The 228,774-nt window shown below is 53.3% G+C and carries 226 protein-coding genes, 5 tRNA genes, 1 other RNA gene, 2 pseudogenes and 3 other annotated features (2 of these 237 running past the window's edge); of the genes and pseudogenes, 46 read left to right on the plus strand and 188 right to left on the minus strand.

All coding sequences use genetic code 11. From position 1 onward, the window contains the following. The 3 genes from cas9 to LKE23_RS02465 form a co-directional block, all read right to left on the minus strand. Positions 1-315, minus strand: partial view of a type II CRISPR RNA-guided endonuclease Cas9 gene (cas9, locus tag LKE23_RS02455; RefSeq protein WP_291977926.1) — the start only. It extends 3,804 nt beyond the left edge of the window; only the first 315 of its 4,119 coding nucleotides appear in the window; the start codon lies at positions 313-315; its stop codon lies off the left edge, out of view. 153 nt (positions 316-468) lie between these two features. After that, positions 469-1,599, minus strand: a complete 1,131-nt coding sequence (locus LKE23_RS02460; RefSeq protein ID WP_291976173.1) for an IS30 family transposase — start codon at positions 1,597-1,599, stop codon at positions 469-471. A 275-nt stretch (positions 1,600-1,874) separates the two neighbouring features. Continuing rightward, positions 1,875-2,624, minus strand: a complete 750-nt coding sequence (locus tag LKE23_RS02465) for a hypothetical protein (protein ID WP_291977927.1) — start codon at positions 2,622-2,624, stop codon at positions 1,875-1,877. 209 nt (positions 2,625-2,833) lie between these two features. Here LKE23_RS02465 and LKE23_RS02470 point away from each other — a divergent pair, with 209 nt between their 5' ends. The 6 genes from LKE23_RS02470 to LKE23_RS02495 all read left to right on the plus strand — a co-directional run bounded on the left by LKE23_RS02470 (position 2,834) and on the right by LKE23_RS02495 (position 8,276). Then, positions 2,834-3,088: a hypothetical protein gene (locus tag LKE23_RS02470; protein ID WP_291977928.1), complete on the plus strand. Its 255-nt coding sequence runs from the start codon at positions 2,834-2,836 to the stop codon at positions 3,086-3,088. Between the two features lie 75 nt (positions 3,089-3,163). Then, positions 3,164-3,856, plus strand: a complete 693-nt coding sequence (locus LKE23_RS02475) for a DUF554 domain-containing protein (protein ID WP_291977929.1) — start codon at positions 3,164-3,166, stop codon at positions 3,854-3,856. 103 nt (positions 3,857-3,959) lie between these two features. Then, positions 3,960-5,045 (plus strand): Ldh family oxidoreductase, encoded by a 1,086-nt coding sequence (locus LKE23_RS02480; RefSeq protein ID WP_291977930.1) that lies wholly within the window; start codon positions 3,960-3,962, stop codon positions 5,043-5,045. A gap of 148 nt (positions 5,046-5,193) precedes the next feature. Further along, on the plus strand, positions 5,194-5,361 hold the full coding sequence (locus LKE23_RS02485) for a hypothetical protein (RefSeq protein WP_267201748.1): 168 nt from the start codon (positions 5,194-5,196) through the stop codon (positions 5,359-5,361). Positions 5,362-5,783: 422 nt separating this feature from the next. Next, positions 5,784-6,923 carry a 5-methyltetrahydropteroyltriglutamate--homocysteine S-methyltransferase gene (locus LKE23_RS02490; protein ID WP_291977931.1) on the plus strand — a complete coding sequence of 380 codons (1,140 nt, stop codon included), beginning with the start codon at positions 5,784-5,786 and terminating at the stop codon, positions 6,921-6,923. A gap of 135 nt (positions 6,924-7,058) precedes the next feature. Continuing rightward, on the plus strand, positions 7,059-8,276 hold the full coding sequence (locus tag LKE23_RS02495; protein WP_291977932.1) for an oxidoreductase: 1,218 nt from the start codon (positions 7,059-7,061) through the stop codon (positions 8,274-8,276). A gap of 55 nt (positions 8,277-8,331) precedes the next feature. Here LKE23_RS02495 and LKE23_RS02500 read toward each other — a convergent pair whose 3' ends face one another. Further along, on the minus strand, positions 8,332-9,225 hold the full coding sequence (locus tag LKE23_RS02500) for a LysR family transcriptional regulator (RefSeq protein ID WP_291977933.1): 894 nt from the start codon (positions 9,223-9,225) through the stop codon (positions 8,332-8,334). Positions 9,226-9,396: 171 nt separating this feature from the next. Here LKE23_RS02500 and LKE23_RS02505 point away from each other — a divergent pair, with 171 nt between their 5' ends. Continuing rightward, positions 9,397-10,092, plus strand: a complete 696-nt coding sequence (locus LKE23_RS02505; protein ID WP_291977934.1) for an SDR family oxidoreductase — start codon at positions 9,397-9,399, stop codon at positions 10,090-10,092. Positions 10,093-10,229: 137 nt separating this feature from the next. Beyond that, positions 10,230-11,471, plus strand: coding sequence for an oxidoreductase (locus LKE23_RS02510; RefSeq protein WP_291977935.1), 1,242 nt, complete (start codon positions 10,230-10,232; stop codon positions 11,469-11,471). Positions 11,472-11,527: 56 nt separating this feature from the next. Here LKE23_RS02510 and LKE23_RS02515 read toward each other — a convergent pair whose 3' ends face one another. Genes LKE23_RS02515 through LKE23_RS02525 form a run of 3 tightly spaced genes read right to left on the minus strand, consistent with a single transcriptional unit; the run spans position 11,528 to position 14,183 of the window. Beyond that, the gene (locus tag LKE23_RS02515) at positions 11,528-12,424 is read right to left on the minus strand and encodes a DMT family transporter (protein WP_291977936.1); all 897 of its coding nucleotides are present in this window, start codon (positions 12,422-12,424) and stop codon (positions 11,528-11,530) included. A 15-nt stretch (positions 12,425-12,439) separates the two neighbouring features. Next, complete coding sequence (locus tag LKE23_RS02520; protein WP_291977937.1) at positions 12,440-13,249, minus strand: PfkB family carbohydrate kinase; 810 nt, start codon at positions 13,247-13,249, stop codon at positions 12,440-12,442. 13 nt (positions 13,250-13,262) lie between these two features. Then, on the minus strand, positions 13,263-14,183 hold the full coding sequence (locus LKE23_RS02525; protein WP_291977938.1) for a LysR family transcriptional regulator: 921 nt from the start codon (positions 14,181-14,183) through the stop codon (positions 13,263-13,265). Positions 14,184-14,311: 128 nt separating this feature from the next. Between LKE23_RS02525 and LKE23_RS02530 the strand changes: the two genes are divergently transcribed. Continuing rightward, a complete protein-coding gene (locus LKE23_RS02530) occupies positions 14,312-14,863 on the plus strand; it encodes a cysteine hydrolase family protein (RefSeq protein WP_291977939.1) in 552 nt (183 codons plus the stop codon). Positions 14,864-14,950: 87 nt separating this feature from the next. Here LKE23_RS02530 and LKE23_RS02535 read toward each other — a convergent pair whose 3' ends face one another. From LKE23_RS02535 to LKE23_RS02580, 10 genes are all read right to left on the minus strand, one after another. Continuing rightward, on the minus strand, positions 14,951-15,196 hold the full coding sequence (locus LKE23_RS02535) for a hypothetical protein (protein ID WP_291977940.1): 246 nt from the start codon (positions 15,194-15,196) through the stop codon (positions 14,951-14,953). 26 nt (positions 15,197-15,222) lie between these two features. After that, positions 15,223-16,533, minus strand: a complete 1,311-nt coding sequence (pgtP, locus tag LKE23_RS02540; RefSeq protein ID WP_291977941.1) for a phosphoglycerate transporter protein PgtP — start codon at positions 16,531-16,533, stop codon at positions 15,223-15,225. A gap of 89 nt (positions 16,534-16,622) precedes the next feature. Next, positions 16,623-19,724 (minus strand): AAA family ATPase, encoded by a 3,102-nt coding sequence (locus tag LKE23_RS02545; protein ID WP_291977942.1) that lies wholly within the window; start codon positions 19,722-19,724, stop codon positions 16,623-16,625. Between the two features lie 2 nt (positions 19,725-19,726). Next, entirely contained in the window at positions 19,727-20,842 is a 1,116-nt protein-coding gene (locus LKE23_RS02550; RefSeq protein ID WP_291977943.1) for an exonuclease SbcCD subunit D, read from the minus strand. Between the two features lie 391 nt (positions 20,843-21,233). Further along, on the minus strand, positions 21,234-22,178 hold the full coding sequence (locus tag LKE23_RS02555) for a lactate/malate family dehydrogenase (protein ID WP_291977944.1): 945 nt from the start codon (positions 22,176-22,178) through the stop codon (positions 21,234-21,236). A 120-nt stretch (positions 22,179-22,298) separates the two neighbouring features. Continuing rightward, positions 22,299-22,814, minus strand: a complete 516-nt coding sequence (locus LKE23_RS02560; protein WP_291977945.1) for an SA1002 family membrane protein — start codon at positions 22,812-22,814, stop codon at positions 22,299-22,301. A gap of 63 nt (positions 22,815-22,877) precedes the next feature. Next, positions 22,878-22,952 (minus strand) — tRNA-His (locus tag LKE23_RS02565). Positions 22,953-22,982: 30 nt separating this feature from the next. Beyond that, positions 22,983-23,055 (minus strand) — tRNA-Ala (locus tag LKE23_RS02570). A 5-nt stretch (positions 23,056-23,060) separates the two neighbouring features. Continuing rightward, a tRNA-Glu gene (locus LKE23_RS02575) sits at positions 23,061-23,132 on the minus strand. Between the two features lie 9 nt (positions 23,133-23,141). Continuing rightward, positions 23,142-23,213, minus strand: a tRNA-Gly gene (locus LKE23_RS02580). Between the two features lie 173 nt (positions 23,214-23,386). On the opposite strand from LKE23_RS02580, the gene LKE23_RS02585 reads away from it, so the two are divergent. Beyond that, positions 23,387-24,961 carry a putative polysaccharide biosynthesis protein gene (locus tag LKE23_RS02585; protein ID WP_291977946.1) on the plus strand — a complete coding sequence of 525 codons (1,575 nt, stop codon included), beginning with the start codon at positions 23,387-23,389 and terminating at the stop codon, positions 24,959-24,961. Positions 24,962-25,131: 170 nt separating this feature from the next. On the opposite strand, the gene LKE23_RS02590 is transcribed toward LKE23_RS02585, so the two are convergent. The 9 genes from LKE23_RS02590 to LKE23_RS02630 all read right to left on the minus strand — a co-directional run bounded on the left by LKE23_RS02590 (position 25,132) and on the right by LKE23_RS02630 (position 34,483). Further along, a complete protein-coding gene (locus LKE23_RS02590; RefSeq protein WP_291977947.1) occupies positions 25,132-25,515 on the minus strand; it encodes a type II TA system antitoxin MqsA family protein in 384 nt (127 codons plus the stop codon). A 178-nt stretch (positions 25,516-25,693) separates the two neighbouring features. Further along, on the minus strand, positions 25,694-27,067 hold the full coding sequence (locus LKE23_RS02595) for an NAD-dependent succinate-semialdehyde dehydrogenase (RefSeq protein ID WP_291977948.1): 1,374 nt from the start codon (positions 27,065-27,067) through the stop codon (positions 25,694-25,696). Positions 27,068-27,281: 214 nt separating this feature from the next. Further along, on the minus strand, positions 27,282-28,043 hold the full coding sequence (locus LKE23_RS02600; RefSeq protein ID WP_291977949.1) for an acetoin reductase: 762 nt from the start codon (positions 28,041-28,043) through the stop codon (positions 27,282-27,284). Positions 28,044-28,268: 225 nt separating this feature from the next. After that, complete coding sequence (locus LKE23_RS02605; RefSeq protein WP_291977950.1) at positions 28,269-29,009, minus strand: metallophosphoesterase; 741 nt, start codon at positions 29,007-29,009, stop codon at positions 28,269-28,271. A 64-nt stretch (positions 29,010-29,073) separates the two neighbouring features. Next, complete coding sequence (locus tag LKE23_RS02610; protein ID WP_291977951.1) at positions 29,074-31,584, minus strand: ATP-binding protein; 2,511 nt, start codon at positions 31,582-31,584, stop codon at positions 29,074-29,076. Continuing rightward, positions 31,584-32,666 (minus strand): carbamoyl phosphate synthase small subunit, encoded by a 1,083-nt coding sequence (locus LKE23_RS02615; RefSeq protein WP_291977952.1) that lies wholly within the window; start codon positions 32,664-32,666, stop codon positions 31,584-31,586. The genes LKE23_RS02610 and LKE23_RS02615 overlap by 1 nt, the downstream gene beginning before the upstream one ends. Positions 32,667-32,731: 65 nt before the next feature. Further along, complete coding sequence (locus tag LKE23_RS02620) at positions 32,732-33,643, minus strand: RluA family pseudouridine synthase (RefSeq protein WP_291977953.1); 912 nt, start codon at positions 33,641-33,643, stop codon at positions 32,732-32,734. Between the two features lies 1 nt (position 33,644). Next, a complete protein-coding gene (gene lspA / locus LKE23_RS02625) occupies positions 33,645-34,085 on the minus strand; it encodes a signal peptidase II (protein WP_291978309.1) in 441 nt (146 codons plus the stop codon). A 5-nt stretch (positions 34,086-34,090) separates the two neighbouring features. Further along, positions 34,091-34,483, minus strand: a complete 393-nt coding sequence (locus LKE23_RS02630) for an EbsA family protein (RefSeq protein WP_291977954.1) — start codon at positions 34,481-34,483, stop codon at positions 34,091-34,093. Positions 34,484-34,520: 37 nt separating this feature from the next. Here LKE23_RS02630 and LKE23_RS02635 point away from each other — a divergent pair, with 37 nt between their 5' ends. The 3 genes from LKE23_RS02635 (at position 34,521) to LKE23_RS02645 (ending at position 37,234) form a co-directional block, all read left to right on the plus strand. Next, a complete protein-coding gene (locus LKE23_RS02635; protein WP_291977955.1) occupies positions 34,521-34,910 on the plus strand; it encodes a ribonuclease HI family protein in 390 nt (129 codons plus the stop codon). 200 nt (positions 34,911-35,110) lie between these two features. Beyond that, on the plus strand, positions 35,111-35,719 hold the full coding sequence (locus LKE23_RS02640; RefSeq protein ID WP_291977956.1) for a hypothetical protein: 609 nt from the start codon (positions 35,111-35,113) through the stop codon (positions 35,717-35,719). Positions 35,720-36,103: 384 nt separating this feature from the next. Continuing rightward, positions 36,104-37,234, plus strand: coding sequence for an IS30 family transposase (locus tag LKE23_RS02645; protein ID WP_291976173.1), 1,131 nt, complete (start codon positions 36,104-36,106; stop codon positions 37,232-37,234). A gap of 565 nt (positions 37,235-37,799) precedes the next feature. Here the strand turns inward: LKE23_RS02645 and LKE23_RS02650 are convergent. From LKE23_RS02650 to LKE23_RS02680, 7 genes are all read right to left on the minus strand, one after another. Further along, complete coding sequence (locus tag LKE23_RS02650) at positions 37,800-38,933, minus strand: THUMP domain-containing class I SAM-dependent RNA methyltransferase (RefSeq protein ID WP_291977957.1); 1,134 nt, start codon at positions 38,931-38,933, stop codon at positions 37,800-37,802. A 102-nt stretch (positions 38,934-39,035) separates the two neighbouring features. Further along, the gene (locus tag LKE23_RS02655) at positions 39,036-39,521 is read right to left on the minus strand and encodes a nitroreductase family protein (RefSeq protein ID WP_291977958.1); all 486 of its coding nucleotides are present in this window, start codon (positions 39,519-39,521) and stop codon (positions 39,036-39,038) included. Between the two features lie 169 nt (positions 39,522-39,690). After that, on the minus strand, positions 39,691-40,875 hold the full coding sequence (locus LKE23_RS02660; RefSeq protein ID WP_291977959.1) for a hypothetical protein: 1,185 nt from the start codon (positions 40,873-40,875) through the stop codon (positions 39,691-39,693). A 22-nt stretch (positions 40,876-40,897) separates the two neighbouring features. Next, complete coding sequence (locus tag LKE23_RS02665; protein WP_291977960.1) at positions 40,898-41,893, minus strand: Lreu_0056 family protein; 996 nt, start codon at positions 41,891-41,893, stop codon at positions 40,898-40,900. A gap of 197 nt (positions 41,894-42,090) precedes the next feature. Then, an RNA gene (gene rnpB / locus LKE23_RS02670) (RNase P RNA component class B) lies at positions 42,091-42,464 on the minus strand. 30 nt (positions 42,465-42,494) lie between these two features. Next, on the minus strand, positions 42,495-42,860 hold the full coding sequence (gpsB, locus tag LKE23_RS02675) for a cell division regulator GpsB (protein ID WP_291977961.1): 366 nt from the start codon (positions 42,858-42,860) through the stop codon (positions 42,495-42,497). Between the two features lie 72 nt (positions 42,861-42,932). Continuing rightward, complete coding sequence (locus LKE23_RS02680) at positions 42,933-43,508, minus strand: DUF1273 domain-containing protein (protein ID WP_291977962.1); 576 nt, start codon at positions 43,506-43,508, stop codon at positions 42,933-42,935. Positions 43,509-43,593: 85 nt separating this feature from the next. On the opposite strand from LKE23_RS02680, the gene recU reads away from it, so the two are divergent. Continuing rightward, positions 43,594-44,229, plus strand: coding sequence for a Holliday junction resolvase RecU (gene recU, locus LKE23_RS02685; protein WP_291977963.1), 636 nt, complete (start codon positions 43,594-43,596; stop codon positions 44,227-44,229). After that, positions 44,219-46,468 (plus strand): PBP1A family penicillin-binding protein, encoded by a 2,250-nt coding sequence (locus tag LKE23_RS02690; protein ID WP_291977964.1) that lies wholly within the window; start codon positions 44,219-44,221, stop codon positions 46,466-46,468. Before recU ends, LKE23_RS02690 begins: the two co-directional genes overlap by 11 nt. 193 nt (positions 46,469-46,661) lie before the next feature. Here the strand turns inward: LKE23_RS02690 and LKE23_RS02695 are convergent, their stop codons facing one another. The 4 genes from LKE23_RS02695 to LKE23_RS02710 all read right to left on the minus strand — a co-directional run bounded on the left by LKE23_RS02695 (position 46,662) and on the right by LKE23_RS02710 (position 51,855). Then, positions 46,662-47,585, minus strand: a complete 924-nt coding sequence (locus LKE23_RS02695; RefSeq protein WP_291977965.1) for a DMT family transporter — start codon at positions 47,583-47,585, stop codon at positions 46,662-46,664. A gap of 24 nt (positions 47,586-47,609) precedes the next feature. Continuing rightward, on the minus strand, positions 47,610-48,323 hold the full coding sequence (locus LKE23_RS02700) for a DnaD domain-containing protein (protein ID WP_291977966.1): 714 nt from the start codon (positions 48,321-48,323) through the stop codon (positions 47,610-47,612). Positions 48,324-48,399: 76 nt separating this feature from the next. After that, entirely contained in the window at positions 48,400-48,918 is a 519-nt protein-coding gene (locus LKE23_RS02705) for a cell wall elongation regulator TseB-like domain-containing protein (RefSeq protein WP_291977967.1), read from the minus strand. Positions 48,919-48,993: 75 nt separating this feature from the next. After that, positions 48,994-51,855 carry a helicase C-terminal domain-containing protein gene (locus tag LKE23_RS02710; protein ID WP_434737605.1) on the minus strand — a complete coding sequence of 954 codons (2,862 nt, stop codon included), beginning with the start codon at positions 51,853-51,855 and terminating at the stop codon, positions 48,994-48,996. Between the two features lie 205 nt (positions 51,856-52,060). Here LKE23_RS02710 and mvk point away from each other — a divergent pair, with 205 nt between their 5' ends. The 4 genes from mvk to fni all read left to right on the plus strand — a co-directional run bounded on the left by mvk (position 52,061) and on the right by fni (position 56,237). Further along, positions 52,061-53,008, plus strand: a complete 948-nt coding sequence (gene mvk, locus LKE23_RS02715) for a mevalonate kinase (RefSeq protein WP_291977969.1) — start codon at positions 52,061-52,063, stop codon at positions 53,006-53,008. After that, a complete protein-coding gene (mvaD, locus tag LKE23_RS02720; protein ID WP_291977970.1) occupies positions 53,008-54,000 on the plus strand; it encodes a diphosphomevalonate decarboxylase in 993 nt (330 codons plus the stop codon). The genes mvk and mvaD overlap by 1 nt, the downstream gene beginning before the upstream one ends. Positions 54,001-54,018: 18 nt before the next feature. Continuing rightward, a complete protein-coding gene (locus LKE23_RS02725; RefSeq protein WP_291977971.1) occupies positions 54,019-55,128 on the plus strand; it encodes a phosphomevalonate kinase in 1,110 nt (369 codons plus the stop codon). A gap of 65 nt (positions 55,129-55,193) precedes the next feature. Beyond that, positions 55,194-56,237 carry a type 2 isopentenyl-diphosphate Delta-isomerase gene (gene fni / locus LKE23_RS02730; RefSeq protein ID WP_291977972.1) on the plus strand — a complete coding sequence of 348 codons (1,044 nt, stop codon included), beginning with the start codon at positions 55,194-55,196 and terminating at the stop codon, positions 56,235-56,237. A 58-nt stretch (positions 56,238-56,295) separates the two neighbouring features. On the opposite strand, the gene LKE23_RS02735 is transcribed toward fni, so the two are convergent. The 7 genes from LKE23_RS02735 to LKE23_RS02765 form a co-directional block, all read right to left on the minus strand. Then, positions 56,296-57,264 carry an L-lactate dehydrogenase gene (locus LKE23_RS02735; protein WP_291977973.1) on the minus strand — a complete coding sequence of 323 codons (969 nt, stop codon included), beginning with the start codon at positions 57,262-57,264 and terminating at the stop codon, positions 56,296-56,298. 23 nt (positions 57,265-57,287) lie between these two features. After that, complete coding sequence (locus LKE23_RS02740; protein WP_291977974.1) at positions 57,288-58,028, minus strand: LrgB family protein; 741 nt, start codon at positions 58,026-58,028, stop codon at positions 57,288-57,290. Between the two features lie 14 nt (positions 58,029-58,042). Beyond that, positions 58,043-58,453, minus strand: coding sequence for a CidA/LrgA family protein (locus LKE23_RS02745; RefSeq protein WP_291977975.1), 411 nt, complete (start codon positions 58,451-58,453; stop codon positions 58,043-58,045). A gap of 280 nt (positions 58,454-58,733) precedes the next feature. Further along, positions 58,734-59,468, minus strand: a complete 735-nt coding sequence (locus LKE23_RS02750) for a LytR/AlgR family response regulator transcription factor (RefSeq protein ID WP_291977976.1) — start codon at positions 59,466-59,468, stop codon at positions 58,734-58,736. Further along, positions 59,465-61,216 carry a sensor histidine kinase gene (locus LKE23_RS02755; RefSeq protein ID WP_291977977.1) on the minus strand — a complete coding sequence of 584 codons (1,752 nt, stop codon included), beginning with the start codon at positions 61,214-61,216 and terminating at the stop codon, positions 59,465-59,467. The genes LKE23_RS02750 and LKE23_RS02755 overlap by 4 nt, the downstream gene beginning before the upstream one ends. A gap of 10 nt (positions 61,217-61,226) precedes the next feature. Then, a complete protein-coding gene (locus tag LKE23_RS02760) occupies positions 61,227-62,093 on the minus strand; it encodes an SPFH domain-containing protein (RefSeq protein ID WP_291977978.1) in 867 nt (288 codons plus the stop codon). Positions 62,094-62,105: 12 nt separating this feature from the next. Continuing rightward, the gene (locus LKE23_RS02765; RefSeq protein ID WP_291977979.1) at positions 62,106-63,482 is read right to left on the minus strand and encodes an RsmB/NOP family class I SAM-dependent RNA methyltransferase; all 1,377 of its coding nucleotides are present in this window, start codon (positions 63,480-63,482) and stop codon (positions 62,106-62,108) included. A 162-nt stretch (positions 63,483-63,644) separates the two neighbouring features. Between LKE23_RS02765 and LKE23_RS02770 the strand changes: the two genes are divergently transcribed. Further along, positions 63,645-64,457: a Cof-type HAD-IIB family hydrolase gene (locus tag LKE23_RS02770; protein WP_291977980.1), complete on the plus strand. Its 813-nt coding sequence runs from the start codon at positions 63,645-63,647 to the stop codon at positions 64,455-64,457. Here the strand turns inward: LKE23_RS02770 and LKE23_RS02775 are convergent. Next, positions 64,454-64,702: a hypothetical protein gene (locus tag LKE23_RS02775; protein ID WP_291977981.1), complete on the minus strand. Its 249-nt coding sequence runs from the start codon at positions 64,700-64,702 to the stop codon at positions 64,454-64,456. The two genes, LKE23_RS02770 and LKE23_RS02775, sit on opposite strands and share 4 nt — an antisense overlap. 206 nt (positions 64,703-64,908) lie before the next feature. Continuing rightward, entirely contained in the window at positions 64,909-66,249 is a 1,341-nt protein-coding gene (locus LKE23_RS02780) for an APC family permease (protein ID WP_291977982.1), read from the minus strand. A gap of 195 nt (positions 66,250-66,444) precedes the next feature. Here LKE23_RS02780 and LKE23_RS02785 point away from each other — a divergent pair, with 195 nt between their 5' ends. Beyond that, a complete protein-coding gene (locus LKE23_RS02785; protein WP_291976173.1) occupies positions 66,445-67,575 on the plus strand; it encodes an IS30 family transposase in 1,131 nt (376 codons plus the stop codon). 116 nt (positions 67,576-67,691) lie between these two features. Here the strand turns inward: LKE23_RS02785 and LKE23_RS02790 are convergent, their stop codons facing one another. Next, entirely contained in the window at positions 67,692-67,955 is a 264-nt protein-coding gene (locus LKE23_RS02790; protein ID WP_291977983.1) for a hypothetical protein, read from the minus strand. A 48-nt stretch (positions 67,956-68,003) separates the two neighbouring features. Next, entirely contained in the window at positions 68,004-68,516 is a 513-nt protein-coding gene (locus tag LKE23_RS02795) for a hypothetical protein (RefSeq protein WP_291977984.1), read from the minus strand. A gap of 126 nt (positions 68,517-68,642) precedes the next feature. Here LKE23_RS02795 and LKE23_RS02800 point away from each other — a divergent pair, with 126 nt between their 5' ends. Both LKE23_RS02800 and LKE23_RS02805 read left to right on the plus strand, forming a co-directional pair. Continuing rightward, a complete protein-coding gene (locus LKE23_RS02800) occupies positions 68,643-69,395 on the plus strand; it encodes a potassium channel family protein (protein ID WP_291977985.1) in 753 nt (250 codons plus the stop codon). A 100-nt stretch (positions 69,396-69,495) separates the two neighbouring features. Then, positions 69,496-72,384 carry a YfhO family protein gene (locus LKE23_RS02805; RefSeq protein WP_291977986.1) on the plus strand — a complete coding sequence of 963 codons (2,889 nt, stop codon included), beginning with the start codon at positions 69,496-69,498 and terminating at the stop codon, positions 72,382-72,384. Positions 72,385-72,618: 234 nt separating this feature from the next. Here LKE23_RS02805 and LKE23_RS02810 read toward each other — a convergent pair whose 3' ends face one another. Next, a complete protein-coding gene (locus LKE23_RS02810; protein WP_291977987.1) occupies positions 72,619-72,921 on the minus strand; it encodes a hypothetical protein in 303 nt (100 codons plus the stop codon). Between the two features lie 150 nt (positions 72,922-73,071). Here LKE23_RS02810 and LKE23_RS02815 point away from each other — a divergent pair, with 150 nt between their 5' ends. After that, positions 73,072-73,926 carry an Rpn family recombination-promoting nuclease/putative transposase gene (locus LKE23_RS02815; RefSeq protein ID WP_291977988.1) on the plus strand — a complete coding sequence of 285 codons (855 nt, stop codon included), beginning with the start codon at positions 73,072-73,074 and terminating at the stop codon, positions 73,924-73,926. Between the two features lie 75 nt (positions 73,927-74,001). Here the strand turns inward: LKE23_RS02815 and LKE23_RS02820 are convergent, their stop codons facing one another. The 3 genes from LKE23_RS02820 to LKE23_RS02830 form a co-directional block, all read right to left on the minus strand. After that, positions 74,002-74,409 carry a protein-export chaperone SecB gene (locus LKE23_RS02820; protein ID WP_291977989.1) on the minus strand — a complete coding sequence of 136 codons (408 nt, stop codon included), beginning with the start codon at positions 74,407-74,409 and terminating at the stop codon, positions 74,002-74,004. Position 74,410: 1 nt separating this feature from the next. Then, entirely contained in the window at positions 74,411-74,941 is a 531-nt protein-coding gene (locus LKE23_RS02825) for a helix-turn-helix domain-containing protein (protein ID WP_291977990.1), read from the minus strand. Between the two features lie 207 nt (positions 74,942-75,148). Continuing rightward, positions 75,149-75,748, minus strand: coding sequence for an Lreu_0056 family protein (locus tag LKE23_RS02830; RefSeq protein WP_291978310.1), 600 nt, complete (start codon positions 75,746-75,748; stop codon positions 75,149-75,151). A gap of 197 nt (positions 75,749-75,945) precedes the next feature. On the opposite strand from LKE23_RS02830, the gene LKE23_RS02835 reads away from it, so the two are divergent. Beyond that, positions 75,946-78,291, plus strand: coding sequence for an SEC10/PgrA surface exclusion domain-containing protein (locus tag LKE23_RS02835; RefSeq protein WP_291977991.1), 2,346 nt, complete (start codon positions 75,946-75,948; stop codon positions 78,289-78,291). A gap of 292 nt (positions 78,292-78,583) precedes the next feature. Here the strand turns inward: LKE23_RS02835 and LKE23_RS02840 are convergent, their stop codons facing one another. The 6 genes from LKE23_RS02840 to LKE23_RS02865 form a co-directional block, all read right to left on the minus strand. Further along, positions 78,584-79,375: a DUF1828 domain-containing protein gene (locus LKE23_RS02840; RefSeq protein ID WP_291977992.1), complete on the minus strand. Its 792-nt coding sequence runs from the start codon at positions 79,373-79,375 to the stop codon at positions 78,584-78,586. 5 nt (positions 79,376-79,380) lie between these two features. After that, complete coding sequence (locus tag LKE23_RS02845; RefSeq protein WP_291977993.1) at positions 79,381-79,896, minus strand: DUF6978 family protein; 516 nt, start codon at positions 79,894-79,896, stop codon at positions 79,381-79,383. Between the two features lie 163 nt (positions 79,897-80,059). Continuing rightward, positions 80,060-82,477 carry a hypothetical protein gene (locus LKE23_RS02850; protein WP_291977994.1) on the minus strand — a complete coding sequence of 806 codons (2,418 nt, stop codon included), beginning with the start codon at positions 82,475-82,477 and terminating at the stop codon, positions 80,060-80,062. A 1-nt stretch (position 82,478) separates the two neighbouring features. Then, entirely contained in the window at positions 82,479-82,916 is a 438-nt protein-coding gene (locus LKE23_RS02855) for a serine-rich glycoprotein adhesin (protein ID WP_291977995.1), read from the minus strand. 413 nt (positions 82,917-83,329) lie between these two features. Then, positions 83,330-84,379: a dTDP-glucose 4,6-dehydratase gene (rfbB, locus tag LKE23_RS02860; RefSeq protein WP_291977996.1), complete on the minus strand. Its 1,050-nt coding sequence runs from the start codon at positions 84,377-84,379 to the stop codon at positions 83,330-83,332. 45 nt (positions 84,380-84,424) lie between these two features. Then, positions 84,425-85,555, minus strand: coding sequence for an IS30 family transposase (locus LKE23_RS02865; RefSeq protein ID WP_291976173.1), 1,131 nt, complete (start codon positions 85,553-85,555; stop codon positions 84,425-84,427). 578 nt (positions 85,556-86,133) lie between these two features. Here LKE23_RS02865 and LKE23_RS02870 point away from each other — a divergent pair. Continuing rightward, positions 86,134-87,264, plus strand: a complete 1,131-nt coding sequence (locus tag LKE23_RS02870; protein WP_291976173.1) for an IS30 family transposase — start codon at positions 86,134-86,136, stop codon at positions 87,262-87,264. 33 nt (positions 87,265-87,297) lie between these two features. Beyond that, positions 87,298-88,320: pseudogene (locus LKE23_RS02875) on the plus strand (IS30 family transposase); the annotation flags it as partial. A 27-nt stretch (positions 88,321-88,347) separates the two neighbouring features. On the opposite strand, the gene LKE23_RS02880 reads toward LKE23_RS02875, so the two are convergent. The 5 genes from LKE23_RS02880 to LKE23_RS02900 form a co-directional block, all read right to left on the minus strand. Beyond that, the gene (locus LKE23_RS02880; RefSeq protein WP_291977997.1) at positions 88,348-88,617 is read right to left on the minus strand and encodes an acyltransferase family protein; all 270 of its coding nucleotides are present in this window, start codon (positions 88,615-88,617) and stop codon (positions 88,348-88,350) included. Between the two features lie 20 nt (positions 88,618-88,637). Further along, entirely contained in the window at positions 88,638-89,282 is a 645-nt protein-coding gene (locus LKE23_RS02885) for an HAD hydrolase-like protein (RefSeq protein ID WP_291977998.1), read from the minus strand. Then, a complete protein-coding gene (locus LKE23_RS02890; RefSeq protein WP_291977999.1) occupies positions 89,283-89,792 on the minus strand; it encodes a hypothetical protein in 510 nt (169 codons plus the stop codon). Beyond that, positions 89,793-91,301: a glycerol kinase GlpK gene (glpK, locus tag LKE23_RS02895; RefSeq protein WP_291978000.1), complete on the minus strand. Its 1,509-nt coding sequence runs from the start codon at positions 91,299-91,301 to the stop codon at positions 89,793-89,795. Between the two features lie 72 nt (positions 91,302-91,373). Then, positions 91,374-91,559, minus strand: a complete 186-nt coding sequence (locus LKE23_RS02900; protein WP_267201505.1) for a 2-hydroxymuconate tautomerase — start codon at positions 91,557-91,559, stop codon at positions 91,374-91,376. Positions 91,560-91,720: 161 nt separating this feature from the next. Here LKE23_RS02900 and LKE23_RS02905 point away from each other — a divergent pair, with 161 nt between their 5' ends. Then, the gene (locus LKE23_RS02905) at positions 91,721-92,119 is read left to right on the plus strand and encodes a type II toxin-antitoxin system HicB family antitoxin (RefSeq protein ID WP_291978001.1); all 399 of its coding nucleotides are present in this window, start codon (positions 91,721-91,723) and stop codon (positions 92,117-92,119) included. Positions 92,120-92,190: 71 nt separating this feature from the next. Continuing rightward, on the plus strand, positions 92,191-93,051 hold the full coding sequence (locus LKE23_RS02910; protein ID WP_291978002.1) for an Rpn family recombination-promoting nuclease/putative transposase: 861 nt from the start codon (positions 92,191-92,193) through the stop codon (positions 93,049-93,051). Positions 93,052-93,126: 75 nt separating this feature from the next. On the opposite strand, the gene LKE23_RS02915 is transcribed toward LKE23_RS02910, so the two are convergent. After that, complete coding sequence (locus LKE23_RS02915; protein WP_291978003.1) at positions 93,127-94,956, minus strand: monovalent cation:proton antiporter family protein; 1,830 nt, start codon at positions 94,954-94,956, stop codon at positions 93,127-93,129. Positions 94,957-95,129: 173 nt separating this feature from the next. On the opposite strand from LKE23_RS02915, the gene LKE23_RS02920 reads away from it, so the two are divergent. Further along, positions 95,130-96,536 carry a C69 family dipeptidase gene (locus LKE23_RS02920; RefSeq protein WP_291978004.1) on the plus strand — a complete coding sequence of 469 codons (1,407 nt, stop codon included), beginning with the start codon at positions 95,130-95,132 and terminating at the stop codon, positions 96,534-96,536. Positions 96,537-96,622: 86 nt separating this feature from the next. Here LKE23_RS02920 and LKE23_RS02925 read toward each other — a convergent pair whose 3' ends face one another. The 5 genes from LKE23_RS02925 to LKE23_RS02945 all read right to left on the minus strand — a co-directional run bounded on the left by LKE23_RS02925 (position 96,623) and on the right by LKE23_RS02945 (position 101,595). Next, the gene (locus LKE23_RS02925; RefSeq protein WP_291978005.1) at positions 96,623-98,284 is read right to left on the minus strand and encodes an FAD-dependent oxidoreductase; all 1,662 of its coding nucleotides are present in this window, start codon (positions 98,282-98,284) and stop codon (positions 96,623-96,625) included. Positions 98,285-98,298: 14 nt separating this feature from the next. Continuing rightward, on the minus strand, positions 98,299-98,862 hold the full coding sequence (ahpC, locus tag LKE23_RS02930; RefSeq protein ID WP_291978006.1) for an alkyl hydroperoxide reductase subunit C: 564 nt from the start codon (positions 98,860-98,862) through the stop codon (positions 98,299-98,301). 279 nt (positions 98,863-99,141) lie between these two features. Continuing rightward, entirely contained in the window at positions 99,142-100,224 is a 1,083-nt protein-coding gene (locus LKE23_RS02935; RefSeq protein ID WP_291978007.1) for an FIVAR domain-containing protein, read from the minus strand. Between the two features lie 113 nt (positions 100,225-100,337). Continuing rightward, positions 100,338-100,607 (minus strand): 30S ribosomal protein S14, encoded by a 270-nt coding sequence (gene rpsN / locus LKE23_RS02940; protein WP_291978008.1) that lies wholly within the window; start codon positions 100,605-100,607, stop codon positions 100,338-100,340. A 130-nt stretch (positions 100,608-100,737) separates the two neighbouring features. Beyond that, positions 100,738-101,595 (minus strand): metallophosphoesterase family protein, encoded by an 858-nt coding sequence (locus tag LKE23_RS02945; protein WP_291978009.1) that lies wholly within the window; start codon positions 101,593-101,595, stop codon positions 100,738-100,740. 131 nt (positions 101,596-101,726) lie between these two features. Between LKE23_RS02945 and LKE23_RS02950 the strand changes: the two genes are divergently transcribed. Next, positions 101,727-103,094: a DHA2 family efflux MFS transporter permease subunit gene (locus LKE23_RS02950; protein WP_291978010.1), complete on the plus strand. Its 1,368-nt coding sequence runs from the start codon at positions 101,727-101,729 to the stop codon at positions 103,092-103,094. A gap of 56 nt (positions 103,095-103,150) precedes the next feature. Then, the gene (locus tag LKE23_RS02955) at positions 103,151-104,368 is read left to right on the plus strand and encodes an MFS transporter (protein ID WP_291978011.1); all 1,218 of its coding nucleotides are present in this window, start codon (positions 103,151-103,153) and stop codon (positions 104,366-104,368) included. Between the two features lie 42 nt (positions 104,369-104,410). Here the strand turns inward: LKE23_RS02955 and LKE23_RS02960 are convergent, their stop codons facing one another. The 3 genes from LKE23_RS02960 to LKE23_RS02970 all read right to left on the minus strand — a co-directional run bounded on the left by LKE23_RS02960 (position 104,411) and on the right by LKE23_RS02970 (position 106,593). Then, on the minus strand, positions 104,411-105,049 hold the full coding sequence (locus tag LKE23_RS02960) for a hypothetical protein (protein ID WP_291978012.1): 639 nt from the start codon (positions 105,047-105,049) through the stop codon (positions 104,411-104,413). Between the two features lie 156 nt (positions 105,050-105,205). Continuing rightward, positions 105,206-105,556, minus strand: a complete 351-nt coding sequence (locus tag LKE23_RS02965; protein ID WP_291978013.1) for a hypothetical protein — start codon at positions 105,554-105,556, stop codon at positions 105,206-105,208. 11 nt (positions 105,557-105,567) lie between these two features. Continuing rightward, positions 105,568-106,593: a lipoate--protein ligase gene (locus LKE23_RS02970; RefSeq protein ID WP_291978014.1), complete on the minus strand. Its 1,026-nt coding sequence runs from the start codon at positions 106,591-106,593 to the stop codon at positions 105,568-105,570. 357 nt (positions 106,594-106,950) lie between these two features. Between LKE23_RS02970 and LKE23_RS02975 the strand changes: the two genes are divergently transcribed. Next, entirely contained in the window at positions 106,951-108,456 is a 1,506-nt protein-coding gene (locus tag LKE23_RS02975; protein WP_291978015.1) for an RNA-binding domain-containing protein, read from the plus strand. Between the two features lie 137 nt (positions 108,457-108,593). On the opposite strand, the gene LKE23_RS02980 is transcribed toward LKE23_RS02975, so the two are convergent. From LKE23_RS02980 to gmk, 44 genes are all read right to left on the minus strand, one after another. Then, a complete protein-coding gene (locus LKE23_RS02980) occupies positions 108,594-110,099 on the minus strand; it encodes a UxaA family hydrolase (RefSeq protein ID WP_291978016.1) in 1,506 nt (501 codons plus the stop codon). A 15-nt stretch (positions 110,100-110,114) separates the two neighbouring features. Beyond that, complete coding sequence (locus tag LKE23_RS02985; protein ID WP_291978017.1) at positions 110,115-110,768, minus strand: bifunctional 2-keto-4-hydroxyglutarate aldolase/2-keto-3-deoxy-6-phosphogluconate aldolase; 654 nt, start codon at positions 110,766-110,768, stop codon at positions 110,115-110,117. A 27-nt stretch (positions 110,769-110,795) separates the two neighbouring features. Continuing rightward, positions 110,796-111,677, minus strand: coding sequence for an aldose 1-epimerase family protein (locus LKE23_RS02990; protein ID WP_291978018.1), 882 nt, complete (start codon positions 111,675-111,677; stop codon positions 110,796-110,798). Between the two features lie 16 nt (positions 111,678-111,693). Continuing rightward, positions 111,694-113,184, minus strand: a complete 1,491-nt coding sequence (locus tag LKE23_RS02995; protein ID WP_291978019.1) for a UxaA family hydrolase — start codon at positions 113,182-113,184, stop codon at positions 111,694-111,696. A gap of 7 nt (positions 113,185-113,191) precedes the next feature. Continuing rightward, positions 113,192-114,613: a tagaturonate reductase gene (locus LKE23_RS03000; protein WP_291978020.1), complete on the minus strand. Its 1,422-nt coding sequence runs from the start codon at positions 114,611-114,613 to the stop codon at positions 113,192-113,194. Positions 114,614-114,899: 286 nt separating this feature from the next. Further along, on the minus strand, positions 114,900-115,073 hold the full coding sequence (locus LKE23_RS03005) for a hypothetical protein (RefSeq protein ID WP_291978021.1): 174 nt from the start codon (positions 115,071-115,073) through the stop codon (positions 114,900-114,902). A 146-nt stretch (positions 115,074-115,219) separates the two neighbouring features. Further along, a complete protein-coding gene (gene uxuA, locus LKE23_RS03010; protein ID WP_291978022.1) occupies positions 115,220-116,302 on the minus strand; it encodes a mannonate dehydratase in 1,083 nt (360 codons plus the stop codon). 15 nt (positions 116,303-116,317) lie between these two features. Further along, on the minus strand, positions 116,318-117,949 hold the full coding sequence (locus LKE23_RS03015; protein ID WP_291978023.1) for a mannitol dehydrogenase family protein: 1,632 nt from the start codon (positions 117,947-117,949) through the stop codon (positions 116,318-116,320). Between the two features lie 66 nt (positions 117,950-118,015). Beyond that, entirely contained in the window at positions 118,016-119,041 is a 1,026-nt protein-coding gene (locus tag LKE23_RS03020) for a sugar kinase (protein ID WP_291978024.1), read from the minus strand. Between the two features lie 24 nt (positions 119,042-119,065). Beyond that, positions 119,066-120,286, minus strand: coding sequence for a condensation domain-containing protein (locus LKE23_RS03025; protein WP_291978025.1), 1,221 nt, complete (start codon positions 120,284-120,286; stop codon positions 119,066-119,068). Between the two features lie 207 nt (positions 120,287-120,493). Further along, on the minus strand, positions 120,494-121,963 hold the full coding sequence (uxaC, locus tag LKE23_RS03030; RefSeq protein WP_267201536.1) for a glucuronate isomerase: 1,470 nt from the start codon (positions 121,961-121,963) through the stop codon (positions 120,494-120,496). 28 nt (positions 121,964-121,991) lie between these two features. Then, on the minus strand, positions 121,992-123,461 hold the full coding sequence (locus LKE23_RS03035) for a glycoside-pentoside-hexuronide (GPH):cation symporter (protein ID WP_291978026.1): 1,470 nt from the start codon (positions 123,459-123,461) through the stop codon (positions 121,992-121,994). Positions 123,462-123,761: 300 nt separating this feature from the next. Further along, positions 123,762-124,520: an IclR family transcriptional regulator gene (locus LKE23_RS03040; RefSeq protein ID WP_291978027.1), complete on the minus strand. Its 759-nt coding sequence runs from the start codon at positions 124,518-124,520 to the stop codon at positions 123,762-123,764. Between the two features lie 20 nt (positions 124,521-124,540). After that, positions 124,541-125,356 carry a 2-dehydro-3-deoxy-D-gluconate 5-dehydrogenase KduD gene (kduD, locus tag LKE23_RS03045; protein ID WP_434737606.1) on the minus strand — a complete coding sequence of 272 codons (816 nt, stop codon included), beginning with the start codon at positions 125,354-125,356 and terminating at the stop codon, positions 124,541-124,543. An 11-nt stretch (positions 125,357-125,367) separates the two neighbouring features. After that, complete coding sequence (kduI, locus tag LKE23_RS03050) at positions 125,368-126,216, minus strand: 5-dehydro-4-deoxy-D-glucuronate isomerase (RefSeq protein ID WP_291978029.1); 849 nt, start codon at positions 126,214-126,216, stop codon at positions 125,368-125,370. Between the two features lie 143 nt (positions 126,217-126,359). After that, on the minus strand, positions 126,360-127,379 hold the full coding sequence (locus LKE23_RS03055) for a LacI family DNA-binding transcriptional regulator (RefSeq protein WP_291978030.1): 1,020 nt from the start codon (positions 127,377-127,379) through the stop codon (positions 126,360-126,362). A gap of 271 nt (positions 127,380-127,650) precedes the next feature. Next, positions 127,651-128,016 carry a 50S ribosomal protein L19 gene (gene rplS, locus LKE23_RS03060; RefSeq protein ID WP_267201695.1) on the minus strand — a complete coding sequence of 122 codons (366 nt, stop codon included), beginning with the start codon at positions 128,014-128,016 and terminating at the stop codon, positions 127,651-127,653. Between the two features lie 115 nt (positions 128,017-128,131). Continuing rightward, complete coding sequence (locus LKE23_RS03065) at positions 128,132-129,565, minus strand: APC family permease (RefSeq protein WP_291978031.1); 1,434 nt, start codon at positions 129,563-129,565, stop codon at positions 128,132-128,134. Between the two features lie 10 nt (positions 129,566-129,575). Then, on the minus strand, positions 129,576-130,334 hold the full coding sequence (gene trmD / locus LKE23_RS03070; RefSeq protein WP_291978032.1) for a tRNA (guanosine(37)-N1)-methyltransferase TrmD: 759 nt from the start codon (positions 130,332-130,334) through the stop codon (positions 129,576-129,578). After that, positions 130,334-130,843, minus strand: coding sequence for a ribosome maturation factor RimM (gene rimM, locus LKE23_RS03075; RefSeq protein WP_291978033.1), 510 nt, complete (start codon positions 130,841-130,843; stop codon positions 130,334-130,336). Before rimM ends, trmD begins: the two co-directional genes overlap by 1 nt. A gap of 56 nt (positions 130,844-130,899) precedes the next feature. After that, entirely contained in the window at positions 130,900-131,160 is a 261-nt protein-coding gene (locus LKE23_RS03080; RefSeq protein WP_291978034.1) for a KH domain-containing protein, read from the minus strand. Positions 131,161-131,172: 12 nt separating this feature from the next. Beyond that, positions 131,173-131,451, minus strand: a complete 279-nt coding sequence (gene rpsP / locus LKE23_RS03085; protein ID WP_267201700.1) for a 30S ribosomal protein S16 — start codon at positions 131,449-131,451, stop codon at positions 131,173-131,175. Between the two features lie 99 nt (positions 131,452-131,550). After that, complete coding sequence (ffh, locus tag LKE23_RS03090) at positions 131,551-132,996, minus strand: signal recognition particle protein (RefSeq protein WP_291978035.1); 1,446 nt, start codon at positions 132,994-132,996, stop codon at positions 131,551-131,553. Continuing rightward, entirely contained in the window at positions 132,997-133,338 is a 342-nt protein-coding gene (locus LKE23_RS03095) for a putative DNA-binding protein (protein WP_291978036.1), read from the minus strand. It abuts the gene before it with no gap. Positions 133,339-133,348: 10 nt separating this feature from the next. Then, positions 133,349-134,782 carry a signal recognition particle-docking protein FtsY gene (gene ftsY, locus LKE23_RS03100; protein ID WP_291978037.1) on the minus strand — a complete coding sequence of 478 codons (1,434 nt, stop codon included), beginning with the start codon at positions 134,780-134,782 and terminating at the stop codon, positions 133,349-133,351. 25 nt (positions 134,783-134,807) lie between these two features. Continuing rightward, positions 134,808-138,362 carry a chromosome segregation protein SMC gene (smc, locus tag LKE23_RS03105; protein WP_291978038.1) on the minus strand — a complete coding sequence of 1,185 codons (3,555 nt, stop codon included), beginning with the start codon at positions 138,360-138,362 and terminating at the stop codon, positions 134,808-134,810. A gap of 26 nt (positions 138,363-138,388) precedes the next feature. After that, entirely contained in the window at positions 138,389-139,087 is a 699-nt protein-coding gene (gene rnc / locus LKE23_RS03110; RefSeq protein ID WP_291978039.1) for a ribonuclease III, read from the minus strand. 120 nt (positions 139,088-139,207) lie between these two features. Beyond that, the gene (gene acpP / locus LKE23_RS03115; protein WP_267201710.1) at positions 139,208-139,459 is read right to left on the minus strand and encodes an acyl carrier protein; all 252 of its coding nucleotides are present in this window, start codon (positions 139,457-139,459) and stop codon (positions 139,208-139,210) included. Between the two features lie 36 nt (positions 139,460-139,495). Further along, entirely contained in the window at positions 139,496-140,527 is a 1,032-nt protein-coding gene (gene plsX, locus LKE23_RS03120) for a phosphate acyltransferase PlsX (protein ID WP_291978040.1), read from the minus strand. A gap of 15 nt (positions 140,528-140,542) precedes the next feature. Next, positions 140,543-142,579: an ATP-dependent DNA helicase RecG gene (gene recG / locus LKE23_RS03125; protein WP_291978041.1), complete on the minus strand. Its 2,037-nt coding sequence runs from the start codon at positions 142,577-142,579 to the stop codon at positions 140,543-140,545. Positions 142,580-142,662: 83 nt separating this feature from the next. Beyond that, entirely contained in the window at positions 142,663-144,363 is a 1,701-nt protein-coding gene (locus LKE23_RS03130) for a DAK2 domain-containing protein (RefSeq protein ID WP_291978042.1), read from the minus strand. Positions 144,364-144,383: 20 nt separating this feature from the next. Continuing rightward, positions 144,384-144,746, minus strand: a complete 363-nt coding sequence (locus LKE23_RS03135; RefSeq protein WP_267201715.1) for an Asp23/Gls24 family envelope stress response protein — start codon at positions 144,744-144,746, stop codon at positions 144,384-144,386. Positions 144,747-144,941: 195 nt separating this feature from the next. After that, the gene (gene rpmB, locus LKE23_RS03140) at positions 144,942-145,127 is read right to left on the minus strand and encodes a 50S ribosomal protein L28 (protein WP_003713527.1); all 186 of its coding nucleotides are present in this window, start codon (positions 145,125-145,127) and stop codon (positions 144,942-144,944) included. A 134-nt stretch (positions 145,128-145,261) separates the two neighbouring features. After that, entirely contained in the window at positions 145,262-145,915 is a 654-nt protein-coding gene (locus LKE23_RS03145; protein ID WP_291978043.1) for a thiamine diphosphokinase, read from the minus strand. Positions 145,916-146,124: 209 nt separating this feature from the next. Next, complete coding sequence (gene rpe / locus LKE23_RS03150; RefSeq protein WP_291978044.1) at positions 146,125-146,778, minus strand: ribulose-phosphate 3-epimerase; 654 nt, start codon at positions 146,776-146,778, stop codon at positions 146,125-146,127. Positions 146,779-146,789: 11 nt separating this feature from the next. After that, positions 146,790-147,665: a ribosome small subunit-dependent GTPase A gene (gene rsgA / locus LKE23_RS03155; protein WP_291978045.1), complete on the minus strand. Its 876-nt coding sequence runs from the start codon at positions 147,663-147,665 to the stop codon at positions 146,790-146,792. 17 nt (positions 147,666-147,682) lie between these two features. Continuing rightward, entirely contained in the window at positions 147,683-149,596 is a 1,914-nt protein-coding gene (gene pknB / locus LKE23_RS03160; RefSeq protein ID WP_291978046.1) for a Stk1 family PASTA domain-containing Ser/Thr kinase, read from the minus strand. 3 nt (positions 149,597-149,599) lie between these two features. Further along, a complete protein-coding gene (locus LKE23_RS03165; protein WP_291978047.1) occupies positions 149,600-150,340 on the minus strand; it encodes a Stp1/IreP family PP2C-type Ser/Thr phosphatase in 741 nt (246 codons plus the stop codon). A gap of 19 nt (positions 150,341-150,359) precedes the next feature. Next, a complete protein-coding gene (rsmB, locus tag LKE23_RS03170) occupies positions 150,360-151,706 on the minus strand; it encodes a 16S rRNA (cytosine(967)-C(5))-methyltransferase RsmB (protein WP_291978048.1) in 1,347 nt (448 codons plus the stop codon). Next, positions 151,693-152,649 carry a methionyl-tRNA formyltransferase gene (fmt, locus tag LKE23_RS03175; protein WP_291978049.1) on the minus strand — a complete coding sequence of 319 codons (957 nt, stop codon included), beginning with the start codon at positions 152,647-152,649 and terminating at the stop codon, positions 151,693-151,695. The genes rsmB and fmt overlap by 14 nt, the downstream gene beginning before the upstream one ends. Before the next feature lie 17 nt (positions 152,650-152,666). Continuing rightward, entirely contained in the window at positions 152,667-155,090 is a 2,424-nt protein-coding gene (gene priA, locus LKE23_RS03180; RefSeq protein WP_291978050.1) for a primosomal protein N', read from the minus strand. 9 nt (positions 155,091-155,099) lie between these two features. Then, positions 155,100-156,296, minus strand: coding sequence for a bifunctional phosphopantothenoylcysteine decarboxylase/phosphopantothenate--cysteine ligase CoaBC (gene coaBC, locus LKE23_RS03185; RefSeq protein WP_291978051.1), 1,197 nt, complete (start codon positions 156,294-156,296; stop codon positions 155,100-155,102). 116 nt (positions 156,297-156,412) lie between these two features. Continuing rightward, positions 156,413-156,631, minus strand: coding sequence for a DNA-directed RNA polymerase subunit omega (gene rpoZ / locus LKE23_RS03190; protein WP_291978052.1), 219 nt, complete (start codon positions 156,629-156,631; stop codon positions 156,413-156,415). Next, positions 156,628-157,248 (minus strand): guanylate kinase, encoded by a 621-nt coding sequence (gene gmk, locus LKE23_RS03195; RefSeq protein WP_291978053.1) that lies wholly within the window; start codon positions 157,246-157,248, stop codon positions 156,628-156,630. The genes rpoZ and gmk overlap by 4 nt, the downstream gene beginning before the upstream one ends. A 171-nt stretch (positions 157,249-157,419) precedes the next feature. Here gmk and LKE23_RS03200 point away from each other — a divergent pair, with 171 nt between their 5' ends. Next, positions 157,420-157,749: a hypothetical protein gene (locus LKE23_RS03200; protein ID WP_291978054.1), complete on the plus strand. Its 330-nt coding sequence runs from the start codon at positions 157,420-157,422 to the stop codon at positions 157,747-157,749. Positions 157,750-157,822: 73 nt separating this feature from the next. On the opposite strand, the gene recN is transcribed toward LKE23_RS03200, so the two are convergent. The 15 genes from recN to LKE23_RS03275 all read right to left on the minus strand — a co-directional run bounded on the left by recN (position 157,823) and on the right by LKE23_RS03275 (position 168,893). Continuing rightward, entirely contained in the window at positions 157,823-159,511 is a 1,689-nt protein-coding gene (gene recN / locus LKE23_RS03205) for a DNA repair protein RecN (RefSeq protein ID WP_291978055.1), read from the minus strand. 14 nt (positions 159,512-159,525) lie between these two features. After that, positions 159,526-159,981, minus strand: coding sequence for an arginine repressor (locus tag LKE23_RS03210; RefSeq protein WP_291978056.1), 456 nt, complete (start codon positions 159,979-159,981; stop codon positions 159,526-159,528). A gap of 16 nt (positions 159,982-159,997) precedes the next feature. Next, positions 159,998-160,813 carry a TlyA family RNA methyltransferase gene (locus LKE23_RS03215; protein WP_291978057.1) on the minus strand — a complete coding sequence of 272 codons (816 nt, stop codon included), beginning with the start codon at positions 160,811-160,813 and terminating at the stop codon, positions 159,998-160,000. Between the two features lie 11 nt (positions 160,814-160,824). Beyond that, positions 160,825-161,700 (minus strand): polyprenyl synthetase family protein, encoded by an 876-nt coding sequence (locus LKE23_RS03220; RefSeq protein WP_291978058.1) that lies wholly within the window; start codon positions 161,698-161,700, stop codon positions 160,825-160,827. Positions 161,701-161,706: 6 nt separating this feature from the next. Next, the gene (locus tag LKE23_RS03225) at positions 161,707-161,994 is read right to left on the minus strand and encodes an exodeoxyribonuclease VII small subunit (protein WP_291978059.1); all 288 of its coding nucleotides are present in this window, start codon (positions 161,992-161,994) and stop codon (positions 161,707-161,709) included. 6 nt (positions 161,995-162,000) lie between these two features. After that, on the minus strand, positions 162,001-163,335 hold the full coding sequence (xseA, locus tag LKE23_RS03230) for an exodeoxyribonuclease VII large subunit (RefSeq protein WP_291978060.1): 1,335 nt from the start codon (positions 163,333-163,335) through the stop codon (positions 162,001-162,003). After that, positions 163,328-164,185, minus strand: coding sequence for a bifunctional methylenetetrahydrofolate dehydrogenase/methenyltetrahydrofolate cyclohydrolase FolD (gene folD, locus LKE23_RS03235; protein ID WP_291978061.1), 858 nt, complete (start codon positions 164,183-164,185; stop codon positions 163,328-163,330). The genes xseA and folD overlap by 8 nt, the downstream gene beginning before the upstream one ends. Before the next feature lie 126 nt (positions 164,186-164,311). Continuing rightward, entirely contained in the window at positions 164,312-164,722 is a 411-nt protein-coding gene (gene nusB, locus LKE23_RS03240; protein ID WP_291978062.1) for a transcription antitermination factor NusB, read from the minus strand. Then, positions 164,719-165,165, minus strand: a complete 447-nt coding sequence (locus LKE23_RS03245; protein WP_291978063.1) for an Asp23/Gls24 family envelope stress response protein — start codon at positions 165,163-165,165, stop codon at positions 164,719-164,721. Before LKE23_RS03245 ends, nusB begins: the two co-directional genes overlap by 4 nt. Positions 165,166-165,250: 85 nt before the next feature. Beyond that, the gene (locus LKE23_RS03250) at positions 165,251-165,946 is read right to left on the minus strand and encodes a 2'-5' RNA ligase family protein (protein ID WP_291978064.1); all 696 of its coding nucleotides are present in this window, start codon (positions 165,944-165,946) and stop codon (positions 165,251-165,253) included. Further along, positions 165,939-167,015, minus strand: a complete 1,077-nt coding sequence (locus tag LKE23_RS03255) for a M24 family metallopeptidase (RefSeq protein ID WP_291978065.1) — start codon at positions 167,013-167,015, stop codon at positions 165,939-165,941. Before LKE23_RS03255 ends, LKE23_RS03250 begins: the two co-directional genes overlap by 8 nt. A 90-nt stretch (positions 167,016-167,105) precedes the next feature. Continuing rightward, a complete protein-coding gene (gene rpmA / locus LKE23_RS03260) occupies positions 167,106-167,387 on the minus strand; it encodes a 50S ribosomal protein L27 (protein WP_291978066.1) in 282 nt (93 codons plus the stop codon). Positions 167,388-167,410: 23 nt separating this feature from the next. Continuing rightward, the gene (locus tag LKE23_RS03265) at positions 167,411-167,734 is read right to left on the minus strand and encodes a ribosomal-processing cysteine protease Prp (RefSeq protein ID WP_267202276.1); all 324 of its coding nucleotides are present in this window, start codon (positions 167,732-167,734) and stop codon (positions 167,411-167,413) included. Positions 167,735-167,749: 15 nt separating this feature from the next. Next, the gene (gene rplU, locus LKE23_RS03270) at positions 167,750-168,058 is read right to left on the minus strand and encodes a 50S ribosomal protein L21 (RefSeq protein ID WP_267202277.1); all 309 of its coding nucleotides are present in this window, start codon (positions 168,056-168,058) and stop codon (positions 167,750-167,752) included. 13 nt (positions 168,059-168,071) lie between these two features. Next, positions 168,072-168,141, minus strand: a sequence feature (ribosomal protein L21 leader region). Between the two features lie 107 nt (positions 168,142-168,248). Next, on the minus strand, positions 168,249-168,893 hold the full coding sequence (locus LKE23_RS03275) for a TetR/AcrR family transcriptional regulator (protein WP_291978067.1): 645 nt from the start codon (positions 168,891-168,893) through the stop codon (positions 168,249-168,251). 184 nt (positions 168,894-169,077) lie between these two features. On the opposite strand from LKE23_RS03275, the gene LKE23_RS03280 reads away from it, so the two are divergent. Further along, positions 169,078-169,151, plus strand: a tRNA-Arg gene (locus tag LKE23_RS03280). 401 nt (positions 169,152-169,552) lie between these two features. Here the strand turns inward: LKE23_RS03280 and LKE23_RS03285 are convergent. The 3 genes from LKE23_RS03285 to LKE23_RS03295 are packed head-to-tail and all read right to left on the minus strand — an operon-like array spanning position 169,553 to position 172,021. After that, complete coding sequence (locus LKE23_RS03285; protein ID WP_291978068.1) at positions 169,553-170,077, minus strand: hypothetical protein; 525 nt, start codon at positions 170,075-170,077, stop codon at positions 169,553-169,555. 2 nt (positions 170,078-170,079) lie between these two features. Then, a complete protein-coding gene (locus LKE23_RS03290; RefSeq protein ID WP_291978069.1) occupies positions 170,080-171,138 on the minus strand; it encodes a hypothetical protein in 1,059 nt (352 codons plus the stop codon). Next, on the minus strand, positions 171,128-172,021 hold the full coding sequence (locus LKE23_RS03295) for an exonuclease SbcC (RefSeq protein WP_291978070.1): 894 nt from the start codon (positions 172,019-172,021) through the stop codon (positions 171,128-171,130). The genes LKE23_RS03290 and LKE23_RS03295 overlap by 11 nt, the downstream gene beginning before the upstream one ends. Positions 172,022-172,234: 213 nt before the next feature. Here LKE23_RS03295 and LKE23_RS03300 point away from each other — a divergent pair, with 213 nt between their 5' ends. Beyond that, positions 172,235-172,360: a hypothetical protein gene (locus LKE23_RS03300; protein ID WP_267202282.1), complete on the plus strand. Its 126-nt coding sequence runs from the start codon at positions 172,235-172,237 to the stop codon at positions 172,358-172,360. Positions 172,361-172,495: 135 nt separating this feature from the next. On the opposite strand, the gene LKE23_RS03305 is transcribed toward LKE23_RS03300, so the two are convergent. The 4 genes from LKE23_RS03305 to miaA form a co-directional block, all read right to left on the minus strand. Next, positions 172,496-173,671: an aminotransferase class I/II-fold pyridoxal phosphate-dependent enzyme gene (locus LKE23_RS03305; RefSeq protein WP_291978071.1), complete on the minus strand. Its 1,176-nt coding sequence runs from the start codon at positions 173,669-173,671 to the stop codon at positions 172,496-172,498. A 123-nt stretch (positions 173,672-173,794) separates the two neighbouring features. Continuing rightward, entirely contained in the window at positions 173,795-175,291 is a 1,497-nt protein-coding gene (gltX, locus tag LKE23_RS03310; protein ID WP_291978072.1) for a glutamate--tRNA ligase, read from the minus strand. Between the two features lie 177 nt (positions 175,292-175,468). Next, a complete protein-coding gene (gene glnA / locus LKE23_RS03315) occupies positions 175,469-176,809 on the minus strand; it encodes a type I glutamate--ammonia ligase (RefSeq protein WP_291978073.1) in 1,341 nt (446 codons plus the stop codon). A gap of 249 nt (positions 176,810-177,058) precedes the next feature. After that, positions 177,059-177,982: a tRNA (adenosine(37)-N6)-dimethylallyltransferase MiaA gene (gene miaA, locus LKE23_RS03320; RefSeq protein ID WP_291978074.1), complete on the minus strand. Its 924-nt coding sequence runs from the start codon at positions 177,980-177,982 to the stop codon at positions 177,059-177,061. Positions 177,983-178,094: 112 nt separating this feature from the next. On the opposite strand from miaA, the gene LKE23_RS03325 reads away from it, so the two are divergent. After that, positions 178,095-178,271, plus strand: coding sequence for a DUF3042 family protein (locus LKE23_RS03325; RefSeq protein WP_267202287.1), 177 nt, complete (start codon positions 178,095-178,097; stop codon positions 178,269-178,271). Positions 178,272-178,360: 89 nt separating this feature from the next. Here the strand turns inward: LKE23_RS03325 and LKE23_RS03330 are convergent, their stop codons facing one another. The 8 genes from LKE23_RS03330 to LKE23_RS03365 all read right to left on the minus strand — a co-directional run bounded on the left by LKE23_RS03330 (position 178,361) and on the right by LKE23_RS03365 (position 184,157). After that, on the minus strand, positions 178,361-178,774 hold the full coding sequence (locus tag LKE23_RS03330) for a rhodanese-like domain-containing protein (protein ID WP_291978075.1): 414 nt from the start codon (positions 178,772-178,774) through the stop codon (positions 178,361-178,363). A gap of 16 nt (positions 178,775-178,790) precedes the next feature. Beyond that, positions 178,791-179,762 (minus strand): ROK family glucokinase, encoded by a 972-nt coding sequence (locus LKE23_RS03335; RefSeq protein WP_291978076.1) that lies wholly within the window; start codon positions 179,760-179,762, stop codon positions 178,791-178,793. 24 nt (positions 179,763-179,786) lie between these two features. Further along, positions 179,787-180,035 carry a YqgQ family protein gene (locus LKE23_RS03340; RefSeq protein ID WP_291978077.1) on the minus strand — a complete coding sequence of 83 codons (249 nt, stop codon included), beginning with the start codon at positions 180,033-180,035 and terminating at the stop codon, positions 179,787-179,789. 4 nt (positions 180,036-180,039) lie between these two features. Continuing rightward, positions 180,040-180,699 carry a rhomboid family intramembrane serine protease gene (locus tag LKE23_RS03345; protein ID WP_291978078.1) on the minus strand — a complete coding sequence of 220 codons (660 nt, stop codon included), beginning with the start codon at positions 180,697-180,699 and terminating at the stop codon, positions 180,040-180,042. Positions 180,700-180,701: 2 nt separating this feature from the next. Further along, entirely contained in the window at positions 180,702-181,256 is a 555-nt protein-coding gene (locus LKE23_RS03350) for a 5-formyltetrahydrofolate cyclo-ligase (protein ID WP_291978079.1), read from the minus strand. A gap of 109 nt (positions 181,257-181,365) precedes the next feature. Further along, on the minus strand, positions 181,366-181,707 hold the full coding sequence (locus tag LKE23_RS03355; protein ID WP_366512171.1) for a PTS lactose/cellobiose transporter subunit IIA: 342 nt from the start codon (positions 181,705-181,707) through the stop codon (positions 181,366-181,368). Positions 181,708-181,791: 84 nt separating this feature from the next. Further along, positions 181,792-181,941, minus strand: coding sequence for a 50S ribosomal protein L33 (rpmG, locus tag LKE23_RS03360; protein ID WP_104688004.1), 150 nt, complete (start codon positions 181,939-181,941; stop codon positions 181,792-181,794). A gap of 134 nt (positions 181,942-182,075) precedes the next feature. Next, complete coding sequence (locus LKE23_RS03365; RefSeq protein WP_291978081.1) at positions 182,076-184,157, minus strand: peptidoglycan D,D-transpeptidase FtsI family protein; 2,082 nt, start codon at positions 184,155-184,157, stop codon at positions 182,076-182,078. Between the two features lie 217 nt (positions 184,158-184,374). Here LKE23_RS03365 and LKE23_RS03370 point away from each other — a divergent pair, with 217 nt between their 5' ends. Next, positions 184,375-186,996 carry a YfhO family protein gene (locus tag LKE23_RS03370; protein WP_291978082.1) on the plus strand — a complete coding sequence of 874 codons (2,622 nt, stop codon included), beginning with the start codon at positions 184,375-184,377 and terminating at the stop codon, positions 186,994-186,996. Between the two features lie 120 nt (positions 186,997-187,116). Here LKE23_RS03370 and LKE23_RS03375 read toward each other — a convergent pair whose 3' ends face one another. From LKE23_RS03375 to LKE23_RS03415, 9 genes are all read right to left on the minus strand, one after another. Continuing rightward, entirely contained in the window at positions 187,117-187,509 is a 393-nt protein-coding gene (locus tag LKE23_RS03375) for a HesB/YadR/YfhF family protein (protein ID WP_291978083.1), read from the minus strand. Between the two features lie 148 nt (positions 187,510-187,657). Beyond that, positions 187,658-188,134: a transcription elongation factor GreA gene (greA, locus tag LKE23_RS03380; RefSeq protein WP_291978084.1), complete on the minus strand. Its 477-nt coding sequence runs from the start codon at positions 188,132-188,134 to the stop codon at positions 187,658-187,660. 64 nt (positions 188,135-188,198) lie between these two features. Continuing rightward, the gene (udk, locus tag LKE23_RS03385) at positions 188,199-188,849 is read right to left on the minus strand and encodes a uridine kinase (protein WP_291978085.1); all 651 of its coding nucleotides are present in this window, start codon (positions 188,847-188,849) and stop codon (positions 188,199-188,201) included. 72 nt (positions 188,850-188,921) lie between these two features. Continuing rightward, positions 188,922-189,272, minus strand: coding sequence for an endolytic transglycosylase MltG (locus LKE23_RS03390; RefSeq protein WP_291978086.1), 351 nt, complete (start codon positions 189,270-189,272; stop codon positions 188,922-188,924). A 65-nt stretch (positions 189,273-189,337) separates the two neighbouring features. Beyond that, complete coding sequence (gene pheT, locus LKE23_RS03395) at positions 189,338-191,755, minus strand: phenylalanine--tRNA ligase subunit beta (protein ID WP_291978087.1); 2,418 nt, start codon at positions 191,753-191,755, stop codon at positions 189,338-189,340. A gap of 5 nt (positions 191,756-191,760) precedes the next feature. Beyond that, positions 191,761-192,807 carry a phenylalanine--tRNA ligase subunit alpha gene (gene pheS / locus LKE23_RS03400; protein ID WP_291978088.1) on the minus strand — a complete coding sequence of 349 codons (1,047 nt, stop codon included), beginning with the start codon at positions 192,805-192,807 and terminating at the stop codon, positions 191,761-191,763. Between the two features lie 38 nt (positions 192,808-192,845). Next, positions 192,846-193,050 (minus strand) — a binding site (T-box leader). A 49-nt stretch (positions 193,051-193,099) separates the two neighbouring features. After that, positions 193,100-193,438 (minus strand): winged helix-turn-helix transcriptional regulator, encoded by a 339-nt coding sequence (locus LKE23_RS03405; protein ID WP_291978089.1) that lies wholly within the window; start codon positions 193,436-193,438, stop codon positions 193,100-193,102. 15 nt (positions 193,439-193,453) lie between these two features. Further along, the gene (locus LKE23_RS03410) at positions 193,454-193,960 is read right to left on the minus strand and encodes an HD domain-containing protein (protein ID WP_291978090.1); all 507 of its coding nucleotides are present in this window, start codon (positions 193,958-193,960) and stop codon (positions 193,454-193,456) included. Positions 193,961-194,044: 84 nt separating this feature from the next. After that, positions 194,045-194,812, minus strand: coding sequence for a TrmH family RNA methyltransferase (locus LKE23_RS03415; RefSeq protein ID WP_291978091.1), 768 nt, complete (start codon positions 194,810-194,812; stop codon positions 194,045-194,047). 107 nt (positions 194,813-194,919) lie between these two features. On the opposite strand from LKE23_RS03415, the gene LKE23_RS03420 reads away from it, so the two are divergent. The 4 genes from LKE23_RS03420 to LKE23_RS03435 all read left to right on the plus strand — a co-directional run bounded on the left by LKE23_RS03420 (position 194,920) and on the right by LKE23_RS03435 (position 198,138). Next, positions 194,920-195,192, plus strand: a complete 273-nt coding sequence (locus tag LKE23_RS03420) for an acylphosphatase (protein ID WP_291978092.1) — start codon at positions 194,920-194,922, stop codon at positions 195,190-195,192. A gap of 81 nt (positions 195,193-195,273) precedes the next feature. After that, the gene (gene yidC, locus LKE23_RS03425; RefSeq protein WP_291978093.1) at positions 195,274-196,209 is read left to right on the plus strand and encodes a membrane protein insertase YidC; all 936 of its coding nucleotides are present in this window, start codon (positions 195,274-195,276) and stop codon (positions 196,207-196,209) included. Between the two features lie 70 nt (positions 196,210-196,279). Beyond that, complete coding sequence (locus LKE23_RS03430) at positions 196,280-196,690, plus strand: peptide deformylase (RefSeq protein ID WP_291978094.1); 411 nt, start codon at positions 196,280-196,282, stop codon at positions 196,688-196,690. A gap of 137 nt (positions 196,691-196,827) precedes the next feature. Then, on the plus strand, positions 196,828-198,138 hold the full coding sequence (locus LKE23_RS03435) for an MATE family efflux transporter (RefSeq protein ID WP_291978095.1): 1,311 nt from the start codon (positions 196,828-196,830) through the stop codon (positions 198,136-198,138). A gap of 55 nt (positions 198,139-198,193) precedes the next feature. Here the strand turns inward: LKE23_RS03435 and yjeM are convergent, their stop codons facing one another. From yjeM to LKE23_RS03565, 26 genes are all read right to left on the minus strand, one after another. Then, positions 198,194-199,690: a glutamate/gamma-aminobutyrate family transporter YjeM gene (yjeM, locus tag LKE23_RS03440; protein ID WP_434737607.1), complete on the minus strand. Its 1,497-nt coding sequence runs from the start codon at positions 199,688-199,690 to the stop codon at positions 198,194-198,196. Positions 199,691-199,863: 173 nt separating this feature from the next. Further along, complete coding sequence (locus tag LKE23_RS03445) at positions 199,864-201,321, minus strand: sensor histidine kinase (protein WP_291978096.1); 1,458 nt, start codon at positions 201,319-201,321, stop codon at positions 199,864-199,866. A 15-nt stretch (positions 201,322-201,336) separates the two neighbouring features. Further along, a complete protein-coding gene (locus tag LKE23_RS03450; RefSeq protein WP_267201928.1) occupies positions 201,337-202,023 on the minus strand; it encodes a response regulator transcription factor in 687 nt (228 codons plus the stop codon). A gap of 208 nt (positions 202,024-202,231) precedes the next feature. Then, entirely contained in the window at positions 202,232-202,411 is a 180-nt protein-coding gene (gene rpmF / locus LKE23_RS03455) for a 50S ribosomal protein L32 (protein WP_267201927.1), read from the minus strand. Between the two features lie 51 nt (positions 202,412-202,462). Next, on the minus strand, positions 202,463-203,017 hold the full coding sequence (locus LKE23_RS03460; RefSeq protein WP_267201926.1) for a YceD family protein: 555 nt from the start codon (positions 203,015-203,017) through the stop codon (positions 202,463-202,465). Positions 203,018-203,117: 100 nt separating this feature from the next. Then, a complete protein-coding gene (locus LKE23_RS03465; RefSeq protein WP_291978097.1) occupies positions 203,118-204,257 on the minus strand; it encodes a nucleotidyltransferase in 1,140 nt (379 codons plus the stop codon). A 12-nt stretch (positions 204,258-204,269) separates the two neighbouring features. Continuing rightward, positions 204,270-205,010: a class I SAM-dependent DNA methyltransferase gene (locus LKE23_RS03470; protein ID WP_291978098.1), complete on the minus strand. Its 741-nt coding sequence runs from the start codon at positions 205,008-205,010 to the stop codon at positions 204,270-204,272. After that, positions 205,010-205,366, minus strand: a complete 357-nt coding sequence (gene rsfS / locus LKE23_RS03475; protein WP_267201923.1) for a ribosome silencing factor — start codon at positions 205,364-205,366, stop codon at positions 205,010-205,012. The genes LKE23_RS03470 and rsfS overlap by 1 nt, the downstream gene beginning before the upstream one ends. Further along, positions 205,367-205,984: a bis(5'-nucleosyl)-tetraphosphatase (symmetrical) YqeK gene (yqeK, locus tag LKE23_RS03480; RefSeq protein WP_291978099.1), complete on the minus strand. Its 618-nt coding sequence runs from the start codon at positions 205,982-205,984 to the stop codon at positions 205,367-205,369. Beyond that, entirely contained in the window at positions 205,977-206,621 is a 645-nt protein-coding gene (locus LKE23_RS03485; protein WP_291978100.1) for a nicotinate-nucleotide adenylyltransferase, read from the minus strand. The genes yqeK and LKE23_RS03485 overlap by 8 nt, the downstream gene beginning before the upstream one ends. A gap of 12 nt (positions 206,622-206,633) precedes the next feature. Then, entirely contained in the window at positions 206,634-206,945 is a 312-nt protein-coding gene (gene yhbY / locus LKE23_RS03490) for a ribosome assembly RNA-binding protein YhbY (protein ID WP_291978101.1), read from the minus strand. 14 nt (positions 206,946-206,959) lie between these two features. Then, the gene (yqeH, locus tag LKE23_RS03495) at positions 206,960-208,078 is read right to left on the minus strand and encodes a ribosome biogenesis GTPase YqeH (protein WP_291978102.1); all 1,119 of its coding nucleotides are present in this window, start codon (positions 208,076-208,078) and stop codon (positions 206,960-206,962) included. Then, complete coding sequence (locus LKE23_RS03500; RefSeq protein ID WP_291978103.1) at positions 208,071-208,604, minus strand: YqeG family HAD IIIA-type phosphatase; 534 nt, start codon at positions 208,602-208,604, stop codon at positions 208,071-208,073. Before LKE23_RS03500 ends, yqeH begins: the two co-directional genes overlap by 8 nt. Before the next feature lie 133 nt (positions 208,605-208,737). Beyond that, the gene (gene rplT, locus LKE23_RS03505; RefSeq protein ID WP_267201917.1) at positions 208,738-209,091 is read right to left on the minus strand and encodes a 50S ribosomal protein L20; all 354 of its coding nucleotides are present in this window, start codon (positions 209,089-209,091) and stop codon (positions 208,738-208,740) included. Positions 209,092-209,132: 41 nt separating this feature from the next. Continuing rightward, complete coding sequence (rpmI, locus tag LKE23_RS03510) at positions 209,133-209,330, minus strand: 50S ribosomal protein L35 (RefSeq protein ID WP_047770538.1); 198 nt, start codon at positions 209,328-209,330, stop codon at positions 209,133-209,135. A gap of 21 nt (positions 209,331-209,351) precedes the next feature. Beyond that, entirely contained in the window at positions 209,352-209,864 is a 513-nt protein-coding gene (gene infC / locus LKE23_RS03515) for a translation initiation factor IF-3 (protein WP_291978104.1), read from the minus strand. Positions 209,865-209,907: 43 nt separating this feature from the next. Further along, positions 209,908-210,037: a sequence feature (ribosomal protein L20 leader region), on the minus strand. A 45-nt stretch (positions 210,038-210,082) separates the two neighbouring features. Further along, entirely contained in the window at positions 210,083-211,021 is a 939-nt protein-coding gene (gene dnaI, locus LKE23_RS03520; RefSeq protein WP_291978105.1) for a primosomal protein DnaI, read from the minus strand. A gap of 5 nt (positions 211,022-211,026) precedes the next feature. Continuing rightward, entirely contained in the window at positions 211,027-212,391 is a 1,365-nt protein-coding gene (locus LKE23_RS03525) for a DnaD domain protein (protein ID WP_291978106.1), read from the minus strand. Between the two features lie 3 nt (positions 212,392-212,394). Beyond that, a complete protein-coding gene (nrdR, locus tag LKE23_RS03530) occupies positions 212,395-212,871 on the minus strand; it encodes a transcriptional regulator NrdR (protein ID WP_291978107.1) in 477 nt (158 codons plus the stop codon). Between the two features lie 35 nt (positions 212,872-212,906). Continuing rightward, a complete protein-coding gene (coaE, locus tag LKE23_RS03535; RefSeq protein WP_291978108.1) occupies positions 212,907-213,509 on the minus strand; it encodes a dephospho-CoA kinase in 603 nt (200 codons plus the stop codon). A 1-nt stretch (position 213,510) separates the two neighbouring features. Next, positions 213,511-214,344 (minus strand): DNA-formamidopyrimidine glycosylase, encoded by an 834-nt coding sequence (gene mutM / locus LKE23_RS03540; RefSeq protein ID WP_291978109.1) that lies wholly within the window; start codon positions 214,342-214,344, stop codon positions 213,511-213,513. 12 nt (positions 214,345-214,356) lie between these two features. After that, positions 214,357-217,017, minus strand: a complete 2,661-nt coding sequence (gene polA, locus LKE23_RS03545; RefSeq protein WP_291978110.1) for a DNA polymerase I — start codon at positions 217,015-217,017, stop codon at positions 214,357-214,359. A 122-nt stretch (positions 217,018-217,139) separates the two neighbouring features. Next, positions 217,140-217,853 (minus strand): Bax inhibitor-1/YccA family protein, encoded by a 714-nt coding sequence (locus LKE23_RS03550; protein ID WP_291978111.1) that lies wholly within the window; start codon positions 217,851-217,853, stop codon positions 217,140-217,142. A gap of 95 nt (positions 217,854-217,948) precedes the next feature. Then, on the minus strand, positions 217,949-219,256 hold the full coding sequence (gene murC, locus LKE23_RS03555) for a UDP-N-acetylmuramate--L-alanine ligase (protein ID WP_291978112.1): 1,308 nt from the start codon (positions 219,254-219,256) through the stop codon (positions 217,949-217,951). A 124-nt stretch (positions 219,257-219,380) separates the two neighbouring features. Beyond that, positions 219,381-220,031, minus strand: coding sequence for a YtpR family tRNA-binding protein (gene ytpR, locus LKE23_RS03560; protein ID WP_291978113.1), 651 nt, complete (start codon positions 220,029-220,031; stop codon positions 219,381-219,383). 246 nt (positions 220,032-220,277) lie between these two features. Beyond that, positions 220,278-220,598, minus strand: coding sequence for a thioredoxin family protein (locus LKE23_RS03565; RefSeq protein WP_291978114.1), 321 nt, complete (start codon positions 220,596-220,598; stop codon positions 220,278-220,280). Positions 220,599-220,752: 154 nt separating this feature from the next. On the opposite strand from LKE23_RS03565, the gene LKE23_RS03570 reads away from it, so the two are divergent. Continuing rightward, positions 220,753-221,088, plus strand: coding sequence for a hypothetical protein (locus LKE23_RS03570; protein WP_291978115.1), 336 nt, complete (start codon positions 220,753-220,755; stop codon positions 221,086-221,088). A gap of 287 nt (positions 221,089-221,375) precedes the next feature. On the opposite strand, the pseudogene LKE23_RS03575 reads toward LKE23_RS03570, so the two are convergent. Then, positions 221,376-222,152 (minus strand): annotated as a pseudogene (locus LKE23_RS03575) (DNA/RNA non-specific endonuclease); the annotation flags it as partial. A 91-nt stretch (positions 222,153-222,243) separates the two neighbouring features. On the opposite strand from LKE23_RS03575, the gene LKE23_RS03580 reads away from it, so the two are divergent. Beyond that, on the plus strand, positions 222,244-223,212 hold the full coding sequence (locus LKE23_RS03580; protein WP_291978117.1) for an IS30 family transposase: 969 nt from the start codon (positions 222,244-222,246) through the stop codon (positions 223,210-223,212). A gap of 71 nt (positions 223,213-223,283) precedes the next feature. On the opposite strand, the gene trmB is transcribed toward LKE23_RS03580, so the two are convergent. The 3 genes from trmB to LKE23_RS03595 are packed head-to-tail and all read right to left on the minus strand — an operon-like array spanning position 223,284 to position 225,863. After that, positions 223,284-223,928: a tRNA (guanosine(46)-N7)-methyltransferase TrmB gene (trmB, locus tag LKE23_RS03585; RefSeq protein ID WP_291978118.1), complete on the minus strand. Its 645-nt coding sequence runs from the start codon at positions 223,926-223,928 to the stop codon at positions 223,284-223,286. A gap of 2 nt (positions 223,929-223,930) precedes the next feature. After that, positions 223,931-225,133: an ABC transporter permease gene (locus LKE23_RS03590; RefSeq protein ID WP_291978119.1), complete on the minus strand. Its 1,203-nt coding sequence runs from the start codon at positions 225,131-225,133 to the stop codon at positions 223,931-223,933. After that, positions 225,126-225,863: an ABC transporter ATP-binding protein gene (locus LKE23_RS03595; RefSeq protein ID WP_291978120.1), complete on the minus strand. Its 738-nt coding sequence runs from the start codon at positions 225,861-225,863 to the stop codon at positions 225,126-225,128. The genes LKE23_RS03590 and LKE23_RS03595 overlap by 8 nt, the downstream gene beginning before the upstream one ends. Positions 225,864-225,990: 127 nt before the next feature. Here LKE23_RS03595 and LKE23_RS03600 point away from each other — a divergent pair, with 127 nt between their 5' ends. Together LKE23_RS03600 and LKE23_RS03605 are read left to right on the plus strand one after the other, a co-directional pair. Further along, entirely contained in the window at positions 225,991-226,425 is a 435-nt protein-coding gene (locus tag LKE23_RS03600) for an HIT family protein (RefSeq protein WP_291978121.1), read from the plus strand. Continuing rightward, the gene (locus LKE23_RS03605) at positions 226,425-226,649 is read left to right on the plus strand and encodes a hypothetical protein (protein WP_291978122.1); all 225 of its coding nucleotides are present in this window, start codon (positions 226,425-226,427) and stop codon (positions 226,647-226,649) included. The genes LKE23_RS03600 and LKE23_RS03605 overlap by 1 nt, the downstream gene beginning before the upstream one ends. A gap of 75 nt (positions 226,650-226,724) precedes the next feature. Here the strand turns inward: LKE23_RS03605 and LKE23_RS03610 are convergent, their stop codons facing one another. From LKE23_RS03610 to LKE23_RS03620, 3 genes are all read right to left on the minus strand, one after another. Then, complete coding sequence (locus LKE23_RS03610) at positions 226,725-227,669, minus strand: peptidylprolyl isomerase (RefSeq protein WP_291978123.1); 945 nt, start codon at positions 227,667-227,669, stop codon at positions 226,725-226,727. 164 nt (positions 227,670-227,833) lie between these two features. Beyond that, positions 227,834-228,208, minus strand: a complete 375-nt coding sequence (locus LKE23_RS03615) for a YlbF family regulator (RefSeq protein WP_291978124.1) — start codon at positions 228,206-228,208, stop codon at positions 227,834-227,836. 61 nt (positions 228,209-228,269) lie between these two features. After that, positions 228,270-228,774: the 3' portion of a PBP1A family penicillin-binding protein gene (locus LKE23_RS03620; protein WP_291978125.1), read on the minus strand. Its footprint extends 1,658 nt past the window's final position; only the last 505 of its 2,163 coding nucleotides appear in the window; its start codon lies off the right edge, out of view; its stop codon occupies positions 228,270-228,272.

Here is a 228,774-nt window from a genome sequence, read left to right on the forward strand (position 1 = left end):
TGAAAAGCGTTTTTTGCTATCCTGAGGTGATAAATTAGATTCTTTCAAGCGTGCAAAGAAGGTTGGGTCAACCTTGGCCATATACGGATCAAAGATTTCTTCAAGCAAAGAAAGACGCCACTTCCGTCGCTTGAGTCGCCGCCGGGTGGTTCTAAAGCCACGCCGTTCTGCAGCTGTTGTCCCTTCTTTAAATAAACGTGCCCCGATCACCGTTTTCCCTTTTAAGCGGATCGGCCGATATTTTTCATCAATTGCTGAAAAGCCGACTGAAGTTGCCCCGATATCGAGACCAATGGAATAATCGCCCTTGTACATGCAAAAAGCCTCCTTATATTTTATAAATATTTTCTTATTACTTTTATCATATCAAAAAGAAAGCGGATACACCATCCATTATCTTATTAAAATACTAGATTTTTCAGCATTCAAAAAACAACCTAAATTTCAAGAATAAGTTAGCCACTGGACTCAAATAAATAATACTGACCAATTGATTATTGGTTGATGGAGCTGTGATATCTCTTGGTAGAAGGCCTTACGATAGATATCCATTGACGAATGTCCATTAAACATAGCTCGTGGATAGTGATTCATCCAATCATTAGTCGCTATGATCTGAGCACTACTATAGTTATTTATAGCTTCACCTTTGGTAATCTCCTTGCGGAGAAACCGGTTATTGATCTCATTGGATCCACGTTCCCAAGGGGAATACGGATCAGCATAGAAAACATGATCGTGAACTTGTGTTAACTCACTAAATTCTGAACCGTTGTCAGAGGTTATTGTCTTAAAAATGCGATAGTAAGCATCTGTGCCCATTTTCTGGCGCAAATTTATAAAGAACTGATTTACTGCATGCGCAGTTTTACCAGCAATTTTACTCGTGATATTAACTCGTGAAAGGCGATCAGTCATTACTAGTACAACACTGTCATTACCGTTTTTCTGTCCCTGAACTGTATCCAGTTCCCAATGGCCAATTTCGGACCGTTGGTCCGCAGTTTGAGGTCGTTGAGCAATATTAGGCCCTAAGCACCTTTTAGCTTGCGGATGAGTTTGATGATGCTTACGTTTAGGTTTTTCAAAGAGGTCTAAATTGGACGTACGAAGCACACCCTCATTAATCCATTGATATAAAGTTACAACCGACTTTGGGATCAGGGTGCCATCATTCATTAAATCTCGAGCCTTATAAATAACCGCTTGTGGGGAGTAATGGTGGTCGTCAAACTCACCAAGCATTAGCTGATCAGCTAATCGTAAAAATTGCTTTGAAGAATAATATAAGCGACGACGACCAGAATGGCGGTGATGTTCAAGATATGTGGCCTGACCAGCTTCATAACTATAGATGTAGTAAGAATATTCGTAAATCTTACCATTAGATTTTTGACGACGAAGTTGGCGGACCGTACCACGGTTGAGCTCGTTATTAATTGTTTGATGATTAACTCCTAATTGGCGACCAATTGCGCGATTGGAAAGTCCTTGCGACTTTAAAGTCGCAATCATCACACGTTCTTCTTTAGTAAGATGAGCATTCTTTTTATGAGTAGTCAATAAAATAGTAGACATGGTATCATTTAAGTGCGTCATTTGACGGACATCCTTTCATATAGGTTTGGTTCACTTAATATGATACCTGATGTCACGCCGAATGGCGTTTTTTATTTACCACCAACTGGGTGGCTAACTTCATTCTATAATCTACCCATTCAAAAAACAATGGAATTTATTTACTCTTTTTTACTCTCTCAACAATTAATTTTCGAGGAATGATTAAAAAGCAAAATTTCTCCGATACCAAACATGCCCCACCCTCGTTCGATGACAGCCAAACGAAGGTGGGGCACTTATTTTCTATATTAATTTCAAAGCCGCACAATCAGATTAACCAGCAGCGACCAACAGATTGCCACCGCCATCACCATCCCAAAAGCCGCCAGCAAGACAATCAAAACGTGTTGAATCAATGCCGCCTTGCCCAGCAGGATCAGGACGAAGAGAATCACTCCCACCAGAATATACAGGGTGACCGCGGCCGGGAGTGCGTTTTTAAGGTCGGCATTGCTCAGGTCGAAGCCGCCGATCGTAATATTGATTGACAACAATGCCCAAATAATCACGGCTCCCCAGTGCAGCGGTGCGCTCGCGGGCGCGGTTGCAGCCAAGGGATAATCTAACACGCTTCCCAACGTTTGCAGGCCCCACCAGTAAATCGCCGGCACCAGCCACCTGGTCAGCAAAATCAGGACCGCAGCACAGCCGTAGACCGGCGCCGTCCCGATCAGTGCGTTGCCAATGAACTGGTAGTAATTGCCCTTGTCCCAAGAATGGTTCACGTAGCCTAACGCCCCACCGTCATCCGGAACGTTCGTGATCAGTAAACGGAAGTCATTGATCCGGTGACCAAAGAGCAGGGCCGTGATCAGGTGACTGAGCTCATGGATAATCACGCCGAGCCCGCCCAACCACACTACGGCCTGCGCTCCATACCGACTCGCCAAGCGCTCTTTAGAGTTGCGGTTGATAAAGGTTAGCCCGAGGACAACAATCAACGGGACTAAGACGAGCATCAGCAGGTAGCCTGCCGTAGTTTTTAAATCTGCTGCTAAATTCAAATCCTCACCGCCCCTTCTTGTTCCGGGTTTCTTCTCTAAGTCTGCACTCGTCATCTTTTGATTCTCCACATCTTGCAAACTTTTGGTCTATTTTACTATTCCCCAAAGCATCATCCATAATTAATAACGGTCAAGCTTTCACTGCCGGCCCAGACCCCATTTCCTGCTATAATAGGCACTAATAATTTTTCTAAGAAAGAAGCACCAAGATGGCTCTTACCCGTTACATTTATACCGTCCAGGAGATCGACCTGACCTTTGAGCAGCTGCCGAGCGTCAAGACCTTCGAGTATCAAAATGACGCCAGCGATTATTTTGACTCCCGGATCACCGCACTCCAAAAGCAGTTTCCCGAAGCCGACGAAACGGCCCTCAATGATTTTGATGCGGCCGGGGTTTATTGCGACAATCAGGGCGAAAGCAAGTACATGATCATCCTGCAGCGCCAGCAATTGCTCTCCTAAAATGCCGACTGGGACTCCCCAGCCCGTTAAAATCTGCTAAGATTAAAGAAGCATTAAATTTAGGAGGGAACTTTCATGATCGGAACCTACGCCAACACCTGCGCGATCCTGCTCGGCACCAGCATCGGCTGCCTGCTCAAGCGCGGCATCAGTAAGAAATACGAGGAGGCCCTCTTCACCGTGATGGGCCTGGCCGCCCTGGGCATCGGGCTAGAAAACGTCATCAACAACATGCCCAAGAGCCACTACCCCGTCCTCTTCATCGTCAGCCTCGCCATCGGGGCCCTGGTCGGCACCTGGTTGAACCTTGACGAACGCTTTGCCCGCCTGATTAAGCACTTCGGTGGCAAGTCCCAGCTGGTCAAGGGATTAGCAACCGGGATCCTGCTCTGCTGCATCGGCGCCCTTTCGATCGTCGGCCCCGTCATGGCGGCGGTCCGTCACGATTCCACAATGCTTTTCACCAACGCGACCCTCGACTTTGTTACCACGATGGTCTTCGGGGCCAGTTTCGGCTGGGGAATGCTCCTGGTCGCCCCGGTCCTCTTCTGCTGGCAGGGTGGGATCTATCTGGTCGCCAAGTACCTCTCGGCCGATTTCTTCACCGGTCCGCTGGTCACCGAGATCGCAATCGTCGGTGGCTTTTTGATCGCTACCACCGGGCTCTCCCTGCTGAAAATCAAGGAGATCAAGACGCTCAACATCCTGCCGTCCCTGCTTGTCCCGGTGATCTTCTTCATCATCAAGGATTTCACCGGCCTGTTTTAATCTGCCAATTCTGTGCTGCAAAATCCAGTTGACATTTCAGACAGATCTCCTAAAATAATGATAATTAAATTAAAATTAAATGAGATTGAGGAGACGGTATATTATGCGAATTCAAGCCGAAGATGAGCGTCAATTTTTACAAAATGTTTTTGAAAAACTGCATTTTTCGTCCGCGGACGGGGCACTGCTGGCCGATACCCTGGTCGACGCCGACCTACGGGGAATCTCTTCCCACGGGATCCAGCGTCTGGCCTGGTACCGCCGGATGATTAAGGACGGCACCATCGACCCGACCAAGCACGCCGAGGTCGTCCGTGAGCTGCCCGGCAGCGTTCTAATCGATGCCAACCAGAACATGGGCCAGCTGGCAGCCGTTTTGGGAATGAAGAAAATCATTGAAAAGGCCAAGAAGACCGGGGTCGCCGTGGCCGTGGTTCGCAACTCCAACCACTTCGGGATTGCCGGCTACTACAGCCGGATGGCCCTGGATGCCGGTCTGGTCGGGATTGCTCTGACCAACACCCGGCCGCTGGTGGTTCCGACTAACGCCACCCAGGCCTTTCTCGGCTCTAACGCCTTTGCCTTTGGCTTCCCGGCACAACCGCATCCGTTCATGTTCGATGGTGCCACCTGCGTCGTCTCCGGCGGAAAGATCCAAGTCCATTCCAAGAAGGGTGACGCCCTGCCCGGCGAATGGGTTGTCGACGGCAAGCGCGAGCTGGTAACCGACTCCGATGAAGCTGAGGACATCCTCGCCACTGCTGCCTTCACCGAGGGCGAGCAAAAGGGCGGCGGGGTCCTGACCCTTGGCGGCAAGGACGAGGTCAACGGCAACTACAAGGGGATGGGCAATTCGATCGTAATCGAACTGCTGACCGGGATCCTCGCCCAGGGTTCCATCTCCGCCGATACCGTCAGCGGCAAGCACGACTTCAGCCAGTTTCTCTTCGTCCTTGACCCATCCTTCTTTGGTGATCCGAAGGTACTGGAAAAGGACGCTACCAGCATGCTCGACCGCATTCGTCACCTTGACCACATCCCCGGCAAGAAGATCTGGATCCCTGGTGACCGTGAATACCGGCTCCTGGACGAAAATAAGCAGCGCGGTGTCAGCGTCGATGATAAGACCTACGATGAGATGAAGACGATCGGCGAAGAGCTGGACGTGACCGTTCCGGCCGAAGCCTGAATATTTTGTATTAATCATGACCCAAAAATGGTGCATTTATGCACCATTTTTTTGTTTATGTCCAAATTTAATTGACGTGAAATGAATATCTGTTAAACTAATGATAAGGATGTAAACGCTTTACACTGAAAAGGAGGTCGTGATTATTATGGCTGAAAACAGTTGGCTCGTCGATCTCTGGTTATCCGGTGATCGCCAAGGGGCACTGGCGGAGGGCCTGAACCTGGAGATGTTCCAGGAGGCCCTAGCGGACATGAATCTGACGCCGACACTTCAAGAGGAGCTGTTGGCGGAATTTGAAAGTGAAGTACTCTAATTTAAGTAGCTGTCAGCCTAGCTGACGGCTATTTTTTATTTTGGGCTTGACATCGACGACCAAGCTTTGTATGATAATGACAATTTAATTAGAGAACGCTGAGAAAAGATGAGTAGTAAGCGCGAAGCATTCCAGAGAGCCGGGATGGTGAGAACCGGTATGACGAACGCTTACGAAGATGGTCTTGGAGCAACTACGAATTGCGAGTCACTTTGACGAGCGGTTCCCGATCGGCACCCGTTACCGTGCCCGGGTTTACCCTTTTCGGGTGTACCTAGTAAGGGCTGGGCTGTGAGGCCTGGTCGAATCCGGGTGGTAACACGCTGCTAGCGTCCCGTGGAAGAACAATTTTGTTTTTCCACGGGATTTTTGTTTTCCAGGCCCACTGCTCAGCGCTCAAGCAAAGAAAGGATCTGCATACTATGACTGAATTTACTAAACGAACTACTTCCCCATTCCGCTACGATGTTGTCGGTAGTTTCCTCCGTCCGCAGCAATTAAAGGACGCCCGCGCCCAGTTTGCCCAGGGTCAAATTAGCCGGGACGACCTGACGCAAGTCGAAGACCAGTGCATCATCGACCTGATCAAAAAAGAAGAGGCGGTTGGCCTGCACGCCGTCACGGACGGTGAATTCCGCCGCAGCTGGTGGCACCTCGACTTCCTCTGGGGTCTGCAGGGAGTTGAAAAGGCCCAGGCAGAAGAAGGCTACGTTTTCCATGACGAGATTTCCCGGGCCGAGACCGCCAAGGTGGTTGTCAAGGTCAGCGGGGAAAATCATCCCTTCGTCCAGCACTTTAAGTTCACTCAGGCCCACGTCTCTGCCGGCACCCAGGTCAAGCAAACGATCCCGTCACCGGCACAGGCCCTAGCGGAGTTTGAACGTCCCGAAAACCTGGCTGGGATTAAGCAGTTCTATGTATCGCTAGACGACTTTTGCGCCGACTTGGTCAAGGCCTACAACCAGGTGATTGGTGATCTCTACCGAGCCGGCTGTCGAACCCTGCAGCTCGATGATTGTACCTGGGGTGCCCTTGCCGACTGGCATGAACACCCGGAACACATCCCGGCTTACGGAATCGATGCCGCCGCCCTTGACCGTAACAAGGAGGCCTTCGTTGAAATCAACAACGCCGTACTCCAAGGACTGCCAGCGGACCTGACCGTCAACACCCACGTCTGCCGCGGTAATTACCACTCCACCTGGTCCAACGCTGGTGGCTACGATTACGTCGCCGATCCCCTCTTCACTCGCGAACGGGTCAACGCCTTCTACCTCGAATACGACAGCGAGCGCGCCGGGGGCTTTGAACCGCTGGCCCAGGTTCCGGATGACAAGTACGTGGTCGTCGGCCTGGTCACTTCGAAGTCCGGCCGGCTGGAGGATAAGGCAGCGATCATCCGCCGGCTGGAAGAGGCGGCGAAGTTCCACCCGCTCGACAAGCTCTGCCTTAGTCCCCAGTGTGGCTTCTCTTCCACTGAAGAGGGCAACATCTTAACCGAGGAACAGCAGTGGAATAAGGTTCGCTTCATCAAGGAGATTGCCGAAGAAGTGTGGGGCTAAGTGTGATGACTCGCAAGTAAAAGCCGACCATGTTCACTAAAACTGAACAGCGGGTTCCAAAATGCTAAATTTCTTCCAGCCAGTTTTCGTGATACATTGAACATGTTGAAAGAATTCGAATTGGAGGTCTTTAGCATGAAACAATTAACCGATCAAGTTACTTTCCGTCATGGCGCAACCCTTAATAGTCGGCTTGTCCAAGCACCAATGTTAACTAATAGCGGCGACCACGAAGCCGTTTCTCAAGACACCTTGGATTATTATGGTGCTCGTTCACAGTCCGCCGCCATGGTAATTGTTGAATACACATCGGTTCGGAAAAACGGTGGTCCTTCCCGTTCCTGGGCTGATGATCGTGAGCAATTGGCAATCTATGATGATTCCTTCAAACCTGGTTTCACGAAACTTGCTAAAGCCCTTAAGAAGGACGGCAACAAGGCCATTCTGCAGCTTGTCCACTCCGGTCGTGAGGCCAACTATGCCCCGCAACTCGGCCGGACCGTTGAAGTACCTACCAAGATGGACTTCCCGTGGATTAGCTACCCAGTCCATGAACTGACCGACCAAGAAGTCCGTGACGTCATTCACGATTTCGGCACCGCCGCTAAGCGTGCCATTGACTGTGGCTTCGACGGGATCGAAATTCATGGTGCTAACCACTACCTAATTCAACAATTTTTCTCCGCCTACTCTAACCGGCGCACGGATCATTGGGGTGGCTCGCTTGAGAAGCGGATGAACTTCCCCTTAGCCGTGACCGAAGAAGTAATGCGCGTTGTCAAGGAGTATGCCCCAAAGGACTTCATCGTCGGCTACCGGATCAGTCCCGAAGAAGTCCACGAGACGGTTGGCTACACCTGGCACGAGTCGACCCAATTGATCAAAGCATTAATCGACCGCTTTGACCTTGACTACATTCACCTTTCCCTGCCCGCCTACAATGCCAAACCACAGGATTCGGATAAGACCTTTGCCGAACTGTTCCAACCAGCAATCGGCTCACAGGCTAAGGAGATCATTGTCGGAAACGTAATGTCGGAGGCGGACGCTAAGGATGCCCTCAAGCTAACCGACCTCGTCGCCATGGCGCGGGCAACGTTAATTGACCCACAAATCGGCTTAAAGATCAGCGAAGGGCGCGGGGACGAAATCGTTCACCAAATCTCACCGGAACAGGTCAAACGCTCCCACCTGACCCCAGGACTGATTAACCTCTTCTCCGATCCGAAAATGGAACCGCATCTGCCGGGTCGTGAATCGATCTACTATCTTCACGAAAAAGGCAGCTTAAACAAAGACGTCATGAAGAACGGCACTAGCTCATCATTCAACCTTAAGCATTTTAAGAAGTAAGCAACAGTGAAACAGCAGATCTGACAAGAGTCTTCCTGCCAGATCTGCTGTTTTTTTACTGCAGTTTTTGATTGATTTGTTTGATCAGCTGGAGGATAAATGTTGGCAGCGGATAGCGCGGATTGGTCACCCAACCCAGCTTGAACCGATCATTGATTAAATGGCTCAGATTAATTTTCGGCAGCGTCGCGAAATCCCTATCGGGCGAGTGGCGTGCCTGCCAATCGCGAGCGAGGCAAACCGCTCCGCACTCTTTAATCACCGTCCCCATCGCCCAGGAATCATCCAAGCGCACGATCTTTTTCAAGGGGCCGCACAGGTATTGCAGGTGTTCAAAGAGCTGGTCGTTGTACGGATCATTGAAGAGGGCAAATACCTGGCTTTGAAGATCAGTTAAATCGATCTGCTTTTTCCTTAGCAGTGGGCTGTCCGGACTAACGATCAGGCTAATGTGACCGTTATGAATATTTTGGAAATCGAGGCCCTGCAACTGGTTCTCATGTTCCGCATCGATTGCGATAAATCCCGCATCAAGGGTGTGCTGCCGGACCCGCTCAATTATCTGCCTGCTTGACTGTTGGCCAATGCTCAGGTAATGCTTTTCGTCGGCCAGTGCCAGATACTCGGTTAACATTGGCTTGAGCAGCGTGTTCGCGTAGGCAAGGCGAATGGTTTGCGTCCGGTGGCGTCCCGTTAAAGTCGTCGCAAAATTTTGCATTCGAAGATTCGCGTCCAGCATGTCCTTAAGATAAGGAAGCATTTCTTGACCTTGCGCCGTCAGCTGGGTTCCACGGTGAGAACGGGTAAAAAGGCAAACTCCCAATTCATTCTCTAACTGAGAAATTGCCTGGCTCAGACCGGATTTGGAAATGTGCAGGCTGCTCGCCGTTTCCTGAATGGTGCGGTGGTTTGCCAGCTCGATAGCATATAATAGTTGTTCAGACGTCACTGATATCATCACCTTCATTTTTTCCTATCTCTTATAGTAAACGAAAACCTGATGTCTGCCTACTTGAACGTTGCTAATTCCGCAACCCCGCGTCAACTTTTCCGCGCTAGTCAAATATCCCTTTGAGATTTACTATTATTTTGTAAGTAAAACAGAAGGGAGCCTTTTATCATGAAAAACGTTCTTATCATTGGTGCTAGCAGTCAGATTGCTAGCCACGCCGAACAAATGCTGGTTGGGGATCCAGAGATTAAGCTGACCCTCTTCCTTCGCCATCCCGCTCGACTCGCTGACAATCTGAAGGATGAGCGGATCATCACCGGCGACGCTACTAAGTTGGCCGATGTCCAGGAGGCAGTCAAGGGCCAGGACATCGTCTACGCCAGCCTCGCCGGTGAAGTCAAGGCAGCTGCCGAGACCATCGTCCAGGCAATGGATGCCGCCGGAGTCAAGCGCCTGATCTGGACCTCGTCGCTGGGAATTTACAACGAAATCCCCGGTGAGTTTGGCCGCTGGAATCAACAGGTCCTGGGCAGCTACTACCACCGCTACCGTCTCGCCGCCGATGTCATCGAGGCCAGTGACCTGGACTACACGATCATCCGACCGGCCTGGCTGACCAAACTGGACGAGGTCAATTACGAGACAACCCACCGCGACGATCCGTTCAAGGGGACCGAGGTTTCACGCAAAAGTGTCGCCGCCTACGTGGTCAGCGTGATCAAGGACCCGACCAAGGACGTTCGGGACTCAATCGGTGTCGACAAGCCCGGTACCGAGGCCGACCGTCCGCGCCCAGATGTCATGGCGGCCAACGGTGGTTACGAGCCCGCCGTCAAGGAAGACATTAAGGTGCGTTTCCCCTAATTAATCCATTAAATTCTTTCCAATCCAACAATCAATCATGTTGACAATTTCACAACAACTCGTCAACTTTTCGCCGATTTTTAATCCATTCTTTCCATGCTAAGATCAAGGCAAAAGCAATCAAGGAGGACAAAATTATGTCAAAGCTCAACCAACCCCTGACCTTCCGCCACGGCGCTACCGTTACGAACCGCTTCGTGCAGCCACCAATGCTGACCAACAGCGCTGAGGACGGTTTTGCCACTCAAGACACCATCAACTATTACCAAGCCCACGCCAAGTCCGGTGGCATGATCATCACCGAGTATATGTACGTCAGCGAAAACGGTGGCCCCGCCCTAACCTGGAAGCGCGGCCGCGAACAGCTGGCTGCCTACGACGATAAGTTCATCCCCCAGCTGACCAAGGTGGCAGCGGCAATGAAGAGCGCCGGTAACAAGGCCATCATGCAGATTGCCCACACTGGTCGGGAAGCCAACTTCCGCGCCATGGAGGGCAAGCCGGTCTACGCCCCAACTGCACTGGACTTCCCATTCCTGCCGTACAAGGTTCATGAGTTCACCGATGAACAGGTTCAACAGGTCGTTGCTGACTTCGGGGCAGCCGCCAAGCGGGCCATCGACGCCGGTTTTGACGGGGTCGAGATCCACGGGGCCAACCACTACCTGATCCAGCAGTTCTTCTCCGCCTACTCCAACCGTCGGACCGATCAGTGGGGCGGCTCCCTTGAGAAGCGGATGAACTTCCCACTGGCCGTCGTTAAATCCGTCATGGACACGGTCAAGAAGTACGCCCCGAAAGACTTCATCGTTGGCTACCGGATCTCACCGGAGGAAATCCACGGTAAGAACATCGGCTACACCTGGCATGAAGCCACTCAGCTCGTCGATCGGCTCACCACGGAATTCGACCTTGACTACATTCACCTGTCAATACCGCAGTTCGATGCCAAGGCGGGTGACGCAATGCTGCTCGACACCAGCAAGGCCGACCAGGAATTCAAGGATTCGGCTAAGCCACTGGCCACCCTCTTCCAGCCATACCTGAACGGGGCCAAGGAAATTATCGTTGGTGGTATCCGCAACCGGGCCCAGGCTGAAGCGGCTAGCGAATTGGCCGACCTGGTTGCCGTCGGCCGGGCAACGATTGTTGATCCACTCTTCGCCGAGAAGATCCTGAACGGTGAGGACGATCAGATCGTCAGTGAGGTCACCCCCGAACAGGTCAAGGTCAACCACATGACCCAGGGCCTGATTGACGTTTACTCAGGTCCCAAGGCCGCTATTCCACTGCCCGGCGCCGAAAACATCCAGTCCCTCCACCAGGGCTTTGGTGGCTGGGCCGAAATGAAGTACCCCAAGAACTCCGAAGTGAAGTAAATTCAAGTCAGTAAAGAAGCCGGTCAAGCCATCCCAGGTTTGACCGGCTTCTTTTACTATTTTTTGCGGAAGAACGGCAAGCTCTGCAAGTCAACCTGCATCATCGCACTGGCCAAGAGCAGAATAGCCCCGCCAAAGACCAGCTGCGGGGTTAACCTGTCGTAGCCGAGCACAACCGAGAAGACGCTGGCGAAAAATGATTCGAGGATCAGGATTAGCCCGGCCGAGGTCGCATCGGTGTGGGCCTGACCAATAATCTGCATCCCCTGCCCGAGAAAGGTGATGCCGACAGCTAGAATCACGATTGGCACCAATGCCTGCATCCAATGAATCTGACCAAAGGTGGCGCGTTCCGTTCCGAAAAAGGTCAGCCAGCCAAAAACGCCTTGCCAGAAGCCGACCATGAAGAGAACGACCCAGGAGCTGGAGGACTGGGGCGCAATTTTATTAAAGAAGATAATCTGCAACGCCCAGAAAACCGTCGACAGCAGGGTTAAGAAATCGCCGTACTGCAGGTGCAACCCATTCTGACCGACGTTGGTCAGGACCGCCATCCCAATCACGGCTAGGGTAATCGCAAAGTAGGTCTTGCGCCGCGGTCGTTCGTGCCAAAAGAGCCACAGAATTAGTGGCGCAATCGCGACGTAAAGGGCGGTGATAAAGGAGCTCTTCGCGGGCGTGGTGTAGCGGAGCCCCGCAGTCTGCAGGTAATAGCCGAGGTAATTGATGACGCCGATCTCCAGGCCCAGCTTGAGATCCTTCCTGGTAAGGCGGTTGATCTGCTTGAAGAATAGCAGATAACCGATCAGTGCGCAGATGGTTCCCCGGCAGGCATTGATGAGCCCAGAATGCATGCCGGCGTTCGTCGCGAGTTTCAGGAAAATGTAGCTGCTGCCCCAAAGGATCGTCGAGAAAAAGAGCAGCGCCGTTGCTTGTCTTTTGTTGATTTCCATGATCTCCCCCGCTTCCTAGCTCTCGGTCAAAATGTGCCGCAGCAGCGCCGCCGTTTGGAGGCCGAACTTGCGCTCCGACTGCGGCAAGGCAGCGGTTTGTTCAACCGCAACCTGGAGATCCGCCGTCGCTCTTTGAACAGCACTGGTAAGCGGCAGGCCCTTTAAATACCAGCCGGTCAGCAAAGCGCTGAAGGCATCCCCCGTTCCGAAGAAGTGGCCGGGATAGCAAGGACTGCTGGCAACCGTCAGCTTCTTTTCCCCTGTCGCAAGCAAATAGGTGTTGACGAGCTGCCCTTCCCTGACCCCGGTCAGGACAATTTCTGCCTCAAACATTTCCCCGGCCGCTGCCAGCAGGTCGTGGACACTCAGCTCATTTTCCCCGGTTAGAAGACGCAGCTCGGTTAGGTTAGGGGTAATAATATCGGCCTGCCGACACAGGTCTCGCATTGCCGGGATGATGGCCGATTTGATTCCGGGATAGAGCGATCCGGAATCGCCCATCACCGGATCAATCACGACCGGGCCGCGCTGCCCATTTCGTACCCATTCGGTAAGTTGTTTGATTCGATCGGCCGTGCCGAGGTAGCCAACCAGCACCCCGTTAAAGGCGAGCTGGTTTTCTTGCCAATGGCGAAACGAGCGGTCCAGCCAGGCGGTCGTGTCCAGTTCCACCGGTGTCCCGAAGCCTTCCGTCTGGGTCGACAAGAGAGTGCTGGGGGCCGTCGCGATCGGCAGGTCGAGCGCCTGAAAAATAGCAGTCGCCACCGTCAGCGAGATTTGACCGACCGCCGAGAGATCTTGAATGATTAGCGTTGGTTTTATCAAGAAATCCACCACCTTAATTTCCTCTTGCCCCATCTTCGATCCGCCGGCAGACCCGGTCAATGAAGTCCGCGGTCGGCTTGTCCAGGGGATGCTGGGGATTGCTGATCCAGCCATAGGTAAAGCGATCGTCGACCAGACTCGTCAGCGGGTGCTCCACCAGCTGATAGTCACGGTAGTTTTCGACCGCCCCATACAGCAGGAGCCCACAGGCAGGCAAAACCGCATCCAATTGACAGATCGCCTCGCAAGCAATCGCGTAGTCCTGAGTCTGCAATACGACCTCCAACGGCCCGCAGAGGCTCTGCAGGTGGTCAAAGACCGTCTGGTTGATCGGATCCTTGAGCATCACGTACTGCTGGGCCCGCAGTTTTTCAATCGTCAACGACTGCCCCACCAACGCATTTTGGGCACCAGTGAAAAGGCTCAAGCCACCCGTATGAATCGGGTGGAAATCCAGGTGGCTCAATCGTTGCTGGAGTTCCCGGTCCGCATCGATGAAGCCGGCGTCCAGCTCGCCACTTTCCACCTGGCGGACGATCTCGGCCGTCGGGTGCTGGCTGAGGTCCAGGTAGGAAAAGTGCGGATCCCGTTTCCTGGTCGCCAGGTATTCCCGGACCAGCGGACGCAGCAGCGTGTTGGCATAGCCGAAGCGGACAATCCGACCGGTCGCTGACTGTCGCAGGTTCGTGGCGCTCTGGTGAAGGCGGAAGTTGACCCGCAGTTCCTGCTGCATCAAGGGCAGCAGTTGTTTGCCCTGCTCGGTCAGTTGGGTTCCCGCACTCGTGCGCGAAAAGAGTTGCACGCCGAGCTCCTCTTCCAGCTGCTGGATGGCCCGGCTGAGTCCCGACTTGGTGATGTGGAGCACGTCGGCCGCCCTTTGCATGGTGTGGTAGTTGGCCAGTTCAATGGCGTAGCGTAGCTGTTCCGATGTCATGTCAATAATCCCCTTCCAATATTTTCATTATAAGGGGCGGACCGAGTGATTGCTATCTTTTTCACTTTGCCTTCCTCGCTGCGAGATAAAAGTGCTATGCTGGTAGCAAAAGTTTAGGAGACTTGATTATGCCCAAAGCATTACTGATTATCGACTACACCAATGATTTCGTTGCCGATGACGGCGCCCTGACCGTTGGCAAACCCGCGCAACAGCTTGATTCCTACCTTACGGAACTGGCAGAACGCTTCTACCAAAACGGCGACTATGTCATCTTCCCCACCGATGCTCATCACCTGCACGACCCCTTCCACTCGGAGTCGAAACTCTTCCCGCCACATAACATCATCGGAACGTCCGGACGCGACCTCTATGGCAAGGTTGGCAACTGGTTCCAGGCCCACCAGGACAGCGAACGGGTCTACCAGTTCGCCAAGAATCGCTACTCGTCCTTCCAAAACACCAACCTGGACAACTACCTGCGCGAACGGCACATCACCGACCTGTGGATTAGCGGGGTCTGCACCGATATCTGTGTCCTCCATACGGCCATTGGCGCCTACAACCTTGACTACCAGCTGACGATCCCGAAGCGCGGGGTCGCCACCTTTACGCCCCACGGCGACGAATGGGCCTTCAACCATTTCCAAGGCAGCCTTGGCGCCACCATTATTGAGTAAAAGCTAAAAGCCACGCGATTGTCATTTTTGACGGTTGCGTGGCTTAATTATTTAATTCTTACTTAATTCTGATTCCAAATTACGCTCCTAAAGCGGAACCCGCACCCGTGTCGACTGACCATTGAAGTGAACGATCACCGCCTGTTTGGGCTGCAGGTCAACCATCAGCGTCACTCCGTCTACCCGCAGGCTACGGGGGCCGGCATAGTAGACATCCAGCGGGCGCCGCCGTAAGCGTTCAATTGCTTTGAGCAGATCCGTGACGAACTGCTCTGCCGGTACGGTTAATTCGGTTTGTTCGAGCAACTCTTCAATCGTTGTTGCCTTGGTCATTTTCATCATCCTTTCGATGCGTTTGTTTACTTAACCTTTTCCTGCCCCCGAACATTCCAGGTAGCCAGAAAAATCAGACAGGCCAGGATGCTGGCGGCCAAGATCAGAATGAAGCCCATGTGCCAGCCGGCCATATCGACGACCCAGCCGATGACGGCGTTGGCGGAGAAGGAACCAAAGAAATAGCCGAAGAGGCCGGTCAAACCGGCAGCGGTTCCGGCGGCCTTTTTCGGAACGAGATCCAGGGCCTGAAGCCCAATCAGCATCACCGGTCCGTAGATTAGAAAGCCAATTGCCACCAGGGCGACATTGATCATTGCCAGCGAATTGGCCGACATGTAGATGACCAGGAAGACTGAAACCAGGACCATGTAGCAGAAGCTGGCTGGCCCCCGCCGACCGTGGAAGACGTGGTCCGAAATCCAGCCGGCCAGGAGCGTCCCAGGGATTCCAGCCAGTTCATACCAGAGATAGGAGGCCGAGGCCGTGCCCAGGGTGATCCCCTTAACCTCGGTCAGGTAGGTTGGTACCCAGTTCTCGACCCCGTAGCGGACTAAGTAGACGAAGATGTTGGCGACCGCAATCACCCAGATCCACTTGTTGTTGAGGACGTGCTTGAATAGCAGCTCCCTGGTCGAGTAATTCTGCTCACTCAGCTGATGGCTCTTGTTCGGATAGTCGTTGCGGTACTCTTCAATCGGCGGCAGGCCAACGCTCTCAGGGCTGTTACGCACCAAGATAAAGGCGAGCAAGGCGATAACGATCCCGACAATTGCCGGAACCACAAAGGCCCCGTTAAAGCTCTTAATGGCCAGGGGACTAGCGGCGACCAGCACGATCCCCCAGTTGGCCAGCGGTGCCATCAGCCCACCGCCGACATTGTGGGCGGTGTTCCACAGCGCCGTCTTGCCGCCCCGTTCATTCAGCGAGAACCAGTGCACCAGCACACGACCGCACGGCGGCCAGCCCATCCCCTGGAACCAGCCAATGACGAAGAGGACGATGAACATGATCGTGATGTTGCTGGTCAGGGCCGGGATCAGTCCAAATGCCAGGTTGACCAGTGAAACCAACAGGAGTCCCAGCGGCAGGAAGATCCGGGCGTCACTCTTGTCCGAGACGATTCCCATGACGAATTTGCTGATCCCGTAGGCGAGTGAGACCGCCGACAGCGCCAATCCCAGTTCTCCCTTGGAAAAGCCTTCCTTGATCAGGCCGGGGATGGCAATCGAGAAATTGTTGCGTAGCAGGTAGTAGCCCGCATAGCCGATGAAAATGCCGAGAAACACTTGCAGGCGCAAGCGATGATATTGTTGATCAACCTTTTGCTGATCCATAAATGATCCCTCACTTCTTAAAATCTACGGGATCTATTATAAGCCAAATTTTTTGATTGGAAGCGTTCACTTATCAAATCAAGTGTTGGCTAGGCCTGGAGTTCGTGCTGGTAGCTAACCTTGCTGCGCCCGTTGACCGAGCTGACCCGGAGCTGATCCGGAATCTGCTCCTCAAGTTCGGTGACGTGGCTGATGATTCCGATCATCCGGTGCCCCTCCAGCTCCTGAAGGGCACGCAGAGCGTCCGTTAGCGCCTGCTGGTCGAGCGAGCCGAAGCCCTCGTCGACGAAGAGCGCGTCAATGCTGATTCCACCGCTCTGCTCCTGAATGATTTGGCAAAGGGCCAAGGCCAAAGCCAGCGAGGCCATGAAGCTTTCCCCGCCGGAGAGGGTCCGGGCACTCCGCGTCTTGCCGGCATTGTCATCGTAGACGTTGACCTCCAGGCCCGTCCACTTGGCGCCCGGGCCATGGCTGGTCGTTGCCAGCTCGAATTGGTAGCGGCCATTGGTCAGGCGGGCCAGCTGAATGTTGGCAGCCGCCAGGACCTCCCGGAAGTAGGACTGGAGGACGTAGCGCTCGAGGCTGAGGTGGTTCTCAGTGTTCCCGGTCACCACGTCGGTTAGGGTTTGGAAAGAATTAAGTGCCTGCTGGGCATTGTCATTGGCGTGCACCAGGTCGTCAACCCGCTGAACGGCGGTCATCAACTGGGTGCGTTGCGCCTCGAGCTGACCAAGTTGGTGCTGATTTTGACCAAGCGCCTCCTGGGCGGTGGCCAGTCCCTGGCGAGCAGCCGCCAAATCCGGTGCCGGTCGATCCGCCACCTGCTTTCGCAGACGCGCCAATTGCGCCTGGTTATCGTGGACGGCCGTCCGGTACTCATCCACCTCGGCACGAAGCTGTGGCAACTGCATGCTGAGCGCCGAGGCCCATTTCCAGAAGGCCCAGGTTAAGTCGTCCCGGTATTCCGCCAGAGCCACGCTCAGTGCCTGCTTAGCATCCTTTTGCTCTGCTTGCCCCTTCTGAATATTAGCGGCATTTTCCTCCTGTTGATTCTGGGCAACCGCCAGTTGTTCCTGCAGCTCCTGGCGACGCTGGGTGATCGCAGTCAGGCGCTGGTCAAACTCCTGGGTCTCCTTCTCCCAAACGGCCAACTGCTGTTTGGCGGCCTGGGCATCCCCAATCTCCGTCGGCAGGTCCGCTTGCTTCTCCTTCAGCACCGCCGTCTGCTGAGCCAGGTGCTGCTCCAGCTGGTGCACATCTTCCACCGCTGCCTGGCTGGCCTGCTGGGCCGCGGTTAGCTGTTCCTGAATTGCTTGTTCCTGATCCCGCATTTGCTTCGCTGCCTGGTTTTGCTCGTCAAGCCGCTTTTCGCCACGGTGAAGCTGGGCGGCGCGGTTCGTTACCTGCGTGTCCCAATCCTCCGGCAGCTCCGTGGTCGCTAATTTTTCGGCAAGGGCCTGCTCGGCAGCCGTCACTTGCTCCGCCAGGGTCGTCAGCCGATTCTTCACGAGCTTGACCTGCTCCTGGGCCCGGCTCTGGGCATCCCACTGCTTTTTTGCTGCCTCTGACGCTGCATCTAATTCTGCATCGGTCACCAGTTTCGTGGCGTCCGTCAGCGTGGCCGGATGCGGATGGTCAACCGCTCCGCAAACCGGACAGGGGGTCCCCAGCTTTAATTCCCGGGCCAAGCGGGCAATCTGGTGGCGGGCATAGGCATCTTTCAGGTCGGTCAGCCGTGCCTGCCCCCGAGCGGCCCGCTCACTGGCACTGGCGAGCTCGGTCTGGCGCCGTTGCAGGTCTGCTTGCTCCTGGGATTGTTGTTCCAGCAGCTTTTGCAAGTCCGCAGCCGCCCGGGCCAGTTGATCGTACTGACGTTGCCGCTGGCCCAGCTGCTTTTCCTGAGCGGCCAGATCCCCCATTGCTTTTAGTTTGGTCGTCAACTCAGTGAGCTGCTTTTTTAGGCGATCAATCTTTTGCTGACGGGCCTGCTGATCAGCCCTTGCCGCATTGACTTGGGCCTGATCCCTCTTGACCTCTGCGGCCAGCTGTTCACATTCTGTAAAAAGCGGCAGCACTCGCCGTAGCTCCTTCAAGCGGTCGCGCAGTTTTTCAACTTGTGGTTGCTGGTCAAGGCACTCCTGGTACTGGGCCGTCGTCTTTTCCTGGTCCGCCCTTAGCTTCTTCACCTGGGCAGCCAGCTGCTCGGCCTGCGTCTGCCAAACTGACAACTGCTGTTCGCCGTCCCGCCAGCGCTGATAGGCAGCTTGGTGCTCCTGAAACCACTGCAGGTCCGCAATCTGGGCCTGGGCAGTGGCGATTTTCTGCCGGTGCTGTTCCAGTACAGTCGCCTGCTCGCGAGCCGCTGCCAAGGCGGTAATCGCCTCCTGCAGCTCTTCTTGAGCATGCAAGCTCTTCGTCAATTGATTAACTTTTTCCTGGGACCGGGAAGCTTTGTCTCGCAAGCCTTCCAGTTGCTTTTTGAGGTCCGCCTGCAAATCCGCGGCGGCGGCCCGCCAGTCCGTTAGCGGTAAGCCGGCATCCAGGTCTGGTACTGTCTCCTTGACCGACTGCAGCTTAGTTCCCGCGGCGGCCAAATCCTTCTTGCGGCTGCTCAGCTCGTCTTTAAGTTCTTGTGCCCAGCGAGCATACCGAGTCGTGTTAAAGAGGTCCCGAAGCAGGGCCTCCTTGGTACTGCTGTCCGAATCCAGGAACTGGCGAAACTTCCCCTGGGGCAGGAGAACAATCTGGCGGAACTGGTCCCGGGTTAGGTTGAGTAAGTCGGTGATGAAAGCGTCGGCCGTCTTAATCTTCGTGATTGACTGTGGTGTCTGGCTCTCGAGCGGGTAAACCAGCTCCACGGCCTGGTTGTGCTCGATCAGGCGCCCCTTCTTGTTTTCCAGGGTCTGCTTGGGCTTGCGCATGATCCGGTAGGTCTGGCCCTGGTGGGTAAAGGTAAAGGTGACGCTGGTTTCCGCGCTGGCGGGGGCAAAGTCGGAGCGCAGCGCGGCCGCCGACCGGTCCCGGTCGTTGGTCGTCTGACCGAAGAGGGCGTAGCTCATCGCGTCAAAGATCGTGGTCTTGCCGGCCCCCGTGTTCCCTGCCACCAGGAAGAGCTGGTTGAACTGGGTGAAGTCGACGGTCGCCTGGTCATAGGGACCGAAGTAGTGCATCTCAATTTTGACTGGTCGCATTACTAATCCTCCTCACTGATTTTCTCCAGGGACTGTTGGGCCCACTGCCGCTGCTGGGCGGAAAGGTCATCCCCCATCGTTTGTTGGTAAAAATCCGCCAGCAGGTCCATGGGGTCGGCCCGGCGCCGCTTTTGGTCGACAAGGGTCTCTACCTGCCGGGCCTGGTGAGTCCGGTGCAAGCTGACAATCTTAGGATAGTGTTCCCGCAGCTTACTGAGCACATCGGGGATCCGCTCGTGATCGGTCAGCTCGATGTCATAAAAATCAGCCGGGTCGTGCTTCCCTGCCGCCGCAACGAGATCAGCAAAGCTGCCCTTTAGCAGGTGGATGTCGTGAACCGGTGGCAACGGTACCCACTCCACCTTAAACGGATCCGTGTCGACGATCCAGACGCCCTTCTTCTGCTTGGCCTCGGAAACGGAAAATTTCATTGGCGAGCCACTGTAGCGGGCCCGCTCGTCGTGCAGGGCGTCCCGATTATGGAGGTGGCCGAGGGCAACGTAGTCAAAGGGGGCAAGAAGGCGGGTTGAGACGGCACTCAGCCCGCCGACCTCGACCAACGTTTCCGAATCAGCGGTGCGCTGGGCACCAGCCGCAAAGAAGTGGGCGACCAGGACGTGAGCCTTGTCCGGGGCAAACTTCTCCTTCATGGCTTTTACGATTCGCTCCATCGCCTGGTTGACGTTCCGAATGGCGTCGTCATGAAAATAGTTGCGGACCTCCTGAATGCCGAAGAACGGTAAGAGGAAGAATTGGGTGTTCTTAATTATGACCGGTTCAAAGGCATTCACCAGGGTTGTATTGAGGTAGAGCGACTTGAGGGCAAACCAATCCGCCCCCGTGCCCAGGCGGGTTGCCGAGTCGTGATTGCCGCTGATCGCCAGCACTGGGAAGTGGTCCTGGAGGTTGAGCCGGCCCAGCATGCTGTTGAGGGTACGGACCGCGGCCTCGCTGGGGATGCTGCGGTCGTACAGGTCGCCGGCGATCACCACCGCATCGACCTGTTTTTCCTGGGCAATCCGCTCGATCCGGTGAAAGGTTGCCACCTGATCGTCCAGGAGGTCATAACCGTTCAGGTTCTTACCAATGTGCCAGTCGGCCGTATGGAGAAATCGCATTGTTAATCGTCCTTTCTATCTGTCGACTATTTCCTTCTACTTAATATATACGTAAAAAAAGCGTTTGGAAACTTTTTTGCTAAAAATAAATTTTCCTTTGTAAAACGTTTTAAATTGTGTTACTATACTTATGTGCTCATTATGTAAGCGCTTAATGAGTACGCTAACTCAATTAGTGACCTGCTATATTAGGATCGGGACCGCCATTCAAAAACCTTTCGTTCTAGAAATTTCCCTCTCAATCCAATTTCTTCGAATAATGCATTGATCCCGATCGAAAATGCTCGTTGCAGAAAACACTAATATATCATTATATCTCCGCTTATCTAAGCAAATTTTAACGTAAAAATCCCCATCGCCAAAAAAGACGATGGGGATTTTGCGTTTCTCATTATTTTACGGAGGCAAAATTATGCTTAATTGCCTGGGCAGACTTTTCGAAGAGTTCCTTCTCTTCTGCCGTCAGATCTAGGCCCGGTTGATCGACAACTCCGGCCGCTCCAACGGTGGTTGGCTGGCCGATGTAGGTGTCCAACTGCTGGTTAAGTGAGCTGGCCGGGAAGGTGCGCTGCTCGTCGTTCAAGACGGACTTGAGAATCGTCAGTGCCGTCATTCCGATCCCGTAGCAGGTGTAACCCTTGCCCAGGCCGACGACATGACCACCCAGCCGAGCTTGCTTCTGCAGATCATCGAGGTCAAGCCCCTGCTCCTTAGCAATCTTGGTCATTGCGCGGCCGTTGACGGTCACGGAACTCCAAGCCGTGAACTGGGTTTCACCGTGTTCACCGATCACGTAACCGGCAACGTCGGTCATCGACTTGCCCAGCGTCTGGGCCACAGCCCGGTGCAACCGCGCAGTGTCCAGCGAGGTGCCCGTCCCCAGCACTTGCTGAGCCGGCAGGCCGCTCTCCTGTTGCATTAGCTGCGCAATCACGTCGCAGGAGTTGGAGATGCAAATCATGACGCCGTGAAAGCCGCTCTGCTTAATGCGGGGTCCAACCTCCTTGACGATGCGGGCGGAGTTAGAAAGTTCCCCAACCCGGTTATTTGAATGATCGTTGGGGTTCCCAAGGACAATCTTGATGTTGCCGGCTGAAAAGACAATCGCGTCCGCGTCAGCAAGGGTTGACCAGTCATCTTCATAGGGCACAAAGGAAACCTTGGTCGTGGTAGCCAGGTAGGCTTGTTGGTCCGTTAAATCGTAAGCTTCTGCACGCGCAACTTTGTCTTTTTCATCAATCAGTACCAGTTCACTGGCAATCCCGGCCGTCACAATATTGGTTGCAACGGTGGAGCCGACGTGACCGACACCGATCACAGCAACTTTATTTCCCATAGTAAAATCCCCCTTGATTAATAAATTGTTCTCATTATAGTCTCATTATTTTTTAATTCAAGAGGGATAATTAATAATTAATAACGGAAAAAGCACTGTGACAGCTTGGAGTCCGTCGTACTAAATTGCCTGGATGTATTTTTTGTACAGGACCACCGCGATCCAGGCCGAAATAAAGGAGGGCAGGACGATTACGACGAATAGGTTCGGATCGAGGAACTTCCCAACCTTAATAAAGTGACCAATCTCCTGAACCTTCTTAGCGTTTGCAAAGATCGCCTGGTAAACCGTCACGTAGATCAGGCTCCACTGAATATAATATTCGACCATGGTGAGGACGGTGCTGGTAAAGCGGATAATTCCCCGCAGCATCCGCATCCCCGCGTAAAGCAGCATCCCTGACAGGACAACGAAGATCGCTAGCAAAAGGAAGAGGTTGCCGAGCTCAACCACCCGCACCCGACGCAGAAGCCCGGAAGCCAGCTCAAAGAACAACATAAAATTCAGGGTGCTAAAGACCAGTTCGCTTAAAAATAGCACGGCCGCCGCGATAAAGGGCCGTCGATCCCCCTCTCGCAGCAGTAAAACAACAATTGCTAGAATGATAATAGGGATAAAAATGTCAGTAACTTTCATGCGCGTGGCCTCCAAATTTGGATACAAAAAAAGCGACCAGAATCGCAATTCTCGTCGCACAAGGGCGGTAAGTGGGATTTGAACCCACGCGTGCCGGACCCACAAACCGGTGTGTTAACCAAACTTCACCATTACCGCCAACATATTCAATTAGGCAAATACTGCCAATGGAGAATAACGGAATCGAACCGATGACCTCCTGCTTGCAAAGCAGGTGCTCTCCCAGCTGAGCTAATTCCCCATAAATGACCCGTGCGGGATTTGAACCCACGATACCAGCGTGAAAGGCTGGTGTCTTAACCACTTGACTAACGGGTCATGATGTGAAGCGGAAGACGGGATTCGAACCCGCGACCCCCACCATGGCAAGGTGATGTTCTACCACTGAACTACTTCCGCATGTCGCACATGACAACGTCAATTATAATATCAAGAACCGGCACTAAAGGCAAGTCTTTTTTGCAAAAAAGTTTAGATTTTTAAGTGGCTTGGGGAAATCCGTTCCAGTACCTTGCATCGGCGAGCTAATTCTGCGAGGATAGTCTACGTGACTATTTTTATTGGAGAAAATTATGAACAAAAAAATCTTATCCGGTGCCTTCTGGCTTTCCGCCGGCAGCATCGTCTCCCGAATCCTGGGAGTAATCTACCTCATTCCCTGGCTGATGATGATGGGTTCCAGCCAGCACATCGCCACCGCCCAGGCGCTCTTCAACAGTGCCTACACTCCCTACGCTCTCTTCATCTCACTGGGGACGGCTGGCTTTCCGTCTGCCATCGCACGCCGGGTCGCTTACTACAACGGTCGCGAGGAATATGGAAAAAGTCGGGAGCTCTTTCGTTCCGGCGCCATCCTGATGGGGATCTCGGGGCTGGTCTGCGGGGCCCTGCTCTTCCTCTTGGCACCGCTGATCGCCCGTAACAGCCCAGTGGTTTCTATTCCAGCTGCCACCCGCGCAATCCGCATGGTGTCTCCAGCGCTCGTCCTGATTCCATTAATGAGCGTCATGCGGGGCTGGTTCCAGGGTAACCAGGATCTGAAGCCCTTTGGCGTCTCCCAGGTGATTGAGCAGTTCGTCCGGGTCATCTTCATCCTGGTAGCCAGCTACATTGTCATCTTCACCCTCCACCGGCCCTTTCAGCTGGCGGTCCAGCTGAGTGTCTTCGCCGCCTTCATCGGTGCAATCGCCGGTTTTGCTTACTTGGGCGGCTATTACCGGCGCCATCCCTACTGTACCGACGCACCGGCCGCACCACTGGATCTCGGACGAACCACCCACCTGATGGCCCTGACCTTCTACGAATCGGTTCCCTTTCTCTTCGTCGGTTCCGGGATCACCCTCGTTCAACTGGTCGACCAGATTTTCTACAAGCAGATCATGCGTCAGGCCCACTATTCTGCCAGCGCGATCCAGTACATCTACACGCTCTTCTCGGCTAACCCGGCCAAGATTACAGCGATCGTGATTGCCCTGGCAACTGCTGTTTCCGAAACCAGTCTGCCACTGCTGGCGGCCGAAAAGGATCACCTGGCCAAGGTTCAAAAGCTGATCAGCCAAAACCTGGCCTACCTGCTGCTGGTCCTCTTACCAATCGTCATCATCCTCGCCGCCCTGGCCTACGAGGTCAACCTGGTCTTCTATACCCAGAGCATCCTCGGTGGAAACTACCTGCGTCTCAACCTGACCCAGAGTCTGCTGATGGCTCTAGGCGTCAACGGGCTGACGATTCTGCAGGCCCTGCGCTATAGCAAAAAGGCAATGCTGTACATGGGTCTTGGCCTGGTCACCAAGATTGCCCTCCAGTACCCGCTGGTTATGCTAGCCAACGGGCGGGGCGCCATCATGGCCACCAACATCGCCTACATCGTCATCTGTCTGCTGGCGTACGGTAAAATCGTCCGCCAGTTCAAGGTCGGCTTGACTAAGTACTGGCGGATCATCGCTGTCAACCTGGTCTTCTTGGCGATCGTCGCCCCGCTCTCGCTGCTCGTCAGCCACTTCTACCTGCCGATGGGCAAGGTCAGTGCCTTCATCTTTGCTGCCGTAGCCGGCCTCATCATGCTCGGCATCTACCTGGTCCTGATTGACCTGACCAGTCTGAGCTACCGACACTTTGGCCGTTACTTCATCTTGAAACGTCACTAAGACTAAACGGTGATCACCGAGAAATTCCCGATGATCACCGTTTTCTTATTTTTTGCGGCTCTTAATGTAGAGGCCCAGCGGCCAGGCAAGTGCGCCTATGATTAGTGTTGCCAAGGTTGTCTTCTGATTACGTGCGAGCTTCATTTTGAACCCTCCCCCTTGTGGATTATTTACATCTCGTCCTTTTCACTGTCGGCAATGAATTCTTTCATCATTTGTTTGTCCTTCATCAAGATCTTTAAAAGGCGATTGTTGGCTTTCGTTGGAACAGCCCCCGCTTCATACAGGGCAACAGTCGACGGACTCCAGCCAAGAACATGTGCTAGCTTACGCTGACTGAGGTGCCAACTAGCCCGGAAGTTTTTAATTTCTGCCGGCGAAACGACCTTATAACGCTTTCGAAACTTTTCCAAAGCCATTTGAGCAGCTTGGTCATCGAGCCGTTTATCCGCAATGATTTCATGTGACTGGTCATCAAAACGCGCCGGAGCGGTAATGGTAATTTCGTGGCCACGAATATCGTAAATATTTGTATAGTCCGCAATGTATGACATTTTTAATCATCTTTTCTTTAATAGGTGCCAACGCTGAATTCATCTTCTTTGCTTCCATTTTACCCCATCTTGTTATGAATTCATATCATTGTTACCTCCTCATATATTTAATACGTAAAAAAGCCATCTTTCACTCAACAAGAATGAAAGATGGCCTTCAAAACAAGGATATTTTCAATTAGTCTTCTGGTTCGTAAACCAGGTGTTCGTTAACGAATTCGGTGAAGCCGATCTCGCTCAGCTCACGACCGTATCCGGAGTGCTTAACCCCACCAAATGGCAGTTCCGGCAGCGAGCCCCAGCCGGAGTTGATCCAGGTCATCCCCGATTCAATCTGGCTGGCAACCTGCCGGGCTTGGTGAATGTTTTCGCCGAAGATGGTGTTGCCCAGGCCAAAACTCGAATCGTTGGCCAGGTCGATGGCTTCCTGGACATCATGGTACTTGTAGACGGACATTACTGGCCCAAACATTTCCTGATCAAAAATCGGGTTGTCCTTAGTGATATCGGTCAGGATTGTTGGCATGAAGAACTGTCCTGGCAGGTCAACCGGCTTGTTGCCGTAGTAAACCTTGGCACCGTTCTCGACGGCGGTATCAACCTGCTTTTGAAGCTTCTCCTTGGCCTTCTTGGAATTCATTGGTGCCAGTGTGGTCGTCCGGTCAAGGGGATCACCCATCTTGACGGAACTAAAGACTTCCTTAGCACGCTTCAGGAATTCGTCATAAAGGTTGTCCGGCACGATGAAACGCTTGGATGAGGTGCAGACCTGCCCCGCGTTGTACAGCCGGGCAAAGAAGATCACCTTGGCCAGCTTGTCAATGTCGGCATCAGGCAGGACGATGAAGGCATCATTGCCGCCCAGTTCCATGGTGTTCTTCTTCAGATTCTTGGCTGCCTCCGTGGCGACGGCCTGGCCACCCCGCTCGGAACCGGTCAGGCAGACGCCCTGAACCCGGGGATCGGCGATAATTTGGCCAACCTGGTCATAGCTGATGAAGAGGTTGGTCAGGCTGCCGGTCGGTGCCCCGGCCTCCTTGACCAGGTCGGCGAAGGCCTGGGCCGAGGTTGGACAATTGGAGGCATCCTTTAAGATCATCGGGTTGCCGACCAGAAAGTTCGGGATGAAGACCCGGGCGATCTGGTAGAACGGGAAGTTCCATGGCTCCACCGCCATCAAGATCCCGGTTGCCTGACGCAGAACATAGGCGTTGCCGGATTCCGTGTAAATCGGCTTCGGCGCCAGGAACTGGTCAGCACGCTGAACGTAGTAATCGCAGAAGGAAGCACAGAGCTCGACTTCCCCCTCAGCCTCGCCAATCAGCTTGCCCATATCACGAGTCATGATCTCGGCCAGGGCCGTCTTACGTTCCCGAAGCAGCTGACCGAGCTTTTCGATCACCTGCTTGCGTTCAGCGAGGCCCGAACCGTCCCGCCACTGCTTGTAGAGCTCATGTCCAGCCTGCAGAGCTGCCTCCACCTGCGCGTCCGTGGCGTTCTCGTATTCATGCTCGACTTCGTTTGTATATGGATTAACTGTCTTGTAAGCCATTAATAAAAACCACCTTTCGCTTATACGTCAATTGTAACCGTTCTCATAAATTTCACAAGCAATTTTGCTTGGCGTGCAAAAACGCACAAGTGACATAGGTTAGCATTGCACGGTTGTTTTGTGAAATTTCCTGAACTTGTTCAGAATTCGACAAGCCGCTTTCCTCGTTTAAAAGAAAAAATGGTCCGCCCAAAAGCGAACCACCTAATTGATTCTATTCAAACTGCATCCCGCCGTCACAAAGAATCGTCTGCCCGGTGATGTAATCCGATTTGTCACTGGCTAGGAACTCCACGACCTTGGCAACGTCATCTGGATCGGACAGCTTGTCTAAGGCAATCAGGGATTCATAGTCGCGCATCTTCAGGCCTTGATCCTCCGCAATCTTGCGCATCATCGGCGTGTCAACGATTCCGGGTGCGTAGGCATTAACCGTGATTCCCTGCTTGGCGAGGTCCCGGGCAGCCACCTGGGTTAATCCCCGAACGGCAAACTTGCTGCTGGAATAGAGGAGCTCATTCTTGTTGCCCCGCACACCGGCCTGGGAAGTAGCGTTGATGATCTTGCCGACGACTTCCTTACCCTGCCGCGGCTTCTTTTCAAACTGCTCCAGTGCCGCCTGGATCCCCCACATGTCACCGGCAACGTTGACGTGCATTACGGAATCGAACATCTCTGGGGTCACGTCCTTGATCGGTGTAACCGGGCCCAAGCCGGCATTGTTGACCAGGACGTCAAAACCGCCAAAGTGTTCCGCCGTCTGTTCAACCGCCGAGAACATCTGGTCACGGAAGGCCACGTTGACTTCAATGGCGAGCGACTGCCCACCGGCGTCCCGGATCTCCTTGGCAACCCGCTGGGCATTGTCGCAGCTAAGGTCAGCCACCGAAACCGCAAAGCCAGCCTTTGCCAGCCGCTTAGCGATCGCTTCACCGATTCCTTGACCGGCACCCGTTACCATTGCAACCTTTGTCATATTGATTACTTCCCTTCAGAGAAATAGATAGAATTCTTCAACATGTCCATTATATAGTTGCTCCGGTAAAATGTAAACGCTTTCGGCGATTGGCAAGACAATTTTACTAAATCGCCCCGTCATTTCAAATCCATAATTCGCAAGCAAGCCTGCCACTGAGCGGCAAAATTCGGTCGCTCCCACTCGTCGATCCGTTTGTTGCGCACACCGACCGCCTGGTTGAAATTAGGTAACTCCACCCCGCCTCAACGCCGGGTGCTGACCATGGAGATGACCATAGAAAACGTAACGGACCGCTGAATCCTGTTCGAGCAGCTCGCCGAGTCGATCACTGCCCATCATCGCGTTAATCATCTGGTAAAACCGCTCCCGGCGCGGGGTCGTCACCGCCGCCGGCTTGGGGGCGAGCAACTCGTGCCGCGGTGCAAAGTGGGTCAGGAAAAGGACCCGCTTGTGATCCCGCCGCGCGCGTAAAAGCTGGTCGTGAACCTGGTGGAGCACCATTGCCATTTGCTCCTGGTCATCCCCGGGCAGCTCAATGGCCGAATCCAGCCAGTAAACCTTCTTCCACTGGGCCACCTCCTTGGGCCGGTCGCGGTAGGTCGAAAAGCTATAGTCGTACCAACCGTTGTTCCCGATCATCCGCCAGTCGGTTCTGGCCAGGTCAACAAAACGGTTGTGGAGGTAGGAATGATCCGCCAGCGTTTCGACCAGCCTGTAGGGAGCGTGTTGCAAGAGGTCGTGATTGCCGGCAATGTAATAGACGCTGACCCGGCCCGCCAGCCGGTCGCGCATTTTTTCCATGTAGTGGCGTGTGCGGGCAAAGTCGTTAAAGAGGTCACCGCCATAAAAGTAGTACTGGACCCCCTGCTTTTCTAAGTAACGGGCCTGCATCTCCAGCGCCCAGATTGGATCGATCCGGTTAACGTCCAGGTGGTTGTCGCTGCTCACCGCAATGCGTACCATGATTATTTTCCTCCCTTTTTTATCTAAAAAGCGCCACCTCTAACGGCGACGCTTTTGCTTATATTTAGTAATGCTTGGTTAAAAACTGCATCCGGGCACCGATGATCTTGTTGAAGGCCGGCACCCCGTTGGCGACGTGCAGCGCCTTGAACGGGAAGGTCGCCCGGTAGGTTACCACTCCCGGATCGACGGCCTGCTTAAGGGAATCCATGACCGCCCCAGCCGCCATGTTGCCGGTCAGCAGCTGCGTATAAACTCCCGGCAGGCTGATTTGCAGGACCTTCGACAGGAAGGCAACCTCCGGCAGGGGCAGGGGTTGGATCCCCAGCTGGTGATATTCGTCATCCGTTGCAACAAAGATCACCTGGTAAAGGCCAGGGTGATCCTGCTTCATCACCGTGTCGCTGGCCTCATCGCTGACCTTCTGGAAGAGGTAGTTGGGAACCTCGGCCGGGTAACGCAGTGCCGTTGACTGGTAATTAAGCTGCTCAGGTGACAAAAGATTGGTCATCGTCCCCAGCGGGTAGGCGTAATCGCCGTCGTAGACGTAGTTAAAGGCCACCATCTTCGTCGCCCGGCCGTCCATCCGCGGCAGGCGATCGTCAGGAAGCACAATCAACCGACAGCCCAGGTCGATCTTTGCCAGGTCCGCTAGCAGCTGATCATAGGACGCCGGGACAAACAGCAGCTGGGGCTGTTCGACCTTTAAGAGCTGGACGATGTTTTCCAGGGTCGGCGGCTCAATGTAGCGCTTGTCGCTTAAGTCGTGACAAAGACTGATCGAACTTGGATTGGTGTTAACGATGACGGTGTGATAGCCCTCGCGCCGCAGTTCCTGCATCATCTGGGCCACGAAATAGTCACCGGCGTTGCTCAAGCCCAGGCGCAGGCCACCAGTCCCGACGATCAGGGCACTTGGCTGAGCCGTCTTGGTCCCCTCGTTTTCGTCCTCGAAGGCCGAATAGAAGATGTTGGTGTGTTGGTCGAACTCTCCGGCCGAGGGTTCCACCTCCTTGTACTTGGTGGTCAGGCCATGGTCGACCAGCATTTGATAAATGCGGTGCGGCGTCGTCTTCCACAGGCGGGCAATCAGGAGGTTGCTCAGCCCGTAGCCCTTGGCCTTGAGCAGGACCGGTTCCTTGTTCGGATTTTCGGCGATCTCCCTAATCAGCAAACGCATCTGGTTGATCTGAACAAAGTAATACGGGTCGATCTTGGTCATCTCGGACAGTTCCTCAACGGAATAGCCGCGGTCCATCGCCTCAATCAGGACAAACAGGCGCCCGGCCTCGGGGTGGACTAGCTTAACGATCAACTCATCATCGGTCAGCTTCTTTTGGGCGGCCAGGTGAAAGTCGGTTGGCTCCTGGTAGCGGGATTCGATGGCCTTAAAGAGGGCCTCAATCGTGCTCCGACCAATCCCGAAGACGGTCCCAATCGACTTTTTTTCCGTCCCCAGGACCCGGCTGGCACTTGGAATTGCGCTGAAGCCCCAGACCGGCACCCGGGCGGCAATGTGGTCCATCGCCGGTTCAATCAGGGCCGCGTGGGGGGCGTAGTTTGGCCCCAGGTCGATGTCACGCAGCAGTTTGCCGGCGTACAGCTGGGCCGAAACGTCCGCAATCGGGTAACCGGTCGACTGGGCAACGAAGGAAACGATCCGGTCAAAGTAGGGGCTGTTCTTGATCACGTAAAACTTGCCACTCTCGGGATCGAGGGCAAATTGGACGTGGTTGATCCCCACAATCCGCAGCTTGCGGGTGATCGCAAAGGCCGTGTCCCGCATATCCTGAATTTGCCGATCAAGCAGGGTCTGCGGCGGGTTAAAGGCGATCGAATCACCGGCGTGAATCCCGATCGGGTCCATGTCCTCGACCATCGACAGCATCATCATCGTCCCGGACGAATCCCGCTGGACAACCGCCTCGATTTCCTTAAACCCGGCCAGGCTCTGCTGAACCAGGACTTGCTCCGCGCGGGACTGGCTCAGACAGCTCTGGACGGCCGGGGCCAGTTCACGCTCATCGTGGACAATCCGCCGGGTACTGCTGCTTTTTGGCAGGACCGACCGGATAATCACCGGGTAACCCAGCTTGCGGGCTTCAGTCAGGGCGTCCGGGTAATTGCTGACGGTCACCACGGACTTCATCGGCGCATCCATCTTGTGGAGGGTCCGACTAAGCAGGACCGGGTTGTTGATCTGGCGAATGGTGGCTTCCGGAATACCGAGGAGCTTCAGATCGCATTCCTGGAGAATCCCCTTTTCCAATAGTTCCTGGGTCAGTTCAAAGGCCCGGCGATTTCCCAGAGTCGGTAAGATGGCGTGCGGGTGGTAGTGCTTGATCAGGTCGACGAGGGTCTCGACATTGAGGGGGCCGATGCAGGCGTGGTCAATCACCGACCGATTGTCAAGACTAAAGGAAAACGGATTGTCATCGGCCAGAATCGTCCGAATGCCAAGGCGCTTAAAGGTTAGTGCCATCTGGTAGGTGGCCGCGTCGAGTTCGTCACCATGCTGGACGTCGTTGGCCCCGGGACCAATGATTAAAACTGACTTGATTGCTGAATTAGCCATCAGTGCCGGGCCTCCTTTCGTCTAATCATATCCAAGAATTCATCAAAGAGGCCATCCGTCTCGTCCGGACCCGGCGCCCCGTCCGGGAAGAACTGAACGGAGAAGGCCGGGTACTGGCGGTGACGCAGACCCTGAATGGTGTTATCGATCATGTCGATGTAGGTGATGAAGAGCTTGCTGCGGTCGACCGTCTGCGGATCGATCGCGTAGCCCCCACCCTGGTTGGCGTAAACAATGTGGTCGGTGATGACCTCCTTGAGCGGGTGGTTCATCCCGTGATGCTCGACAGCATACCGTGTCACCTTAGCACCGTTGGCGATCCCAAAAAGCTCGTGACCCAGGCCAATCGCAAACAACGGCACCTTGGTCTGGACGGTCCGGATCATCTCCAGAACCGATTTCTTAATGCTGTTGGGATTGCCGGGGCCGCTCGACAGGACCACCCCGTCCGGGTCCAGGCGAAGAATCTCGTCGGCCGTCGCGTTGTACGGCAAGACCGTGACGTTGCACTTCCGCCGACTCAGTTCCCGCAGGATTCCATTTTTGAGGCCGAAATCGACCACGACGATGCTGAGGCCGATCCCCGGGTTCGGGTAGGGCTTGGGCGTGGCCACCTGGGCAACCTGCTGATTGGTCAGAACGGTGGCGTGCAGCTGGTCAAAGGCGTGGTCGTCCGGAACCGGAACGATGCTGCCTTTGAGTGGCTTGTCGGCGTTGCGAAGCTTATGGATGACCGCCCGGGTGTCGATGTTGGTGATCCCCGGAATGTTCATCTGCTTGAGGTACTGGTCGAGGGTCAGCCGCCGCACGTTGTTAGTCGCCACATTGGAAAGCGAACGCACCACCACGCCCTTAATCGTCGGCACAATTGTCTCATAGTTGTTGCGCTGAATGCCGTAGCTGCCGATGTTGGGTTGGGCAAACACCAGGATCTGATTGTCATAGATCTGGTTGGTGATGATTTCCTGATAGCCGGTCATGCTGGTGTTGAAGACCACCTCACCAAAGGTCACCGCGGGCGCACCAAAGCCCTCCCCGGCAAAGACCGTGCCATCTTCAAATATTAGGTATCGTGCTGTCAATTTTCACTCACCCCTACGTAATACTCACTTCTATTATCCAATTAATTGGGCGAAACTCAAGCAACTTACTGATCGATTTTGTCTAATTTGTCGAGCATTTGCTGAAAATAAGCCGGCAAGGGCGCCGTAAAGGTCAGCTGCTTGCCCGTTCGCGGGTGCTTGAAGCCCAGCAGGCGGGCATGGAGATACTGCCCCTTGCCCGGGAGAGTCTTGCGGGGCCCGTAGAGCGGATCGCCGGCCAATGGATGACCGATGTACTTCATGTGCACCCGGATCTGGTGGGTCCGCCCGGTCTCCAGGCGACAGGACACTAGGGTATAGTGACGGTAACGCTTGAGTACCTTGAAGTGGGTCACCGCATGGCGGCCGTCAGCGACCACCGCCTGCTTCTTCCGATCCTTGGGTGAACGACCCAGCGGCGCATCAATTGTGCCGGCGTCCTCCTTGATCACCCCGTGAACCAGGGCCACGTATTCCCGCTCGTTGGTCTTGGCCTTGAGCTGGGCCGCCAGTGACCGGTGAGCCATGTCGTTTTTGGCCACCATCAATAGGCCCGAGGTGTCCTTGTCGATCCGGTGAACGATGCCCGGCCGAAACTCCCCGTTGATCGTTGAGAGCGGTGAGTGATAAAGGAGCGCGTTGACCAGGGTGTGGTCGGGATGTCCCGGCGCCGGGTGAACCACCATCCCCTGGGGCTTGTTGACCACGATCACGTCGTCGTCCTCATAAACGATGTCCAGGGGAATGTTTTCGGGTTCCAAGTCAATCTTTTGTGGCTGTTCCGGTTCAATCGTCACCCGGTCACCGACAACCAGCTTGTACTTGGGCTTGACCTGCTCGCCATTGACCTTCACGTGCCCGTCCTCAATCCAGCGCTGCAGCTGGGAGCGTGAGAATTGGCTGAGGTGGTGGGCAAGCTGCTTGTCGATCCGCCCCGTCATCGTTGCGTCAACCGTTAATTCTAATGGTTCTTCCAAACTAATCGTCCTCTCGCAAAATTGCTATAATCAAGATGATTACCCCGATCGTCAGGCAGCTGTCCGCGACATTGAAGACCGGGAAGCTGACAAAGAGAGTCTCAAACATGTCAACCACGTAGCCGTGAGCGAGGCGGTCGATGAAGTTTCCCAGGGTCCCAGCGAGAATCAGGGCCAGGCCGATCATCAATGCCCGTTGGTGCCGCCAGCGAACCATCAAGTAGCCGATGATTGCCAGGGCTACAACAGTGATCAGCACGAAGAAGCCCTGCTGGCCGGACAGCATGCTCCAGGCGGCTCCGGTATTGTGAAGGTTGGTCAGGGTCAAAACGCCGGGAAGCACGGTCTTGCTGGCCCCGAGGCTAATCGTTGTAACCACCCAGTGCTTAACCAGCTGGTCAACGACCACTAAAGCGACTGCCAGTAGAAGGCTAATTACAATACTCACTATTCGATCCCCGCTTGCTTCAGATCCAGCTGCAGGCGGCGAATGCCCTTATTTGTGAAGGTAAAGTTGAGGACTTCGCCGTTCACGGTCATCGAGACAGTGTGCTTGGTAAAGCGGGGCTGACGAATGTCCTTGAGGGGGATGGTCAGGTAGTCCTTTTGCAGCAGCCGGCTAAAGACCAGTCGCGTCGGCGTGATCAATACCGTCCGGCGCTTGATCCCGAAAAATGTTAGAATGGCAAAAGCGGCAAAGAAGCTCGCGGAGATCCACTGAAAATGGGTGATCTCCAGCCAAATGATCAGGCCGGCGAGGAACAGCATAAAGGTCCAGCACCAGTCGATGATCGTGCCCGTCAGATCGGGCTGATAGAAATAGCGGGTTTCTTCTTCCATAGAATTGACTCTTCCTTTCAAAGTGAGGTAATTTTTAATGATAAAGCTCTACACGGACGCGGCCAGCAAGGGCAATCCCGGTCCTACCGGTCTAGGCGTCCTGGTAATCGCCAACCACCATCAGTACCAGGTCACCGATACCCTCCAGCTGGCCGACAATCACCACGGGGAATTTGCGGCCGCCCGGCTCGGCTTTTCCTACCTGCTGGAGCACTTTGGCCCCCAGCAAACAGTGCTATTCTACACCGATAGCCGGGTCCTCAGCGATGCGATCGGCAAAAATTATACAAAACATTACCAGGAGGAACTGGCGGCGCTCAACCAGCTCATCGGCCAGTTCACGACGGTCGTGACCCAGTGGATCCCGGACCGGGAAAATCATGGTGCCCACCACCTGGCTAACCAGGCGCTGAAGACGCTCGAATAGCTCCCCTATATAATTAATACGTAATAATTTGATTTTACTATGTTTTAATTTGTGATTCCACGATTGCGGGCGGTTTTTATCGCTTAGTGGGGATAAAAGCTTGGATAGTTTGGTTGATTGCTTTTCATAAAATTTCCGGTCAATGAATCTGTTTTACAGCTTACTAAGCAAATAAATATAAATCATCTAGGAGTAATAAAATGAAAAAACAAATTCTTTCTACACTTGCCATTTCATGTCTATTATCATTAAGTCCAATTGCTTCAATAAGCAGAAGACACAATCTGCTTAAGCCACAAGTGGTTTATGCTAAAATTAATAACACTGAATCCCATCAAAGCATGGTCAATATAGCTAATTCACTAGCTGATAAAAATGATCTTCAATCACGTGAAAATAACCTTATTCAAGCAGCTCAAACTGATGTAAATGATACAGCCACAGCCCGAAATACCGATAATAGTAAGACAACACAAAAAGATCTTAAAAATTATCAGAAACAATCTGGGCAATTAACCAAGATTGCTGTTCAAGCCGATAAAAAGGTAAAAAAAGAAAAGTCCTTACTTAATCCTTCAGATTATAAAAAGCTAAGAAATTACAACAAAGCTCTTGATAGGTACATTAATGATCTTGAAGATTATGCCTCTACACTCGAATCTGAAGGCGCTGTTTCGAGTGATCCAGATGCTTCAAAAGATGATAAAAAAGATGCACAAAATGATATCACCAAGACACAAAACAAATTTAATAGGTCAAAAACTAACTGGCTTAATCAATATTCAGTGATAAATGATACACAGAACTAATTTAGTACGCCCTTTCAAGTATCAGTTGTTAAGGAGTATCTCCTTAAAAGTTTTTCCTAAAGAAAGGACGTTAAATTATGGTAGGAAAAATTAGCTTAAAATAAAGATGGTGATTTAAATGCGAATATCCGACTACTGTCAAATTATTACTGCTCTTGTTGCTAGCTTATCCTTTTTAATCGATGCGTATCTTAGACACAAAGACAATAAATATAAATATGCTAAAGACGTTGCAGTATGGCCCAATAACTCTGAATTATATATAAGTGGTAGATTATAGAATGAAGTTAGCCACCCAGTTGGTGGTAAATAAAAAACGCCATTCGGCGTGACATCAGGTATCATATTAAGTGAACCAAACCTATATGAAAGGATGTCCGTCAAATGACGCACTTAAATGATACCATGTCTACTATTTTATTGACTACTCATAAAAAGAATGCTCATCTTACTAAAGAAGAACGTGTGATGATTGCGACTTTAAAGTCGCAAGGACTTTCCAATCGCGCAATTGGTCGCCAATTAGGAGTTAATCATCAAACAATTAATAACGAGCTCAACCGTGGTACGGTCCGCCAACTTCGTCGTCAAAAATCTAATGGTAAGATTTACGAATATTCTTACTACATCTATAGTTATGAAGCTGGTCAGGCCACATATCTTGAACATCACCGCCATTCTGGTCGTCGTCGCTTATATTATTCTTCAAAGCAATTTTTACGATTAGCTGATCAGCTAATGCTTGGTGAGTTTGACGACCACCATTACTCCCCACAAGCGGTTATTTATAAGGCTCGAGATTTAATGAATGATGGCACCCTGATCCCAAAGTCGGTTGTAACTTTATATCAATGGATTAATGAGGGTGTGCTTCGTACGTCCAATTTAGACCTCTTTGAAAAACCTAAACGTAAGCATCATCAAACTCATCCGCAAGCTAAAAGGTGCTTAGGGCCTAATATTGCTCAACGACCTCAAACTGCGGACCAACGGTCCGAAATTGGCCATTGGGAACTGGATACAGTTCAGGGACAGAAAAACGGTAATGACAGTGTTGTACTAGTAATGACTGATCGCCTTTCACGAGTTAATATCACGAGTAAAATTGCTGGTAAAACTGCGCATGCAGTAAATCAGTTCTTTATAAATTTGCGCCAGAAAATGGGCACAGATGCTTACTATCGCATTTTTAAGACAATAACCTCTGACAACGGTTCAGAATTTAGTGAGTTAACACAAGTTCACGATCATGTTTTCTATGCTGATCCGTATTCCCCTTGGGAACGTGGATCCAATGAGATCAATAACCGGTTTCTCCGCAAGGAGATTACCAAAGGTGAAGCTATAAATAACTATAGTAGTGCTCAGATCATAGCGACTAATGATTGGATGAATCACTATCCACGAGCTATGTTTAATGGACATTCGTCAATGGATATCTATCGTAAGGCCTTCTACCAAGAGATATCACAGCTCCATCAACCAATAATCAATTGGTCAGTATTATTTATTTGAGTCCAGTGGCTAACTTATTCTTGAAATTTAGGATTATATATAAGTAATCAAACAGATACTGTTTTATATAACGTTTTTGTTTTTGTAGATTTAAATACCGCAAACTATTCTTTGATTGATCACTTAAACAACATTGATACCTCATTGGCAACTACTTTTTACTTTGAAATTTTTCCAGCCAAAAAAATTAAACATGTTAAATATGATTCAAATGCTTCTTCTGGTGGACATCATTTGATTCCAGCAATCTTATTTACAGATACCAATGGCAACTATTGGTATAGAGACCCTTCTGGAAAATTACATAATCTATGCTATTCTTATACTGATGAACTAGTTAAAAGAGGTTATGTTTTAGGTCACGTAGAAATATAGAAGAAAATAAAAATGGCCGCCATAGACTGGCAACCACGCGAGAAGTATATCTACACGTCACATAACAAGCTCGAAAAAAGTACGATAACTTGCTAAATAAATTGTAATTTTCCCCTTTTGTGCCCCTTTTAGGTTTCACAAGGGGCTTTTTATTACCTGCTATGCCTATGTTTACACCACCTTTTAACAATCAGCGGGACTTTTTGCCCCAGAATTGGAAGAGGTCCGTCCGCAAGGCACCATTGTAAAGCTTGCGCCGCTTAGTTGCCTGAGCGCCGTAGTACTTCTCAAACTCCATGTCGGCGGTCAAAATGTACTTGCTCCAGGTCGTCAGTGGCCGGTAGAGCTCGCCCATCTGCCGGTAAAGCTCATGGACGGCGGCGTGGTCGCTCAGCCGCTCCCCGTACGGTGGATTGGCGACAATGACTCCATTGATCTTGTCGGTATGCCAGTCCTTGACCGCTAACTGTTTAAAGGTGATGTCGTGGGTCAGGCCCGCCGCCCGGCAGTTCTCCTCGGCAATGTCGATCATGTTCTGGTCGATATCATAGCCGTGGATATCCAGCTCGACGTCGTAGTCGGCCTGGGCATCGGCCTCGTCGCGAACCTCATCGGAAAGGCCATCCGGCGTCAAATTGACCCACTGCTCACAGATAAAGGAGCGGTTGATTCCCGGCGCAATGTTGTGGCCGTACAGGGCCGCCTCAATCGGGATCGTTCCAGAACCACAGACCGGGTCCATGAAGGGATTGTCCGGGAACCAGTGCGCCAGCATGACCAAGGCCGCGGCCATGTTTTCCTTCAGTGGTGCGCCACCCTTGTTTTTACGGTAGCCCCGCTTGAAGAGCCCCTCACCGGTCGTATCCAGCGTCAGCAGGACGTGATCCTTGTTGATGGCCACCTCCAGCGGGTAGAGCGCCCCCGTTTCCGGCAGGCGCGTCCGCCGGTGGTAGACCCGGCTGAGCCGCTGAACGATTGCCTTCTTGACGATTGCCTGCACGCTCGGCGTATTATGCAGCTGGGAGTGGTGGCTCTTCCCCTCCACCGGGAAGCAGGCGTCCACCGGCAGATAGTCCTCCCAGGGCAGCTCATTGGTCTGATCGAAGAGATCTTCAAAGGTTCGGGCATCGAACTCACCGACGATGATCTTGACCCGGTCGGCCGTCCGCAGCCAGAGGTTCGTCTTCAGGATGTCCTTCATGTCCCCCTGATAACGCACCCGGCCGTTTTCTACTTGGGTTTCGTAGCCCAGGCGCCGTAGCTCCTTGCCGACCAGGGCCTCGATCCCCGCCGCCGCGGTCGCCATCAAATGATACTTTTGCAAAACGTTGCACTCCTTCGCTTGATTAAAATTGCTACCTGTATTCTACCATAAGAAAGAACGCCCACCAGCCATTTTCAGAGCTGATGGGCATTTTCGTTGGGTTTACTTGATCTGAACACGGTAGCGATCCGTTCGTGGCTCCGGGGCCGGCTGCTCGGCCACCTTGCCAACGGGAACGATCGTCGTAACCTCAAAGCCGGCGGGAACTCCCAACGACTGAAGAACCCCTGGATAGTTGTTGAGCTTGATTGCGCCGCCCATGACGTAAACAGAACCCAGGCCGAGTTCCGTTGCCTGGATCATGACGTTTTCGGCACCAACGGAGGCGTCCCGCTCACCAAACGGGCTGCCCTTCTTCGTCAAAATCACAAACAACAACGGTGCCCCGTAGCAGGCATCCCTGGTAGCATCCTCGACCTGTTGGCAAAGCTGGGCATCGGTGACCACGACGGCCTGCATAACATCCGCCTGGTGCATCCCACATGGGGCGCTCTGGAAGGCGTCGACCAGCTTTTGAACCGTCTCAGTGCTCAGCCCCGCCGTGAGAAACTTGCGAACCGATTGTCGTTTTGTAATTGCATTAACCATAAATGTGGACTTCCCTTCTAAGTATCCGTCAACGGCATTACACTTTCATTATAAGCGTTTTCATAGCAAATTGGTGACAAATTATTTTGTAATATCGTCGGCCACAATGGCTAAAACCCCAAAAAGCGGTTGCCGATCAAGCAACCGCCTCTACAAATAATATTAAATTTTATAGGCAGTGACCATTGGCATCAAAATAGTATTCCCGGTCGTTACCATTCCACGGTGCATAGTACCAACCGTTCGAAACCATGTCTCCGCTGCCATCAAAGTAATACCAGGAGCCATTAATCCACAGCCATTCGTCTTTTGCCCGGGTACCATCTGCCTTAGAATAGGACCAAGTATAAGGAATTGACGCTGCTTGACCATTCCATACTGAGTGCCAGCAGTTCGTTTCGTAGTGGCCGTTGGCGTCAAAATAGTATTCATTGTCCTGACCATACCACGGTGCACTCCACCAACCGTTCGAAACCATGTCCCCACTGCCATCAAAGTAGTACCACGAGCCATTGATCCACAGCCATTCGTCTTTTGCCCGGGTACCATCTGCCTTGGAATAGGACCAAGTATACGGAATTGATGCTGCCTGACCATTCCACACCGAGTGCCAGCAGTTCGTTTCGTAGTGGCCGTTGGCATCAAAATAATATTCATTGTCCTGACCATACCACGGTGCACTCCACCAGCCGTTCGAAACCATATCGCCACTGCCATCAAAGTAATACCACGAGCCATTGATCCACAGCCATTCGTCTTTTGCCCGGGTGCCGTCCGCCTTGGAATAGGACCAAGTATACGGGATTGACGCTGACTGACCGTTCCACACCGAGTGCCAGCAGTTCGTTTCGTAGTGGCCGTTGGCGTCAAAATAGTATTCATCGTCCTGACCATGCCACGGTGCACTCCACCAACCATTCGAAACCATGTCGCCACTGCCATCAAAGTAGTACCACGAACCATTGTCTTGCAGCCATTCACTGTTGGCCTTGGTGCCATCACTCTTTACATAGGTCCAGGTATATGGGATCTCCGCATCCTGTCCATTCCAGGTTGAGTGCCAACCATACGAATAATCGCTTGCCTTTGCCTGGCTTGTCGTTACGGCAATCTGCTGATCACTGCTGGTTTGTTGCTCCTCGTTTACCGCATTAACTTGCTGTCCAGCATTATCAGTTGTTGAAGCAACTGTTTCCTGACTCGTTTCCCCCTGGCTTGAATCATTGTTTGCAACTAGATTAGTTGCGGTAGTCGTACTTGAATTGGTCGTGCTGTCGGCATTTGCGCCGCCAATCCCCAAGGTCAACCCCAGTAGAGCAGCAGTTGAAAATAGCAAAAGCTTTTTTGTCTTCAATTTGAATTTCCTCCTCCATGAATTAATGATTTGCTACGTCCGAAATTGGCTTTAACTCATTGACATAGCCGTTAACCTCATCCTTTTGTGACTGATTAGTATAGTAGTCCCTGATTAAGCCGGAGACCGTAACATGTTTGGTAACCATCGAGGCATCAGCAACTGACTGGTTCCCCTTAGGGACGACTTGTTTAATCGTCACATCATTACCCGAACGTTTGAAGTAGACATAGCTGGTTGGATCACCGTATGCAGTAATATAGTCATAGCCTTCTGGGCCGACCTGCATATCCTGCTGCGTCCCATAGTACATACCATCGTCAACAAATTCCTTGAACCAGTCAGGGGATTGGTATAAAGCCACCAATACCCCTAACTGCTGTGGCGATAGGTCCTGACTATTCTTAGCCGTTGATTCGGATGAGGAGTTCTGTCCCCGCAAATCAACTACCTTCATCCCCTTGGCGACGTTTAGTACCCGATCAACTCCGCCGTGCGATTTAGCATAGTCAACCATCTCAGCTGAGGTAACGCCGTTGGTACTAATCCCGGCATCGGCATCTTCGTAGTAAACCTTATCGCCAGCAATCGTATAATAGGTCGAGTCGAAATGCTTACCATCATTGCCGTGGTTGTTCTGCAGCTTAACGGAGTACAGCAGTTGCGCTCCGTCAGGGTAACTCTTGTAAAGTGGACCCACTCCCTTAGGAACACTATCCTTGTCATAAATCTTCACCGTGGCTGTTTGCCCTGCCAACTTCATATCTGCCGAATAATCATGCTTAGACGCGCCAGGCATCTGGGCATTGCGGTAGTACATCACTAATGCCGCGTTCTGCTGCGGCGTCAGGTGGTCCGCATCCAGCGAGGCAGAATCAGTCCTGCTCGAGGATGACGACTGGGTCTTACTTACAGCCGAAGATGAAGACGTAGCTGCCGTCTTGTGGCTGTTCTGACCGCACCCGGAAAGTGTAAGCACCGCCATTGATAAGCAAACTGCCAGTGTTAGCTTTTTCATCTATTTTCCTCCCAATTAACACTAATGATATTCTTGTTAATCATTTTCAGTATACTCGTCTTCTAGTGAATCATTACGAGGCAGAGCTAAACTTTCAACATTTCCCCTGCTTTCGCTGAAAAACGAGCAAAGCTTTTCAGCAAAAGGAAAAATTTAAAAATAAAAAAGCCCGGCGAACCGGGCACCTGATTGCAAGCATCTGTAGGCCATGTTTTGTCGTAGAACAGTCACCAGGCAATGGCTGTCCCGAGGTAATCATCTATCTCAGAGCAAATGCTCTCCCCTGGAATCGCTTCAATTCGCTATCCAAAGCTCCCCTACCGTAGTTTGGGTTTACCGCTTGAGGGGTTTACCGCGTTCCACCAACTCAGTTTCCCAAGTTGTATCGTCACTGTGGCACTTTTCAGGAATACTCGGGCATTGCCGAAGCATTAGCCGTTTTTTCCGCCGTCACCGAAGAATCGGTGCCCCGCCTTATTTTTTCAGCGAGCACAAACACTACGGGCATCGCAGCCCGTGCGAGCATGGACCTTCCTAACACAACAAAAGCTGTGCTCAATTACCCAAAGCTTGCAAAATATCCAATTTTAAAAGACGCATTCTAAAGCAGGTGCGAATCGTCCTGGCCCTCGTTCCCGTTAATTTGGGAACCAAAGACCCGCCGTTCCAGGTTGGACAAACGCTTCAAAATATCCATGTTCGTCGCGTTGGAAACCGGCTGTTGGTTGTTAACGTGAGCGTTCATTGTTGAGCCCACTTCAACCTGGCGATTCAGTTCGTCAACCTTAGCCCGCAGGCGTTCGTTCTCACTGTTGAGACGGTTAACTTCCTTGTTGAAAGTGTCATAGTCCTTGATAACATCATCAAGGAAGGCATCGACATCGGCCTCATCGTAGCCCTTGCCAATGTTCTTTTCCTTAAATTGCTTATGCAAAATGTCTTGCGGAGTAAACTTTATGCTATCCAACTTAAACACCTCAATTGTTTAGTACGCGTGATACATAAACTACTATATCAGACTCTCCAGCGATTTCAAGGGTCAATTTTGATTTTGCCGTTCGCGCTCCGCCTCGCTCCACTCCACGGCAGCCTCCTGGAGCTCGTCGAAGTCAACCAGGGAGAGCGGGTAGTCGTGTTCCTCCTCGAATTGCTGGGCCCGGCGATAGTCGTACTTCGGCTTGCCCTCGTATTCGGGATCGTAAAGCATCAGCATCCGGTCGGTGTGGGTTAGCATGAACTGCTGGTAGGTCCGCAGCTGCTGGGGTGACTGGTAGGGGTGGTCGGTCACCGGTGCCGTAAAGTCAACCTTGTTCTTGATCACCGCCAGCTTTTCCTGGTTGGCCTCGTTCCAGCGCTGGGCAAAGTCGGTGTACGGTTCCATTAGGGCGAGCTTGAGCTGCGGGTAGTCGTGTTGCAATTCCAGGCCGCACTCCAGCCCCCAGCGTTCGGTCCCCATCTGCGGTCCCGTGATCAGCCAGTACTCGTCCGCAGCGGTCTCCAGCTCCCCTCGCAGGCGTTCGGTCAGCACTTTTTTGATCACCTTTACCTTCGGGTCGTCGTCTTTGAACACGTTCAATTCATAACTGCGGTAGCCCGTCAGCCACAAGCGGCGCATCTTCCCCACCTCCGTAACAATTCTGTATCATTATCGTCCCCAGATATCTGGTATAATATAAGGCTAGTTAGGAGAGTGATTTTTCATGACGATTCACTATCCCAATGGTCAACATCCCATGCAATCATACCATGTGAACCATGATTTGCCGACCCCCCACCAGTCGATCTACGCCAAGCGGGGGATGTCGCTTGAGGATGAAATCAACCACAGCAATCAGTACTATCTGGCCAACCACATCGCGGTGATTCACAAGAAGCCCACCCCGATCCAGCTGGTCAAGGTCGACTACCCGAAGCGCAGCGCCGCGGTGATCCGCGAGGCCTACTTCCGGCGACCGTCGACGACTGATTACAACGGAATCTACAAGGGGCACTACATCGATTTTGATGCCAAGGAAACGCGCAACCGCCGTTCCTTCCCCTTGAAGAACTTTCATCCCCACCAGATCAATCACATGCGGGAATGTGTTAACCAGGGTGGGATTTGCTTTGCCTTCATTAAATTTACCGAGCTCGATCTCGTTTACCTGCTGCCCGCAACAATTTTATTCCATTATTGGGATCAGCAGGAACAAGGCGGTCGCAAATCAATCCGGTTGACCGATATTCAGCAAGCAGGCTTTCAGATTGAATACCGGCTCAACCCCCGCCTACCATATTTAGAGGCAGTCGACCAGATCATCGCTGCCAAGCGCAAAGGAGTTTATCATGGACAATAATGATCAACCGACTCGCAGCTCCCGCCATGAGCAGGACTACGACGAACAACCGGAGAGGGGCAGTCTCGTCAAACGGATCCTCCTGTGGATTCTTGGCCTCATTGTTCTATTATTCATTGCGGGAACGGCCCTCTTCTTCTACTACGCCTCCAGTGCTCCAACCATCAGTCGTAATGAATTGGCCGGCCAGAACACGACCACCATTTATGATGACCAAAACCGGGTTATTTCACGCCTGGGGACGCAGAAGCGCGAGTATGCCAAGGACAGTGAGATTCCGACGACCTTAAAGCACGCCGTTGTCTCAATCGAAGACCGGCGCTTCTACAAGCACCACGGGGTCGACCCGATTCGGATCGTCGGAGCGGCCACTTCGAACATCTTTGGCCGCTCTTCGGGGATGCAGGGTGGTTCGACCCTGACCCAGCAGCTGGTGAAGCTGTCGGTCTTCTCGACCGCGGCTTCGGACCGGACCTTCAAGCGCAAGGCCCAAGAAGCCTGGCTGGCGATTAACGTCGAACGCCACTTCTCCAAGAATCAAATTCTTGACTTCTACATTAATAAGGTCTACATGGGTAATGGGGTCTACGGAATGAAGACGGCGGCCCAGTATTACTACGGCAAGGACCTGGACGAACTGAGTCTCTCACAGATGGCCCTGCTCGCCGGGATGCCGCAGTCGCCGTCCTACTACAACCCACTCGCCGACAACACCAAGTACGCCACCCAGCGGCGCAACGAGGTGCTCAACGCGATGGTTCGCAGCAAGTACATTTCCCAGTCCCAGGCTAACCAGGCCGCCAGCGAAAGCATCACGGAGGGCCTCGATCCCGACCACGGGAACACGTCGAACAACGGTACCGGAGTCAAGGAAAAGGTTATCGATGCCTACGTCAAGCAGGTCCTGGCAGTCCTGGAGGCGAAGGGCTACAATCCATACACCGATGGGTTGAAGGTCCACACCAACCTGGACCTGGACGCCCAAAAGCACCTTTACAACGCGGCAAACAATACCGTCGCCTTCCAGAGCAATAAGATGCAGACCGGGGTCGCCGTTACCGACCCGCACAACGGTCAAATTGTTGCCATGTTAGGGGGCCGGCACACCGGCAACGTCATCTATGGTCTGAACCGGGCCGTCCAGACCAACCGGAGTTCCGGTTCGACGGCCAAGCCACTGATGGACTATGGTCCGGCCATCGAATACCTGCAATGGCCAACCTTCAAGAAGGTTTCCGATACCAAGTTCGTTTACCCTGGTACCAACAAGGTCTTAAAGGACTTCGATAACCAGTACAAGGGTTCGATGACGATGCGTGAAGCCCTCGTCCAATCCCGGAACGTTCCGGCCATCCGGACGCTGCAGCGGGTCGGCATTAAGCGGGCCACCGACTTCTTGAGCGGCCTTGGTATTTCGCAAAAACAGCCGTACACCCTGCAAAACGGGATTGCCCTCTACATCTCACCGCTCCAGGTTTCGGCTGCCTACGCGGCCTTTGCTAACGGTGGGACCTACTACAAGCCGTACTACATCAGTTCCATCACGACTCAGGACGGCAACACCAAGCAATTCAGCCCTCACGGCAAGCGGGCGATGACCAAGGCAACGGCCTACATGATCACCGACATGCTCAAGGGCGTCTTCAACAGCTCGGAACAAGGTAGTGCCACGGAGGCTAAGCTCGACGGTGTCTACCAGGCCGGAAAGACCGGGACAACCAACTACCCATCTGGCTCTAGCCAGTCCGGTTCGATGGATTCCTGGATGGCCGGCTATACCAAGAACTACTCAATCGCCGTTTGGACCGGGTACGACCACCCAATGCAGGAAAGTGGGATCACCGATCAGTACACCAAGTCTGCAATCTTGCTCTACCGGGATCTGATGGAATACCTCGATGGGCAGAACCACGCCTCCAACTGGTCGATGCCAAGTACGGTCGAGGCCGTTAAGGTTAGCGGCAAACGGCAGCTAGTGATCAAGGATTCCAAGTGGGCCCTGGAATATTCAGCCTATGACGATGATGATGACGATAGTGATTCCAGTTCGCTCTTCTCTTCCTCTAGTTCCGAAAAGAAGAGCTCTGATTCCAGCTCGAGTTCTAGTTCCAGCAGTACCGAAAGCCACAGCAGCTCGGCAAGCAGTGCTTCTTCATCCGCACCCGCAGCCAGCTCGGCTAGTGCTTCCTCGGCAACAACTACCGCGCCAACGGAAAACACCGGCAATGGCAATCAATAAGCTTTAACGTAGGAAACCCTCCGCTGCAATTTGTGGCGGAGGGTTTTTAGATTGCTTATAGTAAGCCGCAGATGACAAAACACAAAAACTCTCCCATGGGTCAGGCATGAGACTTGGAATCGTCCCTGCATTAACTCATGGGAGAGTTTACTTTTTTAATCAACTTTTGGATCCGTCAATATCAGTGCTGGTCTTAAATTCCCTTTAATTTCCGCCGACGGCCTTCTTGCAGGATGTAGATGGCCAGAATGACCAGGATGATCCCGAGAATTTCAACCCAGTTGAGGACCAGGTGGAAGAAGATCACGCTTAAAATGGCGGTTACAATCGGCTGCAGGGCGTCCATGATGCTGACCACGTCGGACGGTGCAAACTTGGTGGCTTCCATCAAGAGGCCAAAGGGCAGGATCGTCCCGAACAGGACCACCGTCCCGACCGAGGCCACGAGGGTCGTCGAGATCTGCGGCGGGTTGACCCAGAATGGCCGGTAAAGGTTGAAGAGGATTCCGGCGATCATCGTCCCCCAGCCCAGGACAACGATTGGCGGGTTCTTTTCCGCCGCCCGCTGTGGCAGAACCACGTACAGGGCCGCCGTGATTCCGGAACCGATCCCCCACAAAAGGGAGTCGAACGGAATCGCCAGCCGGGTGATGTTGCCCCGGGTGATGCTCAGCACGACCCCAATCAGGGCCACCACGAAGGCGATGATGTCACTCCGGAATGGCCGCCGGTGGAGGAAAATCACCCCACCCAAGACAATGAAGAGTGGCGACAGGTACTGCAGAATCGTGGCGGCCGAGGCATTCCCCCGCTGAATGGCGTAGTAGAAGGTCAACAGGTTCGCCATCAGACCGAAGATGGCGTAGGTCACCACGGAAATGGCGGAGCCGCGTTCCTTAAAGACGTTGAAGATTCGCTTCCCGTAAACGAAGCTGCTGATCACCAGCAGGATAACCCCGGTGACCAGGGTCCGGGTCGAAAGCATCCAGGTGGCTGGAATTGCCAGGTTCTGCGAAATCAGCTGCAACACCGTTCCCGAGATTCCCCACATGGTGGAGGCCAGGGCCGCGATCGCGATCCCCTTCATAACGTGGTGTGACGACGAAGACTTATCCATTACATACTCATCCCTTCTGATTAATTATTCCCCAAGCTTGTAGATCGGGATTTGCGGGCCAGCCGAATGCTTTCCCTGACCGCTTGCGGGCTGACCCTTGGCCGCCCGTTGATTTTCAAATTGGCGCTCGTGTTCGGTGATATCGTGCTCGGTCCGCAGGTTCTGCCGCGCCCAGCTCTGCAGGATCCGCTCCATGTACTGAAGATTGCGGGCGCTGTTCATGACCGCCTGACGCAGGGCCAGCTTGATCATCGCCGGCGTATAGTTGTCCTTATCCTGCCAGTCGTTGACGATCTGCAGCTCCATCGCCGACAGGGGCCGCCCAAACTCGCTCTCCAGCATGGCAAAAATCTGCTGGCGGGTATTCTGCTGCTCCTTTTGTTCTTCCTGGTTTACCGTCTGCAGGTCCAGGGTCGCCAATTTAGCCAGCAGCGGTGTGAAGTCGTAGATGGCGTCTTCCTTGCCATCGGCCAGCTGCCGCATCTTTTGTTCGACCAAGTGGTTGGTCATCATTTGATGCAGCTGGTTGAAGACCTGGGTCTCATCGGTGCCCAGGTTTTTGGCAATCAGGCGGATATCGGGATTCATCGTCCCGCGGTCCTGATAGGACTTAAACTGCAAATACAAGACCAGCTGCGCAGTCGTGAGCCCCAGCTGCTTGTAATGACGCAGCAAAAGGTTGCTCACCGTCGTTTCCCCGGCCTGCAAATAGCGTTGCAATACCGTCTCTTCAGTCAACTCAATCACCCTTTCTCTTAATGTGATCCAAACGAAAAGAGAAATCGTAACTGCGAGTTACAACTCCTCTAATTAATTACAGGTTATTAATGTTTTGCACGTACCGGCCGGTCTTAAAGTTGATCAGGTCGTACGACAACTTGCCCTTCTTGCTCCGGTAGGTTACTTCCCAAACCACCTTGTCGTTGAAGATCCCCGGTGCCACCTTTAGGATCTCAGCCGACTTATGGTTAGCCTTGGTCTGGGCGCGCACCTGCTTTTCCGTGACGCCGCTGCTCTGCTTAACCACCCGGATGTTGCCCCCGTGCTGGGGAACGATTACCAGGATCGGTTGATTCGACTGGTTGCGGCCCGTGATCGTGTAGTAGGTACTCTCGCGGTTAAAGATGTAGAAGTGCCCCGGCGAATGCAGGTGGGCATACTTTTCGGCCATCGTGATCGTCTGCCGCCGGGCCGCGGCCCGTGGTTGATTGGCAACCGCGTAGACACTCCAGCCCACCAGCAGCAGAATTAAAATTGTTAGTAAAATGTTGCGAATCGTGCGCAGCGCGGAACCACGGTTCTGTTCGCGCTGGACCTCACGTCGACTTTGCATGCGATTATTCCCTTCCTACGTCTGGCGTCGAAACGTCAGTAGTCATGTTAATCTTAGCAATTATACCAAAAAAGCTCAGGCTTGTGGGGGCTGGTGGTTCTTTTTTAAGAAATTATTTGCCGTTAGGATCAGCTGATCGGTCGGCAGGACCTGAATCGGCAGTTCCTCGGGGAAGCTCTTCAGGATCGTCGCGCCGTACCGCCGCTGGTGCAGCCGCGAATCCAGCACCACGGCCACCCCGTAGTCGTCCGGCGTCCGGATCAGTCGCCCAACCCCCTGACGCAGCCGCATCGTCGCCTTTGGCAGGGCCGACTGGTAGAATGGATTTTTCCCCTGGCGCTTCAAGAGATCGTTGTGGGCCCGGGTCATCACCTCATTGGGCGCATCAAATGGCAACCGGGTCACGATCAAAAGCTCTAGGGCGGTCTTCGGCAGGTCAACCCCCTCCCAGAAGCTCGTCGCCCCCAGAAGAATGGCGTTATGACCGTTGGCAAACTGCTTTAAGAGCTTTTCCCGACCACCGGTGATCCCCTGGGCCAGGATATCACGCTGGTCGAAGAGGTCGGTGTCGCGCAGCTGACCATAGACCTGCTCGATCATCACCAGGGAATTGAAGAGAATCATCGTCTGGCAGTCGGTCTTCTTGGTCAGGTGGTAGATGGTCCGGCTGAGGTAGCGAACATAGTCGGCGTTGGTCCGGGCACTCGGCACCGGCGCATCCTGGGCCACCAGGAGCCGAGCGTGGGACTGGTAGTCAAATGGCGAGGCAAAGCGCTTGGCCAGGGTTGCCTTGCGGTCCAGGTCCAACTGCGAATAGAGGTAGTGCGAGCGTGCCGAGGAGAAGAGGGTCGCCCCGGTGAAGAGCGGCTGGGCAAAGTACGGGTAGACGTTCTCGGTCAGGTAGTGATTGGCCTCGAGCAGGCCCCCGTTCAATTGCATGGCACTATACTCGCTGGACTGGCGAATCCGCAGCCAAAAGGCAGCACTATCGCCTCGCTGCTGGAGAATCTCATTGTACTTGTTCAGGGTCGCATCGGCGGCACTCAGCTTGGCCATCTGACTCTGGAATTGGCTCATCAGGTAGCGATCACTGGGCAGCCAGCGGTCGGCCTGCTGGGTAAAGATATGCTGGAGGGCCGAAAAATGCAGCTGAACGCTGCCCAGGGCCTGCTCCAGATTCATCATCAACGGCCCGCCCACGTCCAGCAGCTGCTCCAGCTGGTCATTGTCCAGGGCGGTTTCGATCAGCTCGTTCTCCCCGTTGACGTTCGACTGCTGCATAAACTGCCGGTAGAGCGCCTGCTGGAACTGGTTGACCGCCTCCTCAATATTGGTCAGGTCGCCACGGAGGAGCTCAACGTTGTAGCTGGCCAGGGCGTGGTCGGCAAAGATGTCCGTCAGGTTGCGTTCACTGCCGTTGCTGACCAGGCCGCTGAGCACGTGGATGGCCGAGCGCAGGTGGGGAAAGTCAAACTGCCGCCGCGACCGGCGGAGGATGTTGTCGCTGAGGTGCTGGGCCTCGTCGACCACCAGGTACGGCCGCCGGGTGCCATCGCCCAGTTCCTGGGCATGGGCAACCAGGTAGGCGTGGTTGGTGATGATGATATTGGCCTGCTTGAGCCGCTTATTGCGCCGCACCAGGAAGTCGTCGTTGTACAATTCACCATCTGGGTTCAGGCTAGTGATCCCGTGGTGGCGGATCTCGGTGAAGTACGGCGACTGCTGGGTCGTCAGGTTCAGCTCATCGAGGTCCCCGCTGGTCGTCTCCAGGAGCCAGACCAGGATCCGGGCCTTTAGAAGTTGGACCAGCTTGGACTCCTCAATCACGCTGAGCGACCGGGCAAACTTGGCCAGGTCGAGGTAGTGGTCGTTTCCCTTGATCACCACGGCGTTCATTTGAAATGGCAGGACGGCGTTGAGCTGACGGACCGCCTGCTGGGCAATCTGCTGCTGGAGGAGGTTGGTGGCCGTGCTGACCACGATCTGCTTGTCCGGATAGGCCACGTAGCTAAGTGGCAGAAGGTAGCCCAGGGTCTTCCCACTCCCCGTTCCGGCCTCGACGATCATGCTCTTCGGCTCGTCGTGGGTGTAGTTATTGTAGATGCTGTTCATCATCTTGGCCTGAACCGGCCGGACGTCCAGCTGGTCACCAAAGAGCTTGGCCTTGGCCCGCTTGGTCGATGGGTACCGCGGCGTCTGCGCAGGCTTAGCAACCGTCAGCGGCCGTTGTTTGTGCAGGGCCAGGCCATGGCTGACGTAGAGGTCCTCGCTTAGCGGCAGCGGGTGGTCCACCCGGCGTGCCAACTCATCCTCAAAGACCGCCGCCGTCTGCTGGGGCAGGGCCAAGTGTAATTCGACGATCCGTTCCAAAGTCAGCGTTGGCAGCTGATGGACCCGCTTCAAGAGATCAATCAGGAGCTGAGCCGTCGCTTCGGCATCGGAAACCGCACTGTGGGGATGATCATGCTCAATGTGCAGTGAGCTGGTCAAATCCCGCAGACGAAAGCTCTGAGCGGTCGGCAAAAGAATTTGGCTGAGCGTAACCGTGTCGATGGCCCGAATTGGCAGGGTCGGGTAACCCGCCCGTTCCAGCTCCGCATTGAGAAATGGGAAATCAAAATTGACGTTATGGGCCACGAAGATCGTGCCCGTCAAAAGGCTGTAGATGGTGCCGGCCACGTCCTCAAACAGTGGAGCCTGCCGAACGTCCCGATCGTGAATACCCGTCAGCTGGACGATTGAGTGGGGGATCTTTTCCCGCGGATTAACCTTCGTTTCAAATTGGTTAATCACCTGGCCATCCTGGACCAGGACGCAACCGATCTGAATAATCCGGTCGCCATGATTGACGCTGGTGCCGGTGGTCTCCAGGTCGACTACCGAATAAATTGGCGCCTTCTTGTCGCGCTTAGGGCGTCGTTGTTTTTGTTTATTCACACTTATCACCGAATCTCTTCAATATTAATTGTTAATTCTGTCTTCAATGATACACCATTCCCAATTCGTTTGTCCCCTAATTCCACCATCGACTTGTCCGGAAAAATTATTTAGATTTAGTAACGACTCCTGCCCGCCCCCTTTTCTAAAAACGAATTATAAGTTATGATGAAGAATGGAATTTTTTAGAAGAAAGTAGGTTACGATGGTGAAACAACAGGGGATTGGTCACAGTTGCGCGAAAATCATTTTGATGGGGGATCACAGCGTTGTCTATGGGCAGCCGGCAATTGCCCTCCCCCTCCCCAGCGTCGGACTAACCGTCACGATTACCAGCACCACAGCTGGGCAGACAGTCGAGAGCCGTTATTACACGGGCGACTGGGATGCTCTGCCGGAGGAAATGGCGGGAGTTAGCAAGCTGATCGCAACCCTGGTCGACCGCTTCGGTGGCCAAAATGATCACTGGCACCTGACAATCGAAAGCCAACTGCCGGCCGAACGGGGAATGGGTTCTTCGGCGGCGACCGCCATCGCCATTGTCCGGGCCTTTTTTGATTACTACGAACAGCCCCTCGACCGGCCGACATTACTGCAGCTCGCCGACGTTGAGGAACAGATCACTCACCGCAGTCCGTCGGGGCTCGATGCGGCCACGGCTAGTTCTAAAACGCCCCTTTACTACATCAAGGGGCAGGCCGGCACGTCCATCCCGCTTAACCTGCAGGCCACGATGGTGATTGCCGACACCGGAATCAAGGGCGCCACCAAGGAGGCAATTCTGGGGGTTCAGGAACTCCTCAAGAATGATCCGGCCAACGCCCAGGCTCACATTGAACACCTGGGTGAACTGGTCAAGGCCACCCGCGGCTTCCTCGCCAACAACGAAGTCAACAAGCTGGGGACGGCACTAAATGCCGCCCAGGAAGATCTACGCGCCCTGCAGGTCAGCGACGATCACCTGGATCACCTGATCGAGGTGGCAATCGCCAACGGCGCCCTGGGGGCCAAGCTGACTGGTGGGGGCCGGGGCGGCTGCATGTTTGCGATAACCCGGACTGCGCTGGGCGCTCGCAAGCTGGCCAGCATCCTCAAGGAGAACGGGGCCCGGCAGACCTGGATTCAACCACTGGATACACGAGGTGAACAGTAATGGCGACCGCCAAAGCACATACAAACATTGCCCTGGTCAAGTACTGGGGTAAGAAGGATCAGGAATTGATCATTCCGCAGACGGACAGCCTGTCACTAACCCTGAACGAGTTCTACACGACGACCCGGGTCAACTTTGATCCGAACCTGGCTGCAGATCAGGTCACCATCAATCATGAGCTGCTCTCGCCGGCAGCGGCTAAGCGCACCAGCGCCTTCTTGGACCTGGTTCGCCAGCGCTCTGGTCGGCAGCAGTTTGCCCGGGTTGATTCCATCAACCACGTGCCCACGGCGGCGGGCCTAGCCTCGTCTGCCTCGGCCTTCGCCGCCCTGGCCGGCGCCGCCAGTGCTGCGGCCGGCCTTTCGCTTGACCGGCGGGAACTATCCCGGCTGGCCCGCCGTGGTTCCGGCTCGGCCACCCGCTCGATCTTCGGGGGCCTGGTGGAATGGCACCGTGGCCACGACGACTCGACCTCCTTTGCCGAACCGATTATGGAAAAGCTGGACTTCGGTCTCGAAATGCTGGCCATCATGATCAACACCAAGAAGAAAAAGGTCACCAGTCGCCAGGGGATGCAGGCCAGCGTCACCACCTCACCCTACTACGCCAGCTGGCGCGAGGTCGTGGCAACCGACATGCAGGCAATGAAGGACGCGATCAACCGTCGCGACATTCCGGCTATCGGTCACATCGCCGAGGAGAATGCCCTGCGGATGCACGCCCTCACCCTTTCCGCCGATCCGGGTTACACCTACTTCAATAGTGCCACCCTGACGGCGATCCAGACCGTACGGGCACTGCGTGAAAATGGGATTGACTGCTACTTTACAATGGATGCCGGGCCCAACGTCAAGGTCATTTACGACCGACAGGATCGGGACCGGGTTATCAGTGGCCTGACTCAAACATTTGACCGGGATCAGTTGGTGGTTTCGCCGGCCGGACCGGGAATTCAGATTTGGAATGAAGACAACAATCAAGCGTTACTATAATAGGGGGATTTGGAAACTTTGATTACTGAAAAAGCACCGGGCAAGTTATACATTGCCGGGGAATACGCCGTCGTCGAGAATGGTTATCCGGCCATTCTGGTCGCACTCGATCAATTTGTCACCTGCACCATCACGGAAAGTGCCCGTGAGGTGGGACAAATTATCAGTAAGCAGTACACCAACGACCAGTTGAGCTGGCGGCGGATGGGCGACCGGATGGTGGTCGACAAGCGGGACAACCCCTTCTCTTACATTCTTTCCGCCATTCGCGTCACCGAGGAATACGCCCGCAGCTTCGAGCGGCACTTGCGGATCTACGACATGCACATCGACAGTCAGCTCGATAGTGCCAGTGGCCGCAAATACGGTCTTGGTTCTTCCGCTGCCGTGACCGTGGCGACCGTCAAGGCGCTCTGCCACTTCTACCACCTGCCCGTTAATAAGGACCAGATCTTTAAGCTCGCGGCCATCGCCCACTTCGCTGTTCAGGGCAACGGCTCTTTGGGTGACGTCGCAGCCTCCGTTTACGGTGGCTGGATCTCCTACCACTCCTTCGACCGCCAGTGGCTGGCCCAGCAGCGCCAATACCTAGATCTCAAGACCCTGGTTGACCTGCCCTGGCCAGACCTGAAGATTGAACCGCTCGTGGCACCGGAGGACCTGGAGCTTTTGATCGGCTGGACCGGAAAGCCGGCCTCGACCTCCCAACTGGTTGACAAGATCTCCCTCTTCAAGGCCCGCCAGCAGGACGAGTATCACCGTTTCCTGGAGGACAGCAAGGCCTGCATTCAACGAATGGTCGAAGGTTTTCACCAGCAGGACCTCGAAGTCATCAAGCGCGAAATTCGCTACAATCGCGACCTGCTCAAGCGCTTGGGGACACGCTCGGGTGTCGACATCGAGACCCCCGTCCTGAATCGGCTCTGCCAGATTGCCGAGAAGTTCGGCGGTGCGGCCAAGACGTCCGGTGCCGGTGGCGGTGACTGCGGGATCGTCGCGATCGACCGGCACGCCAATTTCCACGGGGTCCTGAAGTCCTGGGCCAAGGAAAAGATCGAGCAGCTGCCACTGTCGGTTCACTTCATCGATGACATCAAGTACAGCGTTCAACAACGATTACCGCTGTAAAAGCATAGAAAATAAAGGGTGATGACAAATGCCTTGCCATCACCCTTTTTAGGAGATAATTAACCATGGAATCACAACAAGCACATCGTAAAGACGAACACCTTTCCCTGGCACTCGCCACCTACCAGCAAACCCACGACCAAGACTACTTCAATCAGGTGCGACTGATTCATGACGCCCTGCCGGAAACTGCCCTAGCCGAGGTGGATCCACGAGTTCAACTTGGTCAGTCACTGACCCTCGACTGGCCCTTCTACCTCGAGGCGATGACCGGCGGCAGCAAGCGGGCAGCAACGATCAATGCCAGCCTGGCCAGGCAGGCTGCTAAGCACCACCTGGCCATGGCCACCGGTTCGCTAAGCGTTGCCCTTCGTGAGCCTGCCACCCGTGACTCCTTTACCGTCGTTCGGGAGCTGAATCCTGATGGTAAAGTCTTCGCTAATTTAAGCGCCGGGGCCAGTCTCGAAGCCGCCAGGAAGGCAATTGATCTTCTCCAGGCCGATGCCCTCGAGCTACACCTGAACGCCGCCCAGGAGCTAATCATGCCCGAGGGGGACCGGGCCTTCCACTGGCTGGACAACATTGGGCACCTGGTTGAGGAATTGCCGGTACCCGTAATCGTCAAAGAGGTCGGTTTCGGCATGAGCAAACGGACGATTTCCCGCCTGATCAAGGCCGGGGTTTCCTATATCAACGTCAGCGGTCGGGGCGGTACTAATTTTGCCGCGATTGAAAACCGGCGCAACCACCAGCTGGACCTGGCCGACCTCGAGGATTGGGGCCAGACCACCCCGGAAGCCCTCCTCGAGGCCCGGGCCGTCCAGCCCACGGTCAACCTAATTGCCTCCGGTGGCATCGTTAGTCCCCTAGACCTGGTCAAGGCCGGCGTCCTCGGTGCCCAAGCGGCTGGGGTGGCGGGCTACTTCCTGCGCGTCCTCGTTCGCCAGGGTGAGGACGCCCTGGATGAGGAACTCAGCCGGTGGCAGGAGGAGCTTAAGCGGCTCCTCACCCTGCTCGGCTGCCAACGCTTCACCGACCTCCCGCGACAGATAGACTTCGTCTTGACTGGAGATCTTTACACTTACGCTCAGCAGCGCGCCCTGCTCTAAACTGATTTTAATTTTACCTACTAAAAAAGCCCGCTAGCATTGCTAGCGAGCTTTTTGACTACCAGAGATAGTTAACTAAGCCAACCTTAGTCATCCCATCAGTAGCGGTCTTCTTTAATGTTTTTGCTGACTTGGCCATTGCGGCTTGTTCACGTTCATCCAATTGAACTTCGATGATCTTCGCAATTCCATTTGCGTTGACCACTGCCGGAGTACCAAGATAGATATCCTTGACCCCGTATTCGCCATTTACATAGGCCCCAACGGGTAAGACAGCATTTTCGTCACGCAGAATAGCTTTCGTGATCCGCATCAAGCAGGTCGCCACACCGTAGTAGGTGGCACCCTTGCGATTGATGATTTCGTAAGCCTTGTTCCGGACGTTGTCTTCGATTTGAAGCAGTTCGTCCATGGAAACATGCTCTTGCTTGGCCAGCTCCAGCCGTGGTAAGCCCCCAATTGAGGCACTGGAGTAAGCAGCAAACTCGGAATCACCATGTTCAGCCATAACGTTGATGTTAACGTCGCGCGGATCACCACCGAAGCGGTTGGCCAGAACCACCCGCAGACGGGCGGAATCCAGTGACGTTCCGGAACTGATTACCTTGCTGCTTGGGAAACCGGAGATCTTTTGAACCGCGTAGGTCAAAATATCAACTGGGTTTGCGGCTACCAGGAAGACTCCGTTGAATCCACTGGCAACGATTGGCTGGACGATTTCCTTCATAATCTTCAGGTTCTTACCAACCAATTCCAAGCGCGTCTCACCGGGCTTCTGGGCAGCACCGGCACAGATAACAACCAGGTCCGCGTCTTTGCACGTGTCATAGTCCGCAGCGTAAACCTTCTTAGGAGCCGTGAAGACGGTGGCATCTTCTAAGTCGAAGACATCCCCCTCCGCACGCTTCTTGGTCAGGTCAACGATGGCCAGCTCTTCGGCTAACCCCTGCTGAACCATTGCGTAGGCGTAGGCTGAACCAACAGCACCATCACCGACAAGGACGACTTTTTGATGATTTTTGGTCATAAACAGTTATCCTCCAACGACTATTACATGAACAGGTTAGCGTAAATTGGTACCAAGATGTCCATTGCCAGAGAAATGATCAGAACAGAAACACCGGCCATAGCACCTTGAACTTCACCAAGGGACAGAGCCTTAACGGAACCAACCGTGTGCCCTGCAGAACCTAAACCTAAACCAGTAGCAACGGCTGAGATCTTGTTGAGGCGCAGAACCTTGATAAGGAATTCGGCCAAGGCGTAAATAACAACGGCGTTAAGGATACATGCCATAGCAGTAACAGCTGGAACACCATGAACACCGGCAGCGATAGGCATAGCAACGGCGGTAGTAGCAGCTTGTGGCAGCATAGAAGCAGTTGAAGCAGCGGAAAGACCGAACAGCTTACATACAAGTTGAATCAGGAACAGTGAAATGAATCCACCGACGAAACAAATAACAATGATATCGAACCAGTACTTCTTGAAAATGTCGTTAACCTTGTAAATCGGAATAGCGAAGGCCATGGTAGCTGGGTTCAGGAACCAGAAGATAATGTTACCACCTGGCAGGTAGTACTTGGTGTAAACGGCAGCAGTCGTAGAACCAGTGCTCTTAGCCCAAATAGCCAGGATAACAATCCCTAATACCATCCCGACAAGCAGTGGGTTGAAAAGGAAGAACCCATTACTAATCTTGGATAACCACATACCAATAAGGTAAACAAGCAGTGAAATGAAAATACCAGTGAATGGTAAAGCTAGATTCGTAGCAATTGTAGCTGACATGATAATTGGCCCCCTTAGTCTTTGTCCTTGTTGCCAGTGATCTTGTGGTGAATACCCATAACCAGAGCACCAGTGTAGGCAATGACGATCAGCAGGATGATGGTAGCGATAACGATAACGCAGACATCCTGGATACCTTCACGACGCATGATGTCGAGGTGGGCAGCCAACTGGATTCCTGATGGAACGAACAGGAATGCAATAAGACCGATCATAAAGGTACCAAACTTTTCAACTTGGTGCAGCTTTACGATGTGAGTAGCCAACAGAATGTACAGCAGAACCATACCAATCAAAGGAGTTGGTACGACGAAGCTTGCTGGAAACAGATCAGAGATCAGTTGAGAAACAAACAGAATAGCAGCGAAGATTCCCATTTGAACATAAATGTTGGAAGCTTCTGGCTTTTTATCCTTCTTGTCCATAATATATTCCCTCCCACAGAAATAATACATAGAAATAATTGCTAGACATTGCGATTGCAATATCATTACAACTGTAATGATACAGCAACATTTCCACTTTGTGCGGGTTTTAACAATGAAATGGCCCAAATCCAGGATAAGTTGCCCTCACCGTGCCCTGAAATGCCCTCAATTTTGTTCAGTTGCCAACAAATTGTCTTTTATGTCGACCTAACAATTAAGCAAAAAAGAAAAGCGCCCATTTCCCCTTGCGGATATAATGAACGCTCTCAATAGAAAATTATTGCAATCCGAGTGCTTTTTTTACGTCGGCAACGTAGGACCGGCTGACCGGCACCTTGCTGCCATCCTTTAAGGTTAACTCGTAGGTGTGATTAAAGCTGGGTTCGAACTCGCTGACCATGTTGAGATTGACCGCGAAGCTCCGGTGAACTCGGATAAACTGGGCCGGGTTGAGCTGCTTCAACAGGTTCGTCAGCGTCTGCTTGCTGGCGATCTGGTGACCCCCAACCGCGTAAACCACGGTTTCACCACCCTGGGCCTGGATGTATAGGATCGCGGTCTTCTGAACAATGATCGTCCGCTCATCGTTAGTCAGGGACAGGCGCGGGTTCTCCTGGATGCTCGATGCCTGGGTCGTCTGGCGCGGCACCGCAGTGATAATCTTTTGGACCCGCTTGATGGCGTCATTGACCCGGTCCTGGGAGAAGGGCTTCAGCAGGTAGTCGATGGCATCGGCATCAAAGGCGTCGAGAGCGTACTGGTCATAGGCGGTTGCGAAGACGATGTAGGGGCGGTTAGGCAGGTCCTTGAGGCTTTCTGCCAGTGCCATCCCACTGCCATCTGTCAGTTGGATGTCCAAGAACATCAGCTGGGGGTGTTGACTGGCGACGATCTTGCGCGCCGCGTCGACCCCCTCCGCCTCATAGATCGCGTCGACCTGCGGGTTCTGTTCCACCAGGTAATGCAGCTCCTCGCGTGCCAGTGGCTCATCATCGACAATTAACACCTTCATGATTGTGACTCCCCTTTCGTTGTGAGCGGAATAGAAATAGTAACCGTTGTGCCGTTTTTGCCGGTCGCAAAGTCCAGCTGGCTGCTCTTATCGTACAGACCGATCAGCCGCTGGTTGAGGTTCTGTAGAGCGGTCCCGGTGCCGTGGGCGGACGGAACGGCGGTCTGACCGAGCTTGGCCAAAATATTGGGGTCAATCCCCGTCCCGTTATCGGCCACCGCGATCAGCAACCGGTCTCCCTTCTGCTTAAGATTGACGTTGACGACGTTACCGTGTCGCCGCTGACCAAAGGCGTGCTTCAGGGCGTTTTCCACCAGCACTTGGATGGTGAAAGGCGGCAGGAGGACGTTGTCGTCGACCTCACTGTTGAAGTTCACCAGGTAACGGCCGGGAAAACGGGTCTGTTCCAGCGTTAGGTAAGCATTCACCTGTTCACGTTCCTGGGCCAGGGTGATCTGGGTCGACCGGGCCCCCACCAGGTTGGACCGGAAATAGGTCGAGAGCTGGAGCAGGAGCTGGCGAGCCTTTTCGGCATCGATCCGCATCATAGCGCTGATCGTGTTGATCGCATTGAAGAAGAAATGCGGATTGACCTGGGCCTGCAGCGATTTGATTTCGGCATCTCGAACCAGCTTAGCCTGTATTTCGGCCTGGCCGAGGGCGATCTGGTTGGCAAAGATTTCACCTAGTCCGGTCCCCAATTGAATTTCAACCGGGGTCAGGCGCCAGGACTGGGTATAGTACATCTTAAGCGTTCCGATGACCCGATCCTTGATCCGCAACGGGACCACGACCGCCGCCTCCAGCGGGCAGTCCGGATGGGTGCAGCCAATCTCTTCCTTCGTTCGGGCAACGTGAACCTGGCCGCTCTTGATGACGATCTCCGACAAGTTGGTCAGCATCATTTTGCCCGGAACATGGTGATCGCTGCCAGCGCCGACGTGGGCCAGGATCGTCTGGCGGTCGGTAATGCTGACGGCGTCAAAGTTCGTGTACCGCCGGATTGCTTCGACCACCTGCTGGGCCGAGGTCATGTTAAGGCCGTTGCGCAGGAAGGGCAGGGTCTCCTTGGTCAATTGAAGGACCGAGTGAGTCTGCGTCGCCCGGGTGTCCTCCTCCTGGCGCAGGTACATGGCAATGATCGACAGGAAGATCGAGGTCCCGATTGAGTTGATCAGAATCATCGGCAGGGCAATGTAGTGCACCAGGGTCCAGCCGGTCGGGCTAAAGAGGAAGACAAAGATCATCTGAATCGTTTCCATGATCAGGCCGACCAGAAAACCGTGCCAGGGCGTCATCACCGTCATCGGGTTGCGCCGGTCGTTATAGAGGTAGCCGGACAAAAGACCGATCAGGGCCGAACTGGGAACGTAGAACCAGGCCTCGGGTGCCATGCCCCCGAGGATCACCCGGTGCATCCCGGCAATCAGGCCGACGCTACCCCCGACCCAGGGCCCGCCGATAATCCCAGCAACCGAGACGGCCAGAATCCGGGCGTTGACGATGGAGTAGTCCGGGGCAATCGCCGTCAGGAAAATCTTATTGTGCACCTGGTTGGATGGATCAATTTCGATCCCGGTGAAATTAGCAATCAGGGCGAAGATCGCGAAGATAAAGGTCAGCTGCACCTTGGCCAGCCAGGAATCGGAAAAGAGCAGGCGGCGGAAGGCCCGAATGTTAACCAGCAAGAAGGCCAGCATGACGATGAAGCCGACCCGCTCGATCATTAGAATTGTCAGGTAAAACATTGGCGAATCCCTATTGCTGCGTTCCGGTGTTGATGACCGGCTGGGTGCCCCGCTCGCTGATGATCGCCACCATGATGTTGTTGATGATCTGCAGACGCTGCTCGTCGGTCAGGTCGAGCTTGGCCTCCTTGGCCAGACGGTCGATCGCATCTTCGGTAATCGAGACGGCCCCCTCAACGATGATCTTCCGGGCCGAGAGGATGGCCGCGGACTGCTGCTTTTGAAGCATCGCACTGGCAATTTCGGTGGCGTAGGCCAGGTGGGTCAGCCGGGTCTCAATGATCTTGACTCCGGCGACGTTCAACCGGGCCTGGAGTTCCGCCGTCAGCTTGTCGGAAACCTCGGTCGGGTTGGAGCGTAGGGTCAGGGCCTGCTCGTCCTCAAAGGTATCGTACGGGTATTCGCTGGCCACGTGCCGGACCGCCGACTCGCTCTGAATCTGAACGAACTGCTCGTAGTCGTCGACCGAGAAGAGAGCCTTAGCGGTGTCGACAACCTTGTAGACGATCACGGCCGCGATCTCCACCGGGTTCCCCTTGGAATCGTTAACCTTCAGGATCTGGCTGTTGAAGTTGCTGACCCGCAGTGAAACCCGCTGCTTGTCGGTGAAGGGCACCGTCATGAAGAGACCGGCGTCGCGGATGGTCCCGATGTAGTTACCAAAGAAGGTCAGCACCTTGGCCTCGTTGGGCTGGATGATCGTCAGTGAGGTTGCAAAGATGATCACGACAACCAGGACGATGGCCCCGAGCAGGAGCGTACCGACGTGGCCACCGCGGTAGCCCAGGTAGACCAGCCAGCAGCCAACCAGGGCCCCGGCAATCGCCAGCAGCAATCCGAGGTAGCCGTTAACGTGAAACGCATTCTTTTCCTTCATTAAATATTCCCCCTAGAAACGTAATCCCTTCGGATAGAAATTCTTAATCGTGGTGCCGACCCGCTTGCCAAAGCCAGTGGCGTGGCCCGCACAGGTCAGCAGGTACCAGCCGTTTTTCCCTGGCTGATCGATTGTTATCACGTCACCATGAACGTACTGGCGCCATTGCTCTTCCGTCAGTTCCAACACGTGTGAACACTTGGCAGGATCAAGCACCAGGGCCCAGGCCAAGGCCGGCTCAAAGCGGTTCTTCTTGAAGACTCCCAGGTGCAGTCCCGGACGCAGGACCGTCATGCCGGTCACGTCCGGCATCCCCTCCGGCAAGCTGTAGAGCTGATCTCCAAAGGTTAGCAGATGTGTGGCCGCCTCCTTTGGCGCCAACCAATCGCGCACCGCGGCGAACTCAGCTTGGGCCTGCTTATCCAGCTTCCCCTGCCGACGAGTTCCCTTCTTCTTCCGGCGCTTAGGGCTTGACTGAACGATGTCACCGTCCGCAGCGGGCGCACCGTTCTGCAGTTTGGCGATGAAGTGCCCCTCCCCCTGAATGTGATGAGGGAAAAGCCGGACCGCATGCTTCAAGTCCGGATTGCCATCAGCCCATTCCGGTCGGCCGTCATCCATTCCTGGGTACTTCTTAATTGGCACCATTCGCAGCTCCGGATAGTTGTCCAGGAGCCAGGCAATGTTTTGCTCGTCTTCCTCCGGTGCGAAGGTGCAGGTCGAGTAGACGAGGATCCCACCCGGCTTCAGCATCTTCAGTGCCGAGGCCAGGATCTTCTTCTGCCGGTTGGCGCACTCGCTTGGGTAGTCGGGATTCCAGTATTCAATCCCGGCCGGCTCCTTGCGAAACATCCCCTCACCCGAGCAGGGGGCGTCGACCAGGATCCGATCGAAGAAGTGGGGAAACTGCTCCTCCAGTTCGGCCGGGCTCTCGTTGGTCACCACGGCACTGCGGGTCCCCCACCGTTCCAGGTTTTCGGCCAGCACCTTGGCCCGCTTACGAAAGATCTCGTTGGCCACTAGGAGCCCCTGATCACGCATCTTGGCGATCAGATGGGTGGTCTTACCGCCCGGGGCCGCGCAGAGATCTAAGACCCGCTCACCCGGCTGGGGATCGACGACCTCGCCGACATACATGGCCGACGGTTCTTGGCTATAGATCGCCCCAGTCACGTGATCCAGGGACTTGCCGGAAACAGTGCCGTAGTAGCCATCCGGAACGTAGGGCACCTTGCCCGTCGCCGTTTTTATGGTTGCTCTCGGTGCCGGCTTGAGGGGGTTAACCCGAAAGCCGCTCTGGCTGGGCTGATCAAAGGTCGCCAAAAAGGCTGGCGCTTCGTCCCCGAGCAAGCGCTGATACTTTGTAACAAATTCCGCTGGTAATTGCAAAATTTCTCCTCCACTCTTTCTAGTTATTTCCTATTGTACCCTATTTTTATAGGAAGAAAAACTGCCCATTGCCGGCAGAATTACAAACTAATTTAGTTAACTTTTGGCCCCGATTTGCGTATAATGATAACTTAATAAGCTCTTTTAGGAAGTGAATACCGATTGAATCAACACTTAATTGCCATTGATCTCGATGGAACAACCCTTAACAACCAGTCACAGTTAACGACCGAAACCATCCGGACGCTGCGGGCCGCGGCTCACGAAGGCCACATCGTCAGCATCATCACCGGCCGGCCCTACCGAATTGCCCAACGGATCTATGATGAAATCGGCATCCGAACGCCGATGGTCAACTTCAACGGCGCCCTCACCCATATCCCCCACCAACACTGGGACAAGGAATACGACGTTGAATTGACCCGCGAGATCGCCCTCGACCTGCTCGCCCAGCACGAACGGCTCGGCATCGACACGATCACAGTCGAAAATAAGTTCCGCGTCTGGGCCAACCACGCTAGCAACCACCTGCCGGAATTTCTGCCCAACCGGCTGCAGCCCAATCAGGTGCTGACCGCCGACAACCTCGACGGCAACCCGATCGCACTGACGATCGAGTACCAGCCGGAGCACGAGCAGGACATTATCAAGGCGGTCAACGAAAAATACGGGGACTTCGTCGAACCGCGAATCTGGGGTGGCCCTTATAACATTTTGGAGCTGATCCACCGTGGCACCCATAAGGAATCGGGGATGTTCTACATCGCCAAGCAATACAACATCAGCAAATCCAACATCATTGCCTTCGGGGACGAGCACAACGACCAGGAGATGCTCGATGCCGCGGGGCGCGGTGTCGCCATGCAAAACGCCATCCCGGCAATCAAAAAAATTGCCGACGATGTCACCAGCGTCGACAATGATCACAATGGCTTGGCTAAGTATCTCCAGGCCTACTTCAAACTAGAAGCCTAGTTAAACATTAACATTTTGGCCAGATAACCGACCACGACGATCACGAAAAGGACCATGATCATCGTGGTCGTTGTTTTATGCTGCTCGGCGGCCCGGCTGTTGGTGATGAGAATCAGGCAGCCACCACAGGCGAGGATGACCCCAAGCGTAATCGTGGCCAGCCGCGCCGTGCCGGTCAGGGCAAAGGCCGCGGCGATGACAATAATTCCGATAATTGCTAGTAAGATTGATGCTTTTTGACGCATTAATAATTCCCTTCTTTAATTAATAAAAAATATAACATTAAACATTACCAATTAACGATCACATTTGTTATAATAAAAGGCGAAGGCAATCCTGCAATTGCTTTCGCCAATATACTTCTACCACAGGTTCCTCTGATCTACCCATCAGGGGACCTGTTTTATTTTAGCACGATTTGGGACCGGTGATAAAGTCCTAACCAACATTTTTACATTTGCCGACGCTTATCCATCTCCTTGACTGCCCAGAGCACCGGCAGGCCGAGGATGGTAATGCCGACGAAGAGGACCACGCCCCACGGATCATTGACGACCTCGCTGGCCAGGACGAAGAGCGCCCCGGCGATGGAGATCAGCGGAATAATCGGGTAGAGCGGTGTCGAGAACGGCCGCGGCTTCCCCTGGTTGCGCCGCCGCAGGATGAAGATCCCGATGAAGGCCAGCGTGTAGAAACAGTAAACCGTAAAGACGCAGAGGTCCGACAGGTGGTCGGGATCAAAGAAGCACATCATGACCGTCGCCAGTGCGATGATGAAACCGATCGCCACCACCGATTCCTTGGCCTTAGGAGTGACGTAAGACAGGTAACGGGAGAACGGCAGGTCGTGACGCTTGGCCATCGCGTAGACAATCCGCGGGAAGGTCATGATCTTCCCGTTGATCGTCCCCATCATTGAAATGATGATCCCGATCGAAAGCAGGCGGCCGCCAATCTTCCCGAAGGCCTTCATCGCCAGGTAGCTGGTCGTCCCTTCGCCGAGCTGGTGAATCTTGGCCGCCGGCAGGAAGCGGAAGACACCGAAGGTAATCAGGGTGTAGATGACCAGGACCGAGCTGACCCCGATGATGATCGCCTTGGGCAGCAGCTTTTGCGGGTTCTTCATTTCACCACCCAGGTTAGCAATCAGAATCCAGCCGTCGTAGCCGAACAGGGTCGCCAAGACGGCCACCCCGAAGTTGCCGCTGGCCTGGTGAACCTGGCCGACCGTCTGGCCAAGGGCGTTTTCGTGACCGAAGAAGATCCCGAAGATGATGATCGCGGCGATTGGGATCAGCTTCCCGATGGTGGTCAGGATCGCAAATCCGGCCCCGACCCGGTTGTCGAGCAGGTTCATCGCTCCGATTGCCAAGATGGTAATCACCGCCAGTGGAACCCGCCAGGAAGCGGACAGGCCAAAGAGCTCGGTCATCAGAATGCTCATGAAACCGGCGACCGAAGCAATGATTGCCGGTCCGTAGACAATTGCCTGCATCCAGCCGGAGAGAAAGCCGGTCAAGCGCCCGTAGATGGTTTCAATGTAGACGTAGAGTCCACCGGTGTAGGGCATCTGCGAACCGATTTCGGCAACCGTCAGCCCCGAGGTCAGGGTGATCAGCCCACCGACGACCCAGGCCAGCAAGGCCAAAGTGGAGGAACCGGCACTATCCAAAACTGAAGCTTGCTTAAAGAAGATTCCGGAACCAATGATCGTCCCGATTACGATTGATAGTGCAGACCACAGGCCGAGGGAACGGTTGAGCTCCTCGTTCGTGTTTTGTGGTTTCTCCATGCGCACATCACTCCTTTTGTTCTTGCTTTCTTTTTAATTGATTGTTTTCTATTCTAGCAAAGTTATTACATTAATAAAAGGTAGATTATAGAATGAAGTTAGCCACCCAGTTGGTGGTAAATAAAAAACGCCATTCGGCGTGACATCAGGTATCATATTAAGTGAACCAAACCTATATGAAAGGATGTCCGTCAAATGACGCACTTAAATGATACCATGTCTACTATTTTATTGACTACTCATAAAAAGAATGCTCATCTTACTAAAGAAGAACGTGTGATGATTGCGACTTTAAAGTCGCAAGGACTTTCCAATCGCGCAATTGGTCGCCAATTAGGAGTTAATCATCAAACAATTAATAACGAGCTCAACCGTGGTACGGTCCGCCAACTTCGTCGTCAAAAATCTAATGGTAAGATTTACGAATATTCTTACTACATCTATAGTTATGAAGCTGGTCAGGCCACATATCTTGAACATCACCGCCATTCTGGTCGTCGTCGCTTATATTATTCTTCAAAGCAATTTTTACGATTAGCTGATCAGCTAATGCTTGGTGAGTTTGACGACCACCATTACTCCCCACAAGCGGTTATTTATAAGGCTCGAGATTTAATGAATGATGGCACCCTGATCCCAAAGTCGGTTGTAACTTTATATCAATGGATTAATGAGGGTGTGCTTCGTACGTCCAATTTAGACCTCTTTGAAAAACCTAAACGTAAGCATCATCAAACTCATCCGCAAGCTAAAAGGTGCTTAGGGCCTAATATTGCTCAACGACCTCAAACTGCGGACCAACGGTCCGAAATTGGCCATTGGGAACTGGATACAGTTCAGGGACAGAAAAACGGTAATGACAGTGTTGTACTAGTAATGACTGATCGCCTTTCACGAGTTAATATCACGAGTAAAATTGCTGGTAAAACTGCGCATGCAGTAAATCAGTTCTTTATAAATTTGCGCCAGAAAATGGGCACAGATGCTTACTATCGCATTTTTAAGACAATAACCTCTGACAACGGTTCAGAATTTAGTGAGTTAACACAAGTTCACGATCATGTTTTCTATGCTGATCCGTATTCCCCTTGGGAACGTGGATCCAATGAGATCAATAACCGGTTTCTCCGCAAGGAGATTACCAAAGGTGAAGCTATAAATAACTATAGTAGTGCTCAGATCATAGCGACTAATGATTGGATGAATCACTATCCACGAGCTATGTTTAATGGACATTCGTCAATGGATATCTATCGTAAGGCCTTCTACCAAGAGATATCACAGCTCCATCAACCAATAATCAATTGGTCAGTATTATTTATTTGAGTCCAGTGGCTAACTTATTCTTGAAATTTAGGTACATTAATAAAAGCTTAAAAACTAATTAAGTTTTAAAAACGGCGAACATTGATTAAAAATCAACGTTCGCCGTTTGTGTTTTACTATTCAAACGCTCCCGCCAGGATCTTGGCTTGAGCAGTTTCCAATTGGTCCGCCGTCTCGCTGATGTGGTGGTTGACGACCCGTTCGTTAGCGTGAATATCATCGACCAGGAAATCGTGGATGGTGGTGATCGCAACCCCCGCATGGCGCAGGTGCAAAATGGTCATCGCGATCGCCAGCTCCTCCACCTTGGCCGCCGACAGTGAGGCGGGCGCAACCTCGACTACGCCCTGATAATAACCGGTCATGAATGCTTTGTTCATCCTGCTCATCTCCCTTTGTCTTCATTATAAGTCTTTTTGCGAAAGCGGTTAATCAAACTGCCAGCCCATAATCGCCATTTCGGTCATCGCGTCCCCGACCAGGGTCGAATAGAGGGTCATCTCGCTCTGCGGCACGCCACCGAGCGCCGGCAGATAGAAGTTGACGATCGCCCGGTAACCCGTTCCCGGCCGCGTTTGACTATCCCGTTCGATCCAGAGTGGGCTATAGGCGTCGAGTTCGTTATCGTGGTAGAAATTATAGTTCATGATCTCCTGTTGAAGAAGCTGGCGCACCCGCCGATAATCACAGCTCAAGCGCAGCTGATTCAGATCGTCGATCACCTCACCGGTATCACTGTTGAAGGGCGGGTAATCCTGAAAGTAGGCATTGATGCGCAGGAGAACACTCAGACTGAGGCTGGTAACGAAGGTGTTGCCCCGGTGAACGTCAAGAAGTTCTGCCGGGTCCGCGTGGATATCGTTGGCCAGTGTTCCCAGGTAGGGCTCCTCCATGGAGATTAATTCTGATTCGATTAGCTGTAAGTCACTCTTGTTGAGCATGATTCATCATTCCCTTTAATTGGCAATTCGAACCGGAAAGGCTGCTCCCAATTCAAATTGTCTATTTCTTCTAAGACGATTATACTATAATACCGAAAGAATTATTAACGATGGGGTGCCGGCGTCATGAAGAACAAAAGAATTATTTACCTAAGCTACCAGGTGTTCATTGCCATCCTGGCGATCATTACCATCGTCATGCTGCTGGCATACTACGCCGGCGATCTCAACCTCGACGCCTACCCTTATAACCTGATCGACAGCGGCATCTGGGCGGTCTTCGTGGTCGACTATCTCGTTCGCTTCGCCCGGGCCAAGGACAAGAAATACTTCTTCACCCACAACCTCTTCGACCTGCTCTCGATCATCCCCGCTTCCAGCATCTTCGCCTTCTTCCGAGTCGCCCAGATTGGCCGGACCTTTCGGATGCTCAAACTGCTGCGGATCGCCCGCCTGGTCGGCTTGACCGGCCGGCTCGCCAGCCTGTTCAAGCGCAGCGAATTTCTCTACTACCTCTACATCAGCATCGCCGTAATCCTGGTGGCCGCTGCCATGTTCCGGATCTCCGAAAAGTTTTCCTTCAACGAGGCCCTCTGGTGGGCGATTACGACCGCGACAACGATCGGCTACGGGGACATCACCCCCAAGACCGGCCTGGGCCGGGGCGCCGCAATCATCCTGATGTTTCTGGGAATCGGCTTCATCGGGATGTTGACCAGCACGATCACCGAATACTTCGCCAAGGAGGACGAGGAGAAGGTCGGCCGTCAGCTGGATCGTTTGGAAAATGAGAATCGGCAGCTAAAGCACGAGCTCGATGAGGTCAAGGCACTGCTGATCAAGCAGTCCAACGATTCCAACCATCATCAATCCGCTTAATCACTCCGCCCCGCCTGATTGCCGGGCGGATTTTTTATGCGCAGCCACTTTGAATAATGATAGAATAGTTGAGTATTACGTTAAACTTAAGGAGCACATCATGGATTTTTCGTTTCAACGCCGGACGGGACTGAAACGGCTGTACCTGGAATACAGCCTAATGTTCCTCTTTCTGGCCGCCTGCATCTTCGGGACCTACCTGGCCACCGGTCACACCTTTATTCTCAGCAAGGATGCCCTAAACCAGCACCTGCCACTGATGGTCAAGTACCGCCAGGCCCTGATCCACTTCTTCCACCACCCGGGCCAGCTGAATTTCTGGTCCTGGCAGATGGGACTGGGGACCGACACCTTCCAGGTCTACTCCTACTACACGATTGGGGACGTCTTTGCCTACCTGGCCCTGCTCTTCCCGGCAGCCAAGATGACGATGGCCTACCAGCTGATCGGGATGCTGCGGATGTACTGCGTCGGACTGGCCTTCGTCTACTTTGCCCAGCACTTTGATTTCCGGCACTCGGTCATCCTGATCGGGACGGTCGCCTACACGGTCAACGCCTTTCTCTTATACGCCTGCGTGGCCCAACCGTTCTTCACGACCCCCTTCATCATCTTCCCCCTGATCGTCGTCCAGATTGAGCGAATCCTCCAGGGAGGCTCGGCCTGGCCGCTGACCGGCGTCTTCATCTGGATGCTGATCAGCAACTACTACCTGGCCTTTGTTCTCGGCATCGGTGCGCTGGCCTACCTCGTGCTCCGGGTGGCCACCAAGTACCGCAAGCAGCTTAACTACTGGCAAGCGCTGGGCAAGCTGGCCTTTGCGACGGTTACCAGCCTGTTGGTTGCCAGCGTCATGTTGGTACCGGAGATCATTGCGATCATGAACTCCACCCGGACCGGGGCCGAGTTCGCTAACGGGCTCAAAGTCTACCCGCTCTACTACTATCTTTTCTTGCCCAAGCAATTGATCAACGGGGGCCAGTGGTACTTCATGTACTGGACGGCCCTCGGGGTGGTCTCAATCGGCTTCTTGGCCCTGGTATACATCTATTCGCGGCCCCGTCGCTACCCATTGTTGACAATCAGCCTGGGAATTTCCTTTATTATGCTGCTGATCCCGGCGGTCGGTGCCTTCTTCAACGGGATGATGTCGGCCTCTAACCGGTGGACGCTTTTAATCTACCTGCCGTTAGCGTTTGCGGTCTGCGTGATCGCCGAAAACGCCCCCAGCTTTGATCGCCACACCCTTTGGATCCTCAGCATCGCCACGACCATCTACTTGGCCATTTTGATTGCAACCTTCTACTTTGCCAACAACGACGACATCTTTATGCCGGTGCTCTTCCTGGTTCTCTCACTGATGGCGCTCTGGATGGTCAACTTCCACAAGACGCGCTTTCCGGATCGCTGGCTGCTGGCGATCGTCCTGCTCAACGCCGGCTTCAACGCCATCTACGCCGCCTTTCCCTACAAGGGGGACTTCTCCGACCAGATGCTCAGCCGGGGCGAATACCAGTCGATTACGGCCAATCGCTACGGCGGGCTCGATGCCGGGCTCAGCCGGACGCCGGCCTACCGGATTTCGACCATCAGCCAAAACCAGATCATCGACGGGCCGAACCTCGATAACGACCTGACCTCGGGCCTGCATAACATCGACTCCTACTACTCCCTGCAGAACAAGTACCTCGGTCAGTTCAACACCAGCCTGCAGAACAACCAGTACCAGGCCAACATCCCGATTCGCCAGGCCGATGATCGGACGATCATGAATAACTTCTTCGGTGTTCGTTACCTCTTTGTTCAGAGTAACAGCCTCAACGCCACCAAGCTGCCAGCCGGCTACTTCTTGGATCAGGCCAGCCAGCCGGTCATCAACTACGACGTCGGCCAGCCCAGCACCGCTACCAGCAAGGATCAGCTGATCCCGATCCAGACGCTACGCTACAAGACTAAGAACGCCTTCCCGCTGATCTACTGGCAGGATCACTACATCAGTCACCACCAGTACCGCAAGCTCTCGCCGAGCGAAAAGGAACGGGCCCTGGCGTCCGGGGTCCTGGTGGAAGGTCGAACCACGGGGATGAAGGCGGCTACGGTGACCCGGTCGATCCCGTTGAAGAGCGTCCTGGTTTCCAACCGTTTCAACAAGATCAACCCGACCAAGCTCAAGTACACCGACAGCGACGAGAAATACCAGCTCCAGTTCCCGCAGATGCAGAACAAGTCTTTCCGTAAACGGGTCCGGGGCAGCGAGCTCCATATCGAATTTTCCAAGATCAAATACACGCCCTTCTCGATGAAGGAGCAGATCAAGTACGACATGAAGCACCGCCTGGCAATGAGCAACCATCCCGGAACGGTCTTCAACCAACGCTTCAACAAGTACCGCTACTGGCGCTACCACGTCCTCAACGGCTCACCGGACATCTCGTTCCAGCTCAACTACACGAGCAAATTCGGCACCGCCAGCGTGGTCCAGGCCAAGCAGAACGTCCTCTCGCTCTTCAAGCTGGTCAAGAACGGCACGCTCAACATCGGTTACTACAGCGGTAACCTGCCACAAAAGCTGACCTTCAAGCCATCGAAGCTCGGCCGCTACGAACTGCGGTACCGGGTCGTGGCCACGAAGCTCGGCGGCAGCTACACCCGGCAGGTGCGGACCATCCAGCACCACGCCCTAACCAAGCTGAGGTTCAGCCGCAACCAGGTCAGCGGCCGGATCACGACGCCGCGCGCCGGGGTCCTGACCTCCTCGATCCCGTACTCGTCCGGTTGGCGGGTAACGGTCAACGGTCGCCCGGCCAAGACCGTTCGCACTAACCAGGCCTTCCTGGGGGTCTGGCTGCCGCGGGGCCGGCATAACGTCCGCTTCACCTACCAGACGCCGGGGCTAAAACAGGGAGCAATCATTTCCCTGATCGGCCTGGTCTGGCTTGCACTGGCGGGAATCGTCAGCCTGGTCATCCGACACCAAAAGCAAAATTAATGAAAAAAGGATCCCGTCCGCAACCGGTTTTCGGTTGTGAACGGGATTTTGTTACTTGATCAATAGGTCCAGGAAATTAACGATGTAATACAGCAACAGAGCGGCAATTCCTAATTGGCACAGTTCCCACAGCATGTGTAGGGCTTTCTTTTTATCCATTTCGATCCATCCCCATCCTGAAGTAATAATCTTATTATAACACCAAGTTAATTTTCTGGGCGATGGCCTAGGCAACTAGTCGTCGACCGCCCAGCCCGGATGAAGCCGAATCAAGCGTTGGTAGGCTGTCTGGAGCTGGTGACCAAAGCGTTGAGCCGCTTCGCCCGAGTAGTTGGGCAGGCAATCAATATCCTTTTCGACGGTGAAGCTCCCGTACTTGAGGTCCTCCATGATCGCCGCAGCGTTCTTCTCCGAGATTATTAGGAAATAACCGTTATCGTACTTCTCCAGGTCCCCATAGCCAGGCACGTACTCGTCGGGCGTGTATTGATCGAAGAGTTCCATCGCCAGCAGTTCCTTTATCAGTTGTTTTTTCATTTTTGTCCCCCCTCTACTCTATATAGACGGAAGAACTTTGCTTTTGTTCGAAAAAACTTTTAAATCTTTTTTCGTCAAAATCCGGCTTTTTTACGTATTTATTATATAGGGGCCCGAAGCCACCTAATATATCAAAGGAGCTGTTGCTGAATGGCAAAATCAACCACTGATTACAAAGATGCCATCGTCAAGTGGAAAAATCTGACGCTGTTGGATGACCGAATGTTTGGAATGGTGATGCAGGACGACCAGCTTTGCCTGGCGCTGCTGCAGAGGATCTTTCCGCAGCTTGGAATCAAACAGGTCAAAAAGATTCCACTGCCCAATATTGCCGATGATGTGCGAGATTCGGGAGGGCCGCACTATGACGTCTACGTTCGCGATGACCAAAAACGAACCTTCATTCTGGAGTCGTTTTCTGCGGAGAAGAGCAATTACCCTTTAGAGGCGCGGATGCGATACTATTTAAGTACTATGGATCCGGACATGCAAAATTTATGCGAAGCCAATAGTGAGCCGCATATTCACCCCCTTTACATCGTCTTTTTTTGCGACTTCGATTATTTTGGCAACAATTCTCCAGTATACAAATTTGAATTGCGGTGCATCGAAGATCCCTCCTTACTAGCAGGAGACGAAAACCATTTCCGGTTCTTTAATGCTCAAGCAACGAATTTAAGCGATCACCCAGAGTTAAAGGGACTTTTTAAGCTAATGCACAATCAAACTCAACCCGGGGATGCACTCGCGGAACAAATTATCCAAAAGATGGCACAAATCAAGCAGGATCCAGAAAGGCGGCAACAATTTATGAAATATGAAGCAGATTTAGCAGATGCCGAAAGAAAAGGTAAAGAAATCGGCTTGGAGAAGGGCATTCGCCTAGCAACCAAAATGCTGATTAACCTCCAGCTTAATGACGGAATCATCATTCGTCAGCTCATGGAAACCTACGACATTTCAGGCACTGACGCGCACCACCATTTGGAAGAGGCACGAAAATAAGAGTTAAGGCAGCCGTGATTTAATTCATAGCTGCCTTTTATATCCCCTAAAATAAAGCATCATCAATATAAAAATCTAGGCTAAATCAATTAGCGCTTTGTTAACGTTAATTGTTGGCATAACGTAGCCTGGGTACTCGTTTGATCCGGCGGTCAGCATCGTAATGATCGTCCGCACGTATGGAAACAGAATAGCAAGGGCATTGCTATTAACAAGTGTATCTAAATTGGTTTTAGCCTTATCTTGAGCAGCAAGATAGGTAAAACTGCCCGTAACCGAACATCGTGCTTCAAAGGGCACCCGCTTGTCTGTCAGCGATCCGACAGTCACCGATAAAGTCAGTTCAATTTTATTTTCCTTAATCTGAACACTGGTTTTCAATCGTGGCTTAATTACTACCTGTTCACTGGAATCCGTAAAGTTCTCATTTCGATTGTATTCCATCGCGTTTACCCGGTACGTATTAAATTGTAAAGCTGTCATTTTATGCGAATCCTCCTCGTTTTTCATTTGGCCGAAACTCTTGTAAATTTTCTGTGCTGTCGTAGGCATAGAGGTGATTATTAACATCATAATCACCACTTGGTTCTAACGTCGATTGGGTGTCCTTCAAAGAAGCAAGGAAGGCATGCGGATCGTGGCGAACCATTCGGAAAAGGACATCCTGATACTTGGTTTGGACCCGATGATTATTCTCGATCTGGGTCAACGCTGAAGAACTGATGCCCAACGCATCCGCAAATTTTCTAATTGGCAATCCTAATTGTTTACGCAGTTGCCGAATTTCGTCCGGCAACAAATACCCCTTCCTAACACGATAGACATTGAATCCCCTGCGAACATTTTCCATCGGATCATTAAAATCACCCCAAAGTTCACCCCGCGGATCTTCCCAGTAGTGGTTAACAACCAGAACATCCTTTTCATCTTTAATATCAATCTTTTCCGGGAGCCATTTCTCTTCATAAAGTTCGGTAGCTCCTAACTCCGGGTTATAAAGATTTACCGTAGTCATGTTTAATCACCCCTTCTTATTTTGGCGATACGGTCACAGTTTTCACATCCAAACTCTTTCAAGAATTATGATATCATCTTTGTGTCTCGTGAGATACAAATATGATTTAGAAGACAAATTAATCCCCTATCATATATAGACGGAAGAATTTGAATTTTGTATTAAAAAAGCCAGCGCAATTTTCAACCGCGCTGGTTTTTCTTCTAGTTAATTCTGATCATCACTACTGCTTTCGGCATTCTTAATCGAGCTCATGTAAGCCTCTTCGGGCTGCAGCTGGCTGACGTAGCCATCAACCTCGTTCTTCTGGTCCTGCGTGACATAGTAATCTTTCTCCAGCCGGGCCAGACTAATCGTCCGCGTCCGCATGTGACCCTCAGCAACGCTCTCGCCCGGGATCCACTGCTTATAGGTCACCTGGTCACCGTTGACTTTGTAGTAGAGATAGCTGGTTGGGTCACCGTTGGCCGTCAGGAAACTGTAGCCAGCCAGACTGCCTTTCGAGCTTCCCGAGCCATACTTGCCGGCGTCCTCACCATAGTACATCTCGTTGTCCTGGATGCCGCCCTTGAACCAGTCCGGACTGGCCAGCAGAGCAACAAGGACTCCCGCCGTCTTGTTGTCTACCTGGGTTGCTTGCGACGAATTCTTCGCCTGAGCAGAACTGGCCGAAGCAGCGGCCATGGAACTGCTCTCCTTGGCGACCTTGCCTGATTTGGTGGCCGAACCGTGCTGGCCGCTCTGCGCCTGACTGCCACATCCCGCCAGGCTCAGCACTGCCATCAGGGCAGCCATCCCCGTTATCATTTTCTTCAATGAACTCACCTACTATTTTACAAATTTCCAATTTGATTTTACCGCAAATTTTCCCGGGCTCGTGGCTGAATTAAAATTTTAAACCTTCGCTGAAAGTTGTGGCCGCTAGCTGAAATCTAGGCCATAGCAACAAACAAAAGAAGTATAATAAGAGCCGTAACGACACTATCTTAGGGGGAGATTTGAAAATGTCTAAGGAACACAAGAAGCTCTATAAGGCCGGTAAAAACTGGCTGACGGCGACAATCACGGTTGCTGCGATGATGCTGGCCGGGGGGATGGCCACGCAAAGCGTCAAGGCTGACACGACGACTACAAGCGCTGACACCCAACTAGTTCAGGCTCAACAGCCGACCGCTAGTCAGGATGATGCAGATGGCAACCAAAGCGCTGACACGCAGAGCACGCAGCAGGATCAAACGACGACCACCAGCCAAACTGTCACTGACCAAAAGACGAGCACCAGCGATCTGACGGTTTCCCAGGCGAAGGCCAACGCCGGCAACCAATGGACCCATTTTGACCAGGGCTGGTCTTACACCGATGGTCAGGGTAACTGGGTCTACAACCAGTGGCAACGGATCAATAATAATTGGTACTACTTCAATGACGGTGGCTACGCCCAAACCGGCTGGTACAAGTCCGGTGCCGGCAACTGGTACCACTTCGATGACCAGAATGCCTGGGCCAATACCGGTTGGCAAAACATCAACAATAACTGGTACTACTTTGACAACCAAAATGCCTGGGCACTGACTGGCTGGCAAAAGATTAACAACCACTGGTACTACTTCGACCCGACCAACGCCTGGGCCGATCGCGGCTGGTTCCAATCGGGTGCCGGCAATTGGTTCTACTTTGATAACCAAAACGCCTGGGCCCTGACCGGCTGGCAAAAGATTAACAATCGCTGGTACTACTTCGACCCGACGAATGCCTGGGCTGACCGTGGCTGGTTCAAGTCCGGCACCAACTGGTATTACTTCGACAACCAGAATGCCTGGGCCCTGACCGGCTGGCAAAGGATTAATAATCGCTGGTACTACTTCGACCAAACCAACGCCTGGGCGCTCAAGGGCTGGCAGAAGATTAATAACCAGTGGTACTACTTTGACAATGACAACGTCTGGATGGTAACCGGTACGCAGGCGATCGGTGACAAGACTTACACCTTCAATGACAATGGGCAGTGGACCGGTGAGTCTTGGGACAACAGCGATCAGTCGGACCAGAATACTTCGTCCGATAATAACCAATCGAACAATGATCAACAAAACCAAGATAATAATCAGGACAGCTCTCAGCAAAATCAAGGCAATAACGACCAGGACAACACTAACCAAGATCAAAACGATGATCAGGCTGCCAAAATCGCTGCGGCACAGAAGCAGGTTGATGCAGCGGAAGCCAAATACCAAGCCGCTAGTGACCGGGTTGATGCTGACTGGGGTAAAGTAAACGACGCCCAAAGCCAAGTTTCTACTGACCAAGATGCATTTGATCAGGCTAAGGAGGACCTTGAAGGCATTCAAACCGAAAACAAGCTAACGGCACCGCAAGAGTGGATCAATGCTTGGAAGGGCATCCTAAGTAAGGAAAAGAACGTTTCATTCCTTTCCAACAAAGATCAGACAATTGCTTCTGAGTACCAAGCCCTGTTGAGCACCAATCAAAAGGGGCGCGATATGAACTTTAATTCATGGAAAGACAATCCAAATGATAAAAAGATCCCGGTCACGTTTAATGCTGACAGTACTTTATCAGAGCATGACGCAACAATTGCCACCCAGTATGCCGCCCACTTACTCAACCAGATGCGTGCTCAACTGGGTACGCCACTGTATCAAATTACTAAGGGGTCGGTGGCAATTTCACAGGAAACCGCTAAGCTTTATCTGAAGGATAACTGGAGCATTTGGAATAAACATAATCATGATTTTAATGAACTAAATACTGTCCTGCCTAAGGAATGGGGCGTCAACTATGTGTGCGAGTCGCTCTATGGAGGTTACGAGAAAGTAAATAATCTTAACGATCTCAAACGACTGGTCTATGATGCTGTAGTTTATCTGCTCTTTGAAGGTGACCACTCGGATTCACAGTTTGGCCATGCTACGGACCTCCTCGGAATTCGGTTAAACAGTGACTTGAATTACTTAGTCCAAGGTGAAGTTTTAGGTGTCTCCGTTGATTCCAAGAATGGACTCGAGGTTCACTTTAATTCCATCGCCAATCCAAATGGCAGCCGGGTCAAGCAACAGGTCCAGATGGGAATTGTGCCTGAGGAGGCTAACCCATCGAGCAAGATCAACCAGTCTCCATACAACGAAGAGATTTCGATCCCTGATTATAAAACTAATCCGGCAGATATCCCATCGTACAAGCAGGCCTTTACAGACGCGCAAAATAAGCTAACTGCTTCGCAAAACAGCTTAAAGGCCGCAAAGGACCAACTCCAAAAGGATCAGGACAGTTACTCTGCTACTGAGGACGAGCTCAATCATTACATCTCCGTCTGGAACTCACTGCAATGAGTAAGCTGAATCTCAACATATACTAAAAGCACCGGAATTTTCCGATGCTTTTTTTGATTTCTGTCTCTTCACCAATCGACAAGCATTTTCAGCCTTTAATACCCGATAAACCTATAGATTTCTGCAACTCTTACGTAAATTTACGGATTTATCGGGTATGTTTTTTGTTAAATTGCCATAAAATAAGTCGGCTAATGAATCGAAATCCATTGGCCGACTTGTTTAGTTGCAAAAGGTAAAACAGCATTTTGACTAGTGAGCAGTATCAGTTCGCAAAATGCATTCCCTTCGTCTATTCATTTACAAACACATTATTATTTTTCATAATATCATCAAACCCTGAAACATCAGCAGTACCAGCTTTTAAGCCTTCAAGTGCCGTGTTGATGGTTTGATTCTTCAGCTTAACTTTATGAGTAACATCGTTTAACACGTAATAAAATCTAGCATTGTCTCTTACCGGTGACGTTACCCGGACATCAAAATTAAAGGCCTTTGCATAGTTGAGATCATTTGGTCGCGCTGAAGTCTTAATCAGCCGTTCCATCCCCGATTTGCTTGGAATTGAAAAGTCAAAGTGGGATGATATTCCGTTTTCAGTGGCAATTTCGACATTGGGAGTATACAAGATTTCTTTCTTTAATAAGAAATCTTCAATAATATCGTTAAATGCTTCTTTAACATTCCCCTTACTCAGATAAGAAATATCATTGATCCGCATAATTGCCTGCAACAGGCGATTCTTCGCTACGGGAAATTTATCCAGCGAAGTTTTAATTAGTAAAGTCTCGTCTTCTCTACTAACTCCAAAATCATTTAGAGCATTAGTGTAGACTCGCCAAGCAACTTTAGAGCGGCGATCAAGACGGATTCCCGTATCCTCGAGGTTGGCAATTGTGTAACCAAAATCTGATACCTCTATTTTATCTTTCGACAAAAAACGAGCATACAAATTGATATTATCGAAATTGGTATCGATAAAGGGAGTGCTGATGGAAACATAATTGTCTTCAATATTCTTAAACACTAAATCGTCTTTTAACCACTTATAATAACTATTTTCGAGTAAAGAAGCGTTGTCCAAAGCACTCACCTCCTGGCTTTCTTTATATTTGTATAGCTGATAAACTCATCAAGTCCATCTTTTATCTTTTTAATGTTCTTAAATTCATTAATACTGCCAATAGGAATGACATTCTTTGAAACATATTTCCCTGCTGGCGAATTAATATGAGCATGTGAACCTAAGATAACAACTTCATTTTTAGTACCGTAATTATTAGTATGCCGCAGATCATCCCCAAAATCTATTCTTATCAAGTGCACCTTGTTTTCTACAAACATAAGGCCAACTGAAAATTTAGTGATAATGGGCGTAGAATGAACTTGAAACTGATATATTATCCCTCGTTTATTATCTTTTACCGAACATCGATAGGTATGGGAAGACAGTACTAGCGTCTGCTGTATCTGGTTAATAATATCTTGATACTTTAAAGTATTTATCGGATTCTTCTCAGCGTCAATCAATAAGTTAATTTCGTTTTCGTTAAGATTATTTATATCCATTTTACCCTTTATGCTTTCGTATAGTTCATTATACATTAAGACGCTTACCCTTGATTAAATTATGAATCCCCGAATTTTCTTCTAAGATTACTTAATTATCAAACTGGTAAGAAGGCCTATTTTACCCTTCACCCTTTAAATACGTAAAAAGTAGCAAATTTAACTTTTAAAATTAATATTATTGAGATAACTTATCGACTCATTCACCATCCTGATGATGTTTCTTTCCGAATGGCAGGAAGGCCAGCAAGGCGCCAAGTGCGAGGGCTACTAACGCAAAGGCCGACAAATGCTGCGGGCGATTGCCGGTTTGGGGCAGCTTATTCTGGTCAGTCGAAAGCTTGCCATCGATCGAACTACTGGTCGAACTAACTGTTGAGCTGTCAGTTACGGTTAAAGAAGGCGTGCCGCTGACTGGGCTGACGGCAAAAGCGTTGGTTGAAGATGAGGACAAGGAAGAGAATGGAAGTACCAAACTCTCTGATTGACTCTGCGAACTTTCAATCGAATGCGAATAACTGATTGAAGTTGAAGCCGATGCATTTACGGAGTTGCTGGTTAACGTTGACGTGCTTTGTGTTGGCGAAGCAGCTGCGTTGCTGTAGTGACCTGATAGCGACGGCGGTAATGCGCTCTCGCTATCTAGCGACCCGCTGTTGGAATCACTGGCAGAGAATGAGGCGCTGGCTGATTCACTCACCGAAGTCGGAGCATGGTCGCTACTCGATGCTGAGATGCTTACGGAGCCGCTCTCCGATGCCGGCTGGCTTTCAGAAGTGCTGTCAGATGTGCTGACTGGCTGGGAAGTGCTACTACTGGTCGAAAGCGATTCACTCTGAGAGGCGCTCTCAGATGTTGGCAAGCTTTCAGAATCACTGGCAGAGAACGAGTTGCTGCCAGATTCACTCACCGAAGCAGAAGGATGGTTACTACTCGATGTCAAAACACTCAGGGAGCCGCTCTCCGATACCGGCTGACTTTGAGAAGTGCTGGTTGAGAACGAAATACTATCAGACGTGCTTACTGGCCGAGATGTGCTACTACTGGTCGAAAGCGACTCGCTCTGAGAAGTGCTCCGGGATGCTGAAGAGCTCTCTGAATCGCTAGTTGAAAATGAACTGCTCTCAGACATGCTGACTGACAGAGAATCGCTGCCGCTAGTCGATGCCGAGGCACTTTGCGAAACGCTCTCTGATGTCGACTGACTTTGGGAATCACTAGTTGACTCTGAAACGCTGCTGCTAGCCGAACCTGAGACGCTGGCGGCTGTGCTTACCGACGTCGACGCGCTCATGCTGGCTGAACCAGACGTGCTTAAGGATTCGTTTTCACTGAACGAGCTGCTCTGGGCCGTACTTTCGCTTGTGCTTGCGGAAATTAGCTCACTCGCACTTGCACTTTCGGAAGATGAGGCACTCGTGCTTTCAGAGTTTGAATCACTATTGCTTGTGCTATCCGTTGTGCTGGTCGTATTTGAGGTCGGATTGTTACCGCTGCTTGAGCTAGCAGAATTACCAGACGAATGCTGCTCATCAACATTCAGCGTTGAGCTGCCGCCCTTCGCCGAGAGCTCAAGCTGCGACGATGCCGAACCGTTTGGATCATCAAGCGTCGTGGTGAAGTAAATGTACATCGGCTGGTGGGACATGTCCGTTCCCCCGACCGTCAGCGCCCCACTATTGCTGATGCTGAAGTCACTCGTCGTTGAGTGGTCCTGGAAATACTTGGATAAATCATAACTGTAATTCGTGTAGGTATGATTAGTCGCATCGAGCGGGTTGCCGTTTGCATCCGTGATTTCATCATCACCGACCAGGTAGGCTTCAATCGAACTCTTGTCGACCGTTTGCCCCGGAAAATTAGCGGTGAATTGGAGGTCGCTCAGGTCGGCCTTGTTGTAGTCGATGTATAGCCCCCAAGCAACCTTATTCGTTCCCGAAATCTTCCCAAAGCAAACGTACTTAACGAGGGGATGCGACTCCTCATAGGATACCGTCGCCGGTGGCGTTAGATTAACCGCCGTCGTCAGCGAAATCGTTTCCCCGTCATGACTTATTGTGACCGGAACCTCAATCGTCTGATCGGCCGTGACAATTTCCTTTGGCTTTACGCTGATCGTGAAGCTAAAGCTGGCGTAGTCCTTATCCGCATTGGCTACAAACTCGTACGTGCCACCGCCCAACGAGGTAACCGTGTAATCATCAGTGGTGATTGGCGTCGTGTCGTAATCGAAGGTTGTTGAATCACCAACCTGGATCATATAAGTATCGCCCTGCTTAACATTCAAGAGCTTGGGGCTGGTGACGGTAATCTGGACCCAGCCATACCCGCCCACAACACCGTCGGTCGAGTCCGCATAGCTAGTCGACGCTGTCCAAGTCGAGCTGGCCTCGCTTTCCGCTTCGGTATTAGAAGCGGAAGAAGAAACCGACTGGGAGCTGATGACCGATTCCGCAGTTGAAGAACTCTGACTAGCCAGGCTAGCCGAGGTCGATTCCGTACTCTGTACAACTGAGGTGCTCTTTGAAGAGGTCGATTGCGATTCCTGACTTTGGCTCGTCGTACCCTGCTGACTCGAATCGCTGGTTGAAGCAATTGACGAGCTTGTTGACGTCAAGCTAGCTTGCGACGTGGAGGTAGCTCTGGGAAGAAGCGGAAGTGCTGTCCACGCTTAGAGAACCGCTAGTCGACTGGTTGCTAGTGGATTGTGAAGAAGTGCTGTCGGTTTCAGAAACACTGGTTGACCCCAGCTCCTGTAAACTCATGTCCACCGTTTCAGTGGCGGCCTGGACCGTCGTTGGGGCGGCGGCATCAATCACTCCGCCGACACCCAGAATTGTTGAAACCACGCCCAGACCCTTCAGATAGGAATTGAGCGTCCCTGAAAAACGATCGTCACCGAGCTCATCCGGATCAACTGCCGTGTCCTTTGCTTCGACCTTTTTTGAAAAATGCAAGATACTAAAGAAGCGCGTTAAACAGCTTACCCAGCCCTGATGAGTCTTATACATTTTAACCTTGCTGTACTTTTCCTTGTGGTTCTCTTTTCTTGCCATTTTCTTTCACCCCTTGTAACCGTGACTGGTTTATCATTGGATATGTGAATGTACAATTACGTGCATTTAAATAAGAAGTTTTGTTGCACATATAATAAACCACTATCACTTTGTCAGTTGATATTCCTCCTTAGTTTTTCAAACACTTAAGGAATTAATTACAGAATATACTCATTTACTGTCCTGATAGTAGCATGCGCTCCATTCAATAAACGGGCTTTACGCTGTTCTAGTAGCATCGGTGCTTTCTGTTTTCGCAGATCACTGTTTATCATCCGATCGTCAAGAGATCGTCAAAGAATGTTCATAATTTGTTTTTTAAAAATTCAAAACTCCTGATATGATCGATCAACAAAAGTCGAATCATATCAGGAGTTTAGCTTTAATTAAAGTTATTATGGCATAATTACAAATTATTGCCCATTCTTAGCGTACTTGGCTTCCACCGCGGCCTTCTCGTCTTTCCACCAATCTTCATGCTGGGTATACCAGTCAATCGTGTGCTGGAGGCCGGACTGGAAATCGGTGAACTCCGGCTCCCAGCCGAGCTCCGTCCGCAGCTTGGTGGCGTCGATGGCGTAACGGAGGTCGTGACCCGGGCGATCCTTAACGTGATCATAGGCGTCCTTGGGTTGCCCCATCAGTTCTAGGATCATTTCCAGAACTTCCTTGTTGTTCTTCTCGCCATTGGCCCCGATCAGGTAGGTCTCACCAATCTTTCCCTTGGTCAAAATGTCCCAAACGGCGCGGGAGTGGTCATTGGTGTGGATCCAATCCCGGACGTTCTTGCCGGAACCGTAGAGCTTGGGCCGGATGCCACTCAGGATATTAGTGATTTGGCGCGGGATGAACTTCTCAATGTGCTGGTAAGGGCCGTAGTTGTTCGAGCAGTTCGAGATCGTGGCCCGCAAGCCGAACGAACGCACCCAGGCCCGGACAAGCAGGTCGGAACTGGCCTTCGAAGATGAATATGGACTGGACGGCCGGTATGGTGAATCCGGCGTAAACTTTTCACCAGGACCCTCGCCATGACCTGGCAGGTCTTCGCGCAGCGGCAGGTCGCCGTAAACCTCATCGGTTGAGATGTGATGGTAGCGAACGTCATACTTGCGACAGGCCTGGATGAGGGTGAAGGTCCCCTCAATGTTAGTCTTGATAAACGGCGTCGGGTCGATCAGCGAGTTGTCGTTGTGACTCTCGGCGGCGTAGTGCACCACGGCATCGGCCTGACTGACGAGCTTGTCAACTAGGTCCTTGTCGCAGATGTCGCCGACGACCAGCTTGACCCGGTCCTTCGGCAAGCCCGCGATGTTGGCCGGGTTCCCGGCATAGGTCAGCTTGTCCAGGACCGTGATGTGTTCAACTTCGGGATGGTACTTGACCAAGTAGTGGACGAAATTGGAGCCGATGAAGCCACAGCCCCCGGTAACGATAATGTTTTTGAAAGGTTTGTTGTTTTCCATTTTTGATTACTTTCCTAAATTTCAAGAATAAGTTAGCCACTGGACTCAAATAAATAATACTGACCAATTGATTATTGGTTGATGGAGCTGTGATATCTCTTGGTAGAAGGCCTTACGATAGATATCCATTGACGAATGTCCATTAAACATAGCTCGTGGATAGTGATTCATCCAATCATTAGTCGCTATGATCTGAGCACTACTATAGTTATTTATAGCTTCACCTTTGGTAATCTCCTTGCGGAGAAACCGGTTATTGATCTCATTGGATCCACGTTCCCAAGGGGAATACGGATCAGCATAGAAAACATGATCGTGAACTTGTGTTAACTCACTAAATTCTGAACCGTTGTCAGAGGTTATTGTCTTAAAAATGCGATAGTAAGCATCTGTGCCCATTTTCTGGCGCAAATTTATAAAGAACTGATTTACTGCATGCGCAGTTTTACCAGCAATTTTACTCGTGATATTAACTCGTGAAAGGCGATCAGTCATTACTAGTACAACACTGTCATTACCGTTTTTCTGTCCCTGAACTGTATCCAGTTCCCAATGGCCAATTTCGGACCGTTGGTCCGCAGTTTGAGGTCGTTGAGCAATATTAGGCCCTAAGCACCTTTTAGCTTGCGGATGAGTTTGATGATGCTTACGTTTAGGTTTTTCAAAGAGGTCTAAATTGGACGTACGAAGCACACCCTCATTAATCCATTGATATAAAGTTACAACCGACTTTGGGATCAGGGTGCCATCATTCATTAAATCTCGAGCCTTATAAATAACCGCTTGTGGGGAGTAATGGTGGTCGTCAAACTCACCAAGCATTAGCTGATCAGCTAATCGTAAAAATTGCTTTGAAGAATAATATAAGCGACGACGACCAGAATGGCGGTGATGTTCAAGATATGTGGCCTGACCAGCTTCATAACTATAGATGTAGTAAGAATATTCGTAAATCTTACCATTAGATTTTTGACGACGAAGTTGGCGGACCGTACCACGGTTGAGCTCGTTATTAATTGTTTGATGATTAACTCCTAATTGGCGACCAATTGCGCGATTGGAAAGTCCTTGCGACTTTAAAGTCGCAATCATCACACGTTCTTCTTTAGTAAGATGAGCATTCTTTTTATGAGTAGTCAATAAAATAGTAGACATGGTATCATTTAAGTGCGTCATTTGACGGACATCCTTTCATATAGGTTTGGTTCACTTAATATGATACCTGATGTCACGCCGAATGGCGTTTTTTATTTACCACCAACTGGGTGGCTAACTTCATTCTATAATCTACCAATACTTATGAATATACGTCCCTATTAAATATAGGAAAACAAAGTTGACAATCCCGTAACCACCGTCGCTAAGCGGAACCGCAGTAAAAAAGGTCGGCCAAACATAAAAGAAGAATAGGCCAATTCCCAAAAGGGCCCTAAAACTACTCTGCTTAATGTTACCTGTTACAACATTAAGGAACGGGATTGTTAAATATAAAATGCAGTAAATAACAACGAACCACTGACTGAACGAAGCCTCAATGATTCCAATCGCTAAATGAATACTAAATTGCCGCTTTTGCAAAGCCAAAACCGTTACTAGTGAAAGCAATAAACCCCAAAATATCATTATCAAAAACAATTTGGTAGATTATAGAATGAAGTTAGCCACCCAGTTGGTGGTAAATAAAAAACGCCATTCGGCGTGACATCAGGTATCATATTAAGTGAACCAAACCTATATGAAAGGATGTCCGTCAAATGACGCACTTAAATGATACCATGTCTACTATTTTATTGACTACTCATAAAAAGAATGCTCATCTTACTAAAGAAGAACGTGTGATGATTGCGACTTTAAAGTCGCAAGGACTTTCCAATCGCGCAATTGGTCGCCAATTAGGAGTTAATCATCAAACAATTAATAACGAGCTCAACCGTGGTACGGTCCGCCAACTTCGTCGTCAAAAATCTAATGGTAAGATTTACGAATATTCTTACTACATCTATAGTTATGAAGCTGGTCAGGCCACATATCTTGAACATCACCGCCATTCTGGTCGTCGTCGCTTATATTATTCTTCAAAGCAATTTTTACGATTAGCTGATCAGCTAATGCTTGGTGAGTTTGACGACCACCATTACTCCCCACAAGCGGTTATTTATAAGGCTCGAGATTTAATGAATGATGGCACCCTGATCCCAAAGTCGGTTGTAACTTTATATCAATGGATTAATGAGGGTGTGCTTCGTACGTCCAATTTAGACCTCTTTGAAAAACCTAAACGTAAGCATCATCAAACTCATCCGCAAGCTAAAAGGTGCTTAGGGCCTAATATTGCTCAACGACCTCAAACTGCGGACCAACGGTCCGAAATTGGCCATTGGGAACTGGATACAGTTCAGGGACAGAAAAACGGTAATGACAGTGTTGTACTAGTAATGACTGATCGCCTTTCACGAGTTAATATCACGAGTAAAATTGCTGGTAAAACTGCGCATGCAGTAAATCAGTTCTTTATAAATTTGCGCCAGAAAATGGGCACAGATGCTTACTATCGCATTTTTAAGACAATAACCTCTGACAACGGTTCAGAATTTAGTGAGTTAACACAAGTTCACGATCATGTTTTCTATGCTGATCCGTATTCCCCTTGGGAACGTGGATCCAATGAGATCAATAACCGGTTTCTCCGCAAGGAGATTACCAAAGGTGAAGCTATAAATAACTATAGTAGTGCTCAGATCATAGCGACTAATGATTGGATGAATCACTATCCACGAGCTATGTTTAATGGACATTCGTCAATGGATATCTATCGTAAGGCCTTCTACCAAGAGATATCACAGCTCCATCAACCAATAATCAATTGGTCAGTATTATTTATTTGAGTCCAGTGGCTAACTTATTCTTGAAATTTAGGAGGACTTTCCAATCGCGCAATTGGTCGCCAATTAGGAGTTAATCATCAAACAATTAATAACGAGCTCAACCGTGGTACGGTCCGCCAACTTCGTCGTCAAAAATCTAATGGTAAGATTTACGAATATTCTTACTACATCTATAGTTATGAAGCTGGTCAGGCCACATATCTTGAACATCACCGCCATTCTGGTCGTCGTCGCTTATATTATTCTTCAAAGCAATTTTTACGATTAGCTGATCAGCTAATGCTTGGTGAGTTTGACGACCACCATTACTCCCCACAAGCGGTTATTTATAAGGCTCGAGATTTAATGAATGATGGCACCCTGATCCCAAAGTCGGTTGTAACTTTATATCAATGGATTAATGAGGGTGTGCTTCGTACGTCCAATTTAGACCTCTTTGAAAAACCTAAACGTAAGCATCATCAAACTCATCCGCAAGCTAAAAGGTGCTTAGGGCCTAATATTGCTCAACGACCTCAAACTGCGGACCAACGGTCCGAAATTGGCCATTGGGAACTGGATACAGTTCAGGGACAGAAAAACGGTAATGACAGTGTTGTACTAGTAATGACTGATCGCCTTTCACGAGTTAATATCACGAGTAAAATTGCTGGTAAAACTGCGCATGCAGTAAATCAGTTCTTTATAAATTTGCGCCAGAAAATGGGCACAGATGCTTACTATCGCATTTTTAAGACAATAACCTCTGACAACGGTTCAGAATTTAGTGAGTTAACACAAGTTCACGATCATGTTTTCTATGCTGATCCGTATTCCCCTTGGGAACGTGGATCCAATGAGATCAATAACCGGTTTCTCCGCAAGGAGATTACCAAAGGTGAAGCTATAAATAACTATAGTAGTGCTCAGATCATAGCGACTAATGATTGGATGAATCACTATCCACGAGCTATGTTTAATGGACATTCGTCAATGGATATCTATCGTAAGGCCTTCTACCAAGAGATATCACAGCTCCATCAACCAATAATCAATTGGTCAGTATTATTTATTTGAGTCCAGTGGCTAACTTATTCTTGAAATTTAGGTCAAAAACAATTTAACGACCTTTGACAAATTAACTCTTGTCCGCTTGTAAGAGAAGTAACCCGTAATGATAACAAAGACGTTTACCGCAATAATACAAAGCGATTCGATGAAATGGCTCAAATAGTAATTAATGCTACCTGACTGAACATGGTCCAATGCACCGCCCATCCAACCATTGAGATAGTGCAGTACAATCACCATTAAGATAGCTACAATTCGCAATAATTCGATATTGCTTTGACGAACTTTACCTGTTTTTTCCAATTTTCCTTCTCCAATAACTTCTATTGCTTATCTTCCCAGACCTTCTCCAGCATCTGGTAGCGCAGGTCGCCCACCAGGCTGACCTGGTAGTCAGCACCCTTCAGCTCCGTGGCATCCCCGACACCGATCGTCGTCAACCCGGCCGCCGTGGCCTGCCCCAGGTCCGTCGGCTTCGTCACGACGGCAATGCTGCCAGCGGCCGACACGTCCAGCTGGTCCACCAGGGCCGTGTATGGGTTGTCATCCGCATCATCCTTTGGCCCCACCAGGTCTACGTAGCCGTCCAGCTTGACCTGCTTGATCAGGTCCGCCGCGTGCCCATCCAGGTCGTGGATTCCCACCTTGACGTAGTGGTCATAGAGGCTGATCACCAGCTGTTGGGCGTTCGGCAGCAGCTTGCTTTCGTCCACCGTTGCCAGAGTCTTCTCGTAGAACTTGTCCTGCTCGGCCAGGATTTCCTGGCGCTCCGCAGCCGTGGCTGTCTGCTTGAAGTGAGCCAAGACGGCATCCAATACCTGGTCACGACTCTGGCCCTTCAGCCTCGCCGCCATCTTGCCCGGCAAGCCCATGCCGTACTCGTACATGGCCAGGTCGCGCCAGGCTGCGAACTGCAGCTGGTCGACGTCGACAATAATGTTATTTACGTTTAGGATTGCACCCTTCATCTACTCTTCCTCCTGATTCTCATCAACAATTTCGATGATTGCGTCCAAGTATTCCGTCAGCAGCTGGCCATCCAGCGATGACAGCTCCTCCAGGTCCAGTGCCGCTAGCTGTTGGACCTCCATCTTGAGCAGGCGCGGGAAGCTGTTCAGCGGGATCACGGCGCGCAGCTCGTGGGCGTCCAGTTCCTCCACGGCATCGAGGGCGTCCTCCCTGGTCTCCACCAGCGTCTGGACGTAGAGATTATACATCTGTGGAAGACCCAGGGCATCCGCCACCATAATTTGCTTGCGGGACTCCATGAAGTGCTGGTGCCAGGTCTGCATCTTCTGCCAGTAGCTGGCGTAGAGCCGCTCGCTGTCCTCATCCGCCCAGGTCACGCCGGGCCGGTTGAGGTGCTTCCACTGGTCGAGCATCGTCAGGTAGAGCGACTCCTCACGCGTCAATTCATCCTCGTGACTGGCGTGAATAAAGTCACTCAGGTCGGTAATCATCTGTTGGTTATCTGTCATTTATTCTTCTCCGTGACTAAAGTATTGTGCGGCCTTGATGGCCTGTTGCCAGCCGGCATAGAGCTGACCGGCGCGCTGAGGTGCCATCAGTGGCTGGAATTCGTCGCCGATCTTGGAAAGCTTGCGCAGCTCGTCCGTGTTGTTCCAAAAGTCGACGGCTAAACCGGCCAAGAAGGCGGCGCCCAGCGCGGTCGTCTCCTCCATCTCGGCCCGTTTGATCGGCGTCTGCAGAATATCGGCCTGAAACTGCATCAGAAAGTCATTCCGCGAAGCCCCGCCGTTAACCGTCAGCGCCGACAGCGGCAGCTTGGTGTCCTTGACCATCGTATCGACCACGTCCCGCGTCTGATAAGCGATCGACTCCAGGGTGGCGCGGATGATCTGTCCCCGCTCGGTCCCCCGGGTCAGGCCAAACATGGCACCACGGACCTCCTGATCCCAGTACGGCGCCCCCAGCCCGGTGAAGGCCGGCACGACGTAGACGCCGCCGGTCGACTTGGCGTCGAGGGCCAGCTTCTCCGATTCGCTGGCGTGGGCGAAGAATTTCAGCCCATCCCGCAGCCACTGGACCGCGGACCCGGCGACGAAGATGCTGCCTTCCAGGGCGTAGTGGGTTTTGCCATCCAGCCCGTAGGCAATCGTCGTCAGCAGGCCGTTGTCGGACAGGGTCGGCTTTAACCCGGTGTTCATAACGATGAAGGCCCCGGTCCCGTAGGTGTTCTTCACCGAACCCTCGTCGTAGGCCGCCTGACCGAAGAGCGCCGCCTGCTGGTCCCCGGCGATTCCAGCGATCGGAATTTGGACCCCGTAAAAGGTAAAGTCACCGGTGTAGCCGAAGATGGCCGAGCTCTCCTTGACCTCGGGCAGGATCTGGCGTGGAATGTCGAGCAGGTCGAGGATGTCCTGGTCCCATTCGAGCTTGTGAATGTTGAAGAGCATCGTCCGGCTGGCGTTGGTGACGTCGGTCGCGTGGACCCGGCCCCCGGTCAGGTTCCAGAGCAGCCAGGTGTCGATCGTCCCGAAGAGCAGGTCGCCGCGCTCCGCCTTTTCGCGGGCGCCGGGAACCCGGTCGAGGATCCACTTGATCTTGGTGGCGGCGAAGTAGGAATCGATCACCAGCCCGGTCTTGTCGTGGATCATTTTCTTGTAGCCGTCATGGATCAGCTGCTCGGCGATCTCGCTAGTCTGCTTGGATTGCCAGACGATCGCGTGGTAGATCGGCTTGCCGGTGTGGCGATCCCAGATGACGGTTGTCTCCCGCTGGTTGGTGATCCCGATCGCCGCGATCTTGTAAGGTTTGATCTGGGTCTTGATCATCACGTCCGACATGACCTGCTGGACGCTGTCCCAGATCTCGGTGGCGTCGTGCTCGACCCAGCCCGGTTGTGGGAAGTACTGGGGGAATTCCTGCTGGCTCATTCCCACCTTATTGCCGTCGTGGTCGAAGATAATCGCCCGGGAGCTGGTCGTCCCCTCGTCGATTGCCATGATGTATTGTTGCTCGTTCACTTCACTCATCCTTTCGAAACAGCCGATCAAGAAAAAAGTCACCTGGGAGCCTCCCGGGTGACTGATCAAAATTTAGTTATCGCTAACCATCTTGCCGCCAACGCTGTAGCGGTCCTTTTGCATTTCGTTCAGAACAATGTGCACCCGTTCAGCTGGAACATTAGCGTTCTTGCAGATGGCAGCCGTAACGTCCTTTACCAGGCCCTTGAGTTGTTCTTCGCTCCGGCCCTCGATCAGGTCGATGTGTACTAATGGCATGACAGTGCCCTCCTTTATTGTTTTCCTTAATTTTACCATAGAAAGATAAAAGCGGACAGTTCTTCCGTACTTATATAGTAGAAGGGTTCGCACGAAAGTCATCCCCTTCGTACGTGCTAAATACGTGTGATAAAATGAAGGGAAGGACGGAGGGAATACTCATGAAAACTACTGACCAAATTGTTGTTTACCCAATCATCATCAAATATGAACCCGATGATACCGATTGCCCGTACTTAGTAACCATTCCGGACTTAGATAACGGTATGACCCAAGGAAAGTCCATCGCCGACGCCATCGCAATGGCCGAGGACTACATCGGAACGACCAGTCTTGAGGAAAGCCTGCCCACTTCTAATTACGCCTTACCTCAAACCAAGAAAAACGAAACGGTCACCCTCGTCCGAGTCAACGTTTCAGAATACAAACGCAAGCACGATAACAAAGTCGTTAAAAAGACCATTACGATTCCAAATTATCTAAACGAATTGGGCAAGGAAAATGGCATTAATTTTAGTGAAGTCATGACCAACGCTCTAAGAGACAAGTTCAGCATTTAATCTGAAATTAAATTTTTTAGTTCATTTGCAAAATTCTTCCGTATTTAAAGGGTAGAAGGAGGAATTTTGCAATGAACAGAATCCAACAAGCCGCCGCCAACTGGCGCAAGGCGGGCCTTGAAAACGACTTTGTCTTCAGCAAGGTGATGACCGATCCCGAGATCTGCCTGGAGGTCATCCAGAGCATTTTGCCGGGGCTGGCCATCAAGAGCATCAAGCCGCCACGAGCGCAGGAGGAGATCAACCCCAGCAACGATGCCAAGGGGGTTCGCTTCGACGTCTACACCACGGACGATGCCAACAACCACTACGACATCGAGATGCAGGTAGCCGAGAGCCCCAACCTCTTCAAGCGCGTCCGCTATTACCAGTCGCTGAACGCCTTCGCTTCGTACGAGCGGGGCGAGAACTACAACTATGCCCACAATTCCTACGTCATCTTTATCTGTTGCTTCGACCCGATGGGACTGGGGCGGCAGTACTATTCGGTCAATAAGCGGCTCAACCAGGATCCGGCTTTCTTAGTTTGGGACGGGGCCACGGACGTCTATCTCAACGTCACCAGCGAGCGCCACGAGGTCCCGGCAAAGTTGCAGACCTTTCTCGACCAGATTGCCGGGCGTTCCGGTGGGCAGGAAGACGCATTTGGGTTAAAATTAAGACAGAAGATCACGGAAGTTAAGCACAATAAGAAATGGAGGGCGGACTTTATGCGAATGTCTTTAATGGAAATGGATCACCAATACGAACTGGATCAGGCGGAAATCAAGGGACGGAACCAAGGAATTGAAAATGACCGACTCAGCTTAATTAACGGCCTTCTCAAGCAGGGGCAATCTGAAGATGAAATCATTCATTTCCTAACAACCGTGCTAAACCTTTCTGATGAGCAAGCACGCGCCTACTACCACAAAGCAACAACAAAAGACTAGCCACCGGTATTTTACCGACTAAAAAAGCCTTCGCAAATCAAAATTGCGAAGGCTTTTCTACTATTATAATAGGCATCAATTCTTCCGCCGCAATTGGGCCCGGACCTCCTCGGCATCGGTGTGGTTTCCGGTGAAGAGAATGTGGTCGCCCAGCTCGATGATCGTGTCACCGTGGGGCGAAATCGGCTTGTGATTGCGGTAAATCCGGCTGACCGTGATCCGGTCGATAAATGGCAAGGAATGCAGTTCCTGGCCGGTATAGCGCCGGTTGCGGACCGTGGCTTCGAACAGCCCGGCCTCGGTATCCGTCAGCATTTCCACGATCGACGGGCTCTCGATCATCGCCCGCATCACGCTGATTTGGACGTTGAAGATGTTGTAGATTTCAATCCCCTGGGCCGTCAGCTCGTCGATCCGCCGGTGATCCGTCTTCGGGTTCTGCTGGCTGGCAATCACCCGGGTCACCCCGTGGCGCTTGGCAATCCGCGCCAGCTTGGCGTTCTTGCGGTCATCCTTGAAGGCCGCCACCAGGATGTCCGTGTCGAAGAAATCGTGCTCGTCCAAAGTTGTCTCATCCACCTTTTCTAGGTAGGTCAGATCCCGAACCTCGCTGTTGTAGGTCTTGTAATTATCCTGCGAATCGGACACCATCCGGACGACGTACCAATTCTTCGACAATTGCTGCTCGACCGGGACCGTCGCAGTGTTGGCGCCGAGAATGACGACCCGCTGCTTGATCATGTCGGCCGGCCCCAGCTTGTAAACCGAATTGAAGACGATCGGCCCGAGGATGCAGACGATCACCGCCGCCAGGATAAAGGCATCCGACTGCGTGCTGGTGATGGCGTGCAGGTTGCGGGCCACCTGCAGCGATGGCAGGACCAGGGTGATTGTCGTCACGGTCAGGAACCCGCCGGCAAATGAATTCCGCTTCGAAAAGCGCCGCGAAAAGATCAGCACCGTCGGCATCTTCGCCAGGATAAAGCCAGCTACCAGCACCGGAATCAGGGCCAGGGCCCGTGGGTTGGCGAAGAGCTGCTTGATGTCCAGCTTCACCCCGGTCATGATGAAGAAGAACGGGATCAAAAAACCGTACCCGATCGAGGTCAGCTTCTGTTGGGTGTCTTCGCTGGGCTCGAGCAGCTTCATGACCATCCCCGCCAAGAAGGCCCCGAGGATGTTCTCGGCCCCGACTCGCTCGGCAATCGCCACCAGGGTGAAGATCAGGAAGAAGGCCAGTCGAATGTCCAGCTGGGTCGTCGCCTTCGAAATCTTATTAAACCAGATGAAGGGCTGCTTAAACCGCCGCAAGAGGAAGATCGCCGCCAAGAAGAGCAGGACGATCAGCCAGAGCCGGCTCGCATTGCCCCCGTTGATCGAGGCGTAGACGGTCAGCGACAGCATCGGCACGACTTCCCCCAGGACCGCCGTCAGCAGGATCGTCTGCCCCGCCGGCCGGCCCAGGATCTCCTTTTCCTTCAGGGTCGCAATCACCACGCCAAGGGCGACCGTCGAAAAGAGGATCGTGGTCAGGAAAATATCGTTGAAGAGCCCCAGCCACTTCAAAATTACCCCAAGGACCGCCGCGGTGATGAAGACCAGGCCGAACGCCTGCATTGCCAGGTTGACCGGTGACTTGGGATTCGGTGCCGCCCCGGCCTGCCGTTTGAAGAGGTCGAAGTTGATTTCCATCCCCGATAAGAACATCAACATCATCGTCCCCAGGGTCGCCATCATGTTGAGTCCCTGGGTCGGGTTGACCCAGCCGAAGACGCTCTTGCCGATGATGATCCCGGTGACGATCTCGGCCACCGCTGTCGGCACGCTGGCGATCTTGAACCGCGCCATTGCGATCGGGATCACCAGGGCCGCTAACATTACAATCAGGAAAGACAGCCTTTCCATTTCTATCGCTCCCTATTCATTGAAATCATTCTTCCTATTATATACTGGCATTTTCCTCTTGCAAACTAGGAAATTTCTATAGTAAACTTATCTAACATCGTAATTCAAGTAGAAAAGCGTTATAATTTAATTATGTAAACGTTATCAATCTACTTTTTGGAGGAGTTTTTGATATGGCTAATAAACTATCCGCTTGTACCAGTATTTTAATTGGTAAAAAAGCCAGCATTGACGGCACGATCATGATTGGGCGCAACGAAGACGCCAAGGCCGCCTGGCCGAAGCACATGGTTGTTCACCAGCACGGCGAGATGCCAACCCACTTTATTTCGAAGGAAACGAAGCTGGAGCTCGACCTGCCGAGCGACAGTGCCCGCTACACCGCTACGCCGGAATGGACCGACAAGGCCGGCCTGTTCGAAGAGGACGGGATCAACGAGTACGACGTCGCTATGAGTGCCACCGAGAGTGCCTACTCCAATCCCCTGGTTCTTGGCTACGACCCACTGGTGGACAATGGGCTCAATGAAGAAGCGATGGTTACCGTCGTCCTGCCATACATCAAGTCCGCGCGCGAAGGGGTCCAGCGGCTCGGCAACCTGATCGCCAAGTACGGGACCGGTGAAACCAACGGCATCCTCTTCGCCGACAATGACGAGGCCTGGTACTTTGAAACCGGGGCCGGTCACTACTGGGTTGCCCAGCGGATCCCGGACGACTCCTACGCCGTGGTTGCCAACCAGCTAGCCATCCAGGACATCGACTTCACCGACACGAAGAACTTCATGTTCCACCCCGAGATCCAGGCCTTCGTCGACAAGCACCACCTGAACCCGGATCCGGACCACTTTAACTTCCGCAAGATCTTCGGGACGGCCGACCGTTCCGACGCGATTTACAGCGAGCCGCGGGTCTGGATCGGCCACCAGCTCTTTAGTCCAAAGCAGGCCGCAGGCGAGACGCCGGAATCAACCGAGCTGCCATTCCTGATGAAGCCGGACCACAAGCTCTCCATCTTCGACGCCCAGCGCTACCTCAGCAACCACTACGAGGGCACCGAATTTGACCCGATCGGTCACGGCAAGGGCGCGCACAAGTACCGGCCAATCAGCCTGGCCAAGACCCAGGAGTCGCACATCCTGCAGATGAACCGGCAGCCGGGCGCCAACATCCACTGGCTGGCAATGGGCGTCGCCGCCGAGAGCACCTACGTTCCGTTCTTCAACGGGATCACCGAGGTCCCGGCACCGTACAAGCGCGGCAAGCTGCCGGCCCAGCTGAATTCCGCCTACTGGATCTTCAAGCACGCCAGCGTCCTGGTCGACAGTCACCTCCACGACTTCCTGCCGTTGCTGCGTGATGTGCAGAAGGAACGCAACAGCGCCGCCATCAAGATGATCGCCGAGACCGACCGTGAATGCCAGACGATGAACGGCGAATCACGGAGCTCCTATTTGACGATGCAGAGCAACGGTTACGCCATTGACACCCTGAACGCCTATAAGAAGCTGTCCCTCGACCTGATCACCAAGATGACCGATTACTGTGAACTGAACTTTAAGACGGATGAAAACCTGTAAAGAACGTAACTCTAGTCTTTAACTGTATAAAACAGCAAACGACACCCGATAAATTTGTGGATTTATCAGGTGTCGTTTTTGCTTATTTACTTTTGACCGTGCTTTTCAACGGCGGTAACCAGCTCTTCCAGTGATTGGCTGCCGAAGATGACCGGATCGTCACCGATCATGGTTGCCGGCACGGACATAATCTTCTTTTCCTTCCGCAGTGCCGGGAAGTGCTGAAGATCAATCATCGTCGCCGTAATCCCTGGATTCAACGAGGCCATCCGCTGGCAGGCCGCGACCACGTCTGGGCAGAAGTGGCAGGTCAGCGAAACGCCAATCCGAATGTCGGTTGCTGGCAGCTGCTTGATCCGCGCGGCTAATTCCGGTGCAATCGTCTGTCCTGGGCCGGCAACGTTGTAGACGCCCAGGACCAGCGAATTCAACTCATGGCCGGTCGGAATGCCGGCATAGTGAAGCCCGGTGTCCTGACCATCGCCATCGAGCAGCTTCAGCATTGGCAGGTACTGCCCGCTGCCCTCAACCGTCTGCATCGTGAAGTGGTCGTCCAAGCCAACGAATTCATCGACGAAGCTGACCAATTGCTGGCTGAGCTCCCCATCGGTGGTATTGACCTGGAAAATGACCGGTTTGGTTAGACGGGCAAAGATCGGCTTGAGCTGGGCGTCAATGTCGGCCGTCAGCCAGGTGCCCTGGTGAGGCGTGATTTCTTCCTGCTCGTCTAACTGACTGGTCTGGCCAACCGTCTTGGCGGGTTGCTTGGCTTCCACGGTGTGGATTGGGATCCCCTGGCGCTGCTTTTGGGCGGTGACGTAGGCTTCCGCAGCCGTCGCGGCAGTAGCCCCGTCAGCAGCGGCGGTGATGATCTGCCGCAGCGGCTTGACGATCACGTCCCCGGCCGCATAAACGCCGGGAACACTGGTGGCACAGTTTTCATCGGTCTTGATGTAGCCACGCTCGTCCAGGTCAACCAAGCCCTGCAGTTTCTGTGTTGCCGGCTGGGTGCCGACGTAGATAAACATCCCAAAGGTGGTGTCGCCGTCATCGACGTGGTAGACGGTTTCCTTCCCCGTCTTGTTGTTAACCAGGGTGGCGCTGGTGAGGTAGTCATCCCCGTCGACACGCTTTACCTCGGTGTTGTACTCAATGCTGACCTTGGGGTTGTTCAGTGCCCGGGCCGCCGTCAGCGGTGGGCAGGTGAAGTGATCGCCCCGCACCAGGACCGTGACGTGCTTGCCAAAGCGGCTCAGGTAGTCGGCCTCCTCGGCAGCCGCGTAGCCACCGCCGACCACGAAGATCTGCAGGCCGGAGAAGAGCTCGCCGTCACAGGTCGAGCAGTAGGCAATTCCCCGTCCCCGGAATTCGTCCTCACCGGGGAAGCCAACTTTGCGCGGGCTGGCCCCGGTCGCGATGATTACGCTCCGGGCCTGGTAGGTTTGACCACTCTGGCCGGTCAGCGTTTTGACCTCGTCATCAAGGTCGTATTTTTCAATCTGATCGTGCTTAATCGTGACCCCAAAATCAGCCACCTGGCGCTGCATCTGGTTCATCAGCTGGGTCCCGTCGACCTTTTCCACCGCCGGATAGTTGTAAACCACCGAGGTCGTGGTGACCTGGCCGCCGACCGTGTCGCCCTCGATAATCAGGGTGTCCAGGGTGGCACGCCCGGCATAGAGACCGGCGGACAAGCCGGCCGGTCCAGCACCAACCACGATCAGATCGTATAGGTGTTGCTCACTCATTGGCACGCACCCGATTAAAGCTTACCGACAAGGTCCAGGCTCGGCTTGATGGAGTCCTGACCCGGCTTCCAGTTAGCTGGGCAAACCCGGTCGCCGTGCTCACGAACGAACTGTGCCGCCTGCAGGGTCCGCAGAATCTCATCCGCGCTCCGGCCGATCCCCATGTTGTTGATGGTGTAGGATTGGATCTTGCCATCAGGGTCAACGATGAAGACGCCCCGGTAAGCCTGACCGGCATCCTCGTCTAAGACGTCAAACATCCGTGCCAGCTTGCCGGCTGGGTCGGCGAGCATGTGGTACTTGATCTTGCCGATCTTGTCAGAAGCTTCTGCCCAAGCCTTGTGAACGAACTCCGTGTCCTCGGAAACGGAATAGATCTCAGCATTAGCCTGTTGGAAGTCCGCATACTTGTCTTGCAGTGCCTCCAGTTCGGTTGGGCAAACAAAGGAAAAGTCTGCCGGGTAGAAGAAGAAGATACTCCACTTGCCTAAAACATCCTTCTTTGATACTTCAACGGTCTTGCCGTCCTGGTATGCGTTCACCTTAAAGTCGCCGATTTCATGTCCAACAAAATTCATGAATATCTCCTCCTTAATTAGAATCATTCTTAACTACACCTCTATTGTAACAGACTCTCTGGAGAATGCAAGGCTATTTAGAATTATTATAAAAAGAGGTCGGGAATTAACCCAACCTCTTTGCTGTTATATAGCTTATAATGCAGCAACGCGGTAGCTGGCTGGATTCCGAACGTTGATAAATCAACGTCCGGAACGCCTAGCCAGCCTCCCAAATAGGCTAGCTCCGCGTCGACGGGGGTGGGAAGACGAACTCGCAAGCGAGTTCTGTCCCACTCCCTAAATACGTTTTTGATTCTTAGGATTGCGGCCAAAGCCCAGTGCCTGCCCCAAACCGTGCCAGATGGCGTAACGGATCGCCTTTTGCTTGGCCGCCGCCGTAGCTTGCTGGTCATCATCGGGTTCTTCATCCTGCTGGGTCTTTGCCGGGTTAGTCGGCTGACTGGTCGGATCGAAGGTGATGGTGGGTTCGGCGCTTGCACTTGCTTCCTCTTCTGACGGTTCTGATTCCGACTGAAGCTCAATATCGGCAGGCGTCGGCTCTTCGTCATCATCCCCCATCGCCATGAACTGTGGCGACTGGCTGCTGACAAAGCGAATCTCTTCGGGCTCTTCGTCGTCCTCGTCAGGCTCAAATTCAGCCGAATCCGCGAGCGAGGCGTGGGGCTTCGTGAACAGTCCCTGGTCGTCCTCAGCGGCGCTGTCCTGAACTGTGGTCGTCCGGTGATGGGTCGAATTGGTTGCCCGAAGCGCCGAAAGCGGCAATACTTCAACTTCACTTGTGGCCTCCTGAGCCGTGACGCTGGTCGAACCCGAACTCGATTGGGACTGCGGAGACTGACTGAGCGCTGCCGAAGTTGATGTCGACTGAGATTGACTGCCCAGCGATTCCGCCGATAGTGACTGGAACTGCAGCATTGTGGTCGACACGGACGTACTGGTTACCGCCGAATGAGAAGTACTGGTCGTTCCCGATTGTAGGACGCTATCCTGGGCGCTCTGTGATTGTGACTCGGTCATCGAGCTCGTCGTCGACATTTTAGTCGTCATCGATTGCGGCCGCGGCTTTGCGGATTGGCTGAGTGCCGGCCTTTCGCTAACCGGCGCCATCTCATGCACACTTGGCTTCCCGTCCAGCGTCTTCTTGGCATTATTGATCGTCTGCACCGTCAGCTCGGCCATGATCTCCGGCTGCATCTCACGGTCGTCCTTCTCACGCAAGATATCGCGGCCCATTGCGATTGCCTGGTCATAGATGCTTCGCGAATGGGCACTGGCATTCTGGTAGCGATAGGTCTGCCGAACGTTTTTGCTCTCGTCCAGCAGGCGCTGCAATTCTTCAAAATGGATATCGCTGCTCATCTTTTCTCACCTAATTTCCACTGCACGTTTATAAGTCTAGTATAGCAGTTCTTAGGGAGGAAAATAAAAAAGATTCTGGTAAGTTGCCAGAATCTTCATAAATATATTTATCGTTACCAACTGGCCTTGCGAACACCCGGAATCTGACCCTTGTGTGCCAGGTTCCGGAAGTTGATCCGGGACATGCCAAACTTACGCATGTAGGCGTGTGGCCGGCCATCATAGCGGTCCCGGTTGTGCAGACGAACCGGGCTGGAGTTGCGCGGCAGCTTTGACAGGGCGATGTAGTCACCCTTGGCCTTCAACTCCTGGCGTTTTGCAGCGTACTTCTTAACTAATGCTTCCTGATGATGTAATTTAGCAATCTTTGACTTCTTAGCCATGTATCGACTGTATCCTCCTTGGTTAATCTTTTTTATCATCAACTGCAACAACACTTTTAAAACATCTGCGAATATCATTCGTCAACTATTATCGCAGGACTTCTAACTTTTTACAAGCAAAATGGCTTGCCTATTTTCTTAAGCTTTCCTTAAAGCACTCGTACTCTTTTGCATAGCCGTATCGCTGGTTTTGGGCATTGAGCAGCTCGTCATCGTGGGTGTAGGCGTTGCCCGTGTCCATCATCTTTTGGTAGAGCTCAAAGTACGGCAGGTCCGTCTGGCGTGCCCGTTCCTTCTCCCGGTCGCGATCATAGGCAACGTGCCGGAAGTCGGTCGAAGCCAGGCCCAGGTCGTCGATCTCCAAGATCAGGTAGTGGGCCCGCAGATCCTGGTGCAGGGCCGGCCAATGGTTAAAGGGCTCACCGACCGCCCCCGGGTTCAGCACCAGTCGCTCATCGGTGCTGTAACGCAGGAGGTCATGATGGACGTGGGCATAGATAGCCACGTCTAGGGCCGAGGCCCCATTCTCCCGCTTAAAGAGCCGGTCGAAATTGGCCGAGGCATTGGTGGGGAAAAGGTCCTGGCCCATGTTGAGATCCGGCAGGTTGTGGGAAATGCCGAAGTTCAGGCTGCCGACCTGGCGGGTCACCTGCAGCGGCCAGCTGGCCAGCTCGTCGATGAGTCCCGGCTGGGCGTGTTCGGCCACGTACTGAGCGAGGCGGCCAAAGTAGGCATGGGAAGGCTTGGCGGTATCGATTTTGCCGCGCGCACCGACGACAACCAGGTCATCCCAGTTGCCCCGCACCTTGACCGTCGGCGCCATCTCCCGCATTAATTGCCAAATTTCATTGACGCTCGGACCCGGCATCAGCAGGTCGCCGATGAACCAGTATTCATCGACCCCCTGCTTCAGGCTGTCTTGATACATCGCCTGGAGCGCGCTCAGGTTCCCGTGAACGTCCGAAAAGACCGCAATTTTCCTTTTCACTGCTATTCCCCCTCTTTTTATCTATCATAGCAAACTTTACCGGCCTTGCCACGCAAATTGTTCTTGACCGTAAGCGCTTGTCCGGTGCTAGACTAGTAGACGGCATTATATTAGTAAGAAAGGACTTTTTCATGGCTCAAAATCACTCTGTCAACATTTCACTGCAAACGCGGCGAATCATCACCGCGATCCTCCTGCTCTCGGCCTTCGTCAGCCTGGCTAGTCAGACGATGATGGTCACTGCACTGCCGGTCATCTCCAGCGACCTCCACGTCTCGCTGAACACCGCCCAGTGGCTGACGACTGGCTACACCCTGATCATCGGGATCGTCACCCCACTGTCGTCGAACATGTACGATAAGTTCACCAACCGTCACCTCTTCCTCGGCACGATCGGGACCTTCATCCTCGGGACCCTGCTGGGCTGCTTTGCGACTAACTTCGCGACCCTGCTGGCGGCACGGCTGATCCAGGCCTGCGCCGGGGGGATGCTGATGTCGTTTCAGATGACCACCATGATTTCGATCTACCCCATTGAAAAGCGGGGGTCGATCCTCGGCCTCTCCAGCCTGGTTATCTCGGCCGGGCCGGCGCTGGGGCCAACCCTGGCCGGATTCATCCTCCAGGTTCTGCCCTGGCGGTGGCTCTTCATCCTGGTGCTCCCGCTGATGGTCATCATCTTCATCATCGGCTACTTCAAGCTCGATAACTTTTCAACGCCGCGCGACATCAAGATCGACTACCTGTCCGTCTTCATTTCCCTGGTCGGCTCGGCCCTGACCCTGGGCTGCTTGACCGCCTTTCAGGAAAACTTCTGGATTGGTCTGGCCATGCTGGTCGTCGGCCTGGCAATTATTGCCGTCTTCGTCAAGCGCCAGCTCCGGCTCAAGAACCCAATGCTCAAGGTTCAGATCTTCAGGTACTCCTCCTTCCGGCTGATGACTTTGGTCGGGATCTTCGCCTTCATGGTCCTGCTAGGTACCGAACAGCTCCTGCCGATCTTCACTGAAAGCGTTCTCCACGTCGGCAGCTTCATGTCCGGACTGATCCTCCTGCCGGGAGCCATCTGTAACGCCATCACCGCCTCGATCGTCGGCCGGCTCTACGACCAGTACGGGCCAAAGTGGCTGATCATCACCGGTGGGGTCATCATGCTGCTGGCCTCAATTCCGCTGGTCACGATCTCCGCTCACTCCTCCCTGCTCATCCTGACGCTCGCCTACGCGGTCCGGATGATCGGGAACGCCTGCGTCTTCAGCCCGGCCCTATCCGAAGCCTTCTCCCAGCTGTCGCAGAGCGAAAACAGCCACGGGACCGCGCTCAACAACACCCTGCGCCAGGTCTTCGGGGCCGTTTCCGTCACCATGGTTGTTGTCATCTCCGGGCTGCCCGCATCCCTGACGACCGGGGTTCAGATTGCCATGTGGGTCACCGTTCTGCTGGTCGTCTTCATGCTGGTGACCTTTGTCCACTACCTGGCAACTAAGCAGAAAGATTAACTTTTCGACCAATTATCGCTATGGTTAAGATAAGTACTGTTTAAGGAGGCTTTTGAATGGATTCCGCCGTTGCTGCCGGTAAATTTCCGCACGGGTGGCACCGCACTTTTTACACGCTCTGGCTAGGGGCCTTTATCACGGGGATGGGCTACTCAATGACGATGCCCTTCATCTCACTGTTCATCAACGAACTCGGCTCATTTAGCCACTTTCAATTAAACTTTTACTCTGGACTGGCCTTTGCCGTCACCTTTATTTCCCAGGCAATTGTTTCCCCGTTTTGGGGCAGCCTGGCCGATCGGAAGGGCCGCAAACTGATGTGCATGCGGGCTTCCGGGGTGATGGCCTGCACCATCTTCATCACCGGGCTCTCGCAAAGCGTCTGGATGATCATCGCCATGCGGACCCTCCAGGGGATCTTCTCGGGCTACATCAACAACGCCACTGCCCTGATGGCCGGGGAAACGCCCCACAGCCGCTCCGGTTGGGTGATGGCGGCCATGTCCACCGCGGGCGTGGCCGGCAACCTGGTCGGCCCCCTGCTCGGTGGGTCGCTGTCCGGGGCATTTGGCTACCGGATCCCCTTCTTCATCACCGGGCTCTTGATGCTGAGCGTCTTCTTTTCGACCTGGCTGCTGACGGTCGAGCACTTCCGGCCGATCAAGAAGGCCGCCATGAAGCCCCTCGGTGAAATCATCCACGAGCTGCCCAACCCGCGGCTGATCTTCGTGATGTTCTTGACCACCATGATTGTCACCGCCTCCACGATGTCGATCGACCCGATCATCAGCCTCTACGTCCGCTCGCTGATGCATAACCGCGGCAACGTGGCCTTCGTCGCCGGGATCGTGGCGGCGACCCCCGGGCTGGGGACGCTAATTGCGGCCTCCAAAGTTGGGCACACGATGGACCAGGTCGGACCGGAACGAATCCTGCGCACCGGGTTGGCGGTCGCTTTCGTGCTTTTCATTCCGATGACCTTCACCCACTCGCCCTGGTCGCTGGCCTTCTGGCGCTTCCTCTTGGGACTAGCAAACGCGGCATTGATGCCCGCCGCCCAGACGGTCCTGACCCTGGACGTGCCGGCCGAGGCCTTTGGGCGGATCTTCAGCCTGAACCAGTCCTTCCAGGCCGGCGGCGCCGTTTTGGGTTCGCTCCTCGGCTCCCTAATTTCCGGCCTGTCCAGCTACCAGATGGTCTTTGCCGTCACCGGCTTGACCCTGCTGATTAACCTGGTGCTGGTGTTAACCGTTCGAACCAAGAAAACTGCCTAATCAAAAAACTCGATGCCTCATTGCGAAGCATCGAGTTTTTTCTTAGGCCAGTTGAATTTGGCGACTGTTAACTTGGCAGGTCATCCCCTGGACGGAACGGTGCAAAAGCGGCAGGAAACCGTCGCTCACCGCCACCCCATCAAGTGCCAGGCGGCTGATCATGCACAGGTAGTTGAGGCTGGTGACCGTTGCGACCAGTTGAACCTGGGGCGCCAGCTTGGCGAGGGCGGCACTCACGATCAAATCGTAGTAGCTCGTCGCCCCGGCCATCAGGAAAAGCATATCGGCGGCCGGGTGGAGGCCATCGAGCAGCTGGCGAACCATCTGCCGGGTGGCGATTCCACTGATGGCCAGCGGAATTCCTTCCTGGGTCAGCTGTTGGATCAGCTGCAGGTTCAGTTGGCCATCCGACATGGCCGGAACCTGGACGTAGACGTTGTCCCCCAGCATGGTCAGTCGTTCCGCCGCGGCCCGCATTCGTGCCGGATCATCGCTCGCAGCCAGCGGAAGCACCAGACGATTAGCACTGACCGCAGTTGCCAATTCGGCTAGTTTTGTCTCGCTTCCTGCCGGTGCAGCAGTCAATACCAGGTTGCTGCTGGGTGCAGAAGCAGCGGCCTGGGCCAGGACACGCGGCTCACTGCTTTTAATAAATAAGCCACCAGAGATTAATGATTTCACAACAAACGCCTCACTTTTTAGCTAGACCAATTAAGTACAGTCCCTATAATGCACCATTTAATTGCCGCGTTCAAGGAATTTCAATAAAACTATACCAATTTTACAAATTTAGTAAAAAAGTGGCCGCCCACTATAACGGTGAGCGGCCGTTCCAATTTATGCCGTTTTAATCTCAACCAGCAGCGGGTTCTCGGCCGTAGTCAGGGTCGTCGGGTCATTTTGGTAACCATCGTAAACCTTGCTGATCTTGCCACTGACCGGGGACTTGAAGGTTTCAACCGCCTTGCCGCCTTCAATGTCGATCAGCTGGTCGGCCTTCTGGATTGCCTCGTCAACCTGAGGCGTTTCCAGGAAGGTGATGTCACCCAGTTCCGAGATTACCTTGCTATCGAGGCCCACCTTGACCAGGTTGTCGTCCTGCTGCCACCAGAGGCCGTTGTCCTCGCGGTGAACCGGGGCCTCATGGCTGAATAGGTGCTTAAACCAATTTACAATCCGTTGCCACATAAGAATTCCTCCTAGTCTGCAAGAATCAGGTCAGCCAATTCTTCGGCGCTGACCTTCCCCAGGTTAGCGGCCAGGTCGGCATCGTTGAAGGCCTTAACCAGGCTTTCACGATCCAGCTTGGTGCCAACCAGGTGCTGTTCAACAATGTGTGGATCACCGGCCGTGAAGAAGTCACCGTAGATCTTGACGTCCGTGATCTGACCGTCCTTCTCGTTGAAGTTGAAGGAAACGGTCCCGATTGGGTAGTGCTTAGAAACGTAGTGCTTGAAGCCAGGGTTCTTCCCGAAATTCCATTCGTCGGTCCGGTACTGCTCAACCAGGCGAGAGTCAATGATGTCCCAATCGTGGTCAGTCAGGTGGTAGGTCTCGACGTCGTCCATGGAATCAACACCGAACATGTGGCAGAGCAGGTAGTTCTTGAAGTCCTCCGTCGTCCAGTCTTGGTACTTCTCCGGCAGGTAAGGCTTAATGTTGGTTACCCGGGCGTTGACGGATTTAACCCCCTTGGAGGCCAGCTTGTCCTTTTCCGGCGTCAGCACTTCGCTGGCAGTCTCCATGTTCAGATCAAACATGACGGTCCCACCGGCAGCGTAGGAGTTGTCACCCTTGACGATTGCCATCCCAGAGAACTTCTTGCCGTCGATCGTCATGTCGTTCCGACCACTGACCTCGGCGGATTCAATCCCCAGGTCGTGGAGGGCATCGACAACTGGATCACCAATGGCGTGGAAGTCGCCGAACTTGCTCATGTCACCGACAACAATGTTTTCAAAAACCAGGTTACCGAAGTCGTGGTAGACCGCGCCACCACCACTGGAACGGCGGACCAGCTCGATGTTGTGCGACTTCAGGTACGGCAGGTCGATCTCGGCGTAAGCGTTCTGGTTAACGCCGATAATGACGGATGGCTGGTTGATGTAACAAATCAGGCCGTGACCCTTTAGGCGCAGGTCGTTGATCAGATAGTTGTCCAGGGACTGGTTGACGAGGGCGTCGTGAACCGGCTTCCCATTCCGACTGGTATCAATAAAGAACATGAAAAACACCTCTAACAAATGGTTTCAAAGTTTAGTTGCTGTATGCGATTTCAGTATATACCGTAATCAATCTAATTAACAGTAGTTTGTCCTCTGTCGATTAGCTCAGTGTTTCACTTCCGCTTCAGATCGTTTAACTTCTAGGGACGAGAAGTGATTGCTTAAGCGCTGATGGTATGTCAAAATTAAAGTTGAAGAAATTTATGTTTGATTTTTACGATTTATGTTTGAAGCTAATAATGTTGCAGTCTAAAAAGCCTTGTATATCAGCACTTCTTGATTTATTTATATTTGATTTATGTTTGATTTATGTTTGATTTATGTCTGATTCACTAATTTTAAAGGATTGTTTATACTATGAAAATCTTACCAAACGAAGATGTCCATCTAGAATATAAAGAGTTAGAAGAAAATAAGCTGCCAAAAAGTATCTGGGAAACCGTTAGCTCATTTGCAAATACTGATGGTGGAACAATCATTTTAAGCGTAAAAGAGCTTAAGCATCCATTACGTAATATAGCAACCGGCCTTAGCGATCCTTACAAATTAAAGCAAGACTTCTTAAACACTCAAAGTAGTAATAAGCTGTCCCAAGCTGTTGCTAGTGAAAGTGATATAAATGAATTTGAAATAAATGGGAAAAAGCTTCTTAAAATTTATATTCCAAAGATAAATTATACTAATCGACCACTATACTTAAATGGCAATCTACGTAATGCATATAAACGCGAAAACGATAGCGATAGAAAGATTTCAGCCGATGAACTCAGAGCATTTATAAGAGAATCAGATGCCGACGTAGATAAAGAACTATTACCTAATTTCGGATTAGATGATATTATACTGTCCGATTTACAACTGTTTAGATCTAGGTTAAACGATGTTTCGGGTAATTTATACATTGATGGCAATACTGAAGACTTCTTAATCAACATCGGGCTCATGCAAAAAGATCGTACCGTCCCTAATGGTAATTACCTTTTAACAAAGGCAGCGTTACTTTTATTTGGAAAATATAATTCAATCATCCAAGTTTTCCCTTCTTTTATGCTTGATTTAATCATTAAACCGAATAAAACTATTCCAGACTACTCAGATCGTGTATACACTTCAAATGAGCCAGACCACCCTAACAATATTTATGGTTTTTACAATGCTGCTTACGAAAAATTATCTTCTATAACTAAGAACAGTTTTCAGTTACGTGGTGACACTCGGATCGATATAGGCGACTCATTAAAGCGCGTGCAAAGAGAAGCATTGGTAAACGCACTTGTCCACGCAGATTACGAATCACGGGAACCAGTAAAGATAAATGCTTATAAAGATTATGTTGAATTCAATAATCCTGGAGAAATGCGCGTTTCAACAGAGACATTTATAAACGGTGGTCAATCAGTACCAAGGAACCCTTTCATATTTAATGCTTTTGTCAAAGCAAAACTAGGTGAACATACTGGTAGTGGGGGATTAAGAATTTACAAGACCACAAGTGATTTGAAATTAAGGGCTCCCGAAATAACAACTTCCTTCACCTCAACCAGTCTTTTAATTTGGAAAGTTCCATTAACTGAAGCTGTTCTTCAAGAATTGCCTAAATCCTGGAGAGCTACTTATAAAAGGATTTCGGAGAAACTAGTAGTTTCATATTCCGATTTAAAGGATTTATATAAGACCTCGTATGAAGGGCACAAAATACTTAACGAAATGGTAACAAAAGAACTAATAGAAAAAAGCGGGCAAGGAAAAGGAACAAAATATTCTCTTCCTATCGACTCACCATCCGCTCGAGTTTCAATGAATTCATACATAAGACAAATTCAGCAAATACTAGATAATAACCATAATTCTTCAAATAGCTGATTTTTCTCTGTTTGATATAGACTTAGACATTTTTTCAGCAAACATTAACTGCTTAAACCCTATTTAATCAAAAACGGCTAGAACTCACGCAGAGCATCCAGCTGTTTTTTTGTGGTTGATTCAATTACAGGAAGTATTTACTTGGTCAGGCCCGTCTTGAAGATGGCGATCCCGTGAACGTTGTACTTTTCGTTATTGGTCTTCTTCCCGCTGGCCACGTCGATAATGAATTGGATGAACTTGTCGGCGAGACTGTCCATTGATTCATTCATCAATTGTCCGGCATCAAAGTCAATCCAGCGTGGCTTCAGGTTGGCAATATAGGAGTTTGAGGAAACCTTAACCGTTGGCACGTAGGTTGCAAACGGCGTTCCCCGTCCCGTCGTGAAGAGGACCATCTGACAATCGGCGGATGCTTCCGCGGATGATGAAACCAGGTCGTTCCCCGGTGCCTGCAGAAGGTTCAGGCCCCGCGTCTTGATCTTGTCACCATACATCAAGACATCGTTCACGCTGGAAGTACCAGACTTCTGCGTGCAGCCAAGCGACTTGTCCTCCAGAGTTGAGATTCCCCCGGCCTTGTTACCAGGAGATGGGTTTTCGTAGATTGGCTGGTGGAAGCGTTCGAAGTATTCCTTAAAGTTGTTGATCAGGTGGACAATCTTGTCAAAGGTGGCCTGGTCCTTGGCCCGGGACATCAGGATCGTCTCCGCACCAAACATTTCTGGAACTTCTGACAAGACCGTCGTCCCGCCCTGGGCAGCAACAAAGTCGGAAAGGCGTCCTAGCAATGGGTTGGCCGTCACACCAGACAGGCCATCGGAGCCCCCGCACTTCAAGCCAATCTTCAATTCACTGAGTGGTTGCGGAGTACGGTGGTCGTCCTTGACCGCTTCGTTCAGTTCCTCGAGCATTGCCAAGCCATCGGCAATTTCGTCATCACTGTCAGCAGAAGACAGGAACTTGACCCGTTTCGTGTCGATTGGGCCACCAGCTTTTTCCAGCAGCTCCTTCATCTTCTTCAGTTCGTCATCGTCTGTGCAACCCAGTCCACAGATCAGAACTGCGCCAGCGTTTGGCTGCATGGCGGCGTCGACTAGGATCTTGCGTGCCCGCTCATAGTTGTCCTGCGGTGTTTCGATCCCGTAGGTGTGCTTGAGCGGAACCACATTGTCGAAATTGCCGTCGTCTGGGTGGAGGGCCTTGAATTCGGTAACCAGTGGATCGAGCAGTTCACTGACCGAGCCCACTACCGGGATAATGTAGAGGTCATTCCGGATACCGACCTTGCCGTTTGGCCGCTTGTAGCCCATGAACTTCCGGTCGTCCTTTTTCCCCTTGGCGGGAACCTTGATTGGGTCGTAGTGGTAAGAAAGCTCACCGGACAGGTTCGTGGCAATGTTATGGATGTGGACATGCTCACCGCGCTTGATGTCCTGGGTGGCATGACCAATCGGGTAACCATACTTGATCACGTCGGCACCCTTCTTGATATCCTCCAAGGCAATCTTATGTCCCCGGGTGATGTCTTCGATGGTGGTGACGTCGCCATGGTCCTGCGTCTTCAGTACCGTGCCTTCAGGGATATCCTGGAGGGCCACCGCGACTGAATCGTGGTCATCCAAAATAATGAAATTATTCATTATTCAAAACTCCTTTTACTTTTCGTTCCGAATCCGCAGCAGTTCTTCGTGGAACTTCTTAGCATTTTCGGTTACTTGATCGTAGTCACCATCAGCACCAGGGCCAACCAGGCTACCACCGGCACCAACACAGAAGGCACCAGCTGCAAACCAGTCCTTCATGTTGTCCAGGGAAACACCACCACTTGGCATAATGTTGGCCTGTGGGAATGGCCCTTGCAGTTCTGGGATCATCTTAACACCAGCAATGGCGCCAGGGAAGATCTTGACAACATCAGCCCCGGTCATCAGTGCCTGTTGAACTTCGGTTGGCGTGAAGCAGCCTGGCATGTAAGGAACGGCGTAAAGGTTGCAGAGCTTAGCAACTTCTTCATTGTAAGAAGGACTAACAATGAACTTAGCACCGGCGATCATAGCCATCCGGGCCGTTGCGGGATCCAGAACCGTCCCGGCACCAACAACAACGTCGGGATCATCCGCAAATTCTTCGTTCAGGTGCTTGATCGTGACGTCGGCATTTGGTGACGTAAAGGCTAATTCGATTGCCTTGACCCCACCCTTGATGCTGGCCTTGGAGGTCTTGTAGGCATTTTCTTCGCTCCGACCCCGAACAACGGCTAAAATGCCGGCCTTTTCAACTGCTTTCAGTGCTTCATACTTTGGTAACATATTTTTTCTCCTTCTTTTCTTATTCAATTATGACAAATGCATTTCGTACTGGGAAACTTTGCTGCTGTGGGCTGGCAGAATTTCATTACCTGGCTTTTCCATCCAGTCAACTGGCTCGCCCAAGACATCCGGCAGGCCATTGAATGGTTCCATGCACAGGAATGTACAATCCAGGTCTTCCTTGGTCCACAGGCACAGATTCTTAAACTGGCTGACATCCATTTCAACCGCGTGCGGTGTCTGTGCTGAGGATAGCTTAACACTCTTGATGCCTGGGTTGCTAATGATCCGCAGGCCCGGTTTGAAGACGTCGTAGTTCAAGGTCAGCTTACCATCCTTAGCGCCAGTCAGCTCTTCTTCCTTCCCAGTCCGGTAAGGATTTGGCGTCTTGACGATCTCGTAAACCTTGATTGGGTCTTTCAGGCCGGTGAACTGAACTTGGTAGTCGGTAAACTTGCCGTCGCCATTGATCGGCACGTTGAATGCCGGGTGGGAGCCCAGGGAGTACGGCATTTCCCGGTCAGAATCATTTTCAACCGTAAAGCTGACGGAAAGGCCGGTGCTGAGCAGGGTGAAGACCACCGTCAGCTTAAAGTCGAATGGGTAGAGGGCCTTCGTTTCGTCGTTGGCCACCAGCTGCAGTGCCAGGGCATTCGGCGTGTGGTAGCTCACCGTGAAGTCCTGATCGCTGACAAAACCGTGCTGGGGCATCTCATAGGTCTTGCCGTCCAGAACGTACTTGTCCTGGTTAGAACGACCGATTGCCGGGAACAGCACTGGGGCGTGTTTCCCCCATTCCTTGCCGTTCCAAATGTAATCAAAATCGGCTTTCTTATTTACCAGGTGCGTTAATTGCGCCCCGTGCTCGTCGATTTCTGCACTAAAGACATCATTTTCAATTTTTTGCATTTTGGTAACTTCCTTACTATTCAGTGACCCCGATCTTGAAGATTGCCAGGCCGTGCAAGCCGGCCTTTTCATTGCTGGTTTCCTTACCGCTGGCAATCGCGATAATGTCATCAACGAATTCCTTGGCCAGTTCATCAAACGGCTTCGTCAATGCCTGGCCACCATCAAAGTCAAACCAACGCTGCTTCTTAGCTGCCAAGGCGGAATCAGCCGCCACCTTCACGGACGGAACAAAGCTGGCGTACGGCGTTGCGACTCCCGTGCTGACAACGACCAGCTGGCAGTCAGCAGCGGCCTCGGCCGAGGAATCGATCAGGTCGTTGGCCGGCGCTTCCAAGACGTTTAAGCCGGCAGCGCTGACCTTCTTGCCGTAACTGATCGCACCGCTGATCGCGGCATCCCCAGCCATCTGCAGGGTATTAACTGCCAATTCCTTGGCGGTCGTAATCCCCTTCGCTTGTTCCTTGGCACTTGGCTCGTTAACCAATTGTTGGTCAAATTCAGCGTAGTAATCACGCATGTGACCAAAGACGTGCTGAACATCTGCTGCCGCCTCTTGACTTGCGCTTTGCTTGACCAGCTCGTCTTCTGCGGCGGCCAGGTTCGGCAGCCCAGTCAGGACGGTGCTGCCGCCATTGGCGTTGATCACATTTGCCAGGTGACCCAGTAGGCGGTCAGCGGTCAACGGCGAAACAGCGGCTGGCTGAACGCTTTGCAGGCCGACCTTCAACTCGCTCAATGGCACCGGCTCACGGTGGTCATTAGCGGCAGCGGTGTTCAATTCCTCTAGCATTTCCTGGGCCGTGGCAAATTCGTTCTTGACCTCCTGGGCAACCAAGAACTTCATCCGATCCGGATCAATGCCGGCCATCTTTTCGATGGTTTCCTTCATCCCGTCCATCTGGTTATTCTCACAGCCCAGGCCGAATACTAAGACACCACCAGCATTGGGATGCAGTGCGGCATCACACAGGATCTGCCGCGTTTGTTCAAAGTCCTCCCCCAGCTGTGAACAGCCGTAAGGATGCTTTAACAAGATGATGTTGTCAAAGGACCCGTTATCGGGGTGGGCAGCCTTGAATTGTTGCACCATCACGTCCATCAATGGGGTAATGCAGCCAACGGTCGGTACAATGAAGAGATCGTTGCGGATCCCGACCTTGCCACTCTTCCGCCGGTAACCCATAAAGGTTTGCTTGGTCAGGTACTTGGACAGGTCCGCTGCTGGAGAAGTCGATTCAGCATCATCTTCAGCCGCGTCACTCAAATTGTGCTCATCAACCAACTGGCCAGCCTTAACGTCCGCCGTCAAGGTTCCAATGTGCTGCCCAAATTTGACGATGGGTTCGCCAGCAGCCAGGTCCGTCAAGGCAACTTTATTGCCAACCGGAACCGCGGCTAATAAATTCAGTTGACGGTCGTTAACATTAACAGTATCTTTGGCAGCTAAGTCCGTCGTGGCAATTGCCACGTTGTCACTGTCGTTTAAGATAACCAGTTTTTCCATGAAACTACTACTCCTCTGCATTAATTTCCTGGACAATTGCCCGGGTGCCCTTTTCGGCAATTTCGTTGTAGTACTTGGTTACCAAGTCTTCCAGTCCTGGAATCTTGGTGAGGTCTTCACCCCAGAATTCTGGGTTAGAGAGAGCCTCGTGAATAAAGTTGTCGTCGCCCTGGATCTTCTTGAAGCCCGCCGCGACATCAGCCGTATCGTTAATTTCAAATTCGGACTTGCCGTTGTAGATCCACATGTAAGCAGCCAGTGCCAAGGTCATCCGTTCTGGCAGCTTGTTGTACTTAGCGTAGTAACGCTTGTAGTTTGGCAGCAGCCGTGCGGCATACTTGGAAATACTGTTCAGTGCCAGGGCGCTCAGCTGGTGCTTAACATAAGGATTTTCAAACCGTTCTTGGATCCCCTTGGCGTAGCTGTCCAGTTCTTCCTTCGGCAGCGGAACGACCGGAATGATTTCCTTGTGCATTTCGTCGTCAATGAACTTGTAGAAGTCCTTGTCGGCCATTACTTGACCAACCGTCTCCAGGCCTGCCAGCCGGCCAATTGGTGACATCGTGGTGTGCGGGCCGTTTAAGATGGAGACTTTCCGGTTCCGGTATGGCTGCATGTCGTCAGTGACAACCAGGTTGATCCCGGCTTCCTTGAGTGGCAGGACCTTTTCAATTTCCTTGTCCCCTTCGATGACGAAGATCAGGAATGGTTCGGTCTTAACCATGTTTTGGTCCTTGTAGCCCCATTCCTTTTCCAGGTCAGCAGCCCGGTCGCGTGGGTAGCCCGGAACGATCCGGTCAACCAGCGTGGAGTAGAACTTGTTGTCGTTGTTGATCCAGTCAACAAAGTCCTGGCCCAGCTTCCAAAGGTCAGCATACTGCAGAATGGCCTTCTTCAGTGCATCCCCGTTGTGGTTAATCAGTTCGCACGGAATGATGTGGAAGCCCTTCTTGCCTAATTCGAAACGGTGGTAAAGCAGTGCCGTTAATTTGGCCGGGTAAGAACTCTTTTCACCCTTCTTCAATGCTTCCAGCGTGTCTTCAGGAACGAATTCAATCCCCGCTTCGGTCGTGTTGGAGAAGATCACTTCGATGTTGTCATCTTCGGCCAGGGCCAGGTACTTGTCATAGTCGGTGTAGGGGTTAACGGTTCCGTTAATGGATTCAATAATTTCGTGGCTTTGGATCTTCTTGCCGTCCAGAATTCCTTCCAGCAGAACGGTGTAGAGGTCGTCCTGTTCGTCAAGCTCTTTAATCCGGCCCTGCGGTAGCGGCTGAACAATCTGGACGCCACCCTTGAAGAGGCCCTGCTTATTCATCTGGTGAATCTGCCAGTCGATGAAGGCCCGCAGAAAATTTCCTTCACCAAATTGAATTACCTTGTTTGGGTATTGCGGCAATTTACGAAAACTGTTATTAAGTCTATCCATCTTAGAAAACCTCCAGATTAATCAACATGCATCAACAATTTAAACCCAGTCCAACGAATTAAGCGGCATCTGTGAGAGGGGCGATGTGCACTTTGTATCAAAGATTGACCGGGATTTAAGGGCGTAGCCACCATTGCTTGGTTTTCAAATGATGGATGCGCTATCAATATGCTTATATTATAAAATGTTAACGTGAAACATTCAACGCCTTTTTATAATTTTGTTTGGAATTGATCAAATAATTGTAAAAGGAATACCGCTTGTAAGGCGGCATTCCTCATTATTACTACTTGGTAAACTGTTGGTCGGTAGCTTCGTTGTTCTTGCTTACCACGTTAGTCATCTGTTGACTGATGCTGTGGCTGTTGGTGGTAGTGGAATAGATGGAGCTGGCACTGGCAATCCCCGCCAGAGCCGCGCTAGCAACGATAAAGATAACAATAGTCTTAATGAAATTCATTTAAATTCTCCCCTCTCACAGATCCGTTAGCAATTTTTGTTAACGTGAACAGTAAATGAACATTATTCATTGTACTATTGTTAATCTGAGATGCAAGAGATTTGTCTTACTTTTGGGAAGTAAACGTTTTCAATTGCCTATCGCTATCAATTGCGTTCCCCAGCACCCTTTTGAATTGCTTCCCACAAGCCGTTGAGATATGAGATTCCCAGGGCGCGATCATAAAGGCCATAGCCGGGCCGCCCGTTTTCACCCCAGATATTGCGACCGTGATCTGGCCGGATATAACCATCAAAGTGCGCTTCGTATAGGGCCCGCATAATTTCGTACATGTCCAGTGATCCTTCAGAGGACAGGTGGGCCGATTCATAGAAATCACCGTTGGCCATCAGTTTAATGTTGCGGGCATGGATAAAGGGCGCCCGATCCTTTTTCACGAATTCCCGAATAATCGCCGGAACATCATTGGCCGGATTTTCGCCGAGACTGCCGGTGCAGATCGTAAAGCCATTGTAGCGGGACTCGTGCATCCGTTCGATTGCAAGCATGTCATCACGGTTCTTGAAGATTCGTGGCAGGCCAAAGAGCGGGCGCGGTGGATCATCCGGGTGAATTGCCATCCGAACGCCGCACTTTTCGCAGGTTGGAATAATGGCGTCGAGAAAGTACTTCAGATTTTCACGCAGCCGCCGCTCATCAACCCCCTCGTAGGCTTCAAACAGGTGCTTAACCTTGGCCAAGCGCTCCGGTTCCCAACCGGGCAAAACGTAGCCGTTGGAATTTTCCTCTACCGACCTGATAATCTCTGCCGGTGAGCCTTCTACAAGTTGGTGCTGGAAGGCCAGGTCCGTGGATCCGTCAGCCAGTGGATAATGGAGGTCGGTCCGCACCCAGTCAAAGATCGGCATGAAGTTGTAGCAGATCACCTTAATCCCATAGGCCGCCAGGTTTTCAATCGTCCGCTGGTAGTTTTCAATGTATCGGTCCCGGCTTGGCAGGCCGATCTTGATGTCATCGTGGACGTTGACCGACTCGATCACCTCAAGTTTCAGGCCGGCAGCCTCAACCTCTTTTTTCAGGGCCGCGATCCGTTCCTTTGGCCAAACCTCCCCGACCGGAATGTCAAAGAGGGCCCCGACGACCTGGCTCGTTCCCGGAATCTGGCGAATGTCGCGGAGCTTAATTGAATCGTTTTGCTTCCCGTACCAGCGAAATCCCATGTTTTTCATTGCTTATTCTCCCTTCTAATACTTGCCATATTCCTGATTGATTGCTTGAATCGTCGCCCGCACTGCACCTGGTCCGCTGATCAGCCGTTTAAAATCACCCTCGATCTTTTCGCCCAGGCCTAATTCGTAGAGGTCGTTGCCGAAGATCGACTGGTTGCGCAAAATTGGCTGCAGGCTAGAATGAACATCCGCGTTCCTACCCAGTGCGATGCCTGAAAGCGCGGCGTGCAGTTGTTCATACAGCGGGTCCGGACTCGGTGTAAAAGCGGCGCCACGATCGTCGACTGCTAACAGGTAGCGGCACCAGCCAGCAATCACTAGGGGAATAAATTCCAAGTTGGCCGGATTCAAATCCGGATCGTCTACGTAGTGCTGGAGGGTCACCCCGTAGCGCACACCGACCTTTTGTGACGTGTCCGTCACAATCCGCTGTGGCGTATCCGGGATATTCTTATTCGGCAGGCGCTTGGTGACCAATGTATCAATGAATTCCTTGGGGTCGATGATTCCCGGATTATCAACGACGGGAAGATCCTCCCCGTATCCCAGGTTCTTGATCAGGCGAAGCAAATCATCATCCGTGGCGGCCGCCGCAATCGACTGAAAGCCCAGCAGACAGCCAAAAATCGCCAGGGCCGTGTGCAGCGGGTTCAGGCAGGCCGTCACCTTCATCTGATCAGCGGCGTTAACCGTTTGCCGGTCGGTCATGATCACCCCAGCCTTTTCCAGGGCTGGCCGGCCGTTGGGAAAGCTGTCCTCGATTACTAGATAGTGGCTCTCCTCCGTGTTACTAAAGGGTGCCATTTTGGTATGCTTGGTGGTCCGTACCAGGGCGGTATCCTCAAAGCCGCTGGCCGTTAGCTCCTGTGCGATCGTTGCGGACGGATTGGGGGTGATTCGATCAATCATGGTCCAGGGAAATGAAATCCGGTGGGGATCACTAAGGTAGTCGATAAAGTCGTGATTCACAAAGCCATTTTTCTCCCAGCCCTCTGCGATCGTCATGACGGCCTCCTGGAGGCGCTGGCCGTTTTTTGAAAAGTTGTCGGTAGAGACTAGCGCCAACGGGGCCTGGTTAGCCTGGTAGCGAACCCACAGCAGGCTGGCGAGCATCCCCATATTGGTTTGCGGATTTGCCGGCCCGTCAGCGATCTCCTCGGCCGCAGCCGTGCTGAGCTTCCCATCCAGATTCTTAATCGCATATCCCTTTTCGGTAATCGAAAGGGTCACCAGCTGCAGGGACGGTTTAGCAAAAATTCTTTCTAGCTCACGATAGCCGGGCAGGTTCGCCGCCCCGGCATAGATGCTCTTGGCAACACTGGCAACCACTTGCTTCGTCAAGATTCCGCTGGTGCCCAGTTCAACGGTCAAAAAGCGGTTGTGATACGGACGGTAGAGGCGGTCAACCACCTCTTGGTCGTACGTTTCCACCACCACGATCCCGCTCTTGAGCTCGCCGGCATTCAGCAGCTGTTGCGCAATCAGCGCGTGAAAGCAGCGAAAGAGGTTGCCCCCACCAAAGTGCAGCCAGACCGGTTTCTCTGCCGTTGCCGTCGCCATTTGTGCCTGGTCAAACTGTGGCACCGCGATCCCCGCCTGTCGGAAATCCGTTGCGGCCGTTTGGTAATCATCGTTTAACTTCACCATTTCAATTCAGCTCCCATCTAAAAAAAGCGAGCACGAAGCAGTAGCCCCGGCTCACTTTTGTTAATTTTACCGTGAAACGCGGACGCCCGCGCCACCGTCCATCACGGCCCGAACGTCGGCTTCGGTCGTGACGTTGAGGTCACCGAGCACCGTCAGCTTCAGCACGCTGGCTGCGATCGCGTGGTCAATTAATTCCTGATCTGCAAAGTCATTCAAGATTCCGTGCATCAGACCGGCACCAAAGGCATCCCCGGCGGCAACCCCTTCTAAGACGTCAACCTGGTAGGCCGGGCTCTCGGTGAACTTGCCGTCCCGGTAAACCAGTCCCATCCAGGTGGACTTGTCGACGGACTGGATGTTCCGCAGCACGCTAGCAACCACCTTGACGTTTGGATAACGCTTGGTGATTTCCTTCATTCCATCTTCAAAGGTTGAGCGCTGTTCGATCCCGTGGGACATGTCGCCATCAAAGGCGTGAATGCCCAGTGACTGTTCGAAGTCCTCATCGTTGGCGATGCAGATCGTCACGTATGACATGACCTTCTGCATGAATTCTTGGGCTTCTGCAGTCGTCCAAAGCTTACCCCGGAAGTTCAGGTCGCAGGCAACCTGAATGCCGTGCTCGCTGCAGTACTGGCAAGCGTTCAGAACCGCCTGGCGCAGCTCGGTGGACAGGGCCGGCGTGACCCCGCTGAAGTAGAAGTAGTCCGCTCCCGCGAGCAGCTTGCTCCAGTCGTATTCATCCGCGTGGGAGATTGAAAAGGAACTGCCAGCACGGTCGTAGGTCACGTTCGTGGAACGAACACTGTGACCCTTTTCAAACACGTACATTCCCAGCCGGGGACCGCCCCGCAGGATCAGGGAAGTATCAACGCCGAATTGGCGCAGCTGGTTGATGGCCGCCTGTCCCAGAATGTTTTCCGGCAGCTTGGAAACGTAGGCAACCTGATCGCCAAACATACTCAGCGAAACGGCAACGTTAGCCTCGGAACCACCATAGTTTACGTCAAACTGGTCGGCCTGAAGGACCCGCTTCATATTGGATGGCTTCAAGCGCATCATCATCTCACCAAAAGTAACAACTTTTTTCATTATGCTTTTCTCCTTTTTATGTCTCTATTCTGCGTATTCAAGGGCGTAGTTGGTCAACAGGTCGCGCATGATCAGCATGACGTTCTTGCCCAAGCGGGCCTCTTCATCGTTGCCGAGCATCGCGTAGGCAAGGATCAACTGACCATCATAGGTGCTGACTGCCACCTGGAACATTGGTGCACGCCGGTAGCTCCCCAGCATGTCAAAGTCGGTCACCTGACAACCGGCAAAGTGGAATTTAGCTTTGTCGACAATTCCAAAGTTAGTATAGGAAATCGTCCGGACGTGATAATTTTCCTCACAGATCTGCTGAAGTTGGGCCAGCGAGTAGTTGGCGTAATTATCAACCAGTGTTTTGACTGATTCAAGGCATTGGAACTGCTCCTTGTTGGCCGCCATTGCGCGGTGAACGGCCTGAACGGCGGTTGCAAACGGGGCCTGCGGGTCGGAAGCAACACTAATATTATACCGCGAAGTATGATTAGCAACTCGCAGTTCTGGCGAGCCCGGAATAAATTTCCGCATGTCGGTTGGGCAGGCTAGTGAAATCTGCTCGGTCGCCGAGAAGCGTTGGACGGCCTGTCCATAGGCCGCCATGAAGAGGTCATTTAAGGTGACCCCGGTGGCGTGGCCTGCCTTAATCAGCTTGGACAAGAACTCTTCGTCCAGGTGCAGGGCTCCCGTCCGGTAATGCTGGTCGTGGGAGTCGGCAAGCTGAGGCATCGTCAGCGGGTCGGCCGGGTGATCGGCCCCCTTTTTGACCTCAACCGGATGCTGGGCCAGCAAGTCGTGCAGCCAATCGATATCGGTATGATTTTCAACCGTGCTTAGATCATCACCATTATATGCCCGGGCCAGCAGGGTCATGAACTGCTTAGCACCGGCCCCGTCGGTCAGGATGTGGCTGAGGTAGATCGTCACATCCTGTCCTGTTTCCACTTGATTCAGATAAACGCGCAACTGGGGATCGCAAAACAGGTCCCACTTGGCCCAGTCCGCGTCTGGATCGATTCCCTGAAAGAGGACGCCGGTTAAATCATCAGTCACGGTCACAAAGCTGTTGTCAGCAAGAACGTACTTGCAAAACAATTCTGGAATTGCCCGTCCGCACGCTAACAGGGCCGCCTGAAATCGTTTCAGATCAAAATTCCCGGTTAAGACAAAGTGAATCCGGACAATCGGGTAGAGTTCATCCATCCCAATCGTATGCAAAATATTCAATGGGTTCCCGCGATATACTGCCATTCTAAAAGCCCCCTAATAAAAAAGAGACCGGGAATTAACCTAGCCTCTTTGCTGTTACATAGCTTATAAATGCTACAGCGCGGTAGCTGGCTGGATCATGAACGTTGATAAATCAACGTCCATGACGCCTAGCCAGCCTCGCGGGGGTGGGAAAACGAACTCGCAAGCGATTTCTGTCCCACTCCCCCTGATATCCAATTCAATCAATTAGTATTGGAAAGGATTCTCGTGTGCATCGAACAGCTCGTCTGGTTTAGCGTCGCCAAAGAAGCCGAAGTATTCGTAAGCGTTGTTGTAGGCAATGTCTTGAATAATCTTGCCCAGGTATTCTTCATCTTCTGGTGCCCGACCTTGTTCAACCAGTTCACCAAAGAAGTTGCACAGAACCCGACGGAAGTATTCGTGCCGTGGGTAGGACAGGAAGCTCCGGGAGTCGGTCAGCATGCCGACAAAGTTTGGCAGCAGGCTTTGTTGAGCAAAATCACGCAGTTGAGTCGTCATCCCTTCAGCGGTGTCGTTGAACCACCATGCAGCACCCAGTTGCATCCGTTGCTTGCCACCTTCCAGGAAGCAACCCATCAAGGTTACTAATTGCATCCAGTCGTTTGGATTCAGGGAGTAGAAGATGGTCTTTGGAATGTTGTTGGAGTCACGCATCGTGGAGTAGAGCTTTTGAATCTGGTCAACAATGTCTGGCTGGGTCCCCATCGCGTCGTAACCGGTATCCTGACCCAGTTGCTTGAACATTGGGTGGTTAAGGTCACGGATGGAGTTGATGTGGAACTGCATCGTCCAGTTGTACTTGGTGTTGAGCTTCATCATTTCTTCCAGGAACATCGTCAGCCACTTGTCGTATTCAACGCCGGTAACTTCTTCGTTAGCTTCGGCCTTCTTCATGATGGCGTCCAGCTCTTCGTCGGTTGCTTCGGCGAAGTGGTAAGTCAGAAGGGAGTGGTCGGACAGACGACCGCCCATGTCGTTGAAGTATTGGAACCGTTGCTCCATAGCCTTGATCAGGTCACGGAAGGAGTTGATTTCAACACCGGAGATTTCACTCAATTGCTTGATGTATTCAGCAAAGGTTGGCTTGTTGATCTGGATCAGGTTGTCTGGCCGCATTGCAGGCAGAGTCCGGAAGCCGTTTTGCCGTTCTTCCTTCTTCAAAAGCTTGTGGTAGTGCAGGTCAGAAGCAGGGTCATCCGTGGTGCAGACGGCCTTAACGTTGGACAGCTTGATCAGGTTGCGTGGCTTGAAGTCGTCAGTTTGCAGAAGTGCGTTGGCCTTCTTCCAAACTTCTGGAGCGTTCTTGGTCGTCAGTGGTTCGTCAATGCCAAAGAAACGCCGTAATTCCAGGTGCGTCCATTCGTAAACCGGGTTACCAACGGCCTTTTCGATCGTGCCGGCCCAGGCCATGAACTTGTCGTAGTCATCGGCGTCACCAGTGATCAGGTCCTCTGGAACACCGTTGGCACGCATCAGACGCCACTTGTAGTGGTCACCATAGTGGTCTTCGTTGATCCAAATCCGGGTAATGTTGGCGTAATTCTTATTCTCATAGATTTCCTCTGGGTTCAAGTGACAGTGGAAGTCGATGATCGGCATGTCCTTTGCATAGTCGAAGAAGAGCTTCTTGGCCCATTCATTGGTTAACAGAAAATTCTTGTCTAATAAAGTCATTGTATATTCCTCCTAAGCAAAGTTAAAACTACTTAACGTCAGCGTCACCGATAACACCGTGTTCCCAACGACCGTTATCCAGGTCAGTAGCAATTTGCTTGAACTTGGAGTCGCTGATCTTGTACAGGAAACCAATGATGATGGCAGCCATGATCAGGCAGAAGCCTGGGTAGAGGGTCATTGCAGCCTTGATCCCTTGCAGGGTCTTAGCGGATTGGTGAGCGTTGGCAACGTAACCAGTAATGGCCAGAACACCGGAACTAACCAGGGCAGCCAGTGACTGAGCAAGCTTCCGTGAGAAGTTGAAGGCGGCGTAGGTAATACCTTCCTTCCGCATCCCAGTGTGCCATTCACCATAGTCAATGGCATCGGAAACCATGGCCCAGGTAATCCCGTTTGGAATCGCCAGGGCGGTGTAACCGATCGTAACTAAGACGATGAAGGTTACCACGTTGGTTGGCAGGAAGAAGTTGACCAGGTTGGCAACGGCACCGACAACGAATGACCACATTGCGGTCCGTTTCTTACCAAAGTGCTTGGTCAGGGTAGGGATCATGAAGACACCGACGATTGAGCAACCCATCATAACGGCGTTGATAATTGGCTGCAGGCCAATGTTACCCAGGTTGTATTGAGCGTAGAAGACCATCATTTGGTTGTTGGTGTTCATTGCGGAAATCGTGAACAGGGTCATCAGAATCAAGGCACCCAGTGGGCCGTTCGTGAAGACGACCTTGATGTAGTCCTTGAAGCCTTCCCGCTTAGCATTCTGGTCACGGTGAACCTTAACGTTTTCCTTCGTCCCAAAGTAGCAGACGGCAAACATCAGGACACCCATGATGGCGAAGACGGCGGAAGCGAAGAAGTAACCATGCATCTGGTCCTTACTACTCATCCCACCACCGACTAATTCCATCAGTGGGATGAAGGCAACCCCGGCGATGAACTGAGCACCAACGGAACCAACCTGCCGGGAAGTAGCCATAAAGCTACGGTCCTCAGGGTTCCGCGACATGACCGACGCTAGCGAACCATACGGGTCATTGGTAAATGAATAAACAACCCCCCAGATCATGTAAACGGCATAAGCGTAAATGATCTTTTGACCGGTTGTCAATCCCATCGGCATCGTAAAGGTAACAACCGTCATGATCCCCAGGATAATGGCGGAGATCATCATGACAGGACGGAACTTCCCTTGCTTACCAATGTTCTTCCGGCCATCGACGAATGAACCGGCGATTGGGTCCATAAAGGCATCGAAGATCTTGGTGAAGGCAAAGATCCCGGCAACGGCACCGGCACCAATCCCGGCGGCATCGATCCAGAACTTCGTCAGGTATGCCTGACCAAGATCAAACATGAACCCGTTCCCGAAATCCCCGAAACCATAGAAGACCTTTTGGTGCGTTGGGATCTTCTTGTTATAGTTATCAACTTTTTTAACCGTATCGTCCTTTGCCTTTACAGCAGCGGTCGATGACTGTTGATCGCTCATACGGTAAAACCTCCTTAAAACACACGTGAACAATTACAACAAAAATAAAAATGGCACTCTCTTAACTAATAAAGAACCAATAAAAGCCGCAATGAATGATTGCTTTGCTAAAAGGAAAGGGCTAACATCCAGTAGCTTTGACCAATCACCTTTAACACAATTTATAATATCACATAAATCTGAAAACGTTAACATTTTTTGTGAAAATTATAACGTTTTTTTGTTAATTTCTTCTGCCAACCGAGCAAGCAAAAGCTAACCGGCCTCCCCGCAGGTAAGCGAGTGGCCGGTTGGAAATTTCTATAAATGCTGTTGAATCAGTTTTTGTGTCCGCTTTCCTAATCTGACAAAGGCCGTCCGCTTGTCGGTGGTCAGCCGGAATTCCGGGGTGCTAATACTGAACGCCCCGTATGTCCGATGATGAGCAACGATCGCAAAGCCAAGGCAATAAACCCCCGGCTGGTTTTCAACATTATCGATCGCATAGCCACGCTCCCGAACGGCAGCCAGGTCCCTTTGCAAAGCAGTCTGGTCAACAATCGTGTTTGGCGTCAGTCTCTCAAAATGCACACGTTGAAAATAGTTGGCCAAGTGCTGGGGCGAATAGGTGGCCAAAAGCGCTTTCCCCATTGCCGACGAGTACATATTCATTGTCCCGCCAATCACGGAAACCAGCTTAATGCTGTGCGTGCTCTCCATCTTGGATAAAAGCACAATTTTATCATCCTGTTCAATCCCGAGGTTCACCGTTTCCGCGGTCTGGTCCCGGAGCGTTTTGAGAAACGGGGTGGCAATTTCTACAATGTCAATCGAGTCATTCACCGTCTGTGCATAATGCAGAAAGACCGTCCCCAGGCGATAGGTCTTTTGATCGCCATTCACAATGGTGCGAACGTAGCCACAGTATTCGAGCGTTTGGATGATCTTGTAAATGGTTGGTTTCGAAATGTTCAGGTGTTCATCAAGCTCACTGAGCGTCGGTGCCTCCGTGGTCGATGCGAGGTAGTCAAGGATCTGTCTGGCCTTTAGCAGAACGGTCCCGTAAAGCTTCTCTGTCATTGTCTCACCCGTTTCAACCCTTAGCGGACAAGGTAGCCGCCATCGACGGGCATGATCGTACCGTTAACGTAATTGGCCGCGTCACTCGCCAGGAAGACCGCCGCCCCCATCAGTTCATGGGGTTCGGCCCAATGCCCCGCCGGAATCCGGCTCAGGATCTCCTGGTTGCGGGCCTTATCGGCGCGAATTGGGGCCGTGTTGGCCGTCTTGATATAGCCAGGCGCAATTGCGTTGACCTGGACACCATAGGCCCCCATTTCACTGGCGAAGGCCTTGGTTAGCCCCGCAACGCCATGCTTGGCAGCCGTGTAGGACGGGATAAACTTGCCGCCCTGGAATGACAGCATTGAGCCGATGTTGATGATCTTGCCGTGCTTTTGCTTAGCAAAGACCTTGGCGGCCGCCATTGATAGGTGGTAGACAGCATTCAAGTTGATGTTGATCACCGCGTCCCAGTCCTCATCCGTGGACTCCAGGAGCGGATTGCGCCGAATCATCCCGGCGTTATTAATTAGGATGTCAATGTGGCCAAAGGTTGCCAGGGCCTTGTCAACGACCTGCTGGGCAGCACCATGAGCGGTCAGGTCAACCTGCATGAAGGCCACCTTTCTCCCCCGCTTCTCGATCATTTGCCGGGTGCTTTCCCAGCCGACCTCGTGGTGCGCCGGAATAAAGATGTCGGCGCCGGCCTCGGCAAGAGCAACCGCGTAGCCCTGCCCCAAGCCAGTGTTACCACCGGTGATGATAGCGACTTTACCGGTCAGGTCGAAGGCGGACATCTTAAACTTATCCAGTGCTGCTTCGTTTTGTCGAATCTCTTCTTGTGATTGTGCCATTAAAATCACCCCTATTTCAAATCGTGCATGTCGACCATGTCCATGTCATCGTACGTCTGGTTTTCACCGCACATTGCCCAGATGAAGGCGTAGTTGCTGGTGCCGACGCCACAGTGAATCGACCAGCTCGGGTTAACAACCGCCTGTTCCGGCTCCAAGACGATGTGCTTACTCTCGTCCGGTTTCCCCATGAAGTGGAAGACCCGGGCATCTGGGCTGCCGAATTCGCAGTACATGTAGGTCTCCATCCGCCGAGCATGGGTGTGACATGGCATCGTGTTCCAGGAGTTCCCCGGTTCCAGCACCGTGTAGCCCATCTGCAGCTGGCAGGTGTCCATGCTAGAGGCGTCGATGTACTTATAGATCGTCCGCTTATTCATGTGGGCCTGGTCGCCCATCGGCATCGCGATCGCGTCCGCAAACGGCAGCTTCTTGTTCGGGTAGGTCTTGTGGGCCGGGGTCGAAACGACGTAGAACTTCGCCGGGTTCTGGGAGTCGTCTGAGCCAAAGATGACCTGTTTGGTTCCCATACTGATGTAGTAGCCGTCGTGGGCAACAATCGGTTCCTTTTTGCCATCGATCGTCACGAAACCACTGCCGCCAATGTTGATAAAGCCGAGCTCCCGCCGCTGCAGGAAAAAGTCCACGCCGAGCTCCCGATCCAGCTTGATCTCCAGTGGCTGACCGGCCTCGGGGGTCACCCCACCGAAGATCATCCGATCGTTATAGGTGTAAGTCAGAAGAATGTCGCCAAGTGAGAAAAGCTTCTCCATTAAGAACTCTTCCCGGAGCTCCGCGGTATCGTAGTGTTGGATATCCTTGGGGCTGTGAGCATAACGCGTTACCATCTTAAAAGTCATTTCATCGTCCTCCGTTTCTATATAAGAAATATGGTTTCTTATTTATATTAATTATTATAGATAATTAGGCGTCCGATGCAAGCCCTTTCATTTGGGAGCAAAGAAAAAGAACTGCCCGGATAGTGAAATCTGGACAGTTCGCTTTAATTGTTATTTCTTTTGACCGACTCCCGAACGACCAACGATGGCTTGCTACCGATGACTCGATCGGTCTGGGGGGTATTGCCATCAATCAGCTCCTTCAAGGTTAGGACGCCGTTGCGAGAGATTTCCATGACCGGCTTACGAATCGTGGTGATCCGGGGATGATAAAACTTGGAATAGGTGTTGTCGTCAAACCCGATAAACGAGATTTGGTTCGGAACATCATAGCCGTAATCGTAGCAGGCGCGGATCGCCCCCATCGCCATATCATCGTTTTCGGCAAAGACGCTGGTTGGCAATTCACCGCTGTTGAGGATTTTTTCCATTGCCTGGTAGCCGGAACTGAGGCTATAGTTCCCCGCCACTTGCCATTCCGCAGGCAATGAGATGTGGTTTTTCTTTAACACGTCGCAGAATGCTTGGGTCCGTAGCTTCGTCGAGACGAAACCCTCCCGACCGGAAATCAGGGCAATTTTGCGGTGGCCCATTCGGAGCAGGTAATTGATCGCGGTTGACGTCCCCAGGTAATCATCCGAATAGTAATTGTACAGGTCAGTGCGTTCAATCTGCCGGTTTAAGACTACCAGCGGCTTGCCGGTCGCGGCCAGCTGGTCGATGTATTCATCATCGGAAGCCGCCTGACTCAACACTAGTGCCCCGTCAAAACGGAAGTTAATGTTTTGGTGGGAACGACGCAGATTGGCAAAGCTGTCGACCGCAATCTCATAACCCGTCGGCAAGAATTCCCTAATTTGGTGAAGAACGGCGGACATGAAGCTCGGTGACGTCCCATCCGACATGTCGGTAAAGTAAACCGCAATGATAAAGGATTTTTTCTCGACCAGGGCCTTGGCGTTCAGGTTCGGCGAATAGTTCATCTGCTCAGCGAGCTGCCTGATCTTTTTCTTGGTTTCTTCCTTAACCAGCGGGCTATCGTTTAAGGCCCGTGAGACCGTTGTGTGTGAGACATTCGCCTTCTTGGCAATTGTCTTAATCGTTACTTTAGCGCTCCCATTCACTATTTTTCTCCCCCATCAATAGAATTGTGCTTATCGTATTATAAAATGACATCGGTTGTCAATTAATAAGCTCCTGATTGTAGGAAAGGCTTTGTGGAAATTGAATAGTTAACGTGTTCATTATTAACCAGCCGATAAATCCTCACCATTTTCCTACCATCAAAACTTCTGTATGCTTATTTTGCAATTCGTTAATCACTAACTCAAAATTACCAATTAATTTAAAACTAAAAAAAGAACCCTTGCCACGCAAGGGTTCTCATGGTAGAGATTACTTTTCGTTGTCGCGACGACGTTCAGCAATCCGGGTAGCCTTACCAGTACGTGCTCTAAGGTAGTACAGCTTAGCACGACGAACCCGACCATGACGGAGAACGTCGATCTTTTCAACCCGTGGTGAGTGCAGTGGGAAAGTCCGTTCAACACCAACACCGTTACTGATCTTCCGAACAGTGTAGGTAGCGCTGATACCAGCACCGTGGCGCTTGATAACAACACCTTCGAACATCTGGATACGTTCACGAGTACCTTCGACGATCTTGGCGTGAACCCGAACAGTATCACCGGCACGGAATTCCGGGATATCATCACGTAATTGACTTGCAGTAATCTTTTCGATTAACTTGTTTTGACGCATTATATTTTCTTTCCTTTCGCCGACATTCATGTCCCTGCTGGGGCAGCGGAATACCGTTATTAATGGCTAAACAGCCAATAACTACTATACTAGCTTTTGCTCTTTGATGCAAGGCCTATTTTTGGTGTTCCTGGTTAATGATCGAATGGCGCAGCCCGTAGGCAAAGTAAATGATAAGCCCGATCGCAAACCAGCCCACCATCAGGATCTTGGCGTCGATGTTCAGCCCCCAGAAGATGACGGCCGAGAAGATGGCCGAAACCGCTGGCAGGACCGGATACCACGGCATCTTGAACTGGGCCTCCGGCAGGTCCTTCCCCTCCCGTGGCCGCAGGGCGTAAATTCCCAGCGAAACGAAAATGAAGGCCACCAGGGTCCCCGCCGAAACCAGCGTCGCCAGGAAGGTAAAGGGGAAGACCGAGCCGAGGATCATCGCCAGAAAGGTGATCAGCCAGAGGGCGTGGTTCGGCACGTGCCGGTCATCGATTATCCCCAGGGTCTTGGGCAGGAGGCCGTCCCGCCCAAAAGCGTAGATCAGCCGGGACGAGGCCAGCAGGATGGCAATCAGTGCCGAGAAGATCCCGATGATCGCCACCACCGACAGCAGGTTGGCCGTCAGGTAGTGGCCGGAGTGACGCAGCGCCCAGGCGGCCGGTTCGGCGTTATTGGCGTAGCGGCTGTACTTGAACATCCCCACCAGCACCAGGGAGACGGCGATGAAGAAGCCGGTCCCCAGTACCAGGGTCCCGATCAGCCCCCGCGGCATCGTCTTCTGCGGGTTTCGCGTCTCGGCGGTGTTGGCCGCAATCGCGTCGAAGCCGACGTAGGCGATGAAGATCTGGGCGGTTCCGGCAAGGATCCCCTGCCATCCCCCGAAGGTCGTTCCCGGCCGGTGTGGCGGGATAAACGGCACGTAGTTTTTCGCCTGAATCTCCGTCGCCCCGACGACGATGAACATCAGGATCACCAGCAACTTGATCGCCACGATCGTGTTTTCGATCCGGCTAACCTGGTGCAGTCCCCGCGAAATTAGGATTCCGACCACCAAGATCGCCAGAGCGGCCAGGATGTCGACGTAGGAGCCGTGGGCCGGGTCAAAGCCACCGGTCAGGGCCTTAGGCAATCGAATCCCCAAGCTACCTAAAAAGCCCTGCATGTAGGCCGACCAGCCCGAGGCGACGAAGGCCACCGAGATGAAGTACTCGGCCAGTAGCGCCCAGCCGGCGATCCAGCCAAAGAATTCGCCGAAGAGGACGTTGATCCAGGAGAAGGCCGAGCCGGCAAAGGGCAGCACCGACGAGGTCTCGGCATAAGCCAGGGCCGACAGCCCCGCCCCGATCGCCGCGACGATGAAGGCCAGCGGAACGGCCGGGCCGGTGTGCTCGGCGGCAACGATCCCCGGCAGGGTGAAGATGGCGGTCCCAACCACCATTCCAGTTCCCAGGCCGATCAAGTCAATCGTCCGCAGGCTCGGCGTCAGCTTGGAATCCTTGGCCATGTAGACGTTGGGATCCTGCTTCCATAGTAAGCGTTCTAATAACTTTTTCATCGGCTCACCACTAATCCGGCACGTCCGGGTCTTCTTCGAGCTTGATGTCTTCTAACATCAGCTCCTGCTCCCGGGTTAGTTTGGCGGTCTCAAGGAGGTCCGGGCGCCGGTGGAGGGTCCGCCGCAGCGATTCCTTCATCCGCCATTCACGAATCTTTTGGTGGTTACCGCTGGTCAAGACCTCAGGCACCTTCATCCCCCGAAAGTCTGCCGGCCGCGTGTACTGCGGATATTCCAGCAGGCCATTGCTAAAGGAGTCGCCCATCGGGGAGGACTGGTTGCCCAGTACGCCGGGAACGAAGCGGACGGTGGCGTCGATCATCACCATTGCCGCCAGTTCCCCGCCGGTCAGGACGTAATCCCCCAGGGAGGCCTCGTCGGTTACCAGGTGGCGAATCCGTTCGTCATAGCCCTCGTAATGGCCGCAGATGAAGGTCAGGTGGTCCTCCATCGCCAGCTCCTGGGCATAGTCCTGGTCAAAGCGCCGCCCGGCCGGATCCATCAGAATCACCCGGCCCTTTGGATAGGTGTCCTTGGTCTCCTCTTGGACGGCCGCCATGGCGTCAAAGATCGGCTGGGGCTGGAGAAGCATCCCGGCCCCGCCGCCAAATGGCGCATCGTCAACGTGGTTGTGCTTATCCGTCGTGTACTTGCGAAAATCCGTCACCTGGATGTCCAAGAAGCCGCTGTCCTGGGCCCGACCCACGATCGACTCCCCGAGGGTTGCCTGAAACATGTCCGGGAACAAACTTAAAATATCAATTCGCACTATTCTAGTCCTTCCATTAATTCCACGATGACCTCGCCGTTCTCGAGGTCGACCGTCTTGACAACATCATCAATCACCGGCAGCAAAAGGTCCTGCTTGCCGCTTCGCTTGACCACCCAGACGTCGTTGGCCCCGGGTGAAAGGATCTCCTTGATCGTGCCGAGCTCTCTTCCCTCGACCGTCTTGACCTTGAGGCCGATGATCTGGTGGTAATAATACTGACCGTCCTCTAGGGGCTGCTGATCTTCTGCGCTCACCAGCAGCTCCCGGTTGCGAAAGCCCTGGACGTCATTGATGTTGTCATAGTCCTTGAATTTGACCAGGATGAAGCCCTTGTGTGGACGGGCACTCTCCACCGTCAGGGCCAGCGGTTCACCGGCGGCCTGCTGCAGGTAGAGGGTCTCACCAGCAGCAAAACGTTCCTCCACAAAATCGGTGGTCGCCATCACGCGGACCTCGCCGCGGATGCCGTGCGTGTTGACAATCTTGCCAACGTTATAAAATTCCATAATTTTCCTCCTGAAAAAGCCAAAAACTCCCACAGGTAAGTGTGGGAGTTTTTTATTTAATGGCGATGATCATTGATCAGCAACCGGACTTTTTTAGAGTTCGACCGTCGAGAACGCGCGCCCTCAACGACCGTCCGTAGCGCTGCCGCCACATGTCCCTGTCGGCCAATCAAGCGGCCAACATCAGCCGGGGCAACGTCAACTGTATACTGTCTGAAGCGGCTGCTCTCAGACTCAGTAATCGACAGCGCCTCCGGATGTTTCAAAAGCGGGGTTACCAAACTACGAATCAATGCCTCTATATCAGTCTCAGCCATGACCAGTCATCACTACTTCTTTGCGGCGTACTTAGCTTCGTGGAACTTCTTCATAACGCCGGCCTTTTGCAGCATGTTACGAACAGTGTCAGAAGGTTGTGCACCCTTTTGCAGCCAATCCATAACGGCGTCTTCGTCGAACTTAACTTCCTTTGGAGTAGTTAATGGGTTGTAAGTACCTAATGCAGTGATGAAACGACCATCACGTGGGGAACGTGAGTCAGCGACAACAATCCGGTAGAAAGGACGCTTCTTGGAACCCATGCGCTTTAAACGAATTTTAACGGACATTCTTTGCACCTCCCTGATTTCTTTTAACAGATAATAATATACCAGTCTTCAAATAGAATGTAAAGTAGTTTTTCTTGACAGTCGCAAATTTTCTTCAAATTAATGCTTTTTGCGCAGCTTGCGGAGTTTCTTGATCCGCTTTTGCTTGTCCTTCTTCATCTTGCGGGCCATTCGGTTCATCGCCATCTCGCCCATCTTGCCGCCCGGCATCTGGCCGCCAAAGAGATTTTGCATGCCGTTCATGTTCCCGTTGGTGACCTGCTTCATCATCTTGCGCATCTGGTTGAACTGCTTGATCATCCGGTTGACCTCGACGATCGGCCGGCCGGAACCAGCGGCCAAACGACGACGCCGACTCGGATTCATCAGGTCGGGGTTCTCCCGCTCCTCCGGCGTCATTGAGAGGACGATCGCACGGATGTGGGCAAACTGCTTTGGATCCAGGTTGACGTTCTTTAGGGCCGGGTTATTGGCCATCCCCGGCATCATCTTGAGGACGTTCTCCAGCGGACCCATCTTGGTGACCTGGTCCATCTGGGCGAGGAAGTCGTTGTAGTCAAACGAATTCTCCCGCATCTTGTCCATCGTTTCCTGGGCCTGTTCCTCGTCGAAGTTCTTCTGGGCCTTCTCGATCAGGGTCATCATGTCCCCCATACCGAGGATCCGCGAAGCCATCCGGTCGGGGTGGAAGACGTCTAAGTCCTCCATCTTTTCCCCTTCACCGACGAACTTGATCGGCTTGCCGGTGACGGCACGGATCGACATGGCGGCCCCACCACGGGTGTCCCCGTCGAGCTTGGTCAGGACTACCCCGGTGATGTCGAGCTTGTCGTCAAAGCCCTGGGCAGTGTTGACAGCGTTCTGCCCGGTCATGGCATCGATGACCAGCAGGATTTCGTCCGGGTGAACCAGTTCCTTGATGTTGGCCAGCTCGTCCATCAGCTGCTCGTCAATCTGGAGCCGCCCGGCCGTATCGATGATCACGTAGTCGTTGTGGTTCTGCTTGGCAACTTCCATCCCCTCGCGGACGATCTCCACCGGATCAACGTCGGTCCCCTTTTCAAAGACCGGCACGTCAATCTGCTTGGCAACCTGCTGCAGCTGGGTGATGGCAGCCGGCCGGTAAACATCGGCCGCGATGAACATTGGCCGGGCGTGTTCCTCATTCTTCAACCGCAGGGCCAGTTTGCCGGCCGTCGTGGTCTTCCCGGCCCCCTGGAGCCCGACCATCATGATGACGGTTGGAATGTGAGCGGCCTTGTTCAGTGGCACGGCCTCTTCACCCATCAGTTGGGTCAATTGGTCGTTCACGATCTTAACGATCTGCTGAGCCGGGTTTAAGCCCTTTAAGACCTCGGCCCCGGCGGCCTCTTCCCGGACCTTCTTGACAAAGTCCTTGACCACCTTGAAGTTAACGTCGGCTTCCAGGAGGGCCAGGCGGATTTCCCGCATCGTCTCCCGCAGGTCGGCCTCGGTCACCTTGGGCTTGCGCCGTAACTTTTCCATCGCCTTTTGCAGGCGCTCTGTTAATCCTTCAAATGCCATTTATTCTTCCTCCAAGCTTTCCAGGTGACCAACCAATTCGTTTAAGTGCTGGTCATCCGGATAGTGTGCGCGTACGTACTGTTGAATCTCATCGGCCTGCTTGTTGCGGGCTACGAACTCCGCGTAGAGGTGAAGCTTTTTCTCGTACCCCTCCAGGATGTTTTCGGTCCGCTTAATGTTGTCGTAGACCGCCTGGCGACTAACGCTGAAGTTTTCGGCGATTTCGCCCAGCGAGTAGTCATTACCGTAGTAGAGGTCCATGTACTCGTTTTGCTTCTTCGTCAGCAGCGGCTGGTAAAACTCAAACAGCGAATTGATTCGGTAGTTTTTTTCGATTTCCATTCGTCTTCACCTACTCGTCGACTTCGACCAGGCCCTTGAAAAGACCGTAGACAAAGTCACTGGCGTTGAACTTCTGCAGGTCATCCACCTGTTCACCCAGGCCAACGTACTTAACCGGCAGGTGGAGCTCATTTCTGATCGCCAGGACGATCCCACCACGGGCGGTCCCGTCGAGCTTGGTCAGGACAATTCCGGTGACGTCGGTGCTCTCCTTGAAGAGCTTAGCCTGGTTCAGGGCGTTCTGCCCGGTCGTGGCGTCCAGAACTAACAGGACCTCGTGGGGCGCGTCCGGAATCTCCCGGGTCAGGATCCGCTTCATCTTGGCCAACTCCTTCATCAGGTTGACCTTGTTCTGCAGCCGGCCGGCCGTATCAACGAAGAGAATGTCGTAGTCTTCCTTCTTGGCCTTTTGAACCGCATCGAAGACCACCGCGGCCGGGTCCCCGTTCTCGGGACCGGTCACGATGTCGACGCCGTCACGCTTGGCCCAGACGTCCAATTGCTCGGTTGCCCCGGCCCGGAACGTGTCGGCCGCCGCCAGCAGGACCTTCTTGCCCTGCTTCTTGAAGAGGGCGGCCATCTTACCGATCGTGGTCGTCTTGCCGGCCCCGTTGACCCCAACGAACATGATGACGGTCGGGCCCGACTTTGCCATGTTGAGGTCGGCATTCTCGTCCTTGCCAGCCGCATCGTAGAGTTCAACCATCTTCTCGATGATGACGTTAGAAACCTGCTGCTTGGTCTTGGCATTCTCCAGCTTAACCTCTTCGCGCAGCTCATCACTGAGCTTCATCGCCATGTCGTAGCCGACGTCGGATTCGATCAGCATATCTTCCAGGTCATCGAAGAAGTCCTCGTCAACGTGGCGGAAGTTGGCCAGGAACCGGTTGAGGCGGGCACCGAAGCCGGTCCGCGACTTCTCCAGTCCCCGGTCATACTTCTGCTCGGTTGCCGCTTCCGTTTCTTCCGGCGCGCTGCTCTGTGCTTGCTGATCCTCACTAGCCATGGACTCTGGCTCTGTTGGCGTCGCGTCCTGACTGGCAGGTGCTTCGGACTCCTGTTCGACACTGGTCGACGAGTCCGATTCTGGAGCAACGCTGGTCGGAGCACTCGGCTGACTGCTGGCAACCGGTTCCTTTGCAGGTTCGCTTTCGGCCGGCTCGCTTGATACCGGAGCAGGTGCGGTCGCCTGACTAGCTTGACTGGCAGGCATCGTTGGCTGAGCACTCTCTACCGGTGTCGTCGATTGCGTTGGATTTGTCGGTTGGCTGCTAACAGTTGGGGCCGTCGACTGGACCGGCGCTTGGCTGGCCGGGACACTTGGCTGACTGCTAGCAGGCGTTTCGGAAGGCGTCGAACTGGCCGGCTGATCCGCTGCCGATTCGGCCGGGCTGGTGGCCTGTTCCTCCTTCTTGTGACGCCGGAAAATATCAAATAATCCCATTAAGGATCCCTCTTTTCGTTTCTTTTTATTGGTTTAGGGTGTCGACCACGTCCACGGAGACCATCTTCGAGACGCCGGACTCCTGCATGGTAACCCCATACAGGACGTCGGCCCCCATCATGGTTCCCTTACGGTGCGTGATCACGATGAATTGCGGGCCGGTCTTGCCGAAGCGGTTGAGATAACGGGCAAAGCGCTGTACGTTCACCTCGTCCAGGGCCGCCTCGGGTTCGTCAAGAATGGCAAACGGCACCGGCCGCACCTTCAGGATCGCGAATAGCAGGGTGATCGCGGTCAGGGCCCGTTCACCACCCGACAGAAGACTCAACTGCTGGTTCTTCTTGCCCGGTGGCTGGGCCATGATATCGATCCCGCTCGTCAGAATATCGTGGGGATCGGTCAACACCAGCTTGGCCTGACCGCCGCCAAAGATCTGACGGAAGGTCTCGTCAAAGGCCGCGGATACCTGGTTAAAGGTACTGCGGAACCGAGTGGCCACCTGGCTATCCATCTCGTTCATCGTCGCATTGAGCTGCTTGCGGGCAGCCAGCAGGTCGTCCTGCTGGCCCTTCAGGAAGTCGTAGTGTTCCTTTACCCGTTGGTACTCAGCAATGGCGCCCACGTTGACGTCACCCAGTTCCGCCAGGCCACGCCGCAAGAGCTTGAGCTGGCGGGCTAACTGGTCATCAGCCAGTTCACTCAGGTCCTGGCGGGCTTCAGTAATCGTCATCTCGTACTGCTCACTCAGGTGGTTGAGCAGCTGATCCAACGTTCCTTCGCAGCGGATCCGCTGGGCTTGGAGATCACCAGCATCATTGGTGGCGACCTCCTGAAGGCCCCGAATCCGGTCATGCTGCCCTTCGGCATCCGTCAGCTGACCCTCGCTTTGGCTAAGCCGGTCATCAAGCTGGGTGCCGGCTTGCTTAGCGGTCGCTAGTGCATCCTTTGCCGTGGCAAGCTTGGCCGCGATATCAGTCCCGGCCGAATGGTGACCGATCAGCGCATCCTTTAAGGCCTGCAATTGGTCTTGCGTCTGCTGGTGCTGTTCCCGCAAACGCGCCACCTGCTCGTTGGCCTGGCGCTGCTGGCGCTCAAACTGCTGCTGGCGTTCGGCCGCCACGGCCAGCCACTGCTCCATCTGGTGCAGCTGCTCGTTTTGCGCCGAGGCATCGGTCTCAAGCTCGTGGATCTGCTCGGTCAAGCGGCTGATCTCAGCCTTGACCGCCTGCTGGCGCGTTTCAACCTGGGCCGCCTGGCGGTCAAGCTGGTCGGCCCGCGCTTGGTAATTCTTCGATTGGCTGTCCTGTTGATCGGTTTGGGATTGCAGGGCCTGGACCTGGCTTGCCAGCGTCTGGGCCTGTTCCTTGAGTACCGCGGACTGTGACTGAGCCGTTCGGTAGTCGACCTGGGCCGTGTGCAACTGGTCCTGCAGGACGGTGGCCTGTTGCTGGTCCTGCTCCTGCTGGGTCTTCAGCTGGGCAACCCGGCGCTCCAATTCTTGGACCTGCTGCTGCTGCTTGGCAAGCAGATCCTGCAGCTGGCTGCCGACCTGCTTCTGACTCAGAAGGCCCCGCCGCTGCTGACGATTGGCCCCACCGGTCATCGATCCACTGGCGTTGATCAATTGCCCATCGAGGGTCACCACCCGCAGTTGGTGGTGGCCCGCGCGGGAAATTGCCGTCGCATGGTCCAGGTTATCAGCCAACACCGTACTCCCCAGGAGGTAGTTGGCAACCGGGCGATACTGGGGGGCGAACTTAATCAGGTCCACCGCTAGACCAACGACGCCCGGCATTTTGGAAACCTGGGGCCAGGCGGCACTCGGCCGCCGCTGCACCAGGGTATCCAGCGGTAGGATCGTTGCCCGACCACCCCGGGTGCGAACCAGGTAGTTGATGATCTGCTTCCCGGTCGCCTGACGATCAACCACCAGCTGCTGAAGCTGGCTGCCCAGGACGGTTTCAATTGCCGTCGTCAACTGGGCTGGAACGTCAAAGAGCTCACTCACCGAGCCAGCCAGGCCGGGGAAGTTCTGACGGTGCTGCAGGACCGTTCGCACGCCCTGATAGTAACCGGCATATTCCGCGCTCATCGACTGGTAGCTCTTGATCCGGGCCGTGGTGGAACGAACATCCCCCAGGGCCTCGTACCAGGAACGCTGCGCCTGCTGGTAGTCTTGGCCGGTCTTGGCCAGGTTCTGATTAGCCTGCTGGACGGCCGTTTGGAGCTGGCTCAGCTTTTCGGCGGCCGCCGCTAACTGGGCTTGATTGTCCTTGACCTGCTGGTTGATGGCAGTTCGCTGCTGTTGCTTAGCCTTCAAGTCGGTGGTGCTTTGCTCCTGCTGGCTAAGGCTTTGTTCGTGGCTACGCTTCAAGAAGGTCTGCTGGTTGTGAACCGTGGTCAGTTCCTGCATCAGGCTGATCTGATCGTCCCGGCGCTGGGCCAGCTGGGCGTTCAAGGCCTGAATTCGCTCCGAGCCGCTCATCTGCTGGGCCTGTTCGTATTCCTTCTGGTGCTGAGCCACGTCCTGCTGATGGTGCCGCAGCTGGTCGGCCTGGGCGTCCTGGTCGCGCTTGGCCACCGCCAGTTCCTTGGCGAGGTCCGCCGCCTGCTTCTCCAGCCGGGCCTGCTCGGCCTTTTGCTGGTCACGCTTGATCGACGAAACGGACTGCTGGTTGGTCAGCTGGGCGATCTGCTCGGTTTGTTGCAGAATCGTCTGCTGGTTGGCGTCCTTTTGCCGCAACAATTCCGCCCGCTGCTTCTTAAGGGCCGCCAACCGGTGCGCCAGTTTTTCCTGCTGGGCCCGGTAATCGGCCGCCAATTGCTGGGCCTGCTTTTCCTTGGCCTGAAGCTTGTCCAGCCGTTGATGCTGGGCATCGTACTGACGAACCGTCTGCGTCCGGTCCAGGACGTCAAACTGCTTCTTTTGTTCTAGGTAGTCCTGAGCCAGGGCGCTCTCGTCCTCCAGCGGTTCCAGCTGCTTGCTGAGCTCGCTGATGATGTCGTTGACCCGGTTCAGGTTGTCCATCGTGTCGTCCAGCCGCTTCTCGGCGGCCTCCTTGTTCTTCTTGTACTTGGCGACCCCGGCGACCGTCTCGATGATTCCACGGCGGTCAATCGGTTTCCCGTTGAAGATTGCCGCCACTCGCCCCTGAGAAATAATCGAAAACGATTCACGGCCCAGGCCCGAGTCGATGAAGAGGTCGGTGATGTCCTTGAGCCGCACCTGAGAGTTGTTGATCAGGTACTCACTGTCACCGTTGCGATAAAGCTTGCGGGTGATCGTCAATTCGGTATAGTCGCTGGCCAGGTAGTGGTCGCTGTTGTCCAGGGTGATCGAAACGACCGCCCGGTTCAGCGGCTTGCGATCCGCCGCCCCGTTGAAAATCACGTCGGCCATCTTGTCGCCCCGCAGCTGTCGGGCAGACTGCTCGCCCATCACCCAGCGGATGGCCTCGATGATGTTGCTCTTGCCGCTGCCGTTGGGCCCGATGATGCCGGTCATCCCCGGCTCGAACTTGATGGTGGTCTTCTGGGCAAAGGACTTAAAACCGTCTAACGTTAAAGACAATAATTGCATTGGTTGCGTTCACTCACTCGTCTTGCTTATTTTTGCTTGCGTAACTGATCCAGTGCTGCCGAAGCTGCTTCCATCTCGGCGTGTTTCTTAGAGGAGCCGCGGCCCTCAGCCAGGACCTTGCCGTCCGCCGTCACGTTGACGTGGAAGGCCGGGTCGTTTTCCGTCCCGCTCTCGTCTAACAGGTGGTACTCAATCTTGACGTCCCCGTTGCGCTGCAGGAATTCCTGCAGGCTGGTCTTGGCATCAACGGCGTGGTCGAACCAACCCATGTCAAGCTTCGGGAAGATCACCCGACGAACAAACTTTTCCACGGCCGGCCGTCCCTGGTCGAGGTAGAGGGCCCCGATAAAGGATTCGAAGATGTCACAGAGCAGGCCAGGCCGCTGCCGGGCACCGGCCTTCTCCTCTCCCTTGCCTAGGCGGATGTACTGGTCAAAGTGACATTCCTTGGCAAACTTGGAGAAGCTGTCCTCGCAGACCATGGCGGCCCGCAGCCGGGTCAATTTGCCCTGGGGCAGCTCTGGGTAGCGCTTGTAGATGTATTCGGAAACAATCAATTCCAACACAGCGTCGCCAAGAAATTCGATCCGCTCGTAGAACTTCAGGTTTTGATGCGGGTGCTCATTGACGTAGGAAGCCTGGGTGAAGGCTTCGGCCAGCAGACTCGGATCATCAAAATGAATATCAAATTCCTTGGCCAAGTAGTCTTGCAGTTCGTTGATCATAAAATAAATTCCCTTCCTTTTCGAGATTAAATCAGCTAATTCTTCCCTATTATACTAGACCAAGTGCGATTGGTCAGGCATTTAAAACGAAAAAGCTCCGCAAAATGGGAGCTTTCAGAATTAGTTTGTGTGCTCTTCGATGTAGTCAACCACTTCACCAATGGTGCTGAGCTTTTCGGCCTCGTCATCATCGATCTCCTCGTTGAAGGTGTCCTCCAGTTCCAGGACAAACTCAACAAAGTCAATCGAGTCGGCGTCCAGATCCGTCTTCAAGTTCAAGTCATCGGTAATCTTGGCCCGATCAACGTCAAAGTGGTCGGCCACAATTTCAGAAACCTTATCGAAGATTTCCTTCCGTCTATTATCAGCCATCTTAATTAACCTCGCTTTACAAAATACTCTCTTATTTTATGCGTTTTTACCTTGATTGTCCACTTCTGGATTGTTAGTAAAGAAATCCACCGTCTTCTCAATCACGCCGGTTGAAAGCATCGTGTGGATCTGGCCGATCGTGTTCTTGACCGCCAGCGCATCGGAGGCCCCGTGGGTCTTCACCACCGGCGCCTTGAGCCCCAGCAGGACCGCCCCGCCATAAGTGGAGGTGTTCATCGTCTGGCCGATCTGGTGGAAGACCGGCTTGAGCAGCAGGTAGCCCAGCTTGGCGCGCAGGCCACCGTGCAGGATGCCGTGCTTGATCAATTTCAGCATCATCTTGGCGGTTCCCTCGGTGGCCTTGAGGGCGGCATTGGCGGTCCAGCCATCGCTCACCACGACGTCGGCCTTGCCGAAGAGCAGGTCCCCGGACTCGATGTTTCCGATGAAGTTGAGGTCGTCCTTGGAATTGAGCTGCTGCCAAACGGCCTTGTGGAGGGTGTCACCCTTATCCTCTTCGGCCCCGTTGTTAAGCAGACCGATCCGTGGGTTGGCCACCCCGAGGACGTTTTCGGAGTAAAACTTGCCCAGGTAGGCGTACTGGACCAGGTTTTTCTCCTTGCTTTCGGCATTGGCACCGGTGTCTAAGTAAACAAAGTTGTGTCGGCTGGCCCCCGGCTGGGCGATTGGCAGGACGCTGGTCAGCCCGGGCCGGTCGATTCCCTTGACCCGGCCGACGATAAAGATCCCGGCCGCGAGAACCGCACCGGTGTTGCCGGCGGAGAAGAAGGCGTCGGCTTCGCCCTTCTTGACGGCCCTGGCCGCCCGGACGATTGACGAGTCCTTCTTGCGCCGGATGGCCCGGACCGGCTCTTCACCCATCGTGATGTCATCACTGGTGGCGATCACCGTCAGCCGGTCGTCATTTTGAATCAGCGGTTTCACCTGGGCGGGGTCGCCGTACAGGTCAAATTCCAGGTCCGGATAAAGGTCCCGGGCCTGCTCAACGCCTTCCACAATTACCTTGGGGGCGTTGTCGCCACCCATCGCATCTACAGCAATTTTCATAAATTAATCTCTCCTTTAATCGAAGTGCGTTTCCAGCTGGTGCCGCTTTAAGTAGAGGACCAGCGGCTGGTTATCGTCAACATCGTCCCAGTGGGGTGTCTTCAAGAGCTGCTCGGCATCATTGCGCGCAATCTGGAGCATCTTGATGTCCCCCACCGGGTCACCAACCTTGAAGTCCGGCAGACCGGACTGCTTGTTGCCGAGGACGTCACCGGAGCCCCGCAGCTCAAGGTCTTTTTCGGCCACCTTGAAGCCGTCGTTGGTCTCCACCATCGTTTGCATCCGGGCCTTGCCCTCGTCGGTCTTGGGATCGGCCAGCAGGAGACAGTAGCTCTGCCGGTCACCACGGCCAACCCGACCCCGCAGCTGGTGCAATTGAGCCAGGCCGAAGCGGTCCGCATTATAAATAATCATCACGGTGGCGTTGGGGTTGTCGACCCCGACCTCAATCACCGTGGTCGAAACCAGGACCTGGAGCTTTTTCTCCTGGAATTCGCGCATTACCTGGTCCTTTTCGTCGCCGCTCATCCGGCCGTGAAGGAGGCCCACTTGGTAATCGTCGCCAAAGTACTTGGCCAGCTGCTCGTAGAGGTCGGTCGCGTTTTGGACGTCCAAGGCCTCCGACTCCTCGATCAACGGGCTGACCACGTAGGCCTGGGCTCCCGCGGCTAATTGTTCGCGCAGGAAGTGCAGGGCCTCGTTTTGCTTGTCGACCTTAAACCACTTGGTCTTGATTGGCTTGCGGCCCGCCGGCAGCTCATCGATCACTGAGACGTCCATTTCACCGTAGGCCGTGATCGCCAGGGTCCGCGGGATCGGGGTCGCCGTCATCGCCAGCACGTCGGGATGATCGCCCTTCTCGCGGAGCTGCTGGCGCTGGTTGACCCCAAAACGGTGCTGCTCATCGGTGATCGCCAGGCCGAGGTTGGCGTATTCGACATCCTCCTGGATCAGGGCGTGGGTCCCGATGATCAAGTTAACGTCTCCCCGCTTGATGGCGTCCCGCAGCTGAGCGTGCTGCTTTGCGGTCAGGGACCCCGTCAAGAGGCCGATGTGCACCGGCGTGTTTTCAAAGACCTTGGCCAGCTTTTCGGCGTGCTGGGCCGCCAGAATTTCGGTGGGGGCCATCAGCGCGGCCTGGTAGCCGGCGGTAATCGTCGCGTAAATCGCAATCGCCGCCACGATCGTCTTCCCCGAGCCGACGTCCCCCTGGAGAAGCCGGTTCATCTGGTAGGGGCGGCGCAGATCGGCACAGATTTCATTGACCACCCGCTTCTGGGCATTGGTCAGTTCAAAGCCGATCCCACTGATAAATTCCTTGACCTCATCGTTGTGGTAGAGGATCCGCAAACCATCCTCCTGGCGCTGGGCCTGACGAATGGCCTGCAGGCGCAGCTGAAAGAGGAAGAACTCCTCGTAGGCAGCGGTTCGCCGCGCCGCCTGGGCCTGGCCGGCGTCCTTAGGGAAGTGCATTCCCGCCAGCATCTCCCGGCGGTCCAGCAGGCGGTAGCGCTGGCGCAGCGTCTGGGGGAGCAGGGTCGGAATCACGTTTTGGTATTCCTCATAGGCCTGGCGGATTAGGCTCCGCAGCATCCCCTGCTTGACGTGCTTGTTGACCGGGTAGACGGCGCCAAAGTCGTTGCTGGCTTCGGGAGCCGCGGTGGTCAGGCGGTTAGCCGTAACCTGGCGGCGCCGTGCGTCCCACTTGCCCATTACCGTCACCTGGCCATCCAGTTGCACCTGTTTCGCCAGGTAGGGTTGGTTGAAGAAGGTCACCATGACCACCTCCTGGTCGACCTGGAGGCGAAAGCTCAGTCGACTGCGCCGGTAGCCGAAGTGGGTCAGGAGGGGCTCGGAAACGACCCGGCCGTGCAGGGTAATCTTTTGTTTGTCCTTGGCGGTCGACAGATCGGCCGGCCGCAAATCGTTGTACCGATTCGGGTAGTAGGTCAGAAGATCTTCAATCGTGTCAATCCCGAGGGTTGCCAGGTCGGCCACCCGCTTCTTCCCGACGCCCTTGAGCTTTTCTACCGAATCCTGCAAGCTTTTCATCGTTTTCACCCCCCACCAGGATGTGGCAAAGGGCCGTGACAAATCAGCCTTCGTCACGGCCCCGTTCATGTTTGTTTTAATTACTATTCAACGGAGATCAGGTATGGGTAGACCGGCTGGCCACCATCGTAGATCTGAATATCAAGCTCGTCGTCGACTGCGGCCACGGCATCCTTGATCGTCTCCGCGGTCTTTTGGTCACCGTCCTGACCGACCAGGATCGTCACGATTTCGCTATCCTCGTCCAGCATCTGCTTGACCATCTTGATTGCCGTTTCCGTCAGGTCACTGTCGGCCTCGACGATCTTGCCATCCACGATTCCCAGGTAGTCGTCCTTGTGGATCTCCCGGCCATCGATCTTGGTGTCCCGAATGGCGTGGGTCACCTCACCGCTGGCGACCGTGGTCATGTTGGCCTCCATGTTCTGCTGGTTCTCATCGATTGATGATTCCGGATTATATTCCAGCAGTGCACTCATCGCCTGAGCAATCGTCTTGGTGTGGACAACCTTGGTAGGAATCTCGGCCACCTCAGCCGCCTGGTCAGCGGTCATGAAGATGTTGCCGTTATCCGGCAGCACCAGGGCCTGCTTGGCACCACTCTCGTTGATGGCATCGGTGATGTCCTGGGTGCTTGGGTTCATGGTCTGCCCACCGCTGATGACGTGGGTCACGCCAAGGCTCTTGAGCAGCTTGGCAATCCCATCACCAGAGGCCACGGCAATCACTGCCGTTTCTGGAGCGGCAGTTTCTTCCTTGGCCTTTTCGACTGGCGTTTCTTCCTCGTCATCCTCATCGTCGTGCTCCATGATCTCTTCCTGCTGCCAAACCATGTTATGAATTTCGATGGTCTGCAGGTCACCGAATTCCTGTCCCCAGGTCAGAACCTTCCCAGGGTGTTCGGTGTGGACGTGGACCCGAACCACGGAATCGTCGTTGATCACCAGGAGGCTATCACCCATCTTGGCCAGGTAGTTGTAGAAGGTGTCGTAGTCAAACTTACGGGTCACCTGCTTGCCCTTGCCAATCCGGACCAGCATCTGGGTGCAGTAGGTGTACTTGATGTCCTTCGGGTCGAGCTTGCCCTGGACGCTCTGGTGATCCAGGGCGTTGACCATTTCGTCGACCTCGGCGTTGTCCGGTCGGTAGTCCTCGGACTTGTCGACCTTGCCGCTCAATGCCTCATCAAAGGCCTGAAGAACGAAGACGAGTCCCTGCCCACCGGAGTCAACCACGCCGACTTCCTTTAAGACCGGCAGGAGGTCCGGGGTCGTCTGCAGGGCCTTGTCGCTGGCCTCGTAGATTGCGTGGATAATCTTGGTCAGGTCGTTGGTCTTCTTGACTTCATCCATCCCCACCTGGGCGGATTCACGAACCACCGTCAGGATTGTCCCCTCGGTCGGCTTCATCACGGCCTTGTAAGCCGTCTTGGCACCATTGGCGTAGGCGTCAACGAAGTCCTGGGCGGACAGCTTGTCCAGGCCGGTCGTGGCTTTGGCAAAGCCACGGAAGATCTGTGACAGGATCACCCCGGAGTTGCCCCGGGCACCCATCAGCAGTCCCTTTGCCAGGGCGGCACTCAAATCACCGACCGCAGTGCTGTTCTCTGCCCGCTCGTACTTGGCACCACTGGCCATTGAAGAAGCCATGTTGGTCCCCGTATCGCCATCGGGAACTGGGAAAACGTTTAATGAGTTAATGAATTCGGCGTTCTTGTTCAGCTTATCAGCGGCCGCTTGGACCATCTTGCCAAATTCAAGATTCGTAATTTCTGTGACAGCCAATTAAATTTCCTCCGTATCCACTAGTCTTCCATTGAACGAACACCCTGGACACAGACATTGACCGCATCGGCCGTGATGCCGAGCATTGACTCCAGGTTGTACTTTACCTTTGCTTGGACGCTCTTCGAAACCTCAGAGATCTTCGTCCCGTAGCTGACGATAATGTTCACTTCCACAACGATGCCGTTGTCCTGTTGCCGAACCACGACCCCCTTGTTGAAGTTTTCGCGGCCGAGGATTTGGTTAACCCCGTCGCGGACCGGGTTTCGGCTTGCCATGCCGACAACCCCATAGTTATCAGTGGCGGCACCGCCAACAACCGTTGAAATCACGTCGTTGTCGATATCAATCGTGCCCGCCTTGGTTTTAATCTTTACTGCCATTGTCATGGCCTCCTTTTAAGATCATCAGCACTATTTTAGCGCTGCTGCATTTCTAAGTCATCATTAAAGCTACCACCATCATACCATAGCACGGCAAATTCAAAAAGAAAGTCTTTCTCGGTGGTTAGTTAACGGGGTTAATCACTTTCTTAAAAAATAAGCCGCCCAAAACTGGACGGCATTATTTTTGTTAAATTAAACCCGAGTCACTTTACCGGACTTCAGTGTACGTGCTGAAACGTAAACCTTCTTCGGCTTGCCGTTAACCAGAATGGTTACCTTTTGCAAGTTTGGCTTCCAGCTGCGACGACTTGAGTTAAGGGCGTGGGAACGCTTGTTACCGAAGCGTGTCCGTTTACCGTTGATAAAATCTTTAGCCATTGGTGGTACCCTCCTCTTCTCATCATTATTTCGTTTACGCAATAAGTTGCGATGTAACTCACCTAATTAATTTACCATAGCGACCCGATCAGTGCAAGGTTTTTCTTTCAAGTATTTTCCCTTGACACCCATTTCTAGTCATGAAGGTCGGCGGACCAGATCACGGCAACGATCCCCCGATCAAAGGAAAAGTGGTTTACGATGCTGGTAAAACGGTTGCTCGACCAGGAGAACGGAATGGTCCCGTTCCAATTAACCAGGGGATACTTTTCGTCCGGCAGGGTTAATCCCCGGACCGGCGTCAAACTAACGAAGGCCAGGTAGTCCAACCCGGGCTCCTCATAAATGCTGTAGGTCCCTGGAAGGAAGTAGCGAACGATGTTTTCGTTGTCGATCAGACGAATTTTCGGTAAATAGGAATAAAAGTCTTCCTGCAGCGGCAGGTAGAGATTAGCCAGCAGCTGGTCCAGGCGCCCACCCGTGGCCCCCCAGATGTCAATCTGGTCGGGCTGGTAGTCGCGGATGGCGGTGGCCACGCCCAGTTGCGTATCGGTGAAGTCCTTGGCCGGTGGGAAGGTTCGAATCTCCGCCACGCGTTCGCGCAACCGGTCCATCTCCGTTCTGGCCGTGGAATCAAAGTCCCCGATCGCTGCCGCAGGGCAAATGCCCCAATCCATCAACAGTGAGGCGCCGTGGTCGACACCTATCCAGGTTTCATTTTGGCGCTTTAGGACCTGGTCTTTTGGAATCAAATCGGTCGGCCCACCGACCATGATATTTACCCGCATCGTTTTCCCTCCCCTGGCTTGGTAAGGCGTGTAAACAGAAGAGACCGGAAATTAACCCGGTCTCTTTGCTTTTATATAGCTATAAATGCTGCAGCGCGGTAGCTGGCTGGATCCTGAACGTTGATAAATCAACGCCCAGGACGCCTAGCCAGCCTCGCGGGGGTGGGAAGACGAACTCGCAAGCGAGTTCTGTCCCACCGCCAACTTATTTACTTAGTAGCGTCACGTAATGCCTGAATCCGGGCTACCGGATCGTCAGCGTTGAAGACGTAGGAACCGGCAACGGCAACCGTAGCACCGGCCTTGTAGCAGTCAACGACCGTCTTGTCGTTAACCCCACCGTCGATCTCGATGTCGAAGTCGTAGCCCTTGGTCTTCTTGATTTCGTTCAGTTGCGCAATCTTTTCAACCGTTTCCGGCAGGAACTTTTGCCCACCAAAGCCTGGGTTGACGGTCATGACCAAGACCTGGTCAACCATGTGCAGCACTGGTTCGATCAGTGCAACCGGCGTGCCGGGGTTGATGACAACTTCGGCCTTAACCCCGCCGTTCTTGATGATTTGCAGTGCCCGGTGAATGTGCTGGGTTGCTTCAACCTGGACACCGATGATGTCGGCACCAGCATCAATGAACATTGGCAGGATGTGCTCCGGATTTTGGACCATCAGGTGAACATCCAGGGTCATCTTGGTGATTGGCCGAATTGCCTTCACAAATCCCGGCCCGTAGGAAATACTTGGGACGAAGGTACCGTCCATCACGTCGATGTGCAGGTATTCGGCACCGGCACGGTCAACCTTTTCAATGTCCTTTTGCAGGTTAACGTAATCAGCACTCAAAATCGAAGGTGCAACTTTAATCATTCTTGATTCCCTCATTTCTTGTAGTTTGGTTTCTGGTTGGCGATTAGCTCGTGAAACTGGAGGTAGTCGTCATACCGACTATTCATGATTATACCATTCTCCAGGGCCGCTTTCACTGCACAATGCGGTTCTTTGATGTGCAGGCAGCCCCGAAACTTGCATTCGGGGGCCAGACGAGCCATCTCCGGAAAGAGTTGGGGCAGTTCCTCAACCGTCATGTCAAAGGTTTCGTAGGAGGAAAAGCCCGGTGTGTCGGCAATCAGGGCGCCGTCAACGTTTAAGAGGCTGACCTTGCGCGTGGTATGGCGGCCACGTTTCAACGCCTGGGAGATCTCCCCCGTGGCCAGGTGCAAATCGGGTGCCAGGTGGTTCAGCAGGGTTGATTTTCCGGCCCCCGTCTGGCCCATCATCGTCACCGTCTTATTTTTCAGCTGAACTTTGAGGGCCGCAAGCTGGTCCTCGTCAAAGGGTTGCTGATTGCAGAAGACCGGGTAGCCGATTTGGCGATAGCCCGCCGCCACCGCCGCGATCCGCTGGTAGCCGGCTGGGTCCAGCAGGTCGGTCTTGGAAAAGTAAATCAGGGGCGTGATGTCCTGCCGTTCCAGTGCGATCAACTGCCGATCCAGCAGATTGGGTGAAAAGTCCGGTTGAACGGCAGCGGTGACCACCACGGCCGCATCAACGTTGGCCACTGGCGGCCGCACCAGGGAGTTGCGCCGTGGCAGCACCTTTAGCAGGTAGCCGTCCTCAAACTCCACGGCATCCCCCACGATCGGCTTGATCTTCTTTTTGCGAAAATTCCCCCGGCCGCGGGTTCGGTAGATTTCACCGTCGCTAATGACGTCGTAAAAGCCACTTAAGGACTGTTGAATAATTCCCTCTTTCACGAATACACCTCACTATCTTATCCGGTAATGTTGGTGGCACTCATGATCGTCCGCCCGTTGCGAACGACCCGATAAGCGCCCATCTGGTTGTTCTTCAGGGTAAACGGCACGTTAATGGTCGTTTCCTGATTGATCGTGATGTCTTGATACTCCATCGTCAGGTTATGGTTTGCGTCACGAATATAAACCTGAACCCGGTTTTCGCGCTGCCCACCATTGCTGTCAAACGGAATGTTGATCTGAATATTGGTGGTCTTGGTCTGATTGCCGGAGTTGGCAATCGTCACGGTCAGCGTGTCGCCGTGGTTTAAGGTTAAACCAGCCTTCGGAGTCTGACTGATGACGTGGTTCGTTGCCACCGTCTTGGACTTCTTCTGCTGGGTCGTCAGCTGCAGGTTGTGCTTATTGGCAAAGTCCTGAACAACGCTGATGTCCTGGTTGGTAAAATCAGGAATCTTGATGTTCTTCTTGCCCGCACTCACCTCAAAGTCAATGATATCCTTGTGCGGCTTGGCGACGGTACCCTTACGCAGGTTTTGCTTCATAATCGTTCCCGCCGCCACCGTATCGGAATAGGTCGTATGACGGTTGACCGTAAAGCCCTTCTGGCGCAGCATGGCCGCCGTGGTGGCGTAATCTTTGCCCACGTAATGCTTGAGCTTCAGGTGATCGACCCCACTGCTGACCTTCAAGTCCACGGTCGAATTTACCCGAGTCTTCGTTTTGGCACCCGGTTCGGCACTGATGATGTGGTTCTTCGCCACGCTCTTACTGGTCACCCGGGTGATATTGCCAACTCGCAGGTGTTCTTTCTTCAGCCGTCGTTCGGCCTGGACAGGGGTTTGGTTAGCAACGTTTGGCACGACGACCTGCCGCAAGAGGAACCACCAGCTGCCGCCAGCAACGACGGCAACCCCAACCAGGATCCCGACGAGAATCAGCTGACGCCGGCACCGACGCCAAAAGCTCGGCCGGGCAGCCTTTTTCTTTTCATTACTGGCGGCCGTTGACGGTTGGCTAGCCTGGTGGTGGGGCATCTTGCTCATCGGCAGGACCTTGGTCTCACCGTTATCATCATGCTTAATCACCAACCGGGGCTCATTGGCCCGGGCTGGATCCAAGCTCGTCTTGAGGTCCTTGGCCATGGCCAGAGCGCTGTCGTAGCGGTCAATCGGGTCCTTAGCAGTGGCCCGAATTACCACGTTTTCCAACGGTTGGGGAATCTTCTTATTGAACTTCCGAACGGACGGGATCTCTTCCCGGAAGTGCTTGATCGCGATCGACACCGCGTTTTCGCCCTCGAAAGGCACCTTCCCCGTCAGCAGCTCGTAAAGGATGATCCCCAGTGAATAAATATCTGATTTTTTCGTTGCAATGCTGCCCCGCGCCTGCTCCGGCGAGAGGTAGTGCACTGAACCCATTAAGGTATTGGTTTGTGTCAGCGAATTTTGGGAAACCGCCACGGCGATTCCAAAATCCGTGATTTTAATATTCTTATTTTCATCAATTAGGATGTTTTGTGGCTTGAGGTCCCGGTGAATAATGCCGTGGGCGTGGGCCGATTCGACCGCCGCCAGTACCTGCTCCATAATGTCCACCACCTGAGGCAGCGGAATCGGAAAGTGCTCCTTAATGTATTGCTTCAAGTCGGTTCCCCGAACGTACTGCATCACCATGTATTGCAGGCCATTATCCTCGCCCACGTCAAAAATGCCAACGATGTGGGGATCGTTGAGCTGGGTAGCCGACATGGCTTCTCGCCGAAAGCGCCGCTTGGTGTTGGGGTCATCACGCAAATCCAAGCGGAGAACCTTAACCGAGACTTCCCGGTCTAAAACCGTATCGTAAGCCAGGTAAACATTCGCCATCCCCCCTTCGCCGAGGGAGCGAATAATCCTATATCGATGACCAATCACATCTCCAGGATTCATAAATCAACCCTCCTGGTCATCATTTTTGCCGATTAGAACGGTGATATTGTCGGGACCACCAGCCGCGTTTGCCAGTTCAACCAACTGGGCGCACTTGGCTTTTAAGGAAATGTCCTGATCCAAAACCTTTACCATCGTGCTCTTTTCAACCGTCTTAAAGAGGCCGTCCGAGCACATCAAAAGCTGGTCACCCGGGTTAAATTCAAACCGGTTGACCTCAATTCGGGCATCGGGGGAAATCCCAATTGCCCGGGTAATAATGTTGCTCTGGGGCAATTTGAGGGCCTCGTCCTCCGTAATGTCACCGCTCTTTACTAATTCGTTCACCAAGGAATGGTCGGTCGTCACCTGGGTCAGCATATCCTGATGCAGCAGATAACCCCGACTATCACCGATATTGGCAACCACCAGCGTTTTTTCAAAGGCGATCGCCGCCACCATCGTGGTTCCCATTCCTTGATAGATCATTTTTTCTTTTGATTTTTTAAGTATTTGATCATTAATAATTTGAACTTCCCGGGCGAACCACCGAATTGCTTCGAGGGGGTTCTCGGGACTGTCCAGCTTAAAACGATGGCCGAGCCGCTTGACCGTCATCTCGGCGGCTACATCACCACTGAGGTTGCCACCAATTCCATCGGCAATCACCACTAACTGGTGACCGTTCTTGTCGGTGTATTGGGCAACCCGGTCTTGGTTTTGCGACCGCCGCCGGCCAATGTCTGTTTGAAAGGCAATTTCCATGATTGTTCGTGATTCCCTTCTAGTATTTTCGCCGGAGACTGCTAATGAAGAAGCCATCGGAAGAAAAATCGGATGGCAAAATCGTGAGGGTCGCTGACGCTCGATCATCTTTAACGCCCCGCGTCGTCTGGGTCCTAACTAGTTCAAAATTCGGGTGGGTTGCCAAGAACTGGCGAACCGTGCCCTCATTTTCCTGATCCAGAATCGTACACGTGCTGTACGTTATTATACCGCCTTTTTTGACCTTTGGGGCCACTGCCGCCAAAATTGCCCCTTGAATTTTGTGCAGCTGCTCGCTGTCACCGGGTTGCTTGGTGTAGCGAATTTCCGGTTTGCGCCGCAGGAGGCCAATTCCGCTGCAGGGCGCATCGACCAGGATCTTATCAAAACTTTCGTCGGCAAATTCATCCCCCACCTTGCGGGCATCAAGGGTGTGGGTCACCACCCGGTCCGCCAGGTGCAGGCGCCGGGCGTTTTTCTCAATCAGGCGCGTCTTGTGCTGGTGAATGTCCAACGCGTCCACCTGGCCCGACTGCAAACGGGCCGCGATCTGGACCGTCTTTCCCCCGGGCGCCGCGCAGGCATCGAGGACCCGATCGGCAGGTTGGACGTTCATGCTGTCCACGGCCAGCATCGCGCTCTCGTCCTGAATGGTGATCGCCCCGGTGGCAAAGAGTGCGGTATCGACGACCTCTCCTTTGGTGATTACCAGGGCGTCTGGGGCCACCACGCTCGGTCGGTATTCGATTCCGGACTGATCCAGGGCCCGTTCAACGCTGGCGAGGTCACTGACCGCCGGGTTGACCCGGATCGAAACGTGGGCCGGCTGGTTAATGGCAGCGAGAATGGCTTTGGTTTGTTCGGGGCCGTACTGCTCACTGAGCTTGGCCACCAGCCACTGGGGGACACTGCTTTCGATCGACAGGCGCTCAACCGGGTCCTTGATTTGATCAAAACCGGCCAAGCCCTGGCGCAGGATGGCGTGGAGCACCCCGGTGACGAACTTGCGAATCCCGGGATTGCCCCACTGCTTGGCCAGCTCAATGCTTTCGTTGGTCACCGCCCAATCCGGCACCCGATCCAGGTAGTGATACTGATAGATCGACATCAACAGCAGCGTTTCGACCCAGGAATCCAGCTTGCGGTGCACGAAGGGGGCCAACCAGTACTTCAGGGTCAGCTGGTGTTGGAGCACCCCGTAGACAATGTTGGTGGCCAGTCGCCGGTCGCTGTCCTTCAACTGCGTTTTGGAAAAGAGCTGGTTCAGCTGGAGGTTTGAGTAGGCCCCGTTTTGGAAAACGCGGTCCAGCGCCGTCAGGGCCACACCCCGGGCCGAGCTTAATTCTGGTTGCTTAGTCTTCTTCACTGACTGCTTGAACTCCCTTCTGCAAACCCTGGTGACCGTTTAGGTAGGCGGTGATGTCCATTGCCTGCTTGCCGGCTGGCTTGAGCTTATTGATTTGGTAGGTGGTCCCCTGGCCAGCCGCTAAGACCAGTTGGTGCTTCGTTGCCCGCACGACCTGGCCGGCTGGCAGGTCGGTGGTCTCATCCAGCGGGGTAACGTCATAGATCTTGGTCCGCAGGCCGTCGAGAATCATGTTGCCCAGGGGCGCCGGCCGCAAGCCCCGGACCTTATCATCAATCTGCTGGGCCGTCATCCGGTAGTCGATCCGTTCCTGCTCGCTGGAAATGTTCGGCGAGAAGACCACCTTGTCCGGATCCTGGGCGACCGGGTGAACGTCGCCGGCAATCAGCTTCGGCAGGGTCTCTAACAGGAGATCCCGGCCGAGGATGCTCAGCTTTTGAAACATTGTCCCGGCATCATCGTCCTTTTCGATCGGGATGGCCCGCTGTGCAATCACGTCGCCGGCATCCATCTTCTTGACCATGTACATGATCGAGACCCCGGTTTCGGCGTCCCCGTTGATGATTGAATACTGAATCGGTGCCCCGCCCCGGTACTTTGGCAAGAGTGAACCGTGAACGTTGATCGCCGCAATCTTGGCCGCGTCCAGCAGCTTGGTCGGCAGGAACTGCCCATAGGCCGCCGTGATCATTAGGTCCGGCTGGAGCTCGATGATCCGTTCCATTTCGGGACTCTTGTTCAATTTAGCTGGCTGGAGCACTGGAATGTCGTACTTGACGGCCAGCTGCTTGACCGGTGAAGCGTGGAGGACGTGCTTGCGGCCAATCCGGTGATCCGGCTGAGTCAGGACCGCCTGGACATCGTATTCCGGCGCATCAATCAGGCTTTGCAGAATCGGCACCGCAAAGTCCGGGGTTCCCATGAAGACAATTGAAGTTGACATTGATAACATCCTTTCGTTTACATGAAGTACTGGGGGTCCGGGTCGATACTGACCTGGACGTCTTTGAATCCCTTTGCCTGGGTTTCCTGAAGAATTTGTTGGAGGGCCGAGTGCAGGTGGGGATCCTTCTTATATTTAATGACAATCTGGTAATAGTAGCGCCGTTTCATGCGGGCAATTGCCCGGGGCGTCGGTCCCAGGACGATCGTCGACGGTGCCAGCTTGGCGGCTAATTCCTGGCGAATGTGCGCCATCGCCCGGGCCGCGGCGGCCTCTTCAGGGTGGCTAGCCATCAGGCGCACCGTGTAGTAGTAAGGCGGATAGCCGGCCTGGTGGCGGAGGTTCATCTCCTGACGGAAAAAGCGCTCGTAGTCGTGGGCCTGGGCATCCTCGATCGCATAGTGATCGGGGTTAAAGGTCTGGATAATCACCTGGCCCTGCTTGTTGGCCCGGCCGGCCCGGCCACTGACCTGGCTCAGCAGGTCAAAGGTGTGCTCGCTGGCCCGAAAGTCGGGCAATCCCAGTCCGGTGTCGGCGTTTAACACCCCCACCAGCGTGACGTTAGGAAAGTCCAGTCCCTTGGCAATCATCTGGGTTCCGAGGAGAATGTCGGCCTGCTGCTGGCCAAATTGACGCAGCAGCTTTTCGTGCATCCCCTTGCGCCGGGTCGTGTCGACGTCCATCCGAATAATCCGGGCCTGGGGCAGCAGGCGGTTCAATTCCTGCTCGACCTTCTCCGTCCCCGTCCCGTAGTAGCGGATGTGCCGACTATGGCAGTTGGGACAAACCTGGGGGATCGGCTCCTCGTGACCACAGTAGTGACACTTCATCGTCCTGGTGTCCATGTGGAGGGTCAGCGAGATGTCACAGTTAGGACACTTTAAGACGGTTCCGCAATCGCGACACATCATGAAGGACGAAAATCCCCGCCGGTTGAGCATCAAGATGCTTTGTTCATGCCTCTGCAGCCGCAAATCCAGGGCCTGCAAAAGCGGCAGTGAGAAGTTGCTCTCCCCTTGCCGCTTGATTTCCGGCCGCATGTCGACCACCTTGATCGGCGGTAAGGGCTGCTGGTTAACCCGGTGGGGCAGCCGGAGGAGCTGGTAAACGCCCTTGAGCGCCCGCGCCCGGCTCTCCAGGCTGGGCGTGGCCGACCCGAGGATCAGCGGGGCCTGATGGTAGCGCGACCGCCACTTGGCGACCTCACGGGCATGGTAGCGTGGCGCGTCATCCTGCTTGTAGCTGGTCTCGTGCTCCTCATCCATGATAATGATCCCGAGGTTTTGCAGCGGAGCAAAGACGGCCGAGCGGGCACCGACCACAACTTTGGCCTGGCCACGCTCAATCCGGCGCCACTCGTCGTACTGCTCACCGTTGGACAGGCCACTGTGGAGGACCGCCACCTGGGAGCCAAATCGGCGCCGAACACGGTTGACGATCTGCGGCGTCAGCGAAATTTCCGGTACCAGCATTAGGGCGGTCCGCCCCGCCGCCAGTGCCTTGGCAATCGTTTGGAGGTAGACCTCCGTCTTTCCACTGCCGGTCACGCCCTGCAGGAGGAAGGTCTGGGCACTTTGATCTTCAACTGCCTGGTTGATTCGCCCAACGGCCGCTTGCTGATCACGGTTTAAGTGCAGGGGAGCCTCCAGGTGGTCGTCGTCCACGGGTTGCTCATAGGGATTGCGGTAAACCTCAATTGGCACCTTCTTCAGCCAGCCTTTCTTGGCTCCCTGGTTAAAGGTCCCCGCTTTTAGCTGGGCAACGTGCTCGGCCGTCGTCTGCTTAACCTTCTTGCCCACAATGCTCTGCAGGTAGGAGAGCAGGCGGCTCTGGGCATGGGCGTTGGGGTGCAGTGAAGTCCGGGCGTCCTCGAGCTGTTCAAATGTCAATAGCGGCGTAATCCCGGTCACCGTTTTGGCCCGGGCCCGATTGGTCAGCCGATAGTCGATCACGACCCGCTTTTCCCGCTTAAGTTTCAGCAGCTGGCTCATCTTGGTCGGATCATCCTGGAACTGGCTCAGGTCACACTCGTCCTTGCCGTCGAAGAGGTCAAACAGGGTCTGTTCGTCGACCTCATCAACGAGGCGGACAACCCGTTCGGCCTTGGACTTCAGCATGTTTGGCAGCATCGTGTAGAGACAGGAGATCCAAAAGGAGTAGGTCGTATCTGCCAGCCAGGAGCTGAGCTTGAGCAGCTCCGTGTTGACGACCGGTTGAACGTCCATCACGGCACCGATCGGCTTCAGCTCTCCCTGATAGTCCGCATGATCCGTGAAGCCAACCACGAAGCCCTGGACCTGGCGATGACCATTGCCAAAGGGCACGGCCACCCGCATGCCAACCTGGAGCTGGTGGGCAAGCTGTGGCGGAACCTCATACGTGTAGGGCTGGTTGGTCTGCATCGTCGGCACGTCAACGACCACCTGTGCTAGTTCCGCCATCTAATCACCTCACTTCATCCTTTCCGCAATTAATTTAATCAATCGCTGGGCCACCGTTTCCTTGGTCAGCCGCGGCCAGGCCAGCGGCGCCTCGCCAACACGTAGAATAGTAACCTGATCCTGGTCGCTGCCAAAGGCACTGTCCTCGCCGGCCACGCTGTTGGCAACGATCATGTCGGCTCCCTTCTTGGCCAGCTTGTGTTGCGCGTTGGCCAGCAAATCCTGCGTCTCGGCCGCAAAGCCGACTACCACCTGGTCCGGCCGCTTGGTTTGGGCCACGGTCTTTAAGATATCGACCGTCTCCGTCAACTCGAGGGTCCAGTCCTGGTGGCCGGGCGTCTTCTTCACCTTTTGTTCGGCGACCCTTAGCGGCCGGTAGTCGGCCACCGCCGCCGCCATTATCAGAGCATCGGCGATCGGGAAGGCCTCCTGGACCGCCTTTAGCATGTCACTCGTCGTGAGCGCAGGAACAATCGTAATGTTGGCCGCCGCCGGCAAGTCAACGCTGACCTGTCCGGCAATCAAAGTCACCTGAGCACCGGCCGTTGCGGCGGCGCGGGCAATTGCCACGCCCATCTTGCCGCTGGACCGGTTGCCGATGTAGCGCACCGGATCCAACGGTTCTCGGGTGCCCCCGGCGGTAACCACCAGGCGCTTGCCAGCCAATAATTGGTCCTGATTCAGGCGGTCCTGAATTGCGTCGACAATTGCCGCCGGTTCTGGCAGACGGCCCTTTCCAGCGTAACCCTCGGCTAGGCGACCGGTGACCGGCTCAATGATCGTCACACCGTCGCCCTTCAGCTGGCGCAGGTTCCGCTGGATGGCCGGCGCCTGCCACATGTGGCTGTTCATCGCCGGTACCACCATCTTCGGGGCGCTGGTAGCCAGCAGGGTCGTCGAGGCGGCATCGTCGGCCAGGCCGTTAGCCATCTTGGCCAGCAGGTCGGCAGAGGCCGGCACCACCACGGCTAATTGTGTCCAATCCGCAAGCTCGATGTGGGGAATCGGCCGCGTCTGATCTTGCCAAAGATCGGTCAGCACCGGGTACTTGGTCAAAGCAGCCAGGGTGGCCGGACCGATCAGCTGGGTGGCTCCCTTGGTCATCACAACCCGGACCGTGTGCCCCCGCTTCTGCAGGCCCCGCACGACCTCAATTCCCTTGTAGGCAGCAATGCTTCCTGAAATGTATACCGTAACCTTTGCCATCATGTCACCCCGTTTAATTTTCTACCCACTGATTATATCATCAAATGGCACTAAAAAAGAGGATTGCTCCCGGCCAGTGGCTAGGAACAGTCCCCGTAAAATTGCATCCGTGCTCGTTAATCTTGCAAGTCTTCCGTCTCGTCCGGATCAATCGTGACCTTGCCGGCCAGGATTTCTTCCAGGGCCTTCCCAACGGACTTGCTGGATTCGTAATGATCAAGCAGCGGGGCGGAACCGGTGTCCAGTTCGTGTGCCCGCTTGCTTGCCAGCATCACCAGCGAGTAACGAGAGTCGATCCGCTTCAATAATTCGTCAACTGATGGATAAAGAATCATTTTCTTGAGTCTCCTAACATTTCAAGATACCGTGGCATTACCCGGGTAACCCGCAGCCGTTCCGTCCGGATAATGTCCTTGATTTTTTCAACCGCCCGCGGAACCTCGTCGTTTACAACCGCATAGTCGTAATTCTGCATCATCTGGATCTCGCCAAAGGCCTTGTGGATCCGCTTGTTGATGACGTCCATGCTGTCGGTTCCCCGGTTGATCAGCCGGTGCTTCAATTCGTCCAGGTCGGGTGGCGTCAGGAAGATAAAGACCCCGTCCGGAACCTTGGAACGAACCTGCATGGCACCGTTGACTTCAATCTCCAGGAAGACGTCCTTCCCGGAATCCAACGTCTCATTAACATATTTTAATGGGGTACCATAATAGTTGTCAACATACTTGGCGTATTCCAACATCCCACCGGTTTGAATCTCGTGTTCGAACTGTTCCTTAGTAACGAAGTAGTAGTCGACCCCGTTCACTTCACCCGGGCGCGGCTTCCGCGTCGTCATCGATACCGAGTACTGAAAGTCATTGTCTTTTGAATCAAAAATTGCCTTACGGACGGTCCCCTTACCAACGCCGGACGGTCCCGAAAGGACAATTAACATACCACGATTTGCCATTAGATTGCTCCCTCATCGAAAAATTAACGTATTAGTAACTATAATGCACTAAAAAGCCCGATAAATCAACCGACCAAGATGGAATCATTAAAATTCAATCTTGACCCTTGCATTTCTGAACGGATGTTCGTATACTATAAGCACAAACAAATGTTCGGAGGCATTCGCACGATGCAACAGTTTAACCAACCTACCCTTATTAAAAAAGCCCCACAGCTCCTCAACCAGACCATTCACCGTCTGTTCGATAGTGAAGCACCGACCCAGCAGGTCCAACTCCTTCATCCCCAGCCGGCAAGTCAGCGCCAGCTTTTTCTCGACCGGGTCATCCGCGACCAGTGGACCGTCTTCTTTCAATTAATGCCGAAGACCGCGGAGGGATACCCGGTCAATGTCTACGGACGGGTTAAGCAATTAACCGCCGACCGTTTCCTGATTTCCAGCAAGAACACTGTCTACGTGGTCACGTTCGACCAGATTCGCTATATCGCTAACCTCTAAGCAGCCGCAACGTGCCAGCCGAAAGCTAAAAAGACGTTTATCCATTTTCAGGGTAAACGTCTTTTTTTGTGTCTTAGTTCTGGTGCGGATGGGCCATTTCCAACAATTCCTGGGCGTGTTCCCGGGTCAATTGGGTGACCTTTTCACCCGAGAGCATCCGGGCCAGTTCATCAACCCGCTGTGTTTCACTCAGGATGGTTACCTTAGTAGTTGTCCGGTTGTCGTGGACGCCCTTCTTGATCAAGAAGTGGTGCTGGGCCACCGCCGCCACCTGCGGCAGGTGGGTGATACACAGCACCTGGGAGTGGGCGGCAATCACCTTGATCTTGTCGGCAATTGCCTGGGCCACCCGGCCACTGACCCCGGTGTCAACCTCGTCGAAGATAATGCTGGTTACGCCCTCATTTTGGGCAAAGATCGTCTTGAGGGCCAGCATGATCCGCGAGAGTTCCCCGCCGGAGGCAATCTTAGCCAGCGGCCCCATGTTTTCACCCGGGTTGGTGCGGATGTAGAATTCCACCTCGTCAATCCCGGTCGGCGTAAATTGATCGGCCGGGTGGTTGGCAAAGTGGACCTCAAAATCCGCCTTGGACATGTACAGTTCCTGAAGCTGCTGGTGAACCCGTTTGGCCAGCTCGTGGGCCGCGTGCTGCCGCACCTGACTCAGCTGTTTGCCGAGCTGCTTAAGCGAAGCAGCCGAGGCCTTCAGCCGGGCCTCAAGGTCGGAGTTGTCATCCGCGGCCGTCTCCATCGAGTCCAGTTCGCGCTTAATCTTGGCATAGTAAGCCAAAACATCCTTCACCGTGTCACCATACTTATGCTCCAGATCGCCAATCGTCGTCAAGCGCTGGTCGATCTCGGCTAAGCGGCCATCGTCAAACTCCAAAAGGTCGAGCTGGGAGCCGGCCTCGTTAGCCACGTCCTGGAGGGCATAGTAGGCGTCGTTGAGTGACTTGCTGAGCTGGTCGTAGGCATCATCAAAGTCAGCGATGCCGTTGATGGCGTCCATGACCGTTGCGATCTGGTCCAGCACCGGGGCCTCCCCCTCGTTGAAGGTAGCAACCGCCTGTTGGAGCGCGTTGTTGATCTGCTGGAAGTGCTCCAGCCGATCGCGCTCGCTGGTCAGCTCGTCCTCCTCGTTTGGCTTCAGGTTGGCCGCCTCAATTTCCTTGACCTGGTAGCGCAGCATGTCGAGGCGCTGCGCCCACTGCTGCTCGTTGGCCTGCTTCTTGTTGACGGCCGCCTTGAGCTTAACGTAGTCCTGGTAGTGGGCCTGGTATTTCTCCAGAAGGGGCGTCACCGCTTCCGCAGCAAACTGGTCCAGCATCCCCAGGTGCGTTTCCGGCTGCATCAGCCGCTGGTGCTCATTTTGCCCCTGAATATCAACCAGGTGGGCGCCAATCCTACGCAGCATGGTGGTATTGATCAATTCACCGTTGACCCGGATCGTGTTTCGTCCGTTGCGGTGAATCTCCCGGGAAATGATCAGGGTGCCGTCCTCATGATCAATCCCCAGCTCGTCGAGGAGCCGGTCGAAGCTCGGGTCATTTGGAATGGCAAACTGGCCCTGGACGTTGAGCTTATCTTCGCCCCGCCGGATGTATTCTTGCGAGCCCCGGCCACCGGCGAGGAGCCCGACCGCATCGATAATGATCGACTTCCCGGCCCCGGTTTCCCCGGTAAGGACCGTCATTTGGTCGGCAAACTCCAGGGTCAGGTGCTTGATGATTGCTAAATTATCAATTGTTAATTCCTGAAGCACGTGCTCACCCTACCTTATTGATTAGCCAATTCCTTCAGTTGCTGACAGAGTTCCTTGGCAGCCTCCGCGGAAACGCAGACAATCAGAACGCTGGCGTCATCACCAATCGTCGTGAAGATCGTCGGGTAGTTGACCCGCCGCAATAAGACCGCCACCACGGGGCCATTCCCCGGATGGACCGTCATGGCAATGAAACGATCGCTGACCTTCAATTGCTCCAGGCTATCCTGGAGGACATCCATCAGCTGCATCTCATCGCTCTGCCGATGATAGGTCGGCAGGTCATACCGGTAGCCGCCATCCTCGGCGGGGATTTTCACCAGCTGCATTTCCTTAATGTCACGGGAAATTGTCGCCTGCGTTACCCGCAGGCCCATTTCATTCAGGCGCTTAACCAGGTCTTCCTGTCGCTCAATGCTTTCGCTGGTGATGATCTCCTTGATTTTTTGCTGACGCTCAGCCTTTTTCATAAATATCCCTACTTTTCTATTGATTTAAATCGGCATCCGCTGCGGCCAGGACCTGGTCAATATCAACGTTCGCAGCCGTTTTCCCCGGTCGATCCGCGAGCTTAAGGTGAACCAAAAATTCGATGTTCCCCTGACCGCCCTTGATTGGCGAGTAGTCCAGGTCCAAGACATCGAAATGATCCTCGTTGGCAAAGTGGAGAACTTCCTCCAGGACCGCCCGGTGAACGCTATGGTCACGAACAATCCCGTGCTTGCCGACGTGCTCCTTGCCCGCCTCGAACTGGGGCTTAATCAGGGCTACGACCTCGCCACCCACCGGCAGAATCTGGGCCAGTGGCGGCAGGATCAGCCGCAGTGAGATGAAGGAAACGTCGATCGAGGCAAACTCGGGCTGACCGTGGGTGAAGTCTTCTAATTTACTGTAACGGAAGTTGGTTTGCTCCATGACCACCACCCGCGGGTCTTCGCGCAGCTGCCAAACCAGCTGGTTGGTCCCCACGTCCAGGGCATAGCTCAGCTTGGCCCCGTTTTGCAGCATCACGTCGGTAAAGCCACCGGTCGAAGAGCCAATGTCTAAGACCGTCTTGTCCTTAACACTGATGTTAAACACTTTTAAAGCCTTGGCCAACTTCAAGCCCCCGCGACTGACATAGGGCATCTTGTGCCCCTTCATGTGGAGGGTGGTGGTTACCGGAATCTTTTGGCCGGGCTTATCAAGCCGTTCGTTGTTCTTGCCCAGGATTTCGCCGGCCATCACCGACCGCTTCGCCTGTTCACGGGAATCAAATAATCCCTGTCTTACTAATAAAACGTCTACTCGTTCTTTTTCCATCCTTAATTCCTTTACAACTTAAAATACGCGAGAAACTGATCGTACCCGGCAAATGACTTCCCAGTCAGCTCACTCAGGCTTTGCTGTGCCTGCCGGGCCTGATCCAGGGCGAGCTGAAGCTGTTGCTTTGCTCCCCCAACCCCCAGCAAGCCCGGGTAGGTGTTCTTGTGCTCGCCGGCATCCTTGTGAACGTGCTTGCCCATCTGTTCCGTGGTTCCCAGGACATCCATCAAATCATCGTAGATCTGAAAGGCCAGACCAAACTGGGCCCCAAAGTCGGCCAGAGCAGCCTTGACGGGCCGCGATTGCTCCGTAATGATTCCCCCGGCCAAAACGGCGTAGCGCAGCAGGGCGCCAGTCTTTTGGCGGTGCAGGTAGCGCAGCTGGTCCAGGTTTAGGCTTTGGTGCTCACCCTCGATGTCCCGTGCCTGACCGGCCACCATCCCAGCGGGACCAGCCGCCTGGGCAAGGGCCAGGGTTAATTCGGCCCGCACGGCGGGTGATAAGTGATTATCACTCACCCATTGAAAGGCCAGGGTCAACAGGCCGTCGCCGGCCAGGGTCGCCATGCCAGCACCGAACTTGCAGTGGTTAGTTGGCTTCCCCCGGCGCAGGTCGTCGTTGTCCATCGCCGGCAGATCATCGTGGATCAGCGAATAGGTGTGCAGCAGCTCCAGGGCGGTGGCGGCGTGCATGACGTCCGCGTCCACTTCGCCACCCAGCATCTGAACGGTTGCCAGGGTCAGGGCCGGCCGCAGCCGTTTGCCACCCGCCATTAGCGAATAGTTCATCGATTCGTAGAGCGTCTGCTGATCAACGTCGGCCTTTAGGTGCGCGGCGAGGTAATCATCAATCTGTTTCTTCAATTCAGCAAGCGAAGCAACCATTTCTTCTTACCCCTTTACCGAATCGCCGCTGCCAAAGCCACGGTTGCCACCGCCGTTGTTGCTCGGGTCATCGGTGTTGTTTTCATAAACCTGCTCGTTGCCGTCGTCGTCAATCAGGTGCCCCAGCGTCTTTTCGGCACTGGTCAGCTTGTTTTGCAGGGACTTTGAAAGCTTAATCCCCGTCTGGAACTGTTCTAGCGCCTCCTCTAGGGGGGTGTTGCCCTGTTCCAGCTGGTTGACGATCTGCTGCAGCTGGGCGAGCTGTTCCTCAAAGCTTGGTTCTTTTGTTGCCATGATTAGTTAATTCTCCTTGATTTTCGTAATCTCTGCGTCCGCCTGGCCATCGGCAAAGTGCAGCTGAACGTGCTGGCCGGCCGTCAATTGCTTGGCCTGGCTGACCACCCGCTGGTCCTTCGTCACGTATGAATAGCCGCGACCCATGATTTTCAACGGGCTCAGTGAATCCAGCTGCCGGATCAGGCTCTGCACCTGTTCCTGGCGGCGCTGGTAATTGTTCACCATCCCGGTCTGCAGCTGCTTGTTCAATTGCGAAACGAGCTGCTGATCCTGCTTAACCCGGTGCAGGGGCGACTGGTTCATTAATTGGCCCGTCACCGTCTGAACCTGGTTGTGGAGGCGCAGGAAGGTCTGTTGTTCCAGCTGGACTAATTGTTGGCTTAGCTGATCGACCTTCTGGGTATAGTTTTCGTATAAGCGCTGCGGCTGCTGGAAGATATAGCTCTGGGTCTGCTTAGCCAGCTCCTTTTTGGCAAATTCAATCCGGTTGCGCATGGCATTGGCCAGCCGCCGCTGACTGTCCTGAATGGCCAGCAGGGTATCGGTCAAAACCGGGGTAGCCAATTCGGCCGCCGCGGTCGGCGTAGCGGCCCGGCGATCGGCCACCAGATCGGCAATCGTCGTGTCGGTTTCGTGGCCGACCGAGGAAATCACCGGAATCTTGCTGTTGGCGATGGCCCGGGCGACGATCTCCTCGTTAAACGGCCAGAGGTCCTCGATTGAGCCCCCACCGCGGCCGATGATCAGGGTGTCAAAGTCCCCCCGCTCGTTGGCCCGGTTAATCTGGCGGGCGATGTCGGCCGCGGCCTTTTCTCCCTGAACAACCGTCGGGTAGAGCACCACCTGGGCGATCGGGTAGCGCCGGCGCACGGTGGTGTTGATGTCGCGGATTACGGCTCCGTCCAGGCTGGTCACCACGGCAATTCGTTTTGGAAAAAGCGGCAGCGGCTTCTTAGGCAGGTTAAAAAGCCCCTCCTGTTGGAGCTTCTTTTTCAATTGCTCAAAGGCAACGTACAGCGAGCCAACCCCGTCCGGTTCCATCTGATCGATGTAGATCTGGTAGCGGCCGCTGCGTTCGTACAGGCCGACGTGGCCGACCACCAGCAGCTTCATCCCCTCCTCGGGACGAAACTTAACCTGGCGAAACTCACGCTCAAACATCACCGCGTCGATTACGGCATGGTCGTCCTTCAAACTGAAGTACTGATGCCGCTGCCGCAGGCGAAAGTTCGAAAGCTCACCGGTCAGGTAGACGGTCCGCAGGTAAGGGTCGCGGTCAAACTTCAGCTTCAAATACTTCGTCAGCTGGCTGACCGTCAGGTACTTACTCCTATCCATTATGCCGCCACTCTGCCATGTCGACGGTCTGCTGCATCAGGCTGGCGATGGTCATTGGGCCAACGCCACCGGGAACGGGCGTGATCAGCTTGGCAACCTTGCTGACATTCTCGAAGTCAACATCCCCAGTAAGCTTACCAGATGCCAACCGGTTGATGCCAACATCAATTACCACGGCACCTTCCTTAACGTCCTCTTCCTTAATCAGGTGCGGGGAACCGGCAGCAACGATCAGGATATCTGCCTGGCGGGTAATGGACGGCAGATCAACGGTATGAATGCTGGTCAGGCAGGTCGTGGCGTTGGCATTGTTGAGGAGGGCGGCCATTGGCTTGCCGACCAGGATGCTCCGGCCAACAATCACGGCGTTCTTCCCCTCCAGCTCAACGTTGTAGCGGTCGAACATGGTCATGACGCCCCGCGGGGTGCAGGCTACCGGATAGTGGCCCGGCTGGTTAGCGTACAGCTTGCCGAGGTTCAGCGGGTGCAGGCCGTCCACGTCCTTGTCGGGACGGATGGCATTGGTGATTGCCAACCCGTCCAGCTGGTCAGGCAGTGGTTCCTGAACCAGGATACCGTCGATTGAATCGTCCGCGTTGTACTGCTCAACGGCGGCCATCACCGTCGCCTGGTCGACGTCAGCGGGGAACTTCTTCAGGATCGACTTGAAGCCGAGCTTGGTTGCCTTGCGGTGCTTGTTGCGGGTGTAAATTTCACTCGCCGGGTCATCACCCACGAGGATCACCACGATTCCGGGCTGAATCCCCTGTTCGAGCAGCTTATCGACCCGCTGCTTGGTCTCCTGATTAACTTCCTTTGCTAACTGTCTTCCGTCAATAATCTCTGCCATTATAAATCCTCCTCTAAAAAACTAGATATCGGTCTTTATTCTAACATGTTTTACGCCTTTAACGGAACTATTCCATAGTAAAACGCTGATTTCGTTCGTTTTTGAAGAAATCAGCGTTTTGTTAGCTTACTTTTCCAACTGTTGTTCGAACTTCCCCAGGGCACCGTTGATGAACTTGCGGGACTTGTCGTTGCTGAAGGTCTTGGTGAGCTCCAGGGCCTCATTAATCGCTACGGCAGTTGGTACATCATCAACGTACTGCATTTCAAACAGGGCTAACCGCAAAATTACCAGGTCGGGCTTGGCAAGGCGCCCGATCGTCCAACCGGAGGCCAGCAATGAGCTGATTTCTTGATCAAGCTCGCCCTGATGTTCGGAAACTCCCTCGACCAGGGTCTGCAGGTAGGCGGGAATCTCCTTGCGGTCGTGATGCGGAATCGACTGGTAGATCGTCGCTAAGTCCGCGTCAGAATCGGTCTGCAACGCGAACAAAACCTGAAAGGCTTCCTCACGAATCTGGTGTCGATTTAAGCTCATTGATTGTTCCCCGCTTCCTTGTCATCTTTCTTTTCGCCAAAAATATCGTTCGGGTCCACGGACTGGTCCTGTTCTGCAGCCACCACGCCCTTGACGTGCACGTTGACCTCAGTAACCTTCAGACTGGTCATCAGGGCCACCTGCTGCTTAATCCGCTTCTGGATCAGTTCAGCAACCTTCGGAACGGAAACCCCGTATTCAACGTAAACGTCGACGTCAATCGTCAAGTCGTCATTGTTGTTGACAATTTTTACGCCACGCCGAAAGTCAGAACGGCCCAGCAGCTCACTGACGCTGCTGGCAAAGGAGCCGTACATCTTGGAGACGCCCTCTACCTCGCTGGCGGCAATACCAGCGATGATTTCTAATACCCGTGGGGCGATCTGGATCGTTCCCAGGCTTTGATCATCGTTATTGAGGATAATCTTTGAATCTTCTGCCATTATTAGTCCTCCACTTCTCTTCGCGATTAGGGATCACCCTAATTTTAGATTACTTATTCTATTTTGCACTAAACAACCCTAAAAATCAATGTTCACCGGTCAGTTGGAAGCTGTCGATCAGCTTGGAATGATGATTATACCAGTCGTGAATCACCAGGTCCAGCTGGTGTACCCGGAATTCGCCAAAGGGCAGCTGAGCATCCGCCTTCAACCGTTGCAGCAATTGTGTCCGTTGCTCCAGGGGATGGGCAAAGCGGGCTACTGTGACGTGTCCCGAAATCGTCGGGTAGCGTTCCGCCAGCGGCAGGCCCGCGTCTGCCAGGCGTTTACGCAACTCCTGACGGAAGACGGCGAGGTTGGCGGAGTAGGTTCCCTTCACCATGATGGCACCAGGACTGGCGATCAGACCCGCCAACTGCCAGTCGAATGGTGCGGTCTGGGCAGCCAACTTTTGAACGACGGCACAGTATTCTTTGAGGGGAACCGTTGACCAGTCAATATCGGGCCGGGCGCCTAGCAGGTCCATGACGGTGATGTGCATGTCCGCGGCCGGGTAGTAATAGCTATCCGGCGCTAATTGTTTCAAGCTCTGCAAGCTGAAGCTGATGTTGCGACTCAGGTGGGCGGGCAGGTGAATGAGCAGGGTTAATCCGCGCCGCCCATCTATTTTTTGCCCCGCCAGGTAGGAATCAAGCTCCTCTTTTCCCTGCTCGATGGCGCTTCGTCCCCGCTCATCGATGGCAGCATAGAGGCGGGCAAGCTCTTCCATTTTATTAATCATCGACGATCACCAGCTCGGTCGGCGCCGTCGTCAATACCCGCGGTCCGCCGTGGGTTACCACCACGTCGTCCTCAATTCGGACCCCACCGAGCTCTGGAACATAGATGCCGGGTTCGACCGTGAGCACCTCGTTGTTGACCAGCTGAACGTCGCTGGCATTGGGGCCATAGCTGGCAGGCAACTCGTGGACGGCCAGGCCGATACCATGGCCCATTCCGTGGTTAAATTCGTCATCATAACCGGCGTCGGCAATCACCTGCCGGCCCGCTGCATCCAGCTTGTCCCCGTGAATGCCCACCTGAACATGATCGATCACCTGCTGACGAGCGGTGTTGACGATCTCGTAAATGTCCCGCAGTTCCGGATCGATGGAGCCGACGGCAAAGGTCCGCGTCATATCGGCGGTGTAGCCATCAACAAAGTAGCCAAAGTCAAGGGTTACGACGTCGCCATCGGCAATCAACTTATCACTGGCCGTCGCATGCGGCTTGGCCGAATTGGCACCGCTGGCCACAATCGTCGGGAAGGAAGCGCCACTTGCGCCATGCTCCTTCATCCAGAAGTCGAGCCGGTTGGCCAACTGGCGCTCGCTGATTCCTGGATGAACCTGGGTCAGCAGGTACTGATAACCCTGACTGGCCAGGTCGGCAGCTCGTTGCAGCCGAGCAAGTTCATCGCTGTCCTTGATCAGCCGCATCTTCTCAATCAGGTTGGTAAAAGGAACGATGTCTGCTTCCATCACCTCGTCCAAGATGTCGTAGAGGCGGTAGGAAACCGTATCCTCATAGCCCAGCACCGTTACCTTAAGGGCCTTGCAGATTCGATTGAGGGCCCCGTAGTAATCGCGGGTGATCGTCGCCACAACCTCATCGTTTTCGAACTCGGCTAAGGCCAGCTCGTAACGATCATCAGAAACGATGATCGCATTGTTGGTCGTGACGAGCAGGTAGCCATCGCCAGCCATCAGTTGAAAGCCGGTTAGGTAAAAGATGTTTGCGGGATCGGTAATGACAAAGGCGTCCAAGTACAGCTTGGGCAAGCGCTTTTGTAGACGTTCAATTCGGGTCATTGTTTTCTCCTCCAGCCGTTTTCTTCCATTATACTTTAGAATTCGGGTAAACAAAAAAGCACCGCTCTAATAAGCAGTGCTTCTTATTGATTAAGCTTCAACCGGGTAAACGGATACCTTACGGTTGTCACGGCCCATGCGTTCAAACTTAACAACACCGGCGATCTTTGCGTAAAGGGTATCGTCACCACCACGGCCGACATTTTCACCTGGGTGAATGTGCGTACCACGTTGACGGTAGATGATTGAGCCAGCAGTTACGACAGAACCATCAGCAGCCTTGGTACCAAGACGACGACCAGCTGAGTTCCGACCGTTGGCAGTGGAACCGCCCCCCTTGTGGTGGGAGAAGAATTGCAAATCCATAATCATAGTTGTTCACCTCCGGAAATGAACTATTTTAACATTTGAACTTCAATGTTATCAGGATAGCTTTCCTGGATGTCTAAAAGGCCATTCTGGAAAGTTGTAAGCAGGAGCTGACTATCGTGGTCCACTCCCAACCCGGTGACCTCCAAAAAGCCACCGTTAGCACTGTCCTGCTTCACCTGCGGCTGGGACTTTACAACCTGTTCCAAACCGTTGATCGTGGAGATTGACAGTGCCGAGACCGCTGCACAGACGATGTCCTGACCATAAGGACCAGCATCGGCATGCCCGGTCATCTTAAAAGCGGTGATTCGCTGATTCGCATCATGCTGAAAGCTTGCGTGAATCATGACCTCACCTCCGCATTAAGCGTTAATCTTGTCGATCGTTACCTTAGTGTATGGTTGACGGTGACCTTGCTTAGTGTGGGTGTGCTTCTTTGGCTTGTACTTGAAGGTTACAACCTTCTTTTCCTTGCCTTGCTTTTCAACAGTACCTTCAACAGCGGCACCGTCAACGTATGGCGTACCAATCTTGGTGTCGTCACCGCTGACCAGGATTACCTTGTCAAAAGTTACCTTGTCACCCTGCTTAGCATCAAGCTTTTCAACGAAGATTGACTTACCTTCTTCAACCTTGTATTGCTTGCCGCCAGTAACAATAATTGCGTACATATTGTGCACCTCCTTAATATCTAAGACTCGCCGAATCAAGCAGCTAATGCTTTGAACTTGATAACGCGCGGTTGTAGTTGTTGGTTCACAAATACAACGTTTGTATAATAGCAAATTTTATGAGCAGCGTCAACCAAAAAGTTAAAAAACGGCAGTCACCGCTACAGTGACTGTCGTCAGACCGTTCTGGCTAGATCTCTTCTAAAACCGACTCTTTCTCGCCACCAAAAAAGTCGACTAGCGGAGCGCCCTCCCGGTTAAGCGTATCAAACATCTTCTCGGTGCTCTGGGTCATGTAGCGTGAGGTGTAGATCATTTCATCCTCAAGCCAGTGACTGATTAATCCAAGAAACGCTGAAACAATGAAGGAAATCTGCAAATTTACAGGGACCATAAGCTGTTTTTGATTATCATTAACAACATTACCATAAGTGGTCAAATAATCGGCCAAGCGATTGTAGAACTGTTCGTAGAAGCCGGTATTATTTTCGTTATTCAAAAGAACATCAAAAATATCGGCATTGTTTTCAATATACTGAAATGCCTTCTGCAGAGAAATTACCTGCACCGTCCGCTCTTTTGACAAGCTATAGTCCTCGCTATCAACCATTACCTGGTCAAAGAAGTCATCAAGGATGTCCTTCATGGCAGACTCAATAAAGTCTTGTTTGTCACGATAATGGAGATAGAAAGTTCCTCGGGTGATGTTGGCAGTTTCAGTGATCTTCTGCACGCTAATATTTTCGATCTTTTCACGACGCATCAGATAAACAAGAGCCTTGCGTAAACTATTACGAGTTTTGATCACGCGCGGGTCTGTTTTATTAACAGCCATAAATCATCATCCCTTCATTATAAGCTTAAGTTCCCCCTTATTGATATACTTCTACCTATGTAAAGTATAATGACTATGAAAGCGCTTTGTCAAATAATAAGGCTATTTATTCTAATAAAAAAATTATAGAGGATGAAAGGCCGTTGACATGACTGGTAAACAGATTATATACTTAATTCTGTTTGGGACGATAGCTCAATTGGATAGAGCATCGGTCTTCTAAACCGAAGGTTGTGGGTTCAATCCCCACTCGTCTCATTGAATCCGAGCTAAAAAAGCCCGGTATATCAACATTTAAAAATTTAATGGTGTGCAGAAAGTGTGCCATTGGTGTGTCAAAGCTTCAGTTTCTTGGAAATTGAGGCTTTTTTATGTTCATTTAGTTAATAATTGTTTAAGATCACCCAATTAATGTTACAAACTCATTGCAAATTTTGGCATTAGTAACAATAATGTTATATAGAAGATGTTTTGAGGTGATTAATTATGTTACCATTTGCAATTATTGTTTTAATTTTAGTTGGCTCAATCGTCGGCAACGTGATTTCCAATCTTCAGGAACCTGGCAAGCACAGTGCTGCCGCCCACGATCGAAACGCGTAATTTGATTTACTTCATAAAAAAGATCCTGGTTCAAAAATGAATCAGGATCTTTTTATCTATTCGGCGAACTCAGCGTGTAAGTCCCGCATCAACTGCTGGTAACTTGTCTCGATATCAGCTGGTTGAAGGCCAAAATCAACTATTCCCATCTTGAGCAGGAGGTGCCAGGCGTGGCGAAAGTCCTCCTGACGATGGCTATAGTAGGCCCCGCTCAAGAAATGTTTGACCGCCAGGTATTCCTTATTGAGGTCCGCCAACTTGGTCGAAGGCTGGGCCTTAACAATCCGCTGCCAGGTTGGCTCGTCCATCACCACCAGCTGGGTCCACTGTTGCTTGGCACTGTACAAGAGCATCAAGGCTAGGCTCTTCAGGTAGTGATCTTTAAGTCCCGCGCGATCAACCGGCGCCTTGGTGAGCACCTTTGCCCAGGCCCCATCTTCGGCAAAGGCCGCTAGCTGCGTATCAAGCCAAACGATGATCGTCTGCCGACGCGCGTCTGGGCCAATCAACAGTTCCTGGTGATCGTCAATCGCGTATTCCAAGTCGACCACCGCGTGCAGCATCTTCGTAATATCTAACACAATTAATCTTCCTTATCTACTGACTCTTCGTTTTCACTGGCGACCGCATCCTCAGCCGATGAATCCGTCGTCTCAGCCGCTTTCTCCGTTGCTGCTGGCTCCGAAGTGGCGACTACCTCTTCTTGCTGGTCATCGTCATCAGGTACAATCACCATTTCCTCGGAACGGACTGCCAGGGCTGACCGGTCGTTGAGGTACCACTGCCGAACCAGGTTGTAGTGCAGCAGAATATCAAAGAAGGAGACCTGCTCGCCGGGATCCTTCACCTGGAAGGCCCATTCTTGGCTGTAATCATCGGGATCGAACGAAAGGTCCAGCTTGATCCCCTGATCCAGCAGGAGCTCGGCCCCACTGTTATGCGGCAGGTTCATCAGCATGTAGTCGGTTTCGGCCGTGCGGACAAAGAGCCGGTCGATTACCGTGAGCTTCAAATCGGGTTCACGCAGCTTAAAGCGTTCATCATTAGCCGTGTTCAGGATCCCCAGGTTAATGGTGAAGTTCAGGTCGCTAGCCAGTTCGTTTGCAAACTCGATCAGCGGCTTGATGGCGTCACGCAGCTCAAGATCGGAATGCTTCTTCAGGGCGTAAACAATGAAGTAGTTAACCAGGGCCCGGTTATTGAACTGGAAGAGCCGGTCGCTAAAGTTCAGGTAAAACAGCGGCTGAGCCTGGTGCTGCTCGGTGAAGGCTGCCTCCCCATTGCCGCCGACTTCAAACTTGAAGACGGCATCGTCAAGCGGATCAATGGTCGCCACAAACTGGTGCTGACCATTTTCCTTTACCTTAATAGCATCGACTTGGTGCATTTCGAGTAGGCGTCCCATGAAGAGCATGTAATAGTCGGCCGCCTGGTAGTGCTGCGGAAAATCGATGAAGGCGTTGTGAAGATCCAACTTGGTCAGCGCCGTTGCTGCATCGAGCAGGTCACTTGCCTGGTCGGTTTCGGCCAGCTGATCCAAAAGGTCGACGTACTGTTGCCCCCGTTTGAGGACACTCTTAAAAGAGTCCGCCAGCGCCGTTACCCGGGCGGATGGTGAATCAACGATCTTGTTACTTGTCATCTTCACTCACCTGCTTTCCGTCGGCATCCTGCCCACCCAGGCTTTCCAGGTAATTAGCATAGAGATTGCGGTTGGCAAGCTCAAAATCTTCAAAACTGCCAAAGGTGTCGATGATGCTCTTTTGCTCGTAGCTTAAAATGGTATTTTCCTTGGAGAGGGCCAGGACGACCTGCTCGTTTTCCTTGATCGTCTGGGCCGCCGTCCGTGCTTCTTCTTCCTGATCCTCCAGCTTCTGGAACTGACCGACCAGTTCTTCTCTGGTCTCCCGGTTCCGGCTGGATTCAAACAGGCCGGAGTGTGAATTAATGTCCTTTAATTGGGCCTGGATATCGGCCTTCTTTTCTTCGCGCTCCCGCTGGTGGTCAATCAGGTCCTGGAGGTGATCATTTTCACTGGAAATTTTGTCGATCCGATCACTGTTGTAGCGCTTGTTTTCCCGTGCCAGCTTGAAGGATTCTTTCAGCATGTCATATTCGGTCTGGTCAAAGGAGAAGCGAACGTTTAGGACGTCCAGTTCACCGAAACGCCGTCGGTCCCACCAGTTCCCGAAGTAAATCCGGTAGTGGCCGGTCTGATACTCCTCGTAGTAGAAGAATGGGTAGGCCTTGCCCAGGTAATTAATCAGGTTGACGCTCAGGTAATCGCTCAGTTGATCGGCCAGGTCGTCGACGAGGCTCATCACGCCCTCGTCATTGGGCTGCTGCTCACGGTGTTCAATTTCCTTGGCGTACCGCTGGTTGTCCAAAAGGCGGTAAACTTCCCGATCCTGATGCTCATCAATGGCCTGGTTGAGGGCCTGCAGATACTTCACCTTGGTCGCAATTCGGTGCTTAATCTTCTGACTAACATCTACGGCGCGACTTGATTTTTCTTCACTTGCCATAAACATGTCTCCTTGTTTTGAATACTAGTCTAATCTTAGCCAATTTTTATGAAATTTTAAAGAAGCAAATCGTCAATTGAGGACTTTCTTAACAATTAAATTGACCAATCTTGCCTTTTTTATAATTTGAATTATAATATAGGTAACAGATATTTTACAGATGTATAATATCTGTTCTCAGACGGAGCGTTTCGAAAAGAGGCGAAGTTAATTATGGCACTGAGCAAACAAGAACGTAAGGAAATGGCCCGTAAGGCTATGGAAAAGCGTGGGAGCAAGAAGCCTGATGGCTCTGGTTTCGCAAAGCTTGACGAAGAAGCCAAGAAACTGAGCGACTAAGCTTTTTGAAACAATCCAAATTTAAAAGCGCAAGCGATTTTTGGTCGCTTGCGCTTTTTTGATAACGTGGAAAACCAAAGGCTAGCCCCGCGTCGTAACCGTGGGACGTATGATTATTTTCCACTCACTTTTTACTTATTTCTGTTGTTCCTGGCAGAAGCGTTCGAGCCGGTCCATCCCCTCTTTGATTTGGTCCATCGCCGTGGCGTAGCTGAAGCGCAGGTAGCCTTCGCCCCCGGCACCGAAGTAAGCCCCGGCTGCGGCCGCAACCTTGGCTTCCTTGGCCATTTGATAAATCAGTTTGGTGTCATCCTGCTCCAGGAAGGCCGGAATCTTGGCGAAGATGTAGAAGGCCCCCATCGGCCGTGAGCACTTAAAGCCCATCTTCTCCAGGCGCTCACGCATGTAATCCCGGCGCTCAACGTACTGCCGGTCCATCTCCCGAGTGGCATCCAAGCCCCCACGCAGGGCTGCCTCGGCCGCGTCCTGGGTGAAGGTGGCCACGTCGGTCATGATGAAGGAGTGTACCTTAAAGATTTGCGCAGTAACTGCCTTTGGCGCGCAGAGGTAGCCAATCCGCCAACCGGTCATGGCGTAGGATTTCGACAGGCCGTTCGTCAGGATGGTCTGCTCCGGTAGGGTTCTGGCCATCGAAGCGTAGTGACCATCGTAGTTGAGCTCGCTATAGATCTCGTCGCTGATGGCAAAGATCGGCTTGTCGCGAATCAAGTCAGCCAGGGCATCGAGCTCCTCCTGACTGTAAACGACCCCGGTTGGGTTGGACGGGTTAACGATAATTACCGCCTTGACCCGGTCGCCATACTTATCCAGATAAGACTGCAGCAGTTCCGGCGTCAGCTTGAAATCGGTCACAGACGTATCAACCTCAACGGGCTCGGCACCATTAATTAAGGAATCCGGGCCATAAATGGAGAAGGTCGGTGTCGGGACCAAAACAACGTCCCCAGGATTGGTAACCGCGGCAATCGCCGAGTAGACCCCCTCGGTGACCCCGTTGGTAATCAGAATCTCGGTCTTGGGATCATAGTGAAGGTCGTAACGATCGCTGAGGGCATCGGAAACCGCCTGGAGCAGGCCAGCGGTCCCCCGCTGCGACGCATAGTGGGTCCGGTTGTTCTCGATTGCCCGGATCCCCGCCTGCTTGATGTACTTGGGCGTGTTAAAGTCCGGCTCACCCACCGTAAACTTGATCACGTCCGGGATCTGTGCCACGTAGCTCGAAAAATCAAAAATCTTCAGTGTCGGCACGTCTTTCAGCGTCGTTCGCATGTGTTTACTCATCTCAACCATTGCTTATCAAATCCTTTCGTCAGTTTGTCTTTACTTATAGCCTAACTGATTTGTGCAATACTGGTCAAGCCCAGTTACAAAAAAGCCGAACGGCAGCAATGCCATTCGACTTTAATAATCTTTTTACTTCAGGGCGTCAATCATCCGGTCGAGCAGGGCCAGGTTGGTCTTTTCACCGTAGATGTCCATGATTTGGTAAATCTGTGGAGCGGAGATGGCACCAGTGAAGGCGAAGTTCAGTGGGAACCAGAGGTAACGACCCTTGATGCCGGTTTCCTTACCGACTTCCTTGATGGCCGCTGCGTAGTCGGTCCGACCTTCCGCAATCTTAGCCCGCAGGTTTTGCAGAACCGCCGTAACGTCTTCCTTAGTGAAGCCGTCCTTAGCCAGGATTTGGTCGTAGTCGAACTCTTGGTTCAAGACGTTGTAGTAGTCCCAGGCGTACTGCATTACTTCCAGGAGTTTTTCAACGTCGCGCTGGTGAACGCCGAGGGTCTTCTTCAGCAGGCTTTCCAGCTGGTCTTCAGGGATTGACTGCAGGCGCTTGGCCTCGTCGGTTTCCCCTTCGGCAACCAGTTCCATGGTCCGCTTGGTCAATTCGTCAATGTCCATCTGCTTGATGTACTGACCGTTCATCCAGTCAAGCTTCTTTTGGTCGAAGTAGGCTGGGGCCTTGGACATCCGGTCGGGGTCGTAAACCTTGATCAGTTCATCCTTGGAGTAGATTTCCCGTTCGCCCTTTGGTGACCAGCCCAAAAAGGCGATGAAGTTGAAGATTGCTTCGTGCAGGTAACCGTGACGCTTGTATTCGCTGATGAACTGCAGGGTGTCCTTGTCCCGCTTACTCAGCTTCTTCCCGGTCTTCGGGTTGAAGATCAACGGGATGTGGCAGAAGGTCGGGTGTTCCCAGCCCAGTGCTTCGTAAATGGCAATCTGCTTTGGCGTGTTGGAGATGTGGTCAGCACCACGCAGCACATGGGTGATGTCCATGGAGTGGTCATCAACGACAACGGCAAAGTTGTAGGTTGGCATCCCGTCGGACTTCTCAATGATGAAGTCCCCACCGAGGTTGTCGGAGTTGAAGGAAACGTGGCCCCGGGCGATGTCGTCCCATTCATAGTCGTGGTTCTTTGGGAAGTGGAAGCGAATGGTTGGCTTCAAGCCCTTAGCTTCGGCTGCCTTTTGTTCCTCTTCGCTCTTGCCGTACCACCGACCGTCGTAGTGCGGAGCTTCCTTGTTGGCCCGCTGGCGTTCACGCATTTCCTTCAGTTCTTCTTCGGTCGTGTAGTCCTTGTAGGCAATCCCCTTGTCCAAGAGTTCCTGGATGTACTTGTGGTAAATGCCCTGTGCATTCCGTTCGCTCTGCCGGTATGGTGCGTACTTTGGATTTGGCTTGTTCGGACCTTCATCCCAGTCGATTCCTAACCAGTGCAGGTTGTCCCGCTGACTGGCTTCACCATTTTCAACGTTGCGCTTAGTATCCGTGTCTTCAATCCGCAGAACCATCGTGCCGTCGAAGTGGCGTGCAAATAAGTAGTTAAACAATGCTGATTGCGCATTTCCAATATGCAAGAAACCGGTTGGACTTGGTGCATACCGAACTCTGACCTTTTTGTCCATTATATAGATTCTCCTTTAGTAACTAATTAGCGGTAAAAAGCCGCTATTACAACAAGTATAATTGTATCTGAAAGCAGCTATTTGTCAATCAAAAGTCGCCGGCACAAGAAAAGGGAGTGAAACAGAACTCGCTGGTGAATTCTGTTCCACTGCCCTTTTGGTGTTCAATTGTTTTGATTAGTATTCCATGTATTGCTGGCGTTCCCAACCAGAAACGTGTTGCCGGTAGCCTTCGTATTCCCGGGTCTTGGCTTCCATGAAGCTGTCGTAGAGGTGTTCACCCAAAGAATTCTTGATCACATCGTCGGCAGCCAAGTCCTTCAAGGCGTTGTGGAGGGTATCAGGCAGGTTGACAATCCCCTTTTCTTGGCGTTCCTTGAGGCTCATCGTGTAGATGTTTTCGTTGATGTTGTGAACCGGTGGCAGGTCGTTACGCAGACCATCCAGACCGGCTTCCAAGACACTGGCAATCGCCAGGTACGGGTTAGCAGCCGGGTCGGCAGACCGCAGTTCCAGCCGGGTCCCCATGCCCCGGTCGCTTGGAATCCGAATCAGTGGTGAACGGTTAGAAGTGGACCAGGCCACGTAAACCGGTGCTTCGTATCCAGGAACCAGGCGCTTGTATGAGTTAACGATTGGGTTGCAGATGGCGGTGAAGCTCCGGGCGTGCTTCATCAGGCCGCCGAGGAAGTGGTAGGCAGTCTGGGAAAGCTGGTTGGCGTCGTTTTCGTCGTAGAAGGCGTTGTGCCCTTCCTGATCAAAGAGGGACATGTTCAGGTGCATCCCACTGCCGTTAATGCCGGACAAGGGCTTCGGCATAAAGGTGGCGTGCAGGCCGTACTTCTTGGCGATCGTCTTTACGACCAGCTTGAAGGTTTGAATGTTGTCAGCGGCTTCCAGGGCGTTGGCGTACTTGAAGTCGACTTCGTGCTGGCCAGGGGCAACTTCGTGGTGGGCCGCTTCAACGTCGAAGCCCATCTTTTCCAGGGCTAAGACAATGTCGCGCCGGCAATCTTCACCGCGGTCGGCGGGTTCCATGTCGAAGTAGTTTTCCTGGTCGTTAACGGTTGCCGTTGGGTTGTCATTGTCGTCCAGCTTGAAAAGGAAGAATTCTGGTTCAGGGCCAATGTTGAAGTCGGCAAAGCCCAGCTTCTGCATGTCCTTGAGCACCCGCTTCAGGTTGTTCCGTGGATCACCAGAGAACGGCGTGCCGTCGGTCATGTGGACGCTGCAGATTACCCGGGCAACCTTCCCGTGCTCAGCTCCCCATGGGAAGACCAGCCAGGTTGCCATGTCGGGGTAGAGGTACATGTCACTTTCTTCAATCCGCACAAAGCCGTCGATTGAGGAACCGTCGAACATAATCTTGTTGTCCATCAGCTTGTCGAGTTGACTTACTGGCAAATCAACGCTCTTGATCTTCCCCTGCAGGTCGGTGAACATCACGCGCAAGAAACGAATGTCTTCATCTTTCACCATTTGACGAACTTCATCTTTTGTATATTCTCGCTTAGCCATAAATTTCATTCCCTTTCAAAATACCAACTGCGCTAAAGCTACCGGTAATCCAGCTTAATTTTATTAAGTGGCATGAATAATTACCCAATGCCAACTATTGAGTTTGGCATATACCAATCGTTCGTGCTTACCATTCGATTAACCTGTCAATCACCTTTTCAATACGTGTCTAAGAATACCAACCGCTCCGGCACAAGTCAATCAATAATCGTATTTTTACTTAATTATAATTATTTCGTCAACTAAACTTTATTTAATTAACCAATCATGGATCAGCCCATTGATTTGTTCAGGCCGATCCTGGCCGCTGACCAGGTCGAACCAGTGAACCGGCATCTTATTGCGAAACCAGGTCAGCTGACGCTTGGCATAGCGGCGCGAATCCCGTTTGACCTTCTCCACCGCGGTCTGAAGGTCCACCTCGCCGGCAAAGTAGGGGTAGAATTCGTGATAGCCAATCCCCTTGCCCGCCGGCAGCTCTGCCCCACCTTGGTCATAGAGCCAGCGAGCCTCCTTCAATAGGCCAGCCGCCATCATCTGGTCAACCCGACGATTAATGCGCTCGTACAAGACGGCCCGGTCGGTTGTCAAGCCGATCAGCAGGTAGTCGTTTTGGGCCTCCTGGTGAGGTTGTTCCGAAAAAAGCTGGCCGGTCTTTTCAACCACCTCAATGGCACGAATAACCCGGCGCAGATTTCCCTTGGCAATTGCCCTTTCTGCCGCCGGGTCGAGCTGGGCAAGGTGGGCCCGCACGTAGGCCTCCCCTTTTTCCTCGGCAACATTGGTCCAGTGCTGACGAATCTGGGCGGACTCGGCATCGAAGTGGTCCCGGCCCAGGGTAAGGTTGTCGGTCAGGGTCCACAGGTACATCCCCGTCCCGCCCACGATCAGCGGCAGGTGGTGGCGCCCGGCAATCTGTTCAATCTGATATTCGGCCTGGTGCTTAAAGATGGCGGCCGAATAGCGCTCGTCGATGTCGCAGATATCAATCAGGTGGTGGGGGACCCCCGCCATCTCATCCGGCGTCACCTTGGCCGTCCCAATGTCGAGGTGCCGATAGACCTGCATCGAATCCCCGGAGATCACCTCCCCGTCAAAGGCCTTGGCCACCTCAATCGACAGGGCCGTTTTCCCGACCGCGGTGGGTCCCACAATTGCTACTACTTTTGTCATTTGTCCGCTTCCTTAATTTATAATTTATTGTGAAATTCCTGCTTAATACTGGTAAATCTACCCTAAGTAAATCATAATAGAATTAAGCTAATAACTAAAGGAGGAATTGCTGATGAAAGCATTAACTAAAGGGATTTTTATCGGTGCCGCATCCACGATCGCAGCCATTGCCAGTGGGGCCCTCGCATTCCACAAGACGGTCATCAAGCCGGTGGAAGATCAAGAAGAAAAGTTTGACGAAAACCGGCGGGCAGCCATCCGGAAGGGTCGTTCCGCTCACCAAATCTAAATTTTAAGCCTACGTAAAAAAGCGGTTGGTGGATTTTTCCACCAGCCGCTTTTTGTATCAGGCAATATGAGAAACTCTCATTCACCTTTTTAATACTTCGACTTCTTCGTCTTGCCGTCCCAGTCCTGGTAGCCACCCTTCAGGATGTAGAGCTTGTGGTAGCCATGCTTTCCAAGAAAGGCCGCTGCCTGCGTACTGATGGCCATCCCCTGGTCATACATGTACACCGGCAGGTCCGGCCGCAGTTCATTGTACTGCTGACGCAGGTAAATGTATGGCAGGTTCCGGGCGCCAAGAATGTGCCCAGCCCTGAACTCATTTTCCTGGCGCAGGTCGATCACCTGGGCCTTCCGCATTCCCGCGTGGAAATCAATGGAGTCCAAAACCGTGGCGTAACGCTTGCGCCGCAGGGTCTGGATTCCCCAAACCGCAAACCAGACAAGCAGGAGAATGATAACAACAGCATTGAAGATTAATAATCCTCGACTTACACCTAAAATCATCATGCACCCGCCTCAATTATTGATTGGCAAACTGACGAGCAAGGGAAGCAGCACCGATCACACCGGCATCGTTCCCTAATTCGGCCAGCTTCAGTTGAGTAGACGTCCGAACAGTTGGGAAGGCAAACTTTTCAAAGTTGTCGCGAACCCGCTTTAAGAGGAAGTCCCCGGCAGCGGAAACCCCACCACCGATCACAACGTATTCAGGGTTCAGGATGTTACTCAGGTTGGCGCAGGCCAGACCCAGGTAGTAGGCAACCTCGTCGACAACCTTGTTTGCCAGGTAGTCGTTTTCCTTGGCCAGGTCAAAGACGATCTTGGAGGTGATCTCGTCACCGTTGTCGATCATGGCCTTCAGGCGGCTCTTGCCCTCGTATTCTTCGGCCTTGTCCTGGGCGATGTGAACAACCCCGGTAGCGGAAGCATACTGCTCCAGGCAACCGCGGTTTCCACAGGTACACAGGTAACCATTTGGCTTAACAATCATGTGGCCGACTTCCCCACCGGCACCGACTAATCCGTGGACCAGCCGGCCGTTGGAGATGATTCCACCACCGACACCGGTTCCCAGGGTGATGAAGGCCACGTCGTCACCTTCGTTCCCGGCGCCCTTCCAGCGTTCACCGAGGCCGGCAACGTTGGCGTCGTTATCGAGGGCAAACTTCATGCCGGTTCCTTCTTCGATGGCTTCCTTAACGTTCTGGGTCGTCTTCCAGTTCAGGTTGTAGGCACCGACAACCGTGCCCTTTTCGCGGTCGATCGTTCCGGGAGTCCCCATCCCGATCCCGATGAACTGGTCCTTGTCCATCTTGTACAGGTCCAGGTGGTGGTTGATTGATTCAATAATGTCTGGAACAATGTGGGAACCCTCATCCAGGATATTGGTCCGAATTGACCATTTTTGTTGAATCTCACCGTTTTCCGTTAAAATCGCAAACTTGATGGTCGTCCCACCAAGGTCGACACCAAATAATTTCTTGTTAGCCATAATAATTCCTTTCTTTCTTCGAGACTAGTAGAGCCGTCCCGTTTCCTCTCTCTTTTGTTCTTCACGGTGTTCACGCCGCAGCACCAGTTTGGCCTTCATGTAGATGTCTTTCTCAATCACCCCTGACTGGTAGAGGTTGTCAAGCTCGATAGCCATCAGCTCAATGTCATAGAGTCGTTTGCCAACGTAAACAAAGACGTCAAAGGCCTTCAGCAGCTGCTGAACATCGTATAGCGTCCGATACTCCTGTGGAATTCGTGTACTTTCATGCATTCAATCAGCCCATTTCCATAAACAATCCGACCATTCCGATTACCAAAACTGCCGCGGCAAGCACTCGCTTAACCGGCGGCACGTGGCCAATCCGGGGTGCCCCGACGACGTAGGCCATCAGGAAACCACCGATCAGGCCGCCAATGTGCCCGGCCAGGTCGATCCCCGGCACAAAAAGATCGGTAACCACGTTTAAGATTACCAAGATCAAAAACTGGCGCGCCAGCAGGCGGATGGCCTGGTTGTCACGGAAGGACTCGCCCAGCATCAGGAAGGCCCCGAACAGCCCAAAGAGTGCCGTGCTGGCCCCCGCTGAAATGCCATTGGAAAGCCAAAGGGCGCTCAACAGGTTCCCGCTAATGGCACTGACAAAGTAGAGAACCGCCATCCGCCAATGACCAAACAGCTGCTCAATGTACATCCCAATGAAGTACAGGGTGATGCTGTTGATCAGAATATGGGTAAAGCCAATGTGAACAAAGACCGGCGTGATCAGGCGCCACCACTGGCCGGCCAGCAGTAATTGCGGCTGCAGGGCCCCGAAACGAATCAGGACTGCCGAGTTGGTGGAACCTCCCGCCAAGGTCATCGCCAGGTAGACAAGGACCTGGATGGCGATCAGGGTAATGGTCACGGGCGCCTTTGCCCATTCACGCGAACGCATAATCAGCACTCCGGCAGGGTCAGGACCCGGTCAAGTGCTAAATCGTGCTCGTCCGGGGTCCATTCACCCGCATCCGCCAGTTGGGTCGGCAGTGCCAGCGCGATCGTCTTGCCGTGGTACTTGCTCAGGTAGCGGTCGTAGTAGCCACCACCAAAGCCCAGACGTTGTCCTTCCTTCGTGAAGGCAACCCCCGGAACCACCATCAGGTCGATCTCGTCTGGTGCATAAACCCGTCCGTCATGCGGCTCAAGAATGCCAAAACTGGATTCATCGAAGTTGGTCTCTTCGTTGATCTCCACGAATTCCATCTGGCGCTTCGGCAGCGTCCGTGGAACCACAACCGTTCGTCCTTCATGCCGGGCATGGAGCAGGATGGGTGCCGTATCGATCTCAAATGACTGGCTAAGGGTCAGGCCGATCGTCTTGGCGCTCATCCATTCCGGTTGATTAAAGAGCATCGATACTAATCGTTTTTCCTCGCTCAGACGCGTGTTAAGGTCGAGCTGCTGCAGACGGGCAATGTAGGCCTGGCGCAGCTCCTTCTTAGAATACGTCATGATTCTCAAATCTCCCCTTTATGCAAAATGATAAACGGTTACAAGAATACATTATTACAGGTCCCCCCTGCTTTTGCAAGCGTTTTTCCCTTCACAAGGGACGGAATTTCTATTTCGTCTTCTGGCCGTCCAGGCGGGCGTACAGGCCGATAATCTCCTGAGCCAGGTCAACATAGGTGATCGCCGTCATCAGGTGATCCTGGGCATGGACCGTCAGGAGGGAAAACGGCACGCCATCACCCTGGGCCTCTTTAGTCAGCAGCTCCGTTTGGGTATTGTGGGCCACCTTCAACAGTTCTCGGGATTGCGCCAGCTTTTCGTTTGCCGGCTGGATTTGACCTTGCCGGGCTGCCGCCAAGGCCTCCTGGGCCAGCTTACGGGCATCCCCCGCGTTGAGCATCAGTTTCATTGCCGCCGTTTGAGCAGCGGCCTGCTTCTCTTTCTCCGTCATCATGATCACCTCATTGTTGTTGGCTAAATGTGAAAAAAGCAGCACCAATCATAATTGACTGGTGCTGCTTTGATGAAACTAAGATTACTTAGTTTCGCGGTGTAATGTCACCTTACGCTCCCGTGGGCAGTATTTCTTTAATTCAAGCCGGTCGGGATTGTGACGACGGTTCTTGCTGGTTAAGTAAGTCCGCTCGTGGCATGAAGTGCATTCAAGGGTAATGTTGACACGCATGAGTTGTAACCTCCAAACTTTAATTGATCTTAATTGGTTATTTATCGTAACCCTAACTCGTACAACTATATCATTTATTGATTGATTTGGCTAGTGATTTACCAAAGTTTGTTAAGGAAATCTCCTTGACAGCCTTAGTCATCACTGACGCTCTTGGATGATTTAACGGTCTTCCAGTAGGCGTTGAAGATTTCCTTGGCCATGTTCAGGTTGGCTCCACCGTCATCGTTGGTCGATCCTGGAATAGCCAGGGCAACCACGACCTGCGGATTGTTGGAAGGTGCATAGCCGGCGAAACTCAAGGTCGTCGTCTCGTGCCCTTCTGAAACGGTTTCGGCGGTCCCGGTCTTCCCAGAGACGGATGGTTTGACGCTCGACAGCGCCTTCCCGGTAACGTAGGTGTTGGAACCATGGGTAACCTCATAGAGCCCCTGGCGAACCACGTCGAAGTAGGACTTTGGCGCTGGAATAACCTGTTGGACCTGCGGCTGGGTGGTGTACTCGACCGGTCCCAGCTTCCCGTTGCTCTTGGTTCCCCGGATGGCCTTAATGACGTACGGCCGCATCCGGTTCCCACCGTTGGCAATGGTTGACATATACTGGGCCAGCTGGATGGTGGTGTAACCATCGTAGTTCCCGTAGGCCAAGTCGAGGGCCGAACCGACGTGCGACTGAGTGGACGGCCCCTCATACCCGGAGGTTTCACCCGGCAGATCAATCCCGGTCTTTTGTCCTAAGCCAAACATGTTGAAGTAATAGCGTTCCTTTTGGAAGATGCTTGGCTTCAGGGTCAGCTTGGCATTATCGGTGTAGTTCATGCCACCCTCCTTCATGATCAGCTGCATCATGTAGGAGTTTGAGGAAACTTCCAGGGCGGTCGCTGCGTCAACGGCCATGTTGGCACTCCCGGTCTTGTTAAACCAGGAGGCCTTGGTGGAAACGCCCTGCACCTTGATCGGCCGGTCGGTCAAGGTACTGTTGGTTGGCGTGATGACGCCGCTCATCAAACCGCCCATCACGGTGGCGGGCTTGACAACCGACCCCATAGTGATTGGGTGGTTGATTGCCCCGATCTGGTCGACGGTCTGCTTCCCGGTCTTCGGGTTCCGGTCAATCCCGGCCATCGCCAGGACGGCCCCGGTGTGAGGATCCATTACTACGGCGTAAACCCCGGAAGAGTAGCTATTCCCGGCGGAGGAATAGTTGTTCTTCAGGATGCTCTGGACCTTACTCTGCAGTTGGGAGTTAATGGTTAAGACCAGGTTGTCACCCTTTTTACCCTTATACTTGACCTTTTCCTTCGTCACGTTGTTACCACTCGTCGTGACCTCGGTCTGGGACTTGGAGCCGGCCAAGGTTGCCTGGAACATCTTTTCAATGTAGCTCTGCCCCACACTGTCGTTTCGTGAGTAACCCTGGGAAAGCAGGCTGTTGACCTCATCGCTCGGCAGCCCGGTCGTCGACACGGTCCCCACTAGGGATTGGATGTCCTTGCCCTGCGGATAATTTCTTGTCCAGGCAGTCCCGATCTTGACCCCCGGCATCTCGTTTAGGTGTTCACCAACGGCCGCCAGTTCCTTGGACGTTACACCAGTTTCCTTAATATAGGTGGTCGAAAGCGAGTAGGCACCGCTCATTGCCGCGTAGATTCGAGCATTGTTCTTCTGTTGTGGCGTCAGCTCCCAGGAACCCGGGTGCTTGTCCAGGTAGTCTAAAGCCTTGTTATACTTATCGTCATCACTCATCGAATCGGTCGTCTTGACGTGCTTGAGGACACTCTTGAGCCGGCCCTTGTCAGCCAAATAGTAGTCTTCCTTATTCCGGTCCGTCAGTCGTGAATTCTTGTTGGTGACCTTGACGTATTGGCCGAGGCGGTTGGCAATCTTGTAGAGATCATCGGAACTTACGTTTTGTCCCTTCGTGTAGGTAATCGCCTGGTGCGTCTGGTTGCCGACCAGGACCTTCCCCTCAGAATCGTAGATCATCCCCCGCTGGACGTTGTTGGTCTGAATTGAGGTGTCCGAACGCTTAACCTCAGCCTTATAGCTGTTCCCGTTCAACACCTGGAGGTCAAACAGCCGGATCGTCAACGCCAGCAAGAGGATGCCGACAATCCACAGTAAAAAATTTAACCGAAACGGAATCACCGACTGGGCACTGCGGTTCTTCTTGTTTCGGGAATTAAACTTGTTCTTGATACGATCAAAGAATTTCACGAGAATCTTTTCTCCTTCATGATGGTGATTACATTCTACCAAATTTTCACGGTAAGTGCAGATTGCTTTCACCGCTAACGTAAAAATGATACTCTTAATTGCACTAAAATTGAACTCTAATGCCCGATGATTTAATTAATTTTAATTCTTAAATCACCATTTTGCCTTATTTTCCGTTATATAATAGGCAACAGTAAAATTGGAAAGGATTTTGGTTGTGACAAGAAATAAGTGGACAGACAGCAACAGGCTCATTCTCGCCGGTGCTTTTTTAATTCCGGCATTTTTAATGGGAGCCTATTTTGCCTACCGTCAGATGGCACCGTTTGGCCCCAGCAGTCTCTTAACCGTTGACCTCGGCCAACAGTACATCGACTTCTTTGCCTACTTTCGAAACATCATCCTCCACCACCCCAGCGCCCTCTTCTATTCCTTTAGCAAGGGGCTGGGCGGTGAGATGTTTGGCACGAATGCCTACTACCTCTTCAGCCCCCTCAATCTCCTGCTCCTGGCTTTTCCGGGAAAATGGCTGACCAGCGGCGTCATGCTGCTCACGCTGGTCCGCTACGGTCTGGCGGGCCTCAGCATGGCCTGGTTGATCCAGCGGACCAGCCTGCAGCGAGGACCGCGGATCTGGGCCTTTAGTACCGCCTACGCGCTGAACGGCTGGATGATCGCCAACCAGTTGAACATGATCTGGCTCGACGCCCTGATCCTCCTGCCACTGATCACCTGGGGGCTGCTGCGTCTCATCCGCGAAAAGCGGCCGGGAACCTACGTTGCCTGGCTGGCCGTCATGCTGATCGACAACTACTACATGGCCTGGATGATCTGCATCTTCACGCTGCTCGTCCTTCTCTGGCAGCTGCCGGTCTTGAATGGCTGGAAGGCCCGACTCAAAACCTGTGGTGCCTACCTGGTCAGCTCGGTCCTCAGCGCGGGAATTGCCGCCGTTGTGCTCCTACCGACCGCCTACGCGCTGACCACCAGCAAGGGGACCTATACCGAGACCAGTATCAGCAGCAAGCTGGAATACAACCCACTCAAGATGCTGGGCAAGCTCGTCCCCGGTTCCTTCAATTTCAACCAGATGCCCAGCGGTCAGCCTAACATCTACATTGGCATGCTCCTCCTGATTGGAGCAATCCTCTACTTCTTCAACGCCAAGGTCAACTGGCGCCAACGTCTCGTGGCCCTCTTGGTGACGATCTTTTTCATTGCTTCCTTCTGCTACGAGCCGCTGGACCTGCTTTGGCATGCCGGCCAATTCCCGGTCTGGTACCCCTACCGGTTCTCGTTCCTCTTCAGCTTCTGGTGCATCCTGCTGGCGGCCAAAACCCTTCAGCCAAACTTCCAGCTGAAGTGGTGGGGCGCCTTGATTCTGCTGGGAGTCAGCATCCTCATCTGCTGGGAAACCGACCGCCTGAACCTTTCCTACCTCTCGACCAGTCAGCGCATGATCGGGCTGGGCTTCGTGGTGATCGCCCTGGCAACCCTGGTACTGGCCCGTCGCAATTCGCCACGGCTCTATGACCTCCTGTTGATCCTGGTCATCACCTGCGACGTGGCCACCAGTGCCTTTACCAGCCTCAACAAGATTGCCTACGTTTCGCAAAACGAGTTCGGCCAGTACACCAGCCAACTCAACCAGGCCAGTCATCAGTTAAAGAAAAAGGATACTGGCTTCTACCGGGTTGCCAAGACCTTCATGCGAACCAAGGACGACCCGATGCAAAGCGATTTCTACTCCGCCGACCACTTCGGCTCCACCCTGGAACCGCTCCAGCCAAGCTTTCTGGGTGCAATCGGGCAGCCGGCCGGGGATGGCTTCGTCAGCTATGACAACGGGACCCAACTCACCGATGCTCTCTTGGGCTTTAAGTACACCATGACGGCCAAGCACCACGGAATCATGAACGGCGACCAAATCATGCCGCTGTCCGGCTACCGGCCCGACTGGCGTTCCCAATCTAAGGTAGGCCAAACCAGCATGATCACCAGCCGGAAGAACAAGGATGCCCTGCCAATTGCCTTTGGCGCAAGTTCGGAGATTTTCCAACTCGCCAAGGCCACCCTTGACCCGCTCAGCTACCAGTCCCAGATTTTCCAGGCGCTGGCTGGCCGGCCAATCAACAAGTCGCTCTTCACCGTTCAAAACTTCAATTCCGTCAAGTACACGAACGTCCAGTCGGCCGAACAGATCACGGGGACGACCTTCCGCAAGCAAAACCTGCTCAAGCCGGCGACGATCCAGCTGAAGTTCATCCCACCGACCAACGATTCCTACTACCTGACCTTGGGACCCGAGGTCAAGGAGAACGCCAGCATCAGTATCAACAAGCGTGACTTCGCCCAGTACGACACCTACCGCGACACGGTCGTCATCAACCTGGCCCACCACCAGAAGGGCAAGCCGATCACCATCACCCTACGCCTAAAGAAGACCAGCGTTTGGCTGCAAAACGTCAGCGTCTACCGGCTCAATCAACGACCGTTTAACGCCAGCCTCAAGACGCTCAAGCAGTCACCGCTCAAGATCGATCATCATTCCGAATCCTCGATCAGCGGGCACGTCCACATTCACCACGGCCAGTCCGTACTCATGACCACCATTCCGACGGCCAAGGGCTGGCACGTCAAGGTCGATGGCCAAAGCGTCACGCCGCGGACGGTCATTGGCACCTTCATGGCGATTCCGATGAGCCCCGGCAAGCACCGGGTTCAGTTCTACTACCGGCCGCCGTTCCTGATTCTGGGTGCCGTGGTTAGCCTGGTCAGTCTGGGGGCTTGCTGGTACCTGCACCGGCGGCAGACTCGTAAAGTAAATTCGACATTTTAGCCATTTGAGACCCGACAAATCTTGAAATTTATGCAAACTTGCGTAAATTTGCGGATTTGTCGGGTCTCAGATTCGATAGCTTAAAAAAGCCGTCCAGGAATTTTCCTGGGCGGTTATTTTTTATTTCTGTTGGTGTTGAGAAGCCCCCGTCGAAGCGTCGGCCTGGTTGTCGGAATGGTCGGCGTTGTCACTGGTCAGGCCGGCAACGTCCGGTGTGTCGTCGCCCTCGTGCTCAAAGTGGAAGACCGGGCCATCCGCATTGGCATCAACGGTGGTGATCAGTCGGGTGAAGAACCACTCGTCCACCTCGTTGACGTAGAACTTGATGCCCGCCTTTTCGACCTCCATGACCGGGTCAATTGGGTTATTATTCTTGGCAAAGGCCTGGGAGAAGCCGTGATGAACCTCGGTCCGGCCGTAGACCTTCCCGTAAAGCTTGATGCCGTCACCCGGCTTCAGATTCATTTCGTCGCGGAACCACTGGGCGGCCGCGTCGGTAACAATTAACTTCATGCTTAAAACTCCTTTTCATCCATCAAACTAACCTTATGATAGCACTTTCATATCACTTACTGTACCATCAATTGGTCTTTGTTCAAAGAATCTTGCCTGGCCGCCAAATAAAAAAGAGGCCGGGTTTTGCCCAACCTCTTTTTTGCAATTACTTCACGTCCAGGATCTTGACCTTCATCGTGCCGTTTGGAATGTCGATCTCGACTTCTTCGCCGATTTTGTGACCCAGCAGGCCCTTGGCCATCGGTGATTCGTTGGAGATTTTGCCGTTCAGCGGGTCGGATTCGGATTCACCCACGATCGCGTAGGTTTCTGGTTCTTCGTCCGGCAGTTCCTGGAAGGTTACCTGCCGGCCCATCGAAACTTCGTCCTTGTCGACGTCCTCGTTGTCAATGATGACGGCGTATTGAAGCATGTTTTCGATCTGGGAAATCTTGCTTTCCACCATTGCCTGTTCATCCTTGGCAGACTCGTACTCAGAGTTTTCGGAGAGGTCCCCGTAGCTCCGGGCAATCTTGATCCGCTGGATAACTTCTGGACGACGCTTCATCTTGTAGTCTTCCAGCTCTGCCTCCAGCTTCTTCTTCCCTTCGAGGGTCATTGGAAATTGTTTTTCTTCAGCCATAAATTTTCACTCCTCATATTTTATCCAGCTGCTACATTAACATTCCTGCGCAGACTTGTAAACTCTATTGCAGGGTGTGGCCGCGCTTGACCAGGATGTCACGCACCTTGGTCGTCAGAATGTCGATGGCCACGTGGTTTTCCCCACCTTCGGGAACGATGATGTCGGCATAGCGCTTCGTCGGTTCCACGAACTGGTGGTACATTGGCTTGACGGTCGCCAGGTATTGGTTGATGACCGAATCCAGGGACCGGCCCCGCTCGGCCATGTCCCGCTTGATCCGGCGAATGATCCGGATGTCGTCATCGGTGTCAACGTAGACCTTGATGTCCATCAGGTCCCGCAGGCGCTCGTCGTCTAAGATCAGGATCCCCTCCAGGATGATCACGTCCTGGGGTTCAACCCGAACCGTTTCCTTGGACCGGGTGTACTGCTTGTAGTCGTAGACCGGCATGTCGACCGCCTGGTTGTTGCGCAGGGCCGCCAGTTGTTCGATCAGCAGGTCGGTATCGAAGGCCAGCGGGTGGTCGTAGTTAACCGCCTTGCGCTCAGCCATCGTCATTTCCGACTGGTCGTTGTAGTAGGTGTCCTGGGTGATGATCTGAATGGCCTGGCCGTGGAGCTGGTTGTAGATGGCCTTGCTGACGGTGGTCTTCCCACTCCCAGAGCCACCGGTTACCCCGATGATAATCGGCCGCCGTTTTTGTGTACTCATTGCTTGTGTGTAACTCCTCTAAAAAAATTAATCCTCAATAGTATATAGCACTCTGCCGCGCTCGGCAATCCTCTATTGTTTCTTTGCCGCCTGATTTTCCTGAAGGGTCATTACCAACTCCGGGATCGACGACGAACGCTTCAGGCGAAACTTTCCCGCCTTGATCCCGTTAGTCTTGTGCGTCTGCAGGTAGTAGTCAAAGACAAACTGGCTCCTCACCAGGTGGTGCTTTTTCATCAGCACGGCCACACTGTGATCCGTGGCGCCCTTAGGAACCACCACCGTCACCCGCTGCTTGCTGTCGGCATCGACGGGCTTTAGGGCATAGTTGAAATACTGGTGAATCGACAGGCCAACGATGATTAGGACGACCACTAAGGCAATGACGATCCGGTTTTGGCGGCGCAGCTGTTCTTTACTCAATGCTTTTTTCCTCGTAAAGCAAATAATGTGGGACCAGTAAATAGCCTCACATTATTATTCTCAAATTAACGAATTTCAGCGGATAATTGATCTTCGAGGGCCTTGGTAACCTTCGTGAAGGCGGTGTTGACCTGGTCTTCCGTCAGGGTGTCGTGATCATCCTGGTAGGTCAGCGTGTAGGCCAGTGACTTCTTGCCCTTCGGCAGGTGAAGGCCGCTGTAAACGTCGAAGAGGTGAACCTGCTTCAGAAAGGCCCCGCCGCGCTTGTTGATGATCGCGGTTACCATTTCGTTCGTGACGTCCTGGTCAACCAGCAGCGCGATGTCCCGCGTGATCGACGGGTACTTGCTGATTGGGTGGTAGACGTTGGCAATCTTTGGCGCTGCCATAAGGCTCTCCAGGTTCAGTTCAAAGACGTAGGTCGCCGGAATCTTGAAGGACTTGGCGACTGCCGGGTGAACCTGGCCGATGAAGCCGATCAGCTGGTCGTCCAGCATGATGTTGGCCGTCCGGCCGGGGTGCATCTCGGCTCGTGATTGGTCGGCCTCGTAGGTTAACTTCCCGGCCAGGCCGAGGTTGTGCAGGTAGCGCTCCACGATCCCCTTCAGCTGGTAGAAGTCAACCGGGCGGTCATCATGGTGCCAGTCGTTGGTCAGAAGCTGACCGGTAATTGCTCCGGCCAGGTGTTCCTGTTCCTCAGGCCGTTCGCCGCCCTTTGGCAGGAAGACCCGCCCCTCTTCGTAGAGGGCGACGTTGTCAACACCGTGGGCAACGTTGTAGGCAACGTCCAGCAGCAGGCCGCTGATGATGCTCATCCGGGTCGCAACGTGATCCGAGCTCATCGGGAAGTCCAGCTTCATCGGTTCGGCAACCGGATCGATCTGGAACTGCTTGGCCAGCTCCACCGTCGTCAGGGAGTAAGACAAGGCCTGATCCAGCCCCATCCCCTCCATGTCGTGGCGGCTGGCCCGGATGAAGCGTTGCCGTTCCGTCAGGCCACCGTGGTTGCGGGTCATGACCGGCAGGGTTGCCGGCAGGTTGTCGTAACCGTAGATCCGGGCGATTTCCTCGTACAGATCGGCGGCCACGAAAATGTCCCAGCGCCGGGCCGGAACGGTGACCGTCAGTTGGTCAGCCCCGTCCGTTTCGCAGCCAAACTGCAGGCGACGGAAGATATCTTCGACCTCCGCCAGTGACAGGCTCGTGCCCAGGACGTCGTTGATCTTGGCCAGGGAAAGGACAATCTGCTTGCTTTGGGCTGGCTTTTCGCTGCCGGTGACGATTCCCTTGGTAACCGTCCCGCCGGCCAGTTCCTTGATCAGCTCGGCGGCTTCGTTCAGGGCCGTCTCGACGGTGGCCGGGTTGATACCCCGCTCGAAGCGCATTGAGGATTCGCTGTGCAGGTCGAGGCGCCGGGCCTGCTTGCGGACCATGACCGGATCAAAGATGGCTGCTTCCAGGGCAACCGTGGTCGTGGAGTCGGCCACTGCGGTTCCTTCGCCGCCCATCGTGCCGGCCAGGCAAACTGGCTGGTCGTTGACCGTCACTACCAGGTCGTTGGCCTTTAGGGTCTGCTCATCCCCGTCCAGGGTGGTGAACTTCTCGCCCTCCTTGGCGTGACGAACACCGAAGTCGTGACCCGGCAAGGCATCGTAGTCGTAGCTGTGCAGCGGCTGGCCGTACTTCAGCAGGACGTAGTTGGTAACGTCAACCACGTTGTTGATCGGCCGGATGCCGGAGTTCCAAAGGCGAATCTGCAGCCAAAGCGGACTGTCGGCCACCTTGACGCCCTTGATGACCCGCAGCTTGTAGGTTGGGCTTGCCTTTGGGTCGTTAATATCAACGCTTACCAGGTCGCTGGTTGCCTGGTCATCGTTTTCCTCAACCGCCACTTCCTTGAAGTGAGGCTTGAGGTCGTAGAAGGCGGCGATGTCGTTAACGTTGCCGTAAATGCTGAGCATGTCACCACGGTTTGGCGTGACGTCCGTGTCAATGATCGTGTCATCCATCCCCAGGTAGGAGAAGACGGAATCGCCCGGCTTGGCATCGGTCGGCAGGAAGTAGAGTCCCTCGTCGTAGGCCTTCGGGGCGATCTTGTCGCTGAAGCCAATTTCCTGAAGGGCACAGAGCATCCCGTTGGATTCCACGCCCCGGATCTTGCCGCGCTTGATTTTAACGTTGTCGGCAATCCGGGCGCCGTTCAAGGCCGTGATGACCTTCTTGCCGACCTGAACGTTTGGCGCCCCGCAGACCACTTGGATCGGGTCTTCTTCGCCGATGTTGACCTGGCAGACGTGCAGGTGATCGGAGTTCGGGTGGTCTTCCATGGCCACGACCTCACCGACGACGAGCTTCTTTAATCCGTCGCTTAAGGAGTAAACGTCGTTGATGTCGACGGACGTCCGGGCGATCTTTTCCGCCAGGTCCCGCGGTTCAACGTCCAGATCAAGGTATTCTTTTAACCACTGGTATGATACTTTCATTTATCTTATCCTTTCTCGTCAAATTGATTCAGGAAGCGGACATCGTTTTGGTAGAAGTTCCGGATATCGTCGACCCCGTACTTCAGCATGGCGAACCGGTCGGGACCCAGTCCAAAGGCAAAGCCGCCGTATTCTTCGGGATCGACCCCTGACATCTTGAGGACGTTCGGGTGAACCATTCCGGCACCGAGGACTTCGATCCAGCCGGTGTGCTTGCAGATGGCACAGCCCTTGCCCATGCAGTTGAAGCAGGTAATGTCGGCTTCAACGGACGGTTCCGTGAACGGGAAGTAGCTTGGCCGCAGGCGGACGTCAAGCTTGTCACCGAAGAGGGAGCGGGCTACAACCTTCAGCGTCCCCTTCAAGTCGGCCATCGTGATGTGCTTGCCGACGACCATCCCTTCAATCTGGTTGAACTGGTGACTGTGGGTGGCGTCGTCGGTGTCGCGCCGGTAAACCTTCCCTGGGGAGATCATCTTCAGTGGGCCCTTAGAAAAGTCGTGCTTTTCCAGCATCCGGGCCTGCATCGGTGAGGTCTGGGTCCGCATCAGCACGCTCGGCGTCACGTAGAAGGTATCCTGCATGTCCCGGGCCGGGTGATCCTTGGGCAGGTTCAGCTTTTCAAAGTTGTAAACTTCCTGCTCAACTTCGTCCCCAACGGCCACTTCATAGCCCATCGAAACGAAGAGGTCCACCACTTGGTCAATGATCTGCTGGATCACGTGGGGCTGACCCTGGGCAACCGGACTGCCGGGCAGGGTGACGTCAATCGTCTCGGCCTTCAGTTTTTCATTTAAGGCCGCCTGTTCCAGGGCTGCGCGCCGTTCCTCAATAGCGGCGGTCAGTTCGTCCCGTACCTTGTTGGCAAATTGGCCAACCTTGGGCCGTTCCTCGGCACTGATGTCCCGCATTCCCCGCAGCACACCGGTCAGGTTCCCCTTCTTCCCCAGCATCTTGACCCGGATTTCGTTAATCCGCTTCAGGTCCTGGGAATTTTCAATATCTTCCAGTCCTTGTTGACGCAGGTCAGCAAGTTTCTCTTTCAAATCCATGCTTTCACTCCTTTTGTAAATAAAAAAGCTCCGTCCCCAATAGGGACGAAGCTTCGCGGTACCACCCTAGTTTATAGAATCAAATCTATACACTCGAAGATCAATAACGGCGATCAACCGGAATATCATTGCATATCAGCTCAAGAAATGAAATTCGTCGCTTGATCCTGACTGCCGGTCGCAGAATCTCCGGCAGCTCTCTTGCAGTCACGCCCGACTACTAGTTTCCGTCATTGCTTTTAACTATATATGATATTCTAGCCACTCACCCGCAATTGGTCAAGGGTAAAAATCAGCACCACTTATCGCTCCAGGCGTGAACCGCGTTCATCACGGGCGCTAGTTCCCGACCGCGGGCGGTCAGTGAATAGTCAACCCGGCTAGTACCTGGATAGGTGTTTCGAACAATAATCTGGTCGTCCTCCAGCTCCTTCAAGCGTTCACAGAGGACCCGGTCGCTGCACTTGCTGACGCTGTTGGCAATGTCTTTGAAACGCAGGGTGTCCTTTTCCAGCAGGGTTTCAATGATCAACCCGTTCCATTTCTTGCCCAACATCATAAAGGTCTTGGTAAACCGTGGGCACAGTTTACATGGCCCGTCAACAACCGGCGTACTAGCTTCTCCTTGCATCTATCGTTCTCCTTCCTACCAAATAGTCCGCATCCGCCGTTTCTTAATCCGGCGACGAAGCTTGGCACGCATTGGACTGAAGAACTCGTGCTCAGCTTCAAAATCATCAACCAATGAAACAATCATGCTCTCTGGGTATCGTGGAACTGCCAGAGTTGCGCCAAACATGTGCTTGAGGATAATATCCTTTTCCTTCTTGTTTAAGGGCGTAATCTTCTCCGCGTTCCGCAGGGCAACCCGTGGGTGAATGAAGGCGTGCGTCCCAAGATCAAACTTGGTCGTCCGCCAATCATAGTAAAACAGGTCGTGAAGCAACCCGGCCCGGGCCACACTCCGGTAGTCAAGGTGCCAACGCTTGGCAATCCGGTAGCTATCGTAAGAAACCGCAATTGAATGCTGCAAACGATTGGAGTGATGGTGTTGGGTGTAGTGAGCGAGCTTCTTGACCGCCGGCTGGTCCAGCAAGTCTTGCACGATCGCTACGTATTCCGGGTCGTTGCGCCATTCGTTCTTTGATTTCATAGAATACCCCTTTTCTATTGGCTAAGATCATCTTACACGATGGAGCGCCAAAAATAAATAATTTTGCCTATCAAAAGTAAGTAGCTACTGGTTCAACTGAAACATCAAAATCCCGGCAGAAATCGCAACGTTCAACGACTCGGCTTCCCCACGCATTGGAATGTAGAGATTATCCGTGGTTTCGTCGAGCAGGGACTGGCTCATCCCCTGACCTTCGTTGCCCATGATCAGTGCGAAGGTCTTGCCGGGGTGAACGTCCCGGAAGTTCTTGGCCTGCGGATTCAGCTGGGTCCCGTAAACGGGTGCCCCGAGCTGCTTAAAGTCGGCAATCCACTTGTGGAGGTCGCCTTCAAAGAGCTGGAGGTGGAACTGACTCCCCTGCATGGAACGAACAACCTTGGGGCCAAAGAGGTCGGCACTGCGCTGACCCACAACGACCCCGGTAAAGCCCGCGGCATCGGCTGTCCGCACCATTGTACCCACGTTGCCCGGATCCTGAACCCGGTCTAAGAAGAGCCAGGCCCCGGTGATGGGCTGCGTTGGCAGGCGATGGGCATCCGGCAGGGCCACCACGGCGGCGATCCCCTGCGGCGTCACCGTCTCGGTGATGTGCTTCATGATTTCTTCAGTGACGCTGTAAACCTCTTCGGCGTGGCTGAACAGGTCCTGGTGCGCCGCCAGCTGGTCGGCCGTCCCGATCAGCTGAACGATCGCAATCCCAGACTTGACGGCCTCATTGACCAGGTGCCAGCCGTCGAGCAGGTAGAGCCCACTCTGCCGGCGAAACTTCTTGGTAGCCAGTTTCTTCCAGTCCTTGACGTGTTGGTTGTGAACAGATGTTAATTCTTCCATAAGTAAAACGATCTCCTTCTCTTAAGATAATTATACCATGTTCTTGGTGTACAATATCTTTAACCATTTCTCGGCTTTGATAAGTTTTCCTTAAGAAGGTGAAGAATTTGATTAATCGTCATTTGACCATCAGCGGGCGCGTCCAGGGCGTCGGCTTTCGCTGGAGCACCCAGCGCCTGGCGCGGCAAGCGGGACTGCAGGGCTTTGTCAAGAACCTAGCCGATGGGCGCGTCTATGTCGAGGTTCAGGGCGAAGAAGCAGTCGTCGAACGCTTCATCCAGCGGCTTTCTGCCGGTCCCAACCCCTATGCGATCGTGGAAAAAGTCGATCAAACAACCGGCAAGCTCCAGGCCTATCCTGACTTTGGCGTGCGCTTCTGAGCTGGAATTTTGGCCCGCTTTAGGGTAAGATATGTACTGTTTACTTAAATCTGAGATTAACTAATAAGGGAGATTAATTTAATGAAACACAAACGACTCACCGTGGTCGGTCTGATGACAACCATGCTCTTCCTGCTCAGCGGCTGTGTCCGCACCACGAAGAGCGGCCGGCCGTACGGTTTCGTCTATGACTACATGGCCAAGCCGATGCAGCACCTGATGGAATGGCTGGCCAGCCACCTGGGCAACAACTATGGCTGGGCAATCATCGTCATCGTCGTGGTCGTCCGGACCATCCTTCTGCCAGTGATGTTCTCGCAAATGAAGAAGTCCACGATCACCCAGGAAAAGATGGCCCAGATTCAACCGGCAATCAAGGCCCTCTCCGCCAAGCAAAAGGCTGCCAAGACGCCGGAAGAACAGGCCGCTGTCAGTCAACAGATGATGGCCCTCTACCGGGACAACAACGTCAGCCTGACCGGGGGGATTGGCTGTCTGCCGCTGCTGATCCAGCTGCCAGTCTTCGCCGCCCTCTACGCCGCGATTCGCTATTCCCCGGACCTCTACCACGCCACCTTCTTTGGCATCGCCCTCGGGAAGCCTAGTTTTCTCTTTGCCGTCCTGTCCTTCATTGCCTACGCCGTTCAGAGCTACCTCGGCCTGGTCGGTGTGCCGGAAGAACAGAAGAAGCAGATGAAGGCCGCCATCTGGATGAGCCCAGTCATGACCTTCTTCATTTCGCTGACCTCGTCGGCCGGCCTGGGGCTCTACTTCTTCATCGGTGGGCTCTTCGCCATCCTGCAAACCCTGATGGTCAACGCCTACCGGCCACGGATTCGGAAGCAAATTGCCGCCGAGGCCAAGAAGCACCCGGTCAAGGTGCCAACGGTTGATCCACAGCCAAGCACCAAGACGGCCGACGCCATCAACCAGCTGAAGAAGTCGAATTCGGCGCAGCAGATGGCCCAGCGCAACCGGCAGCGCAATGCCGGCAAGCAGCACCACAAGAAGAACTAGTAATTACTAAAGGGACTGGGAATTGCTCTCAGCCCCTTTCTTTTGGCATTAACTATCTGGAGGAACAAACATGATAAAACCAATTGTCACCGACGTCCAGCAACTCAAGCAACCTTCCGCACCAGCCAGTCGGCAGGACCTTTCAATTGGGCGGGATCTGATGGATACCCTGCACGCCCACCAGGACCACTGCATCGGGATGGCCGCCAACATGATTGGCGAACGTAAGCGCATCATCATCGCCCAGCTGGGCCCCCTGCCGGTCGTGATGTTCAACCCGCAAATTACGGCCAAGGCCCGGCCCTACCAGACCAAGGAGGGCTGCCTTTCACTGTCCGGCAAACGGCCAACCCAACGCTTTGACCAGATCACCGTCCAGTTCTTTAACCAAAACTGGCAAAAACAATCCCTCACCCTCAGCGGTTTGGCCGCCGAGATCGTCCAGCACGAAGTCGACCATTGCAACGGAATCATTATTTAACATGCAAAGTCGGTGAAATGTTGATAAGATAAAAAGCAAATAAGGGTCGCAAGATCGCCGGGTTTTGCAGCAAATCAACAATCGTTTTCCAACAGGCGTCCGCGTGCGGGGGAGGAAGACCAAGGGAGGAATTTTGCATGCCAACACAAACAATTGCCGGCGAGGTTCGTCACTACGTCTTGCGAAACGTCATCGCCAGCCTGGGGATGTCGATGTACGTGCTGATCGACACCCTCTTCATCTCGATTGCGGCCGGGGCACTGGGGCTGACCGCCCTCAACCTGGTCCTGCCACTCTTTAACGTCTTCAACTGCCTTGGGCTCCTGCTCGGCGTCGGGGGCGCCACCATTTTTTCGCTCAACAAGGTCCTGCATCCGGAGCGCGTCCGGGACCTTTACAGCCAGCTGATCATCTTCGCGGCCTGCCTGGGAATCGTCCTCGCCGTTTTAATCAACGTCTTCGTCACCCCGGTCGTCAACTTCCTCGGTGCCAACGACCAGACCCGGCAGATGGCCACCATCTACCTGCGGATCTGTGCCTGCTCCGCCCCGCTCTACATGTGCAACTACATCTCGATTAATTTCGTCCGGAATGACGGTAACCCGACCCTGACCATGAAGGCCACTCTCACCGAGACCATCTCAGTGATCTTCATCGACTGGTTCTTCATCTTCGGCTGCGGGCTGAAGATGGAGGGGGCCGCATTGGCGGTGCTCTTCTCACCGGCCATCAGTCTGCTCGTCCTCAGTCGCCACCGCCACTTTGCCCAGCGGCAACTCCAGCTGCACTGGTGCCGGCCGCAGCTAAAAACGATCGGTCGGGCCGCCAAGCTTGGGATCGCGGCGGCCTTGAACGAGCTCAGCACCGGGGTCAGCATTTACTTCTTCAACCACGTCCTGCTCCAGCTGGCGGATAACTACGCCGTGGCGGCCTACGGGGTAATCTCCAACATCGCCATCGTCGTCCTGGCCCTGGCCAACGGGGTCGCGCTTGGCGTCCAGCCGATCGCCAGCCGGGAATACGGGGAGAATCACTTTGCCAACGTCACCGCCGCCCTCAAGACGGGAATGGTCATCACCTTGATCCTGGCAACCGTCAGCTTCTTGATCCTGATCGTCTTCAAGCTGCCAATCATCGAGGTCTTCAACACCTCCCAGTCCAGTCAGCTGGTCCACTACGCCAGCGTTGGTCTGCCGATCTACTTCACCAGCGCCTTCTTCAGCGCTCTCAACCTCCTGTTCATCCTTTTCTTGACGGCGATCAATGCCGCCCGGGCTTCCTTCACCCTCTCGCTTCTGCGGGGATATTTGATCCTTCTGCCGGCGATCTTCATCCTGGCCGCAATCTTCGGGATCAACGGGGTCTGGGCTGCGATGCCGGTGACGGAGCTGCTCGTCTGCCTCGTCGCCGCCATCCTGGTTCGCCAGCGGATCCAAAATTTTGACTAATTAAAAAGACTGATGAGAAAGCAATTTTTCTCACCAGTCTTTTTATTAGTTCAGGCTAAAGATTCAAATGGTTCTTCTTCACCGCGTGCCGGTAGAAGAGCCAGGCCAAAATACCGAAGAAGACCGGACCAAAGGCAGTCCAGAAGGCCGTCTGAAGATCGTGGTCCAGAATCGGCTGGACGCAGGTAAAGATGATTCCCAGGCAAACAATGATTTCGACGAAGACTACCAAGACCTTGGTCCAGAAACGGTTCTTGAAGACCACGAAGTCGTGCGGAATTTCCTTCTTTTGGAAAATCGGGAAGGCCCCGACCAAGAAGATGTAGGGCGCGCAGGCCGAAACGTTAACCATGTCGGTCAGGATCTGGTAGAAGGCGCTGGCGGCCGAACCCCCGAAGGAAATCAGGAAGATGATGCAGCAGACAAAGATCGCCTGCAGCCACATCGCAAAGGCTGGCATGCCGTGCTTGTTCAGCTTCGTCACCCGGGCCGGCCACAGTTTTGGATTGGCCCCCATCACGAAGGACTTGATCGGCGAGTAAACCAGCAGGAACATGGCGCCCAGCATCCCCAGCAGACCGGATAGGGCGATCAGTCGGGTAAAGATGTTGCCGAGCAGGAGGTTGGTCGCGTGGCTCAGGCCAAGCGAGGCCCCCATCATGTAACCGAGGCGGTCAAAGACCACGTAGGTTACGTTCCCCAGGTTGACATTCGGCCGGGCGATGACGTGGTCGTAATTGACGGTAAAACCGGTCATCAGAATCATCAGCACGTAGCTCCCGATCGTCAGCAGCGACCCAATCACCAGGCCGCGCGGGAAGGTGTGCTCCGGATCTTTCATGCTGTCGGTCACCCCACCGAGGTTTTCCATCCCGCTGTAGGCAAAGATGGCGTAGACGACGAAGGAGATCACCGCAATCGGCGTCTTAAAGGCCGGGTTCGGCGACTCGAAGAAACTGCTGATGCCGTGGATCGGCTGGGCGGTAACCCCCTTGTTGGCGATAATTGCCACCAGGCTGGCCAGGATAAAAATCGCGTTCATCCCGATCATGAAGGCCCCGCCGAAGGAACTAATCTTGGTAATTCCGTTCATTCCCTGCGAACTCAGGAAGGTCACTAAGAGGACAAAGATAATCGCCAGGATTCCAATCAGTTCCGTCGAATTAAAAATCCAGAAGTGCCACCGCTGCGTCGTGTCGTGCCCAAAGAGCAGGGCCGACAGGGTGATCCACAGGCGCGAGGCACTGGAGACCAGCCAGAGGATCCAACTCGAAAGCCAGATGAAGGTACCAATAAAGGCCAGCTTCTCCCCAATCGAACCGGCCAGCCAGGAGTAGATACCACCCTTGGCGTCCTTAAAGGCCGACCCGTACTCCGCCATCATCAGGCAGCACGGAAAGAAGAAGCAGACCCCGGCCAGGATGTACCAAAACATCCCGGCGTAGGCCATTTGTGCATAGGCAATGGAAACATTCCCAAAGCCGTAAATCGTTGAGATAATCATCAGCACCAAGGTCGGTGTGGTGATTAACTTAGGTTGTTTTTCAGCCACTATAAATTCAACTCCCCCAAGCATATACTTTAGTTTTTTAAGTAGCTTCGTTTTAATTATATGCTATCGGACTTTATTAAAAAATGAACATGAGAAGCTTTTAATCAATAAATCTGGGGAAGGCAAAAGAGCCGCAATGTGCTTGGCATTGCGACTCTTGTTAAATTCTCATACTAATTGGTATCTTTGTCGCTCGCGATCGGCAAAATGATCCGGAAGAGCGAACCGGCGCCCAAAGAGCTTTCCAGGGTGATGGAACCATGGTAGCCCTCGATCAGGCGCTTGGCAATCGACAGGCCCAGCCCGTTGCCGCCCTTCTTACGGCTGCGGGCCTTGTCCACCCGGTAGAAGCGGTCAAAGACCTTGTCGATGTCCTCCGGTGGGATCCCGGCCCCGAAGTCCTGGATCCCGATCTCAACGGTGTCCATCCCCCGTGAAAGCGAGATGTGGACCTCCCGCCGCTCGGTTGAATACTTGACGGCGTTATCACAGAGGATCACCAGCACCTGCTCTAAGTGGTCCCGGTAGATGTTGGCCGTGATCGGCTTGCTCAGGTCATCATCAAGGGTAAAGACGAAGTCGGGGTAGAGCATCTTGAAGTTGTTGTAGACCTGGTGCACGACGTCGTTGACCACCGTCTGTTGATCGCGGTAGTTGATGTCGACCTGCTCGGCTCTGGAAAGGTCAAGCATTTCTGCCACCAGGTTCTTCATCCGCTCCGTTTCGACCAGAGAAGCGTTGATTGAATCGTTAAGGACCTTTGGATCATCCTTCCCCCAACGCTGCAGCATGTCGAGGTGGCCCTGAATAATGGCAATCGGGGTCCGCAATTCGTGACTGACGTCGTTGACGAACTGTGACTGCTGGTTGATGTAGCGCTGGGTCTGGTCAAGCATCTCGTTAAACATCGTCGCCAGCTCGGCCAGCTCATCATTGTGGGCTGGCACTGGTACCCGCGCATTCTTGGTGGGGTCCTTGCTGATGACCTTGACCGTGTCATGAATGTCACCGAGGGGCCGCAAAAAGAGCATCGACAGGAAGTAGCCCAAAAGTCCGCTGGCCAGGACGACCAGGCACAGGGCCAGGATCATCACAAGGCGCAGCTGCCGGTAGTTCCGGTAGTAAACGTTCAGCTTGTTTTCCACCTGAAGATAACCGATCAAGCGATGGCCCTGCTTGGCGTAAATTGGGGCCTGGCCGACAATGATCTTGTGACCGGGACCCTTCTTCATTTGGACCCGATGCTGGTCGTTAAAGGCCGGCTTGGTGATGGGCTGCCCAGTGCTGAGGACCGTCTGGTGCTTGGGGCTGTATACATTGACGACCAGGTGCCCGTCGCTCAATTCCTGAACGATTGGCCGTTGGTACTGGGCGCCCCCCGTCTTGTGCTGCACCAGCGCCGATTGAACATTTTGCTTGGTGAGGGGGTGATCCACCTGTCCCAACTGGCGGCTGATATTAGTCATCCCTTGGTCAAGCAGCCCGCGCTCCTGATCGAAGAGCCGCTGCGTGAAGGAGGTGAACATCGCCATGGCGACAATGAAGAAGATGAATAGTGAACCCACGGCCGTCCCAAAGGCCCACTTCAGCTTGAGGGAGATAAATCGACGGTCGCTTGTTTTCTCATCCATAATTAACCACGAGCCTTAGGAACGAATAACGTAGCCCGTGCCCCGGACGGTCTGAATGTAGCTCTTCTCGCCAGGCCGGTCGATCTTGTTCCGCAGGTAACGGATGTAAACATCCACGACGTTGGTTTCTACCTTGGAATCGTAGCCCCAGACCTTGCTGAGCAGTTCTTTTCGGGACATCACCACGTTGATGTTTTCCATCAGGATCAAGAGCAGTTCGTATTCTCGCTTGGTCAGGTTGATGACCTCATCGCCACGCCGGACAACCCGGTTTTCCTTTTCGATCGTCAGGTCCTTGTAGTTGACCGTGGTCTGGTGTTCCTTGTTGTTGCCGTCTTCAATGCTGATCCGCCGCAGCAGTGCCCGTACCCGGGCCAGCAATTCTTCAATGGCAAACGGCTTGACGATGTAGTCGTCGGCACCGTGGTCCAGCCCAGAAACCCGGTCGATGACGGAATCCCGGGCCGTCATGATGATGATCGGGGTGTCCTTGACTTCCCGGACCCGCCGTGCGACCTCAATCCCGTTTAGTTCCGGCAGCATCAAGTCCAGGAGGATCACGTCAAAGTCCTGGTTCAGGGCCGCGTCCAGGCCAGCCCGCCCGTCCAGTTCGACATCCGTGTCATAGCCCTCGTGCTTGAGCTCCATGTCGACAAACTTTGCTAAATTTTCTTCGTCTTCGATAATTAAGATTCGACTCATTACTTTCACCTGCTAATAATTAATTTGAACGTTCGTATTAATAAAACAAAATAATTTTATCACAGTTTTCTAATAAACCCCAGCCTTAGCCAGGGTAAAATCAAGAAATCTTCACGACGCATCAAAGCCAGTCCAGCTAATTATTAAATTTTAAAAACAAAAAATCACCCCAGGTCCGGCGCCTAGTGGGTGATTTTTATCGGTCAAATTAGTTGTTAGTGTTAACAACTTGCTTGCCGTTGTAGTAGCCACAGTTAGGGCATACCATGTGGGACTTGCGAAGTTCACCACAGTTTGGGCAAGGAGTTAAGCCAGGGACGTTCAACTTAATGTGCGCCCGACGCATGTTCTTCTTGGACTTTGAAGTCTTCCGTGCTGGAACAGCCATGTTAGACACCTCCTAGGATTAATTTATCCACAAATGGTTTTTAACCGTCCGCTACTTTTTATCATCCTGATCAGGAAATAACTTTTGCAGTTTCGCGAAACGTGGATCAACTTTTTGATCTTTCTGCTTGCTGGCCTTATAGTCATCCTCAGAAATAACACTCCAGTCATTTCCCTTTGGCATGGCTTTACCGGCCTTTTCATCCGCAGAAAGCACTCGTAACGGCACCTGCTCGACGATGTTCTCCGCTAGTGCGGTATCAAAGTCGATCGGCTCCCCGGGCTTTAAGAGGAAAACGACCTCGTCATCCTCGTAGCGCGAAAAGTGATCACGATCATCAATATACGTCTCCGTAAAGTCAAAGTCAAGCGGTAACGAAACGGGAGTCAGCGAACGACTGGATGGCACCGTCAGCGTCGTCTTGACGTTGGCACTGATGGTCACATCCCCGTCGTCGTAGGATACGTACCCGTCCACCTTCACCGGTTCAACGGCTAAGATGATATCCGGGAACAGCTTCGTCAATGATGCGTTCAGATCAAAAGTACTTTGAATATGAAGTGGTTCATCTTGATACCGATGTAACTCTGCAATCGACCATTTCATCGTACTAACCTCCTAATGCAACGTATGCAATTATACTAGTCCCCCGAAGGCTTGTCAATGGTTTTTCCTTGACAGCTCCTGGCCCACTCACCGGGGCATTTTACCGGTCAAAAAGCATGATCGGCGGGTGGCTGAGGTCCTGTTCGACCGGGGTAAAATTCTGGTAAAGCTTGCCGGCCCGGTAGTCCAGGTTGCACAGGTGATCGCGCATCTGCTGGCTGACCTTGGTAAAGATCGGCATGCTGACCGCCTTTTTCACCTGGTGCAGGTAGGCTCGGCCACGATCGGTAAAGCCCAGAATATGGATGTAGGGCTGCTGAAGATGGGCCGCCATCTCCTCCTCGCTGATCTGCAGGGTGGCATAGAGGCACATCCGCAGAAGATGAGCATAGGTGTAGCGTTTGGTCTTTAGGCGGTGGATAAAGGTGGCAAAATCCAGGGTCTGCTGGGCGACCTCCTTCATCCGATTCTCCAGTCCCTCCGCCATCTGATAAGTATTCGCCAGATAACCGGTCGGGGCCTGAATCAATTGATTGCGCAGAAGCGGAAAGAGCTGTTCCCAGGACGGCACCCGTTTCACCTGCCGCAAGCCCTGTGCCATCACTTCGGGAACGGTCGCCGAAAAATCGGTCTGCGTGGCGACCGCCTGGCGGATTGCACTGGCGCTGGCAATCTGCCCGTGGATTTCCTGATCATGGTAGTCGCTGCCACGCCGCTGAATCGCGTGCAATTGCATCGGATAGTGGTGGCGCAGGACGGTCTTCGTGTAGGCAAAGGCCAGGATGTCATTGGGATCCTTGAGCATCACCCCGGTCTGGGCGACCAGCTGCTCGTTGAACTGGGTGGCGTAGGTGGCGTTATACTGGTTGAACTCCGCGGCGTCGAAGTTCTTTTCCGCCGCCACCAGCGCTTCAAAGTCCCAGTCGGGGTGCTCGGCCCCAAAGGCGACCTGGTCCACCGCCAGGGCGTTCAGGATCGCCAGGGCCCCGGCCGCAAACCGGTGGGCCGGTTGAACGGCCGAAAAGATCGGCAGCTCCACGACCAGGTCGACCCCGTTCTCAAGGGCGGCCCGGGTGCGGGTCCACTTATCGACGATTGTCGGCTCGCCCCGCTGGGTGAAGTTGCCGCTCATCACGGCCACCGCGACGTCTGCGCCGGTAACCTGCTTTGCCTGGCGAAGGAAATAGCGGTGACCATTATGGAAGGGGTTGTACTCGACAACCATGCCAACTGCTTGCATCATGCTCATCCCCTATTTATGACAGTCAAAGAACAAGCGCGTCGTCTCCTCGTTGGGCGCCATGCGACCAAAGTCAGCACTGACACGCACCTGGTTAAAGCCCGCCGTAACCAATGCCTGTTGGAGGTCGGCTAACGGGTAGCTGCGCTCGAAGTGGGTTTCGCCCACCCGTTCATATTGACCATTGTCCAGCTGATTAAAGAAGGCCAGGTCGTGAATCACCCCGTGTTCAACCTCATCATTTCCGTAGCTGCGCCACATGAAGGCGTGCTGGTGATCATCGTCCTCATAATTGTACATGTAGCCGGGATAGATGACGTCCGTCTGGTAGGGCGTGATCACGTCAAAGAGAAAACGGCCGCCTGCTTTGAGGTGGTCGTGAACCTGGTGAAAACTGGTGGTGACGTCCGCTAAATTATCAAGGTAGCTAAACGAGTCCGCATAGCAGGTCACCATGTCGTACTCGGACAGACCGGAAAGATCCCGCATGTCCGCCTGGAGCAGGTTTAGCTCAACTCCCGCGGCGGTGGCGTGCTGGGCCGCCAGCGCCAACATGTCCGCCGACAGATCCACGACGGTCATTTCCTTGCCTGCTTTCGCCAACAAAACGGCCAGGCGACCGGCACCGCCTGCCAGATCAAGGATAGTCGTCGCCTTTTCGCCACCGTGTTCCAGCGTGTACTGCGCCCAGTCCTCATAAAGCTGGTCGTCGAAGAGCTGATCATACAGCTGGGCAAAGCTATGGTAAATCATTAGTCGTTAACCCACTGGTCGATGTTCACCAGCGGAGCATCGGACCACAGCTTTTCAAGGTTGTAGAAGCTCCGGGTCTCTTCCCGGAAGACGTGAACGACCACGTCACCAAGGTCGATCAGGACCCACTTGGCATGGTTCTTCCCCTCGACGCTCCCGATGTTGACCTGGTTTTCGTGGGCCTTTTCGATAATGGCATTGGCAATCGCCTGAACCTGCCGATCGGAGCCCCCGGTCATGATCACAAAGTAATCGGCCATTGGGCTAATCTCGTCCACCTTCAGGGCAACAATGTCTTCGGCCCGCCGTCCATCGGCAGCCTTGACAACCATTTCCAGTAACTGTTTGCTTTCCATCTAGTCAATCTTCCCTTCGTAAGCTGGTACCCAGGCGTTATAGGTTTCAATCGTCTTCGGGTACACTGGTTTGTTATTTTCAATCAAGTATTCCAAGGTGTGCTTGGTCTGGTAGGCCACGCCGGCACCCAGGTCCTGCTCGGTCAGCTGCCGGGCGGTCTCCACCCCGGCAAAATCGCGGGCCGGTTCAATGTAGTCGGCCATGTAGATGACCTGTTCCAATTTGGACATGACGGCCGCCCCGGTCGTGTGGTGGCGAACCGCATTCAAGATGTCCTCATCCCAGATGCCTAGCTCGTCCTTGATCAGTTCGGCGCCGACAATCCCGTGCCAAATGGCGTTGCCATAATTCAGCAGTTCGGGGTCCAGCCCCTTTTGGTGAATTTCATTGATGAAGTCCCGATCCGGCCGCTGCTTGGCATAGTCGTGGCACAAACCGGCAATGCTGGCCTTTTCCACGTCCACGCCGTTTTGCTTGGCCAGATGAATGGCGGTCTGCTCAACCCGCAAGACGTGGTGGAAGCGTTTCTCCTTGAGGGCCTGGTGAAGCCGGTCAACCAGCTGGTCACGGGTCAGCGGAACGTAATGGTGACGATAGTCAATAATCTCACTAGTCATGATATAAATGATGCTCCTTTATATAGTTCGCAACCGCCTGGGGAACCATGTAGCGAATCGACTGCCCCCGCCGAATCCGGTTGCGGACGTCGGTGGAACTAAAGCCCACCGGTGGGACGTCCACCCAGATGACTGGATAGTCCGATTCGTTCTTGGCACCCGGCCGCCGAACCCCGACAAAGTGGAAACGGGGCAGGCGCACCAGTTCGTCGATCCGGTGCCACTTGCTCAAATAGTCCACCATGTCACCGCCGATGATGAAGTAGTATTCGGTGGTCGGATTCTTCTCAATCAAATCCTTCATCGTGTCGTAGGTGTAGCTAATGCCGCCCCGCTCCAGTTCGCTTCCTTCAATTGCGAAGAGCGGATTATCCTTAATCGCCAGCTGGAGCATTGCCAGCCGCGTCTCGGCATCAATTGCCGACTTGTGATCAACGTGGGGCGGATTGGCATCCGGCATAAAGCGAACCTGATCAAGCGACAGGGTATGGCCGACCTGGTCCGCCACCAGCAAGTGGGCATTGTGAACCGGGTTAAAGGTTCCGCCGTAAATTCCGACCCGCCGCCGTTTTTCCATCATCACCGTTTCTGGTTGCACCCGCGGCTGCGGGGTTGCAATGACTCGACAACGCTGCATAAGCACACTTCCTTAAATTCGCGCAACGCGCTCCGACAGGTTCCGCAGATCCTTATTTGCGGAAACCTTAAACAAGACTAAGACCCGACCGATCGTCTGGACGACCTGGATATCGGTATTATCTTCAATAAATGATTTTAATTCGTCAGTGTCAACATCGGCATTCTGCAGGATGTTGACCTTGATCAGCTCCCGCCGGTCCAGAGCACCGTCGAGCTGGGCCAGCCAGTTTTTGGTCAAGCCCTCCTTGCCAACCGCAAAAATCGGCTGCAGGTGGTTGGCCTGCGCCCGCAAGAAACGTTTTTGCTTTCCTCTTAACTTCATTCCAATTCTCCTTACTAAATCATTGCCCGGCGAACCAGGGCACCGACACCCTTTGGTACCCAGGCGGCCACCGTAACCCCCGCGGGGACGGTGATCCAGCCGAGGCCTTCAAAGACGATGTCGCTCTTTTCGTGGACGTGAAACTCCTCTTTCTCCAGCGGTGGGAAATCAGCCAGCTCGTCACTGGTCGGCGGCGTCAGGAGTTCACCGACGTGCTTTTCGTAGAACGTATCCGCATTGGCCAGCTTGGTCCGGTGAATCATCAGGTTGTTGTCGAAGTAGGCCGCCACGCCGACCCGTTCACCCTTAAGGTAGTCAAAGCGCGCAATGCCACCTAAGAAAAGGGTCTGCTCCGGATTCAGTTGGTAGGTCCGGGGCTTGATCTCCTTTTGCGGTGCCACCAGCTTGAGGGCCTTTGGCGACAGGACGTGAGCCATCTGGTGAGCATGGATAATTCCCGGCGTGTCGATCAGGCGGTGACCATCGTCCAGCGGAATCTCGATCTTGTCCAGGGTCGTTCCCGGGAAGCGGGAGGTCGTAATCAGGTCCTGGATCCCGGTCCGTGTCTTGATGATCTGGTTGATCATCGTCGACTTGCCGACGTTGGTGACGCCGACCACGTAGACGTCTCTCCCCTGCCGATAGTGCTCAATCGTCTCCAGAAGGTCATCAATCTGGTGGTTCTTCTTGGCCGAAACCAGGACCGTATCCACCGGCCGCAGCCCTGCCAGGTTGGCTTGCTGACGAATCCAGTCACGCAGCTTGGACCGCCGCAGGGAGCGGGGCAGGAGATCCTCCTTGTTGCCGACCAACAGGATTGGGTTTTGGCCGACGAACCGGTGAAGGCCTGGAATCAGGCTGCCGTTGAAGTCAAAGATGTCGACCACGTAAACGATCAGGGCATCCGTCTGGCCGATCTGGCTCAGCAATTTCAAAAAGTCGTCGTCGGACAGGGAAACCGGCGCAATTTCGTTGTAGTGGCGAAGCCGGAAGCAGCGCTGGCAGTACAATTCATCGTTGGCCAGGCCCTTTTCAATCGCCGACTGCGGCGTGTAGCCCGGGGCCTTGGGGTCGGTGGATTGGATCACCGCTCCACAGCCAATGCAACGCAATTCTTCTTGCTGCTCACTCATCTTCTAGTCCCTCCTGCCATTTCAAGTTCGGGTACTGCTTCTTCAGTTCCCGCCAAACGAAGTTACCCATCTGGCGATTTGGCCAGGTGATCCACTTGTCGGTGTTGATCAGCGGCTTGACTAAGAGGCTGTAAACGCCGGCTCGGTTAGCCGCGATCACGTCGGTCATCAGTTGATCGCCGACCATCACCACCTCATGCTTCTTCAAGCCGAGCTTCTTACGGGCCCGGGTAATGCCGTAGCTGAATGGCTTCATCGACCGCGCCATAAAGGGCAGGTCTAAGTCGGCTACCGCCTTGCCGATCCGTTTCTTGCTATTGTTCGAAATCACGATCAGTGGGATCCCCGCCTGGTCAAGTTCTTCCATCCAGCGGTGGAGTTCGGGGGTTCCGTTCGGATTGTTCCAGGCAATCAAGGTGTTATCCAGGTCACTAAACACCGCCCGAATCCCATGCTGCTTTAATTGCTGGGGTGAAACGTTGTAGACGCTCTTCACCATCCAGGTTGGTTTAAATTTTTCAAACACAGTTGCACCTCATTATGCATTATTAGATTAATTATAACGATTGTTCAATGGGGTTTCAATTAATCAACCCCCGGGCGACTCACTAAAAAAGCCACCCATCGGCATAAGGGGATGGGTGGCTAAAAAATTAAACTTAGTTGAGGGCCTTCTTGGCTTCGTCAACCAGGGCAGTGAATGCCTTTGGGTCGTTAACGGCCAGGTCAGCCAACATCTTCCGGTTGATGTCAATGTTAGCCAGCTTCAGTCCGTGCATTAACTTGCTGTAGCTAATGTCGTTCATCCGGGCACCAGCGTTGATCCGGGCGATCCAGAGTTCACGGAACTTACGCTTGTTGACCTTCCGATCACGGAAAGCGTAAACGTAACTCTTCATTACTTGGTCCTTAGCAGTCTTGAACAGACGGTGCTTTGAACCACGGTAACCCTTTGCTAACTTCATAATGCGCTTACGACGTGCGCGCGTAACAGTTCCACCTTTAACTCGCATGTTGAAATCCTCCTACGTATGTCTTATTGATCGATTGAAGTTTACTTGAATGGTAATAACTTCTTGTAACGCTTTACGTTGGACTTGTCCATCATGCTCAAGCCACGTAATTGACGACGTTGCTTCTTGGTCTTACCGTGGAAACGGTGGCTGGTAAATGAGTTACCACTCTTGAATCCACCCTTAGCGGTACGCTTGAAACGCTTTGCAGCAGCGCGGTTAGTCTTCATCTTTGGCATAACTAATTCCTACCTTCTTAATTAATTTTTCGCTTTATCAGCAATTGGGGCGAGCGTTAAGAAAATGCTCCGCCCTTCCATCTTTGGACGTTGGACAACAGTAGCAATGTCGGACGTTTCTTCAGCCATCCGTTCAATCATGTCACGACCGATATCCTTGTGCGTGATCGCACGGCCACGGAAACGCAATGAAACCCGTACCTTGTCGCCCTTGGCGATGAACTTGCGAACCCGGTTCAACTTAACATTGAAGTCGTTCGTGTCGATGGATGGGCTCAGGCGAATTTCCTTGACAGTTACTGTCTTCTGCTTCTTACGAGCTTCACGCTCTTTCTTTTGCATCTCGAAACGGTACTTACCGTAATCCATAATGCGGGCAACAGCTGGCCGTGCCTTTGGTGCTACTAACACCAAATCAAGATTGGCATCTTCTGCCAATTGAAGTGCTTCTCGCTTTGACTTGATACCCAATTGTTCACCATTTTGGTCAATCAGGCGCACCTCGCGTGCACGAATACCGTTATTGACAATCATATCTTGTGCTATGGCAACGCACCTCCAATTTTATTAGCGAAAGATCAAGCAAAAAAAGCGGGGCACAACACCCCGCTAAATAGGAACAGACCTCTCTCGTCTGCTCAATTTCATCTCGTCAGCCCGGCGACCCTTGTCACCCAGGCGAGAAGCGGGTGCTTCTGCTTTTTCTTTCAACGTTTACTAGATTACAAAATTAGCGGACAAATGTCAAGGACTTATCCCTTTTTCCGCAGATTTTCACCGTTCATCTGGATTTCCCGGGATAAGAACTCAATCCGCTCCATGATTCGGGCCGCCTTGACCGGTTCCACGACCCCCTGGCTATTGATCGCCAGGTGCTGTTTCTCCAATTCAGCCATCGAAAAGTTAGAACTGAAGAAGGTTGGCAGTTCCTCTTGCATCCGGTACTCCAGGATGACGCCCAGAACATCGTCACGCACCCAGGTCGACATGGCATCCGCACCGATGTCGTCCAGCATCAAGACGGGCGAACGTTTAACCGCATCGATCTTTTCGCCAGCATTGTTGTTGCGAATGGAGTTTTTCAGCTCAACCGCAAAGCTGGGGAAATGCACCATCGTCGTGGCAACATCCCGCTGGGCCAGTGCATTGGCCGTCGCCGCCAACAGGTAGGTCTTCCCGACCCCAAAGCTCCCGGTCAGGTACAATCCCGGCTGGAAGCGGTCCGGCGAATAGCTTTTCACGAATTCCACGGCGGCACTGTAGGCTGCCACCCGACCCGTAGTGGCATTTTGATCGTCTAAGTAGTAGTTGTCAAAGGTCGCCTGCCGGATGAACTTTGGCATATTGATCGAATTGACCAATTGCCGCAGGTGCTCTTGGTGGCGGCGTTCAATCAGCTGCTGGGTCGGAACATAGGTGACATCGATCTGGCCACCATCGAGCTGCAGCTGGGGAGAGTAGCCGGGGGCCACCGTAGCCTTGCCTTCCTTGATCAGCTGCTTTTCGTGGAAAAATTCATAAAGCTTTGAGCGACCCCGCCGAATACTCTCGGCGCTCAGCCGGTCACGGTGCTGGTTCAAGAACGCCCGGACCTCGGGATCGGCATAAACCTGCTTCATGATCTGGTCCATGTTGGCGGCAACGTTGCGTCCCTGCATCATTTTCTGAATGGTTTTATTTAGTGATTCCAATCATCTCACCTGTTTCCAGAATGTTTTCGCTGAAGGGCTCGGGCACGCGCAATGGCTTCCGGCGAGGCCTTCTTCGTCTTCTGCTTTTGATCCTGCTTGCTCCACTCCGGCATCTTTTCCCGGACCTGCAGCTGACGATAGGTGCGGCGGGTGCCCTGCTTTGGCGCCCCCTCCCGCTTGGCCTGGTTGAACTTTTTCAACTGCATCAGGGCACCGGCGCCATCCTTGACCCCGGCCCGTAGCCAGTCATTGGCAATGGCGTCGACAAAGTTACCCTTTAGAGTGGCGTTGCCCAGGTCGGCAATGACGTACCAGACCAGCACGTTAATGACCGACGACGGCAGCTGACCGTCCTGCACCAGGCGGGTTAAGACGTTGCGCTCGCCCGCCGTCACGTAGCCCCCCGTCTGTTCCTTGAGGGCCTGGAGAAATTCAACCGGCGCGTAGTTATCGGTACTCTTGAGCAGCAGGCGGTCTTTATCTGTGAGGCCCTTGACAGCAGGTGTCGATTGAGCCGCTTTCGTTTGGGCGACCGTCGCCTGCTTGCCGGGAACCCGCTGGTAGCGGCTGGCAACCACCTGCTTAAATTTCTGGGCATCAAAATGGTTGCTGGCCAAGTCCGTTGCAAGGCGAATCAGCCGGGCCATTTCCGGTTCGTCAATTCCATATAATTGGTGTTCAACCTCGATCAGTTGACGCTGGGCGGTCAGATCATCTCGAATCACCGGCTGGCCTTCTAACAGCTGCAGGAGGGTCGGCCAGTCAAAGTCCGTTGCCACCCTGCGCGGCTCTTTTGCTGGCGCCGGTTGCACCTGCTTTTGAGCATCCCGAATGACATGAGGAAGGTGAACGACCTCCCGCTGGTCTACCCGGTAGGTGTCTAAAAAGTGGTGACTGACGTCCTTCAACTGGGAATCGGCATCGGCCAGGCGGTGTGCCTGGGCCCGCCTCATCAGCTGGTTAAAGCGACTTTCACCAATCTCTTCCAGGAGCAGGACACTTAAAAGGCTATCGGCCACAAATTGAGTGGGCGTTAGCGTCGCCTGCAATTCGTAAACGTAGACGTCGCCCTGGGCATCGTGGCGATGGTAGGTAATCAGCATCCCACTGCTCTCCAGGCGCTGCAGGCCCTCAGCAACCATGCCCTGGCCCGCGTTAAGTTGGACCAGAAGCTCTGATTGGAGGCGACGATCTGCCAGGGTCGGCCGATCCATCATTTGACTGCGCAGCGCGTAGAAAAGGCTGAAGGCCACCGGACCCAAGATCGGCTGGTAAAAATCCACAAAGGTTCGCTCGTTGAAGTTGGCGAAGTCAACCGCGCTCGTCACCAGATAACCCGCCTGGGGATCAAAGCCTTGTCGATTGCTCACGGTTTAACCCTGCTTTCCCTTTTCGTGGTCGTTTTTGACCATCGTTTCCAATTCGTTCATGAAGGCGTCGACGTCCTTAAATTGACGGTAAACGCTGGCAAAGCGGATGTAGGCCACCTCATCGACATCCTTGAGCTCGTTCATCACGAACTTGCCGATGATCTGACTGGAAACCTCATTTTCACCAAGGCCACGGACCTTTTTTTCGACCTTATCGGTTAGCTTGGTCAGGCGCTCCATGCTCACCGGTCGCTTTTCCGCCGACCGGACAATCCCGTTCAGGATCTTTTGCCGGCTGAATTCTTGCCGGGTCCCATCCTTTTTAATCACCAGAAGTGGCGTTTGTTCGTAACGTTCGAAGGTCGTGAAGCGAAAGCCGCAGTGAATGCACTCACGCCGCCGCCGAATAAAGGTGCCGTCTTCACTCGGCCGGCTATCAACGACGCGTGAACCATTTTTATGACAGTGTGGGCATCGCAAAGCGTACTCCTCCTTTAGTAAGATAATACTATATTTTACCGCGGGTGCCGCAGGTCTTCAACTAATTGGGCCACCTGGCGCCGCGTTTCTTCCAGGCTGCCGTTGTTGTCAATCACCCAATCGGCCCGCCGAATTTTCTCTTTCAGTGGCATCTGGGCCGCAATTCGAGCCGAAGCGGCCGCCTTGGAATAGTGATTACGGGCCATCAGCCGCTGCAATTCGGTTGCCGGATCAACCGCAACCACCACGACATAATCGCAGTCCTGATCATAGTGTTGTTCAAAGAGCAGGGGCACGTCCAGGATCACGGCTGGAGCACCGGCCCGCTTGAGGCTATCCACCGCATCCCAAATGGCATCGCGGATCAGTGGCTGCATGATCGCGTCGAGCCGGCGGCGGGCCTGATCGTCGCCAAAGACTTGTCGGCCCAGCTGAGGACGGTCCAGTTGGCCATCCGGGCCGATGATTTGGGCCCCAAAGGCCGCCTTTAGCCGATCAAGACCGGTCGACCCCGGTTGCTGGACCTGACGAGCGATCAGATCGGCATCAACGATTGGAAAGCCCGCCGCCCTTAAAAGACTGCTGACGGTCGACTTGCCACTGGCAATGCCACCGGTTAAACCAATTATCTTCGTCATCTTAATCCTCCCGTAGCGGCTGGCAGTGGGGACAGAAGGTCGTTCCCCGCTGGGCTACCTTAATCTTAACCATCTTGGTGCCGCACCGGGGACAGCGTTCACCGCCGCGGCCATAGGCGTTCAGCCGGTCCTGAAAGCCACCGGCATCCCCCATCGCGTCGACGAAGGTGTGCACCGTCGTCCCCTTATACCTGATTGCCATCGCCAGTTCCTTGATGATGTTGTCATGGAGGGATCGGATCTCGTTCTCGGTCAGGGTATTGGCCGGCTGCTCCGGATTAATCTTGCTCATCCAAAGCACCTCGTCAACGTAGATGTTGCCCAGGCCTGCCACATGATGCTGGTTGAGCAGGAAGGGTTTGATCTTGCCCCGGCTCTTTTTGAGTTCGGTCCTGAAGAAGTCGAGTTTAAAGTCTTCCGGGGTCGGTTCTGGCCCAATCGTCTTGAGGCCGCCGACCGTCATCTCCTGGCCGGTTTTGACCAGGGTCATCCGGCCAAACTTGCGAGTGTCGTGGTAGCACAGCTCCGTCCCGTCGGTAAATTGGAAAACAACGTGGGTATGTTTATCGATCGGCGCCCCCACTGGCTGACTGAAGTACTGCCCTTCCATTCGCAGGTGGGAGACCATCGTCAGCTGGTTGCTAAAGCGAAAGAGGAGGTACTTGCCCCGTCGGTCGATGTCCTCAATCGTTTGACCGATCAGGGCCTGGCGAAACTCCTCGACGTCGTTGGTGATCGTTTTCCCGTAATAAACATCAATCGCGTTAATCTTGCGGCCCTTGGCGATCTTGAGCAGACCGCGGCGAACCGTCTCTACTTCTGGTAATTCTGGCAAAGCTATCCTTCCTTACTTTTTAAGATCGTACCAGGTATCGCCGAACTTACTGTCCACCTTGAGCGGCACATCCAGCTTGACCGCCGAATCCATGACGCTCGGGACCAGTTTCTGCAGTACCGGAATCTCCTCCTTTGGGGCCTCAAAGACCAGTTCGTCGTGGATCTGCAGCAGCATCTTTGCCTGCAAGCCGCGCTTCTCCAGCTCATCTTCCATGTGAATCATCGCAATCTTGATGATGTCGGCCGCGCTCCCCTGGATCGGCGTGTTCATCGCCGTCCGCTCGGCAAAGGACCGCCGACTGAAGCTCTTGGCGTTGATGTCCGGCAGGTAACGCCGCCGGTGGGTGATCGTTTCAACGTAGCCGTGTTCCCTGGCGTATTCAATCGTGTTGTTGATGTAGTCCTTGACGCCCGGGAACTCGTGGAAGTAGTTCTGGATAAACTCGTGGGCCTGGGCCCGGCTGACGTGGATCCGCTGGGCGAGACCGTAATCACTGATCCCGTAGACGATCCCGAAATTGACCGCCTTAGCCCGCCGCCGCATGTTGTGGTCGATTTCGGCATCCGGGGCGAGGTGGAAGATCCGCCGAGCCGTGCTGGCGTGAATGTCTTCACCGTTCTTGAAATCCTCTTGGAGGTTCTTGTCCCCGGTAATGTGGGCCAATACCCGTAATTCCACCTGCGAATAATCGGAGGAGAAGATCTGCCAGCCCGGTTGACTCGGCACAAAGGCCCGCCGAATCTGCCGACCCTCGGGCAAGCGGACCGGGATATTCTGCAGGTTCGGGTCCACGGACGAAAGCCGACCGGTCTGGGTCAGTGTCTGCAGGTAGCGGGTGTGAATCTTCTGGTCGGTCGAGTGAATGACCTTCAAGAGCCCGGTGATGTAGGTCGACTGGAGCTTGGCAATCTGGCGATACTCCAGGATCTGGGCCACGATTGGCGCCCGATCAGCCAACTTCTCCAGCACGTCCACGGCCGTCGAGTAACCGGTCTTAGTCTTCTTGATGACCGGCAGCTTTAGCTTTTCAAAGAGGATATGACCAAGCTGCTTGGTGGAGTTGATGTTGAATTTCTCGCCAGCCTCCTGGTAGATCTGGCTCTCAATCTCGGCTAGCCGTTCCTTCAGCTTGCTCCCCATGTCTTTCAGGGTCTGGGCGTCAACGTGCACCCCGGTAATCTCCATCTTGGCCAAAACCCGGGTCAGCGGCAACTCAATGTCGGTATAGAGGGGCAGCTGCTGATTATCCTTCAGCTGGTCAAAGAGCGGTTGTTTTAGTTCGGCAATTGCCCGGGCCTTGTTGGCAAGGTGGGCAAAGAAGAGTTGGTCGTCGTCTGGGATCGCCCGCTTGGCCCCCTTGCCGTAAACTTCCTCGTCGGACTGAACATTGTGATAATCATGTTCGGCGGCCAGCTTGCCGAGGTCGTTACTGTTGTCATTGGTGTTCAACAGGTAGGAGGCCAGCAGGAGATCAAAGTCCACGCCCCGAAGTGCGATCCCCAGCCGGTGCAGGCCGACAATCTGCCCTTTGGCATTGAAGACGTCCTTTTTGACCTGAGGATCCTCCAACAAGTCCTTCAGTGCCGGTTGCTTCAGCAATTCCGCATCCCGACTCGTCAGCCAGGTGGTCCCGTCGCCGATCACGAAACCGGCAAACGGTGAGAGGTGATAATTGGCATCCGGCATCTCCAGGTAGAAGCTCAGCGGCATTTTGAGCGAGCCCACCAGGTCCAGCTTATCGGCCGTCAGCTCCTGGTAGTCAATCGGCGCGAGCTGCTCTTCCTCATCCTCTGGAGTAACATTCATCTTTTGCAGGAAGGACTTGAAATCCATCCGCTGGTAGAAGTCAATCAATTCCTCGGTCTGGGGGCCCTGATACTTAATGTCGTCCAGGCCAATCTCTAGCGGGGCGTCCTGCAGGATCGTCGCCAGGGTCTTGTCCTCCCTGGCGATCTGCTCATCCTCAATCAGGTGCTCCTTCATCTTGGACTTCTTGAGATCGTCAATGTGGTCGTAGAGATTTTCAACCGTGCCGAACTGCTTGACCAGCTTGATCGCCGTCTTTTCCCCAATCTTGGTAACCCCCGGATAGTTATCCGAGCTATCTCCCATCAGAGCCTTCATGTCGATGATCTGGCGCGGCGTGATCCCCAGCTTTTCCTGGACGTGAGCCGGCGTGTAGTGCTCGGTCTCGGTCACGCCCTTGTGAGTCACGGCCACCGTGGTGTGGTCACTGGCCAGCTGGGTCAAGTCCCGGTCCCCGGTCACAATCAGGGTCTGGTAGCCGGCTTCATCCCCCTGCTTGGCCAGGGTTCCGATGATGTCATCGGCCTCGTAGTTTGGCAGCTCATAGCTGTGCAGGCCGGATGCCTTAACCAGTTGGCGAACATAGGGCAGCTGTTCGGTCAGCTCGCCCGGCGTCTTGTTCCGTCCACCCTTGTAATCCTTGTACATCTTCGTCCGGAAGGTCACCTTGCCGGCATCGAAGGCCACCAGGGCCGCATCCGGCTGAAACTCGGCCAGCACGTGATCCAGCATTAGCTTAAAGCCATAGATGGCCGCGGTGTGGAGGCCGTCCTTGTTGGTAAACTTGTCAATCTGGCTGTGCATGGCAAAGAACGCCCGGAAAACAATGCTGTTACCGTCAATCAATAGTAATTGTTTCGTCATTTAATTCCCGCCCTTCTATTTCTCAAAATAATTGTACCAAAGATTGCCAACCGACGTTAATTTCCTGCTGATGGAATTAAAAAACCAGGTCAGGAAAATCCCAATCTGGTTTGATCTTTTAGTTAGTTGCGGTCGCTCATGCCGAAAATCTGCAGGAACGAGATGAAGAGGTTGACGAAATCGAGGTAGAGCTGCAGGGCCCCCACGATCGCCAGACCCGTCATCGAGTTCTGGTCACTGTAATTGATGTAGATCTGCTTCATCTTCTGGGCATCCCAAGCGGTCAGAACAACGAAGATGATGACCGCGATGAAGGAGAAGATGTAGGTGATCGCCGGACTCTGCAGGAACATGTTAATGATCCAGGCAATCATCAGTGCTATTAGGGCCGCCATTGCGTGGGATCCAAAGGTCGTCAGATCACGCTTGGTGACCGTCCCGTAGATCGCCATCGTCACAAAGACCGATGCCGAAGAAACGAAGGCCGCCGCGATGTTCGTCCCGGTATAAACACCGGCGATCAGGGCGAATTCAACCCCGTAGATTATCGAAATCAGCATCAGCATCACGAAGCCCCCGGCCGGGTTGCGGGTAGCGCTAAAGCTGATCCCCATCGACAGGGCAATCGGCAAGAGCAAGATAATCCAAACCATTGCCGGGTGGGCCCCAAAGAAGCCCAATACCTGGCTGGCAAAGACCGTCATGGTCAGGTAGGCGCTTAAAGCGGAAACTAGGACGGCCAGGGCCATATTACCGTACATCCGGGTTAAGAAACGATTCAGCCCCGAGGCATCGGTAACAACCCGGCGTCCCGGTTCGCCTGAATAGTTATTCATCAAATACTCCCTCTTTCTTTATATTCACTTATTATTTGTGCTTTACACCATAACACAAAAATGGCAGCGAACACTACCATTTTTACCCCGATTATTTACTTATTAACAATTTCTTTATACTTATCTTCGTACTTCTCGATGTCACCGGCACCCATGAAGATGAAGACAGCGTCGTGGTACTGGGCCAGCTTGTCCATCGAGTCCATATCAATTCCCTCACTGTGCGGAATCTTGGCTTCGAGGTCCGCGCTGGAAATGTTCCCCTTGTTTTCCCGGATGGAACCAAAGATTGGGGTCACGTAGACCTTGTCGGCCCGGCTCAGGGAAGTGGCAAAGCCATCGATGTAGGCTGCCAGCCGGGAGTAGGTGTGCGGCTGGAAGACGGCGATGATCTGCTTGTCCGGGTACTTCTGCCGGGCAGCATCGATCGTGGCCTTGATTTCGCTCGGGTGGTGGGCGTAGTCGTCGATCAGCTTGTCATCGGCCACGTCGGTTTCACTGAAGCGCCGCTTGACACCGGTGAAGTTGGCCAGCTCGCGCTTGATGTCGGCCATGTCGATGTGCTCCATGTAGGCCACGGCCAGGACCGCCAGACTGTTTAAGACGCTGTGCTCACCATAGAGGTGGATGGTAAAGGTTCCCAGCTTTTGGTCCCGGAAGTAGGCGTCATAGGTCGAACCCGCTGGCGTCCGCTGGATGTTTTCGGCCCGGAAGTCGTCCTGGTCGCCGGTCCCGTAGTAGTAGATCGGCACGTCAACGTTGAGCTTGTGCAGGTTCTCGTCGTCACCCCAGGCAAAGATAGCCTTCTTGACCTGCTTGCCGTAGGTTTCAAATGACTGGCGAACGTCGTCAATATCCTTGAAGTAGTCCGGGTGATCGAAATCGATGTTGGTCATGATGGCGTAGTCCGGGTGGTAGGCCAGGAAGTGATCCCGGTATTCATCGGCCTCGAAGACGAAGAAGCGGTCCTTGGCATCACCCTTGCCAACCCCGTCACCGATCAGGTAGCTGGTCGGTTCCACGGCGTCCAGGACATGGGCCAGCAGGGCGGTCGTACTAGTCTTACCATGAGCACCGGCAATCCCGATGCTGGTGTGACTGGCAACCTCGTGCTCAACCGCTTCCGGATAGGACATGATTGTCAGGCCCAGCTCGTGAGCGCGCTTGATTTCTGGCTGGTCGTCACCAAAGGCGTTCCCTTGAATGATCGTCATCCCCGGCTTAATGTTGGCGGAATCAAACGGCAGGATCTTAATCCCCGCCTTCAGCAGCGGCCCCTGGGTAAAGGTTTCCTTTTCAATGTCCGACCCCAAAACAACGTTGCCCTTATCATGCAAAATCCGTGCAAGGGAGGCCATCCCGGTTCCCTTGATGCCGACGAAATAGTATGTCTTCTTCTCCATCAATCCAGTTTCCTTTCAACATGTTTACTGTTCATTTAAAAGATTATTGAGGGGCCGGAATCCGGCCCCTCAATAAATAATAAAGCATTCTAGTATTTTGGCAATAGCTTTCACAAAGAATTAACTATTTTGCCGGGAAGAAGGTATCAGCCCGCTGAAAGTCAACCGGTTCGCCGACTTCCTGCCAGTCGTCTGGGATAATCCAGAGGCCTTTTTCGTCCGGGGCGTTCTTCAAGCGCAGTTCGCGGAAGCCGCAGAGCATCCCGTCACTTTCAACCCCCATCAGTGCACCGGGCCAAATGATCTTGCCGTCGGGCATCATGGCACCGGGCCGGGCAACGACGACCTTGATGCCTTCCTTGACGTTCGGCGAGCCACAGACGATCTGCACGGTTTGGTCCTTGCTGATCCGGGTCTGGGTGATCTTCAGGTGGTCAGACTTGGGGTGGTCCTTTAATTCTTCCACGTAGCCCACCACGAATTTTGGCGTCGAATCGGCGGTCAGCTCCTGGTCAAAGCCAGCCGCAGTCAGCTTGGCGTTTAACTTCGCCACCTGATCTTCGTTTAAGAAGACCTGGCCGTTTTCGTCCTTTAATTCAGGCAGGATGGTGCTAGCAGCCATGAAGTTGTAGCCGAGCAGCTGGCCGTCCTTGGCACTCTTGACCTGGGCGATTCCATCCTTGACCGTCGTCGTTTGGCCCTCGCTGCTGTCGGGTGCGGTAATGACCACGAGGATGTCGCCCATTTCCTTAGGATTGTAACTTGAAATTAACATCGAATGTTCCTTTCCACATTTTATTTCACGAGGCTGGGAAAAGACAATCTTTCTTTCAGTCTCGTTCGTTTTCAATTACTGAAAAGATAACGTGGAAAATAACCGTGGGGCTAGTGTCTAGCTACGGACGAAAGCCGACGCCTTCAGCGCCGACTCCCGTCCTAGGCTAGCCATACCTAATAGGCTAGCTTCGCGTCGCGCCCCACTCTGTTGGTTATTTCCCACTCACCTTACCGTCATCCTATTTTACTTCAAATTGCTTAAAAAGTCTTCCACTTGTTGCTTGGTCTTGCGATCCTTGTTCACCAGGCGACCGATTTCCTTGCCATCTTCATAGACCACAAAGCTCGGGATCCCGAAGATGTTGAGTTCCGCGGCCAGGTCAATGTTTTGGTCACGGTCGACGTGGATAAAGGTGTAATCGCTAAAGTCCTGCTCGATCTCGGGCATTGCCGGTGCGATGAAGTGGCAGTCCGGGCACCAGTCGGCACTAAAGTAGAGCACGTACTTGCCCTTCTGAATTTTTTCCTGCAGCTGCTCTTCCTTCATTACTGGTAACTCTTCCATTTCAAGACCTCCATCTTTTTCTTTTTTGCTATTATAGCATCTTTCTTATTAAAAGTAAGCTGTTTGGCGTTCAAATTTGGAATATGGTAAAATACGAGTGTCGTCTTAAATTACCCAATCGCCAAATACGTAAATGAAAGAAGTAATTTAATCAATGAACGATTCAAATTCATCTGCCAATCCCTGGATAATTCCCCTGACTTTGGGGGCCTCCGGGGTCGTTGGCTTTATTGCCGGGAAGCTCTTTGGGACCCGGCGCATGTCGGCAGGCCGGATTCTCCGGATGGTGCGTGCTGAATTTGCACGCGAAGGACGGATCACCGGCAGCTGGATCGACCATCATGCGGTGCCATTCCAGCGCTTTGCCGTCAAAACCGATGCCTACCGCGGTGGTTTAACCCGCCGCGAGGACGACGAGCTTGTCAACTATGACTTTCTAGCCGATGCCTACACGGGTAGCCTGCTGGAACTCAAGCGCGTTGAAGACTAAATTAAAAGCCAAGCATTTCGTAACTGAAGTGCTTGGCTTTTTCATTGCTCAAATCGTCACTCAAATCCGCATTTGGTGTAGCCCTCTGCTTGGGCCTGAGAGAGCGGGATCGGGGTCACGCTCCTGGCATTTGAAAGACCCCGGCAGTTCGGATCGAAATGGTAACGATGACCGGTGGCCGTGATGTAGACCGTCTCCTGATTATTCTGAGTACTGCTCGTGCTGGTCGAAGCAGACTGACTGGTGACGGTTGGACTGGTCTTTTGCTGAGTAGTACGGGCACTCTTGGTGACCTTCGACGTCCCGTCCTGGTAATTGAGCTTGACCCCATCCTGAACGTTGAAAATGTAGACATTGTAGCTGATCGCGTTCGAGCCCACCGATTGGGCCTGCATGTGAACACCGCGGGCCAGCTGCTCATTCCCCCGAAAGACCGGTGTTACTCGGTAGCGAACGTAGGCCTGCGGGTTGGCCTTGAGATATTCGGCCACCGCATCCTCATAGCGGGTCATGGACGGATCATTCAGCGACCGGGTTCCGGTAATCAGGTTCTTCCAGTTGTTGTTCTGCCCGGTCAGCTGGTAGCCAATCAGGTGGGAACGGTTATAAAGATAGCCGCTAGCGATCCGCTTGTTATGCCAGCCGGTCGGGTCAATCGTCAGTGGCTCCCGCTCGGTCGTTGGCATCAGTGACTTGTTCAAAAGAGCGTTGGCGCTGGTGGCGCGATTCAGCGAATCCAGGTTGCCATACTTTTGCCAGGCACCGCGGCTCGTATCCAGGTCCTTTTGGCTAAAGGTCGGCTGGCCGTTGTTAACGTCAATGACCTGCGAACCCTGGTAATCCAGTTGTGCCAACTGAGAATCCGTCTGTGAGCGATGGTGACGGTGCTTGGCCGCCTGAACCACGGTTGGCGTGGCATTTTGATTGTTCTGGTTGACCAACGGTGCCTGCAGCCCAAATCCCACGGCTGCCAGGACAACCATCAGCTTGGTCAGCCACTTTGGTCCTTGCCTGTTCATAATCTTTTCCCCCAAGAAATTGTGTTTACTTTTATTTTTTATCATACGCCGTTTGTAAAATTAAGTTAGAAAAATAAAAAAGCCATTTGTGATAGACTTTTGAATAACCACAAACAAAAGTAAAGGAACATCACAAATGACTTATAAACATCTTACCACACGTGAACTAACCCTCATAGCTAATTTTTGGCACCAAGGTACGAAGGCTTATCAAACTGCTAAACTGCTTAAACGAAGCCAAGAAACTATTTACCGAGTCTATCGATTTCTTGATAGCGGTAAGACCATTGCACAGTATCTTAAGGCTTACCAACGGAATAAGCAGCGTTGTGGTCGTAAGCAGGCTCAGCTAGCCAAGGATGAGATCAGCTACATCAATGAGCAGGTTAAAGCGGGCTGGACACCTGATACGATCATTGGTCGAGCAGAACGGACAATTAGCTGTAGTATGCGGACACTTTATCGGATGTTTGCTCGTGGACAGTACAATTTTGCCGTCCAGCAATTACCAATGAAGGGTAAACGGCACCCCAACGGTTATGTCGAACGACGTGGTAAGGCGGGGCATCTCGGTCGGAGTATCTACCACCGATACCATGATTTTCCTCACTACCAACACGAGTTTGGTCACTTTGAAGCTGATACTGTTCAAGGAAAAGCTCATCGTGGTGCGGTCATGACCTTGGTGGAACGTCAATCTAAGGTGATGATTGTGCTTAACGTTCATCGTAAAACTGATGAAGCAGTTAACTATCACTTGGATAAATGGCTTTCTAAAATGCCTCGTCATTTCGTTAAGTCGATTACCTTTGATAATGGTAAGGAATTCGCGGGCTGGCGTGAGATTGCCAATAAACATGACCTTCATACTTATTTTGCGGAGGTTGGAGCGCCCAATCAACGCGGCCTGAATGAAAACAATAATGGTATCTTACGTCGTGACGGTCTCAGTAAACGATTAGACTTCCGTAATTTACCAGATGAACTAATCACCCAGCTGATGCACAAACGAAATACTATTCCACGGAAGTCACTTCACTACCGCACACCACTTGAAGTATTCCTAAGTCACGTCACAGATGAACAGCTTTCAACATTTTTCTAATTTAAATTGACATTTCGGGATAAATAAAACCAGTCCCCGATGCTCGTTAGTTGGGGACTGGTTTTTACTTTTTATTCAAAATGGGCGGTCAGCTTGTAAATTGGCTGGCCCTTGGCTGCAAATTTCTGTTCGTACTCCGTCTCAACGTTGTGCTCAGCCTCCGCGCTGTTGTGCAGGTCGAGCCAGACACCGTCGAAGTGCATCCCGTAGTTGTTCATGCTCTGCAGCGAGAACTCAAAGAAACCCATATTATCGGTCTTGAGCTCGATTGCGCCCTGATCCTTTAAGATCTCCTGGTAGTTGGCCAGGAAAGTCTTGTAGGTCAGCCGCCGCTTGGCATGGCGTTTCTTCGGCCACGGGTCGGAGAAATTCAGGTACATCCGGTCGATCTCGTGGGGCTCAAAGAAGGTGTCGAGGTCCTCCCCATCCCCGCAGATCAGCTGCAGGTTCGGCAGATCTTCCTCCTCGAGGGCCTTCTTGAGGGCAATGGCGGCCACGGTCCGTTGAATTTCCAGACCGATGAAGTTGCATTCGGGGTGGGCCTTGGCCATGCCGATGATGAACTGGCCCTTGCCCATGCCGACCTCAAGGTGGAGCGGCTGGGGCTTGGCAAAACGCTCCTGCCACTTGCCCTTCCATTCGGCGGCCGTGGTCACCATCATTTCCGGATGGGCCGCAATCAGCGGATCGGCCCACTTCTTATGTTTAACACGCATAATTAATTTTCCTCACTTAACTTTTTTAGTCGAACCCGATAGTAGAGTCGGGTCAGCAATAATACTTCGATGATACCGATTACCAGGTTAATGCCCAGTTGCAGCCAGCTCAGGTGCAAACCCAGACTGGCCAAAACGATCAGCGCCGCCACCAATATGGTTACCTTGGTTAGCAGGGATTGGAAATCAGCTTGGCGCTGAGCAAAGCTGACCGGGTAAAGATGAGTAAAGACGTTCCCGTCGTACTGGTCAAAGAGTGGCATCAATTGGGTGGCGATCAGGTAGATGAACAGCGCCGCCAGGACACTGTTCAGCCAGATGACCGGCACTAAGAAGACGACCACCATCGCCAACAGGGTCAGCCGGATGACGATCCCGCTGACGTCGGTGTTACGGATGAAGCCCCGGGCGTATAGGTAGGACCAGGGGTGCCCTTCAATCGTCAGGCGACGAATCAAGCCATTGGCCCAGGTGCGCCGCTTAACGTTCCCTTGAACGGTCGGCACGTCAGTAAAGAGGTTGAAAAAGCGGTAGACGCTGTACATCCGATCGGCCTCGGCGCTGATCGCCAGTCGCCAGTCTAGGGTCAGGTGCCGTGTCAGGGCCGCTGCCTCAATTACCACCGCCAAGATCAGCCCGACCAGCGGATTAATCAGCCAGCAGGCCAGGGCAACCAGGAGTGGCAGGAACCACTGCAGGGCCCGCAGCAGCCGCAGATGCTGCCGTCCCTCCTGACTAACCCTTGCCTGCGCCAGTCGCAGCCAACTCGCCTTAACGGTCAGGAAGGTCAAAAAGATCAGGACAATGTTGGTCCCCGTCAGGCGTTCGGTTGTCATAGCAAAGGGCAGTGCCACGAAGGTCCCGGTTGCCGTCATCAAAAGGGCCAGGATCAGGCTATAGTTTCCAGCCTGACGCATATAGGTCTGCATATTTTTAACCTGCGGCAGCAAGAAGACCGGGTCAGGCCGCTCCAGCAGGGTGGCCAGCCGACCAAGCTGGGCCAGGACAGTGAACCAGGCCACCAGCAGCCAGCGACTCCACCAGAGATTGGGGCCGAGCTGGGGCAGCCACTGTGAATAACCATAGGCCAACGCCCCAAACAGGAAGAAGAGGGCGATCACGAAATGATCATTAAAAACCAGGCGCCAGTATTTTAGCAACATCATGAAGTGGCGCTGGCGACGTTGCGCAAATAATTTATTCATTTTGACCATCCCTTGCCAGGTGCAGATAGATCTCGTCCAAGGATTCGTCCGGCCGGTCAGCGAGCTTGCGGAGTTCATCCAGGGTTCCGTGAGCCCGGACCTTTCCAGCGGCCAGGAGGACAAAACGGTCACAGTACTTTTGGGCCGTGTCCAGGACGTGCGTCGACATCAATACCGCCACGCCGGCCTTCTTCTTCTCCTCAATCAGGCCCAGCAGGTCATGGACGGCCAACGGGTCCAGGCCATAGAAGGGCTCGTCGACGATCAGAAGCTTGGCGTCGGTCATAAAGGCGCAGCAGATCATTACCTTCTGCTTCATCCCCTTGGAGAAGTTGGCCGGGAACCAGTCCAGCTTATTGTCCAGCCGAAAAATCTTCAGCAGCCGGTGGGCCCGCTTCCAGGCTTCCTGAGTGTCAAGCCCGTAAGCGGTCATCGTCAGTTCCAGGTGCTCACGCAGGGTCAACTCGTCATAGAGGATCGGCGTCTCAGGCACGTAGGCAATTTGCTGCTTATACTCTTCCGGGTTAGTTGCCAGGCTGAGGTCGTTGAGGGTGATTGAACCGGAGAACGGCCGCAGGATCCCAATGACGTGGTTTAAGGTCGTCGACTTGCCGGCCCCGTTTAAGCCGATTAGGCCAACCAGTTCGCCGGGCTGCACGTCGAGAGAGACGTCCTTTAGCACCGGGATCTGGGAATAGCCCCCGACCAAATTTTTGATTTCAAGTGCCATGATCTTTCCTTCTTTTCTTCCTTGATTTCGACTTTTAATTATACCATACCAGATCAGACCCCCAGCGGTGAAGAAATGCGCATTATAAGTTATACTAGAGGTAATTTCTGACAAAGGAGGGGATACAATGACTGATTGTATCTTTTGTAAAATTATTTCCGGTGAGATTCCGAGCTACACGGTTTACGAGGACGACGTTGTGAAGGCCTTCCTCGACATCTCCCAGGGGACGCCGGGCCACACCCTAGTCGTTCCGAAGAAGCACGTCCCGGACCTCTTCGCCTATGACGAAAAGCTCGCCGCCGAAGTCTTCTCTCGCCTGCCAAAGATCGCCCGCGCCGTCAAGGCTTCTAACCCGGCCATCAAGGGGATGAACGTGATCAACAACAACGGCAAGGTTGCCTACCAATCCGTCTTCCACTCCCACATTCACCTGGTACCACGCTACTCCGACCAAGACGACTTCAAGATGATCTTCAAGGACAACTCCGGCAAGTACGACGACGCCAAGTACAAGCAGATCCAGCAGTCGATCATCGACCACATGGATGATGAACAATAATGATTAGGGAGAAGTTCAAGGCCGCCCTGGCCGACGCCAGAAAGTTCAAAACTCAGCTCACCGATCTGCAAGACAATGTACACGGCCTGCAGAATGCCCTGGGTGGTGCAAGGAACTTTGCGGACGCCGTCAGCGGTGACATTGTCAAGTGGCGGTTCAAATGTCAACCGCGCATTGAGCGGATTCAAAAGATCGTCAACCGCCTAAGTAAGTCAACCAAATAGCAAAAAAAGGATATCCGCATTTCCAATTGGTGATTGCGGATATCCTTTTTAGTCAGTGCGAGCAATTTAATTTACTTAGTTGCTGCTGGATGAGCTGGACGTTGAGCTCGTGCCCAGGCTACCGTTCGTGGTACTGTTGGTGTTGAGGTAGTCGTCCAGGATGTTCTTTTCGTCGTTATCCTTGATGGAGACATTCCCCTTCTTCAGGACGTTGGAAACCACCTTGTGCAGGAAGGTGCTGTTGTTCATGTTTTGTTGAACAATCTGGTTCCGCAGGTCGCTGATGTGCTGGCTCTTCTTCCCCTTGGCCGGGTGCTCGATCATGTAGATAACCTGGTAACCATCGTCGGTCTTTACTGGCGTGGTGGTGTATTCACCGGTCTTCAGCTTAAAGGCAGCCTTCTTGTAGGCGGAGTCAAGCTGGGTGTCGGTGTTATCAAAGGCGGCAACCTTCCCACCGTTATTCTTGTTAGAGGAGTCAGTAGACTTCGACTTGGCCAACTTCTTGAAGGTCTTGTACTTGTTGTCGGAGTTGTTCAGCTGATCAATGATGTCCTGAGCTTCGGACTTGGAGCCGACCAGGATCTCAGCCGTCTTGACCTTTGGTTGGTACTTCTTCCACTGCTTGTTGATCTGCTTGTTGGTAATGTGGGAGTAGTCCCGAACCGCCGCCTGGAGCAGGAGGTTGGACTTAATCTGCTGCTTCAAGGTCTTTTCCGTCAGGCCGTTTTGCTGGAGCACGGTGTTAAATTGCGAACCGTACTGAGACTTGTAGCTGTTGTACTGGGCGTTGACCTGCTTGTCGGAAACCTTGCTGCCGTATTCCTTCTGCAGGACCTTGTCCAGGATCATTTGCTGTAAGACCTGCTTCCCCTGGCTGGTCTGCTTCATGCTGCTGTAGTATTCACTCTCGGTAATCTTACCGCCGCTCGTCGTCGCAACGGCCTTGTTACCACAGGCTGCCAGCGGCATCATCAGTGCCACCCCAGCAACGATTGCTAATAATTTTTTGGATTTCAAGAAAACACATCCCTTAGAAATAATTTTTTCGAAAAGTTTCACCCATCCAATATACCACACTTCCCCGCCTGGTCCAGCACTGACAAGAAAATGTTAAGGCCATCTTCACAAAAAATTAAAAACTGGGAAGGTCGACCATGGTCATCTTCCCAGTTTAATTAACTTTATTGCTTGTCTTCAGGACCCTGTGGCATGATTTCGCTGTACAGGTCTTGGAGCGGCGTCGTGATGGTCTTGTTCAGCTGCTGAAGCATCTGGTCAACCTGCCGTTCGTTGTTCATCAGGTTTTGAACTGCCTTCTTGCCGCTGATTTCCTTGGCCAGAGTTTGAATGGCCTTGATCTCGTCGTCGGTTGGGTTCTGACCCTGCATCTGCTTTTGTTGAGCAGTTGCCTGCATCGTTTGGAACTTCTTGAAGGATTCGAAGGCTTCCTTGTCTTCCTTCAGTTCGTTGAAGGCCTTCTTCAGGCCGATGAATTCCTGGGTTTCAACCAACTGGCGACTCATTTCGTTCGCCGTATCGTAAATGTTTACAACCATGACTAGAATCTCCTTTTTTACTACTAAGTCTTTGTAAATTGTATCATGTTTGCGGCCCTAATCAAAATAGGGATTTAACGCCGCTCCACCACTGCTTAGCCTTGTTGCCAAAGTTATTGACCGATTGGTTGAACTGGTTAAGCATGTCGCCGTCATTATTGAAGAGCGACTTCCAGCCACTGGACTTGCCCTTCGTCTGGCTCGTGGCCCGGGTTTGGGCATCCTTGACCGTGAATTTGGTGCCCGGCGTGTTGTCGAGGATCCCGGTCAGTTCGTTCTTGAAGAGAGCGTTGATGCTGCGCTCGGTGATGTCATTTAGGACGTGCCCCTTGTTGGTATCATCGTAACCTTCCCAGGTGGCAACCACCACGTCCGGCGTGTAACCAACGATCCACTTGTCCCGGTCGTTGGACTCGTCGCCCTTGACCCCGGAGTTGGTGGTTCCGGTCTTCCCGGCAACGGTATAGCCGCTTGGCTTAGCCGACTCACCCGTTCCGTGTTCGTAGACCCCGATCAGCATACTGGTCATTTCCCGGGCCGTCTTGGCCGAAATGACGTGCTTGGTC

The organism is Limosilactobacillus sp., from assembly GCF_022482365.1.
GTDB lineage: Bacteria > Bacillota > Bacilli > Lactobacillales > Lactobacillaceae > Limosilactobacillus.

Excerpts from the sequence above, each read along its gene's own strand:
- LKE23_RS02795 (WP_291977984.1), bottom strand. The coding sequence starts at position 68,516 with ATGCTCAACAAGAGTGACTTACAGCTAATCGAATCAGAATTAATCTCC.
- LKE23_RS02485 (WP_267201748.1), top strand. The coding sequence starts at position 5,194 with ATGGCTGAAAACAGTTGGCTCGTCGATCTCTGGTTATCCGGTGATCGC.
- LKE23_RS02975 (WP_291978015.1), top strand. The coding sequence starts at position 106,951 with ATGAAAATCTTACCAAACGAAGATGTCCATCTAGAATATAAAGAGTTA.
- kduD (WP_434737606.1), bottom strand. The coding sequence starts at position 125,356 with ATGGCACAATCACAAGAAGAGATTCGACAAAACGAAGCAGCACTGGAT.
- LKE23_RS03350 (WP_291978079.1), bottom strand. The coding sequence starts at position 181,256 with ATGACGTATTCTAAGAAGGAGCTGCGCCAGGCCTACATTGCCCGTCTG.
- LKE23_RS02655 (WP_291977958.1), bottom strand. The coding sequence starts at position 39,521 with ATGGTTAATGCAATTACAAAACGACAATCGGTTCGCAAGTTTCTCACG.
- LKE23_RS02590 (WP_291977947.1), bottom strand. The coding sequence starts at position 25,515 with ATGTCATACATTGCGGACTATACAAATATTTACGATATTCGTGGCCAC.
- LKE23_RS02750 (WP_291977976.1), bottom strand. The coding sequence starts at position 59,468 with ATGAAGGTGTTAATTGTCGATGATGAGCCACTGGCACGCGAGGAGCTG.
- LKE23_RS03550 (WP_291978111.1), bottom strand. The coding sequence starts at position 217,853 with ATGAATAACTATTCAGGCGAACCGGGACGCCGGGTTGTTACCGATGCC.
- LKE23_RS02495 (WP_291977932.1), top strand. The coding sequence starts at position 7,059 with ATGAAACAATTAACCGATCAAGTTACTTTCCGTCATGGCGCAACCCTT.
- LKE23_RS02595 (WP_291977948.1), bottom strand. The coding sequence starts at position 27,067 with ATGGCTTACAAGACAGTTAATCCATATACAAACGAAGTCGAGCATGAA.
- LKE23_RS02785 (WP_291976173.1), top strand. The coding sequence starts at position 66,445 with ATGACGCACTTAAATGATACCATGTCTACTATTTTATTGACTACTCAT.
- LKE23_RS03290 (WP_291978069.1), bottom strand. The coding sequence starts at position 171,138 with ATGACAAGTAACAAGATCGTTGATTCACCATCCGCCCGGGTAACGGCG.
- kduI (WP_291978029.1), bottom strand. The coding sequence starts at position 126,216 with ATGACTTTTAAGATGGTAACGCGTTATGCTCACAGCCCCAAGGATATC.
- LKE23_RS02990 (WP_291978018.1), bottom strand. The coding sequence starts at position 111,677 with ATGCAAAAAATTGAAAATGATGTCTTTAGTGCAGAAATCGACGAGCAC.
- ahpC (WP_291978006.1), bottom strand. The coding sequence starts at position 98,862 with ATGAATTTTGTTGGACATGAAATCGGCGACTTTAAGGTGAACGCATAC.
- LKE23_RS03375 (WP_291978083.1), bottom strand. The coding sequence starts at position 187,509 with ATGAAGTTAATTGTTACCGACGCGGCCGCCCAGTGGTTCCGCGACGAA.
- LKE23_RS02480 (WP_291977930.1), top strand. The coding sequence starts at position 3,960 with ATGCGAATTCAAGCCGAAGATGAGCGTCAATTTTTACAAAATGTTTTT.
- yidC (WP_291978093.1), top strand. The coding sequence starts at position 195,274 with ATGAAACACAAACGACTCACCGTGGTCGGTCTGATGACAACCATGCTC.
- LKE23_RS03405 (WP_291978089.1), bottom strand. The coding sequence starts at position 193,438 with ATGCAAGGAGAAGCTAGTACGCCGGTTGTTGACGGGCCATGTAAACTG.
- greA (WP_291978084.1), bottom strand. The coding sequence starts at position 188,134 with ATGGCTGAAGAAAAACAATTTCCAATGACCCTCGAAGGGAAGAAGAAG.
- LKE23_RS03000 (WP_291978020.1), bottom strand. The coding sequence starts at position 114,613 with ATGGATAGACTTAATAACAGTTTTCGTAAATTGCCGCAATACCCAAAC.
- LKE23_RS02780 (WP_291977982.1), bottom strand. The coding sequence starts at position 66,249 with ATGGAGAAACCACAAAACACGAACGAGGAGCTCAACCGTTCCCTCGGC.
- ffh (WP_291978035.1), bottom strand. The coding sequence starts at position 132,996 with ATGGCATTTGAAGGATTAACAGAGCGCCTGCAAAAGGCGATGGAAAAG.
- LKE23_RS02505 (WP_291977934.1), top strand. The coding sequence starts at position 9,397 with ATGAAAAACGTTCTTATCATTGGTGCTAGCAGTCAGATTGCTAGCCAC.
- LKE23_RS03005 (WP_291978021.1), bottom strand. The coding sequence starts at position 115,073 with ATGAATTTCATTAAGACTATTGTTATCTTTATCGTTGCTAGCGCGGCT.
- LKE23_RS02820 (WP_291977989.1), bottom strand. The coding sequence starts at position 74,409 with ATGACAGCTTTACAATTTAATACGTACCGGGTAAACGCGATGGAATAC.
- LKE23_RS02510 (WP_291977935.1), top strand. The coding sequence starts at position 10,230 with ATGTCAAAGCTCAACCAACCCCTGACCTTCCGCCACGGCGCTACCGTT.
- LKE23_RS03095 (WP_291978036.1), bottom strand. The coding sequence starts at position 133,338 with ATGGAAATCGAAAAAAACTACCGAATCAATTCGCTGTTTGAGTTTTAC.
- pheT (WP_291978087.1), bottom strand. The coding sequence starts at position 191,755 with ATGAAAGTATCATACCAGTGGTTAAAAGAATACCTTGATCTGGACGTT.
- rpe (WP_291978044.1), bottom strand. The coding sequence starts at position 146,778 with ATGATTAAAGTTGCACCTTCGATTTTGAGTGCTGATTACGTTAACCTG.
- rsfS (WP_267201923.1), bottom strand. The coding sequence starts at position 205,366 with ATGGAAAGCAAACAGTTACTGGAAATGGTTGTCAAGGCTGCCGATGGA.
- uxaC (WP_267201536.1), bottom strand. The coding sequence starts at position 121,963 with ATGACTTTATTAGACAAGAATTTTCTGTTAACCAATGAATGGGCCAAG.
- coaBC (WP_291978051.1), bottom strand. The coding sequence starts at position 156,296 with ATGGCAAAGGTTACGGTATACATTTCAGGAAGCATTGCTGCCTACAAG.
- LKE23_RS03410 (WP_291978090.1), bottom strand. The coding sequence starts at position 193,960 with ATGAAATCAAAGAACGAATGGCGCAACGACCCGGAATACGTAGCGATC.
- LKE23_RS03135 (WP_267201715.1), bottom strand. The coding sequence starts at position 144,746 with ATGGCAGTAAAGATTAAAACCAAGGCGGGCACGATTGATATCGACAAC.
- pgtP (WP_291977941.1), bottom strand. The coding sequence starts at position 16,533 with ATGGATCAGCAAAAGGTTGATCAACAATATCATCGCTTGCGCCTGCAA.
- LKE23_RS03040 (WP_291978027.1), bottom strand. The coding sequence starts at position 124,520 with ATGACAGAGAAGCTTTACGGGACCGTTCTGCTAAAGGCCAGACAGATC.
- trmB (WP_291978118.1), bottom strand. The coding sequence starts at position 223,928 with ATGCGTGTTAAACATAAGAAGTGGGCCGATCCGCTGATTGCGGCCCAT.
- xseA (WP_291978060.1), bottom strand. The coding sequence starts at position 163,335 with ATGGATAGGAGTAAGTACCTGACGGTCAGCCAGCTGACGAAGTATTTG.
- mvaD (WP_291977970.1), top strand. The coding sequence starts at position 53,008 with ATGGCGACCGCCAAAGCACATACAAACATTGCCCTGGTCAAGTACTGG.
- LKE23_RS03615 (WP_291978124.1), bottom strand. The coding sequence starts at position 228,208 with ATGGTTGTAAACATTTACGATACGGCGAACGAAATGAGTCGCCAGTTG.
- LKE23_RS03025 (WP_291978025.1), bottom strand. The coding sequence starts at position 120,286 with ATGGCAGTATATCGCGGGAACCCATTGAATATTTTGCATACGATTGGG.
- LKE23_RS02605 (WP_291977950.1), bottom strand. The coding sequence starts at position 29,009 with ATGGTACGCATTGCGGTGAGCAGCGACAACCACCTGGACGTTAACCGG.
- LKE23_RS02890 (WP_291977999.1), bottom strand. The coding sequence starts at position 89,792 with ATGACAGATAACCAACAGATGATTACCGACCTGAGTGACTTTATTCAC.
- rpsP (WP_267201700.1), bottom strand. The coding sequence starts at position 131,451 with ATGTCCGTTAAAATTCGTTTAAAGCGCATGGGTTCCAAGAAGCGTCCT.
- LKE23_RS02585 (WP_291977946.1), top strand. The coding sequence starts at position 23,387 with ATGAACAAAAAAATCTTATCCGGTGCCTTCTGGCTTTCCGCCGGCAGC.
- LKE23_RS03295 (WP_291978070.1), bottom strand. The coding sequence starts at position 172,021 with ATGGCAAGTGAAGAAAAATCAAGTCGCGCCGTAGATGTTAGTCAGAAG.
- LKE23_RS02530 (WP_291977939.1), top strand. The coding sequence starts at position 14,312 with ATGCCCAAAGCATTACTGATTATCGACTACACCAATGATTTCGTTGCC.
- LKE23_RS03435 (WP_291978095.1), top strand. The coding sequence starts at position 196,828 with ATGCCAACACAAACAATTGCCGGCGAGGTTCGTCACTACGTCTTGCGA.
- LKE23_RS02815 (WP_291977988.1), top strand. The coding sequence starts at position 73,072 with ATGGCAAAATCAACCACTGATTACAAAGATGCCATCGTCAAGTGGAAA.
- rplS (WP_267201695.1), bottom strand. The coding sequence starts at position 128,016 with ATGCGTCAAAACAAGTTAATCGAAAAGATTACTGCAAGTCAATTACGT.
- LKE23_RS02735 (WP_291977973.1), bottom strand. The coding sequence starts at position 57,264 with ATGACCAAAAATCATCAAAAAGTCGTCCTTGTCGGTGATGGTGCTGTT.
- LKE23_RS03465 (WP_291978097.1), bottom strand. The coding sequence starts at position 204,257 with ATGCAAGCAGTTGGCATGGTTGTCGAGTACAACCCCTTCCATAATGGT.
- LKE23_RS03215 (WP_291978057.1), bottom strand. The coding sequence starts at position 160,813 with ATGGAAAAAGAACGAGTAGACGTTTTATTAGTAAGACAGGGATTATTT.
- LKE23_RS02825 (WP_291977990.1), bottom strand. The coding sequence starts at position 74,941 with ATGACTACGGTAAATCTTTATAACCCGGAGTTAGGAGCTACCGAACTT.
- LKE23_RS03250 (WP_291978064.1), bottom strand. The coding sequence starts at position 165,946 with ATGATTAATAAAATGGAAGAGCTTGCCCGCCTCTATGCTGCCATCGAT.
- ytpR (WP_291978113.1), bottom strand. The coding sequence starts at position 220,031 with ATGTTAATTTCAAGTTACAATCCTAAGGAAATGGGCGACATCCTCGTG.
- LKE23_RS02460 (WP_291976173.1), bottom strand. The coding sequence starts at position 1,599 with ATGACGCACTTAAATGATACCATGTCTACTATTTTATTGACTACTCAT.
- folD (WP_291978061.1), bottom strand. The coding sequence starts at position 164,185 with ATGGCAGAGATTATTGACGGAAGACAGTTAGCAAAGGAAGTTAATCAG.
- LKE23_RS02635 (WP_291977955.1), top strand. The coding sequence starts at position 34,521 with ATGATAAAGCTCTACACGGACGCGGCCAGCAAGGGCAATCCCGGTCCT.
- LKE23_RS03165 (WP_291978047.1), bottom strand. The coding sequence starts at position 150,340 with ATGGAAATTGCCTTTCAAACAGACATTGGCCGGCGGCGGTCGCAAAAC.
- udk (WP_291978085.1), bottom strand. The coding sequence starts at position 188,849 with ATGAGTACACAAAAACGGCGGCCGATTATCATCGGGGTAACCGGTGGC.
- infC (WP_291978104.1), bottom strand. The coding sequence starts at position 209,864 with ATGATTGTCAATAACGGTATTCGTGCACGCGAGGTGCGCCTGATTGAC.
- LKE23_RS02640 (WP_291977956.1), top strand. The coding sequence starts at position 35,111 with ATGAAAAAACAAATTCTTTCTACACTTGCCATTTCATGTCTATTATCA.
- rpmI (WP_047770538.1), bottom strand. The coding sequence starts at position 209,330 with ATGCCAAAGATGAAGACTAACCGCGCTGCTGCAAAGCGTTTCAAGCGT.
- LKE23_RS02920 (WP_291978004.1), top strand. The coding sequence starts at position 95,130 with ATGGCTAATAAACTATCCGCTTGTACCAGTATTTTAATTGGTAAAAAA.
- LKE23_RS03245 (WP_291978063.1), bottom strand. The coding sequence starts at position 165,165 with ATGGCAGAAGATTCAAAGATTATCCTCAATAACGATGATCAAAGCCTG.
- LKE23_RS03605 (WP_291978122.1), top strand. The coding sequence starts at position 226,425 with ATGATTAGGGAGAAGTTCAAGGCCGCCCTGGCCGACGCCAGAAAGTTC.
- LKE23_RS02760 (WP_291977978.1), bottom strand. The coding sequence starts at position 62,093 with ATGAAGGAAAAGAATGCGTTTCACGTTAACGGCTACCTCGGATTGCTG.
- LKE23_RS02955 (WP_291978011.1), top strand. The coding sequence starts at position 103,151 with ATGGATTCCGCCGTTGCTGCCGGTAAATTTCCGCACGGGTGGCACCGC.
- LKE23_RS02470 (WP_291977928.1), top strand. The coding sequence starts at position 2,834 with ATGGCTCTTACCCGTTACATTTATACCGTCCAGGAGATCGACCTGACC.
- LKE23_RS03220 (WP_291978058.1), bottom strand. The coding sequence starts at position 161,700 with ATGGTTGCTTCGCTTGCTGAATTGAAGAAACAGATTGATGATTACCTC.
- LKE23_RS02545 (WP_291977942.1), bottom strand. The coding sequence starts at position 19,724 with ATGCGACCAGTCAAAATTGAGATGCACTACTTCGGTCCCTATGACCAG.
- pknB (WP_291978046.1), bottom strand. The coding sequence starts at position 149,596 with ATGAATCCTGGAGATGTGATTGGTCATCGATATAGGATTATTCGCTCC.
- miaA (WP_291978074.1), bottom strand. The coding sequence starts at position 177,982 with ATGACAAAAGTAGTAGCAATTGTGGGACCCACCGCGGTCGGGAAAACG.
- LKE23_RS02475 (WP_291977929.1), top strand. The coding sequence starts at position 3,164 with ATGATCGGAACCTACGCCAACACCTGCGCGATCCTGCTCGGCACCAGC.
- LKE23_RS03065 (WP_291978031.1), bottom strand. The coding sequence starts at position 129,565 with ATGAAAAAGTTATTAGAACGCTTACTATGGAAGCAGGATCCCAACGTC.
- recG (WP_291978041.1), bottom strand. The coding sequence starts at position 142,579 with ATGAAAAGCTTGCAGGATTCGGTAGAAAAGCTCAAGGGCGTCGGGAAG.
- rimM (WP_291978033.1), bottom strand. The coding sequence starts at position 130,843 with ATGGAATTTTATAACGTTGGCAAGATTGTCAACACGCACGGCATCCGC.
- LKE23_RS02665 (WP_291977960.1), bottom strand. The coding sequence starts at position 41,893 with ATGAAAAAGCTAACACTGGCAGTTTGCTTATCAATGGCGGTGCTTACA.
- rpmG (WP_104688004.1), bottom strand. The coding sequence starts at position 181,941 with ATGCGTGTCAACATTACCCTTGAATGCACTTCATGCCACGAGCGGACT.
- LKE23_RS03345 (WP_291978078.1), bottom strand. The coding sequence starts at position 180,699 with ATGCGTTCGCGTGAATGGGCAAAGGCGCCCGTGACCATTACCCTGATC.
- LKE23_RS02490 (WP_291977931.1), top strand. The coding sequence starts at position 5,784 with ATGACTGAATTTACTAAACGAACTACTTCCCCATTCCGCTACGATGTT.
- LKE23_RS02915 (WP_291978003.1), bottom strand. The coding sequence starts at position 94,956 with ATGGAAAGGCTGTCTTTCCTGATTGTAATGTTAGCGGCCCTGGTGATC.
- LKE23_RS02885 (WP_291977998.1), bottom strand. The coding sequence starts at position 89,282 with ATGAAGGGTGCAATCCTAAACGTAAATAACATTATTGTCGACGTCGAC.
- LKE23_RS02790 (WP_291977983.1), bottom strand. The coding sequence starts at position 67,955 with ATGAACAAAGCATTCATGACCGGTTATTATCAGGGCGTAGTCGAGGTT.
- LKE23_RS02845 (WP_291977993.1), bottom strand. The coding sequence starts at position 79,896 with ATGTATAATGAACTATACGAAAGCATAAAGGGTAAAATGGATATAAAT.
- plsX (WP_291978040.1), bottom strand. The coding sequence starts at position 140,527 with ATGAAAATTGCTGTAGATGCGATGGGTGGCGACAACGCCCCCAAGGTA.
- LKE23_RS02610 (WP_291977951.1), bottom strand. The coding sequence starts at position 31,584 with ATGGCTAATTCAGCAATCAAGTCAGTTTTAATCATTGGTCCCGGGGCC.
- rplT (WP_267201917.1), bottom strand. The coding sequence starts at position 209,091 with ATGCGAGTTAAAGGTGGAACTGTTACGCGCGCACGTCGTAAGCGCATT.
- LKE23_RS03570 (WP_291978115.1), top strand. The coding sequence starts at position 220,753 with ATGAACGATTCAAATTCATCTGCCAATCCCTGGATAATTCCCCTGACT.
- LKE23_RS03305 (WP_291978071.1), bottom strand. The coding sequence starts at position 173,671 with ATGGTTGAGATGAGTAAACACATGCGAACGACGCTGAAAGACGTGCCG.
- murC (WP_291978112.1), bottom strand. The coding sequence starts at position 219,256 with ATGGAGAAGAAGACATACTATTTCGTCGGCATCAAGGGAACCGGGATG.
- LKE23_RS03255 (WP_291978065.1), bottom strand. The coding sequence starts at position 167,015 with ATGACCCGAATTGAACGTCTACAAAAGCGCTTGCCCAAGCTGTACTTG.
- LKE23_RS02965 (WP_291978013.1), bottom strand. The coding sequence starts at position 105,556 with ATGTGGCAACGGATTGTAAATTGGTTTAAGCACCTATTCAGCCATGAG.
- LKE23_RS03470 (WP_291978098.1), bottom strand. The coding sequence starts at position 205,010 with ATGATTTACCATAGCTTTGCCCAGCTGTATGATCAGCTCTTCGACGAC.
- LKE23_RS03590 (WP_291978119.1), bottom strand. The coding sequence starts at position 225,133 with ATGAATAAATTATTTGCGCAACGTCGCCAGCGCCACTTCATGATGTTG.
- LKE23_RS03300 (WP_267202282.1), top strand. The coding sequence starts at position 172,235 with ATGGCACTGAGCAAACAAGAACGTAAGGAAATGGCCCGTAAGGCTATG.
- LKE23_RS02810 (WP_291977987.1), bottom strand. The coding sequence starts at position 72,921 with ATGAAAAAACAACTGATAAAGGAACTGCTGGCGATGGAACTCTTCGAT.
- LKE23_RS02835 (WP_291977991.1), top strand. The coding sequence starts at position 75,946 with ATGTCTAAGGAACACAAGAAGCTCTATAAGGCCGGTAAAAACTGGCTG.
- acpP (WP_267201710.1), bottom strand. The coding sequence starts at position 139,459 with ATGGCTGATAATAGACGGAAGGAAATCTTCGATAAGGTTTCTGAAATT.
- LKE23_RS02905 (WP_291978001.1), top strand. The coding sequence starts at position 91,721 with ATGAAAACTACTGACCAAATTGTTGTTTACCCAATCATCATCAAATAT.
- LKE23_RS02555 (WP_291977944.1), bottom strand. The coding sequence starts at position 22,178 with ATGGGAAATAAAGTTGCTGTGATCGGTGTCGGTCACGTCGGCTCCACC.
- LKE23_RS03020 (WP_291978024.1), bottom strand. The coding sequence starts at position 119,041 with ATGAAAAAAGTTGTTACTTTTGGTGAGATGATGATGCGCTTGAAGCCA.
- LKE23_RS02855 (WP_291977995.1), bottom strand. The coding sequence starts at position 82,916 with ATGGCAAGAAAAGAGAACCACAAGGAAAAGTACAGCAAGGTTAAAATG.
- ftsY (WP_291978037.1), bottom strand. The coding sequence starts at position 134,782 with ATGGGATTATTTGATATTTTCCGGCGTCACAAGAAGGAGGAACAGGCC.
- LKE23_RS02705 (WP_291977967.1), bottom strand. The coding sequence starts at position 48,918 with ATGCAAAGTCGACGTGAGGTCCAGCGCGAACAGAACCGTGGTTCCGCG.
- LKE23_RS02980 (WP_291978016.1), bottom strand. The coding sequence starts at position 110,099 with ATGAATAATTTCATTATTTTGGATGACCACGATTCAGTCGCGGTGGCC.
- rpmA (WP_291978066.1), bottom strand. The coding sequence starts at position 167,387 with ATGATTATGGATTTGCAATTCTTCTCCCACCACAAGGGGGGCGGTTCC.
- LKE23_RS02645 (WP_291976173.1), top strand. The coding sequence starts at position 36,104 with ATGACGCACTTAAATGATACCATGTCTACTATTTTATTGACTACTCAT.
- LKE23_RS02525 (WP_291977938.1), bottom strand. The coding sequence starts at position 14,183 with ATGACATCGGAACAGCTACGCTACGCCATTGAACTGGCCAACTACCAC.
- LKE23_RS02910 (WP_291978002.1), top strand. The coding sequence starts at position 92,191 with ATGAACAGAATCCAACAAGCCGCCGCCAACTGGCGCAAGGCGGGCCTT.
- rplU (WP_267202277.1), bottom strand. The coding sequence starts at position 168,058 with ATGTACGCAATTATTGTTACTGGCGGCAAGCAATACAAGGTTGAAGAA.
- rpsN (WP_291978008.1), bottom strand. The coding sequence starts at position 100,607 with ATGGCTAAGAAGTCAAAGATTGCTAAATTACATCATCAGGAAGCATTA.
- LKE23_RS02535 (WP_291977940.1), bottom strand. The coding sequence starts at position 15,196 with ATGACCAAGGCAACAACGATTGAAGAGTTGCTCGAACAAACCGAATTA.
- LKE23_RS03580 (WP_291978117.1), top strand. The coding sequence starts at position 222,244 with ATGACTTATAAACATCTTACCACACGTGAACTAACCCTCATAGCTAAT.
- LKE23_RS03600 (WP_291978121.1), top strand. The coding sequence starts at position 225,991 with ATGACTGATTGTATCTTTTGTAAAATTATTTCCGGTGAGATTCCGAGC.
- LKE23_RS03015 (WP_291978023.1), bottom strand. The coding sequence starts at position 117,949 with ATGGTGAAGTTAAACGATGATTACCAAACGGCCGCAACGGATTTCCGA.
- LKE23_RS03335 (WP_291978076.1), bottom strand. The coding sequence starts at position 179,762 with ATGGCTAACAAGAAATTATTTGGTGTCGACCTTGGTGGGACGACCATC.
- nusB (WP_291978062.1), bottom strand. The coding sequence starts at position 164,722 with ATGAGCTTAAATCGACACCAGATTCGTGAGGAAGCCTTTCAGGTTTTG.
- LKE23_RS02600 (WP_291977949.1), bottom strand. The coding sequence starts at position 28,043 with ATGACAAAGGTTGCAATGGTAACGGGTGCCGGTCAAGGAATCGGTGAA.
- LKE23_RS02755 (WP_291977977.1), bottom strand. The coding sequence starts at position 61,216 with ATGTTTTACCTGACAATTCTAATGATCGAGCGGGTCGGCTTCATCGTC.
- LKE23_RS03265 (WP_267202276.1), bottom strand. The coding sequence starts at position 167,734 with ATGATTCACGCAAGCTTTCAGCATGATGCGAATCAGCGAATCACCGCT.
- LKE23_RS02690 (WP_291977964.1), top strand. The coding sequence starts at position 44,219 with ATGGACAATAATGATCAACCGACTCGCAGCTCCCGCCATGAGCAGGAC.
- LKE23_RS02865 (WP_291976173.1), bottom strand. The coding sequence starts at position 85,555 with ATGACGCACTTAAATGATACCATGTCTACTATTTTATTGACTACTCAT.
- recU (WP_291977963.1), top strand. The coding sequence starts at position 43,594 with ATGACGATTCACTATCCCAATGGTCAACATCCCATGCAATCATACCAT.
- LKE23_RS03355 (WP_366512171.1), bottom strand. The coding sequence starts at position 181,707 with ATGACGGAGAAAGAGAAGCAGGCCGCTGCTCAAACGGCGGCAATGAAA.
- LKE23_RS03485 (WP_291978100.1), bottom strand. The coding sequence starts at position 206,621 with ATGCAGCGTTGTCGAGTCATTGCAACCCCGCAGCCGCGGGTGCAACCA.
- LKE23_RS03565 (WP_291978114.1), bottom strand. The coding sequence starts at position 220,598 with ATGGAAGAGTTACCAGTAATGAAGGAAGAGCAGCTGCAGGAAAAAATT.
- yqeH (WP_291978102.1), bottom strand. The coding sequence starts at position 208,078 with ATGAGTGAGCAGCAAGAAGAATTGCGTTGCATTGGCTGTGGAGCGGTG.
- LKE23_RS03210 (WP_291978056.1), bottom strand. The coding sequence starts at position 159,981 with ATGAAAAAGGCTGAGCGTCAGCAAAAAATCAAGGAGATCATCACCAGC.
- glnA (WP_291978073.1), bottom strand. The coding sequence starts at position 176,809 with ATGGCTAAGCGAGAATATACAAAAGATGAAGTTCGTCAAATGGTGAAA.
- rpoZ (WP_291978052.1), bottom strand. The coding sequence starts at position 156,631 with ATGATTCTTTATCCATCAGTTGACGAATTATTGAAGCGGATCGACTCT.
- LKE23_RS02900 (WP_267201505.1), bottom strand. The coding sequence starts at position 91,559 with ATGCCATTAGTACACATCGACCTGATCGAGGGCCGGAGCGAAGAACAA.
- polA (WP_291978110.1), bottom strand. The coding sequence starts at position 217,017 with ATGACGAAACAATTACTATTGATTGACGGTAACAGCATTGTTTTCCGG.
- rpmF (WP_267201927.1), bottom strand. The coding sequence starts at position 202,411 with ATGGCTGTTCCAGCACGGAAGACTTCAAAGTCCAAGAAGAACATGCGT.
- LKE23_RS02630 (WP_291977954.1), bottom strand. The coding sequence starts at position 34,483 with ATGGAAGAAGAAACCCGCTATTTCTATCAGCCCGATCTGACGGGCACG.
- LKE23_RS03200 (WP_291978054.1), top strand. The coding sequence starts at position 157,420 with ATGCAACAGTTTAACCAACCTACCCTTATTAAAAAAGCCCCACAGCTC.
- LKE23_RS02800 (WP_291977985.1), top strand. The coding sequence starts at position 68,643 with ATGAAGAACAAAAGAATTATTTACCTAAGCTACCAGGTGTTCATTGCC.
- smc (WP_291978038.1), bottom strand. The coding sequence starts at position 138,362 with ATGCAATTATTGTCTTTAACGTTAGACGGTTTTAAGTCCTTTGCCCAG.
- LKE23_RS02805 (WP_291977986.1), top strand. The coding sequence starts at position 69,496 with ATGGATTTTTCGTTTCAACGCCGGACGGGACTGAAACGGCTGTACCTG.
- LKE23_RS02695 (WP_291977965.1), bottom strand. The coding sequence starts at position 47,585 with ATGGATAAGTCTTCGTCGTCACACCACGTTATGAAGGGGATCGCGATC.
- LKE23_RS02560 (WP_291977945.1), bottom strand. The coding sequence starts at position 22,814 with ATGAAAGTTACTGACATTTTTATCCCTATTATCATTCTAGCAATTGTT.
- LKE23_RS02935 (WP_291978007.1), bottom strand. The coding sequence starts at position 100,224 with ATGAGCAGCGATATCCATTTTGAAGAATTGCAGCGCCTGCTGGACGAG.
- LKE23_RS03415 (WP_291978091.1), bottom strand. The coding sequence starts at position 194,812 with ATGGAAGAATTAACATCTGTTCACAACCAACACGTCAAGGACTGGAAG.
- LKE23_RS02985 (WP_291978017.1), bottom strand. The coding sequence starts at position 110,768 with ATGTTACCAAAGTATGAAGCACTGAAAGCAGTTGAAAAGGCCGGCATT.
- LKE23_RS02970 (WP_291978014.1), bottom strand. The coding sequence starts at position 106,593 with ATGTTCTTTATTGATACCAGTCGGAATGGGAAGCCGGTTCACGACGCC.
- LKE23_RS03325 (WP_267202287.1), top strand. The coding sequence starts at position 178,095 with ATGAAAGCATTAACTAAAGGGATTTTTATCGGTGCCGCATCCACGATC.
- rpmB (WP_003713527.1), bottom strand. The coding sequence starts at position 145,127 with ATGGCTAAAGATTTTATCAACGGTAAACGGACACGCTTCGGTAACAAG.
- LKE23_RS03430 (WP_291978094.1), top strand. The coding sequence starts at position 196,280 with ATGATAAAACCAATTGTCACCGACGTCCAGCAACTCAAGCAACCTTCC.
- LKE23_RS02870 (WP_291976173.1), top strand. The coding sequence starts at position 86,134 with ATGACGCACTTAAATGATACCATGTCTACTATTTTATTGACTACTCAT.
- coaE (WP_291978108.1), bottom strand. The coding sequence starts at position 213,509 with ATGACGAAGATAATTGGTTTAACCGGTGGCATTGCCAGTGGCAAGTCG.
- LKE23_RS02550 (WP_291977943.1), bottom strand. The coding sequence starts at position 20,842 with ATGCGATTTCTCCATACGGCCGACTGGCACATTGGTAAGAACCTGAAC.
- uxuA (WP_291978022.1), bottom strand. The coding sequence starts at position 116,302 with ATGAAAAACATGGGATTTCGCTGGTACGGGAAGCAAAACGATTCAATT.
- LKE23_RS02515 (WP_291977936.1), bottom strand. The coding sequence starts at position 12,424 with ATGGAAATCAACAAAAGACAAGCAACGGCGCTGCTCTTTTTCTCGACG.
- LKE23_RS03145 (WP_291978043.1), bottom strand. The coding sequence starts at position 145,915 with ATGCGGGTAAATATCATGGTCGGTGGGCCGACCGATTTGATTCCAAAA.
- gltX (WP_291978072.1), bottom strand. The coding sequence starts at position 175,291 with ATGGACAAAAAGGTCAGAGTTCGGTATGCACCAAGTCCAACCGGTTTC.
- LKE23_RS02830 (WP_291978310.1), bottom strand. The coding sequence starts at position 75,748 with ATGATAACGGGGATGGCTGCCCTGATGGCAGTGCTGAGCCTGGCGGGA.
- rfbB (WP_291977996.1), bottom strand. The coding sequence starts at position 84,379 with ATGGAAAACAACAAACCTTTCAAAAACATTATCGTTACCGGGGGCTGT.
- LKE23_RS03225 (WP_291978059.1), bottom strand. The coding sequence starts at position 161,994 with ATGGCAACAAAAGAACCAAGCTTTGAGGAACAGCTCGCCCAGCTGCAG.
- rnc (WP_291978039.1), bottom strand. The coding sequence starts at position 139,087 with ATGATCAACGAACTGCAAGACTACTTGGCCAAGGAATTTGATATTCAT.
- yhbY (WP_291978101.1), bottom strand. The coding sequence starts at position 206,945 with ATGAAGTTAAGAGGAAAGCAAAAACGTTTCTTGCGGGCGCAGGCCAAC.
- LKE23_RS03035 (WP_291978026.1), bottom strand. The coding sequence starts at position 123,461 with ATGAGCGATCAACAGTCATCGACCGCTGCTGTAAAGGCAAAGGACGAT.
- LKE23_RS03445 (WP_291978096.1), bottom strand. The coding sequence starts at position 201,321 with ATGGATGAGAAAACAAGCGACCGTCGATTTATCTCCCTCAAGCTGAAG.
- LKE23_RS02950 (WP_291978010.1), top strand. The coding sequence starts at position 101,727 with ATGGCTCAAAATCACTCTGTCAACATTTCACTGCAAACGCGGCGAATC.
- pheS (WP_291978088.1), bottom strand. The coding sequence starts at position 192,807 with ATGGATTTGAAAGAGAAACTTGCTGACCTGCGTCAACAAGGACTGGAA.
- gmk (WP_291978053.1), bottom strand. The coding sequence starts at position 157,248 with ATGGCAAATCGTGGTATGTTAATTGTCCTTTCGGGACCGTCCGGCGTT.
- LKE23_RS02680 (WP_291977962.1), bottom strand. The coding sequence starts at position 43,508 with ATGCGCCGCTTGTGGCTGACGGGCTACCGCAGTTATGAATTGAACGTG.
- LKE23_RS03450 (WP_267201928.1), bottom strand. The coding sequence starts at position 202,023 with ATGAGTCGAATCTTAATTATCGAAGACGAAGAAAATTTAGCAAAGTTT.
- LKE23_RS02925 (WP_291978005.1), bottom strand. The coding sequence starts at position 98,284 with ATGAGTGAGCAACACCTATACGATCTGATCGTGGTTGGTGCTGGACCG.
- LKE23_RS02995 (WP_291978019.1), bottom strand. The coding sequence starts at position 113,184 with ATGGAAAAACTGGTTATCTTAAACGACAGTGACAACGTGGCAATTGCC.
- LKE23_RS03595 (WP_291978120.1), bottom strand. The coding sequence starts at position 225,863 with ATGGCACTTGAAATCAAAAATTTGGTCGGGGGCTATTCCCAGATCCCG.
- LKE23_RS02775 (WP_291977981.1), bottom strand. The coding sequence starts at position 64,702 with ATGCGTCAAAAAGCATCAATCTTACTAGCAATTATCGGAATTATTGTC.
- LKE23_RS03460 (WP_267201926.1), bottom strand. The coding sequence starts at position 203,017 with ATGAAATGGTCGATTGCAGAGTTACATCGGTATCAAGATGAACCACTT.
- LKE23_RS02745 (WP_291977975.1), bottom strand. The coding sequence starts at position 58,453 with ATGGACAAGAAGGATAAAAAGCCAGAAGCTTCCAACATTTATGTTCAA.
- priA (WP_291978050.1), bottom strand. The coding sequence starts at position 155,090 with ATGGCGGAACTAGCACAGGTGGTCGTTGACGTGCCGACGATGCAGACC.
- LKE23_RS03340 (WP_291978077.1), bottom strand. The coding sequence starts at position 180,035 with ATGCATGAAAGTACACGAATTCCACAGGAGTATCGGACGCTATACGAT.
- fni (WP_291977972.1), top strand. The coding sequence starts at position 55,194 with ATGGAATCACAACAAGCACATCGTAAAGACGAACACCTTTCCCTGGCA.
- LKE23_RS03275 (WP_291978067.1), bottom strand. The coding sequence starts at position 168,893 with ATGGCTGTTAATAAAACAGACCCGCGCGTGATCAAAACTCGTAATAGT.
- LKE23_RS03330 (WP_291978075.1), bottom strand. The coding sequence starts at position 178,774 with ATGATTTTAGGTGTAAGTCGAGGATTATTAATCTTCAATGCTGTTGTT.
- mvk (WP_291977969.1), top strand. The coding sequence starts at position 52,061 with ATGGTGAAACAACAGGGGATTGGTCACAGTTGCGCGAAAATCATTTTG.
- LKE23_RS02740 (WP_291977974.1), bottom strand. The coding sequence starts at position 58,028 with ATGTCAGCTACAATTGCTACGAATCTAGCTTTACCATTCACTGGTATT.
- yqeK (WP_291978099.1), bottom strand. The coding sequence starts at position 205,984 with ATGACTAGTGAGATTATTGACTATCGTCACCATTACGTTCCGCTGACC.
- fmt (WP_291978049.1), bottom strand. The coding sequence starts at position 152,649 with ATGTCAACTTCAATTGTCTTCATGGGAACCCCGGACTTTGCGGTGCCG.
- LKE23_RS03080 (WP_291978034.1), bottom strand. The coding sequence starts at position 131,160 with ATGGCTGAGACTGATATAGAGGCATTGATTCGTAGTTTGGTAACCCCG.